Origin of the sequence: Streptomyces sp. NPDC101151, assembly GCF_044768335.1 — a bacterium.
Lineage (GTDB): Bacteria > Actinomycetota > Actinomycetes > Streptomycetales > Streptomycetaceae > Streptomyces.
This window is the reverse complement of sequence record NZ_JBIWPP010000006.1, coordinates 152,370-375,759: the sequence shown is the minus strand read 5'-3', so window position 1 is coordinate 375,759 and position 223,390 is coordinate 152,370. Positions and strand designations below refer to the sequence as shown.

At 71.5% G+C, this 223,390-nt stretch carries 207 protein-coding genes, 5 pseudogenes and 1 riboswitch (1 of these 213 running past the window's edge); of the genes and pseudogenes, 90 read left to right on the top strand and 122 right to left on the bottom strand.

Annotated features, from left to right (window positions below):
- The 5 genes from ACIRU3_RS14965 to ACIRU3_RS14945 form a co-directional block, all read right to left on the bottom strand.
- Positions 1-662 carry the 5' portion of a VIT family protein gene (locus ACIRU3_RS14965; RefSeq protein WP_404056140.1) on the bottom strand. The gene continues 49 nt to the left of window position 1, outside the view, so the window shows 662 of its 711 coding nt (coding positions 1-662); the start codon lies at positions 660-662; its stop codon lies beyond the left edge, outside the window.
- Between the two features lie 55 nt (positions 663-717).
- On the bottom strand, positions 718-1,944 hold the full coding sequence (locus ACIRU3_RS14960; protein ID WP_404056138.1) for an amidohydrolase family protein: 1,227 nt from the start codon (positions 1,942-1,944) through the stop codon (positions 718-720).
- Positions 1,941-3,224, bottom strand: coding sequence for an amidohydrolase family protein (locus ACIRU3_RS14955; protein ID WP_404056136.1), 1,284 nt, complete (start codon positions 3,222-3,224; stop codon positions 1,941-1,943). The genes ACIRU3_RS14960 and ACIRU3_RS14955 overlap by 4 nt, the downstream gene beginning before the upstream one ends.
- Before the next feature lie 13 nt (positions 3,225-3,237).
- Entirely contained in the window at positions 3,238-4,122 is an 885-nt protein-coding gene (locus tag ACIRU3_RS14950) for an SDR family NAD(P)-dependent oxidoreductase (protein WP_404056134.1), read from the bottom strand.
- Between the two features lie 91 nt (positions 4,123-4,213).
- Positions 4,214-5,011 carry an acetoacetate decarboxylase family protein gene (locus ACIRU3_RS14945; RefSeq protein WP_404056133.1) on the bottom strand — a complete coding sequence of 266 codons (798 nt, stop codon included), beginning with the start codon at positions 5,009-5,011 and terminating at the stop codon, positions 4,214-4,216.
- Between the two features lie 103 nt (positions 5,012-5,114).
- Between ACIRU3_RS14945 and ACIRU3_RS14940 the strand changes: the two genes are divergently transcribed.
- The 6 genes from ACIRU3_RS14940 to ACIRU3_RS14915 all read left to right on the top strand — a co-directional run bounded on the left by ACIRU3_RS14940 (position 5,115) and on the right by ACIRU3_RS14915 (position 10,702).
- Positions 5,115-5,750 carry a TetR/AcrR family transcriptional regulator gene (locus ACIRU3_RS14940; protein WP_404056131.1) on the top strand — a complete coding sequence of 212 codons (636 nt, stop codon included), beginning with the start codon at positions 5,115-5,117 and terminating at the stop codon, positions 5,748-5,750.
- A gap of 166 nt (positions 5,751-5,916) precedes the next feature.
- Entirely contained in the window at positions 5,917-6,903 is a 987-nt protein-coding gene (locus ACIRU3_RS14935) for a DEDDh family exonuclease (protein WP_404056129.1), read from the top strand.
- A gap of 79 nt (positions 6,904-6,982) precedes the next feature.
- Entirely contained in the window at positions 6,983-7,216 is a 234-nt protein-coding gene (locus tag ACIRU3_RS14930; RefSeq protein ID WP_404056127.1) for a hypothetical protein, read from the top strand.
- A 16-nt stretch (positions 7,217-7,232) separates the two neighbouring features.
- On the top strand, positions 7,233-8,063 hold the full coding sequence (locus ACIRU3_RS14925; RefSeq protein ID WP_404056125.1) for an SURF1 family protein: 831 nt from the start codon (positions 7,233-7,235) through the stop codon (positions 8,061-8,063).
- Positions 8,064-8,135: 72 nt separating this feature from the next.
- Entirely contained in the window at positions 8,136-9,941 is a 1,806-nt protein-coding gene (locus ACIRU3_RS14920; RefSeq protein WP_404056123.1) for a glycoside hydrolase family 15 protein, read from the top strand.
- A gap of 5 nt (positions 9,942-9,946) precedes the next feature.
- The gene (locus tag ACIRU3_RS14915; RefSeq protein ID WP_404056122.1) at positions 9,947-10,702 is read left to right on the top strand and encodes an SDR family oxidoreductase; all 756 of its coding nucleotides are present in this window, start codon (positions 9,947-9,949) and stop codon (positions 10,700-10,702) included.
- Between the two features lie 10 nt (positions 10,703-10,712).
- Here ACIRU3_RS14915 and amaP read toward each other — a convergent pair whose 3' ends face one another.
- The 5 genes from amaP to ACIRU3_RS14890 are packed head-to-tail and all read right to left on the bottom strand — an operon-like array spanning position 10,713 to position 13,037.
- The gene (gene amaP, locus ACIRU3_RS14910; protein ID WP_404056120.1) at positions 10,713-11,294 is read right to left on the bottom strand and encodes an alkaline shock response membrane anchor protein AmaP; all 582 of its coding nucleotides are present in this window, start codon (positions 11,292-11,294) and stop codon (positions 10,713-10,715) included.
- 5 nt (positions 11,295-11,299) lie between these two features.
- Positions 11,300-11,938 carry a DUF6286 domain-containing protein gene (locus ACIRU3_RS14905; RefSeq protein WP_404056118.1) on the bottom strand — a complete coding sequence of 213 codons (639 nt, stop codon included), beginning with the start codon at positions 11,936-11,938 and terminating at the stop codon, positions 11,300-11,302.
- Positions 11,935-12,309: a hypothetical protein gene (locus tag ACIRU3_RS14900; protein WP_404056117.1), complete on the bottom strand. Its 375-nt coding sequence runs from the start codon at positions 12,307-12,309 to the stop codon at positions 11,935-11,937. The genes ACIRU3_RS14905 and ACIRU3_RS14900 overlap by 4 nt, the downstream gene beginning before the upstream one ends.
- Positions 12,310-12,314: 5 nt before the next feature.
- Positions 12,315-12,509 (bottom strand): hypothetical protein, encoded by a 195-nt coding sequence (locus ACIRU3_RS14895; protein WP_404056115.1) that lies wholly within the window; start codon positions 12,507-12,509, stop codon positions 12,315-12,317.
- A 48-nt stretch (positions 12,510-12,557) separates the two neighbouring features.
- Positions 12,558-13,037 carry an Asp23/Gls24 family envelope stress response protein gene (locus ACIRU3_RS14890; RefSeq protein WP_404056113.1) on the bottom strand — a complete coding sequence of 160 codons (480 nt, stop codon included), beginning with the start codon at positions 13,035-13,037 and terminating at the stop codon, positions 12,558-12,560.
- Between the two features lie 87 nt (positions 13,038-13,124).
- Between ACIRU3_RS14890 and ACIRU3_RS14885 the strand changes: the two genes are divergently transcribed.
- Positions 13,125-13,850: a nucleopolyhedrovirus P10 family protein gene (locus tag ACIRU3_RS14885; protein WP_404056111.1), complete on the top strand. Its 726-nt coding sequence runs from the start codon at positions 13,125-13,127 to the stop codon at positions 13,848-13,850.
- 28 nt (positions 13,851-13,878) lie between these two features.
- On the opposite strand, the gene ACIRU3_RS14880 is transcribed toward ACIRU3_RS14885, so the two are convergent.
- From ACIRU3_RS14880 to ACIRU3_RS14870, 3 genes are all read right to left on the bottom strand, one after another.
- On the bottom strand, positions 13,879-14,682 hold the full coding sequence (locus ACIRU3_RS14880) for an enoyl-CoA hydratase/isomerase family protein (protein ID WP_404056110.1): 804 nt from the start codon (positions 14,680-14,682) through the stop codon (positions 13,879-13,881).
- Positions 14,683-14,847: 165 nt separating this feature from the next.
- The gene (locus ACIRU3_RS14875) at positions 14,848-15,069 is read right to left on the bottom strand and encodes a helix-turn-helix domain-containing protein (RefSeq protein ID WP_004002281.1); all 222 of its coding nucleotides are present in this window, start codon (positions 15,067-15,069) and stop codon (positions 14,848-14,850) included.
- A gap of 335 nt (positions 15,070-15,404) precedes the next feature.
- Positions 15,405-17,003, bottom strand: coding sequence for an ABC-F family ATP-binding cassette domain-containing protein (locus ACIRU3_RS14870; RefSeq protein ID WP_404056108.1), 1,599 nt, complete (start codon positions 17,001-17,003; stop codon positions 15,405-15,407).
- Between the two features lie 572 nt (positions 17,004-17,575).
- On the opposite strand from ACIRU3_RS14870, the gene ACIRU3_RS14865 reads away from it, so the two are divergent.
- Together ACIRU3_RS14865 and ACIRU3_RS14860 are read left to right on the top strand one after the other, a co-directional pair.
- A complete protein-coding gene (locus ACIRU3_RS14865; RefSeq protein ID WP_404056106.1) occupies positions 17,576-18,466 on the top strand; it encodes a neutral zinc metallopeptidase in 891 nt (296 codons plus the stop codon).
- Between the two features lie 67 nt (positions 18,467-18,533).
- Positions 18,534-18,944 carry a VOC family protein gene (locus ACIRU3_RS14860; protein WP_404056104.1) on the top strand — a complete coding sequence of 137 codons (411 nt, stop codon included), beginning with the start codon at positions 18,534-18,536 and terminating at the stop codon, positions 18,942-18,944.
- 21 nt (positions 18,945-18,965) lie between these two features.
- Here ACIRU3_RS14860 and ACIRU3_RS14855 read toward each other — a convergent pair whose 3' ends face one another.
- The 3 genes from ACIRU3_RS14855 to ACIRU3_RS14845 all read right to left on the bottom strand — a co-directional run bounded on the left by ACIRU3_RS14855 (position 18,966) and on the right by ACIRU3_RS14845 (position 22,460).
- Positions 18,966-20,234, bottom strand: a complete 1,269-nt coding sequence (locus ACIRU3_RS14855; protein ID WP_404056102.1) for a hypothetical protein — start codon at positions 20,232-20,234, stop codon at positions 18,966-18,968.
- Positions 20,235-20,566: 332 nt separating this feature from the next.
- The gene (locus ACIRU3_RS14850) at positions 20,567-21,694 is read right to left on the bottom strand and encodes an alpha/beta hydrolase (protein WP_404056100.1); all 1,128 of its coding nucleotides are present in this window, start codon (positions 21,692-21,694) and stop codon (positions 20,567-20,569) included.
- An 88-nt stretch (positions 21,695-21,782) separates the two neighbouring features.
- Positions 21,783-22,460, bottom strand: a complete 678-nt coding sequence (locus ACIRU3_RS14845) for a class II aldolase/adducin family protein (protein WP_404056098.1) — start codon at positions 22,458-22,460, stop codon at positions 21,783-21,785.
- A gap of 580 nt (positions 22,461-23,040) precedes the next feature.
- Between ACIRU3_RS14845 and ACIRU3_RS14840 the strand changes: the two genes are divergently transcribed.
- The 9 genes from ACIRU3_RS14840 to cobI all read left to right on the top strand — a co-directional run bounded on the left by ACIRU3_RS14840 (position 23,041) and on the right by cobI (position 35,877).
- The gene (locus ACIRU3_RS14840; protein ID WP_404056097.1) at positions 23,041-24,294 is read left to right on the top strand and encodes an anion permease; all 1,254 of its coding nucleotides are present in this window, start codon (positions 23,041-23,043) and stop codon (positions 24,292-24,294) included.
- Between the two features lie 34 nt (positions 24,295-24,328).
- Positions 24,329-24,556 carry a hypothetical protein gene (locus ACIRU3_RS14835; RefSeq protein ID WP_404056095.1) on the top strand — a complete coding sequence of 76 codons (228 nt, stop codon included), beginning with the start codon at positions 24,329-24,331 and terminating at the stop codon, positions 24,554-24,556.
- Positions 24,557-24,806: 250 nt separating this feature from the next.
- Positions 24,807-24,948: riboswitch (cobalamin riboswitch) on the top strand.
- Positions 24,949-25,047: 99 nt separating this feature from the next.
- Positions 25,048-25,992 carry a cobalamin biosynthesis protein gene (locus ACIRU3_RS14830; protein WP_404056093.1) on the top strand — a complete coding sequence of 315 codons (945 nt, stop codon included), beginning with the start codon at positions 25,048-25,050 and terminating at the stop codon, positions 25,990-25,992.
- Positions 25,989-27,521 carry a cobyric acid synthase gene (locus tag ACIRU3_RS14825; protein ID WP_404056092.1) on the top strand — a complete coding sequence of 511 codons (1,533 nt, stop codon included), beginning with the start codon at positions 25,989-25,991 and terminating at the stop codon, positions 27,519-27,521. The genes ACIRU3_RS14830 and ACIRU3_RS14825 overlap by 4 nt, the downstream gene beginning before the upstream one ends.
- A complete protein-coding gene (gene cobN / locus ACIRU3_RS14820; RefSeq protein ID WP_404056090.1) occupies positions 27,518-31,171 on the top strand; it encodes a cobaltochelatase subunit CobN in 3,654 nt (1,217 codons plus the stop codon). Before ACIRU3_RS14825 ends, cobN begins: the two co-directional genes overlap by 4 nt.
- The gene (locus ACIRU3_RS14815; RefSeq protein WP_404056088.1) at positions 31,168-33,171 is read left to right on the top strand and encodes a putative cobaltochelatase; all 2,004 of its coding nucleotides are present in this window, start codon (positions 31,168-31,170) and stop codon (positions 33,169-33,171) included. Before cobN ends, ACIRU3_RS14815 begins: the two co-directional genes overlap by 4 nt.
- Positions 33,171-33,770, top strand: coding sequence for a cob(I)yrinic acid a,c-diamide adenosyltransferase (cobO, locus tag ACIRU3_RS14810; protein ID WP_404056086.1), 600 nt, complete (start codon positions 33,171-33,173; stop codon positions 33,768-33,770). The genes ACIRU3_RS14815 and cobO overlap by 1 nt, the downstream gene beginning before the upstream one ends.
- Positions 33,770-35,149, top strand: coding sequence for a cobyrinate a,c-diamide synthase (locus ACIRU3_RS14805; RefSeq protein WP_404056084.1), 1,380 nt, complete (start codon positions 33,770-33,772; stop codon positions 35,147-35,149). The genes cobO and ACIRU3_RS14805 overlap by 1 nt, the downstream gene beginning before the upstream one ends.
- Positions 35,146-35,877 (top strand): precorrin-2 C(20)-methyltransferase, encoded by a 732-nt coding sequence (gene cobI, locus ACIRU3_RS14800; protein ID WP_404056082.1) that lies wholly within the window; start codon positions 35,146-35,148, stop codon positions 35,875-35,877. The genes ACIRU3_RS14805 and cobI overlap by 4 nt, the downstream gene beginning before the upstream one ends.
- Positions 35,878-35,891: 14 nt before the next feature.
- Here cobI and ACIRU3_RS14795 read toward each other — a convergent pair whose 3' ends face one another.
- Entirely contained in the window at positions 35,892-36,623 is a 732-nt protein-coding gene (locus tag ACIRU3_RS14795) for a ZIP family metal transporter (RefSeq protein WP_404056080.1), read from the bottom strand.
- Between the two features lie 117 nt (positions 36,624-36,740).
- Between ACIRU3_RS14795 and cobM the strand changes: the two genes are divergently transcribed.
- Genes cobM through cobC form a run of 6 tightly spaced genes read left to right on the top strand, consistent with a single transcriptional unit; the run spans position 36,741 to position 43,076 of the window.
- Positions 36,741-37,559 (top strand): precorrin-4 C(11)-methyltransferase, encoded by an 819-nt coding sequence (gene cobM, locus ACIRU3_RS14790; RefSeq protein ID WP_404056078.1) that lies wholly within the window; start codon positions 36,741-36,743, stop codon positions 37,557-37,559.
- Entirely contained in the window at positions 37,556-38,791 is a 1,236-nt protein-coding gene (cbiE, locus tag ACIRU3_RS14785) for a precorrin-6y C5,15-methyltransferase (decarboxylating) subunit CbiE (protein WP_404056076.1), read from the top strand. The genes cobM and cbiE overlap by 4 nt, the downstream gene beginning before the upstream one ends.
- Positions 38,788-40,506 carry a precorrin-3B C(17)-methyltransferase gene (cobJ, locus tag ACIRU3_RS14780; protein WP_404056074.1) on the top strand — a complete coding sequence of 573 codons (1,719 nt, stop codon included), beginning with the start codon at positions 38,788-38,790 and terminating at the stop codon, positions 40,504-40,506. The genes cbiE and cobJ overlap by 4 nt, the downstream gene beginning before the upstream one ends.
- Entirely contained in the window at positions 40,503-41,090 is a 588-nt protein-coding gene (locus ACIRU3_RS14775; RefSeq protein WP_404056072.1) for a precorrin-8X methylmutase, read from the top strand. Before cobJ ends, ACIRU3_RS14775 begins: the two co-directional genes overlap by 4 nt.
- The gene (locus ACIRU3_RS14770; protein ID WP_404056070.1) at positions 41,087-42,022 is read left to right on the top strand and encodes a sirohydrochlorin chelatase; all 936 of its coding nucleotides are present in this window, start codon (positions 41,087-41,089) and stop codon (positions 42,020-42,022) included. The genes ACIRU3_RS14775 and ACIRU3_RS14770 overlap by 4 nt, the downstream gene beginning before the upstream one ends.
- Positions 42,012-43,076, top strand: a complete 1,065-nt coding sequence (cobC, locus tag ACIRU3_RS14765; protein ID WP_404056068.1) for an Rv2231c family pyridoxal phosphate-dependent protein CobC — start codon at positions 42,012-42,014, stop codon at positions 43,074-43,076. Before ACIRU3_RS14770 ends, cobC begins: the two co-directional genes overlap by 11 nt.
- Positions 43,077-43,346: 270 nt before the next feature.
- On the opposite strand, the gene ACIRU3_RS14760 is transcribed toward cobC, so the two are convergent.
- The 5 genes from ACIRU3_RS14760 to ACIRU3_RS14740 form a co-directional block, all read right to left on the bottom strand.
- Positions 43,347-44,249 (bottom strand): SCO1860 family LAETG-anchored protein, encoded by a 903-nt coding sequence (locus ACIRU3_RS14760; RefSeq protein WP_404056067.1) that lies wholly within the window; start codon positions 44,247-44,249, stop codon positions 43,347-43,349.
- Positions 44,250-44,401: 152 nt separating this feature from the next.
- Positions 44,402-45,493 carry an amidohydrolase family protein gene (locus ACIRU3_RS14755; protein ID WP_404056065.1) on the bottom strand — a complete coding sequence of 364 codons (1,092 nt, stop codon included), beginning with the start codon at positions 45,491-45,493 and terminating at the stop codon, positions 44,402-44,404.
- 42 nt (positions 45,494-45,535) lie between these two features.
- Positions 45,536-46,330 carry an amino acid ABC transporter ATP-binding protein gene (locus tag ACIRU3_RS14750; RefSeq protein WP_404056063.1) on the bottom strand — a complete coding sequence of 265 codons (795 nt, stop codon included), beginning with the start codon at positions 46,328-46,330 and terminating at the stop codon, positions 45,536-45,538.
- On the bottom strand, positions 46,327-47,160 hold the full coding sequence (locus ACIRU3_RS14745; protein ID WP_404056061.1) for an amino acid ABC transporter permease: 834 nt from the start codon (positions 47,158-47,160) through the stop codon (positions 46,327-46,329). Before ACIRU3_RS14745 ends, ACIRU3_RS14750 begins: the two co-directional genes overlap by 4 nt.
- Positions 47,161-47,164: 4 nt before the next feature.
- Positions 47,165-48,022 (bottom strand): transporter substrate-binding domain-containing protein, encoded by an 858-nt coding sequence (locus tag ACIRU3_RS14740; protein WP_404056059.1) that lies wholly within the window; start codon positions 48,020-48,022, stop codon positions 47,165-47,167.
- Positions 48,023-48,161: 139 nt separating this feature from the next.
- On the opposite strand from ACIRU3_RS14740, the gene ACIRU3_RS14735 reads away from it, so the two are divergent.
- The 5 genes from ACIRU3_RS14735 to thpD all read left to right on the top strand — a co-directional run bounded on the left by ACIRU3_RS14735 (position 48,162) and on the right by thpD (position 52,705).
- A complete protein-coding gene (locus ACIRU3_RS14735) occupies positions 48,162-49,262 on the top strand; it encodes a pyridoxal-phosphate-dependent aminotransferase family protein (RefSeq protein WP_404056057.1) in 1,101 nt (366 codons plus the stop codon).
- A 311-nt stretch (positions 49,263-49,573) separates the two neighbouring features.
- Positions 49,574-50,092: a diaminobutyrate acetyltransferase gene (gene ectA, locus ACIRU3_RS14730; RefSeq protein WP_404056055.1), complete on the top strand. Its 519-nt coding sequence runs from the start codon at positions 49,574-49,576 to the stop codon at positions 50,090-50,092.
- Positions 50,093-50,105: 13 nt separating this feature from the next.
- Positions 50,106-51,377 (top strand): diaminobutyrate--2-oxoglutarate transaminase, encoded by a 1,272-nt coding sequence (gene ectB / locus ACIRU3_RS14725; RefSeq protein ID WP_404056053.1) that lies wholly within the window; start codon positions 50,106-50,108, stop codon positions 51,375-51,377.
- Between the two features lie 30 nt (positions 51,378-51,407).
- Positions 51,408-51,812: an ectoine synthase gene (locus ACIRU3_RS14720; RefSeq protein WP_404056052.1), complete on the top strand. Its 405-nt coding sequence runs from the start codon at positions 51,408-51,410 to the stop codon at positions 51,810-51,812.
- Positions 51,813-51,817: 5 nt separating this feature from the next.
- Positions 51,818-52,705, top strand: coding sequence for an ectoine hydroxylase (thpD, locus tag ACIRU3_RS14715; RefSeq protein ID WP_404056050.1), 888 nt, complete (start codon positions 51,818-51,820; stop codon positions 52,703-52,705).
- A 64-nt stretch (positions 52,706-52,769) separates the two neighbouring features.
- Here the strand turns inward: thpD and ACIRU3_RS14710 are convergent, their stop codons facing one another.
- The 5 genes from ACIRU3_RS14710 to ACIRU3_RS14690 all read right to left on the bottom strand — a co-directional run bounded on the left by ACIRU3_RS14710 (position 52,770) and on the right by ACIRU3_RS14690 (position 57,491).
- On the bottom strand, positions 52,770-53,831 hold the full coding sequence (locus tag ACIRU3_RS14710; protein WP_404056048.1) for an aminotransferase class V-fold PLP-dependent enzyme: 1,062 nt from the start codon (positions 53,829-53,831) through the stop codon (positions 52,770-52,772).
- A 97-nt stretch (positions 53,832-53,928) separates the two neighbouring features.
- Entirely contained in the window at positions 53,929-54,654 is a 726-nt protein-coding gene (locus tag ACIRU3_RS14705) for a DsbA family oxidoreductase (RefSeq protein WP_404056047.1), read from the bottom strand.
- 75 nt (positions 54,655-54,729) lie between these two features.
- A complete protein-coding gene (locus ACIRU3_RS14700; RefSeq protein ID WP_404056045.1) occupies positions 54,730-55,233 on the bottom strand; it encodes a GNAT family N-acetyltransferase in 504 nt (167 codons plus the stop codon).
- A gap of 74 nt (positions 55,234-55,307) precedes the next feature.
- On the bottom strand, positions 55,308-55,916 hold the full coding sequence (locus ACIRU3_RS14695) for a DUF1349 domain-containing protein (RefSeq protein ID WP_404056043.1): 609 nt from the start codon (positions 55,914-55,916) through the stop codon (positions 55,308-55,310).
- 45 nt (positions 55,917-55,961) lie between these two features.
- Positions 55,962-57,491 (bottom strand): aldehyde dehydrogenase (NADP(+)), encoded by a 1,530-nt coding sequence (locus tag ACIRU3_RS14690; protein WP_404056041.1) that lies wholly within the window; start codon positions 57,489-57,491, stop codon positions 55,962-55,964.
- A 140-nt stretch (positions 57,492-57,631) separates the two neighbouring features.
- On the opposite strand from ACIRU3_RS14690, the gene ACIRU3_RS14685 reads away from it, so the two are divergent.
- From ACIRU3_RS14685 to ACIRU3_RS14665, 5 genes are all read left to right on the top strand, one after another.
- The gene (locus ACIRU3_RS14685; protein ID WP_404056040.1) at positions 57,632-58,405 is read left to right on the top strand and encodes an IclR family transcriptional regulator; all 774 of its coding nucleotides are present in this window, start codon (positions 57,632-57,634) and stop codon (positions 58,403-58,405) included.
- Positions 58,406-58,491: 86 nt separating this feature from the next.
- A complete protein-coding gene (locus tag ACIRU3_RS14680; protein ID WP_404056038.1) occupies positions 58,492-59,451 on the top strand; it encodes a hypothetical protein in 960 nt (319 codons plus the stop codon).
- Positions 59,448-60,692 carry a sensor histidine kinase gene (locus ACIRU3_RS14675; RefSeq protein WP_404056036.1) on the top strand — a complete coding sequence of 415 codons (1,245 nt, stop codon included), beginning with the start codon at positions 59,448-59,450 and terminating at the stop codon, positions 60,690-60,692. Before ACIRU3_RS14680 ends, ACIRU3_RS14675 begins: the two co-directional genes overlap by 4 nt.
- A gap of 17 nt (positions 60,693-60,709) precedes the next feature.
- Positions 60,710-61,369: a response regulator gene (locus ACIRU3_RS14670; protein ID WP_404056248.1), complete on the top strand. Its 660-nt coding sequence runs from the start codon at positions 60,710-60,712 to the stop codon at positions 61,367-61,369.
- A 55-nt stretch (positions 61,370-61,424) separates the two neighbouring features.
- Positions 61,425-62,879, top strand: coding sequence for a peptidoglycan D,D-transpeptidase FtsI family protein (locus tag ACIRU3_RS14665; protein ID WP_404056246.1), 1,455 nt, complete (start codon positions 61,425-61,427; stop codon positions 62,877-62,879).
- Between the two features lie 42 nt (positions 62,880-62,921).
- On the opposite strand, the gene ACIRU3_RS14660 is transcribed toward ACIRU3_RS14665, so the two are convergent.
- The 9 genes and pseudogenes from ACIRU3_RS14660 to ACIRU3_RS14620 form a co-directional block, all read right to left on the bottom strand.
- Positions 62,922-64,373, bottom strand: coding sequence for an NCS2 family permease (locus ACIRU3_RS14660; protein WP_404056034.1), 1,452 nt, complete (start codon positions 64,371-64,373; stop codon positions 62,922-62,924).
- Positions 64,374-64,606: 233 nt separating this feature from the next.
- Positions 64,607-65,404 carry an HAD family acid phosphatase gene (locus tag ACIRU3_RS14655; protein WP_404056032.1) on the bottom strand — a complete coding sequence of 266 codons (798 nt, stop codon included), beginning with the start codon at positions 65,402-65,404 and terminating at the stop codon, positions 64,607-64,609.
- 202 nt (positions 65,405-65,606) lie between these two features.
- The gene (gene araD, locus ACIRU3_RS14650) at positions 65,607-67,340 is read right to left on the bottom strand and encodes an L-arabinonate dehydratase (protein WP_404056031.1); all 1,734 of its coding nucleotides are present in this window, start codon (positions 67,338-67,340) and stop codon (positions 65,607-65,609) included.
- Positions 67,337-68,248, bottom strand: coding sequence for a dihydrodipicolinate synthase family protein (locus ACIRU3_RS14645; protein ID WP_404056029.1), 912 nt, complete (start codon positions 68,246-68,248; stop codon positions 67,337-67,339). The genes araD and ACIRU3_RS14645 overlap by 4 nt, the downstream gene beginning before the upstream one ends.
- A complete protein-coding gene (locus ACIRU3_RS14640; RefSeq protein WP_404056027.1) occupies positions 68,245-68,901 on the bottom strand; it encodes a GntR family transcriptional regulator in 657 nt (218 codons plus the stop codon). The genes ACIRU3_RS14645 and ACIRU3_RS14640 overlap by 4 nt, the downstream gene beginning before the upstream one ends.
- Positions 68,902-69,032: 131 nt before the next feature.
- Positions 69,033-69,794, bottom strand: coding sequence for an MBL fold metallo-hydrolase (locus tag ACIRU3_RS14635; RefSeq protein ID WP_404056025.1), 762 nt, complete (start codon positions 69,792-69,794; stop codon positions 69,033-69,035).
- A 38-nt stretch (positions 69,795-69,832) separates the two neighbouring features.
- Positions 69,833-70,305, bottom strand: a pseudogene (locus ACIRU3_RS14630) (DUF6368 family protein).
- Between the two features lie 92 nt (positions 70,306-70,397).
- Positions 70,398-70,985, bottom strand: coding sequence for a TIGR03086 family metal-binding protein (locus tag ACIRU3_RS14625; RefSeq protein ID WP_404056023.1), 588 nt, complete (start codon positions 70,983-70,985; stop codon positions 70,398-70,400).
- The gene (locus ACIRU3_RS14620; RefSeq protein WP_404056022.1) at positions 70,982-71,443 is read right to left on the bottom strand and encodes a DUF6010 family protein; all 462 of its coding nucleotides are present in this window, start codon (positions 71,441-71,443) and stop codon (positions 70,982-70,984) included. Before ACIRU3_RS14620 ends, ACIRU3_RS14625 begins: the two co-directional genes overlap by 4 nt.
- A gap of 143 nt (positions 71,444-71,586) precedes the next feature.
- On the opposite strand from ACIRU3_RS14620, the gene ACIRU3_RS14615 reads away from it, so the two are divergent.
- Entirely contained in the window at positions 71,587-72,822 is a 1,236-nt protein-coding gene (locus tag ACIRU3_RS14615; protein ID WP_404056020.1) for an MFS transporter, read from the top strand.
- Here ACIRU3_RS14615 and ACIRU3_RS14610 read toward each other — a convergent pair.
- Both ACIRU3_RS14610 and ACIRU3_RS14605 read right to left on the bottom strand, forming a co-directional pair.
- Entirely contained in the window at positions 72,759-73,922 is a 1,164-nt protein-coding gene (locus ACIRU3_RS14610; RefSeq protein WP_404056019.1) for a hypothetical protein, read from the bottom strand. The two genes, ACIRU3_RS14615 and ACIRU3_RS14610, sit on opposite strands and share 64 nt — an antisense overlap.
- Positions 73,919-74,860, bottom strand: coding sequence for a 5-dehydro-4-deoxyglucarate dehydratase (locus tag ACIRU3_RS14605; RefSeq protein ID WP_404056017.1), 942 nt, complete (start codon positions 74,858-74,860; stop codon positions 73,919-73,921). Before ACIRU3_RS14605 ends, ACIRU3_RS14610 begins: the two co-directional genes overlap by 4 nt.
- A 256-nt stretch (positions 74,861-75,116) precedes the next feature.
- Here ACIRU3_RS14605 and ACIRU3_RS14600 point away from each other — a divergent pair, with 256 nt between their 5' ends.
- The 7 genes from ACIRU3_RS14600 to ACIRU3_RS14570 all read left to right on the top strand — a co-directional run bounded on the left by ACIRU3_RS14600 (position 75,117) and on the right by ACIRU3_RS14570 (position 82,461).
- Complete coding sequence (locus ACIRU3_RS14600) at positions 75,117-75,926, top strand: NAD-dependent epimerase/dehydratase family protein (RefSeq protein ID WP_404056016.1); 810 nt, start codon at positions 75,117-75,119, stop codon at positions 75,924-75,926.
- A 280-nt stretch (positions 75,927-76,206) separates the two neighbouring features.
- The gene (locus tag ACIRU3_RS14595) at positions 76,207-76,977 is read left to right on the top strand and encodes a DeoR/GlpR family DNA-binding transcription regulator (RefSeq protein ID WP_404056014.1); all 771 of its coding nucleotides are present in this window, start codon (positions 76,207-76,209) and stop codon (positions 76,975-76,977) included.
- 91 nt (positions 76,978-77,068) lie between these two features.
- The gene (locus ACIRU3_RS14590; protein ID WP_404056012.1) at positions 77,069-78,439 is read left to right on the top strand and encodes an ABC transporter substrate-binding protein; all 1,371 of its coding nucleotides are present in this window, start codon (positions 77,069-77,071) and stop codon (positions 78,437-78,439) included.
- Entirely contained in the window at positions 78,436-79,374 is a 939-nt protein-coding gene (locus ACIRU3_RS14585) for a carbohydrate ABC transporter permease (RefSeq protein ID WP_404056010.1), read from the top strand. Before ACIRU3_RS14590 ends, ACIRU3_RS14585 begins: the two co-directional genes overlap by 4 nt.
- Entirely contained in the window at positions 79,371-80,216 is an 846-nt protein-coding gene (locus ACIRU3_RS14580) for a carbohydrate ABC transporter permease (RefSeq protein WP_404056008.1), read from the top strand. Before ACIRU3_RS14585 ends, ACIRU3_RS14580 begins: the two co-directional genes overlap by 4 nt.
- Positions 80,213-81,202, top strand: a complete 990-nt coding sequence (locus ACIRU3_RS14575; RefSeq protein WP_404056006.1) for a zinc-dependent alcohol dehydrogenase family protein — start codon at positions 80,213-80,215, stop codon at positions 81,200-81,202. The genes ACIRU3_RS14580 and ACIRU3_RS14575 overlap by 4 nt, the downstream gene beginning before the upstream one ends.
- Positions 81,203-81,273: 71 nt before the next feature.
- Positions 81,274-82,461: a TerD family protein gene (locus tag ACIRU3_RS14570; protein ID WP_404056004.1), complete on the top strand. Its 1,188-nt coding sequence runs from the start codon at positions 81,274-81,276 to the stop codon at positions 82,459-82,461.
- Positions 82,462-82,526: 65 nt separating this feature from the next.
- On the opposite strand, the gene ACIRU3_RS14565 is transcribed toward ACIRU3_RS14570, so the two are convergent.
- The 6 genes and pseudogenes from ACIRU3_RS14565 to ACIRU3_RS14540 form a co-directional block, all read right to left on the bottom strand.
- The gene (locus ACIRU3_RS14565) at positions 82,527-83,093 is read right to left on the bottom strand and encodes a TetR/AcrR family transcriptional regulator (protein ID WP_404056244.1); all 567 of its coding nucleotides are present in this window, start codon (positions 83,091-83,093) and stop codon (positions 82,527-82,529) included.
- A gap of 114 nt (positions 83,094-83,207) precedes the next feature.
- A pseudogene (locus tag ACIRU3_RS14560) lies at positions 83,208-84,212 on the bottom strand (1-aminocyclopropane-1-carboxylate deaminase); the annotation flags it as partial.
- A gap of 23 nt (positions 84,213-84,235) precedes the next feature.
- Positions 84,236-84,883 carry a GntR family transcriptional regulator gene (locus tag ACIRU3_RS14555; RefSeq protein ID WP_404056002.1) on the bottom strand — a complete coding sequence of 216 codons (648 nt, stop codon included), beginning with the start codon at positions 84,881-84,883 and terminating at the stop codon, positions 84,236-84,238.
- 102 nt (positions 84,884-84,985) lie between these two features.
- The gene (locus ACIRU3_RS14550) at positions 84,986-86,569 is read right to left on the bottom strand and encodes a TROVE domain-containing protein (protein ID WP_404056000.1); all 1,584 of its coding nucleotides are present in this window, start codon (positions 86,567-86,569) and stop codon (positions 84,986-84,988) included.
- 498 nt (positions 86,570-87,067) lie between these two features.
- Positions 87,068-88,528: an alkaline phosphatase PhoX gene (locus ACIRU3_RS14545; protein ID WP_404055998.1), complete on the bottom strand. Its 1,461-nt coding sequence runs from the start codon at positions 88,526-88,528 to the stop codon at positions 87,068-87,070.
- Between the two features lie 242 nt (positions 88,529-88,770).
- Positions 88,771-90,198 carry a hypothetical protein gene (locus ACIRU3_RS14540; RefSeq protein WP_404055997.1) on the bottom strand — a complete coding sequence of 476 codons (1,428 nt, stop codon included), beginning with the start codon at positions 90,196-90,198 and terminating at the stop codon, positions 88,771-88,773.
- A 267-nt stretch (positions 90,199-90,465) separates the two neighbouring features.
- Here ACIRU3_RS14540 and ACIRU3_RS14535 point away from each other — a divergent pair, with 267 nt between their 5' ends.
- Complete coding sequence (locus ACIRU3_RS14535; protein WP_404055995.1) at positions 90,466-92,292, top strand: endonuclease/exonuclease/phosphatase family protein; 1,827 nt, start codon at positions 90,466-90,468, stop codon at positions 92,290-92,292.
- A gap of 7 nt (positions 92,293-92,299) precedes the next feature.
- On the opposite strand, the gene ACIRU3_RS14530 is transcribed toward ACIRU3_RS14535, so the two are convergent.
- From ACIRU3_RS14530 to ACIRU3_RS14505, 6 genes and pseudogenes are all read right to left on the bottom strand, one after another.
- Positions 92,300-93,037, bottom strand: a complete 738-nt coding sequence (locus tag ACIRU3_RS14530; RefSeq protein ID WP_404055993.1) for an SRPBCC domain-containing protein — start codon at positions 93,035-93,037, stop codon at positions 92,300-92,302.
- A 17-nt stretch (positions 93,038-93,054) separates the two neighbouring features.
- Entirely contained in the window at positions 93,055-93,663 is a 609-nt protein-coding gene (locus ACIRU3_RS14525) for an ArsR/SmtB family transcription factor (protein ID WP_404055992.1), read from the bottom strand.
- Between the two features lie 93 nt (positions 93,664-93,756).
- On the bottom strand, positions 93,757-94,314 hold the full coding sequence (locus tag ACIRU3_RS14520; RefSeq protein WP_404055990.1) for a circumsporozoite protein: 558 nt from the start codon (positions 94,312-94,314) through the stop codon (positions 93,757-93,759).
- A pseudogene (locus ACIRU3_RS14515) lies at positions 94,311-94,409 on the bottom strand (phage holin family protein); the annotation flags it as partial. The gene ACIRU3_RS14520 and the pseudogene ACIRU3_RS14515, both read right to left, overlap by 4 nt.
- Before the next feature lie 66 nt (positions 94,410-94,475).
- A complete protein-coding gene (locus tag ACIRU3_RS14510) occupies positions 94,476-95,192 on the bottom strand; it encodes a hypothetical protein (RefSeq protein WP_404055988.1) in 717 nt (238 codons plus the stop codon).
- Positions 95,189-95,329 carry a hypothetical protein gene (locus tag ACIRU3_RS14505; protein WP_404055986.1) on the bottom strand — a complete coding sequence of 47 codons (141 nt, stop codon included), beginning with the start codon at positions 95,327-95,329 and terminating at the stop codon, positions 95,189-95,191. Before ACIRU3_RS14505 ends, ACIRU3_RS14510 begins: the two co-directional genes overlap by 4 nt.
- A 169-nt stretch (positions 95,330-95,498) precedes the next feature.
- Between ACIRU3_RS14505 and dapA the strand changes: the two genes are divergently transcribed.
- The gene (dapA, locus tag ACIRU3_RS14500; RefSeq protein WP_404055984.1) at positions 95,499-96,395 is read left to right on the top strand and encodes a 4-hydroxy-tetrahydrodipicolinate synthase; all 897 of its coding nucleotides are present in this window, start codon (positions 95,499-95,501) and stop codon (positions 96,393-96,395) included.
- On the opposite strand, the gene ACIRU3_RS14495 is transcribed toward dapA, so the two are convergent.
- Together ACIRU3_RS14495 and ACIRU3_RS14490 are read right to left on the bottom strand one after the other, a co-directional pair.
- Complete coding sequence (locus ACIRU3_RS14495) at positions 96,382-97,593, bottom strand: hypothetical protein (RefSeq protein ID WP_404055982.1); 1,212 nt, start codon at positions 97,591-97,593, stop codon at positions 96,382-96,384. The two genes, dapA and ACIRU3_RS14495, sit on opposite strands and share 14 nt — an antisense overlap.
- On the bottom strand, positions 97,590-98,147 hold the full coding sequence (locus ACIRU3_RS14490) for a SigE family RNA polymerase sigma factor (protein WP_404055980.1): 558 nt from the start codon (positions 98,145-98,147) through the stop codon (positions 97,590-97,592). Before ACIRU3_RS14490 ends, ACIRU3_RS14495 begins: the two co-directional genes overlap by 4 nt.
- A gap of 140 nt (positions 98,148-98,287) precedes the next feature.
- Between ACIRU3_RS14490 and ACIRU3_RS14485 the strand changes: the two are divergent.
- A pseudogene (locus tag ACIRU3_RS14485) lies at positions 98,288-98,798 on the top strand (hypothetical protein).
- Positions 98,799-98,933: 135 nt separating this feature from the next.
- Positions 98,934-99,164 carry a response regulator transcription factor gene (locus ACIRU3_RS14480; RefSeq protein WP_404055978.1) on the top strand — a complete coding sequence of 77 codons (231 nt, stop codon included), beginning with the start codon at positions 98,934-98,936 and terminating at the stop codon, positions 99,162-99,164.
- 207 nt (positions 99,165-99,371) lie between these two features.
- Here ACIRU3_RS14480 and ACIRU3_RS14475 read toward each other — a convergent pair whose 3' ends face one another.
- On the bottom strand, positions 99,372-99,572 hold the full coding sequence (locus tag ACIRU3_RS14475; RefSeq protein WP_404055976.1) for a hypothetical protein: 201 nt from the start codon (positions 99,570-99,572) through the stop codon (positions 99,372-99,374).
- Between the two features lie 317 nt (positions 99,573-99,889).
- On the opposite strand from ACIRU3_RS14475, the gene ACIRU3_RS14470 reads away from it, so the two are divergent.
- Positions 99,890-102,688 (top strand): SpoIIE family protein phosphatase, encoded by a 2,799-nt coding sequence (locus ACIRU3_RS14470; protein WP_404055974.1) that lies wholly within the window; start codon positions 99,890-99,892, stop codon positions 102,686-102,688.
- A 719-nt stretch (positions 102,689-103,407) separates the two neighbouring features.
- Here ACIRU3_RS14470 and dapD read toward each other — a convergent pair.
- From dapD to ACIRU3_RS14455, 3 genes are all read right to left on the bottom strand, one after another.
- Positions 103,408-104,394, bottom strand: coding sequence for a 2,3,4,5-tetrahydropyridine-2,6-dicarboxylate N-succinyltransferase (gene dapD / locus ACIRU3_RS14465; protein ID WP_404055972.1), 987 nt, complete (start codon positions 104,392-104,394; stop codon positions 103,408-103,410).
- 73 nt (positions 104,395-104,467) lie between these two features.
- Positions 104,468-105,004 carry a TetR/AcrR family transcriptional regulator gene (locus ACIRU3_RS14460; RefSeq protein ID WP_404055970.1) on the bottom strand — a complete coding sequence of 179 codons (537 nt, stop codon included), beginning with the start codon at positions 105,002-105,004 and terminating at the stop codon, positions 104,468-104,470.
- The gene (locus tag ACIRU3_RS14455) at positions 105,004-105,324 is read right to left on the bottom strand and encodes a DMT family transporter (RefSeq protein ID WP_404055968.1); all 321 of its coding nucleotides are present in this window, start codon (positions 105,322-105,324) and stop codon (positions 105,004-105,006) included. The genes ACIRU3_RS14460 and ACIRU3_RS14455 overlap by 1 nt, the downstream gene beginning before the upstream one ends.
- A 200-nt stretch (positions 105,325-105,524) precedes the next feature.
- On the opposite strand from ACIRU3_RS14455, the gene ACIRU3_RS14450 reads away from it, so the two are divergent.
- Positions 105,525-106,334 (top strand): AbfB domain-containing protein, encoded by an 810-nt coding sequence (locus tag ACIRU3_RS14450; RefSeq protein ID WP_404055966.1) that lies wholly within the window; start codon positions 105,525-105,527, stop codon positions 106,332-106,334.
- A 69-nt stretch (positions 106,335-106,403) separates the two neighbouring features.
- Here the strand turns inward: ACIRU3_RS14450 and ACIRU3_RS14445 are convergent, their stop codons facing one another.
- From ACIRU3_RS14445 to ACIRU3_RS14410, 8 genes are read right to left on the bottom strand one after another with little or no spacing between them, the layout of a single operon-like run.
- Positions 106,404-106,736, bottom strand: a complete 333-nt coding sequence (locus tag ACIRU3_RS14445; RefSeq protein WP_061928429.1) for a metal-sulfur cluster assembly factor — start codon at positions 106,734-106,736, stop codon at positions 106,404-106,406.
- The gene (gene sufU / locus ACIRU3_RS14440; protein WP_404055964.1) at positions 106,733-107,200 is read right to left on the bottom strand and encodes a Fe-S cluster assembly sulfur transfer protein SufU; all 468 of its coding nucleotides are present in this window, start codon (positions 107,198-107,200) and stop codon (positions 106,733-106,735) included. The genes ACIRU3_RS14445 and sufU overlap by 4 nt, the downstream gene beginning before the upstream one ends.
- 16 nt (positions 107,201-107,216) lie before the next feature.
- Positions 107,217-108,473: a cysteine desulfurase gene (locus tag ACIRU3_RS14435; protein ID WP_404055962.1), complete on the bottom strand. Its 1,257-nt coding sequence runs from the start codon at positions 108,471-108,473 to the stop codon at positions 107,217-107,219.
- Complete coding sequence (gene sufC, locus ACIRU3_RS14430) at positions 108,470-109,234, bottom strand: Fe-S cluster assembly ATPase SufC (RefSeq protein ID WP_404055960.1); 765 nt, start codon at positions 109,232-109,234, stop codon at positions 108,470-108,472. Before sufC ends, ACIRU3_RS14435 begins: the two co-directional genes overlap by 4 nt.
- 7 nt (positions 109,235-109,241) lie before the next feature.
- The gene (locus tag ACIRU3_RS14425; RefSeq protein WP_404055958.1) at positions 109,242-109,562 is read right to left on the bottom strand and encodes a bifunctional 3-phenylpropionate/cinnamic acid dioxygenase ferredoxin subunit; all 321 of its coding nucleotides are present in this window, start codon (positions 109,560-109,562) and stop codon (positions 109,242-109,244) included.
- Positions 109,559-110,779, bottom strand: coding sequence for a Fe-S cluster assembly protein SufD (gene sufD / locus ACIRU3_RS14420; protein WP_404055956.1), 1,221 nt, complete (start codon positions 110,777-110,779; stop codon positions 109,559-109,561). The genes ACIRU3_RS14425 and sufD overlap by 4 nt, the downstream gene beginning before the upstream one ends.
- 56 nt (positions 110,780-110,835) lie before the next feature.
- Positions 110,836-112,257 carry a Fe-S cluster assembly protein SufB gene (gene sufB, locus ACIRU3_RS14415; protein WP_404055954.1) on the bottom strand — a complete coding sequence of 474 codons (1,422 nt, stop codon included), beginning with the start codon at positions 112,255-112,257 and terminating at the stop codon, positions 110,836-110,838.
- A complete protein-coding gene (locus ACIRU3_RS14410) occupies positions 112,254-112,997 on the bottom strand; it encodes a helix-turn-helix transcriptional regulator (protein ID WP_404055952.1) in 744 nt (247 codons plus the stop codon). Before ACIRU3_RS14410 ends, sufB begins: the two co-directional genes overlap by 4 nt.
- Before the next feature lie 184 nt (positions 112,998-113,181).
- Between ACIRU3_RS14410 and ACIRU3_RS14405 the strand changes: the two genes are divergently transcribed.
- The 4 genes from ACIRU3_RS14405 to ACIRU3_RS14390 all read left to right on the top strand — a co-directional run bounded on the left by ACIRU3_RS14405 (position 113,182) and on the right by ACIRU3_RS14390 (position 117,141).
- Positions 113,182-113,997: an aminoglycoside N(3)-acetyltransferase gene (locus ACIRU3_RS14405; protein ID WP_404055950.1), complete on the top strand. Its 816-nt coding sequence runs from the start codon at positions 113,182-113,184 to the stop codon at positions 113,995-113,997.
- 31 nt (positions 113,998-114,028) lie between these two features.
- Positions 114,029-115,006, top strand: a complete 978-nt coding sequence (locus ACIRU3_RS14400) for an ABC transporter ATP-binding protein (RefSeq protein ID WP_404055948.1) — start codon at positions 114,029-114,031, stop codon at positions 115,004-115,006.
- A 329-nt stretch (positions 115,007-115,335) separates the two neighbouring features.
- On the top strand, positions 115,336-116,052 hold the full coding sequence (locus ACIRU3_RS14395) for an ABC transporter permease (protein WP_404056242.1): 717 nt from the start codon (positions 115,336-115,338) through the stop codon (positions 116,050-116,052).
- Between the two features lie 69 nt (positions 116,053-116,121).
- Entirely contained in the window at positions 116,122-117,141 is a 1,020-nt protein-coding gene (locus ACIRU3_RS14390) for a heme A synthase (RefSeq protein WP_404055946.1), read from the top strand.
- Here the strand turns inward: ACIRU3_RS14390 and ACIRU3_RS14385 are convergent.
- The 4 genes from ACIRU3_RS14385 to ACIRU3_RS14370 form a co-directional block, all read right to left on the bottom strand.
- A complete protein-coding gene (locus ACIRU3_RS14385) occupies positions 117,096-117,833 on the bottom strand; it encodes a nucleotidyltransferase domain-containing protein (protein WP_404055944.1) in 738 nt (245 codons plus the stop codon). The two genes, ACIRU3_RS14390 and ACIRU3_RS14385, sit on opposite strands and share 46 nt — an antisense overlap.
- Positions 117,834-117,851: 18 nt before the next feature.
- Positions 117,852-118,958 (bottom strand): amidohydrolase family protein, encoded by a 1,107-nt coding sequence (locus tag ACIRU3_RS14380; RefSeq protein ID WP_404055942.1) that lies wholly within the window; start codon positions 118,956-118,958, stop codon positions 117,852-117,854.
- Positions 118,959-119,140: 182 nt separating this feature from the next.
- Positions 119,141-119,461 carry a hypothetical protein gene (locus ACIRU3_RS14375; RefSeq protein ID WP_404055940.1) on the bottom strand — a complete coding sequence of 107 codons (321 nt, stop codon included), beginning with the start codon at positions 119,459-119,461 and terminating at the stop codon, positions 119,141-119,143.
- Between the two features lie 58 nt (positions 119,462-119,519).
- Positions 119,520-120,524 (bottom strand): heme o synthase, encoded by a 1,005-nt coding sequence (locus ACIRU3_RS14370; RefSeq protein ID WP_404055938.1) that lies wholly within the window; start codon positions 120,522-120,524, stop codon positions 119,520-119,522.
- Positions 120,525-120,887: 363 nt separating this feature from the next.
- Between ACIRU3_RS14370 and tkt the strand changes: the two genes are divergently transcribed.
- From tkt to pgl, 5 genes are read left to right on the top strand one after another with little or no spacing between them, the layout of a single operon-like run.
- Positions 120,888-122,990 carry a transketolase gene (gene tkt / locus ACIRU3_RS14365; RefSeq protein WP_404055937.1) on the top strand — a complete coding sequence of 701 codons (2,103 nt, stop codon included), beginning with the start codon at positions 120,888-120,890 and terminating at the stop codon, positions 122,988-122,990.
- Positions 122,991-123,023: 33 nt separating this feature from the next.
- A complete protein-coding gene (gene tal / locus ACIRU3_RS14360; RefSeq protein WP_404055935.1) occupies positions 123,024-124,142 on the top strand; it encodes a transaldolase in 1,119 nt (372 codons plus the stop codon).
- Between the two features lie 10 nt (positions 124,143-124,152).
- Complete coding sequence (gene zwf / locus ACIRU3_RS14355) at positions 124,153-125,682, top strand: glucose-6-phosphate dehydrogenase (RefSeq protein WP_404056240.1); 1,530 nt, start codon at positions 124,153-124,155, stop codon at positions 125,680-125,682.
- Complete coding sequence (gene opcA / locus ACIRU3_RS14350) at positions 125,679-126,743, top strand: glucose-6-phosphate dehydrogenase assembly protein OpcA (RefSeq protein ID WP_404055933.1); 1,065 nt, start codon at positions 125,679-125,681, stop codon at positions 126,741-126,743. The genes zwf and opcA overlap by 4 nt, the downstream gene beginning before the upstream one ends.
- On the top strand, positions 126,740-127,522 hold the full coding sequence (gene pgl, locus ACIRU3_RS14345; RefSeq protein ID WP_404055931.1) for a 6-phosphogluconolactonase: 783 nt from the start codon (positions 126,740-126,742) through the stop codon (positions 127,520-127,522). The genes opcA and pgl overlap by 4 nt, the downstream gene beginning before the upstream one ends.
- A 139-nt stretch (positions 127,523-127,661) precedes the next feature.
- Here pgl and ACIRU3_RS14340 read toward each other — a convergent pair whose 3' ends face one another.
- The 5 genes from ACIRU3_RS14340 to ACIRU3_RS14320 all read right to left on the bottom strand — a co-directional run bounded on the left by ACIRU3_RS14340 (position 127,662) and on the right by ACIRU3_RS14320 (position 134,301).
- Entirely contained in the window at positions 127,662-128,501 is an 840-nt protein-coding gene (locus ACIRU3_RS14340) for a carbohydrate ABC transporter permease (RefSeq protein WP_404055929.1), read from the bottom strand.
- Complete coding sequence (locus ACIRU3_RS14335) at positions 128,498-129,859, bottom strand: ABC transporter permease subunit (RefSeq protein WP_404055927.1); 1,362 nt, start codon at positions 129,857-129,859, stop codon at positions 128,498-128,500. Before ACIRU3_RS14335 ends, ACIRU3_RS14340 begins: the two co-directional genes overlap by 4 nt.
- Before the next feature lie 6 nt (positions 129,860-129,865).
- Positions 129,866-131,191: an ABC transporter substrate-binding protein gene (locus tag ACIRU3_RS14330; RefSeq protein ID WP_404055925.1), complete on the bottom strand. Its 1,326-nt coding sequence runs from the start codon at positions 131,189-131,191 to the stop codon at positions 129,866-129,868.
- A 39-nt stretch (positions 131,192-131,230) separates the two neighbouring features.
- Positions 131,231-132,892 (bottom strand): glycoside hydrolase family 13 protein, encoded by a 1,662-nt coding sequence (locus ACIRU3_RS14325; RefSeq protein ID WP_404055924.1) that lies wholly within the window; start codon positions 132,890-132,892, stop codon positions 131,231-131,233.
- 143 nt (positions 132,893-133,035) lie between these two features.
- On the bottom strand, positions 133,036-134,301 hold the full coding sequence (locus ACIRU3_RS14320; protein ID WP_404055922.1) for an ABC transporter substrate-binding protein: 1,266 nt from the start codon (positions 134,299-134,301) through the stop codon (positions 133,036-133,038).
- Between the two features lie 128 nt (positions 134,302-134,429).
- Here ACIRU3_RS14320 and ACIRU3_RS14315 point away from each other — a divergent pair, with 128 nt between their 5' ends.
- From ACIRU3_RS14315 to ACIRU3_RS14305, 3 genes are read left to right on the top strand one after another with little or no spacing between them, the layout of a single operon-like run.
- A complete protein-coding gene (locus ACIRU3_RS14315; RefSeq protein WP_404055920.1) occupies positions 134,430-134,945 on the top strand; it encodes a PadR family transcriptional regulator in 516 nt (171 codons plus the stop codon).
- 38 nt (positions 134,946-134,983) lie between these two features.
- Positions 134,984-135,691: an ABC transporter ATP-binding protein gene (locus ACIRU3_RS14310; protein ID WP_404056238.1), complete on the top strand. Its 708-nt coding sequence runs from the start codon at positions 134,984-134,986 to the stop codon at positions 135,689-135,691.
- A 35-nt stretch (positions 135,692-135,726) separates the two neighbouring features.
- On the top strand, positions 135,727-138,009 hold the full coding sequence (locus ACIRU3_RS14305) for an FtsX-like permease family protein (RefSeq protein ID WP_404055918.1): 2,283 nt from the start codon (positions 135,727-135,729) through the stop codon (positions 138,007-138,009).
- Position 138,010: 1 nt separating this feature from the next.
- Here the strand turns inward: ACIRU3_RS14305 and ACIRU3_RS14300 are convergent, their stop codons facing one another.
- The 12 genes from ACIRU3_RS14300 to uvrC form a co-directional block, all read right to left on the bottom strand.
- The gene (locus ACIRU3_RS14300; RefSeq protein WP_404055916.1) at positions 138,011-138,766 is read right to left on the bottom strand and encodes a DsbA family protein; all 756 of its coding nucleotides are present in this window, start codon (positions 138,764-138,766) and stop codon (positions 138,011-138,013) included.
- 84 nt (positions 138,767-138,850) lie between these two features.
- Positions 138,851-140,503 carry a glucose-6-phosphate isomerase gene (pgi, locus tag ACIRU3_RS14295; RefSeq protein ID WP_404055914.1) on the bottom strand — a complete coding sequence of 551 codons (1,653 nt, stop codon included), beginning with the start codon at positions 140,501-140,503 and terminating at the stop codon, positions 138,851-138,853.
- Between the two features lie 310 nt (positions 140,504-140,813).
- Positions 140,814-141,101 carry an RNA polymerase-binding protein RbpA gene (locus ACIRU3_RS14290; protein ID WP_019885342.1) on the bottom strand — a complete coding sequence of 96 codons (288 nt, stop codon included), beginning with the start codon at positions 141,099-141,101 and terminating at the stop codon, positions 140,814-140,816.
- A gap of 257 nt (positions 141,102-141,358) precedes the next feature.
- Positions 141,359-141,595, bottom strand: coding sequence for a preprotein translocase subunit SecG (gene secG, locus ACIRU3_RS14285; RefSeq protein WP_404055912.1), 237 nt, complete (start codon positions 141,593-141,595; stop codon positions 141,359-141,361).
- A 104-nt stretch (positions 141,596-141,699) separates the two neighbouring features.
- Positions 141,700-142,476, bottom strand: coding sequence for a triose-phosphate isomerase (gene tpiA / locus ACIRU3_RS14280; protein WP_404055910.1), 777 nt, complete (start codon positions 142,474-142,476; stop codon positions 141,700-141,702).
- A 5-nt stretch (positions 142,477-142,481) separates the two neighbouring features.
- The gene (locus ACIRU3_RS14275; protein WP_404055908.1) at positions 142,482-143,693 is read right to left on the bottom strand and encodes a phosphoglycerate kinase; all 1,212 of its coding nucleotides are present in this window, start codon (positions 143,691-143,693) and stop codon (positions 142,482-142,484) included.
- Between the two features lie 144 nt (positions 143,694-143,837).
- Complete coding sequence (gene gap, locus ACIRU3_RS14270) at positions 143,838-144,848, bottom strand: type I glyceraldehyde-3-phosphate dehydrogenase (RefSeq protein ID WP_404055907.1); 1,011 nt, start codon at positions 144,846-144,848, stop codon at positions 143,838-143,840.
- Positions 144,849-145,169: 321 nt separating this feature from the next.
- A complete protein-coding gene (locus tag ACIRU3_RS14265) occupies positions 145,170-148,124 on the bottom strand; it encodes a M14 family zinc carboxypeptidase (protein WP_404055905.1) in 2,955 nt (984 codons plus the stop codon).
- A gap of 152 nt (positions 148,125-148,276) precedes the next feature.
- Entirely contained in the window at positions 148,277-149,266 is a 990-nt protein-coding gene (whiA, locus tag ACIRU3_RS14260) for a DNA-binding protein WhiA (protein WP_404055903.1), read from the bottom strand.
- On the bottom strand, positions 149,257-150,351 hold the full coding sequence (yvcK, locus tag ACIRU3_RS14255; protein WP_404055901.1) for a uridine diphosphate-N-acetylglucosamine-binding protein YvcK: 1,095 nt from the start codon (positions 150,349-150,351) through the stop codon (positions 149,257-149,259). Before yvcK ends, whiA begins: the two co-directional genes overlap by 10 nt.
- Positions 150,348-151,337: an RNase adapter RapZ gene (rapZ, locus tag ACIRU3_RS14250; RefSeq protein WP_404055899.1), complete on the bottom strand. Its 990-nt coding sequence runs from the start codon at positions 151,335-151,337 to the stop codon at positions 150,348-150,350. Before rapZ ends, yvcK begins: the two co-directional genes overlap by 4 nt.
- Positions 151,334-153,421 (bottom strand): excinuclease ABC subunit UvrC, encoded by a 2,088-nt coding sequence (uvrC, locus tag ACIRU3_RS14245; protein ID WP_404055897.1) that lies wholly within the window; start codon positions 153,419-153,421, stop codon positions 151,334-151,336. The genes rapZ and uvrC overlap by 4 nt, the downstream gene beginning before the upstream one ends.
- Before the next feature lie 417 nt (positions 153,422-153,838).
- On the opposite strand from uvrC, the gene ACIRU3_RS14240 reads away from it, so the two are divergent.
- A complete protein-coding gene (locus tag ACIRU3_RS14240) occupies positions 153,839-154,786 on the top strand; it encodes a hypothetical protein (protein WP_404055896.1) in 948 nt (315 codons plus the stop codon).
- 116 nt (positions 154,787-154,902) lie between these two features.
- Here the strand turns inward: ACIRU3_RS14240 and ACIRU3_RS14235 are convergent, their stop codons facing one another.
- On the bottom strand, positions 154,903-155,346 hold the full coding sequence (locus ACIRU3_RS14235) for a Rieske 2Fe-2S domain-containing protein (RefSeq protein ID WP_404055894.1): 444 nt from the start codon (positions 155,344-155,346) through the stop codon (positions 154,903-154,905).
- 277 nt (positions 155,347-155,623) lie between these two features.
- Between ACIRU3_RS14235 and ACIRU3_RS14230 the strand changes: the two genes are divergently transcribed.
- Both ACIRU3_RS14230 and ACIRU3_RS14225 read left to right on the top strand, forming a co-directional pair.
- Entirely contained in the window at positions 155,624-156,859 is a 1,236-nt protein-coding gene (locus ACIRU3_RS14230) for a LacI family DNA-binding transcriptional regulator (protein WP_404055892.1), read from the top strand.
- A complete protein-coding gene (locus ACIRU3_RS14225) occupies positions 156,856-157,767 on the top strand; it encodes a carbohydrate kinase (protein ID WP_404055890.1) in 912 nt (303 codons plus the stop codon). Before ACIRU3_RS14230 ends, ACIRU3_RS14225 begins: the two co-directional genes overlap by 4 nt.
- A gap of 235 nt (positions 157,768-158,002) precedes the next feature.
- Here the strand turns inward: ACIRU3_RS14225 and uvrA are convergent, their stop codons facing one another.
- Positions 158,003-161,029 (bottom strand): excinuclease ABC subunit UvrA, encoded by a 3,027-nt coding sequence (gene uvrA / locus ACIRU3_RS14220; RefSeq protein WP_404055888.1) that lies wholly within the window; start codon positions 161,027-161,029, stop codon positions 158,003-158,005.
- Positions 161,030-161,254: 225 nt separating this feature from the next.
- Between uvrA and ACIRU3_RS14215 the strand changes: the two genes are divergently transcribed.
- The 5 genes from ACIRU3_RS14215 (at position 161,255) to ACIRU3_RS14195 (ending at position 165,593) form a co-directional block, all read left to right on the top strand.
- Positions 161,255-161,941 (top strand): maleylpyruvate isomerase family mycothiol-dependent enzyme, encoded by a 687-nt coding sequence (locus ACIRU3_RS14215; protein WP_404055886.1) that lies wholly within the window; start codon positions 161,255-161,257, stop codon positions 161,939-161,941.
- Between the two features lie 46 nt (positions 161,942-161,987).
- Positions 161,988-162,644, top strand: coding sequence for an MBL fold metallo-hydrolase (locus ACIRU3_RS14210; RefSeq protein WP_404055884.1), 657 nt, complete (start codon positions 161,988-161,990; stop codon positions 162,642-162,644).
- Between the two features lie 362 nt (positions 162,645-163,006).
- Entirely contained in the window at positions 163,007-163,891 is an 885-nt protein-coding gene (locus ACIRU3_RS14205) for an ABC transporter substrate-binding protein (RefSeq protein WP_404055882.1), read from the top strand.
- Positions 163,888-164,829 carry an amino acid ABC transporter permease gene (locus ACIRU3_RS14200; RefSeq protein ID WP_404055880.1) on the top strand — a complete coding sequence of 314 codons (942 nt, stop codon included), beginning with the start codon at positions 163,888-163,890 and terminating at the stop codon, positions 164,827-164,829. Before ACIRU3_RS14205 ends, ACIRU3_RS14200 begins: the two co-directional genes overlap by 4 nt.
- Positions 164,826-165,593 (top strand): amino acid ABC transporter ATP-binding protein, encoded by a 768-nt coding sequence (locus ACIRU3_RS14195; protein ID WP_404055878.1) that lies wholly within the window; start codon positions 164,826-164,828, stop codon positions 165,591-165,593. Before ACIRU3_RS14200 ends, ACIRU3_RS14195 begins: the two co-directional genes overlap by 4 nt.
- 11 nt (positions 165,594-165,604) lie before the next feature.
- On the opposite strand, the gene aroQ is transcribed toward ACIRU3_RS14195, so the two are convergent.
- Positions 165,605-166,078: a type II 3-dehydroquinate dehydratase gene (aroQ, locus tag ACIRU3_RS14190; protein ID WP_404055876.1), complete on the bottom strand. Its 474-nt coding sequence runs from the start codon at positions 166,076-166,078 to the stop codon at positions 165,605-165,607.
- Positions 166,079-166,286: 208 nt separating this feature from the next.
- Here aroQ and ACIRU3_RS14185 point away from each other — a divergent pair, with 208 nt between their 5' ends.
- Positions 166,287-167,582: an MFS transporter gene (locus ACIRU3_RS14185; RefSeq protein ID WP_404055874.1), complete on the top strand. Its 1,296-nt coding sequence runs from the start codon at positions 166,287-166,289 to the stop codon at positions 167,580-167,582.
- Here the strand turns inward: ACIRU3_RS14185 and ACIRU3_RS14180 are convergent.
- The 6 genes from ACIRU3_RS14180 to ACIRU3_RS14155 all read right to left on the bottom strand — a co-directional run bounded on the left by ACIRU3_RS14180 (position 167,572) and on the right by ACIRU3_RS14155 (position 175,761).
- Positions 167,572-168,672 (bottom strand): calcium:proton antiporter, encoded by a 1,101-nt coding sequence (locus ACIRU3_RS14180; protein ID WP_404055872.1) that lies wholly within the window; start codon positions 168,670-168,672, stop codon positions 167,572-167,574. The genes ACIRU3_RS14185 and ACIRU3_RS14180 overlap by 11 nt on opposite strands.
- A gap of 137 nt (positions 168,673-168,809) precedes the next feature.
- Positions 168,810-169,811, bottom strand: a complete 1,002-nt coding sequence (locus ACIRU3_RS14175; protein ID WP_404055870.1) for a TerC family protein — start codon at positions 169,809-169,811, stop codon at positions 168,810-168,812.
- Positions 169,812-170,034: 223 nt separating this feature from the next.
- On the bottom strand, positions 170,035-171,906 hold the full coding sequence (locus ACIRU3_RS14170; RefSeq protein ID WP_404055868.1) for a TerD family protein: 1,872 nt from the start codon (positions 171,904-171,906) through the stop codon (positions 170,035-170,037).
- A 52-nt stretch (positions 171,907-171,958) separates the two neighbouring features.
- Complete coding sequence (locus ACIRU3_RS14165; protein ID WP_404055866.1) at positions 171,959-172,537, bottom strand: TerD family protein; 579 nt, start codon at positions 172,535-172,537, stop codon at positions 171,959-171,961.
- Positions 172,538-172,694: 157 nt separating this feature from the next.
- Positions 172,695-174,842 carry an excinuclease ABC subunit UvrB gene (gene uvrB / locus ACIRU3_RS14160; RefSeq protein ID WP_404055865.1) on the bottom strand — a complete coding sequence of 716 codons (2,148 nt, stop codon included), beginning with the start codon at positions 174,840-174,842 and terminating at the stop codon, positions 172,695-172,697.
- A gap of 40 nt (positions 174,843-174,882) precedes the next feature.
- On the bottom strand, positions 174,883-175,761 hold the full coding sequence (locus ACIRU3_RS14155) for an MHYT domain-containing protein (protein ID WP_404055863.1): 879 nt from the start codon (positions 175,759-175,761) through the stop codon (positions 174,883-174,885).
- 277 nt (positions 175,762-176,038) lie between these two features.
- Here ACIRU3_RS14155 and ACIRU3_RS14150 point away from each other — a divergent pair, with 277 nt between their 5' ends.
- Entirely contained in the window at positions 176,039-176,908 is an 870-nt protein-coding gene (locus tag ACIRU3_RS14150) for a glycerophosphodiester phosphodiesterase (RefSeq protein ID WP_404055861.1), read from the top strand.
- A 71-nt stretch (positions 176,909-176,979) separates the two neighbouring features.
- On the top strand, positions 176,980-177,534 hold the full coding sequence (locus ACIRU3_RS14145) for a methylated-DNA--[protein]-cysteine S-methyltransferase (protein WP_404055859.1): 555 nt from the start codon (positions 176,980-176,982) through the stop codon (positions 177,532-177,534).
- 38 nt (positions 177,535-177,572) lie between these two features.
- Here ACIRU3_RS14145 and ACIRU3_RS14140 read toward each other — a convergent pair whose 3' ends face one another.
- The gene (locus ACIRU3_RS14140) at positions 177,573-178,001 is read right to left on the bottom strand and encodes a VOC family protein (protein ID WP_404055857.1); all 429 of its coding nucleotides are present in this window, start codon (positions 177,999-178,001) and stop codon (positions 177,573-177,575) included.
- Between the two features lie 99 nt (positions 178,002-178,100).
- Here ACIRU3_RS14140 and ACIRU3_RS14135 point away from each other — a divergent pair, with 99 nt between their 5' ends.
- Both ACIRU3_RS14135 and ACIRU3_RS14130 read left to right on the top strand, forming a co-directional pair.
- Positions 178,101-179,009: a pseudouridine-5'-phosphate glycosidase gene (locus tag ACIRU3_RS14135; protein ID WP_404055855.1), complete on the top strand. Its 909-nt coding sequence runs from the start codon at positions 178,101-178,103 to the stop codon at positions 179,007-179,009.
- Positions 179,006-179,929 carry a carbohydrate kinase family protein gene (locus ACIRU3_RS14130; RefSeq protein WP_404056236.1) on the top strand — a complete coding sequence of 308 codons (924 nt, stop codon included), beginning with the start codon at positions 179,006-179,008 and terminating at the stop codon, positions 179,927-179,929. The genes ACIRU3_RS14135 and ACIRU3_RS14130 overlap by 4 nt, the downstream gene beginning before the upstream one ends.
- A gap of 9 nt (positions 179,930-179,938) precedes the next feature.
- Here the strand turns inward: ACIRU3_RS14130 and ACIRU3_RS14125 are convergent, their stop codons facing one another.
- Positions 179,939-180,733 carry a methyltransferase domain-containing protein gene (locus tag ACIRU3_RS14125; RefSeq protein ID WP_404055853.1) on the bottom strand — a complete coding sequence of 265 codons (795 nt, stop codon included), beginning with the start codon at positions 180,731-180,733 and terminating at the stop codon, positions 179,939-179,941.
- 176 nt (positions 180,734-180,909) lie between these two features.
- On the opposite strand from ACIRU3_RS14125, the gene corA reads away from it, so the two are divergent.
- Positions 180,910-182,037 (top strand): magnesium/cobalt transporter CorA, encoded by a 1,128-nt coding sequence (gene corA, locus ACIRU3_RS14120; protein ID WP_404055851.1) that lies wholly within the window; start codon positions 180,910-180,912, stop codon positions 182,035-182,037.
- Between the two features lie 3 nt (positions 182,038-182,040).
- On the opposite strand, the gene ACIRU3_RS14115 is transcribed toward corA, so the two are convergent.
- Together ACIRU3_RS14115 and ACIRU3_RS14110 are read right to left on the bottom strand one after the other, a co-directional pair.
- On the bottom strand, positions 182,041-182,454 hold the full coding sequence (locus ACIRU3_RS14115; RefSeq protein WP_404055849.1) for a PPOX class F420-dependent oxidoreductase: 414 nt from the start codon (positions 182,452-182,454) through the stop codon (positions 182,041-182,043).
- A gap of 57 nt (positions 182,455-182,511) precedes the next feature.
- The gene (locus ACIRU3_RS14110) at positions 182,512-183,144 is read right to left on the bottom strand and encodes a uridine kinase (RefSeq protein ID WP_404055847.1); all 633 of its coding nucleotides are present in this window, start codon (positions 183,142-183,144) and stop codon (positions 182,512-182,514) included.
- A 259-nt stretch (positions 183,145-183,403) separates the two neighbouring features.
- Between ACIRU3_RS14110 and ACIRU3_RS14105 the strand changes: the two genes are divergently transcribed.
- The 3 genes from ACIRU3_RS14105 (at position 183,404) to ACIRU3_RS14095 (ending at position 186,506) form a co-directional block, all read left to right on the top strand.
- Positions 183,404-184,099 (top strand): DUF2293 domain-containing protein, encoded by a 696-nt coding sequence (locus ACIRU3_RS14105; protein ID WP_404055845.1) that lies wholly within the window; start codon positions 183,404-183,406, stop codon positions 184,097-184,099.
- A gap of 238 nt (positions 184,100-184,337) precedes the next feature.
- Positions 184,338-184,817: a DUF1772 domain-containing protein gene (locus ACIRU3_RS14100; protein ID WP_404055843.1), complete on the top strand. Its 480-nt coding sequence runs from the start codon at positions 184,338-184,340 to the stop codon at positions 184,815-184,817.
- 201 nt (positions 184,818-185,018) lie between these two features.
- Positions 185,019-186,506, top strand: a complete 1,488-nt coding sequence (locus ACIRU3_RS14095; RefSeq protein ID WP_404056234.1) for a glutamate synthase subunit beta — start codon at positions 185,019-185,021, stop codon at positions 186,504-186,506.
- Between the two features lie 62 nt (positions 186,507-186,568).
- Here ACIRU3_RS14095 and ACIRU3_RS14090 read toward each other — a convergent pair whose 3' ends face one another.
- Entirely contained in the window at positions 186,569-187,105 is a 537-nt protein-coding gene (locus ACIRU3_RS14090) for a carboxymuconolactone decarboxylase family protein (protein WP_404055841.1), read from the bottom strand.
- A gap of 47 nt (positions 187,106-187,152) precedes the next feature.
- Here ACIRU3_RS14090 and ACIRU3_RS14085 point away from each other — a divergent pair, with 47 nt between their 5' ends.
- Positions 187,153-188,574, top strand: a complete 1,422-nt coding sequence (locus ACIRU3_RS14085) for a PLP-dependent aminotransferase family protein (RefSeq protein WP_404055839.1) — start codon at positions 187,153-187,155, stop codon at positions 188,572-188,574.
- A 266-nt stretch (positions 188,575-188,840) separates the two neighbouring features.
- Here the strand turns inward: ACIRU3_RS14085 and ACIRU3_RS14080 are convergent, their stop codons facing one another.
- Together ACIRU3_RS14080 and ACIRU3_RS14075 are read right to left on the bottom strand one after the other, a co-directional pair.
- Positions 188,841-189,095, bottom strand: coding sequence for a DUF397 domain-containing protein (locus tag ACIRU3_RS14080; RefSeq protein ID WP_073892674.1), 255 nt, complete (start codon positions 189,093-189,095; stop codon positions 188,841-188,843).
- The gene (locus ACIRU3_RS14075; protein WP_404055837.1) at positions 189,096-189,956 is read right to left on the bottom strand and encodes a helix-turn-helix domain-containing protein; all 861 of its coding nucleotides are present in this window, start codon (positions 189,954-189,956) and stop codon (positions 189,096-189,098) included. It lies immediately after the preceding gene.
- Positions 189,957-190,178: 222 nt separating this feature from the next.
- Between ACIRU3_RS14075 and ACIRU3_RS14070 the strand changes: the two genes are divergently transcribed.
- Complete coding sequence (locus tag ACIRU3_RS14070; protein ID WP_404055835.1) at positions 190,179-190,841, top strand: ATP-binding protein; 663 nt, start codon at positions 190,179-190,181, stop codon at positions 190,839-190,841.
- The gene (locus tag ACIRU3_RS14065; protein WP_404055833.1) at positions 190,838-191,266 is read left to right on the top strand and encodes a hypothetical protein; all 429 of its coding nucleotides are present in this window, start codon (positions 190,838-190,840) and stop codon (positions 191,264-191,266) included. Before ACIRU3_RS14070 ends, ACIRU3_RS14065 begins: the two co-directional genes overlap by 4 nt.
- Positions 191,267-191,440: 174 nt before the next feature.
- Here the strand turns inward: ACIRU3_RS14065 and ACIRU3_RS14060 are convergent, their stop codons facing one another.
- The 9 genes from ACIRU3_RS14060 to ACIRU3_RS14020 form a co-directional block, all read right to left on the bottom strand.
- Positions 191,441-191,617 (bottom strand): hypothetical protein, encoded by a 177-nt coding sequence (locus ACIRU3_RS14060; protein ID WP_404055831.1) that lies wholly within the window; start codon positions 191,615-191,617, stop codon positions 191,441-191,443.
- A gap of 174 nt (positions 191,618-191,791) precedes the next feature.
- The gene (locus ACIRU3_RS14055; protein WP_404055829.1) at positions 191,792-192,436 is read right to left on the bottom strand and encodes a DUF899 domain-containing protein; all 645 of its coding nucleotides are present in this window, start codon (positions 192,434-192,436) and stop codon (positions 191,792-191,794) included.
- Positions 192,437-192,681: 245 nt separating this feature from the next.
- Complete coding sequence (locus ACIRU3_RS14050; RefSeq protein ID WP_404055827.1) at positions 192,682-193,854, bottom strand: cytochrome P450; 1,173 nt, start codon at positions 193,852-193,854, stop codon at positions 192,682-192,684.
- A 20-nt stretch (positions 193,855-193,874) separates the two neighbouring features.
- Positions 193,875-195,227, bottom strand: coding sequence for an amidohydrolase (locus tag ACIRU3_RS14045; RefSeq protein WP_404055825.1), 1,353 nt, complete (start codon positions 195,225-195,227; stop codon positions 193,875-193,877).
- A 58-nt stretch (positions 195,228-195,285) separates the two neighbouring features.
- Complete coding sequence (locus ACIRU3_RS14040) at positions 195,286-197,160, bottom strand: FUSC family protein (protein WP_404055823.1); 1,875 nt, start codon at positions 197,158-197,160, stop codon at positions 195,286-195,288.
- A gap of 175 nt (positions 197,161-197,335) precedes the next feature.
- Positions 197,336-197,791 carry a DUF4913 domain-containing protein gene (locus tag ACIRU3_RS14035; protein ID WP_404055821.1) on the bottom strand — a complete coding sequence of 152 codons (456 nt, stop codon included), beginning with the start codon at positions 197,789-197,791 and terminating at the stop codon, positions 197,336-197,338.
- A gap of 4 nt (positions 197,792-197,795) precedes the next feature.
- Positions 197,796-201,749: a trypsin-like peptidase domain-containing protein gene (locus ACIRU3_RS14030; protein ID WP_404055819.1), complete on the bottom strand. Its 3,954-nt coding sequence runs from the start codon at positions 201,747-201,749 to the stop codon at positions 197,796-197,798.
- An 18-nt stretch (positions 201,750-201,767) separates the two neighbouring features.
- Positions 201,768-202,076 carry a trypco2 family protein gene (locus ACIRU3_RS14025; protein WP_404055817.1) on the bottom strand — a complete coding sequence of 103 codons (309 nt, stop codon included), beginning with the start codon at positions 202,074-202,076 and terminating at the stop codon, positions 201,768-201,770.
- 139 nt (positions 202,077-202,215) lie between these two features.
- Complete coding sequence (locus ACIRU3_RS14020; protein WP_404055815.1) at positions 202,216-202,995, bottom strand: nucleotidyltransferase domain-containing protein; 780 nt, start codon at positions 202,993-202,995, stop codon at positions 202,216-202,218.
- A gap of 132 nt (positions 202,996-203,127) precedes the next feature.
- On the opposite strand from ACIRU3_RS14020, the gene ACIRU3_RS14015 reads away from it, so the two are divergent.
- From ACIRU3_RS14015 to ACIRU3_RS14000, 4 genes and pseudogenes are all read left to right on the top strand, one after another.
- The gene (locus tag ACIRU3_RS14015) at positions 203,128-203,757 is read left to right on the top strand and encodes a hypothetical protein (protein WP_404055813.1); all 630 of its coding nucleotides are present in this window, start codon (positions 203,128-203,130) and stop codon (positions 203,755-203,757) included.
- Positions 203,754-204,170, top strand: a complete 417-nt coding sequence (locus ACIRU3_RS14010; RefSeq protein ID WP_404055811.1) for a RidA family protein — start codon at positions 203,754-203,756, stop codon at positions 204,168-204,170. Before ACIRU3_RS14015 ends, ACIRU3_RS14010 begins: the two co-directional genes overlap by 4 nt.
- Entirely contained in the window at positions 204,167-204,628 is a 462-nt protein-coding gene (locus ACIRU3_RS14005) for a GNAT family N-acetyltransferase (RefSeq protein ID WP_404055809.1), read from the top strand. Before ACIRU3_RS14010 ends, ACIRU3_RS14005 begins: the two co-directional genes overlap by 4 nt.
- A 279-nt stretch (positions 204,629-204,907) precedes the next feature.
- Positions 204,908-205,181, top strand: a pseudogene (locus ACIRU3_RS14000) (FCD domain-containing protein); the annotation flags it as partial.
- A 7-nt stretch (positions 205,182-205,188) separates the two neighbouring features.
- On the opposite strand, the gene ACIRU3_RS13995 reads toward ACIRU3_RS14000, so the two are convergent.
- On the bottom strand, positions 205,189-205,884 hold the full coding sequence (locus ACIRU3_RS13995) for a uracil-DNA glycosylase (RefSeq protein ID WP_404055807.1): 696 nt from the start codon (positions 205,882-205,884) through the stop codon (positions 205,189-205,191).
- Between the two features lie 186 nt (positions 205,885-206,070).
- On the opposite strand from ACIRU3_RS13995, the gene ACIRU3_RS13990 reads away from it, so the two are divergent.
- Positions 206,071-206,700 carry an RNA-binding S4 domain-containing protein gene (locus ACIRU3_RS13990; RefSeq protein WP_404055805.1) on the top strand — a complete coding sequence of 210 codons (630 nt, stop codon included), beginning with the start codon at positions 206,071-206,073 and terminating at the stop codon, positions 206,698-206,700.
- Positions 206,701-206,839: 139 nt separating this feature from the next.
- On the opposite strand, the gene ACIRU3_RS13985 is transcribed toward ACIRU3_RS13990, so the two are convergent.
- The 3 genes from ACIRU3_RS13985 to ACIRU3_RS13975 all read right to left on the bottom strand — a co-directional run bounded on the left by ACIRU3_RS13985 (position 206,840) and on the right by ACIRU3_RS13975 (position 209,061).
- Complete coding sequence (locus ACIRU3_RS13985; protein WP_404055803.1) at positions 206,840-207,301, bottom strand: DoxX family protein; 462 nt, start codon at positions 207,299-207,301, stop codon at positions 206,840-206,842.
- Positions 207,302-207,394: 93 nt separating this feature from the next.
- Positions 207,395-208,075 (bottom strand): class I SAM-dependent methyltransferase, encoded by a 681-nt coding sequence (locus ACIRU3_RS13980; protein WP_404056233.1) that lies wholly within the window; start codon positions 208,073-208,075, stop codon positions 207,395-207,397.
- A 74-nt stretch (positions 208,076-208,149) separates the two neighbouring features.
- On the bottom strand, positions 208,150-209,061 hold the full coding sequence (locus tag ACIRU3_RS13975; RefSeq protein WP_404055801.1) for an acyltransferase domain-containing protein: 912 nt from the start codon (positions 209,059-209,061) through the stop codon (positions 208,150-208,152).
- Between the two features lie 77 nt (positions 209,062-209,138).
- Between ACIRU3_RS13975 and ACIRU3_RS13970 the strand changes: the two genes are divergently transcribed.
- A complete protein-coding gene (locus ACIRU3_RS13970; protein WP_404055799.1) occupies positions 209,139-209,435 on the top strand; it encodes a DUF6343 family protein in 297 nt (98 codons plus the stop codon).
- Between the two features lie 25 nt (positions 209,436-209,460).
- Here the strand turns inward: ACIRU3_RS13970 and ACIRU3_RS13965 are convergent, their stop codons facing one another.
- The 3 genes from ACIRU3_RS13965 to ACIRU3_RS13955 form a co-directional block, all read right to left on the bottom strand.
- Positions 209,461-209,841: a tetratricopeptide repeat protein gene (locus tag ACIRU3_RS13965; protein ID WP_404055797.1), complete on the bottom strand. Its 381-nt coding sequence runs from the start codon at positions 209,839-209,841 to the stop codon at positions 209,461-209,463.
- Positions 209,842-209,890: 49 nt separating this feature from the next.
- A complete protein-coding gene (coaE, locus tag ACIRU3_RS13960; protein WP_404055795.1) occupies positions 209,891-210,553 on the bottom strand; it encodes a dephospho-CoA kinase in 663 nt (220 codons plus the stop codon).
- A 140-nt stretch (positions 210,554-210,693) separates the two neighbouring features.
- Positions 210,694-211,632 (bottom strand): PAC2 family protein, encoded by a 939-nt coding sequence (locus ACIRU3_RS13955; protein ID WP_404055793.1) that lies wholly within the window; start codon positions 211,630-211,632, stop codon positions 210,694-210,696.
- 194 nt (positions 211,633-211,826) lie between these two features.
- Here ACIRU3_RS13955 and ACIRU3_RS13950 point away from each other — a divergent pair, with 194 nt between their 5' ends.
- Positions 211,827-212,786 (top strand): right-handed parallel beta-helix repeat-containing protein, encoded by a 960-nt coding sequence (locus ACIRU3_RS13950; RefSeq protein ID WP_404055791.1) that lies wholly within the window; start codon positions 211,827-211,829, stop codon positions 212,784-212,786.
- Between the two features lie 290 nt (positions 212,787-213,076).
- Here ACIRU3_RS13950 and rpsA read toward each other — a convergent pair whose 3' ends face one another.
- Positions 213,077-214,570 (bottom strand): 30S ribosomal protein S1, encoded by a 1,494-nt coding sequence (rpsA, locus tag ACIRU3_RS13945; protein ID WP_404055789.1) that lies wholly within the window; start codon positions 214,568-214,570, stop codon positions 213,077-213,079.
- 372 nt (positions 214,571-214,942) lie between these two features.
- On the opposite strand from rpsA, the gene ACIRU3_RS13940 reads away from it, so the two are divergent.
- Complete coding sequence (locus ACIRU3_RS13940) at positions 214,943-215,767, top strand: class I SAM-dependent methyltransferase (RefSeq protein WP_404056231.1); 825 nt, start codon at positions 214,943-214,945, stop codon at positions 215,765-215,767.
- Between the two features lie 92 nt (positions 215,768-215,859).
- Positions 215,860-218,385: an ATP-dependent helicase HrpB gene (hrpB, locus tag ACIRU3_RS13935; protein ID WP_404055787.1), complete on the top strand. Its 2,526-nt coding sequence runs from the start codon at positions 215,860-215,862 to the stop codon at positions 218,383-218,385.
- Here hrpB and ACIRU3_RS13930 read toward each other — a convergent pair.
- The 3 genes from ACIRU3_RS13930 to ACIRU3_RS13920 all read right to left on the bottom strand — a co-directional run bounded on the left by ACIRU3_RS13930 (position 218,375) and on the right by ACIRU3_RS13920 (position 221,379).
- Positions 218,375-219,367 (bottom strand): DUF3068 domain-containing protein, encoded by a 993-nt coding sequence (locus tag ACIRU3_RS13930; protein WP_404055785.1) that lies wholly within the window; start codon positions 219,365-219,367, stop codon positions 218,375-218,377. The genes hrpB and ACIRU3_RS13930 overlap by 11 nt on opposite strands.
- Positions 219,368-219,394: 27 nt before the next feature.
- Positions 219,395-219,529, bottom strand: a complete 135-nt coding sequence (locus tag ACIRU3_RS13925; protein WP_404055783.1) for an SPW_0924 family protein — start codon at positions 219,527-219,529, stop codon at positions 219,395-219,397.
- Positions 219,530-219,684: 155 nt separating this feature from the next.
- Positions 219,685-221,379: a lytic transglycosylase domain-containing protein gene (locus ACIRU3_RS13920; RefSeq protein WP_404055781.1), complete on the bottom strand. Its 1,695-nt coding sequence runs from the start codon at positions 221,377-221,379 to the stop codon at positions 219,685-219,687.
- Between the two features lie 317 nt (positions 221,380-221,696).
- Between ACIRU3_RS13920 and ACIRU3_RS13915 the strand changes: the two genes are divergently transcribed.
- On the top strand, positions 221,697-222,554 hold the full coding sequence (locus ACIRU3_RS13915; protein WP_404055779.1) for a DUF4184 family protein: 858 nt from the start codon (positions 221,697-221,699) through the stop codon (positions 222,552-222,554).
- Here ACIRU3_RS13915 and ACIRU3_RS13910 read toward each other — a convergent pair.
- Positions 222,472-222,888, bottom strand: a complete 417-nt coding sequence (locus tag ACIRU3_RS13910; RefSeq protein WP_404055777.1) for a hypothetical protein — start codon at positions 222,886-222,888, stop codon at positions 222,472-222,474. The genes ACIRU3_RS13915 and ACIRU3_RS13910 overlap by 83 nt on opposite strands.
- Positions 222,889-223,390: the final 502 nt, after the last annotated feature.

Below are 223,390 nucleotides of genomic sequence, written 5' to 3'. Positions count from 1 at the left end.
ATGGCGAGCGCCCCGCCGACCACGTTCCGCAGCATCGCGCGCTTCGGGCCGGCCGCGCCCAGCCGGGCGCTGCTCCACCCGGTGAGGACGAGCGCGGCGAGCACGGACCCCACGGTCACCGGCAGCCGCAGGCCGGCCGGGGGCAGCACCATGGCCAGCAGGGGCAGCAGCGCGCCCGCGGTGAAGGCCACGAAGCTCGCCCAGGCCGCGTGCCAGGGGTTGGTCAGCTCGTCCGGGTCGATGCCCAGTTCCACGCGCGCGTGTGCCTTCAGTGCGTCCCGCGCGGTGAGCTGTTCGGCGGCCTCCCGGGCCACGTCCCGGGACAGGCCGCGGTCCTGGAGCAATTCGGTCAGCTCCTCCAGTTCGGCCGCCGGCTGCTCCTTGAGCTCCCGTTTCTCCATGGCCAACGCGGCCACCTCGGAGTCGCGCTGGGTGGAGACGGAGACGTACTCCCCGGCCGCCATGGACATCGATCCGGCGAGCAGCCCGGCGAGGCCGGCGGTGAGCAGGGCGGCCCGGTCCTGGGTCGCGCCGGCCACGCCGACGACGAGGCCCGCGGTGGAGACGATGCCGTCGTTCGCGCCCAGCACGGCCGCACGCAGCCAGTTCAGCCGGGAGCCGAGCGCTCCTCCATGGGCCTCGTCATGGGTTGGTTCCGTCACAGGACGGAGGATCGCACCCCGGGCGTCGCCCGACTCCCGCCGACACCCCCGCCCCTCACCACACCCGCACCGACGCTCCCCGCGCGAACACCGGGCTCGTCGCGTCCGCCGGCGGCTCCTCCAGTGGTTCGGCGATCTCCGCCACCGTCGGGCCCACCTTCGCCGCGATGGGGTCCAGGAGGTCCAGGTCGAAGCCGTAGACGCGGGCCGCGTTGCCGCCGAGCATGGCCGCGAGCTCCGCGCGCGGGACGCCGGCGTAGGCGAACCGCAGGCCCTCGCGGGTGTACGGGTAGGTGCCCTCGTCGTGCGGGTAGTCGCTGCCCCACATGATCTTGTCGATGCCGATGCGGTCGCGCAGCGGAACCTCGTGCGGCCGCATGAAGCTGGCGCCGACGAAGCAGTGCTCGCGCCAGACCCGGGACGGCGAGTCACCCATGCTCTCGGCCAGGCCCACGCCGAACCTGGCCTCGGCGGTGCCGGTCTTCGTAGCGGCCGCGACCAGACGGCCGTGGTAGTAGTCCAGCATGTCGAGGACTCCGGGGATCCAGCCGGAGCCCTGCTCGGTGAGGACCAGCCGCAGTCCGGGGTGGCGGCGGAAGATCCCGCCGAAGACCAGGTGCCACAGGGCGCGGTGGGAGAACCAGGTCGTCTCGACCATGAAGACCGCGCGGGCGGCGGGTTCGTCGCCGAGCGGTGGGGAGGCGGAGCCCGCGTGGTGGTTGACGGGGACGCCGAGTTCCGCGCAGACGGCCCAGATCGGGTCGTACGCGCGCGAGTACAGCTCGGGCAGGCCGGAGCCGGGCGGGGTGCCGGGCAGCATCAGGCCTCCCCTGAGGCCCGCCGACGCGGCCCGCCTGATCTCCTTGACCGCCTCGTCGACGTCGCCCAGGAGGATCTGGAAGACGCCGGCCCGGCGGCCGGGCGCGGCCGCGCAGAAGTCCGCCAGCCAGCGGTTGTGGGCGCGCAGGCCGGCCCAGCGGAGCTCGAGGTCCCCGGCGGTCGGGGCCGGCGCCATCAGGGAGCTGGACGGGAAGAACGGCGGGATGGTGTTCGGGAAGATCACCTCCGCGACGATCCCGTCCGCCTCCAGGTCGGCGAGGCGCCGTTCGGAGTTCCAGTTCCGGTCGGCCGAGTCGGCGAGCAGATCCTCGTGGGGGTTGACGTAGGTGGCCGCCCAGACGTCGAAGTCGTCGTGGTGGCGCTTCTCCAGGTACGGCTTGTAGTCGAGGAGATCGGCCCCCGCATGGCAGTCGGCGGAGATCACCGTGTACCGGTCGCTCACTGCGTCACCCCCAGCATCGGGAAGTCGTGGTCGGTCAGCCAGTGCCTGCCCACCTCGCGCGAGCGCGCCCAGGACGCCTCGACGGCCCTCTGGTCGGCCGGCTGGCCGAGGTCGGCGGGGGTGGGACCGATGCGCTCGGCCAGCGGCGTCAGCGTGCGCACGTCGAAACCGAAGGCCTCGGCCGCCGCCAGCCCGAGCATGCGGCGCGTCTCGCTCACCGGGATGTCGTGGAAGGTGCGCCGCAGCCACGCGCGCGTGTCGGGCCAGGTGCCCTCGGGATGCGGGAAGTCGCTGCCCCAGAGGATGTTGTCGACGCCGATCTCGTACCGCTGCGCCAGCTCGCGCCGCTTGGTGTTGGTGGCGCAGATGAAGACCTGCCGGTCGAGGTACTCGTGCGGCGGGCGCTTCAGCTCCTGGAACGGGGAGAGCTTCTTGCCGCCGTGCGCGCCGAGGTAGAGGCGGTCCATGAACCACAGCAGGTTCGGCAGCCACCAGCAGCCCGACTCGGCGACCCCGAACCGCAGTCCGGGATGGCGTTCGAAGACACCGGACCAGAGCAGGAACCACAGCGGCCGGGCCGGCCACCAGGTCACTTCGCTCACGTAGATGCCGAGGTGGTCGCCGTACTCCTCGCGCGGGGCCGCGCCGGAGTGGGTGAGCACCGGCATCCCGCACTCGGCGGCGGCCGCCCACACCGGGTCGTAACGGCGGTCGTGGTACGGCTCGCGGTCCGCCCACATGGCGGGGATCATCAGGGCGCCGAGGCCGGACTCCCGGGCCCGGTGGATCTCGGCGACGACCCGCTGGACGGGGGCCGTGACGGGCAGCAGGGCGACCCCGCAGTGCCGTTCGGGGTGCTCCGAGACGAAGTCCGCGAGCCAGCGGTTGTGTGCCTGGGCGCCCGCCATGCCCAGCTCCGGATCGTGGTCGCCGGAGAGGCCGAGGCCCACGCCGAAGGGGGCGGCGGTCCGGCTGTCCACGGCGTCGGCGTCCGGGAACACGACTTCGGCGGCCACACCGTCCCCGTCCAGCTCCTTCAGGCGCTGGGCCGCGTCCCAGCCGCCGCGCAGGCCTTCCTCGTTGTCGTGGAACCACTTGGTCGCGAACGCCTCGTTGCGGATGCCGAGCCGGGTCATCTCCTCGCGGCGCCGGTCGCGGCCCGCGAGGAACTCGTCGAAGTCCCGGTGGAAGCGGGACTCCAGGTAGGGCCGGTACTGCTCGGTGGGCAGCCCGGCGTGGCAGTCGGAGGAGATGATCAGATACGGGTCCTGGCCGGTCACAGCAGCCTCCCGGTCAATCGAGTATGAAGCTTTCGAGGTACGACGGGTTCGCGCGCTCCAGCATCGAGTGCGCCCGCGCGCGGATCTGGGCGTCGCTGTGCTCGCTCGCCGGCAGCAGCCAGAAGCGGTCGGCGCGGACGCCGTCCGCGACCAGTTCGGCGACCTCCTCGACGGGCGTGAAGCGGATCTCATGGCCGGCCGCGCGCATCGCCGCCTCCCACTGGCCGAGGCTGCGGTAGGGCGTCTTCCGGGGGCGCTGTTTGGCGTAGCGGGTCGGCCGGTTGCGGTGCGACTCCCACAGGCCGGTGCGCAGCATGTGCGGTCCGGGGAAGAGCACCGAGGCGCCCACGCGCGCGTGCTCCGCCTTCAGATGGGCGTACAGGGACTCGGTCATGGTGACGACGGCCGCCTTGGTGACCGCGTACACGGAGGCGGTCGGCAGGGGCGCGATGCCGCCGTCGCCGGAGGATGTGTTGACGACATGACCGCAGTGACCGGACTCGATCATCCGTGGCACGAACGCCTGGATGCCGTGGAAGACGCCCCACACATTGACGGCGAAGGCCCACTGCCAGTCGTTCGGCTCGTGCTCCCACATGCGCCCCTCGGCGCCCGAGCCGACGCCCGCGTTGTTGCACAGGACGTGTACGGCGCCGTAGGTCCCGTACGCCGACTCGGCCAGCTCCTGGACCTGTTCGCGTACGCCGACGTCGACCACGCGCGCGTGCACGTCGGCACCGTCCGCGCGCAGGTCCGCGGCGGCCTTGTCCAGCGCCGCCTCCTCGACGTCGGCGAGTACGACCTTCAGGCCCTCGGCCGCGAACCGCTGTGCCATCGCCAGCCCGATGCCGCTCGCCGCCCCGGTGACGACGGCGACCTGTCCCGCTCTCAGCTCCATGGTCGCTCATCTCCCCACGTCGCCCTGGCCGATCCGGCTCCCGGCCGGGGGTCTTGAAGGTCCGGGGACTGTCCCCCTGTCACACACGGCATCATGCGCTCCCCTCGGGGGGCCCGTCGTGGGCCTGGAGCGGGTCGTCGTAGCGCTGGTGGATGTACGGCAACAGGGCCTGTGCGTCGACTCGTTCGACCACACGGCCGCTCTGGTCACTGGTCTTCTCCCCGATGGTGACCTCACGCAGCCGCAGCACCGGGAGGTCGGCAACCGGGTCGTACAGGGACTCGCGGAGCACGACGTCCCCGGTGACGCGCTCCAGTCGGCGCACCTTCTCGTGGCGCACGCAGTGCACCAGCAGAGGGTCACCGTCGAACCCCGAACCGTCCACCGCGGGAAGGAACTTGAAGTAGAAGTCGGTCTTGCGCGCCGGCTCCGGAAGGGGCAGTTCGCCGCTCACCGCGCCGCGCACCTCCACGAAGGCGATGCCGTGCCGGGCCAGGGACGCCCGGACGACGAGGCCCTCCCGCTCGACGGTCACCTCGCCGAGTTTCTTGGGCTCGCCGAAGACCTCGCGGCCGCCGGTGAGCGCGCGTTCGTGGGTCATCGGCATCACCAGCGGGTACCAGCCCTCGACCTCGCCGTGCGCGGCGGCGACCGCGAAGGAGCCAGCGCCGAGCGGGTATCCGGGCAGGTCGACCTTGCTGATGTTCACCCGGACGAGCGGGCTGCCCGTGGGCTTCAGCGGTGGTGGCAGCACCGCCGCGACCGCGTCCGGGTCGGTCTCCCAGACGGCCACCACCCCGGTGGACCAGATGTCGGGGAGCCGCGCGCTCGCGGTGCGTGTGGCGGCGATCTCCCGCTCGGTCCGTGCGCCGTACCGTACGCGTGTCATACGTCGTACCGCCCTTCTTCTGACGGGCCGTCATCTGTAACACAGTTACAGCAGACCGCCCGAAGGGTAAATACGCGTGCACGAACGGAAGTTGGGGGGGACCATGCCGCATGGGCCGAGAGGCACCCTGAGCAGGGACGAGGTGCTGGACACCGCCGCCGCCCTGGTGCGGCGGCACGGCCCGGACGCGCTGACCATGCGGGGGCTCGCCGCCGAGCTGGGCACCGCCGTCACCTCGATCTACTGGCACGTCGGGGGCCGCGAGGCCCTGCTGGACGCCCTGGTGGAGCGGACCGTGGCCGGTCTCGGCGAGATCCGTCCGGCCGGGCGCACGCCCGAAGCGCGGGTCGTCTCCGTCGCGCGCGCCCTGCACCGGCAGCTGCGCGACCACCCGCACCTGGTGGCCCTGGTGCACGAGCGCGGGCTGACCGAGCGGATGTTCCTGCCCGCCCAGCAGGTCCTGGTGCGCGAGGCACACGCGGCGGGGCTGCGGGGTTCCCGGGCCGCCGAGTTCGTGCGGGCGGTGCAGTTCCAGGTCGTCGGGCATGTGCTGGTCGAGCGCAACCGCGAGCGCGCCCCTGTGCAGCGGCCCGGCGAGGAAGAGCTGTGGAGCACCGGGGTCGCCGGCACCGATCCCGCTCTGGCCCGCGCGCTGGCCCGCCCCGTCGACGCGGAGCGACTGTTCGTCACCTCCGTACGGGCGCTGGTGGGCGCACTGCTCGCACCGCGCGGAAAGTAGCCGCCCCGGGCCGACGCCCGGTCGGCCGCCCCGAACCGTCCTGCGGGTCCGCCGGATTGCGGGTACGCACGCGCGTGCGGTGACCGAGCACGAGCACGGGCCCGGGCGGACCGGCTCGGCCCCTGAGGGACAGCGCTGTCAGTCGCGGCCCGTATCCTCAGTGACCATGCTCGAAGACCGTGCGACCGCAGTGTCCTCCCCCACCCAGTGGCCGACCGCGTATCCGAAGGGATACGCGGTCGTTGACGTGGAGACCACCGGCCTGGCCCGGGACGACCGGATCATCTCCGCGGCCGTCTACCGGCTCGACGCACGCGGCGAGGTCGAGGACCACTGGTACACCCTGGTCAACCCGGAGCGCGATCCGGGCCCCGTATGGATACACGGTCTGACGAGCGACGTGCTCGAAGGGGCGCCGCTGTTCGCGGACGTCGCCGAGGAGTTCGCCACCCGGCTGGACGGCCGGGTGCTGGTCGCGCACAACGCGGTCTTCGACTGGCAGATGATCGCGCGCGAGTACGCGCGCGCGCAGCGCGAGGCGCCGGTGCGGCAGCGACTGTGCACCATCGCGCTGTCCAAGGAGCTGGGACTGCCCCTGCCCAACTTCAAGCTGGAGTCGCTGGCGGCGCACTTCGGGGTGGTGCAGCAGCGGGCGCACCACGCGCTGGACGACGCCCGCGTGCTCGCCGAGGCGTTCCGGCCCAGCCTGCGGGCCGCGGCGGCGGGCGACGTACGGCTGCCGCTGCTGGAGTGCCGGCCGCTGACGGAGTGGTCGGACACTCCCCGGATCGGCCGGCAGGCGAGCGGTGGCTACGGCGGGTACCGGCAGAGCAGTTGGCGCCCGTCCCGCAAGCGCCCCGCCTGCCCCCACCCCAACCCGGGTCGCTACCAGGACGGCAAACGTCTCAAACAGGGCATGCGGGTCGCCTTCTCGGGTGACACCTCCACCGAGCGGGAGCTGCTGGAGGACCGGGCGGCCGAGGCCGGACTGCACGTGGCGACGAGCCTGTCCCGGCTGACCAGCCTGCTGGTCACCAACGATCCCGAATCGGGCACCTCGAAAGTGGTCAAGGCGCGGCAGTTCGGCACCCCGGTCGTCGACGAGGCCGCCTTCGGGCAGCTGCTGAGGGATGTCGAGCCCGCCGGCGAGTGACCGTACGGATGGGTGATTCCCCACGACTCGCCCCGGCGCCCGCTCGCCCGGGCGCCGGTGACGGCTCACCCTGTGGCGCATGGCGACATGCGAAGTTTGCGGCAATGACTACGGAATGACCTTCGAGGTGCACGCCCAGGGCGCAGTGCATGTGTTCGACTGCTTCTCCTGCGCGATCCACCGCATGGCTCCCATCTGCGAGCACTGCCGGGTGCAGATCATCGGGCAGGGCGTCGAGGCGGAGGGCAACTGGTACTGCGGCGCCCACTGCGCCCGCCAGGACGGGAAGACGGGGGTGGTGGACCGGGTGTGACACGGAACCCGCCTGAATGCACCCCACGGCCCGGAGGTACCGTCGTGGGGTGCACCGCTACCGCTTCCTGCTGACCCGCCAGTGGGTGATCCTCACCCTCTTCGCGATCGCGCTGATCCCGACGATGATCAGGCTCGGCTTCTGGCAGCAGCACCGGTACGAGGAGCGCACGGCCCGCAACGACCTGGTCTCCGCAGCGCTGCACGCCAAGCCGGTCCCCGTGGAGCGGCTCACCTCGCCCGGTCACGCCGTGACCCGCACCGAGAAGTACCGCACGGTCACCGCGACCGGCACCTTCGATCCCTCCCGGGAGGTCGTGGTCCGGCGCCGGACCAGCTCCGACGACGAGGTCGGCTTCCACGTCCTGACCCCGCTCGTCCTCACCGACGGCAAGGTGCTGCTGGTCAACCGCGGCTGGATCCCCGCGAACGGCGTACAGACCGCCTTTCCCGAGATCCCCGCACCGCCCGCCGGGCGGACCACCGTCACCGGGCGGCTGAAGGCCGACGAGACCACCGCGGCGAGCGGCATCAAGAACGTCAAGGGCCTGCCCGACCGGCAGATCATGCTGATCAACAGCGCGGAGGAGGCGCGGCGGCTGGGCGCGAAGGTGCTCGGCGGCTACGTCGAACAGACCGCGCCCGAGCCCCGGGGCGGCTCACCGGAGCAGATCTCCGACCCCGGCAGCGAGGACGCCCCGCTGAACTACGCGTACATGATCCAGTGGTGGCTCTTCGCCGCGGCCGTCCCGGTGGGCTGGTGGTCCCTGGTCCGGCGCGAGATCCGCGACCGGGAGGAGACCGCGGCGGCGGAGACGCCGGAGAAGACGGCGCCGACGGCCGTCTGACGTCCCGGCAAGCCTCACTCCCCCGGCGCACCCCCCTGATTGGCGCCCAGGTCCACCGGGAAACCGCATCCCGTGAACGCGCGCATCGAGGACTACGCCCTCATCGGCGACGAGCAGACCGCGGCGCTCGTCGGCAGGGACGGCTCGATCGACTGGCTGTGCCTGCCCCGCTTCGACTCCGGTGCCTGTTTCGCCCGGATCCTGGGCGACGAGGACAACGGCAACTGGCGGATCGCGCCGAAGGGGGCGGACACCTGCACACGGCGCGCCTACCGGCCCGACACCCTCGTCCTCGACACCGAGTGGGAGACCGCCGAGGGCACGGTGCGCGTCACCGACCTGATGCCCCAGCGCGACCGCGCCCCCGACGTCGTACGCATCGTGGAGGGCGTCAGCGGACGTGTCACCGTCCACAGCACGCTCCGCCTGCGCTTCGACTACGGATCCATCGTCCCCTGGATGCGCCGCTCCGAGGGCCATCGGGTGGCCGTCGCCGGACCGGACTCGGTGTGGCTGCGCGCCGAGCCCCACGTGCACATCTGGGGCGAGGACTTCGGCACCCACGCGGAGTTCACCGTCGCCGAGGGCGAGCGGGTGGCGTTCGTGCTGACCTGGCATCCCTCGCACGAGCCGCGGCCCCGGCTCATCGACCCGTACCAGACCCTGAGCAACAGCGTCCGGGACTGGCGGCGCTGGGCCGGCCGCTGCCGGTACGACGGGCCGTACCGGGACACCGTCGTACGGTCCCTGATCACCCTCAAGGCCCTCACCTACCGGCCGACGGGCGGGATCGTCGCCGCGGCCACCACCTCGCTGCCCGAGGAGCTGGGCGGTGTGCGCAACTGGGACTACCGCTACTGCTGGCTGCGCGACTCCACCCTCACCCTCGGCGCCCTGCTGGCCGCCGGCTACCACAAGGAGGCGGAGGCCTGGCGCGACTGGCTGCTGCGCGCGGTCGCGGGCGACCCTGCGGAGCTGCAGATCATGTACGGCCTGGCGGGCGAGCGACGGCTGCCGGAGTGGGAGCTGCCCTGGCTGCCGGGCTTCGCCGGATCCGCGCCCGTACGCGTCGGCAACGGTGCCGTCGACCAGCTCCAGCTGGACGTGTACGGCGAGGTCATGGACTCGCTGTATCTGGCCCGCGAAACCGGCCTGAGCAGCAGGCCGCACATGTGGTCGCTGCAGTGCGCGCTGATGACGTTCCTGCAGTCGGCGTGGCGGCAGCCCGACGAGGGCCTGTGGGAGGTGCGCGGGGGCCGGCGCCAGTTCGTGCACTCGAAGGTGATGGCGTGGGTGGCCGCCGACCGTGCCGTACGGACGATGGAGCGGCGCCCCGAGCTGAAGGGTGATCTGGCTGGCTGGCGGGCGATGCGCGACGAGGTGCACCGCGAGGTGTGCGAGCAGGGCTACGACTCCCGGCGCAGGACCTTCACTCAGTACTACGGCTCGCGCGAGCTGGACGCCGCCCTGCTGCTGATCCCCCGCGTCGGCTTCCTGCCGCCCGACGATCCGCGGGTGATCGGCACGGTCGACGCGATCCGGGCGGACCTGGACCACGGCGGCTTCGTGCGCCGCTACGACACCGACGCCGTCGGCGTCGACGGCATGCCGGGCGGCGAGGGCTCCTTCCTCGCCTGCTCGTTCTGGCTGGCGGACGCCCTGCACATGACGGGCCGCACGGCCGAGGCCCGGGAGCTGTTCGAACGGCTGGTGGCGCTGACCAACGACGTGGGGCTGCTGGCCGAGGAGTACGACGCCGGGCTCGGCCGCCAGGTGGGCAACTACCCGCAGGCGTTCAGCCACATCGCGCTGGTGAACACCGCCCTCACGCTGTTCGGGGGCGGAGGGTCCACGGGGCCCGGGCACGGGGCAGGATAGGGGCCATGGATCTTGGACTGAAGGACCGGGTGTACATCGTCACCGGCGCCACGCGCGGGCTGGGCAACGCGGCCGCGCGGGAGCTGGTCGCCGACGGGGCGAAGGTGGTCATCACCGGCCGTGACCAGAAGCGGGTGGCCGAAGCGGCCGCCGGACTGGGCCCGAACGCGGTCGGCGTGGCCGTTCACAACGCCGACGCGGGGGCGCCCGAGCGGCTGATCGCGGCCGCCCGGGAGCACTTCGGCGGTTTCCACGGCGTCCTCGTGAGCGTCGGCGGGCCGCCGCCCGGCTTCGTCGCGGACAACACGGACGAGCAGTGGCGGGAGGCCTTCGAGTCGGTGTTCCTCGGCGCCGTACGGTTCGCTCGCGCCGCGGCGGCCGAGCTGGAGCCGGGCGGGGTCATCGGGTTCGTGCTGTCCGGCTCGGTGCACGAGCCGATCCCGGCGCTGACGATCTCCAACGGGCTGCGGCCGGGGCTCGCGGGGTTCGCCAAGTCCCTCGCGGACGAGCTGGGGCCGCGAGGCATCCGGGTGGTGGGACTGCTGCCGGCACGCATCGACACGGATCGCGTGCGGGAGCTGGACGCGTTGTCCGCGGATCCTGAGGCCACTCGGGCCGCCAATGAGTCGCGGATCCCGTTGCGCAGGTACGGGAGGCCCGAGGAGTTCGGGCGGGTTTCGGCCTTCCTGCTGTCTCCGGCGGCTTCCTACCTGACGGGGATCATGGTGCCCGTGGACGGCGGGATGAGGCACGGGTTCTGAGGGACAGCCCTCAACTCACCCTTTCTGCACGGTGCTTGACCGCCCTCAGCCGCACCTCCGCCGGAAGGGACGCCAATCCCGCCGACTCGCGCGCGTGCGTGAGGGCCTGGGCCGTGAAGTCCGTCAGAGCCGTCCCGGGGTCCGCCTCCGGCTCCAGCCGCAGCCGGGCCCGTACCGCGGGTGCCGTACGACGGCCCGTCAGCAGGGTCTCGATGTGGGCAACGCCCGGCCGGCGGGCCGCGTCCGCGGTCAGGGCGGACTCCAGGGACCTGCCGCGCAGCAGGGCGCCCTCGCCGTCGCCCGTGTCGACCAGGACCTCGGTCAGGCGGCGCCTGCGCAGGATCGCGGTGAGCCACCACAGGGCGAGCAGCACCAGGAGGGCGAGGGCGGCGATGACCGCCGGCCACCACCAGCCGGCGTCCCGCCAGTGGGTGCGCTCGGCCCTGCTGAGCAGGACGTCGTGCGGGCCGGAGTGGATCCACCGGTGGGGCGGCGGCGCGCCGAGGCCCACGGCCAGCACCGCGCCGCCCACGGCGAGCAGCAGCAGGCCCACGAGTCCCAGCAGGACGCGGTTGACCCGACCCCTGCGCATCCGCCTCACCCCTTCCGTCCGGGCCGGCGGACGTGCACCGACAGCCTGGGCGTGCGGGTCAGTCCGAGCCCGCGGGCCGCGGCGGTGAGCACGGCGTCCAGATCCGCGTGTACGTCGTCCAGGTCGCGAAAGTGCGAGACCACGCGGACGTCGGCCTTCTTCCGGTGCATCCGCACCCGTACCGCCCGCACGCCGGAGACCTCCATGGCCCGGTCACGCAGTACCTGGGCGGCCGCCTCGCGTTCGAGTCCGGCGCGGACGTCGGGTTGCGGGCGCCGCATGGGCAGCAGGTGCCGCAGCCCGGGCGTGAGGGCGAGCACGAGCAGCCACAGGCCGAGGGCTGCGGCGATGCCCGCTCCGGCCAGCACCCAGGCGTCGTCCAGGGGCCGCTGGGCGAGCTGGTGGGCCAGTGCGCGGCGCCAGTGCATCGCCGGACGGTGGGCGCGCACTGCGGCGATGTCGTAGAGGAAGAGGCCCGCGCCGGCCAGCAGGAGCGCGGCGACGATGCCCGCCGGGACGCGCCGCGGCGACCAGAAGCGGCCGCTGCCCTCGGGCAGCGGGGACGGTGGGGCGTCGGGGGGCTTGTCCAGATCGAGGACGGGCAGTCGCTGTGTGGTGCTCTCGGGTGGCCGGGGCTCGCTCATGGCGTCCTCCCGTGTGGCTCTCCGGGTGCCGGTGCCAGGTGCAGCCGCTCGACCTGGACGGCGACCCCCGGTACCTCCATGCTCACCAACTCGCCTACCCGCTCCGCGACTCGGCGACGCACGGCGGCACAGCGGGCGCCGATGTCGCACGGGTAGCCGAGTTCGAGGAGGACACGGACGCGGGCCGTGTCATGGTGGACGGCGACCGTGGCGTGCGGGGGTGCCGCGCCCGCGGGCAGCGGGGCGACCGCCTCGCGTGCGGCCTGGGCGGCGATCTTCGCGACGACCCGGTCGGCGATGCGTGTGGCGCCGCGCTCGCCCGGCGGTGCGAGGGCCAGGGGCGGGCGTACCGTGCCGGTCTCCGCGCTCATGGCGGTCACCGACGCCGGTCACGCCGGTCGTCGCGGGTGCGGAAGAAGTCGCCCGGTTCCAGGTCACCCTCCAGGAGTCGGCCGACGATGAAGCCGACGGCGCCCAGCGCCGCCACCAGCAGGAAGGCTCCGAACCCGCCGAAGTATCCGGCGAAGGCCAGCGCCATTCCGGCGATCATGCCGACCACGGCCATGCTCATGCAGCGCTCCTCAGCTCGTCGGGTCCGCGGACGCGGGTGTCCGGCGCCTCACTGGATCCGGGGCAGCTCGGGCTCCTCTTCCTCTTCTTCGGGAAGCTTGACGTCGCTCACCGCGATGTTGACCTCGACGACCTCCAGTCCGGTCATGCGTTCCACGGAGGCGATCACGTTCTCCCGTACCGCGCGCGCGACATCGCCGATGGACACGCCGTAGTCCACGACGATCTCCAGGTCGAGCGCCGTCTGGACCTCGCCGACCTCGGCCTTCACCCCCCGGGTCACCGACTTCGAGCCGGAGCCGCCCGGCACCCGGTCGCGCACGGCCCCGAAGGTGCGGGCCAGCCCGCTGCCCATGGCATGCACGCCGACCACGTCACGGGCGGCCAGTCCGGCGATCTTCTCCACGACGCCGTCGGCGATGGTCGTCCGCCCGCGCATGGCCGGGTCCCCGCCACCGCGTCTGGTGGCCTTGCGGGTCGACACCTGTGGTTCGTTGTCACCGTCTGGGGTCGTCGTCATCTCGGTCATCGCCGTACGTCCCTTTCGGTCGTCGTCCTGCGACCACCGTAAGCAAGGATGCTCGGTTGCGCGCCGGGGATGCGGCAGGCTGGAGGAATGACGGCGGACCGGTGGGCACAAGGGGTCAGGCATCAGCTGGGGCTGGGCAGGCTGTTGCCGCTCGGCGGCCCGCGCGACGGGACATGGATCGCGGAGGCCGCGGCCGTGGCGGTCCTCAGGAGCGCGGTGGCGGCCGGGGTGCCGGACGTGCGCCTCGGCACGGTGCGGATCTCGCTCGCCGATCCGGGGGACGTCCGTGAATCCGTCGTACCGCCTCCGCCGAGCGCCCTGTCCCCGGGCCCGCTCCGGGTGACGGCGGACTTCGCGGCCGCCGCGGCTGAGCCCCTGCCGGCGACGGCGTCCCGGCTCCGCCTGGCCCTGGCCACGGCAGCGGCGGAACGACTGGGCCTCACGGTCCCGGAGGTCGATCTCCGGGTGACGGACCTCCTGGAGGCGGCGGACACGCAGGCGGATTCCGTCCGCGCACCGCAGCCGCCGTCGGCACGGGAGACCACGGATCCGGACGAGTCCCGTGTGGTCGCCGCCGTGCTCTCCGTCCCCGGGGTGACCCGTCTGACGGGCTCGCTGGGGGGACTGGCCCGGGCCGTGCACATCGAGCAGCGCGCGGGCGACGCGTCGCTGCCCCACCGTCACGTCCGGGTGGAGGTGGCGGTGGGGTCGGACTACCGGGCCGTGGAGGTGGCCCGGAAGGTGCGTGCGGCGGTACGGCAGGCGTGCGAGGACCACCCGACGGTGGCGGTACTGGTCACGAGCGTGGAGTGAACGCCTCGCCGCGGGCGGGGCCGGCGGCTCATTCGCCGACGCCGGCCAGGTCCCGCAGTCGGCGGCCCTGAGCAGCCCGCTCGGCGGCACGCTGCTCGTCGTAGGTGCGGTCGACCGCACCCCGCAGCAACGCCTTGGTCTCCACCACCGCGTCCCGCGGCGCAGCCAGCAAGGCCGCGGCCAAGTCCCGTGCGGCACCGTCCAGTTCCCCGGCGGGCACCGCGAGGTTGGCCAGCCCGGCCGTCACCGCCTCCTCGGCCCCGACGAACCGCCCGGTCACGCAGATCTCGAGCGCGCGGGCGTACCCGACCAGGCCGACCAGCGGATGCGTGCCGGTCAGGTCGGGGACGATCCCGAGGGCGGTCTCACGCATGGCGAACTGCACGTCGTCAGCGACAACCCGCAGGTCGCAGGCGAGCGCGAGCTGGAACCCGGCACCGATGGCGTGCCCCTGGACGGCAGCGATGGACACGATGTCGTTCCGCCGCCACCAGGTGAACGCCTCCTGGAATTCGGCGATGGTCGCGTCGAGCCCGGCGTCGTCACGGCGCGCGAGATCGGTGAAGGTCGGCTCGCCCGGGATCCCCTCCGGGGTGAACATCTGTCGGTCCAGCCCGGCGGAGAAGGACTTGCCCTCGCCACGCAGCACCACAACACGGACGGAGCCCGGCAGCAGCCGGCCGGCCTCGGCGAGCGCCCGCCACAGGGCGGGGCTCTGCACGTTGCGCTTGGCCGCGTTGGTCAGCGTCACCGTGGCGAGCGCGTCGTCGACGGTGAGCCGTACGCCGTCCTTGTCGAGTACAGGAGCGAGGTCCTGGTCGGGCGAAGCCATGGGGCGCCTCCGATGAGTGCGGTCATCACACATTGCCGTTACGGCATGCTAAGTGACTGCACAGTAACCACCCGGCCGATCCGCGGATCCCCCGGGCCCCTCAAAGGGCCCAAGGGGAAACCACCGACCGGGTGGCCACCATCGAAGGCGATGGGCCGCCCGGAGTCAGGACGATGCGGCCTTCTTGCCCCGGGTCGCTCCGCCACGCCCACGAAGCGTGACGCCCGACTCACTGAGCATCCGGTGTACGAAGCCATACGAGCGGCCGGTCTCCTCGGCCAGCGCCCGGATGCTCGCACCGGAGTCGTACTTCTTCTTCAGGTCTGCCGCGAGCTTGTCGCGCGCGGCGCCGGTCACCCGGCTGCCCTTCTTCAGAGTCTCGGCCACCCGTGCCTCCTCATGGGAAGTGCGCTCTGGTCTCCTCATGATCACCCCTCCGGGGCGTGATGGCCACCCATTCGGCAAGGTCGGTGAGACATCGTTGTGACGACAGGAGCGCATCCCCACATACGGAATCTGTGATTCCACAGCGGAGTGTCCGTGGGGCCGAACGGGTGGATTCGCGAAGTGCCAGGTCAGAGACGCGAAGCGGCCGACCCCTTGGGGGCCAAGGGATCGGCCGCGAAATCGATGTACGACACACCTCGATACGAGGAGATCTCACACAGATGATGGATCACGGATCGGCCGAATGATCCATACGCAGTGGATCAGGCTTTCGATCAAGCCAGGGCGACGAGATCCGCGTAGCCGGAGCCCCACAGGTCCTCGACACCGTCCGGCAGCAGGATGATCCGCTCCGGCTGCAGCGCCTCCACAGCGCCCTCGTCGTGGGTGACGAGGACGACCGCGCCCTTGTAGGTGCGCAGGGCGCCGAGGATCTCCTCGCGGCTGGCGGGATCGAGGTTGTTGGTCGGCTCGTCCAGCAGCAGGACGTTCGCGGAGGAGACGACCAGGGTGGCGAGGGCGAGACGGGTCTTCTCGCCGCCGGAGAGGACGCCGGCGGGCTTGTCGACGTCGTCGCCGGAGAACAGGAACGAGCCCAGCACCTTGCGGACCTCGACGAGGTCCATGTCGGGGGCGGACGAGCGCATGTTCTCCAGGACCGTGCGGTCGGGGTCCAGGGTCTCGTGCTCCTGGGCGTAGTAGCCGAGCTTGAGGCCGTGGCCGGGAACGACCTCGCCGGTGTCGGGCTGCTCCGCCCCGCCGAGCAGACGCAGCAGGGTGGTCTTGCCGGCGCCGTTGAGGCCGAGGATGACGACCCGCGAACCCTTGTCGATGGCCAGGTCGACGTCGGTGAAGATCTCCAGCGAGCCGTACGACTTCGACAGGCCCTCGGCCATCAGCGGGGTCTTGCCGCAGGGCGCGGGCTCCGGGAAGCGGAGCTTGGCGACCTTGTCGGACTGGCGGACCGCCTCCAGGCCCGAGAGCAGCTTGTCCGCGCGGCGGGCCATGTTCTGCGCGGCGACCGTCTTGGTGGCCTTGGCCCGCATCTTGTCGGCCTGCGCGTTGAGGGCGGCGGCCTTCTTCTCGGCGTTGGCGCGCTCGCGCTTGCGGCGCTTCTCGTCGGCCTCGCGCTGCTGCTGGTAGAGCCTCCAACCCATGTTGTAGACGTCGATCTGGGCACGGTTGGCGTCCAGGTAGAAGACCTTGTTCACGACCGTCTCGACCAGGTCGACGTCGTGGGAGATCACGATGAAGCCGCCGCGGTAGGTCTTCAGGTAGTCGCGCAGCCAGATGATCGAGTCCGCGTCGAGGTGGTTGGTCGGCTCGTCCAGGAGCAGGGTGTCGGCGTCCGAGAAGAGGATGCGGGCCAGCTCGATACGGCGGCGCTGACCGCCCGAGAGCGTGTGCAGAGGCTGACCGAGCACCCGGTCGGGCAGGTTGAGCGCGGCGGCGATGGTGGCGGCCTCGGCCTCGGCGGAGTACCCGCCCTTGGTGAGGAACTCCGTCTCCTGGCGCTCGTACTGCTTGAGGGCCTTCTCCCGGGTGCCGCCCTTGCCGGTCGCGATGCGCTCCTCGTTCTCGCGCATCTTGCGGATCAGTATGTCGAGGCCGCGGGCGGAGAGGATGCGGTCGCGGGCGAGGATGTCGAGGTCGCCGGTGCGGGGATCCTGCGGGAGGTAGCCGACCTCGCCGGAGCGGGCGACGGCGCCGGAGGCCGGGATGCCTTCGCCGGCGAGGACCTTGGTGAGGGTGGTCTTGCCTGCGCCGTTGCGGCCGACCAGGCCGATGCGGTCGCCCTTGGCGACACGGAAGGTGGCGTTCTCGATGAGGACGCGCGCACCGGCGCGCAGCTCGATACCGGAGGCGGAGATCACGGACAGACTCCAGGGCTGGGGGTCCCCCTCGGACGAGGCCGAGAGTGGGGGAAGGACTGACGGTGGGCGGCTGAGGGCGTTCCCGCCGTCTAATGCGCGAGGAGAATGGCCATGGGCCAAGTCTAACGGGGGCATGCAAGCGGTTTTTCTATGTGCGTGCGTTCGGACCGCCGCCCGAAGGGGCGCTGAGCATGGGAAGGACGGTCCGCTGTGATACGCCCCACGCCACCCGCCGCCACGAGCGCCACGAGCGGCACTCCCGGTCCGGACGACGCAGCCTCGCGGGCGGGCAGGGTCCGGCGAGGGTCGCCGGCGCCCTCGTGGGCGGGAGTCGGCCGGTGGCGCCGGGCGGGGCGCGCTGCGGGTGCGCGGAGCGGCCGCCGGTGGCGGTGCGGGTGACGGTGACGGCCGTCACGCGCGCGAGGGGCGTCGGCCGCTGGAGGTGCGTCCCGCGCGGGGAGCGCGGCGTAATCCGTTCGAGTGTTCGTCCGGCGGTCGGGGCGGGTTGCCGGGTAGGGATGGCGCCGGGGTTCGGACGACCGGCGCGGCGGCGCGGGCAAAGGCGGTGACGCGTGCAGTTCGACGACGACGCGAACCTGGACACCTCCGAGGTGCAGGATGTGCGCGGAAGCCGGATTCCGGGCGGAAAGGCGACCATCGGGGGCGGCCTCGTGGGGCTGATCGCCCTGCTGCTTGCGCTCTTCCTGGGCATCGGCCCGGACCAGCTGGGGCTGTCCTCCGGCGGCGACTCGGCCGCGCCCACCTCCTCCTCGCTGGACCAGGTCCAGCAGACCTGCCGTACCGGGCGGGACGCGAACACCCGGGACGAGTGCCGGGTGGTGGCGGTCGTCAACAGCGTGCAGGACTACTGGGCGCAGGAGTTCCGCAGCCACCGGGAGACCTACACCAGGTCGCCGACGGTCTTCTTCAGCGGCCGGGTCGGCACGGCGTGCGGCACGGCGACCTCCGCGGTCGGGCCCTTCTACTGCCCCGGGGACCGCAAGGTCTATCTGGACCTGGGCTTCTTCGACGAGCTGCGGACGAAGTTCGGGGCGAGCGGCGGGGCGTTCTCACAGGCGTACGTCGTGGCGCACGAGTACGGGCACCACGTGCAGGACCTGCAGGGCACGCTGGGCCGCTCCCAGGACGGGCTGACGGGCGCGAACAGCAACTCGGTGCGCACGGAGCTGCAGGCGGACTGCTACGCCGGGGTCTGGGCGCACCACGCGACGACGACGCCGGACGAGTCGACCGGGCGGCCGCTGATCACCAGCCTGACGGCGGCGGACATCCGGGACGGGCTGGACGCGGCGGCGACGGTGGGCGACGACCGGATCCAGGAGCGGTTCCAGGGACGGGTGACGCCGGAGACGTGGACGCACGGGTCGGCGCAGCAGCGGCAGCAGTGGTTCCAGCAGGGGTACCGGACCGGTGACCCGTCCCGGTGCGACACATTCCGCTGAGGCGTTGTCAGTGGTGGCTGCAACACTCACAAGCACGACGGGACCGACGTACGAAGGAGTGATCGGCATGGCGGGCACGGGCGGACGGCCGAGCATCTGTCCGACGCTGCTGTACGCGGACGCGAAGGCGGCGATCAGGCAGCTCACGGAGGCCTTCGGCTTCACCGAGCTGTCGGTGTACGAGACGGAGGACGGCTCGGTGATGCACGCCGAGCTGGTGCAGGGCAACGGCGCGGTGATGGTCGGCTCCAAGGGCCGCGGCGGCCTGTTCGACACGGCGATGAAGGACGCGGGGCCCGCGGGGGTGTACGTGGTCGTGGACGATGTCGACGCCCACCACCAGCGGGCCGTGGAGCACGGCGTGGAGATCCTCATGCCCCCGACGGACCAGGACTACGGCTCGCGGGACTACATGGCCCGCGACGCCGAGGGCAACATCTGGAGCTTCGGCACGTACGCCCCCGAGATCGGCGCCTGAGCTGCCCGTCCCGCCCCTCGGTCAGCCCCCGGTGTGCACCTGGAAGGCGGCCCGGCGCACGGCCTTGGCCAGGGCCGGGTCCGGGTGGGCGGCGGCGAGTGCGACCAGGACCTGCACGGTGCGCGGGTGACCGACGGCGCGGACCTCGTCCAGCAGCACGGGGACGGTGGGCTGCACCGCGGCCTCCAGGTGCCGTACCAGCATGTCCGTCTCCCCGTGGTCGGCGACGGCGGCGGCGGTGTCGACCCACAGCCAGGTGGCCTCCTCGCGGGTGAGGACCTCGTGGGCGTCCTCCGGGTCGATACCGTCGTGCTCGGCGAGCCACAGCAGGGCGTACGGCCTCAGGGCCGGCTCGTCCACCACGGCGCGCACGTCGGGCTCGGCGGGGGCGCCGACGACGCGCAGCGCCTCGAAGGCGAGTCCGCGCAGCAGGGCGTCCTCGCCGCGGGCGCCGCCGAGCAGTTCGGTGACGGCGCTGCCGACGGGGCGGGCGGCGAGCCAGGCGCGGTACTCGGCGCGGGCCGCGTTGGGGCGGAGCTGGGCGCAGCCGCGGAGCATGTCCTCGGCCGACTGCTCGATGTTGCCGGCGGGGCTCTGCGCGGCCACGCAGATCTGCTCCAGCTTGACCCAGACCGCCCAGCTGCCCAGCGGGGTGAGCGTGGCGTGGCCGTCGCCGTAGGTCAGGGCGCCGACGGAGCCGAGGGCCTGGAGGGCCCAGTCGAGAAGGGGCGCGAGCGGTGTGTCGCCGACGGGTGCGGGTTCCGCCGGTCTCAGGATCCCCGCGGGGCCTGCGGAGTCGGGCCCGTAAGGGATCTCGCAGCGCTCGGTCCGCAGTTCGGTGACGCGCTGCTGGAGCAGGTCGAGCAGCTGCTCGACCGGGACGGGCCCGGCGGAGAGCTGAAGGAAGGAGAGCACCTGGGGCAGGGCCGAGACGACCTCGGCGACGGCGGCCGGCTCGTGGTCCTCGGGTTCCGGGCAGGCCAGCGACCAGGCGTCGAAGAGGGCGACCCAGCCGCGCAGCACGGCACTGTCGTCGCGGTCCCAGGCGCGCAGGCGCCAGCCGGGGCGCGCGCTGTCCCCGTGCACCTCGACGAGTCCGGCGAGGCGTGCGGTGTCCCAGTCGGCGCGGATCTGAGCGGCACTCAGGCCGAGGTCGGCGGCGGCGCGTTCGGCGGTCGCCTCGGAGAGGGTGGCCTTGCCGTCGGCGGTGGCGCCGTCACGGCCGGGGCCCAGGGAGGTGTCGGCCCAGCGGGCGACACGGACCGCGCCGGCCAGGCCGGTGCGCGCCATTCTGGCCAGTTCGGCGGGGGCCGGGGTCCCCTCCGGCGGCCGGGGTGCGGGGCGCCGTGGGCGCCGCTGGTTCACAGCTCTGGGGGCGGCGGCCAGGGGTCGCGGTCGGACGAGTCGAAGCCTGGAGTCGCGCGGGATACGGGACGTCACGGGTGCAGTCTTCCGGTTGACGGTCCGAAAACCCAAACGGAATGTCACGCGGGGCGACGGGGCTGGCCAACGCACCGGGTCCGAGGCCGGGCGAGGAGTCATGATCAAGCCACTCGTACGGCCTTAAACGGAACGGCTGGAACCGGGGTGTCCGCCCTGTGCCGGAGGGAGCGGCCGCGTCCTCACATCAGCGGGGTCAGGAATCGGCGCAGGCGCTCCTCGTACTCCACCGGGTCGGCGTTCCACATCGCCGCGTGCGGGGCGTGCGCCACGGTGTGCAGGGCCACGCGGTCGGGGCGGCGGGCGGCGAGGCGGCGGGAGTACTCCCAGGGGGCCACCGTGTCGTCCGGGCCGTGGATGATCAGAGTGGGTACGGCGAGCAGCTCGGGGTCGGCGGTCTCGGCCGCCCGGTCGGCGTCGAGACCGGCCCTGCCCTGCGCGGCCCGCACCGCGAGCGGCAGCAGGGGTTCGGGGGTGTGGCGGGCCTGGGCGAGGGCCCGCAGGGTGGCCTGCCAGCTGAGCACCGGCGAGTCGAGGACCAGCCCGGCGACCCGGTCGCGCACGACGGAGTGCTCGGCGGCGCGCAGGGCCATGGTGGCGCCGGTGGACCAGCCGAGGAGGATGACTCGGCGGGCGCCGTAGCGCACGGCGTAGCGGATCGCCGCGTCCACATCGCGCCACTCGGTCTCGCCGAGGTGGTTGAGGCCGTCGGGCGGGCGCGGGGCGCCGAGGTCGCCGCGGTAGGCGAGCGCGAGGACCGGCAGCCGCCGGCCGTGCAGGAATTCCATGACGTTCATGGCGTGCTCGCGGGTGGTGCCGAGGCCGTGCACCGCGATCACCCAGGTGTCCCGGTAGCCGGGCACGAACCAGGCGGGCAGGGCACCGAGCTCGCCGGGCACGTCGATGTCCGCGTGGTCCAGGCCGAGGGCGGCGCCGGGGTTGCCGACGTACACGTTCGGGGTGAGCCACACGCCGTCGCCGGGGGCGAGCGTGCCGTGTGTGACGCGTACGAGGCGGCGCACGACGGTGTCGGCGGTGTGCGCGGCCGCCTCCAGGACGGGGCCGACGACCGCGTGGGAGCCGTCGCCGGCCAGGCCGTAGCTGCCGGGGCGCAGCGAGGCCAGGTCGCGGGTGAGGGTGATCTGCCCCGCTGCCGTGCCGTGCACGGTGAGCCGGGGTTCGGTTGGCAGCGGACGTCCCGGGGGCGCCTTCAGCGCGGCGTCACTGGCGAGGCGCCCGGCGGCCACGGATGCCGCGCCGGCGGCCAGGACCGCGGTGAGTGCGGCGGCGGTCGCTTTGACTGTGCGCACGGGTCCAGTGTCGTGGCGGTCCGGGCCGACGGCCAGTGGAGGGGCGGGACGTGGGAGGGAGCGACGGGCGGGCCTGCGCGGCACGCGGTCACCGTCGTTGGCCGTATCCCTGCAGACGTGTGCCGGCCTCGGCCATCTGCGCCTCCGTCAGCAGGGAGGGCCTCAGGCCGGGTACCGAGGACGCCGTCAGCCACAGGCGGCACATCCACTCCAGCTGGGCGGTGCGGTCGTAGGCCTGGTCGAGGGTGGTGCCGTAGGTGATCGTGCCGTGGTTCTGGAGGAGGCAGCCGGCGCGGCCGGCGAGGGCGTCGAGCATGTTCTCGGCCAGCTCGTCGGTGCCGTAGGTCGCGTAGGGGGCCACCCGGACGCGACCGTCGCGGCCGCCGAGGGCGACGGCCATGTAGTGGATCGGGGGCAGCTCGGTCACGAGGGTGGAGACGGCCGTGGCGTGCACGGCGTGGGTGTGGACGACGGCGCGTGCGTCGGTGGTGCGGTAGACCGCGAGGTGCATGGGCAGTTCGCTGGTCGGCACGAGGGTGCCGACCACCTGCCGCCCGCCGAGGTCCACGCCGGTGATGTCGTCCGGGGTGAGCCGGTCGTAAGGCAGGCCCGACGGCGTGACCAGCACAAGGTCCCCGACGCGCGCCGAGACGTTGCCCGAGGTGCCGACGACCAGCCCGTCGGCGACGCTCCGGCGGGCCGTGGCGACCAGTGCCTCCCAGACACGCGCCGCTTCCCGTCCCGCATCCCGCCGCTGTTCACCCATGCCGCGATCCTGCCAGCCGGCCCGGCACGGAGCGGTCCTCCCGTGCGGATCGGGCCGGAAGTCGTACCGCCGAACGGGTGAACATTCCGGCGAAGCGCCGTAAATCTGGCCGCTTCCGTGATCATCGGGCGCCAAGTGATCCTTCCTACTCACTGGAAGACGTTCCGCCGCCGCTCCGGGGGACGCACGGCTCGTGACCGCCCACCGTCCGGCTCCTGTCACCGCGCGGGCGTTCTCGCGGCCGCCACCGTGACACCGGCCCTCGCGGGCACCCAGGCGGCATCCGCCCGGCCACCGGCATCCGCGGCGGGCCCGCTCGGAGGGCAGGACGTGTCGCCCCGTCACCGGCACCACGGCACCGACGGCGGTTGCAGGGTGACCAGAATCTCTTCAACGGGCGGCCGAGCGGGCTGCGGGCCCTCGCGCGAGGTGGCCGGCCAAGGGGCGCCCGGGGTGCCGGATCCGGACGAAATCTCCGACCCCCATCCATGACACCCCTACGCCCGCCCCAGTTCACCTTCCGTTCATCCAGGTTGCCTACGGTCCAACAGCCAATGACCTCGAACGATTGCCTGGGTAAATGGAAAACTTCTCGCTGATCCTCGCGATTGTGGTGGTAACCGCACTCGCGTTTGATTTCACGAACGGTTTCCACGACACCGCCAACGCGATGGCCACCACCATCTCGACCGGTGCGCTCAAGCCCAAGGTCGCGGTGGCCATGTCGGCCGCCCTCAACCTTGTAGGCGCCTTCCTCTCCGTGGAGGTCGCCAACACGATCTCCAAGGGTCTCGTCGACGAGACCGGCATACGTCCCGAGGTCATATTCGCCGCCCTGGTCGGCGCGATCCTCTGGAACCTGCTGACCTGGCTGGTGGGACTGCCCTCCAGTTCCTCGCACGCCCTGATGGGCGGCCTGATCGGCGCCACCGTCGCCTCGGCGGGCCTCGGCGCCGTCCACGGTGACGCGCTCGTCACCAAGGTGCTGCTCCCGGCGGTCGCCGCCCCGATCGTGGCCGGCCTCGCGGCGATGCTCGCCACCCGGTTCTCCTACGGCATCGGCAAGAACGCCGACGGCGAGGCCACCCGCAAGGGCTACCGCGCCGGCCAGATCGCCTCCGCCGGACTGGTCTCCCTCGCCCACGGCACCAACGACGCGCAGAAGACGATGGGCATCATCACCCTCGCTCTCGTCGCGGGCGGCGCCGTCGCCCCCGGCTCCAACCCTCCCACCTGGGTGATCCTCTCCGCGGGTCTGGCCATCGCGCTCGGCACCTACATCGGCGGCTGGCGCATCATCCGCACCATGGGCAAGGGCCTGACCGACCTCGAGCCGCGACAGGGCTTCGCCGCCCAGACCAGCGCGGCCACGGCCATCCTGGCCTCGTCCCACCTGGGCTTCTCCCTCTCCACCACGCACGTCGTCTCCGGCTCGGTGATGGGTGCGGGTCTGGGCCGCAAGGGCGGTGTGGTCCGCTGGTCCACCGCGACCCGCATGTTCGTCGCCTGGGCGCTCACCCTTCCGGCCGCCGCGCTGGTCGGCGCACTCGCCGAGTCCGTCACGGACCTGGGTGACTGGGGCACCGCGGTCGTCGCCGTCTTCCTCGTCGCCGCCAGCGCGGGGATCTGGAAGATCTCCCGCCGTGAGGTCGTCGACCACACCAACGTCAACACCGTCGACGACAGCGTGGAGCCGGCCGGCGTGGTGACCACCGCCATCGCCGCGGTGACCCCGCCGCCCACGGGCACCGTCACCGAGGACCTGTCGGCCGTGATCCCGGCTCCCGCCGCCACCGACCCGGCTCCGGCGACCCCGCCGGCCGCCGCGGTCTGACCCCGAGCATCCGGAAACTGAAGGAAGCATCCCCATGAAGATCGACTGGGCGGCCCTCGGCTCCGTCTTCGGCGTCAGCCTCGTGGTGACCGTGGGCCTGGTGGCCCTGTTCACCCTCGGCGTCACCGGCCTCTCCCGCCGCGAGAAGGCCGCGGCACAGGGCAACTCCGCGGCGCTTGCCGTGACGGGTGCGTACGTGGCGTTCGCGGCCTGCGCGGCCGCGGTGGCGTACGGGATCTATCTGATCGTGGCCAAGGCCTGAGGACCTCGAGTCTCACCGCCCGCCCTGTCCGTGGCCGCCCTGTCGGCGGTGCGGGCAGGGCGGACTCATGTTCCACGGTCAGCGGACCGCCCCCTTGCGGATGCTCACCGTCCGTGAGCACAGGGGGAAGCGCCGAATGCCCCCCGCCACGAGGGGAATTCGGCGCGATCCGGTCATTCCGCGGCCGCCGATGTACTCGCGATGTGGGCCTCAGCACAGTCCGGCGTCCCAGGTCAAAGGCAAGTTGACGGCCCTTCCGGGTGCGTGGTGGACTGCCCGGGCCATGTACGGCGGCAAGAGAGGAAGCCGGTGCGAATCCGGCGCGGTCCCGCCACTGTCACCGGGGAAGGAATCCCGGGAGCCAGGAACTCTCACCGCCGGTCTCGTCGAACCAGGGCGTGGACACCCTGAGTGAGGACATATCGCCATGCGCGGCTGCCTGTTGAGGTTCAGTAACCGGACCATGCCGGCCCCCACGGCCGGCTGAGCCGATGGGTGCCGATCGCTCCTACGCGTACGGTGCCGCCGTCGGCCTTCTCGGCGACCTTCTCCTCGGCGATCCGCACCGCGGGCATCCGGTGGCCGCGTTCGGGCGGGCGGCCGCGGCCGTGGAACGCGCGCTGTGGCACGACCACCGCGGCTGGGGGGCACTGCACACCGCCGTGTGCGCCGGGGGTGCCGCCGGCCTCGGCGTCGTCGCCGAACGCGCCGTACGCCGCTCCCCCGCCGCCGCCGTCGCGCTGACCGCCGCCGCCACCTGGGCCGTGGTCGGGGGCACCTCGCTGGCCCGGGAGGCCCGCACGATCGGGCGCGCCCTGGCGGCCGGTGACGTGGCGTCGGCCCGTGAGCGGCTGCCGCATCTGTGCGGCCGGGATCCGCAGGCCCTCGACGCGGACGGGATCGCCCGGGCCGTCGTCGAGTCGGTCGCCGAGAACACCTCCGACGCCGTCGTGGGCGCGCTGGTGTGGGGTGCCGTGGGCGGAGTGCCGGGGCTGCTCGGGTTCCGGGCCGTCAACACGCTGGACGCGATGGTGGGGCACAAGTCGCCCCGGTTCCGGCGCTACGGCTGGGCCTCCGCCCGTCTCGACGACCTCGCCGGGTGGCCCGGGGCACGGCTGACCGCCGTGCTCGCCACCGCGGCCGGACCCGACCCGCGCGGCGCCGTGCGCGCCTGGAAGGCCGACGCCCGCAGACATCCGAGCCCCAACGCCGGGCCCGTCGAGGCCTCGTTCGCGGGCGCCCTCGGTGTGCGGCTGGGCGGGACGCTCTCCTACGGCGGGCGCGTCGAGCACCGGCCCGTCCTCAACGGGGACGCCGGGCGGGCCGTCCGGGTCACCGACATCGACCGGGCCGTACGGCTCTCCCGCCGCGTGGGCCTGCTCGCGCTCGGCGTCACGGTCGGCGCGCGCCACCTCATGAAGGGACGTGGAAAGTGAACGGTGGTCTCCTCGTCGCCGGCACCACCTCCGACGCAGGCAAGAGCGTCGTGACGGCCGGGATCTGCCGGTGGCTGGTGCGCCGGGGCGTCAAGGTGGCGCCCTTCAAGGCGCAGAACATGTCCCTCAACTCGTTCGTCACGCGGGAGGGCGCGGAGATCGGGCGGGCGCAGGCCATGCAGGCCCAGGCCTGCCGGGTCGAGCCGACCGCGCTGATGAATCCCGTGCTGCTCAAGCCGGGTGGCGAGCAGAGCAGCCAAGTGGTGCTGCTGGGCAAGCCGGTGGGCGAGCTGAGCGCACGCGGGTACCACGGCGGGCGCCAGCAGCAGTTGCTCGGCACGGTCCTGGACTGTCTGGCCGAGTTGCGGGGCACATATGACGCGGTGATCTGTGAGGGGGCCGGTTCACCCGCGGAGATCAATCTGCGGCGGACCGACATCGTGAACATGGGGATCGCGCGGAACGCGCGGCTGCCCGTGCTCGTCGTCGGCGACATCGACCGCGGCGGCGTCTTCGCCTCCTTCTTCGGAACGGTCGCCCTGCTCTCGCCCGAGGACCAGGAGCTGGTCGCGGGGTTCCTGGTGAACAAGTTCCGCGGCGACGTCAGCCTGCTGGAGCCGGGGCTGGACATGCTGCACGGGCTCACCGGGCGGCACACCTACGGCGTGCTGCCCTTCCGGCACGGGCTCGGCATCGACGAGGAGGACGGGCTGCGCGTCTCGCTGCGCGGCACCGTACGGGAGTCCACGGTGGCTGCTCCGGTCGGCGAGGACGTCCTACGGGTCGCCGTCTGCGCGATCCCGCTCATGTCCAACTTCACTGACGTGGACGCGCTGGCCGCCGAACCGGGTGTCGTGGTGCGGTTCGTGGACCGTCCGGAGGAGCTGGCGGACGCCGACCTCGTGGTGGTCCCGGGCACGCGCGGGACCGTGCGAGCGCTGGAGTGGCTGCGGGAGCGGGGGCTGGCCGACGCGCTCGGGCGACGGGCCGCCGAGGGCCGGCCGATCCTCGGCATCTGCGGCGGCTTCCAGGTGCTCGGCGAGCACATCGAGGACGAGGTCGAGTCGCGCGCCGGGCGGGTCCAGGGCCTCGGAGTGCTCCCCGTGCGCGTGCGGTTCGCCCGCGAGAAGACACTCACCCGGCCCGTCGGCGAGGCCCTCGGCGAGCGCGTCGAGGGGTACGAGATCCATCACGGGGTCGCCGAAGTGACCGGTGGCGACACGTTCATCTCCGACGGCGAAGGACACAGCTCGGACGGCTGCCGGGTCGGCCAGACCTGGGGGACGCACTGGCACGGCTCCCTGGAGTCGGACGGTTTCCGGCGGGCCTTCCTGCGCGAGGTGGCGGCCGCTGCGGGGCGCCGCTTCGTACCGGCCCCAGGCACCTCGTTCGCCGCGCTGCGCGAGGAGCAGCTCGACCGGCTCGGCGACCTGATCGAACAGCACGCGGACACGGACGCGCTCTGGCGGCTCATCGAGTCGGGCGCGCCACAAGGACTGCCTTTCATTCCACCGGGAGCGCCCGCATGAGCACAGTGTTGTTGTTGTCGACCGCCGACACCGATCTGCTGGCGGCCCGTGCCTCCGGCGCCGAGTACCGGATCGGCAATCCGACCCGGGTCGACGTGGCCGCGGAGCTGCCCGGGCTGATCGAGGGCGCGGGCATCGCCGTCGTACGGCTGCTGGGCGGCAAGCGGGCGTGGGAGGACGGGCTGGCCGCGCTCAGGGCGTCCGGGGTGCCGACCGTGCTGCTGGGCGGCGAGGCGGTGCCGGACGCCGAGCTGATGGCCGAGTCGTCCGTCCCGGCGGGTGTCGTGGCGGAGGCGTTGAAGTACCTGGTCGAGGGCGGGCCCGCGAACCTGACCGAACTGGCCCGGTTCCTCTCCGACACCGTGCTGCTGACCGGTGAGGGCTTCGAAGAGCCTCGGAAGATGCCGGAGTTCGGGGTGCACGGCTCGTACGAGATCCGGGACGGCCGCCCCACCGTGGGCGTGCTCTTCTACCGGGCGCACGAGCTGAGCGGCAACACCGCCTTCGTCGACACGCTGTGCGACGCGATCGAGGCGCACGGCGCCAACGCCCTTCCCGTGTACTGCGGTTCGCTGCGCGGAGCGGATGCCGGGCTGTACGAGATCCTCGGCCGGACCGACGCCCTGGTCGCCACCGTCCTCGCCGCCGGCGGCACGCACGCCTCGCAGGCCTCGGCGGGCGGCGACGAGGAAGCCTGGGACATCGGGGCCCTCGCCGACCTCGACGTGCCCGTTCTGCAAGGCCTCTGCCTGACCTCCTCGCAGAGCGCCTGGGACGAGTCCGACGCCGCGCTGTCCCCCATGGACGCGGCGATGCAGGTCGCGATCCCGGAGTTCGACGGGCGGCTGATCACCGTGCCGTTCTCCTTCAAGGAGCAGGGCCCGGACAACGTGCCGGTGTACGTCGCCGACCCCGAGCGGGCCGGGCGCGTGGCCGGAATCGCCGTGCGGCACGCGCGGCTCAAGCACAAGCCGAACGCGGACAAGAAGCTCGCACTCGTCTTCACCGCGTATCCGACCAAGCACTCGCGGGTCGGCAACGCGGTGGGCCTGGACACGCCCGCGTCGGCGGTACGCGTCCTGGACGCCCTCGGGGAAGCCGGTTACAGCCTCACCGACTACCCGGACAACGGCGACGAGTTGATCCACCGGCTCATCGAGGCCGGCGGGCACGACGTCGAGTGGCTCACCGAGGACCAGCTGGCGGCGGCGCCCGCGCGGGTGCCGCTCGCCGACTACCGCGCGTGGTTCGACAAGCTCGACCCCGAGCTGCGGGACGCCATGCTTCAGGCGTGGGGCGAGCCTCCGGGCAGCCTGTACGTGGACGGCGACGAGATCGTCCTCGCCTCCCTCAGGTTCGGGAACGTCGTCGTGATGATCCAGCCGCCGCGCGGCTTCGGCGAGAACCCGATCGCGATCTACCACGACCCCGACATGCCGCCCTCGCACCACTACATGGCTGCCTACCGCTGGCTGGAGAACAGCTTCGGCGCCGACGCGATCGTCCACATGGGCAAACACGGCACGATGGAGTGGCTGCCCGGCAAGGGGCTCGGGCTGAGCGGGGGCTGCGCGCCGGACGCCGTCCTCGGCGACCTCCCGCTCATCTACCCGTTCATCGTCAACGACCCCGGCGAGGGCACCCAGGCCAAGCGGCGCGGGCACGCCACGGTGGTCGACCACCTGGTGCCGCCGATGGCCCGTGCCGACACCTACGGCGACCTGGCCAAGCTGGAGCAGCTGCTCGACGAGTACGCGCTCGTCTCCGACCTGGACCCGACCAAGGCCCCGGCCGTACGGGCGCAGATCTGGACCCTGGTCAAGGCGGCCGAGCTGCACCACGACCTGCATGTGGCCGAGCAGCCGCAGGACGACGACTTCGACGCGTTCGTCATGCACATCGACGGCTATCTGTGCGAGATCAAGGACGTGCAGATCCGGGACGGGCTCCACATCCTCGGCGGCGGTCCGGTCGCCGAGCCCCGGGTGAACCTGGTCCTCGCCGTGCTGCGCGCCTCGCAGGTGTGGGGCGGGCAGGCGAACGCGCTGCCGGGGCTGCGCGCCACGCTCGCCGAGCACTTCGGGCTCGTGGAGAAGGAGCTGCTGGCGGAGCCGGGTGCGCCGGTGAAGGCGGCGGCCGAACTGACGGATCTGGTCGAGGGGCCGTCGCGCACGGCCGCCGACGCGATCGACCTGCTGGAGCAGCTGTGCCGGCGGATCGCGGAGGGCATGGAGGCGCGCGACTGGGCGGTCGCCGAGAGCGCGCCGCTCGTCCGCGAGGTGCTGGGCACCGAACTCCCTGACGCGGTCCGGGTGCTGGAGTTCGCCTGCACCGAGGTGGTCCCCCGGCTCGCCCGCACGACCGACGAGATCGGCCACATCCTCAAGGCGCTCAGCGGCGGTTACGTCCCGGCGGGCCCCTCCGGTTCGCCGACCCGCGGTCTGGTCAACGTGCTGCCGACGGGCCGGAACTTCTACTCGGTCGACCCCAAGGCCATTCCCTCCCGGCTGAGCTGGGAGGTCGGCCAGTCGCTCGCCGACTCGCTCGTGCAGCGGTATCTGCAGGACACCGGGGAGTACCCGAAGTCGGTCGGCCTGACGGTGTGGGGCACGTCCGCGATGCGCACCCAGGGCGACGACATCGCAGAGATCCTGGCGCTGCTGGGCTGCCGCCCGGTGTGGGACGACGCCTCTCGCCGGGTGACGGGGTTCGAGGTGGTCCCCCTGGCGGAGCTGGGCCGGCCGCGCATCGACGTCACGGTCCGTATCTCCGGATTCTTCCGGGACGCGTTCCCGCATGTCGTCGGGCTGATCGACGACGCGGTGCGGACGGTGGCCGAACTGGACGAGCCGGCCGAGCGGAACTTCGTGAAGGCGCACGCCGACGAGGACACCGCCGAGCACGGCGACCGGCGCCGCGCCACGGCCCGTGTCTTCGGCTCGAAGCCGGGGGCGTACGGCGCCGGTCTGCTGCCGCTGATCGACGCCCGCAACTGGCGCTCCGACGCCGACCTCGCCGAGGTGTACGCGGTGTGGGGCGGGTACGCGTACGGCCGCGGGCTCGACGGGCGGGCGGCACGCGGGGACATGGAGACGGCGTTCCGGCGGATCGCGGTCGCCGCGAAGAACGTCGACACCCGTGAGCACGACCTGGTCGACGCCGACGACTACTTCCAGTACCACGGCGGCATGGTGGCCATGGTCCGCCATCTGACCGGCGCGAGCCCCGAGGCGTACGTGGGCGACAGCGCCGTGCCGGACCAGGTGAAGACCCGCACGCTCGGCGAGGAGACGCACCGTGTCTTCCGGGCCCGTGTGGTCAACCCGCGCTGGATGGCGGCCATGCGCCGGCACGGCTACAAGGGCGCCTTCGAGATGGCGGCGACCGTGGACTACCTGTTCGGCTACGACGCCACGGCGGGTGTGGTCGACGACTGGATGTACGAGAAGCTCAGCGCGGAGTACGTCTTCGACCCGGAGAACCGGGACTTCATGAAGAAGTCCAACCCGTGGGCGCTGCGCGGGATCACCGAGCGGCTGCTGGAGGCGGCGGACCGCGGGTTGTGGGCCGAGCCGGACGCGGACACGCTGGAGCGGCTGCGTGCCACCTATCTGGAGCTGGAAGGCGACCTGGAGGGCGACGAGAAGTGAGTACCCCGTTTCCGTTCACGGCCGTCGTCGGCCAGGACGATCTGCGGCTCGCGCTGCTGCTGAACGCCGTGTCGCCGGCGGTCGGCGGTGTGCTGGTGCGCGGCGAGAAGGGCACTGCCAAGTCGACGGCCGTACGGGCCCTCTCGGCGCTGCTGCCGGAGGTGTCCGTCGTCCCCGGGTGCCGTTTCTCCTGCGACCCGGCGGCACCTGACCCGTCCTGCCCGGACGGCCCGCACGAGCCGGCATCGGGTACGACGCGTCCGGCGCGGATGGTCGAGCTCCCCGTCGGGGCCTCCGAGGACCGGCTGGTCGGCGCCCTGGACATCGAGCGGGCGCTCGCCGAGGGCGTGAAGGCGTTCGAGCCGGGCCTGCTGGCCGACGCGCACCGCGGGATCCTGTACGTCGACGAGGTCAACCTGCTCCACGACCACCTGGTCGACCTGCTGCTGGACGCGGCGGCGATGGGCGCCTCGTACGTCGAGCGCGAGGGCGTGTCGGTACGGCACGCGGCCCGGTTCCTGCTGGTCGGCACCATGAATCCGGAAGAGGGCGAGCTGCGGCCTCAGTTGCTCGACCGGTTCGGGCTGACCGTGGAGGTCGCGGCCTCGCGGGAGCCGGACCAGCGGGTGGAGGTCGTGCGGCGCAGGCTGGCGTACGACGACGACCCGGCCGGTTTCGCCGCACGGTGGGCCGAGGAGGAGGCCGCCGTACGGGCCCGGATCGTGGCCGCGCGCCGGCTGCTGCCGCAGGTCCGGCTGGGCGACGGGGCGCTGCGGCAGATCGCGGCGACCTGTGCCGCCTTCGAGGTGGACGGTATGCGCGCCGACATCGTGATGGCGCGGACGGCGACGGCGCTGGCCGCGTGGGCCGGGCGGACCGATGTGCTCGCCGAGGACGTGCGGCAGGCAGCGCTGCTCGCGCTGCCGCACCGGCGGCGGAGGAATCCGTTCGACGCGCCCGGTCTTGACGAGGACAGGCTCGACGAGACGCTGGAGGAGTACTCCGGCGAGAGCGACGACGACCCCGACCCCGGCCCCGACGGGCCCGGTGGCGGCGGTGGTGGGCAGCCGGCGCCCGACAGCGGTCCTCAGGACGACGGCGGCAGCGCCGCACAGCCCGAGGCCGGTGAGGGCGGGCAGCCGCAGGCCTCCGGCGCGCAGGAGCAGTCGGCCGTGCGGGCCGCCGAGCCGTTCCGTACGAAGGCGCTGAGCGTGCCCGGGATCGGCGAGGGTGCCGCCGGGCGGCGTTCGCGGGCGCGGACCGAGCACGGGCGGACGACCGGGTCCCGGCGGCCGCGCGGGACGCTGACCAAGCTGCATCTGGCGGCCACCGTCCAGGCCGCCGCCCCGCACCAGCGGGCACGCGGGCGGTCCGGCCCCGGGCTGGTGCTGCGCCGGGACGATCTGCGGCAGGCGGCGCGGGAGGGGCGCGAAGGGAACCTCGTGCTCTTCGTGGTCGACGCCTCCGGGTCGATGGCGGCGCGGCAGCGGATGGGCGCCGTGAAGGGTGCCGTGCTGTCCCTGCTGCTGGACGCCTATCAGCGGCGGGACAAGGTGGGTCTTGTGACCTTCCGGGGCGCCTCGGCCGATGTCGCCCTGCCCCCGACCTCGTCCGTCGACGCCGCGGCCGCCCGGCTGGAGTCGCTGCCGACGGGCGGCCGCACGCCGCTGGCGGCCGGGCTGCTCAAGGCGCACGAGGTGCTGCGGGTGGAGCGGCTGCGGGATCCGGCGCGGCGGGCGCTGGTCGTGGTGGTGACGGACGGGCGGGCCACGGGCGGCCCGGAGCCGGTCGCGCTGGCGGGGCGGGCGGCCCGGCTGTTCGCGGCCGACGGGGTCGCCTCCGTGGTCGTGGACTGCGAGTCGGGGCCGGTGCGGCTCGGGCTCGCCGGACAGCTCGCGGGTGAGCTGGGCGGCACGGCCGTCACGCTGGACGAGCTGCGGGCCGATTCGATCGCCGGTCTGGTCAGGGATGTGCAGGGGACTTCGAGGAGGGCCGCGTAGTGCCTCAGGGACAGCCGAGTGTCGTACCGGACGACGGTCTGACGACTCGCCAGCGGCGTAACCGGCCGCTGGTAGTCGTGCACACCGGGATCGGCAAGGGCAAGTCGACGGCCGCGTTCGGGCTGGCGCTGCGTGCCTGGAACCAGGGCTGGCCGATCGGGGTGTTCCAGTTCGTCAAGTCCGCGAAGTGGAAGGTCGGCGAGGAGAACGCGCTGCGGGTGCTCGGCGCCTCCGGGCAGGGCGGGACCGTCGACTGGCACAAGATGGGCGAGGGCTGGTCCTGGGTCCAGCGGGATGCCCAGATGGACAACGAGGAGAAGGCCCGGGAGGGCTGGGAGCAGGTCAAGCGGGACCTGGCGGCCGAGACGTACCGGCTGTACGTGCTGGACGAGTTCGCGTACCCCATGCACTGGGGGTGGGTCGACACCGAGGAGGTGGTCGACGTGCTGCGGAACCGGCCCGGTACCCAGCATGTCGTGATCACCGGGCGGAACGCGCCCGAGAAGCTGGTGGAGTTCGCCGACCTGGTCACCGACATGTCCAAGGTCAAGCACCCCATGGACATGGGGCAGAAGGGCCAGAAGGGCATCGAGTGGTGATGTCCGTGCCTCGGCTGGTCATTGCCGCGCCGGCGTCCGGCAGCGGCAAGACCACCGTCGCCACGGGGTTGATGGCCGCGTTCGCCGCGCGGGGGCTCGCCGTGTCTCCGCACAAGGTGGGGCCGGACTACATCGACCCCGGGTATCACGCGCTCGCCACCGGGCGGACGGGGCGGAACCTGGACGCGTACCTGTGCGGGCCCGAGCTGGTCGCTCCGCTGTTCCTGCACGGGGCACGGGGGTGTGATCTCGCCGTCGTCGAGGGTGTGATGGGGCTGTACGACGGGGCCGGGGGCGCGGGGGAACTCGCGTCCACGGCCCATGTGGCCAAGCTGCTGCGGGCCCCGGTGGTGCTGGTCGTGGACGCGTCCTCGCAGTCCCGGTCGGTGGCGGCACTGGTGCACGGGTTCGCGTCCTGGGATCCGGAGGTGCGGATCGGGGGCGTGATCCTGAACAAGGTCGGGTCGGACCGGCACGAGTCGCTGCTGCGGGAGGCGCTGGATTCCTCCGGGGTACCGGTGCTGGGTGTGTTGCGGCGGGTGACGCAGGTGGACACGCCGTCCCGGCATCTGGGGTTGGTGCCGGTCGCCGAGCGGGGCGCTGCCGCGGTCGAGGCCGTCGGGGCGATGGCTGCGCAGGTGTCCCAGGGGTGCGACCTGGACGCGCTGATGGCGCTGGCGCGGAGTGCCGGTTCTCTGCCGGGTGCGGCCTGGGATGCCGCTGAGGCCGTCGCCGCGCCCGCCCACGGCCGCCCGGCCGGGCCGGCTGAGAAGTCGGCTCCCGTCGTCGCGGTTGCCGGTGGGGAAGCGTTCACCTTCTCCTATGCCGAGCACGCCGAACTCCTCGGCGCCGCCGGTGCCGACGTGGTCACCTTTGATCCACTCCGCGACGGACAGCTGCCCGAGAACACGGCCGGACTGGTCGTCGGTGGTGGCTTCCCCGAGGTGTATGCGGCGGAGTTGTCCGCCAACGACCCGCTCCGCAAGGCCATCGCCGAACTCGCTCTCGGCGGCGCTCCCGTCGCCGCCGAATGTGCCGGCCTGCTGTACCTGTGCCGGGAGCTGGACGGCCGGCCCATGTGCGGGGTGCTGGACGCCACCGCGCGGATGACCGAACGGCTCACCCTCGGCTACCGGGACGCGGTGGCCGTCGGGGACAGTGCGCTGGCCGTCGCGGGAACGCGGATGCGCGGGCACGAGTTCCATCGCACGGTCGTCGAGCCCGACGCCGGTGCCGCTCCCGCCTGGGGGCTGACGGCCCCGGTCCGGCGGGTCGAAGGTTTTGTCCAGCAGGGCGTGCACGCGAGTTATCTGCACACGCACTGGGCGTCCGAGCCCGGTGTGGCCCGTCGGTTCGTGGAGAGGTGCCGGACGTCATGAGCAGCAGGCTGATCGGAGTCGGGGTCGGTCCCGGTGACCCGGAGCTGGTGACCGTCAAGGGGGTCAACGCGCTGCGCGTGGCCGACGTCGTCGTCGTCCCGGTCATGGACACCGGCGAGCGGGGGCGGGCCGAGGCGACCGTGCTGCACTACGTGCCCGAGGAGAAGGTCGTCCGGGTGGTGTTCGCGCTGAACGAGCGGACCGACCGGGCACGCCGGGAGGCCGCCTGGGACGCGGCGGGTGCCCGGGTCGCCGAGCTGCTCGGCACGCACGGGTCCGTCGCCTTCGCCACCATCGGCGATCCGAACGTGTACTCGACGTTCACGTATCTCGCGCAGACGATCGTGGAACTGGTGCCGGGTGTCGCGGTGGAGACCGTGCCCGGGATCACCGCCATGCAGGACCTGGCCGCGCGGTCGGGTGCCGTGCTCACGGAGGGCACCGAGCCGCTGACGCTGGTGCCGGTGACGGCGGGGGCCACCGTGCTCAAGGAGGCACTGGCCGGGCCGGGGACCGTCGTGGCGTACAAGTTCGGGCGGCAGGCCGCCGAGGTCGCCGAGGCGCTGCGGGAGACCGGGCGGATCGGGGAGGCCGTGTGGGGGTCGGCGCTCGGGCTGCCGGAGGAGTCGGTACGGCCGGCCGCCGAACTGGACGGGGCACCGCTGCCGTACCTCTCCACGCTGATCGCGCCGCCGCGTCGCGACGGCGGGCGGGGCGGAAAGCTGTGAGGCGGCCGGTGCGGTCAGCCGCCGGAGATGCCGACCACCAGCCAGATGAAGGCCGCTCCCGCCACCGTGCACAGCACGGTGGAGCGGGCGGGGTGTTCGTGGTGGGCCTCGGGGAGGATCTCGGCGGCGGCGAGATAGAGCAGAACGCCGCCGAAGAGGCCGAGATAGCCACCGAGCACCGGTTCCGGGATGTGGAAGAAGGCGGTCGACAGCGCGCCCACGAGGGGTGCGCAGGCATCGGCCACGAGCATGCCTATCGCGCGGCGGCGCGCGTTGCCGTACAGGCTCGTGAGGGTGAAGGTGTTGAAGCCGTCGGCGAAGTCGTGTGCGATCACGGCGAGCGCGACGGAGGTGCCCATGCCGCCGCCCACCTGGAAGGCGGCGCCGATCGCCACCCCGTCCATCGCGCTGTGGCCGACCATTGCGGCGGCCGCCGTCAGACCCACCTCGGGCGCCCGGTGATGGTGCTCGTCGGCGCCGTGCGCGGCCTGGCGTGCGGCGAGGAGACGTTCCACCAGATGGGCCAGCAGAAAGCCGGCCACGAACAGCAGCAGGGCCGCGGGTACGCCGAAGATCTCGCGGTCGGCCGCGTGCAGCGCCTCCGGCAGCAGGTCCAGGCCGACCACACCCAGCATCAGACCGCCGGCCAGCCCCAGGACGAGATGGCGACGGTCGGTCACGCGCTGTGCCGTCCAGCCGCCGGCCAGCGTCATCAGGAACGCGCCGAGCGCGACGAAGACCGCCATAGGCCCTTGCTATCCGATGGAGGCGCCTTCGTGCACATCCGGCGCCGCACGCACTCCTCCAGACCCTGACATTCCACCCGATTCAGACTTGCGTTTCCGTACGAGAGGACCCATCCCATGGCCGATGCCCCCACCGGCAAGGTGACGTTCGTCGGTGCCGGCCCCGGCGCCGCCGACCTGCTGACGTTCCGCGCCGCGCGTGCCATCGCGGAGGCCGATGTGGTGATCTGGGCGGCGAGCCTGGTCCAGGCGGAGGTCCTCGAACACGCGCGCGAGGGCGCGGAGATCCTGGACTCGGCGACCATGTCCCTGGAGGACGTCGTGGCCGTCTACCGGCGCGCCCTGGACGAGGGGCTGAAGGTCGCACGGATCCACTCCGGCGACCCGGCGCTGTGGGGCGGTACGCAGGAGCAGCTGGACCGGTGCGCCGAGCTCGGGATCGGGACCGAGGTCGTACCGGGCGTCTCGTCCTTCTCCGCCGTCGCCGCGCTCGCGCAGCGCGAGCTGACCATCCCGGAGGTCGCCCAGTCCGTGATCCTCACCCGGCTGGGCGGCGGCAAGACGCCGATGCCGCCCGGCGAGGAGGTGCGCGAGTTCGCCCGGCACGGCACCACCATGGCGATCTTCCTGTCGGCGGCGCGCAGCGGCCAGCTGGTGCGGGAGCTGCTGGAGGGCGGCTATCCGACGGACACCCCCGTGGTCATCGCCTACCAGGCGACCTGGCCGGAGGAGCTGGTCGTCCGGTGCACGATCGGCACGCTGGAGGAGACGGTCAAGGAGCACAAGCTCTGGAAGCACACGCTGTTCCTGGTCGGCCCGGCGCTGGACGCCCACGGCACCCGCTCGCACCTGTACCACCCGGGTCACTTCCACGGCTACCGCAAGGCCGACCCCCAGGCGCGGCGGGCCCTGCGCGAGCGGGGGGCGAACAGTTGATCACGGTCGTCGGTACGGGGACGGGGGCGCCGGTTCCCGAGGACGTGCTCGCCGGGGCCGCCCTGGTCGTCGGCGGGCGGCGCCATCTGGACGCCGTACGGCTGCCCGAGGGCGCGGAGCGGATCGTGCTCGGGCCGCTGGCGCCCGCCCTGGACACGATCGGGGAGTACGTCGGCAAGGAGCTGCCGGTGGTCGTGCTGGCCTCCGGGGATCCCGGGTTCTTCGGGATCGTGCGGGCACTGGCCGAGCGGTTCGGGGCCGGGCGGCTGGACGTGCGGCCCGGGGTGTCGTCGGTGGCGACCGCCTTCGCGCGGATCGGGCTGCCGTGGGACGACGCGGTCGTGGTGAGTGCGCACGGGCGTGATCTGCGGACGGCCGTCAACGTGTGCCGGGCGCACCCGAAGGTGGCCGTGCTGACCGGGCCGGGTGCCGGGCCGGCCGAGCTGGCAGCCGCGGTCGGGGAGGGCCGGGTCCTCGTCGTGGCGAGCGCGCTCGGCGATCCGGAGCGCGAACGCGTGGAGCGGGTGACGCCCGCCGAGGCCGCGGCGAAGGACTGGGGTACGGCGGTGAGCGTGGTGCTGTGCCTGGACGAGGCGCGGGCGCTCGGTGCCGTGCGCACGGTCGCCGGGGTGCGCGCGCAGCCGGCCGGATGGGCCCTGGACGAGGGCGAGTTCACGCACCGGGACTCGATGATCACCAAGTTCGAGGTACGGGCACTGGCGCTGGCCCGGCTCGGGCCGCGCCTGGGCGACCTGGTGTGGGACGTCGGCGCGGGTTCGGGGTCGGTGGCCGTGGAGTGCGCGCGGCTCGGCGCGGCCGTCGTCGCCGTCGAGAAGGCTCCGGACGGGGTCGAGCGGATCCGTGCCAACGCGGACGCCCATGGTGTCGGCGTACGTGTGGTGCACGGCACGGCTCCGGAGGCGCTGTCCGCTCTGGACGACGATCCGGACGCCGTGTTCATCGGCGGCGGGGGGCGCGAGCTGCCCGCCGTCGTCGGCGCGTGCGCGCGCCGGGCGCGGCGGACCGTCGTCGTCGCGATGGCGGCGCTGGACCGGGTGCCGGGGGCGCGCGAGGCGCTGACCGGTGCCGGGTTCACCTGTGACGGGGTGCTGGTGCAGTCGTCGCGGCTGGCGCCGCTGCCGGGGGACGTGACCCGGCTGGCGGCCACCAATCCCGTTTTCCTGCTGTGGGGCGTCAGGACCCCGGCGTCTAGTGAAGGAGTTGCCCAGTGATCGGCCTCATTTCCGCCACCGCGGCGGGGGCGGCGGCACGCGACCGGCTGGCCGCGGTCTGGCCGGACCGTACGCGGGTGTACGACGGTCCCGTTGGGGAGGCCGTCCGGGCCGCGTTCGCCGAGTGTGAGCAGTTGGTGTGCTTCCTGGCGACGGGCGCGACCGTACGGCTGCTCGCCCCGCTGCTCGGCGACAAGGCGGCGGACCCGGGTGTGGTGTGCGTGGACGAGGGCGGCCGGTTCGCCGTGTCGCTGGTCGGCGGGCACGGCGGCGGAGCCAACGAACTCGCCCGCGAGGTGGCCGCGTTGCTCGGCGCCGAGCCGGTGGTGACGACCGCGACGGACGCCGTGGGGCTGCCGGGTCTGGACACCCTCGGGTTCCCGTACGAGGGGTCGGTGGCGACGGTGTCGCGGGCCCTGCTGGACGGCGAGGCGGTCGCCCTGGAGGCCGAGGTGCCGTGGCCGCTGCCGCCGCTGCCGACGGCGCCGCAGGGGCCGTACACCGTCCGGCTCACCGACCGGGCCGTCGCAGCGGGCGAGCGGGAGGTGCTGCTCAGGCCGCCGTCCCTGGTGGTCGGTGTCGGCGCCTCGAAGGGTGCACCGGTCGAGGAGGTCCTCGGGCTGGTCGAGGAGACGCTGCGGGAGGCGGGCCTGTCGCCGAAGTCGGTGGCCGAACTCGCCACGGTGGACGCCAAGTCCACGGAGCCCGGCATCGTGGCCGCCGCCGAGCGGCTGGGGGTGCCGCTGGTGACGTACCCGGCCGAGGAACTGGCGGCCGTCGAGGTGCCCAACCCGTCGGACGCGCCGCTCGCGGCCGTCGGCACTCCGTCCGTGGCGGAGGCGGCCGCGCTGCTGCGCGGCGGTGAACTCCTCGTGCCCAAGCGGAAGTCCGCGGCGCAGCCGGCCATGGCGACCTGTGCCGTCGTACGGCGGCCGGGGCGCGGGCGCCTCGCGGTGGTCGGGCTCGGCCCCGGTGCCCGGGACCTGCTCACCCCGCGCGCGACGGCGGAGCTGCGGCGGGCCTCCGTGCTGGTGGGGCTCGACCAGTACGTCGACCAGATCCGCGACCTGCTGCGTCCGGGCACCCGGGTGCTGGAGTCGGGGCTCGGCGCGGAGGAGGAACGGGCCCGCACGGCGGTCGCAGAGGCCCGCAAGGGGCATGCGGTGGCGCTGATCGGCAGCGGGGACGCGGGCGTGTACGCCATGGCCTCGCCCGCGCTCGCCGAGGCGTCCGACGACATCGACGTGGTCGGTGTGCCGGGCGTGACGGCCGCGCTGGCCGCCGGGGCGATCCTGGGCGCGCCGCTGGGCCACGACCATGTGTCCATCAGTCTGTCCGACCTGCACACGCCGTGGGAGGTCATCGAGCGGCGGGTGCGGGCGGCGGCCGAGGCCGACATCGTGGTCACCTTCTACAACCCGCGTTCCCGGGGCCGCGACTGGCAGCTGCCCAAGGCGCTCGCCGTGCTGGCCGAGCACCGGGAGCCGACGACGCCCGTCGGTGTCGTACGCAATGCCTCGCGGCCGGACGGGTCGAGCAGGCTGACCACGCTCGCCGCACTGGACCCGGCGACGGTCGACATGATGACGGTCGTCACCGTGGGCAACACCGCGACCCGGAACATCGCCGGGCGCATGGTGACCCCGCGCGGCTACCGCTGGCAGGAAGCCACATCGACGAGCGGCTCCGCCGCGGGGCAGGAGGGCGCCCAGTGAACCGTGTGGTCCACCCCATCGAGGAGGAGTCCTTCCGGCGGCTGCGCGCCCGCCTGGACACCTCGCACTTCCCGGCGCTGACCCGTGCGGTGGTGGAGCGGGTCATCCACTCCGCCGCCGACCCGGAGTACGCGACCGACCTGGTCATGGACGAGGACGACCTGGTCGAGGCGCATGCCGCGCTGCATGCCGGGGCGCCGGTCGTCGTGGACGTGGAGATGGTCGCGGCCGGCATCACCCGGCGGGAGACCGTCTGCCGGCTCCGGGACGCCGGGTCCGGCCCCGGGCTGACCCGTTCGGCCCACGCGATCCGGCTCGCGTACGAGCAGGTCGGGCCCGGCGCCCTCTGGGTGATCGGCTGTGCGCCGACCGCCCTGGAGGAGCTGCTGACCCTGGACGCCTCCCCCGCGCTCGTCATCGGCCTGCCGGTCGGCTTCGTGGGCGCGGCCGAGTCCAAGGAGGCGCTTCGCGCGAGCGGGCTGCCCGCCGTGAGCAACGTGTCCGAGAAGGGCGGCTCGGCGGTCGCCGCCGCCGCGCTCAACGCCCTGCTGTACCACCCGATTTCCACCGAGGAGAAACCGTGACCACCCCGCCGCCCGCCCTGCTCATCGCCGGCCACGGCACCCGGGACGAGGCCGGAGCCGAAGCGTTCCGCGACTTCGTACGGGAGCTGGGCCGCCGCCACCCCGACCTGCCCGTCGCGGGCGGTTTCATCGAGCTGTCCCCGCCGCCGCTGGGCGAGGCCGTCGCCGAACTGGTCGAACAGGGCGTACGGCGGTTCGCGGCGGTGCCGCTGATGCTGGTGTCCGCCGGGCACGCCAAGGGTGACATCCCGGCCGCGCTGACCCGCGAGAAGGAACGGCACCCGGGCATCTCGTACACCTACGGCCGCCCGCTCGGCCCGCACCCGGCCCTGCTGAACGTGCTGGAGCGGCGGCTGGACGAGGCCCTCGGGGGCGCGGGCCGTACACCGGAGGACCGGGCCGACGTGACCGTCCTGCTGGTGGGGCGGGGTTCCACCGACCCGGACGCCAACGCCGAGGTGTACAAGGCGGCCCGGCTGCTGTGGGAGGGGCGCGGGTACGCGGGTGTGGAGACGGCGTTCGTGTCGCTTGCGGCGCCGGACGTGCCGAGCGGGCTCGACCGCTGTGTGCGGCTCGGGGCCCGGCGGATCGTCGTCCTGCCCTACTTCCTGTTCACGGGCATCCTGCCGGACCGGGTGCGCCGGCAGACCGAGGGCTGGGCGGCCGCGCACCCGGAGGTCGAGGTGCGCTCGGCGGACGTCATCGGGCCCGAGCCGGAGCTGCTGGACCTGGTGATGGAGCGGTACGAGGAGGCCGTCAAGGGCGACCTCCGGATGAACTGCGACTCCTGTGTGTACCGGATCGCGCTGCCCGGCTTCGAGGACAAGGTGGGGCTGCCTCAGCAGCCGCACTTCCACCCGGACGACGACGGCCACCACCACGGGCACGGGCACCATCATCACGGGGGGCACACGCACAGCCATGCGCACTGAGGACACCGGGGGCACCGGACACGATCTGCGTCATCACGGGGACGCCGAGGTCCGTGACGACGGGTCCGCACTGGTCGACCTCGCCGTCAACGTCCGTGCGGACACCCCTCCGGCCTGGCTGCGGGAGGAGATCGCCGGGTCCCTGTCGTCGCTCGCGGCCTACCCGGACGGGCGGGCCGCGCGAGCGGCGGTGGCGGCACGGCACGGGCTGCCGGTGGAGCGGGTGCTGCTGACGGCCGGGGCGGCGGAGGCGTTCGTGCTGCTGGCGCGGGCGCTGAAGGTGCGCCGGCCGGTCGTCGTGCACCCGCAGTTCACGGAGCCGGAGGCGGCGCTGCGGGATGCGGGCCACTCCGTGGACCGGGTGCTGCTGCGGGAGGCGGACGGCTTCCGGCTGGATCCGGCGGCCGTCCCGGAGGACGCCGACCTGGTGGTGATCGGGAACCCGACCAATCCGACGTCGGTACTGCACCCGGCCGCCGCGATCGCCGGACTCGCCCGTCCGGGGCGCACCCTGGTGGTCGACGAGGCGTTCATGGACGCGGTGCCCGGGGAGCGGGAGGCGCTTGCCGGGCGGACCGATGTGCCCGGGCTGATCATCCTGCGCAGCCTGACCAAGACATGGGGGCTGGCCGGGCTGCGGATCGGGTACGTGCTGGCCGCGCCGGAGACCGTCGCGGAGCTGGAGCGGGCGCAGCCGCTGTGGCCGGTGTCCACACCCGCTCTGGCCGCGGCCGAGGCGTGCGTGGCGCCGCGGGCGCTGGCGGAGGCGGCGCACGCGGCGCATCGGATCGCGGCGGACCGGGCCCATCTGGTGGCGGGGCTGGCGGCGTTCGCGAAGCGTGGCGTACGGGTGGCCGGGCCGGCGGAGGGGCCGTTCCTGCTGGTCGGAATGCCCGGGGCCGCAGTGGTACGACGGCGCCTGCGTGAACTGGGATACGCGGTACGGCGTGGGGACACGTTTCCCGGGCTCGGTGAGGAATGGGTACGCGTGGCGGTGCGGGACCGGACCACGGTGAGCGGGTTCTTGCGGGCTCTGTCGGCTGTACTGCCGTAGTCCCGCATCCCACCCCGCTCACCGGTCTCGCCCGGCGCCAAGGCGCTCGGTGGTCCTACGGTCCGGGTCCGCTCCTGGTCGATGCCGTCGGGCTGCCCGTCCCGCGCGAAGCGGTGGAGGCGATGCGCGACGAGATCGCGGCAGACCCGGACCATACCGGGACCCTGCGGCAGGCTGCGCCCGCACCGGTGACCCGAACCGGCTACCGACGGCGCCGCTGCCACTGGGCGAGCAGCGGCGCGCGGGCGTCCGTCGGCCCCCGGCCGGCCGTCACCCGCGCCTGCGTCGTGCCACCGTCACCGCTCCGCCGCCGACCAGCAGCAACGCCAGCGCACCGCCCGCGATGTACGGCGTCGCCGAGTTGCCCCCCGTCTCCGCGAGGTCGGCGCGGCCGCCCTGGGGCTTCACCCCGGACGCCGGGTCGTGGCTCGGTACCGGGTGCTCGGTGGGCGCGACCATCGGTGACTCGCAGGTCGCCTTGGCGAGAGTAATCGTTCCTTCCACCTCGGCCACGTTGAGCTTCAACGGGTTGACGGAGACCTTGAGTTCGAGGGCCGTCGCGGCCGCCGTGCGGGACTCGGCCCGGCGCTGGGAGAGGTCGAGGCTCACCTCTCCGACGCCGGGCACCTTCACCTCGGTCGGGCCGCCGGCGGTCAGGGTGACGCGCTTGCCGAGGACCGTGACGGCGCCGAGGACGTTCGCGGAGGCGACGGGCCGCTCACCGGCCTCGCAGGTCGCCTTCGCGGTGACCGTGCCGACCTCCACGAGGGAGAGCAGGGGCAGGCCCGGGACGTGCAGCCTGGCGTGGGCGAGACGGACCGAGCCCTCGGCGAGTTTCCCGTTCACCGTGGCTCTGGCCGTCGCGACCTCGGCACCGACCATCGTGAACGGCTTGCCGCCGTTCACGCCGTCGAGCCGTGCCGTCAGCGCTGTCCTGTCGGCGCTCCGTGGCGCCTGCACCTCATTGAGGGTGACCGCGAGCGGGACGTTCACGGTCTTGTTGAGCAGGGACACATCGAGCCCGGTGCGGAGCACGACGGCGGAGGCGCGACCGTGGTCGGTGGTCGCGTGCGCGGCGCCCGCGCCCAGGAGCGCGGGACCTGCGGCCAGGGCGGTGACCGTCGCTGCCGCGGCGAGACGGCGTGCGGGCATAGGGAAGTTGTTGCTGTTCAAGGCGGGGGACCCCCAGACGGAACATGCTTGGGACCCGTCAACCTTTGCGCACGGTGGGTGAACGGTCAGCAATCCTGCGTTACTTCACTCCATCGTGGAGATTCCGCACTGGCTTTCGGATCGCTGGGCACACGCGTTCCTCTACGCCACCACTACTCCACCACCTGCCCGTTCAGCACCACCCGGCGCGGTGCCGCCAGCACCCGGACATCCGCCCGCGGGTCGGACTCGTACACCACCAGATCGGCCGGTGCGCCCTCCTCCAGGCCGGGGCGGCCCAGCCAGGCCCGGGCGCCCCAGCTCGTCGCCGCCAGCGCCTCGACCGGCGGGATGCCCGCGGTGACCAGTTCGGCGACCTCGGCCGCCACCAGGCCGTGGGCCAGTGAGCCGCCCGCGTCCGTGCCGACGTACACCGGGATACCGGCGTCGTAGGCCCCGCGCACGGTGTCGTAGCGGCGCTCGTGCAGCCGGCGCATGTGGGCCGACCAGCGCGGGTACCTGTGCTCCCCGCCGGCCGCGAGCTGCGGGAACGTGGCGATGTTGACGAGGGTCGGGACGATCGCGACGCCGCGCTCGGCGAACAGCGGGATCAGGTCCTCCGTCAGGCCCGTCGCATGCTCGACGCAGTCGATGCCCGCCTCCACCAGATCGCGCAGCGAACTCTCGGCGAAGCAGTGCGCGGTGACACGGGCGCCCAGGCGGTGGGCCTCGGCGATGGCCGCCTCGACCGCCTCGCGGGGCCAGCAGGCGGACAGATCGCCGAGGTCGCGGTCGATCCAGTCGCCGACCAGCTTGACCCAGCCGTCACCGCGCCTGGCCTCCTGGGCGACGTAGGCGACGAGTTCGTCCGGCTCGACCTCGTGGGCGTAGTTGCGGATGTAGCGGCGGGTGCGGGCGATGTGCCGGCCCGCCCGGATGATCTTCGGGAGGTCCTCGCGGTCGTCGATCCAGCGGGTGTCGGAGGGCGAGCCCGCGTCCCGGATCAGCAGGGTGCCGGTCTCCCGGTCGGTCAGCGCCTGCTTCTCGGCGGTGTCCGCGTCCACCGGACCGTCCGTGCCCAGGCCCACGTGGCAGTGCGCGTCGACCAGGCCGGGCAGCGCCCAGCCCTCGACGGTCCGGACGTCCCGGACGCCGGCGGGGCGGTCGTGGCAGACACGTCCCCCGACCACCCACAGCTCGTCGCGGACGTCCTCCGGCCCGACCAGGACCCGGCCCTTCACGTGCAGCACCGCGTGATCGCTCATACTCGGCACCTTAGTGAGCCGGGACCGGGTTCCGGCAGTGAGCTAGGACTCGGTCTTCTCCGCCTGGACGGAGGTCCCCTCCTCCACCTCGGCCATCGCCGGGTCGAGCACCCGGGACAGGAAGTGCCGGGTGCGGTCGTGGCGGGGGCTGCCGATGACCTGGTCCGGGCTGCCGTCCTCGACGATCACGCCGCCGTCCATGAAGACGACCCGGTCGGCGACCTCGCGGGCGAAGGTCATCTCGTGGGTGACGACCATCATGGTCATGCCCTCCTCGGCGAGCCTGCGCATCACGGCGAGGACGTCCCCGACGAGTTCCGGGTCGAGCGCGGAGGTCGGCTCGTCGAACAGCATCACCTCGGGGCCCATGGCGAGCGCGCGGGCGATGGCCACGCGCTGCTGCTGGCCGCCGGAGAGGGAGGAAGGGTAGGCGTCCGCCTTCTCGGAGAGGCCGACCCGGGCGAGGTTCTCGGCGGCGGTCCTCGCCGCCGCGGCCTTGCCCCGCTTGAGGACCCGTCGCTGCGGGAGCGTGAGGTTCTCGGTGACGTTCAGGTGCGGGAAGAGGTTGAACTGCTGGAAGACCATGCCGATCCGGCGACGTACGGCGTCGATGTCGACGTCCGGGTCGGTGATCTCGGTGTCGCCGACGAAGACCTGTCCCCCGGTGGGCTCCTCCAGCAGGTTGACACAGCGCAGCAGGGTCGACTTGCCGGAGCCGGACGGGCCGATGACACAGACGACCTCACCCTGGCCGATCTCCAGGTCGATGCCGCGCAGGACATGGTTGTCGCCGAAGGACTTGTGCAGGCCCTGGACGCGGATCTCCGGGCGGCTCAACGGATCGCCTCCTGGGACTTGGACTCCATACGACGGACGACGAAGCCGAGCGGAACGGTGATGAGCAGGTAGCACAGGCCGGCGACCAGGATCGGGGTGGAGTTGGCGGTCGTGCTGGCCAGGTCGTTGCCGTACTTGGACAGCTCGCGCTCCTCCAGTGTGACGCCGAGGAACAGCACCAGCGAGGAGTCCTTGAAGAGCAGGACGAGTTCGTTGGTCAGCGGCGGCAGGATGATGCGGAAGGCCTGCGGGACGATGATGGAGATCATGGCCCGGGCGGGCGAGAAGCCCAGCGATCGGGCCGCCTCCATCTGCCCTTTGGGCACCGCCTGGATGCCGGCGCGGATCGTCTCCGCCATGTAGGCGGCGGAGACCAGGCCGAGCGCGACGGCGACCTTGCCGTAGGTGCCGCCGGGGTACTGGATGTCCGGGAAGGCCAGCGGTACGCCGACGCCGACGAAGATGAAGATCAGGAGGGCCGGCAGGCCCCGGAAGATCTCGATGTAGATGCCGGCGACCCAGCGGTAGGGCCCGACGGAGGACAGCCGCATCAGGGCGATGAGCATGCCGAGGGCCAGGCCGACGACGAAGCCGGACAGGGTGTACAGCACGGTGTTCTTCAACGCCACCGTGATGACGTCCGGGAACATCTGCTCGGCGATGTGGAGCTGCGCGAACTGGTTCTTCAGCCGTCCCCAGTCCGCCGCGGCCGCGAACGCGGCCACGGCGGCGACGAAGACGGCGTACTGCGCCCCGCGCGACAGCCGGCGCTTCTGGCGGCGCGTGAGACCTGGCTTCCTCGGCTGGATCTGTGTCTTCGTGTCGGTCATGGGGTCAGGAGGCGGACGGCGAGGCGGCGGAGTCACCCTGTGCCGCAGAAGCGGCGTACGGGCCGATCCACTGCTCGTAGATCTTCTTGTAGGTGCCGTCGGCCTTGGCGTTCTTCAGGGCCTTGTCGACGGCGGCGAGCAGCGCCGTGTTGCCCTTCTTCACCGTGAAGCCGTACTGCTCACCGGTGTTGAGGTTGTCGACGACCTTGAAGGCGTCGGCGTTCGCCTTGTCCTTCAGCCAGCCCTGGACGACCGGGTAGTCGATGATGACGGCCTGGACCTGGCCGGTGCGCAGGCCGTTGAGGACCGCGTCGGAGGAGTGGAAGGAGACCGGGTCGTAGCCCTTGGTCTTGGCGTAGTCCTCGCCGGTGGTCTGCGCCTGGGCGCCGAGCTTCCTGCCCTTGGCCTTGACGTCGGCGAGCGAGCCGACGCCGCTCTTCCGGTCGACCAGGACGGCCTGGGTGGCCTCGAAGTACGGGTCGGAGAAGTCGACGTTCTTCTTGCGCTCGGCGGTGATGGTCATGCCGGCGGCGGCCAGGTCGCACTGGCCGGAGTTGAGGAAGGCACCCGTCTTGAAGTTCTCGAACGGGGTGTCGAGGATCTGCTGCTTGACGCCCAGGTCCTTGGCCACGAGGTCGATGAGGGAGACGTCGAAGCCCTGCACCTTGCCGTCGATCTCCGACTGGAACGGCGGATAGGGCAGGTGGGTGCAGGTGGTCAGCTGACCGGCCTTGACGAGGTGGACCCCCTTGACGGTGGTCTTGCCGCCCGAGTCGCCGGCGGAGCAGCCGGCCACGAGCACGAGCCCGGCCGTCGCGGTGGTGGCTGCCAGAAGGCGGGTCCGGCGTCCGAGCGTTTTCATGGGGGGATCTCCTAGGGGGGAACTGTGGGTTCCGATTATAAGGAAGAGTTTGAGTCTCTCAAATCAAACCCATGGTTACGAAGCCGTTCGACTTAAGATCGACGGAGTCGACCCCCATGAACGAAGAGAGAGAAGCGCCGTGACCCACCCTTTCCTCGATCTGCCCCCGCTGAACGCCGAGCGGTTCGCCACCATCGAGGACCGGGTGGCCCGGCTGCTGGACACCCGGCAGGACGTCGTGATCACACAGGGTGAGGCGCTGCTGCCGCTGGAGGGTGCGATCCGTGCGGCGGCGGGCCCCGGCACGACGGCGCTGAACGTGATCACGGGCCCCTACGGCCAGACCTTCGGGGACTGGCTACGGGACTGCGGGGCGACCGTGATCGACCTCTCGGTGCCGTTCCACACCGCGGTGACGGCCGCCCAGGTCCGGCAGGCGTTCGCCGCCCACCCGGAGATCGACTTCGTGTCCCTCGTCCATGCGGAGGCGGCGACCGGCAACACCAATCCGGTCGCGGAGATCGGCGAGGCGGTACGGGAGCACGGCGCGCTGTTCTACCTGGACGCGGTCGCCTCCGTCGGGGCGGAGCCGGTGCTGCCGGACGCGTGGGGTGTGGACCTGTGCGTGATCGGGGCCCAGAAGGCGATGGGCGGACCTGCGGGCGTGTCGGCGATCTCGGTGAGCGAGCGGGCATGGGCCCGTATGGCGGCCAACCCGAATGCCCCGCGCCGCTCCTACCTCTCCCTCCTCGACTGGAAGGAACGCTGGATCGACGGCGGCCGCAAGGCGCTGCTGCACGCTCCCGCGCAGCTGGAGATGCTGGCGCTGGAGGCGTGCCTGGAGCGGATCGAGTCCGCCGGCCCGGAGACGGTGATGGCCAGGCACGCCTCTGCCGCCGCGGCGACCCGGGCGGGCGCCGCGGCCCTGGGCGGCGGCCTGGAGCCGTACGTCCACGAAGCGCGGGAAGCGGCGCCGGTCGCGACGACGCTGCGCGTTGCGGCCGGGCTCGTGGCCTCGGAGCTGGTGGCCCGGGCGCTGGAGAGCGATCCCGCGCTGCCGCTGGCCGCCGGGGGCGGCGCCCTGGCCGAGGAGATGATCCGGGTCAACCACTACGGCCCCGACGCGTCGCCGGGCGCCGTGCACAGCTCTCTGGCGGCCCTGGGCACGGCCCTGGCCGAGCGCGGACTGACGGTGGACCTGGAGGGAGCCCGCCGCGCGGCGAACGCGGCCTGGCGGTGACCAGGATCACCCGACCGACAGCGGCCCGCGCCTTTCGCGCGGGCCGTTTCCTTTTCCCGGACCCAGTATTCAAATTAGGTTCACAATTCCTGCGAATTCATTCGGCGATAGCTTCCCGTCTTCTTCTGCCCGCTTTTTGCGAGGCTAAACAACAAGGTTTCGTATGGATTTCTGAGCTGTGACACACTCCACATCAGGGGGATTTTGTCCCAGTTTGATATGGGAGAATCTGGACATTTCACAGGCTCTGGCATCAGTCCGCGCCAACCCGCTCGTGCATTTCTGAATTTGCCTCGCTAAATTCGTGCCGCATGACTGCCCGACCAGCAGACCTTCTCATCGACCGACCGGCGGTGACCGACGGAGCCACGCTCTGGCGTCTCGCCAAGGACTCGAAAACCCTCGACCTGAACTCCTCGTACAGCTATCTGCTGTGGTGCCGGGACTTCGCCGGCACCTCGGCGGTGGCGCGCGGCGCGGACGGCGGGGCCGTCGGTTTCGTCACCGGGTACGTGCGGCCCGACCGCCCCGGCACCCTGCTCGTCTGGCAGGTCGCCGTCGACACCGCCCACCGGGGTCTCGGCATCGCCGCCGCACTGCTGGACGGGCTGACCACCCGGCTCGCCGCCGAACGCGGCATCACCGCCGTCGAGACCACCATCACCCCCGGGAACACCGCTTCCGAGCGCCTGTTCACCTCGTTCGCCGCCCGGCACGGCGCGGACCTCTCCCGCGAGGTCCTGTTCCCCGCCGAGCTGTTCCCCGACGGCCCGCACGACTCCGAAGTCCTGTACCGCATCGGCCCGTTGGCCCCCTCCACCTCGCACTGAGGAGCGATTCACCGTGACCATCACCCAGCCCGACCTCAGCGTCTTCGAGACCCTCGAGTCCGAGGTGCGCAGCTACTGCCGCGGCTGGCCCACCGTGTTCGACCGTGCGCAGGGCAGCCGTATGTACGACGAGGACGGCCATGCGTACCTCGACTTCTTCGCCGGGGCCGGCTCACTCAACTACGGACACAACAACCCGGTACTGAAACGGGCATTGATCGACTATCTGTCCCGGGACGGTGTCACCCACGGCCTGGACATGTCGACCACGGCCAAACGGTCGTTCCTGCAGACCTTCCAGGACCTGGTGCTGCGCCCGCGCGACCTGCCGTACAAGGTCATGTTCCCGGGGCCGACCGGCACCAACGCGGTGGAGTCGGCGCTGAAGCTCGCCCGGAAGGTGAAGGGCCGGGAGGCGATCGTCTCCTTCACCAACGCCTTCCACGGCATGTCGCTCGGCTCCCTCGCCGTCACCGGCAACGCCTTCAAGCGGGCCGGCGCCGGCATCCCGCTGGTGCACGGCACACCGATGCCGTTCGACAACTACTTCGACGGCCAGGTCCCGGACTTCCTGTGGTTCGAGCGGCTGCTGGAGGACCAGGGTTCCGGCCTCAACAAGCCCGCCGCCGTGATCGTGGAGACCGTGCAGGGCGAGGGCGGCATCAACGTGGCGCGCCCGGAGTGGCTGCGGGCGCTCGCCGGCCTGTGCGAGCGGCAGGACATGCTGCTCATCGTCGACGACATCCAGATGGGCTGCGGTCGTACGGGCGCCTTCTTCTCCTTCGAGGAGGCGGGCATCACGCCCGACATCGTCACGGTCTCCAAGTCGATCAGCGGCTACGGGTTGCCGATGTCGCTGTGCCTGTTCAAGCCCGAGCTCGACGTCTGGGAGCCGGGCGAGCACAACGGCACCTTCCGCGGCAACAACCCCGCGTTCGTCACGGCCACCGCGGCCCTGGAGACGTACTGGGCCGACGGCTCCGCGATGGAGAAGCAGACCCGGGCCCGCGGTGAGCAGATCGAGCAGGCGCTGATCTCGATCACCGAGGAGAACCTCGCCGACGTGAAGGAGTACCGCGGGCGCGGCCTGGTGTGGGGCCTGGAGTTCCACGCGAAGGAGCGGGCCGAGCGGATCGCCCGGCGGGCCTTCGAACTCGGGCTGCTCATCGAGACCTCCGGACCGGAGAGCGAGGTCGTCAAGCTGCTGCCCGCGCTCACCGTCACCCCCGACGAGCTGGACGAGGGCCTGAGCGTCCTCGCCCGTGCCGTCCGCGAAACCGCCTAGCACCATCCACCGAGGAGGAAGCACAGCACCGTGATCGTCCGATCGTTCAAGGACATCGAAGGCACCGACCGGCATGTGAAGGCCAAGTCCGGCACCTGGGAGAGCAAGCGGATCGTCCTCGCCAAGGAGCGGGTCGGTTTCTCCCTGCACGAGACCATCCTGTACGCCGGGACCGAGACGTCGATGTGGTACGCCAACCACATCGAGGCCGTCGTCTGCGTCGAGGGCGAGGCCGAACTCACCGACCACGAGGCCGGGAAGACGTACACGATCACCCCCGGCACCATGTACCTCCTCGACGGGCACGAGCGGCACACCCTGCGCGTCAAGGAGGACTTCCGCTGCATCTGTGTGTTCAACCCGCCCGTCACCGGACGGGAGGACCACGACGAGAACGGCGTCTATCCGCTGCTCACCGAGCCCGAGGAGGTGTGACACCCATGACCACCGTCACCGACCTGTATCCCAGCCGCGGCGCCGCCGAGGTGACCGTCCCCCGCCAGGACCCGGTCCTCTGGGGCTCCCCGGACACGCCGGGGCCGATCCCGGCCGCGGACCTGCAGGGGTACGAGCGCGACGGCTTCCTCGCCGTCGACCAGCTGATCACCCCCGACGAGGTCGAGGTCTACCGGAGTGAGCTGGAGCGGCTGCTGACCGACCCGGCGGTCCGCGCCGACGAGCGCTCGGTCATCGAGCCGCAGTCGCAGGAGATCCGCTCGGTCTTCGAAGTGCACCGGATCAGCGAGCTGTTCGCGAACCTGGTGCGGGACGAGCGGGTGGTCGGCCGCGCCCGGCAGATCCTCGGCTCCGACGTGTACGTCCACCAGTCCCGGATCAACGTCAAGCCGGGTTTCGGCGCGAGCGGCTTCTACTGGCACTCGGACTTCGAGACCTGGCACGCCGAGGACGGCCTGCCGAACATGCGCACGGTGTCCGTCTCGATCGCGCTGACCGAGAACCACGACACCAACGGCGGCCTGATGATCATGCCGGGCTCGCACCGGACGTTCCTGGGCTGCGCCGGGGCCACGCCCAAGGACAACTACAAGAAGTCGTTGCAGATGCAGGACGCGGGCACCCCGTCCGACGAGGCGCTGACCAAGCTGGCGAGCGAGCACGGCATCCGGCTCTTCACGGGCCGGGCGGGTTCGGCGACCTGGTTCGACTGCAACTGCATGCACGGCTCCGGCGACAACATCACGCCGTTCCCGCGCAGCAACGTCTTCATCGTCTTCAACAGCGTGGAGAACGAGGCGGTGGAGCCGTTCGCGGCGCCGGTGCGCCGTCCCGAGTTCATCGGCGCGCGCGACTTCACCCCGGTGAAGTAACCCCCTGAGCACCGGGCCGGGGCCTCCTCGTGTGGGACGGGAGGCTCCGGCCCGGTCGTGTCTGTCAGCCGGACAGGGCGTCCAGCAGGCGGTCCACGTCCGCGGTCGTGTTGTACAGGTGGAAGGCCGCACGCAGGTTGCCCGCGCGGTCGGAGACCTCGATGCCGGCGCGGCTCAGGTCGGGCTGGCGGCCGCCGAGCCCGGGGACCGAGACGATCGCGGAGCCGGGTGCGGGCACGGGCTCGTGCCCGAGGGTCGCGAGCCCGGCGCGGAACCGGTCGGCGAGGGCCAGGTCGTGGGCGTGGACGGCGGCCACGCCGAGTTCCTCGATCAGGTCGAGCGAGCGGCGCAGTCCGGCGAAGGTGAACAGGGCATGGGTCAGGTCGAAGCGCCGTGCGGAGTGGGCGAGTTCGGCGACCGGGCCGTAACAGCTGTCCCACGGCTGCTCGGCCGCGACCCAGCCCGAGAGCACCGGGGTCAGACCGCCGAAGTCCTCCGGGACCACGAGGAAGGCCGCGCCGTGCGGGCCGAGCAGCCATTTGAAGGCGACCGCCGCGCTGAAGTCGTCGGCGTCCGCGTCCATCGGCAGCCAGCCCGCGGACTGCGAGAAGTCGACGTAGGTGCGCGCGCCGTGCTCGCGGGCGGCCGTGCGCACGGCCGCCAGGTCGGCGAGCCGCCCGTCGGCGGACTGTGCGGCGCTGAGGGCGACCAGTGCGGTACCCGGGCGGACGGACTCGGCGATCCGCTCCAGCGGCACCGTGCGGACCTTGAGATCGCCGCGGACGTGAAAGGGGTTCAGCACGGAGGTGAAGTCGTCCTCGGCGGTGAGGACTTCGGCGCCGGCCGGCAGCGAGGCGGCGATCACGCCGGTGTGCGCGGCGACCGAGGCGCCCAACGCGACCCGGGTGGCCGGGACGCCGGCGAGCCGGGCGTACGCGGCCCGGCAGGCCTCCACGTCCTCGTACAGCGAGGTCAGCGGCCTGCCCTCGGCCCGCAGCAGGGCCGCCTCATGCAGGGCGGTGACGGTGCGGCCCGGCAGCAGGCCGTTGCTGGCGGTGTTGAGAAAGATGCTCTTCGGGGTGAACTCGGCGCGGACGAGGCTCTCGAACGTCTCCGTGGTCTCCATGGGTCCACTCTGCGGCCCGAGGAAGTAGTAGTCCATTGCGGATTTTTGCTTGGATCCGCTTAGAAACGCTTATACGTCCGCGCCGACCTGCGGTTTCTCAGTGCTGGGGCACCGCGCACCCGTCCGGGCCACAGGCCGCCCCGTCTCCTTGGTCCCCCTGGTCGACCAGCTTCAGCGGGGACCGCTCGCCCCAGGCCTGGCTCAGCGCCTGGGTGAAGACCTCGGCGGGCTGGGCGCCGGAGACGCCGTACGTGCGGTCCAGGACGAAGAACGGCACGCCGTTCGCACCGAGCTGGGCGGCCTCGCGCTCGTCGGCGCGGACCTCGTCGGCGTACGCGGCCGGGTCGGCGAGCACCGTACGGACGGCCTCCGCCTCCAGTCCGGCCTCGACGGCCAGCTCCACAAGGCGCGCGTCGCCCTCGGTGAACACGGACCGCTCCTCGGCGAAGTTGGCCCGGTACAGGATCTGGATCAGCTCGTCCTGCCGGCCCTGTTCCTTGGCGAAGTGCAGCAGTCGGTGCATGTCGAAGGTGTTGCCGTGGTCGCGGTCCCGGGTGCGGTAGTCCAGGCCCTCGGCGGCGGCCTGGGCGCCCAGGTTGTCCTCGCCGGCCTGGGCCTGCGCCTCGCTCATGCCGTACTTCCGGGTGAGCATGGTGATCACCGGCTGCACATCGCCCTTGGCGCGGCCCGGGTCGAGCTCGAAGGAGCGGTGCACCACCTCGACCTCGTCGCGGTGCGGGAAGGCGGCCAGCGCCTTCTCGAAGCGGGCCTTGCCCACGTAGCACCACGGGCAGGCGATGTCGCTCCAGATCTCGACGCGCATGTCTTCGGCTCTCTCCAGGTCGTACGGGCGCGGAGGCTCTCTCCGTCCGGTACGTGAACGTTCAAACAGCCACGTTCATTCCCCGGGCACGCGGAAGCGCAGGAACAGATGGTGGTCGCCCTCGGCGGGCGGGTTCTCCGGGTCGGGGATCCAGCCCTGACGGGTGTAGAAGGCCTGGGCGCGCCGGTTGTCCACGTGCACGTCGAGCACGGCCGTGCGCTTGGCGTCGGCGTGCCATTCCTCGACACAGGCCGCGTGCAGGGCCCTGCCGATCCCGGAGCGCCAGTGGCCGGGGTCGACGTGGAACTGGAACAGCTTGACCGTGTCCGCCGGTGCGCCGTCCTGGGTGCGGAAAGAGGCGACCCCCACGATCCGGCCCTGCTCGACAGCGCACAGCACATGCCCGTCGGGGCGCTCGATGGACCCGCGCCAGGCCCCGCACCAGTCGACGTCGGCCTGCGGGACGCCGTCCGGGTAGTACGTGGAGCGGGCCCGGAAGTGCAGATCGGCGATGACCTCGGCTTCGGCGGGCACGGCGGTACGGATCACCAGGGTGCCCTTCACACGTTCACTGATCATGCAACGGAGGACGTGACCGCATCCGCCGCGGTTCCGTGACGCCGGACCAGGTGCCCCCGTCCGCGGCCGCGTCCTCAGCTGCCGTCTCGCAGGTCGTCCGGCCAGCCGGGCCTGAACGCGATGCGGTCGTAGGTGACCACACAGCCCTCCCCCATCGGCGACTGGGTCATGAAGCCGACCAGCGCCGCGCCGGTCTCCTTCTCCTCACCGAGGGTGAAGAGCCGGACGAAGGTCCAGCGCTCGCCGTCCCGGGAGGCGTGGAAGGCGAAGGCCCGTCCGGTCCGGCTGACCCGCAGCCACACGGAACTCCCCTCCACGGTGAAGGAGTTCGCGTCGTCGGAGTGTCCCCGGGTGACCACCGTGCAGACGGTGGGCACGTCCGGGGAGTACTCCAGGCAGAGCTTGGCCCAGGCGCGGTCGCCGACGTGGACGTAGAGGACTCCGGCGTCGAAGGACCCGTTGAACCCGACGGTGACCCGCGCGAGCAGCTGGAAGTCGCCTTCGGGCGCCCCGAGCAGCCGGGGCGCGTCCGTGGCGGGCTCCAGCGCCTCCCCGGTGGGCGTGACGAACCGATCCTGCCGGGGCCCGGCCCACCCGGTGAGCACGCCCCCCTCGTAGGACCAGTCGCCGTCGGGCCCGTAGGTGCGGAGGGGGAAGGGGAGTTCGGGAAGTCGTACGTCCATTGCGAGAGTGTCCCAGGTTCCCTTTCCACCGTCCTGCCGATCGGTTCAGCGTTCGAGGCTGCCGTCGAACCGGCGGGGAAGCCCCAGCGGGTTGTCGTCCCGGAGCTCCCGCGGCAACAGGGCCTCCGGCGCGTTCTGGTAGGTGACGGGCCGCAGCCACCGCTCGATCGCGGTACCGCCCACGGACGTGGAGGTGGAGGTCGTCGCCGGGTACGGCCCGCCGTGATGCTGGGCCGGCGCCACGGCCACGCCCGTCGGCCATCCGTTCACCAGCACGCGTCCGGCCAGCGGAGTCAGCTCGGCGAGGATCTCCGCGCCCCTGCCCTGACCTGCGGCCTCCTCCGTGGACAGGTGGACCGTCGCCGTGAGGTTGCCCGGCAGCCGCGACAGCACCGCCGTCGCCTCGCCCTCGTCCTCGTACCGGACCACCACGGTGACCGGCCCGAAGCACTCCTCCAGCAGCAGGTCGTACGCCCCCTGCTCGGCCAGCCGGCCCGCCGCCACCGTGAGGAACCCCGCACTGACCGTGTGCTCGCCGCCCGCACCCGGTGTGACCGGCGAGTCCACCTCGGGCAGCCGCGCCCGCTCGGCGACGCCCGCGATGAAGTTGTCCCGCATGCGGTGGTCGAGGAGGACACCCGCGTCGGTGTCGCTGACCGCGTCCGTGAGCGCCTTCACTAGGCCGTCGCCCGCGGCGCCGGACGGCACCAGCACCAGACCCGGCTTGACGCAGAACTGGCCGACGCCCAGCGTCATGGACCCGGCAAGCCCGGTCCCGATCGCCTCCGCCCGCTCGGCCGCGGCGGCCTCGGTCACCACGACCGGGTTCAGTGAACCCAGCTCGCCGTGGAAGGGGATCGGCACCGCACGTGCGGCGGCCGCGTCGAACAGGGCACGCCCGCCGCGCACCGAGCCGGTGAAGCCCGCGGCGGCGACGAGCGGGTGCTCGATCAGCTCGACGCCCGCGTCGAAGCCGTGCACGAGGCCGACGATGCCCTCGGGGATGCCGTGCCCGGCCGCGGCCCGGCGCAGCACCTTGGCGACCAGCTCGGACAGGGCCGGGTGGTCGGGGTGGGCCTTGGCGACCACCGGGCAGCCCGCGGCCAGCGCGCTCGCGGTGTCGCCGCCGGCGACGGAGAAGGCGAAGGGGAAGTTGGAGGCGGAGTAGACGGCCACGACACCCAGCGGGACCTTGTAGCGGCGCAGGTCCGGTATGGGCGGGGTGGCGGTGTCGTCCGGGTGGTCGATGACGACGTCCAGGAAGGCGCCCTCGTCGACGATGTCGGCGAAGGCCCGCAACTGGTAGGCGGTACGGGCGAGTTCGCCGGTCAGCCGGACGGGGCCGAGGGCGGACTCGGCGTCGGCGGTCTCGATCAGGCCGTCCTTGGCCGCTTCCAGGCCGGCGGCGGCCGAGCGGAGGAAGGCGGAGCGGACGCTGCGGTCGGCGAGGGCGCCGCGCGCGGCGTGCGCCGCCCTGACGGCCGCGTCCACCTCCTGGGCTGTGGCCTCCACCGCAACCTGTTCACGCTGCTTCCCGGTGCGCGGGTCGACACTCCAGACTGGTGCTGCTGCCACCGCGGGTCCCTCCAAGTAAGGCCGCACTTCCTGGGTCAACCATCAGGTGCGTTCGATATACTGAACACTGTCTCTGATGATGAATTCGCTGCTCGGAGACTATATATCTAGGTCCTCGTCGAACGAAGGGGTCAAGGGTGATGTCGGAAGGCGAGACAGGCGGCGGGGCGCAGGTCAAGTCCGCGGTACGGACCGTTGAATTGCTCGAGTACTTCGCCGGCAAGCCCGGCATGCACTCCCTCGCGGCCGTCCAGGAGGCCGTGGGCTACCCCAAGTCCAGCCTCTACATGCTGCTGCGCACGCTCGTGGAGCTGGGCTGGGTGGAGACGGACGCGACAGGGACGCGGTACGGCATCGGCGTGCGGGCGCTGCTGGTCGGCACGTCCTACATCGACGGCGACGAGGTGGTGGCGGCGGCGCGGCCGACCCTCGACCGCCTCTCCGACGACACCACGGAGACCATCCACCTGGCCCGTCTCGACGGCACGAACGTCGTCTACCTGGCCACCCGCCAGTCGCAGCACTACCTGCGTCCCTTCACCCGCGTCGGCCGGCGTCTGCCCGCCCACTCCACGTCCCTCGGCAAGGCACTGCTCGCCACCCACACCGACGAGCAGGTCCGCAAGCTCCTGCCGGAGACGCTGCCCGCCCTGACCGAGCACACCCTCACCGACCGCGAGAAGCTGATCGAGGAGCTGCACCAGGTCCGCGAACAGGGCTTCGCCGTCGACCGCGAGGAGAACACGCTGGGCCTGCGCTGCTTCGGCGTGGCGATCCCGTACCGCACCCCCGCCCGCGACGCCATCAGCTGCTCGGTGCCGGTGGCCCGGCTGACCCCGGCCCACGAGCAGATGATCAAGGACGCCCTGTTCGACGCGAGAGACCGGCTGACGCTGGCGACCCGGAGGCTGTGAGGAGGACGGCGGCTCCCCCGTGCGGCGGAGACGGATCGTCGGTGCGCAGGAAGTGCACCGTCCCGTGGGCGCGGGAGCGTTGAGGCATGACTTCCTCGACCGCCACCGCCGCGGCCACCACCGTCACCGCCTCACGCCGACGCCCGCTGCTGCGGCTCGTGGCCATCGCCGCCTGTCTGCCGTACCTCTGTCTCAAACTCGCCTGGATCGCCGGGAGTCAGCTCGGTGTCCCGGACGGAAGTCCGTTGCTGGAGCACCGGGTGACCATGGCTCTCGCCAACGGTCTGACCGTGCTGATGGACGCGGCCGTCATCGTGCTGGCGCTGTTGCTGACCCGCCCGTGGGGGCTGCGGGTGCCGGCCTTGCTGCTCGCGGTGCCCATGTGGGTCGCCACGGGCCTGCTCGCGCCGATCATGGTGGGGTTTCCGCTGCAGATGATCGTCCACCGGGGTGACTCGGGCGGTGCCGACCGGCCGTTCCTCGACGGATGGGTGTTCGCCGTCGTGTACGGCGGGTTCATCCTGCAGGGGCTCGCTCTGGGGGCGCTGTTCGTCGGATACGCCCGCGAGCGGTGGGGGCACCTGTGGCGGGGGCGGATGTGGGAACTGCCCACGCAGACCACGGCGGCCGCGCAGCGGCTGACCGCCGCGTCGGCGGCCGTGCTCGCGCTGATCCCGGCCGCGCTCCGGCTGCTGTGGGCCTGTGGGTTCACGGCCGGGCGGAACACGGGCGGCGGCCGGCTCATGGAGGTGGTCTACGTCGGCTTCCTGGCCGCCGCCGTCACCGGCGCCTGGCAGCTCGCCTTCCGCCGCGGCCGTCCACTGCCGGTCACCGTGCCGCTCGCCCTGATCTGGGTCGGCTCGGGTGCCGTGGCCTGCTGGGGCGGCTGGATGTCGCTCGCCGCCCTGGTGACGTCCCACGACCTCGCCGACCGCCCGACACCGGCGATGAGTCTCACCTACGCTGTCCAGATGATCGTCGGCCTGCTCGTGGCGACCGTCGCCGCCCACCACTTCGCGGACCGCTCGGCCAGGAACCCCCGGTGACCGCAGGGTGGGGGCTCCTGTTCGGAGGGCGGGCCCGCCGCCGCTGGATCCATCTGATCCTGGGCGGCGCGCTCGCCATGCCCTACGTCCTCGTCGGCTCGGTGATCGTGGGGCCGCTCACCGGTGTGGACAACGTGTTCGGGTCCCTGCCCCTGCAACTCGGCTCGTTCGCGGTCGGGTTGCCGATCGCCACCGTCACCTCGCTCTTCCCGCTGACCCGCCCCCTGGAGTCCGGCGCCGCCCGCGCCCTGTGCGGCCTCGACGCGGACGCACTCGCCCACGGCCCGGCCCGGACGCGGGCCGAACGGGGGCGTGCGGCCGCCTGGTTCACACTGCATCTGGGGCTCGGCGGGATCGTGTCCGGGATGTCGCTCGCCGTACCGCCGTTCGCGGTGATGCTGATCGCGATACCCCTGCTCGCCGGGCTGCGCGACCCGCGGCTCGGACTCCCCGAAGTCCTCGACCACGGCTGGGCGCAGGCGCTCTGCCCGGTCGTGGGCCTGGCCATGCTGGTCGCCCTCGCCGCCTGCGCCGCCGCCTGCGGGGCCCTGCTCGCCCGGTGGGCGCCCGCTCTGCTCGGGCCCACCCCCGCGGACCGGCTCGCCGCGGCCGAGGCGCGCGCCGCCGACCTCGCCGTCCGCAACCGGCTCGCCCGCGAGCTGCACGACTCCGTCGGACATGCGCTGAGCGCCGTCACGCTCCAGGCGAGCGCGGCCCGCCGCGTCCTCGACACCGACCCGGAGTTCGTCCGCGAGGCGCTGGCCGCCATCGAGGAGACCACCCGGCGCACGGTCGGCGAACTGGACGCCGCCCTGGGTGTGTTGCGCGACGGCGACGCCCCCGGCACCGCCCCCGCACCGACCCTGGCATCCGACCTGGACGGGCTGCTGCGCCGGACCAGGGCGGGCGGGCAGCGCGTGACGGCCACCGTCGACACCGCTACCGACGACCTGCCGCCGCTGGTCTCCCGGGAGGCGTACCGGATCGTGCAGGAGGGCCTGAGCAACGCCCTCAAGCACGCAGCCGAACCGGTCGGCCTCCGCATCGCCGCGGCCGGCGGCCATCTGGAGATCACCGTCGAGAACCCCCTCGGTCCCTGCCCCGCTCCCCGCCCCGGCGGCGGCCACGGCCTGCGCGGCATCGCCGACCGGGTACGGCTGCTGGGCGGCAGCTCGCACGCGGGCGCGGCCGGGGACATCTGGCGCCTGCACGTCCGGCTTCCGCTGAAGGGATCCATGTGACCGACGAAAAGACGGGCCTGCCCCGACCCGCGATCCGGGTCGTCCTCGCCGACGACGAGCGCATGGTCCGCACCGCCCTGCGGGCCATCCTCTCCGCCGAGCCCGGCCTGGAGGTGGTCGGCGAGGCGTCGACCGGCGCCGAGGCGGTGTCGGTGGTCCGGGAGCTGCGCCCCGATGTCGTCCTCATGGACGTCCGCATGCCGGAGGTCGACGGCATCCGGGCCACCGAGCAGATCCTCGCCACCCTCGACGAGCCGCCCCGGGTCGTCGTCGTGACCACCTTCGAGAACGACTCCTATGTGTACGACGCGCTGCGCGCCGGAGCCGCCGGGTTCCTGCTGAAGCGGGCGGAGGCCGATGCGCTCGTCCAGGCGGTACGGCTGGTCGCGCGCACCGACAGCCTGCTGTTCCCGTCGGCCGTACGGGCCCTCGCGGCCGAGCACGCCCGCCGGGCGCCCGCACCCCCGGCGTGGGTGAGCAGGCTCACCGGGCGGGAGAGCGAGGTGCTGCGGCACATGGCCGCCGGGCTGACCAACGCGGAGATCGCCCGGCGCATGGACGTCGGCCCCGCCACCGTGAAGTCGCACGTCGCGGCGGTGCTGGCCAAGACCGGCACCCGGGACCGGACACAGGCGGTGATCGCCGCGTACGAGGCCGGTTTCCTGAACGTGCGATGAGAAAACCGGCCGTACGGGAACGAATGTGCCCGTCTCGATCGTCATCACCAGCGGGATGAACAAGACGATCAGGCGAGCGTCCGTCTTCACGCTGCTGCTCGTGCTCGCCCTGCTGGTCAGGGCGACCTGGGTGCAGTACTACGACGGCACGGCCCTCGCGGACGACAACGACAACCGGCGCAACGTGATCGAGACGTACTCACGGCCGCTCGGGAACATCATCGTGGCCGGAAACTCGATCACCGGCTCGGCACGGACGAAGGGCAGCGACCTCGCCTACAAACGGACGTACAAGAACGGCAAGCTGTACGCGTCGGTGACGGGCTACGCCTCACAGGCCTACGCCCCGACCCAGCTGGAGGGCATCTACGCGGATCTCCTCAACGGCACGGACACCCAGCTGAAGAGCGTGCTGGACACGGTCACCGGTGAGCGCTCCGAACCGGGCAACGTACTCACGACGATCGACCCGGCCGTGCAGAAGGCGGCGTACGACGCGCTCGGCGGCAACAAGGGCGCGGCCGTCGCCATCGACCCGAAGACCGGCAGGATCCTCGCGGTGGTGTCGACCCCGTCGTACGACCCCTCGCAGCTCACCGACGCCAACACGGCCGGGACGGCCTGGAAGAGGCTGAACGCGGACAAGGACAAGCCGCTCACCAACCGGGCGCTGCGCCAGCCGCTGCCGCCGGGCTCGACGTTCAAGCTGGTCGTGGCGGCGGCCGCGCTGGAGGACGGGCTGTACGAGAACGTGAACCAGCACACCCGCAGCCCCGACCCGTACACCCTGCCCGGCACCCGTCAGGTACTGGAGAACGAGAACCGGTCGGCTCCCTGCGAGAACGCCTCGATCCGCGTCGCCCTGCAGTACTCCTGCAACAACGTCTTCGCCAAGATGGCCGTCGACCTCGGGCAGGACAAGGTGAAGGCCATGGCCGAGAAGTTCGGCTTCAACGACGACGAGCAGGACGTGCCGGTGCGGGCCTACGCCAGCGTGTACCCGTCGGACATGGACAGGTCCTCCACCGCCCTGACCGGTATCGGCCAGTTCGACGTCACCGCGACCCCGCTCCAGATGGCCATGGTGTCCGCGGTCATGGCCAACGGGGGCAAGCTGGTCTCGCCGCACATGGTGTCGCAGATCACCGACGGTGGCGGCGATGTGGTGAAGGACTACGACGACAGCGCGGACACGCGGCAGATCGTCAGCTCCGGCACGGCCGAGCAGTTGCGGTCGGCGATGGAGACGGTCGTGAAGGACGGCACCGGTACGAACGCGCTGATCGACGGGGTGACCGTGGGCGGCAAGACCGGTACCGCCCAGCACGGCGAGAACAACAGCAAGACGCCGTACGCGTGGTTCACCTCGTACGGCAAGTCCGACAGCAGCGGCAAGGAGGTCGCCGTGGCGGTCATGGTGGAGCAGTCGGACGCGGCGCGTTCCGAGGTGAGCGGCAACGGGCTTGCCGCGCCGGTGGCCAGGGCGATGATGCAGGCGGCGCTGAAGTAGACACGGGGAAGGGGGCGGTTCGGCGGAACCGCCCCCTCGGCCTCACTTCACTCCGAGGATCTGCTCCAGCGGATCGATGGCGAAGTAGACGAGGAACAGCGCCGAGACGCCCCACAGCAGCCAGTTGACCTCCTTGGCCTTGCCGAGGACCGTCTTGATGAGCACGTACGACAGGAAGCCCGCGCCGATCCCATCGGTTATCGAGTACGTGAAGGGCATCGCGGCGATGGTGAGGAAGGCCGGGATGGCGATCTCGTACCTGTCCCAGTCGATGTGCTTGACATGGGTCATCATCAGGAAGCCCACCGCGATCAGCGCGGGCGCGGCCGCCTGCAGCGGGACGATGGTCAGCAGCGGGGTGAGGAAGAGCGCGAGGCCGAACAGGCCGCCGGTGACCAGGTTGGCGAAGCCGGTGCGGGCGCCCTCGCCGACGCCTGCCGCGGACTCGATGTAGGCGGTGTTGGAGGAGGCGGAGCCGACACCGCCTGCGACGGCTGCGGCGCCGTCGATGAACAGGACGCGGCCGATGCCGGGCACCTGCCCCTTGTCGTCGAGCAGTCCGGCCTCGGCGCTGATGCCGACGATGGTGCCCATGGCGTCGAAGAAGTCCGAGAGGATCAGGGTGAAGACCAGCAGGACGGCGGTGAGCACCCCCGCCTCGGCGAAGCCGCCGAACGGGCTGAAGTGACCGACGAGCCCGAAGTCCGGGGCGGCGACGAGCTTGTCGGGGACCTTCGGGGTGGTCAGGCCCCAGCTCTTGATGTCGGCGACGGCGTCGATGACGATCGCGACGACGGTCATCGTCACGATGCTGATGAGGATCGCGCCCTTCACCTTGCGGGCGAGCAGCGCGATGGTCAGCAGTACGCCGAGGCAGAAGACGAGGACGGGCCAGCCGGTGAGACGGCCGACCGCGCCGAGCTGCACGGGGACGGTGGTGCCGGCGGCGTCCGGGATGCGGCTGACGAACCCGGCGTCCACGAAGCCGATGAAGGCGATGAACAGGCCGATGCCCACGCCGATGGCCTGCTTCAGCTGCTGCGGGATCGCGTTCATGATCGCTTCCCGGAGTCCGGTGAGGACCAGCAGGCAGATCACGAGGCCTTCGAGGACGACCAGGCCCATCGCGTCGGACCAGCTCATCAGCGGGGCGAGCTGGAAGGCGACGACGGCGTTGAGGCCGAGGCCGGCGGCGATGGCGAGCGGGAGGTTGCCGCCGACGCCCATGACGACCGTCATCACACAGGCCACCAGCGCGGTGGCGGTGACGAGTTGGCCGGTGTCCAGGGAGTGACCGAACTTGTCCTTGGCACTGCCCAGGATGATCGGATTCAGGACAAGGATGTAGGCCATGGTGAAGAACGTGGCGAAGCCGCCCCGTATCTCCCGACCGAAGGTGGATCCCCGCTCGGAGATCCTGAAGTACCGGTCGACGCTGTTCCCGGCAGGTGGCGCGGCGTCCGGCCGCCGGTCCACCTTCTGCGTCTCGGACATGGTCCCACTCCTCGTCGCCTGATGAGCGTGTGCGGATGCTGGCTGGATTGTTCCCGCGTCGCACCCGTTTCAGGTTGTCGGCGTGTTACGGAATGGGGTTCGGTCCGCCATGCGATGTCCGGCCACCCGGTCCGGACCGTCGAGGAGAAGGACGGCCCCCGCCGCGGCACGGTGATGCCGGTGACGGGGGCCGAGTACGAGCGGCTGCTCAGGACGTACGACCGACCGGAGGGTCAGGACACGAAGTACGTCGGGTTGGGCAGCTTGTAGGTGCGGTCGGCGTATCCGCCGTCCAGGTCCGAGTACTGGTCGCCGAAGTTGGCGATGATCTCGTACCCGAGGTCGTTCTCGATGTGCTTGCGCGTGCCGCCCTTGTACTGCACGGTCGTGCAGGTCCAGGTGCCCGGGGTGGCGCAGCCGCCCAGGTAGGCCGGCGGGTTGGCCTTGTTCTTGAGGAACATGTGGTCGGCGTCGAGGTTCACATCGGCGCCGATCTTCTTCAGGTTCGCGACGGCGGCGGTGCGCTGCTCCTCGCTGAGACCGGAGTTGTAGAAGACCTCGACGCCATTGGACTCGGCGTACCGGACCAGCTCGGGGCTGCCGAACACGGCCGGACGGTCCGCCTTGTTCACGTAGTCGGCCCACGTGGTGCCGTTGTACGTGTAGTTGTAGCGCTTCTCGTAGTCGAGGCTGAGCAGCAGCGTGTCGTCGATGTCGAAGACGACGGCCGGCTTCTCGCCGTGGCGGTGGGCCTTGCGGGCCGCCTTGTCGATATAGCGCTTGGCCGAGGCGTCGATGCGCGCCAGGTCCTTGGCGTACGGGCTGTCCGGGGACGCCTGGTAGACGCCGTTGCTGTCGGCGGTGGTGCCGTAGTAGGTGTCGATGTCCTTCACCAGGAGCCCGATGTTGTAGGGCTCGTGGGTCGAGTTCGCCGTCGACTGACCGGCGGTGGCCGCGCCGGCCGCGTACAGGGCGCCGGCCGCGACGGTGCAGGCCGCGACGACGGCAGCCGCCCTGAGGGACTTCCGCATGGATTCTCCGGATCTGATGGATGAGTGATGTACCAGGTCACGGATTATCTACGCGCATAACACCCGCCACTGCGAGGCCTGTTATCCGATCGATATCGGCAACTGCGCCGCCGGTCGGCTCGTCGTCGCCCCGGTCGTCGTGCTCCCCGTCGTCAGGAACGCCGTCGCGGGCCGGGAGCAGCGCTTCACCAAACGGGTGGGTTCAGCCGGCGTACGGGTCCGGGACCTTGCCCGGGCGGGCCAGGAACTCGAAGTCGCAGCCGGTGTCGGCCTGGGTGATCTGTTCGTTGTAGAGGGCGCCGAAGCCGCGCTCGTAGCGGGCCGGCGGCGGTGTCCACTCGGCCCGCCTGCGCTCCAGTTCCGTGTCGTCCACGTGGAGATGGAGGGTGCGCGCCTCGACGTCCAGGGTGATGAGGTCGCCGCTGCGCACCAGCGCCAGCGGGCCGCCGATGCAGGACTCCGGTGCCACGTGCAGCACGCAGGCGCCGTAGCTCGTGCCGCTCATGCGGGCGTCGGAGATCCGGACCATGTCCCGCACGCCCTGCCTGAGCAGGCGGTCCGGGATCGGGAGCATGCCGTACTCGGGCATGCCCGGGCCGCCCTTGGGTCCGGCGCCCCGCAGCACCAGCACGCTGTCCGCGGTGATGCCGAGCGACGGGTCGTCGATGGTGCGCTGCATGGCCCGGTAGTCGTCGAAGACGACGGCGGGGCCGGTGTGCTCGAGCAGGTGGGGTTCGGCGGCGATGTGCTTGATGACGGCGCCGTCCGGGCAGAGGTTGCCGCGCAGCACCGCGACCCCGCCCTCGCGCGCGACCGGGTTGCCGCGGGGACGGATGACGTCGTCGTTGTGCACCTGCGCGCCTGCCAGCTGCTCGCGCAGGGTGTCGTAGGACACCGTGGGCCGGTCCAGGTGGAGCAGGTCCGGGATCCGGGAGAGGAAGCCGGGCAGGCCGCCCGCGAAGTGGAAGTCCTCCATGAGGTACCGCTGTCCGCCGGGGCGGACGTCGGCGAGGACCGGGACCGTGCGGGCGATGCGGTCGAAGTCGTCCAGGGTCAGTTTCACCCCGGCCCGGCCCGCCATGGCGATCAGATGGATCACGGCGTTGGTGGAGCCGCCGAGGCCGAGAACGGTGGTGACCGCGTCCTCGAAGGCCTCGCGGGTGAGGATCTCGCTCGGCCTGCGGTCCCGGTGGACCAGGTCGACGACGGTCAGGCCCGCCCTGGCGGCCATCCGGTCGTGTCCCGAGTCCACCGCCGGGATGCTGGACGCGCCCGGCACGGTGACGCCGAGCGCCTCGGCGGCCGCGGTCAGCGTGGACGCCGTGCCCATGGTCATGCAGTGGCCGGGCGAACGGGCCAGGCCGCCCTCCAGCTCGGCCATCTCGCAGTCGCCGATGAGTCCGGCCCGCTTGTCGTCCCAGTACTTCCACATGTCGGTGCCGGAGCCGAGGACCTCGCCCCGCCAGTGGCCCGGGAGCATGGGCCCGGCCGGTACGAACACGGCCGGCAGGTCCACCGAGGCCGCGCCCATCAGCAGGGCGGGCGTGGACTTGTCGCAGCCGCCCATCAGGACGGCACCGTCGACCGGGTAGGAGCGCAGCAGCTCCTCGGTCTCCATCGCGAGCAGATTGCGGTAGAGCATCGGGGTCGGCTTCTGGAAGGTCTCGCTGAGGGTGGAGACCGGGAACTCCAGGGGGAAGCCGCCGGCCTGCCACACCCCACGCTTCACGGCCTGCGCACGATCACGCAGGTGGACGTGGCAGGGGTTGATGTCGGACCAGGTGTTGAGGATCGCGACGACCGGCTTGCCCAGGTGTTCCTCGGGCAGGTAGCCGAGCTGGCGGGTGCGGGCGCGGTGGCTGAAGGAGCGCAGCCCCTCGGTGCCGTACCACTGGTGGCTTCTCAGCTCCTCCGGGCGCTTGCGGGGCGCGTTCATACGGACCATCCGGCGGCGATGGCGGCGACCTCGGCGCGCTCGCCCTCGGGCAGCGGTCTGCTGGGCGGTCGGACGTCGCGGCGGCACAGGCCCAGCGCGGAGAGGGCCTCCTTGACGACGGTGACGTTGTTGGCGGAGCCGTGGGCGGCGCGCAGTTCCTCGAAGCGGCGGATCTGCTCCCAGACCTTCATGGCGGCCGGGTAGTCGCCGGATCGAAGCGCTTCCCTCATGTTCAGCGATACGGCCGGGGCGACGTTCACGAGTCCCGAGGTGAAGCCGGTGGCGCCCGCGGAGAAGTAGGAGGGGGCGTACGGCTCGGCGAGGCCCGCCACCCACACGAAGCGCTCCAGGCCGGCGTCGCGTGCGAAGGCCGCGAACCGTGCGGCGTCCGGGACGGCGTACTTCACGCCGATGACGTTCGGGCAGTGGTCGGCGAGTTCGGCGAGGCGGGCGCCGGGCAGCCGGTCGTTGCGGATGTAGGGGATCACGCCCAGCTCGGGCACGGACTCGGCGATGGCGCGGTGGTAGTCGACCCAGCCGGCGGCCGCGACGTACGGATGGACGGGCTGGTGGACCATCACCATCCGGGCACCGAGGTCGCGGGCGTGCCGGGCGGAGGCGATCGCGGTGGGCAGATCGTGGCCCACGCCGACCAGGATCACGGCGCGGTCGCCGGCCTCGTCCACGGTCGACTCGGTGACCAGCCGGCGCTCTTCGGGGGTCAGGGCGTAGAACTCGCCGGTGTTGCCGTTCGGGGTGAGGGTGGTGATCCCGCCGTCGAGCAGGCGACGCAGCAGGGCCCGGTGGGTGTCCTGCTCGACGGAGCCGTCCTCGGCGAAGGGGGTCACCGGGATGGCCACCACGTCGGCCAGGGCCGCCCGTTGGGTCTCGAACACCACGCTGCTCATTCCTGGCCTTCCTCTGGGTGAGGCTCGGGGAAAGCCGCCCGTACGAACGACGCGATGTGGGAGTGCAGGGCGCTCGCGGCGCCGTCCGCGTCGCCGTCCAGCGCGAGCCGCAGGATCTCCCGGTGCTCGGTGGCCTCCCGCTCCCAGGAGGGGTCGGCCGCCCAGGCCACGGCCGAGACGAGGGCGGCCTGGTCGCGGACCTCGTCCAGCATCCGGACGAGCAGCGGGTTGCCGCACGGCAGGTAGAGGGCGCGGTGGAACTCCCGGTTGGCCAGGGAGCGTTCGGCGGTGTCGGTGGCCGCGTCGGCGCGGGTGAGCGCGTCGCGGGCGGTGTCGAGGGACGCCCCGAGCCTGACCGCACGGCGCAGGGCCTCGGGCTCCAGCAGCAGCCGCACGTCGTAGACCTCGCGCGCCATGTCCGCGTCCACCATGCGCACCGTGACGCCCTTGTACTGGCTCATCACGACGAGTCCGGTCCCGGCAAGGGTCTTCAGCGCCTCCCGCACCGGGGTCTTGGACACCCCGAACTGCGTCGCCAGCTCCGTCTCGACCAGAGACTGACCGGGCGTCAACTCCCCGGTCAGGATGCGGTGTTTGATCGCGTCCAGCACATATTGCGTGCGGGACGGGATCGGGGTGGGCACAGAGGTCATGCGGCCCTCTCGGATCTCACATATCGCGTCTCATATATGACGTACGACGTACGACGCGTTGAAGGTAAGAGGGGGCCCGTAGTTCGTCAATGCTTCTGACAAAAGAAGTCGGGGGTGCCGGAACGAGTTGCTCAGACGGTGCGGGTGTCGCCCTCGACGGCGGTGTACGTGGGCCGGCCGGCGGCTTCGGCCGCACGGGCGGTGGCCGCCTCGCGGGTGAGCGTGGGGCCGACATGGGTGACCAGCAGCTCGCGTACGCGCGCGTCCCGGGCGATACGGCCGGCGTCCTCGGGCGTCAGATGGACCTGTCGCAGATGTTCGCCACCACGATGCTCGTCGATGTCCGCCTCGCACAGGAACAGGTCGGCGCGGGAGGCGAGTTCGGTGAGCGCTGGGCAGGGCCCGCTGTCTCCCGAGTACGCCAGCACGCTGCCCTGGCACTCGGCGCGGAGCCCGTACGCCTCGGTGTCGTGGGCGACGGCGCGGGCGGTCAGGCGGAGGTTCCAGTGCCGGACGTCATGGCCGTCGTACAGGTCCCGGAAGTCGAAGACGCCTTTCAGGAAGTCGGTGTCCGGGCGGCCGAAGAAGCCGGCCAGGCGGCGCGCGCAGTCCTGGGGCGCGTACACCGGGACCGGCGCGGACGGGGTCATCCCGCCGAAGGCGAAGGCGTAGGCGGCGGCGAGCAGGTCGGCGCTGTGGTCGGCGTGCAGATGCGAGATCCAGATGGCGGTGAGCCGGGCGGGATCCGTGTGCCGCTGCAGTGCGGCGAACGTACCGGGGCCCGCGTCCACCCATACCTCGGCGCCGCCGCCGGACACCAGATAGCCGGAGCAGGGCCGGTCCGGGCCCGGATGCGGCGAGGCGGCGCCGAGGACGGTGAGGGTGAGCGGCATAGGAGGGAGAGTACCGACGCCCCGCGACCGGCTCCGGCTCATTTCGCCAAGCAGAACCCGGGATGCCCCGGCCAGGCGGCAAGAAACCCGGCGTCGCCCACATGACGGGCGCAGCGCTCGCCGTCCCCCGTGTCGTACGACACCTCGGTCAGCAGGCCCGGGAAGGACGAGGGCCCCTCGAAGAGCATGCCCTCGAAGCCGGCCGGCGCGCCGGGGCGCCGGGCGAGGGTGAGGGTGAGGGCGAGGTGCCCCGGGACGCGGTGGTTCGCCGCGCCGAGAAGCCGGCGAGGACGACGAGCCCGGGCACCGGTGGATGCGGGAAGGCCGAGTGGTCCTCGTCGTCGGCGGGGATCCGGGCGTCCACTTCCAGGGTGAAACTTCCGGTCCCGTCGGCGCCCGCCCGGACCGGTCCGAGCGGGCGTGCGTCCGTGATCCAGAAGTCGGCGCTTGCGTCGTGCCCGGTCCGGACGGGGTCGCAGAGGGTCTCCAGCCAGGGGAGGAGGCCGGTCACGACATCCTGCGCGCCGCGCCCCGCGTCGAACAGCCGCAGTCCCACGACCGGCCCGCCATGCCGTCCCCCGCTCCCCGTCCGGATCGGTGGTCCTACGGCCGCCACCCGGGATCCCGCCCGCTCAGTCCCACCGCCCGGTCCAGCAGCGGCTCGGCGTCGGGGACCGGCACGACCGGACCGAAGAGGCCGTTGCCCCGGTTCGGTGCGTCGACCGCGGCCAGAAGGAAGACGTGGGCCGAGTCGAGGGCGGCGGGGTCGGGGTCGTAGGAGAGGCCGGTGGCGCGGGCCAGGTCCCAGCCGTGGATCACCAGTTCGTCGGCGACGATCGTGCCCGCGATCGCGCCGGGCAGGTCGACCCCGCCCGCACGGGTCATGCCCGTCCAGGCGGCCGGGTCGCGCCAGGCGTCGGCGAGTTCGTCCAGCGCCTTGGGCAGTTCCTCGCGCCAGCCGGGACCGATGTCCGGGACGACGACGTTCGGCTGGGTGTCGGTCGTCCTGCCGAGGTCCTTGCGGGCGGCGTCGCGGAAGGCGACGGACAGTCCCAGCAGGTGGCCCAGCAGATGGCGTACCGCCAGGTCCGGACACGGCGTGGGGCCCGACAGCTGGTCGTCGGTCACGGTCTCGGCCAGCCGCGCCACGATCCGGGTCTGGGGACCCAGGTCGAGGATGGTGTCGGTCATTGCTTGCTCCTCGGAGTTCGCGCTGCCTGTACGGAGGGGTGACCGGCCGACTCGCGGAAACTCATCGGTGCCGTGCGGCCGCGCAACCACTTCCAGGGTTCCCGGCCGCCCCGGAAGCACCACAGCGCGATCACCGGATCGCACAGCGCGCAGCCGAAGGACGAGTCGTGGGCGAACGGGACGATCGGGTGGCCCTTGAGGTGGTGCACGATGTCCCAGGCGGTGTGCAGCAGCCAGCCGATACCGATGAAGGTCCAGGAGTCCAGGCCCCGGTAGGCGACGTAGGTGGCCACCACGGTGAACGCGAACTCCCAGCCGCCGAGGCCCCCGCCGCTGAGGTAGGCGGCGCCCGCGCCGGCGACCATGACCGCGTTGAGACGGCGCCGGTGGGCTTCGGGAACGAGCGACATGAGCAGGACGTACAGCAGACCGATGATGATCGGGGAGATGTAGCGCATGCGCTCGAAGGTAGGCGCGGGGCCGCGGCCGCCCCAGGGGCGTCGGTGACAGGTTCCGACGGATTCTCGCCGCCGCGGGCCCGGTACGGATAGGGCGGGTGACCGATCCGCGCGCACCCCCCTTAGGGCCACGATGACCGGGCATGACGACTTCCTGGACCGTGCTCCGCGTGCTGCGGGACCGCAATGCGCGGCTGTTTCTGACAAGTGTGGTGGTGTCCGGCTTCGGCACGTCCTCGCTGTGGCTGGCGTCGGGCGTGTGGGTCAAGGACCTCACCGGTTCCAACGGCCTGGCCGCCCTGTGCATGCTCGCCCTGTGGGCACCCGTTCTGGCCGGCCCGGCGCTCGGCACCCTCGCCGACGGCTTCCGCCGCACGTCACTGCTCATCACCGTCGACCTCGGCCTGGCCGCCTTGCTGCTGACCCTGTTCGCGGTGGACTCCGCGGGCCGCCTGTGGCTGCTGTTCGCCGTGCTCTTCGGGTACGGCGCCGCCGGCGTCGTACACGACGCCGCCGAGTCGGCCCTGGTCACCGCCACCGTCGACCCGGCTCTCCGCGGCGATTTCAATGGGCTGCGCATGACGGCCAACGAGGGGATGAAGCTCGTCGCTCCGCTGACCGGAGCGGGCCTCTACGCGGCCTTCGGCGGCGCGGCCGTGGCCTGTCTCGACGCGCTCACCTTCGTGCTCGCCGGCGGGCTGTGCGCCCTTCTGCGCGTGCGGGAGGAGCGGCCGGCCCGGTCCGGCGGCGGCCGGTGGCGGCAGACCACGGAGGGCGTCCGCCACCTGTGGGGTCACCCCGGGCTGCGTCCGCTGGTCCGCGCGGGGGGTACGACGATGCTGCTCGCCGCTCTGAGCAGTACGACGGTGTATGCCGTCGTGGAGCGCCTCGGGCACTCCCCCGCCTACGCGGGCGTGCTGTACGCCGTCCAGGGCGCCGGCTCGGTGGCGGTCGGCCTGGTCTCGGGACCGGCGCTGCGGCGGCTCGGCGGGCGCCGGTTCGCGGCGGCCGGGATCGCGCTGACGGCGGCCGCGGTGGCCGCTCGGGCCGCTCCGTCGGACCCGGTGGCCCTGGTGTCGGCGGCGGCGGTCGGCCTGGGCCTGCCCTGCGTGTTGATCGCCGCGCTCACCGCCGTCCAGCGTGAGACCCCCGGGCCACTGCTGGGCCGGGTGACCGCCACCGCCCAGACCGTGATGTTCGCGCCGAACGTGATCGGGCTGGCCGTCGGGGCCGGACTGGTCGAACTCTCCGGCCCCGGGCTGCTGTTGCCCCTGTACGGCCTGGCCCTGCTCCTGACGGCCGCCGCGCTCGCCGCTCAGCGCACGGACAGCGCCTCGCGCACCGCCGCCAGGTCCCCGTCCGACGCCAACCCGGCGTGATACAGCCGCAGTTCCGTCGCCCCCTGGGCACGCGCGCGTGCCGCGTCGGCCGCGAGCGTGCCGGGGCTGCCGCCCATCCCGGAGACCACCGTGAAGTTGGCGGCCAGGACCGTCCGCTCGCGCGCCTGCTCGGCGAAGGGCGCCAGCAGGGCCGTACCGCTCGTGCACGGCACCACCACACCGTCCGCGACGGAGAGGATGTGGCCGGGGTCGACGCCGACGTTGGCGCCGCAGTGGTACGGCACCGGGTCCGCGTGCAGCAGGACCTGGAAGCCGTCGGGTGCGGCGGCGCGTACGGCGCTGACGGCCTGTTCCTGGAGGGTGCGGGCGGTGCCGTCGCGCCACGCGCGCGTGGCGGCCGCGGTGTCCTGGCCGAGGAGCTTCTCGACCGTCGGCCAGCCACCGTCGTCCGCCGCGCCGCGCCACAGCGGCTCCAGGGCGTTTCGTACGACGGCCGCCAACTCGTCGGCATCGAGGCCGTGTTCGCCGTACCCGGCGCGGCAGGCCGGGCAGAAGCAGAGTGACATCAGGTACTGTCCGGCGTCCCCGAGGCCGACCCCGGAGGTCTTGTCGTGGGCGTGCAGGTGCTGGAGTCCGTACCAGCCGAGGGACTCCAGTTCGGTGCCGTGGGCGCCGGGGCGGACGGCGGCCTCGGCGGCCAGGTCGACCAGGTACGCGCGCGTGGCGGGCTGGGCGATGCAGGGGGCCCACGGGTAGCGGTCGCCGTAGGCGTTGACGACCGAGGTGTCCGGATGTTCGGCGCCCAGGCGGGAGTTGTGCGCGAGGACGACCCAGGTGTGCACCTCCAGGCCGGCCGCCGCGAGCGCCTCGGCGGCCTCTCCGTAGGCGTTTCCGGGGGCCCAGCGTCCGGCGGGGTACGGGCGCAGTCCGCGACCCGACCAGCGGTTGCCGACGGGATGAAGGACGGCCGCGTACTCGGCGGTGACGATGCGGTGGCGGGGGTGGCGGGGGGTCAGCGCGCGGGTGGAGTGATAGGCCGACGCGAGGGTCACCTGCCGTACACCGAGTGCGGCGATCCGGGCCGGGGCCTCCGGGTCCCCGTTGACGTCCCAGGGGTAGACGAACGCCGACGCCTTCACGCGTCCTCCTCCAGCAGCGCGTAGCCACGCTCGATCAGCTGAGCGAGCTGCTTGACATGGCCCTCGCCCGGCTCGTGCAGCGGGGGCCGGACCTCGCCCACGTCCAGGCCGCGCAGCCGTACGCCCGCCTTGACGAGCGAGACGGCGTAGCCGCGTCCCTGGGCGCGCAGCTCCACGAAGGGGCGGTAGAAGCCGTCCAGGAGGCGGCGCACGGTGTCCTGGTCGCCCGTCTCCAGGGCCCTGTGGAAGGCGAGGGCGATCTCGGGGGCGAAGCAGAAGACCGCGGAGGAGTAGAGGGTGATGCCGAGGGCTCGGTAGGCGAGCTGGGTCTGCTCGGCGGTGGGCAGGCCGTTGAAGTACAGGAGGCCGCCGGGAACCTCGGTGCGGACGGCGCTGACGATCCGCTGCATGAGGTCCAGGTCGCCGAGGCCGTCCTTGAGACCGATGATGCCGTCGGTGCGGGCGAGTTCGACCACGGTCGGCGGGGTGAAGACGGCGTTGTCGCGCTGATAGACGATCACCGGCAGGGGGGTGGCCGCGGCGACCTCGCGGTAGTGCCGCAGCAGGCCCTCCTGGCCCGCGAGCACGAGGTACGGCGGCATGGCCAGGAGCCCGTCGGCGCCCGAGCCCGCGGCGAGACGCGCGTAGCGGACGGCGAGCGCGGTGCCGTAGCCGGCGCCCGCGATCACCGGGACGCGCCCCCCGGCCGCCTCGACGGCCGCCCGGACGCAGGCCTCGAACTCCTCCGGCAGCAGCGCGTGGAACTCCCCGGTGCCGCAGCAGGCGAACACGGCGGCAGCACCGGCCTCGACGCCCCGGCGCACATGGGTGCGGTAGACGTCGAGGTCCACGGAGCCGTCGGGGCCGTAGGCGGTGACGGGGAAGAACAGCGGCCCGCTCGGGTCGCGGAGCCGGGCGGCGAGAGGGGCTGGCGTCACGGGCGCTCCCTGTCAGTGCATGTCATCGGTGCATGTGTCTGATCGGCGTCCATATTTCTGAACGCCCTCACACTACGGAGCCGTCGCAAGGACGGTCAAGCGGGCAAACCATCAACACGGCAGCGGATTTCCGCACTCCACGGCACACTTGACCAGGAACCCCGGCCTCTCTAGCGTGTCCACGAATGTGAATCCCGTCCACACATACGATCGCCTGGCATTCATGACACCGCCAAGGACATCAAGGAGATCGAGGATGCCCGCTCCCCGCACCCTTCTGCTCACCGGCGCCGCCGGCGGACTCGGCACCCTGATGCGATCCCTGCTGCCGGAGCACGGCTACACGCTGCGCCTGCTCGACGTGCGCCCCGTCGAGGACGCGCCGGACGCCATCACCGCGGACCTCGCCGACAAGGAGGCGCTGCGCGAGGCGGTGCGGGGCGTGGACGCGATCCTGCATCTGGCGGGCATCTCCCTGGAGGCGCCCTTCGAGAAGATCCTGAGGTCGAACATCGAGGGCACCTACAACCTGTACGAGGCCGCCCGCCTCGAAGGCGTGCCGCGGATCGTCTTCGCCTCCTCCAACCACGCCGTCGGCTTCACCCCCGCCCCGCGCGAGGGCGACCCGCTGATCCCGGTCGACACCCCGCGCCGCCCCGACACCTTCTACGGCCTGTCCAAGTCCTTCGGCGAGGACCTCGCCCAGTTCTACTGGGACAAGTACGGCCTGGAGACCGTCTCCGTGCGCATCGGCTCCTGCTTCCCGGAGCCGACCGGGGTGCGCATGCTCTCGGTGTGGATGAGCCCGGCCGACGGCGCCCGCCTCTTCGACGCGGCCCTGACCGCCGAGGGGGTCGGCCACACCGTGGTCTACGGGTCCTCGGCCAACACCCGGCTGTGGTGGGACCTGACGACCGCACGGGCGCTCGGCTACGAGCCGCGGGACGACTCCGAGCCGTACGCCGAGAAGCTGATCGCCGAGCAGGGCGAGCTGGACCCGGAGAACCCGGCCCACAGCCACCTGGGCGGGCACTTCGTGAGCGACCCGCCCATCTGGCCGTACTGACCGTCTCCACTGACCGTCTCCACAACGGCGGAAAACGATCGCTCACGGCGGCGGGCGGGCACCGAACGGACCCGCCCGCCGCCGCGTTCGGGCATCGGGACCGCCCGCTCCCACCCCTCGCCCGGGCAGTCGCACAGGTCCGAGGCGGGCTCAGCACTCCGCAAACGGGCACACACGGGCAGTATCGGGCCCGCAACAGGCCTGGTCAGTGCCGCACACCCGCTGTAGAACTTCCCCCATGGGCCCGAACGGGCAGAGCCGCGGGGAAGTGGGTGACGACATGAGCATCAGGACGGCGGAAGAGCGCCAGCGCGAGATCGTGCGGGCCGCGCGCGCCACGGGCTCGGTCGACGTCACCGCGCTCGCCACCCAGCTGGGCGTGGCCAAGGAGACCATCCGGCGCGATCTGCGTGCCCTGGAGGACCACGGACTGATCCGCCGTACGCACGGCGGCGCCTATCCGGTCGAGAGCGCCGGCTTCGAGACGACGCTCGCCTTCCGCGCCACCAGTCACGTCCCCGAGAAGCGCCGGATCGCGGCCGCCGCGGCCGAACTGCTGGGGGACGCGGAGACGGTCTTCGTCGACGAGGGCTTCACCCCGCAGCTCATCGCCGAGGCCCTGCCGACGGACCGGCCGCTGACCGTGGTCACCGCGTCCCTGCCGGTCGCGGGCGCGCTCGCCGAGGCCGAGAACATGTCGGTCCTGCTCCTCGGCGGCCGGGTCCGTGCCGGCACGCTGGCCACCGTCGACCACTGGACGACGAAGATGCTGGCCGGCTTCGTGGTCGACCTGGCCTACATCGGCGCCAACGGCATCTCCCGAGAACACGGTCTGACCACCCCGGACCCCGCGGTCAGCGAGGTCAAGACCCAGGCCATCCGGGCCGCGCGGCGCACCGTCTTCGCGGGTGTGCACACCAAGTTCGGGGCGGTCAGCTTCTGCCGGTTCGCCGAGGTCGGCGCGCTGGAGGCGATCGTGACGAGCACACAGCTCCCGGCGGCCGAGGCCCACCGCTACTCCCTGATGGGCCCGCAGGTCATCCGGGTCTGACAAACAAATCCGAAAAGCAAACTCGCCCGCCCACAGGGCTCCTTCATACCGATAGCCATCCTATATATACCGATACATCCAGGAGCGATCCATGCGAACCCAGAGCCGACGGAGGCCGAGAGCCGCGCTCGCCATGGCCGCCGCAGGGACGCTGCTCGCCCCGCTGCTCTCCGGCTGCTGGGTCGGTGCGGGCGGGTCCGGTTCAGGCGGCGACTCCATCAACGTCCTGATGGTCAACAACCCTCAGATGACGGAGTTGCAGAAGCTCACCGCCGCGCACTTCACCAAGGAGACCGGCATCCGGGTGAACTTCACCGTCCTGCCCGAGAACGACGTCCGCGACAAGATCAGCCAGGACTTCGCCAACCAGGCCGGCCAGTACGACGTGGCCACCCTGTCCAACTACGAGATTCCGATCTACGCCCGCAACGGCTGGCTGCACGAGATGGACTCGTACACCGCCGAGGACCCGGCCTACGACGAGAAGGACGTCCTCAAGCCCATGCGCCAGTCCCTCACCGGCGGCGACGGCAAGCTCTACGGTCAGCCCTTCTACGGCGAGTCGTCCTTCCTGATGTACCGCAAGGACGTGTTCGCGGCGAAGGGCCTGACGATGCCGGCGCACCCCACCTGGCAGCAGGTCGCCGTCCTTGCGGCGAAGGCGGACGGCGCGCGGTCCGGCATGAAGGGCATCTGTCTGCGCGGGCTGCCCGGCTGGGGCGAGCTGATGGCACCCCTCACCACCGTCGTGAACACCTTCGGCGGCACCTGGTTCGACAAGGACTGGAAGGCCCGCCTGGACTCCCCCGAGTTCGAGAAGGCGACAAAGTTCTATGTCGATCTCGTCCGCGCTCACGGTGAATCGGGCGCGGCCCAGTCCGGCTTCGCCGAGTGCCTCAACAACATGACCCAGGGCAAGGTCGCCATGTGGTACGACGCCACGTCCGCGGCCGGCCTGCTGGAGGCGAAGGACTCCCCGGTCAAGGGCAAGCTCGGCTACGCCCCCGCCCCTGTGGAGAGGACGGACTCCTCCGGCTGGCTCTACACCTGGGCCTGGGGCATCCAGAAGGCCTCCCGCAACCCCGACAAGGCCTGGAAGTTCGTCTCCTGGGCGTCGAGCAAGGGCTACGAGCAACTGGTCGGCGAGACCAGCGGCTGGTCCGACGTCCCGGCGGGCAAGCGGGCATCGACATACACGAACGCCGACTACCGCAAGTCGGCCGCCGCCTTCCAGGAGATGACCAAGGAGGCCATCGAGAGCGCCCGCCCGGGCGACCCCGGCGTCCAGCCGCGCCCCGCGCCCGGCATCCAGTTCGTCGGCATCCCCGAGTTCACGGACCTCGGCACCAAGGTCTCCCAGGAGATCAGCGCGGCCATCGCCGGACGCCAGTCCACGGACGCGGCCCTGAAGAAGTCCCAGCAGCTCGCCGAGAAGATCTCCAAGGAGTACGAGGGACGATGACAGCGACGACAACGGCCCCCCTCGCGACCACCCAGGCAAGAACCGTGAAACAGCCCTCGGCCCGACTGCGCGCCTGGGCCACCCGCGCCCCGCTCCTCCCGGCCCTGGTCTTCATGATCGTGGTGACCCAGCTGCCGTTCGTGGCCACGGTGGTCATCTCCTTCTTCGACTGGAACGCCCTCTACCCCAAGGCCCGCCGCTTCACCGGAGTCGACAACTACCGCCAGGTGCTGACCGACACGGACCTGCGCCACTCGGTGTGGACGACCGTGCTGCTCACGGTGGCGGTGGTGCTGGCCAGCCTGGTCCTCGGACTGGCACTGGCCCTGCTGCTGGACCGCAGGTTCCGCGGCCGGGGCGTCGTACGCACCCTGCTCATCGCCCCGTTCCTGGTCGTCCCCGTGGCCGCGGCCCTGCTCTGGAAACATGTGCTCTACAACCCCGAATACGGCCTGCTCAATGGGTTGTTGCACTATGTGGGCGGCCCACAGCCGGACTGGATCTCGCGCACCCCGCTGCTCGCGGTCGAGGCCTCCCTGGTGTGGCAGTGGACGCCGTTCATGATGCTGATCCTGCTGGCCGGGCTGCAGAGCCGGGACCAGCAGCAGATCGAGGCCGCCCGGGTCGACGGCGCGAGCGACTGGCAGATCTTCCGCCATCTCACCCTGCCCCACCTGCGCCGCTATCTCGAACTCGGCGCCCTGCTGGGCTCGATCTACATCGTGCAGAACTTCGACGCGGTGTTCACGATCACCTCCGGCGGCCTCGGCACCGCCAACCTGCCCTACACCGTCTACCAGAGCTTCTACCAGGCCCACGAGAACGGCCTCGCCTCGGCCGCGGGCGTGCTGGTGGTCATCGGCTCGATCGTCATCGCGACCTTCGCCCTGCGCGTGGTGTCGTCCCTGTTCCGCGAGGAGGTGTCCCGCGCATGAGCGCAACCGTCGTGAAGCGCACGGCACGCAGGGGACTCGGCCTGGGCCTGATGGCCTGGCTGGCCGGCATCGTCTTCTTCCTGCCCATCGCGTGGATGGCCCTGACGTCCTTCCACTCCGAGGCGGACGCGGCGACCAACCCGCCCTCCCTCACCGCCTCCCTCACCCTGGACGGCTACCGCGAGTTCTTCGGCACGGGCGGCGGGGCGAGCCCGTGGCCGGCGCTCATCAACTCCACGGTGGCCTCGCTGGTCTCGACGCTCTGCGTGCTGCTGCTCGCCCTGCCGGCGGCGTACGCACTGTCGATCCGGCCGGTGAAGAAGTGGACGGACGTCCTGTTCTTCTTCCTGTCCACGAAGATGCTGCCGGTCGTGGCGGGCCTGCTGCCCGTCTACCTGTTCGCCAAGAACGCCGGAATGCTCGACAACATCTGGCTGCTGGTCATCCTCTACACCTCCATGAACCTGCCGATCGCGGTGTGGATGATGCAGTCCTTCCTCGCCGAGGTGCCGGTCGCGGTGATCGAGGCGGCGCGGGTGGACGGGGCCCGCCTGCCGGTGATCCTCGCCCGCGTGGTGGCCCCGATCGCCCTGCCCGGCATCGCGGCGACCGCCCTGATCTGCTTCATCTTCAGCTGGAACGAGCTGCTCTTCGCCCGGGTCCTGACGGGCGTGGCCGCCGAGACCGCCCCCGTCTTCCTGACCGGCTTCATCACCAGCCAGGGCCTGTTCCTGGCCAAGGTGTGCGCCGCGTCGCTCGTCATCTCCCTGCCGGTGCTCGCCGCGGGGTTCGCCGCCCAGGACAAGCTGGTCCAGGGCCTGTCCTTGGGAGCCGTGAAATGAAGGCCGCCGTCATCGAGTCCGTGGGCCGAGCCGTCGTCACCGAGGTCCCGGACCCGACGCCAGGGCCCCGCGAGGTCGTCGTCGAGGTCGCCGCCTGCGGCCTGTGCGGCACGGACCTGCACATCCTCCAGGGCGAGTTCGCGCCCAAGCTGCCGATCGTCCCCGGACACGAGTTCGCGGGCGAGGTGGTCGGGGTCGGCACCCAGGTCACGGAGGTCGCGGTCGGCGACCGGGTGGCCGTGGACCCCTCCCTGTACTGCTACGAGTGCCGCTACTGCCGTACCGGCCACAACAACCTGTGCGAGCGCTGGGCCGCCATCGGCGTGACCACGGCCGGCGGCGCGGCCCGCTACGCGGTGGCCCCCGTGGCGAACTGCGTGAAACTGCCCGAGCACGTACGCACCCAGGACGCGGCCCTGGTGGAGCCCCTGTCCTGCGCGGTACGCGGCTACGACGTCCTCCGGTCCCGCCTCGGCGCACACGTCCTGATCTACGGCTCCGGGACCATGGGCCTGATGATGCTGGAGCTGGCCAAGCGGACGGGCGCGGCGAGCGTGGACATGGTGGACCTCAACCCGTCCCGTCTGGAGACGGCTCGCCGGCTCGGCGTCTCGGCCGCCGCGGGCGGCGCGGACGAACTGGACCGCCCGCAGGGCTGGGACGTAGTCGTCGACGCGACCGGCAACGCGGCGGCGATCCAGGACGGCCTGGACCGGGTGGCCAAGGCGGGCACGTTCCTGCAGTTCGGGGTGGCCGACTACGCGACCCGGGTGACGATCGACCCGTACCGCATCTACAACCAGGAGATCACGATCACCGGGTCCATGGCGGTGCTGCACAGCTTCGAGCGGGCGGCCGAGCTGTTCGCCAACGGGGTGCTGGACCCGGAGGTGTTCATCAGCGACCGGATCCCGCTGCAGCGGTACCCCGAGGCGCTGGAGCAGTTCGCGGCGGGGGTGGGGCGGAAGATCGTGGTGGTGCCCTGAGCCGATCGGGGGGCCGCTCGTCGGTAAGGGAACGGTAAAGCGGTGTCGTTCGTTCACCCGGCATGACAGCTATGACCCCTGGCTCGAACATCCCTCTGTCGGCCGCCCGCGTGACGGTGGACGTCTCCGCGCCGGTGCGGCTCGACGTGTCGGGCCTGCTGCTCACCGCCGACGGCAAGGTGCGCTCCGACAACGACTTCATCTTCTACAACCAGCCTGCCGGAGCGGGCGTGACCTACACGTCCGGCGGTGGCGCGGCGCCCGACGCGATCACGGTCGACACCGGCGCCGTGCCGCCGGACATCGAGAAGATCGTGGTCACGGCCAGCCCGGACGCGGCGGGCCAGACCTTCCAGGGCATCGAGCCGACGGCCACGATCCGGGACGCGGACGGCGGCTCGGTCCTGGCCACGTTCACGCCGCCGCAGCTCGGCACGGAGACGGCCCTGGTGATCGTGGAGATCTACCGGCGCAACGGCCAGTGGAAGGCCCGCGCCGTCGGCCAGGGGTACGCCGACGGACTGGCCGGCATCGCGACGGACTTCGGCGTGACGGTGGAGGAGCCCGCCGCGGCACCGGCGGCCGCACCGCCGGCGCCCGCCGCGCAGGCACCGGTCGCACCGCCCGTTCCTGCGGCACCGCCGGCACCGCCCGCTCCGCCCGCACCGGTGCCCGGCGCCGGGAAGATCAACCTGGACAAGGGCCGGGTCAGCCTCCAGAAGAACCAGACCGTGTCCCTGGTCAAGGGCGGGCGCCCGCTGCTCTCCCTCGTGCAGATGGGCCTGGGCTGGGAGCCCGCGTTCCGCGGCAAGGACATCGACCTGGACGCGTCGGTCATCGCCTACGGCCCGCAGCGCAACCCCGTCGACAGCTGCTACTTCGGCAAGCTGACCATCCTGAACGGCGCGGTCAAGCACTCCGGCGACAACCTCACCGGTGAGGGCGGGGGCGACGACGAGGTGATCACGGTCGACCTCGGCCGCATCCCCCAGGAGGTCACCGGCCTGGTCTTCACGGTCAACTCCTTCTCCGGCCAGAAGTTCACCGAGGTCGCCAAGGCCTACTGCCGTCTGGTGGACGCGGCCAGCGGCGAGGAACTGGTCCGCTTCGACCTCACCTCCGCCGAGCCCCAGACCGGAGTGATGATGGCCAAGCTCATCCGGCAGTTCTCCGGCGAGTGGGAGATGACGGCGATGGGCGAGTTCGTGAAGGCCCGCACGGTACGGAACATGGTCGACCCCGGAGCACGGGCCCTGTAGACCGTCGCAGGACAGCCGTCGGCGCGCCCCCGCAGGGTCAGGGGGCGCCCGAGAATCCGCTTCGGCTACGGTCGCAGTCCCTCGGTCAGCAGTGACAGATAGCGGCGGATCTGCTTCCCCTGCCCGTTCGCCAGCTCCGACGCCGATGCCACGCCGTGCGCCAGCCGCAGGATGTCGATCGGCTCGATGTCCTTGCGCAGGCTGCCCTCCCGCTGCGCCGCCTCCACGAGCCGCCGCGCCGCGTCCTTCATACAGGTGCCGCAGGCCGTGACCGCGACGGCACTGCCGTCGGTGACGGCCGAGCCGAGCAGCGCCTTCATGCCGCGCACCTCGATCGTCCCGGCGCACAGCTCGTTGAGCCACTCCACCAGCGCCTCGCCCGGCGGCAGTTCCGCGGCGAACTCGTCGGCGCGGGCCGCCATGGCCTCCATCCGGTCGACGTATGCGGCCTCCAGCAGATCCTGCCGGGTCGGGAAGTGCCGGTAGAGCGTGCCGGAGCCGACGCCGGCGCGCTTGGCGATGTCGTCCAGCGACGCGTTCTCTCCGTGCTCGGCGAAGGCTTCCGCCGCCACCTTCAGCAACCGCTCGTAGTTGCGCCGAGCGTCCGCACGCATGGGCCTGACCTGCGTCATCCAGATACTCCTCGCAATCCGGGGGCCCTCTCCGAATCTTATCGAGCGCTGAACGGAGACGGTCGCGCCGACGGTGGCCGCAGTCGTCATCACCGGTCGGCGCGGGCCCGCCTGGAAGAGGGCACTGTAGGCGTTGAGCGCGGGCTGTCCGCCGAGGTGGGCATAGAGCACGGTCGAGCCGGCGCCGATCTCGCCGCGCCGGACGAGGTCGATGAGCCCGGCCATGGACTTCCCCTCGTAGACGGGGTCGGTGATCATGCCCTCGGTCCGCGCGGCGAGCCGCATGGCCTCCAGCGTGGACTCGTCCGGGATGCCGTACGTTCCCGCGTGGTACCGCTCGTCCAGCTCGACGGTCGTCTCACCCTGCACCCCGATGAGCCGACCGGTGGCGCGGGCGATCCGGGCGATCTGCTCGCGGGTGCGGGCCGGTTCGGCCGAAGCGTCGATCCCGAGCACCCGGCGCGGCCGGCCGCCCGCCTCCTGCAGCGCGCGGAATCCGGCGACCATGCCCGCCTGGGTCGACCCGGTCACCGAGCACACGATCACCGTGTCGAAGAAGACCCCCGACGCGCGCTCCTGCTCGGCGACTTCGCAGGCCCACCGGGCGAAGCCGAGGCCGCCGAGCGGGTGGTCGGAGGCACCGGCCGGGATGGCGTACGGTTTCCCGCCCGCCGCCTCGACATCCCTGAGCGCCTGCTCCCAGCTCTCCTTGAAGCCGATCCCGAAACCGGCCCGCACCAGCCGCACCTCGGCCCCGGCGAGCCGGCTGATCAGAACATTGCCGACCTTGTCGTAAACGGAGTCCGGCCACTCCACCCAGCTCTCCTGCACCAGCACGCACTTCAGCCCGACGCGGGCGGCGACGGCGGCGACCTGGCGGGTGTGGTTGGACTGCACCCCGCCGATGGACACGAGGGTGTCGAAGCCCTGCGCGAGCGCGTCGGCGACCAGGTACTCCAGCTTGCGGGTCTTGTTCCCGCCGTAGGCGATCCCGGAGTTGCAGTCCTCCCGCTTGGCCCACAGGGCGGCACCGCCGAGGTGGGCGGTCAGGCGTTCCAGGGGGTGCACCGGCGAGGGTCCGAAGAGGAGGGGGTATCGCTCGAAGGAAGACAGGGACACGGGACCTCCTGGGTCGGGCGAAATCAGTCGGGGTCGGCGAGGTCTGCGAGCGTGCGCCAGATGCCGGCCGTGACCCGGACCGCGCCGACCACGTCACCGTCGGCGCAGGCCTCGATCAGCCGCTCGTGCAGCCCGGCCGAGCGGCACGAGCCCCCCTCGCCGAAGCGCCGCCGTTCCAGGCGGCGGATGAGCGGGGTGTATCGGGCCACGGTCGCTGCGGCCGCCCGGTTGCCGCTCACCCGGACCAGGACGTCGTGCAGTTCGTCGTCGGCACGCAGGGCCTCATCCACGTCACCCGCCCGTACGGCACCGGCGAACCGGTCGTTGGCCGCGCGCATCGCGTCGAGGTCCGCCGCCCGCAGCCGGGGTACGGCAGCCCGGGTGGCCAGCTCGTGCATGGCACCGACCACGGCCGCCGCGTCCCGTACATCGGCGGCGACCAGCGGGGTGACCCGGGTGTGACTCTGCGGCTTGCTCTCCAGCAGTCCCTCGTCCACGAGCCGCGCAAAGGCCTCCCGCACCGGCGCCCGGGAGAGCCCCAGACTCTCGGCGAGGTCGGCGTCCCGCACCACCGCGCCGGGCTCGATCTCCCCGGCCACGATGGCGTCCCGGATCGCCGCGCAGGCGCGGTCCCGGAGCAGGGTGCGGGGCACGGCTCGCAGGCTTTTCACAAACTAAAATGTTAGATATCAGTTGCCCGGCAGACAAGGGTGTGGCCCGCACCCCCCGTAGAAGTGCGGGCCACGATCAGGGCCGGCCGCGCCTGCCGCGGTTCAGGCCTCCCACGGCCAGTCGGCGTTCCTTGCCTGCTCCAGCAGCGGCACCATCCGGAAAGCCGAGTCCGAGAGACCGCCGAAGGTGTGCCTGTTCCCGGATCCCGACGGGCCGTGGCCCGCCCGGTAGCCCTCCAGGTTCCAGGTGTAGACCGGGATGCGGTCCGGGATCTGCTCGGTCGGGTCGCCGTGCCGATGCGGGGCGTACTGCTCGTCGGTGACGATCAGCACCCGGTCGTGCTTCCGGTAGTGCCGGCGCACCGCCTCGGTGGTGTCGGTGCCGCCCAGGTTGCCGAAGCGCTCCAGGATCTTCAGCACCGACTCGCCCTTGCGGAACTTCACCTCGGCGCTGGTCGAGCCGAACTCGACCAGGTCGGCGTCGGCCGCCCGCAGCGCGAGCGCCGTGCCGAAGACCGCCGCCGCGTCGGCCCGGGTGAGCTGGGCGCGGTCGGACACCTGCGACCAGAACATCGAGCCCGAACGGTCGACCAGCACCAGGGTCCGGCCCGGCAGCGCGGGCACGTTGGCCAGCGAGTGGCCGAGCGCCTGCTCCAGCGGGTAGGACCAGCGCAGCGACGGCGCATGCCGGTACGCCGACAGGTAGCGGAAGGGGAACTGCCGCGAGCGCGCCACCTGCTCCGGGTCGCTGATCTTCGCCGCGACCTCGGCGGCGACCTGGTCCGAGACCCCCGCCTCGTCGAAGTTCCGCAGGTTGCGGACCAGCGCCATCGCGCCCATGGACGGGATCACGGCCTCCCAGGCCGCCTTGTCCATCGGGCCCTGCAGCCAGCCGGCCAGCGCCTCCCAGGTGATGCCGGCCGCCGCCATCCGCCCGGCACCACCGGGTGCGGTGACGACGGCCCGCCGCTGCTCGACGGGCAGCGCCATCAGCTCGCGGCGCGCGGTGAGCACGGGGAGCGCGGCGGGCGGCACGGCGGTGTCCGGGTTGTGCCGCCGGTCGAGGGCGTACCGGAACAGCTCGCCCTGCCACGGCTTGTCCGGGTCCGGCGCCGCGTGCACGAGGTTGAGGATGTCGCCGAAGCGGTAGCCCTTGGACGCGGTGTCGTACTTGAGCAGCGACCTGGCGTGATAGAGGCGTCGTACGGCGTCGGCGACACCGCGCTTGACGGGCTTGGGGAGGGCCCGGCCGTAGGTCGCCGTCCAGTAGGCGAGCAGCTCGCCGGGCTCGTCCGGGCGCTGCAGTACGGAGTCCACGACCTGCCGGTTCGAGGGGCCGTCGGTCGCACCGGCGGTCAGCCGGGCGTGCACGTACTCGGCGGCGCCCACGAGGGAGGCCGTCCGCATGTTGCCCTCGCCGCGCAGCCAGCCGAGCAGGCCGGCCGTCCAGTCCGGGTCGCTGACGGCGAGGTCGCGGACGAGGCGGGTGAACCGCTCGTCGCGGTCGGCGCCGCTCTCGTAGAAGGTCTTCTGCGAGACGAAGTTGGAGACGGCCAGCAGGAACAGCTCCGAGCGCGGGTCGCGCTCCTGGCCCCGGCCGCCCTCGTAGGTCCGCAGGATGCGGCCCGTCGAGGTGACCGCCGAGGCCGGCCGCGCGCGGGCGGCACGCAGGTTGAATCGCGCCATGGTGAATTCCCCCGAATTCGTTTGCATTTCGGAGGGAGGCGCAGCAACTGGCACGTGTCCGAGATCAGGAGTCGGCGGCGGAGACAAACAGCCGCTCTACCACTGAGCTACAGCACCCCTCGGGTGCTGACGGGCGTCGAATCCCGCGACCTGCTGTCCCAAGAAGTATCCGCTGCCTGCGCACCGGACACCCACCATCTGCTGCGCCTCCCGAGATCAGGTCGGCGGCGGTTCTGGATTCTCTTTGCAAAAGAAGTAACCGCAGCCTGCGCACCGGGAGGTGCATGAAGTTTTCGGTGTCCAGAGATCGAGGTCGGCGGAACCGACGTGTGGTGCTCTAACCCCTGAGCTACACCGGCCCGTTGAGCCGGTGGCGGGACTCGAACCCGCGGCCTCCCCATTAAGAGTGGAAGTAGGTCCTGCCTGTCGCACCTGGACGAGGATCACTCTAGGAGAGGCACCGCGGGACGAGCGAGCGAATTAATTACCGCGCGACGGTCAGTTGCACTTCTGCCGCTTCCAGGGCCCCGTGATGGCGAGCATGATGCCGGGGGTCTGGATGTTGGCGAACAGGGTCTTTCCGTCGGGCGAGAAGGTGACGCCGGTGAATTCGCTGTACTCGGGCTCCTCTTCGGTGCCGATGTTCAGCTCGTTGCGGGCGATCGGGTAGGTGCGGCCGCTCTCGGTGGCGCCGAACAGGTGCTGGACACCCTCGCCGTCCTCGGCGATGACCAGGCCACCGTAAGGGGAGACGGTGATGTTGTCGGGGCCGTCGAAGGCGCCGTCCTTGGTCGGGTCGGGGTTGACACCGAGGAGGACCTTGAGGGTCAGCGTGCGGCGCTTCGGGTCGTAGAACCAGACCTGGCCGTCGTGCTGGACCGGGCTCTCCTCGCGGGCGAAGGAGGAGACGATGTAGACGCCGCCGTCGCCCCACCACATGCCCTCGAGCTTGCGGGCGCGGGTGACCTGGCCGGTGGTGAACTGCTTGCGCACGGATACGGTCTTGGCGTCACGGTCGGGAACGTCGACCCAGTCGACGCCGTACACGGTGCCGATCTTGGTGGCCCGGGACAGGTCGTCCACGAACTTGCCGCCGGAGTCGAAGCACTTGGCGGCCTGGAGGACGCCCGCGTCGTCGGCGAGGGTGCGCAGCTTGCGGCGGCCGTGGTGGAAGCCGGCCGGCGGGGTCCAGCGGTAGAGCAGGCCGTTGGGGCCCGCCGCGTCCTCGGTGAGGAAGAGGTGGCCGCGCTTGGGGTCGACGACGACGGCCTCGTGGGCGTAGCGGCCCAGCGCCTTGACGGGCTTCGGGTCGCGGTTGGCCCGGCGGTCCTCCGGGTCGACCTCGAACACATAGCCGTGGTCCTTGGTGAAGCCATTCTTGCCGGCCTTGTCCTCGGTCTCCTCGCAGGTCAGCCAGGTGCCCCACGGGGTGCTGCCGCCCGCGCAGTTGGTGGCGGTGCCGGCGATGCCCACCCACTCGGCGACCTCGCCGCCGCGGCGGACCTCGACCACGGTGCAGCCGCCGGCCGCCGCCGGGTCGTAGACGAGGCCCTCGGTGAGCGGCACCGGGTGCGGCCAGGTGGCCCGGGCGCCGGCCAGCTCGTGGTTGTTGACGAGGAGCGTGGTGCCCCGCGGGCCGTCGAAGGTGGCGGTGCCGTCGTGGTTGGACGGGGTGAACTCGCCCGACTCCAGCTTGGTCTTCCCGCTGTAGGTGATGACCCGGTAGTTGAAGCCCTCGGGCAGCGCGAGGATGCCGTTCGGGTCGGAGAGCAGCGGGCCGTAGCCGACTCCGTGGTGCCCGTGGTGCCCGTGGGCCGACTCGCCGTCCGCGCTCGCGATGTCGTCCGTGGCGGCGAGGGCGTTGGGTGCGCTGGCGAGGGCGCCGACGCTGCCCGCCAGCGCGACCCCCGCGCCGGTGATCGCGGATTTTCTGGCGAAGTCCCTGCGGGTGAGCGACATGGTGTCTCCTGTGACGGTCGGCGTGCCGTGGAGGGTGGGGGCCTCGGTTCGGCGCACACGCTCCCGCCCACTTTTGAACGGGAGTTGAACACGGGGCTACTTCAGAGTCCCCTGTTCCATGAATCCGTATGCATCGGCCCATGGCCACCAAAAGCACCAGCCGTGCCTACGCTCACTCCCGGCTCGCTCTCCCGGCGCGACGGCGCCCGGCGCGACGGACCGGGAGCGCCCCCCGGTGCCGCTCAACCCCCGTGCTGCGACCGGGCCTTGAAGGCGGCCTTCCTCGCCTCTTTCGCCACCTTCTTGTCCGGGTGCAGCCGCCCCATCGCCTCCAGCACATCCGCGGTGGCGGGATGCTCGACCCGCCACGCCGCCGCGAAGAACCCGCTGTGCTGCTCGGCCAGCCCCTCCACCAGCGCCTGCAGTTCCTCGGAGTTCCCCTCGGCCTGGAGCTGCGCGGCCACCGTGTCGATGGTCAGCCAGAACACCAGCTCCTGCGAGGGCGCGGGCACGCCGGAGGCGCCCCGCTCGCTCAGCCACACCCGGGCGAGCCCGCCCAGTTCGGGATCGCCGAGGACGTCCCGCAGCGCCGGCTCGGCCTGCGGGCCGACCAGGGACAGGGCCTGCTGACAGCGCAGCCTGCGCAGCGGCGCGCCCGTGTCCGCGCCCCGCGCGGCCGCCAGCAGCTCGTGTGCCGCGTCGAGGGGGTCACGCCGGGCGAGCCACTGCTCGGTCTCGGCCTGCGCGGCGGACTGGCCGAAGCGCGCGGTGCCGTCGAGCAGCACGTCCGCGCCCTTGTCGGCGAGTTCGCCGACCGAGGGGGCCTCGAAGCCGGCCTCCAGCAGCCGCGCCCGCAGCCCGTACACGCCGAGCGGGGTCAGCCGGACCATGCCGTAGCGGGAGACGTCGGTGTCGTCCACCGGTGCCGACGGTTCTTCGTCCGCATCGGCCATCAGGGCCTCGTCCACCGGCTGGTACTCGACCAGACCGATCGGTTCCAGCATCCGGAACTGGTCGTCGAGGCGCATCATCGCGTCGGACACCTGTTCGAGGACGTCGTTGGTGGGCTCGCCCATGTCGCCGGGGACGATCATCGAGGCGGCGAGGGCGGGCAGCGGCACCGTGCCTTCGCCCGCGCCGTCCTCACTGACGGTCAGCAGATAGAGGTTGCCGAGCACTCCGTCGAGGAACTCCGCCTCGGCCTCCGGGTCCCAGTCGAGTGACGAGAAATCGACCTCGCCGCCCTCGTCCATCGCGTCGACCAGACCGTCCAGGTCGGGCACGCCCGCGTCCGCGACGACGGTCTCCAGGGCGGCCAGCCACACCGACAGCACGTCGTGCGGTGAGCCGCCGGTGAGCACCGCCAGTTCCTCCCCGGCGGCGACGGTCCCGGCCTCCTCGTCCACGATCTCGACCAGTCCGGCGTCCACCGCCACCCGCCAGGCCTCGCTGGCGTAGGCGGCGGCGTCGTCGCCGTCGAGGCCGAGCAGCTCGGCGGCGGCCGGAAGCTGTTCCTCGGCCAGGCCGCCACCGGCGTCGACGCGGGTGTCGGGTCCGGCCCACCGGGCGAGGCGGGCGGCGCGGGAGAGCAACGGCGTGGACAGCGCGGCGCGCGCCAGCTCCGCTTCGGAGTGCAGCCGTACGGGCGGCAAGGGGGAGCTGTCTGACATCGGCTGGTTCTCCTCGGGCCGTGAAAGGACTCAGCCGCTCAGCCTAGACGGATTTCCACCCATGCCACCCGGTTCATCTCCCCGCCGGGGGTCGTACATGGCCGAAACCTTGACAACTCCGGTGCGCAGGCACGAGATTGACGCGCGTAGAAGTTGGGGGGACAACTGTTCACTCTGCTCTACGCGTGTCACACAGGGCTACGTGCCCTGCACGCTCCCGTTACAGCCTCGTCCCGGCGCTCACATACGCCCCACGGAGGGATCCCCTTGCCGAGCAGGTCTTCCGCGCGCCTCGCCGCGCTCACCGTCGCCGCCGTCTGTTCCGCGGCGTCGACCGTCGCCCTCACCTCGCCCGCGCACGCCGACGCGGTGCGCATTCACGACATCCAGGGCACGACCCGAATATCGCCGCTGGCGGGCCAGAAGGTCACGGACGTGCCCGGCGTCGTCACGGCCACGCGTACCTACGGCTCCTCCAAGGGCTTCTGGCTCCAGGACGCGACGCCGGACGACAACCCGGCGACCAGCGAGGGCGTTTTCGTCTTCACCAGCTCCACGCCGAAGGCCGCCGTCGGCGACTCGGTCACGGTGACCGGCACGGTCTCCGAGTACGTCCCGGGCGGCGCCTCCTCCGGCAACCAGTCGCTGACGGAGATCACGAAGCCGACGATCACGACCGTCTCCACGGGCAACGCGGTCCCCGCCCCGACGGTGATCGACGCCCGGTCGGTGCCGAGCCGGTACACCCCGGCGGGCGACACGGCCGCGAGCGGCTCCGTCAACGGCCTTGCGCTGGACCCGTCGAAGTACGCCCTGGACTACTACGAGTCCCTGGAGGGCATGAACGTCCAGGTCGCCGACACCCGCGTGGTCACCGCCACCGACCCGTACAGCGAGCTGTGGGTGACGGTGAAGCCGCGCGAGCACCGCACCCACCGGGGCGGCACGATCTACGGCTCCTACGAGTCCCAGAACACCGGCCGGCTGCAGATCCAGTCCCTGGGCTCGACCGCCGACTTCCCGAAGGCGAACGTCGGCGACACCCTGGAGGGCACCACCGCCGGCCCGCTGGACTTCAACCAGTTCGGCGGCTACACCCTGGTCGCGAGCAAGCTCGGCACGCTGAAGAGCGGCGGGCTGCAGCGGGAGACCACGCGCAAGCAGTCGCGCGGCGAGCTGGCGGTGGCGACCTACAACGTCGAGAACCTCGACCCGACGGACGCCACCTTCGACCAGCACGCCGCCGCGATCGTGAACAACCTGCAGTCGCCCGACATCGTGTCCCTGGAAGAGATCCAGGACAACAACGGCGCCAAGGACGACGGCACGGTCGACGCGAACGAGACCGTGAACAAGCTGATCGACGCGATCGTCGCGGCGGGCGGCCCGAAGTACGACTGGCGCTCGATCAACCCGGTCAACGACCAGGACGGCGGCGAGCCCGGCGGCAACATCCGCCAGGTGTTCCTGTTCAACCCGCAGCGGGTGTCCTTCGTGGACCGCGCGGGCGGCGACTCCACCACCGCCGTCGGCGTCACCAAGGTGCACGGCAAGGCGCAGCTGACGGCCTCTCCGGGCCGGATCGCCCCGGCCGACGCGGCCTGGGCGAACAGCCGCAAGCCGCTGGCCGGAGAGTTCGTCTTCCGCGGCAAGACCGTGTTCGTGGTCGCCAACCACCTCAACTCCAAGGGCGGCGACCAGGGGCTGACCGCGCAGTACCAGCCCCCGGTGCGCAGCTCGGAGGTCCAGCGCCACGCGCAGGCGACCCTGGTGAACGCGTTCGTCAAGGACATCCTGTCCGTGCAGAAGAACGCGAACGTCATCGCGCTCGGCGACATGAACGACTTCGAGTTCTCCGGCACGGTGAAGATCCTCGAGGGTGACGGCGAGCTGTGGTCGGCGATCAAGTCGCTGCCGAAGAGCGAGCGTTACACCTACGACTACCAGGGCAACCAGCAGGTCCTGGACCAGATCCTGGTCAGCCCGGCGATCCGCCGCGGCTGCGACTTCCAGTACGACAGCGTGCACGTCAACTCGGAGTTCAACGACCAGATCAGCGACCACGACCCGCAGGTGCTGCGGTTCCGCCCGTAACTCCCGCTCAGGACTGGCTGAACACGCCGTTCAGCCAGTCCTGCCAGGCGCTCTCGTTCGCCCGGGCGTCGGCGTCCGGCGCGAAGTCGTGCACGCTGATGCCGACCGGGGCGCCCCAGTGGCCCCGCCCGAAGACGCGGATGAGGGCATCGTCGGTGCGCAGTCCGATGAAGTACGGGTTGCGGTAGTCGACCACCGCGTCCAGGGTCCGCCCGCCGGGCCCCTGGGCGCTCACCTTCGCGCCCTCGGCCACGCCGTCCGGCAGGCCGAGGGCGCGACCCACGGCGGCGAGCGCCTCCGGCGACTGCGAGGCCCCGGGGCCCTGCAGCTGTGCGAAGGTGACCGGGCGGGGCGCGAAGTGCGTGAGGTACTCGCGCAGGGTGTGCAGGTAGAAGTCGGTGTGCTTGGCCGCGCCGTCGTACTGGTTGTCCCAGTCGTCGGTGAAGATGCCGCTGTGCACATAGCGCACCCACGCGCGGCGGCCCTCGTCGCGGGGCTCGATCGTGTAGTCGAGCTGGTTGACCGACTGGATCGGGAAGCCGACGTCCTCGCTGCGATTGGTGTAGTGGTGGGGCGGATCCCAGGCGGTGACGGTGGACCCGAAGGGTCCCGCGCCGCCCACCCGGGGCTCGGGCGGGTCCATCGGCCACAGGTATCCACCGCTTCCGGTGGTGATCGCCTCCCACACCTTCTCGGGCGGGACGTCGACCTCGAACTCGCGGGCGATCTCGAATTCCTTGGACATGGCGTGGCTCCTGCTGACTACTGATCCGGTTCGGGGGCGGGCTGGTCCTTGACCGTGGGATGGAGGGCGACGACGATCCGGTGGTCACGGCCGCCCTCGGCGTCGGGGGCGTCGTACTTGCGGATCAGGGCGCTCACGCCCGCCGTCAGCTCCTGCACGAAGGCCGCGCGGTCGGCGGCGGAGGCGAAGCGGACCTCGCCGTCCAGGGCGTAGGTCGCCAGCCGCTTGCGGGCCTTGGTGGCACCGGTGATCAGCGCACCGACGTCCCGCACCAGGCGAGCGCCGAGCGCGAGCAGCCAGCGCGCGGACAGCTGGTCCCGGAACCGGTCCGGGTCCGGCTGCACGGGGGCGAGGGCGGCCGGCGAGATGACGTACGACGCTGCGGTCGCACGCATCAGCCGCTCGGTGACATTGCCCTTGCGGCGCTCACCGGCCAGCTCGACCAGGCCGTGCCGCTCCAGTGTCTTGAGGTGGTAGTTCACCTTCTGACGGGGCAGTCCGACCTTGCCGGCCAGCATCGCCGCCGACGCGGGTCCGGCGGCCAGCTCGGCGAGCAGCCTGGCGCGTATCGGGTCGAGCGATACGGCCGCCGCCTCGGGGTCCTCGATCACGGTCACGTCCAGCATGCGTCCACCCTCGCACCGAAAACTTTTTTTGTCCAGACGGGCCGAGTTTTCGGTGAGAGGGTGGCGCGGACCCCGGACAGGTGGCGCCTGCGGTCAGTGGCGGCGCTGCCTGCGCCAGGCGATGCCCGCCGCGACCGCGGCCGCCCCCAGCACACCCACGGCCAGGATCGGCCCCGGATGGCGCATGCCCGCGCGCAGCGCGCCGCGCAGGGGCTGCGGGACGGTGCCCTCCCCGGCGTGTCCGGCGCGCCCCGCCCGGTCCTGTACGGCGTGGCCCGCCCGGCTCGCCCGGCCCTGTACGGCATGTCCGGCCTGGGCCGCCCGGTCCTGTACGACATGTCCGGCCTGCGCCGCCCGGCCCTGCATCGCGTGCCCGGCCCTGGCCGCCCTTTCGTGCACGGCGTGCCCGGTACCGGCCGCCTTGTCGTGCACGGCATGCCCGGCCTGGGCGGCGCTCGAGCGCAGCTGGACGGTCATCGCGCCCGCCTTGTCCCGAAGGTCGGCGGCCCGGGCCAGGGCCCGGCCCGTCACATCGGTCTTGTCCATCAAGTGGGCGACAGCATCGCCCAGTTGGCCCTTGGTGTGCTCCATCTGGTGCCGCAGCTCGTCGGGGCCCTTGGCGCCCGAGCCGTGCGGGATCCTGTGCGTCATCGGTGTGTCCCTTCCCTGATCACGTCGACGTCCGCCCGGACGCTGCCGAGCGTCTGCTCAGGGGCGGGCGGGACGGTGCGGCGCGGCCGGGCACGCCGGGTCACGTTCACGGTGTTCCGCCTCCTCTCGTACGGAACTCCGGGTACCCCGGCCGAAGGCTCTCAGCCCTTCTCCGCTCCCCCGGCCCCGCGTTCCCCGAGCCGCGCGAGCTGGGTCTGGAACCAGTCGAGCCGGGCCTGCAACAGGGCCGCCTCCGCCACGAGTTCGGGTACGCCAGGCTCCCCGCCGGCCGTCGCCCCTGCCGCCTCGCCGGCCGTCGCCCCGACGGACGAGACCGCCAGGCCGCCGCCCGCGACCACCCGCAGCCCCTCCCCGGCCAGCCGGGCGAAACCGGCGAGCGAGACGGACGTACGTCCCCGCGCACAGCCCGCGCAGGCAGGGGCGAGGGCCCGCCAGCCGGGTCTGCCCCGGTCGGCGTCGGCGAGCGCGACCGCGGCGGCGCCGCAGGCGCACGGACCGGCGGTCGCCGTGCGCACCCGCTGCCGGGCGTAGCGGAATCCCCGCTCGAAGCGGATGTAGGCGCCGAGCACCGAGACTTCGAGCAGCACCGCGGCGCGGTGCTCCGGCGCGCACAGCAGGGCCTCGGCGGCCGTACGGTCGTGCACGCAGTGGAAGCCGCAGTCGCACAGGCGCGCGGGCGGGCGATGCCTGCGCCCGTAGACGCAGGCCGCGTCGTCGAGCACGCCGTACGGCAGCGCGCCACCCAGTGACACACCGGTGAACCCGGCCCGGGTGCCGTCGTGGGACAGCACCGGGCGGGCGATCTTGTATCCGGTCGGCGGCTCCGTCGGGCGTTCCGCCGGGAGCCGCAGCCTCATCGGGCCGCCGGTACCTCTTCGCGGGCCGGCTCGGCCGGTGCGCTGAGAGTGATCTCCTCGGGGAGCCGCGGCTCCTCCTCGTGGACGAGCGGCCGCTCCTCGGCGACCCCCGTGGCCAGTGCCTTGCCGAGCTTCATGGTGCCTCCCATGACCGACGTCGATGACCGTCCGGGCCCATAGTGACCCACGAAGGGCCGAGTTGGACATAGGGTCTTCGGCCGTCCATCCAATTCATCAGAAGTACTTAGCAATACCTCGTAGGAGATTTAAGTAGAGCTTCATCTTTGCCTTGCCGAGACTACTCCCATGACGAACCGACGCCAGCCCTTCGGCCGCACGCTCTGCGCCATGATCACCCCCTTCACCGAGGCGGGCGCCCTCGACCTGGAGGGAGCCCGGCGACTGGCCGGCCGACTGGTGGCCGAGGGCTGCGACGGCCTGGTACTGAACGGCACCACGGGCGAGTCCCCGACCACCACCGACGCGGAGAAGGCGGACCTGATCACGGCCGTCCGGGAGGCGGTCGGCGAGGGCGTCTCGCTGGTGGCCGGGGTCGGCACCGCCGACACCCGGCACACGACCGAGCTGGCCCTCGCGGCCGAGAAGGCGGGCGCCGACGGGGTGCTGGTGGTGACGCCGTACTACAGCAGGCCGCCGCAGGCGTCGGTGGAGGCGCACTTCCGCCAGGTCGCCGACGCGAGCGGCCTGCCGGTGATGCTCTACGACATCCCCGGCCGCACCGGTACCCGGATCGAGCCGGAGACGATGATCCGCCTCGCCGGCCACCCGCGGATCGTGGCGGTCAAGGACTGCTCGTACGACTTCCTCGGCACCCAGAAGGTGCTGGCGCACACGGAGCTGGCCTACTACGCGGGCTGCGACGAGCATGTCCTCGCGCTGTACGCGGTGGGCGCGGCGGGCTGCGTGAGCACGGTCGCGAACGCCGTCCCGGACCGGATCGCCGCCGTTCTCGACGCCTTCGACGCGGGTGACACCGCCCGGGCGGCCGAACTCCAGCTGCGGGCCACGCCGTTGATCGAGGCGATGATGGGCGCGGGCCTGCCCGGCACAGTCACCGCCAAGGCGCTCCTCGGGGAACTCGGCCTGCCCGCGGGCCCGGTGCGGGCACCGCTGCTGCCCGCCGGCCGGGAGACGGCCGACGGGCTGCTGGCCCGGTACGAGGAGCTGGTCAGCGGGTCGTGAACAGGGGCTCCCAGCGTCCGCCGGTGTCGTCCTTCGGCGAGCGGAAGCCACTGAGCGGCTGCACCTTGGCGCTGCCGACGGCGACGAGGACCAGCCGCTGGTGGAACTCGTTGCCGTCACCGCCGATGCCCCAGGCGATCAGCCGCTTGCCGTCCGCCCAGGCGAGCAGCTGCTGACCGGGCACCTTGGTGATGAGCTTGCCGGTGACCGGGTCGCCGATGGCGGAGGCGATCTTCTTGTTCGTCCCGGCGAAGCCGCCCGCCACGAGCCTCCCGTCGGGCGAGAGACCGGCCTCGACCCATGGATCCACGTGCTTCTCCGCGGCCGGCGTCTTCACATCGGTGCCGTCGAAGGCGTGGTACTGGCTGCCCGGGTTCATGGACAGGGGCTCCCAGAGGTACTTCCCGTCGTGACTGAACTCCAGATCCGTGCGTGCGTTGAACGCCATCCCATACTTGCCCTTCCAGAAGGGCAGCTTGTGCCACTGCCCCTCACCCGAGGAGACGTCGATCAGGGTGAACCCGGTCCGGCTGGGCACGGTCTGCGGCTGCACCGTGTCGTTCTCCGGAATCCTGGCGCTCCAGTAGCGGCGGTCGGGATTCTTGGCGTAGGTGGTGACGACCAGCTTGGTCCCGTCCGGCGAGAAGGAGGCCCCGCCGGCGCCCTGCGGCACCGGGATCCACCGCTTGACCTCGCCGCTGGCCAGGTCCAGCAGGCCCACCCGGGCGGCGGGCAGCGGACGCTCCAGCACGGCGGCCGTGCGCGCGCCCGGCGCGACGGCCACGAAGGACCAGCGGTCGTCCTTCTTGTAGGTGCCGGTGTCGGGGTCCAGCAGCCGGTAGGTCCGGGTGGTGATCTGGTCCTTGTTCGGCTGCTTCACCCGCTCCTGTGTGCTGTAGCCGGCCATGACGGCGTCCCCCGCACCGATCAGCTCGCGCGGCGGCGACTGATCGGCGTGGGCCACGACCCGGCCGTCGGTGACGGTGGCGGGCCGTACGTCGTGCCCGCCGCCGTCCAGCAGCGGCACACCCACGGCGACGGCGACCACGGCCGCGGCGGACGCGGCGACCACGGCGATCCCGCGGGCACGACGCCTGCGGCGCAGCACCAGCACCCGGTCGGCGAGGTTCGCGGCCGCGGGCTGCGCCTCCTGGGCCAGCTCCTTCAGGGAGTCGCGTACCAGTTCCTCGACGTTCATGGACGCACCTCCACGGGCGAGTAGTCACGGGACGGCCGGTGGCCGGAGTCGTTCGGGCCGAGCGAGGCCAGCTCGGGCGCGAGCGTGCGCAGCCGGGCCAGTGAGCGGTGGGTGGTGGACCGCACGGTGCCGACGGAGCAGCCCAGCATCCGGGCCACATCGGCCTCGGGCAGGTCCTCGAAATAGCGCAGCACCAGCACGGTGCGCTGGCGCGCGGTGAGCCGGGACAGGGCGGTCCGCAGCACGAGCCGCAGCTCGGCGGTGCCGGAGGCGTCCGAGGCCGCGGCGGCCTCCGGCAGCTCGGCGACGGTGATCTCCTTCCGCCGCCACTTCAGCCGCCAGCGGCTGATCTGCTGCCGGTACAGGACCCGCCGGACATACGCCTCGGGCTCGTCGATCCGCTGCCATCGCCCGGCCGCCTTGACCAGCGCGTTCTGCAACAGATCCTCGGCCGCGTGGCGGTCCCCGCCGGTCAGCAGGACGGCCGTCCTCAGCAGCGCCGACGACCGGCCGGCCACGAACTCCCGGAAACTCTCCTGCGCTTGGGCATCCATCGTCACCTTCTCTTCCCCCGGGCCGACCTGCTGTCCGGGCCCTGTATCCCTTGTGACGTGCGGGACGGCCCGCCGCTATGCCTGCCCGACGCAAGAAAATTCCGGAGACCGCACGGCCTCGCCGCCCTACGGTGCCCCCCGTGCCCCGTCCCGTGCTCTTTCTGGACGTCGACGGCCCGCTCAACCCGTACGCGGCAACGCAGGAACGCCGCCCCCGGGGCCACAGGACGCTCAGGGCGTCCGTACGCCCCGGCCGTCCTCTCCGTGTCCGGGGCTGAACCCTTCCCACGGCCCCGCGCTGCTCACGCTCGGCTACGACCTGTGCCGGGCGACGACGTGGATGGCCGGAGCCAACCGGTGGATCGCACCGGTCGTCGGGCTGCCCGAGCTGCCCTACGTCGACTTCGGGGACCGCCTGTTCGCCGAGCGGCCGGACGGCGTCCACCGAAGACGGAGGTGCTCGTGACGTACGCCGCGGGCCGCCCCTTCGCCCGGGTGGACGACGAGCAGGGCCCGGCCGGCACCGCCTACGTGGCGGCGCACCACCCCGGATCCGCGCTGCTGCACCACATCGACCCGCGGACCGGACTGTGCGAGGAGGACTTCGCGGCCCTGGCAAACGCGCCGGGCGGGCTCGTGACACGCCTGTGACAGTCGGCGGACAGCGCCATGACGTCTCCGGCCCAAACTCGAAGAAAGAGGGCGAAAGGCCGATACCGGACATTTGCCCACTGCTTCCGAGGACGCGAGCAGCGACAGCCCAGTCGACCCGCCGAAGGAAAGCCCATGAGCCTCACCCTCACCGCGACGCATGCCGAAACCTCCGCCCCCGAGCTGGCTCCGCGCGAGCGCGAGACGCTCCGGCACATCGCCGCCGGCTGCACCTACCTGCAGGCGGCCCGCCTCATGGGACTCTCCAAGCACACGGTCGATGCCTACCTGCGCCGCATCCGGGCCAAGCTCAACATCAACACCACCGCCGAGCTGACCCGGCTGGCCATCTCCCTGGGCCTGTGACGCAGAGGCGTTCGAACGCGACGGCGGCCGCGATCGCGGCCGCCGTCGGTCGTCCGTGCCGGTCGTGCCAGTTGTGGCTGTTCCGAGAGAAGTGCAGGTCACGGCCTCATGTTGCCTCATGGGCCGTATCGGGGCCGTCATCGGTGTCATCCGGGTTCCGAAAGACCCGATCCACGGCGGCCCGGGTGCCGGCCTCAGTGTCCGGCATCAGTGCGCGTACGTGCGGAGGGTGAAGCTCGGGTCGTGGTGGCCGAGGCACTCGCTCGGGGCCTTGATGCTGCCCCCTGCGTCCAGGAGCACGGAAGCGTGGCAGCGGCGGAGGGCGTGCATGCCGGTCTCGCGGCCGAGAAGTGTGCCGACGGAAGCAGGAGCCGGATGCCGGATGCCGGATCGACCGGTCGAAGCCATTCCGGGGAGCGGTTGGCTTCGAGCGTCGACCAACAGCAACGAGGCGGTCACCGGCGGTCCTTCCGGGCTCTTCCAGGGCAACGTGACCTCTACCCAAGAGGCAGCACACGGAGGATGAAGGCAGAACACGTCGTCGGGGCGGTGGGCCCACGACTTCAGCCGGCCACTTCGGTGCGAGCCTCGAATGCCGACGCCCTTGCTCCTGCCGGGTCGGGGCCCCCTGTCCCTCGCCGAACACCCTGTGGTGGGCCATGAACGCGGCGGCGCGACGCACGTGATCAGCGTCGGCTTCCCCGCAGCGGTGTTATCAAGGGTGTATGGAGGTATTTTCCGGGCGCCCTCGGAGCCTGGAACGCCATCCGCTCATCGGGCGCTCGCGGCAACGCGCTTCTCTGCTGGACCCGCACAGTGTGGCCGGTCAAGTGTTCTTTCTCCAGGTCGTCATCGTGGTCCTGCTGGTCGCGGCTGCGGTGGCGGCCGTGGTGCTCCAGACGGCGCGTGACGCGGTGGAGCGGGGGCGTCGTGAGTCGGTGGTCGCGGCCCAGGCGTTCGCGAGTGCCCCTGGTACGGCCGAGGCGCTGCAGAGCCCGGATCCGACGGCGGTGCTCCAGCCGCGGACCGAGGAGGCACGCAAACGCGCGGGCGTGGACTTCGTCGTCGCCCTGAACACGCAGGGGATTCGTTACACATATCCCTATCCGCGGGAGATCGGGAAGAAGTTCGTCGGCACCATCGGACCGGCGCTGAAGGGCCGTACCGTCGTCGAGCAGGCCGGCGGGCCGCCTCTGCCCACGGGCAGAGGGACGGCCGTGCAGGCGGTGGTCCCGGTGACCGACTCGCACGGCAAGGTGGTCGGCCTGGTCTCCGCCGGAATCACGGTCAAGAACGTGGCGGCACTGTGGATGCCGGAGCTGCCGATCATCCTGGGCAGCGGCGCGGCTGCGCTGGCGCTGGCCACGACGGGAACGACGCTGGTGGCCCGGCGGCTCCATCGGCAGACCCACGGCCTGGCCCCGGCGGAGCTGGCGCAGCAGTACGAGCACCACGACGCGGTCCTGCACGCGGTGCGGGAAGGAGTGCTGATCACCGACGCCGACGGACGACTGCTGCTGGCCAATGACGAGACGAGGCGGCTGCTCGGACTGCCGGCGGACGTGCAGGGGCGCCCGGTGCGGGAGCTGGGACTGTCGGAACCGATCACTCGCCTGCTGTCGTCGCCGGAAGCGGTCACCGATGAGGTGCATCTCGCGGGAGACCGGCTGCTGGCGGTGAACAAACGGCCGGCGTACCCGGAGGCCGGCCGTGGAGGCAGCGTGGTGACCCTGCGGGACACCACGGAGCTGGCGGCGGTCTCGGGGCGGGCCGAGGTCGCGCGGGAGCGGCTGAAGCTCCTGTACGAGGCCGGGGTGCGGATCGGCACCACGCTGGAGGTCGGGCGTACGGCCCAGGAGCTGGCCGACGTTGCGGCGCCACAGTTCGCCGACCTGGTGACGGTGGACCTGCTCGACGCGGTACTGCGGGGATGGGAGCCGACGGCGGAGGGCTGGCGGCATCTGCGCCGGGCGGCGATCGGCGGTGAACAGTGGATGATCCCGGTGTATCCGCTGGGCGAAGTGATCACGTTCTCGCGCCTGACGCCGCAAATGCGGACGCTGCAGGAGCGACGGGTCATGCTGGAGGCGGACCTGCGGCAGGCACACGGCTGGCGGGAACAGGATCCGGCACGTGCCCGGAAGGCCCTGGAGTGCGGGTTGCGTTCGCTGGTGGTCGTACCGCTGCGGGCGCGGAGCGTGCCGCTGGGCGTGGTGAACTTCTACCGGATGGTGGATTCCCCGGCCTTCCAGCCGGAGGATCTCTTCTTCGCGGAGGAACTGGCCGCGCGGGCGGCCCTGGCCATCGACAATGCCCGGAGATTCACCCGGGAGCACGCGATGGCGGTGACGCTGCAGCGCAGTCTGCTGCCGCGGGCACAGCCGGATCAGGACGCACTGGAGGTGGCCTGGCGGTATCTGCCCGCGGAGGCGGGGGTGGGCGGGGACTGGTTCGACGTCATCCCGCTTCCGGGCGCTCGGGTGGCCCTGGTCATGGGTGACGTCGTCGGTCACGGGCTCCATGCGGCGGCGACGATGGGCCGGCTGCGCACCGCGGTGCACAACTTCTCCACCCTGGACCTCCCCGTTGACGAGGTGCTCGGGAACCTGGACGACCTCGTCGTCCGCATGGACAACGACGAGCGCGCGGGCGACGCCGCGGAGGGCCACGAGGGGGAGGGGGTGACCGGAGCGACCTGCCTCTACGCGGTCTACGACCCGGTGGCGGGGGCCTGCTCGATGGCGCGTGCGGGACACCCGGAACCGGTGGTGGTACGTCCGGACGGGACGGTCACCTGTCCCGGCGTCCCTGCTTCGGCGCCGCTCGGTCTGGGCGGCTACCCCTTCGAGACCGCCGAGCTGTCCTTGCCGGAAGGGTCACAACTGGTGCTGTACACCGACGGCCTGGTGGAGGACCGCACCCACGACATCGACATCGGCATGGAGCGGCTGCGCCAGGCATTGGGCGGTTCCGGGCGCCGCACTCCGGAGGAGACGTGTCAGGCGGTGATCGACGCGCTGAAGCCGTCGCACTCCTTTGACGACATCGCCCTGCTGGCAGCACGTACCCGGGTGTTCCCGCCCTCGCGCGTGACCGAGTGGGACGTGCCGTCGGACCCGGCGGTGGTTCCCTCGGTGCGGGCGCGGTGCAGAGAGACGTTGCGGGAGTGGGGACTGGAGGAGGCCGGATTCGCCACGGAACTGATCCTCAGCGAGCTGGTCACGAACGCGATCCGGTACGGCTCGCCGCCGGTCGGTGTGCGGCTGCTGAACGGACGCTGTCTGATCTGCGAGGTGTCGGACGGCAGCGGCACCTCACCGCGCCTACGGCGGGCGGCGACCACGGACGAAGGCGGGCGGGGACTGTTTCTGGTGGCGCAGTTCGCCCAGCGGTGGGGAACGCGGTACACGACCCGCGGCAAGGTCATCTGGACGGAACAGCTTCTCCACGAGGGGACATCCGCCGCCACGAGCCGCACACCGGTCGACTTTCTTCTCGACCAGTTCGATGATCCCGACGCGTGAGCCCGCATGGCCCACGAACGCCGCCCCCGCAAGGTCCTCGCCTTCATCGGCCTCACCGACTCAACCGGCCAACCCCTCGCCTTCGCCCCGCCCGACTTCGCCGCATGGTCATCACGGACGCCATCCGATCCGGCCCGCCGCCTCATATCGCCCGGGCCATCGCCGGTCACGCCGACATCGACGCCACCACGGGCCACCACGCCATCCACCCCGCCGAGACCATCGAGGCCCACCGCGCGTTCATCTCGCACCGCCGAGCACCGCGCCCGGCCGAGGAGTACCGCACCCCCACCGGCGCCGAACGGGAGGACCTCCCCGGCCACTTCGAACGCCGCAAACCGTCCGCAGGCACGTGCGCCCGCGCCTACGGCACCGCCCGCATCCACGTACACGCCTGCGCCCGCTGCTCCCTCCTCCGCCCCGACCCCGCCCGGCGGAGCCGCCTCGCGGCGATCCGGGACAACCTCCTCGGCCGCATCGCCGAGGCAGAGGAGGAAGGCCGGCTCGGCGAGATCGAGGGCCTCCATCAGGCAGCTACGGCACCACGGGCAGGCATGGACCGAACTCCTGATGCGGTGCTCACGCACGAGCGCCCTCCCGGGCCGTCCTGGGGCCGTGGAAGGGCGCTCAACGATGACCAACGCCGACAGGTGCCGCCGGCTCGGCAGCAGGTCGGGACGTTGACCGACAGGGCGGCCGCAGGTCACGGCCGCCGATGGTCAGTTGTGGCTGTGCAGGATGTCGTTCAGACCGCCCCACACCGCGTTGTTCGGACGGGCCTCGACGACGCCGGTGACCGAGTTGCGGCGGAAGAGGATGTTGGAGGCACCGTTGAGCTCGCGTGCCTTGACGATCTGGCCGTCGGGCATGGTCACCCGGGTGCCCGCGGTGACGTACAGACCGGCCTCGATCACGCACTCGTCGCCGAGCGCGATGCCGACACCCGCCTCGGCGCCGATCAGGCAGCGCTCACCGATGGAGATGATCACGTTGCCGCCACCGGACAGCGTGCCCATGGTGGACGCGCCGCCGCCGATGTCCGAGCCGTTGCCGACCACGACACCCGCGGAGATACGGCCCTCGACCATGGACGTGCCGAGCGTGCCCGCGTTGAAGTTGACGAAGCCCTCGTGCATGACCGTGGTGCCCTCGGCCAGGTGCGCACCCAGCCGGACCCGGTCGGCGTCGGCGATGCGGACGCCCTTGGGGGCGACGTAGTCCGTCATGCGCGGGAACTTGTCGATCGAGGTGACCTGGAGGTGCAGGCCCTCGGCGCGCGCGTTCAGCCGTACCTTCTCGATGTCGTCCACGGCGACCGGGCCGAGCGAGGTCCAGGCGACGTTGGCGAGGTGCCCGAAGATGCCGTCCAGGTTCTGGCCGTGCGGCTTGACCAGGCGGTGCGAGAGCAGGTGCAGACGCAGGTAGACGTCGTGCGCGTCGAGCGGCTTGTCGTCGAGCGAGGCGATGACCGTACGGACCGCGACCACCTCGACGCCCCGGCGGACGTCCGGACCGACGGCCGCGGTGGCGCCGGCACCGAGCTGCTGAGCGGCCTGCTCGGCGGAGAGCCGCCCGGTGCCGGCGGGGCCGGGCTCGGCGACGAGTTCGGGGGCCGGGAACCAGGTGTCGAGAACGGTGCCGTCGGAGGCGATGGTGGCAAGGCCGGCGGCGACGGCGCCGGTGGTACGAGAAGCAGTGTCGGTCATGTAGGAAACCTAACGTGGGGGAGGTCGTGGGGGCGAACCCGTGCGGGCGGCGTCTCATGTGCCGGGCGCGGGTTCAGCGGATCACCCGAGCCAGCACGGCGCGGGCGTACTCCTCGTCGTACGAACCGCCCGTCAGCAGCACCTGAAGACAGATGCCGTCCATCAGCGCGAGCAGGGCCCGCGCCGTCACCGGATCGGTGCGCTCGGCCAGCCGCGCGGCCGTCTCCTCCGTCCACTGGGCGGCGACGGGGCGCAGGGCGGGGCGCCTGAGGGCCGCGAGATACAGCTCGTACTCCAGCTCGACGCCCGGCCGGTCGCCGCCGAGCCACTCGCCGAGGACACGGGCGAGGCCGGCCGCCAGGTCGCCGTCGGCGTCGTCCAGGACCCCGCTGGCGCCGAGCACCCGGGCGAAACCCTCGTTGGCCTGGTACAGGGCGGCCACCAGGAGATCGTCCAGGGTGGCGAAGTGGTAGGTCGTGGAGCCGAGCGGCACATCCGCCTCGGCCGCGACCGTGCGATGGCTCAGGCCGGCGATGCCCTTCTCCCCCACGACCCGAATCGCCGCGTCGATGATCCGCTGCCGCCGCTCGGGGTCGTACCGGCGGGGCATCAGTGCGCCCCGCCCAGGTTCAGGACCACCACTCCCGCGACGATCAGCAGGATCCCGGCGACCTTGGTCGCGCTCAGCCCCTCCCCGAACAGCAGCAGGCCTATGACGGCGATGGTCGCGGTGCCCACCCCCGCCCAGATCGCGTACGCCGTGCCGATCGACACGGTCTTGAGGGTCTGGGCGAGCAGCCCGAAGGAGACGAGGTAGCCCAGAGCCGTCATGAGCGAGGGCCAGAGCCTGCTGAACCCCTCGCTGTACTTCATCGCCGTCGTGGCGGCGACCTCGGCGGCGATGGCGCCGGCGAGCAACAGGTATCCCATGTGTACAAGCGTACACAGCGTTATGTACGAGCGTACACAAAAGAAGGTTTCATTTTCATAGAAACCGCTCACTGAAACGCCCCGCGGCGAGCCCCCGGCTCCACTAATGTGCAGCCCCTCGGCACCACTTCTGCTTCACGCTTCACTCACGTCACCCTCACAACCCCGGCCGCCGCCCCGGCGGCGGTGGAGAACTCCGCATGCCTGACAACACCCCCCGCCCGCCGCAGCATCAGCCCTGGGAGCACGGCTGGGCGCCGGACACCTCCCGGGCCCCCGGCACCCGAAGACTCTGGCTGGCCGGTGCGCTGGCCGTGGCCACGGTCGCGGCCTGTGTGGCGGCGACAGCCGTGAACGACCGGGGCTCCGAGCCGAAGGCCACCTCGTCCGTGACCGGCACGCCCACGGACGACGGACCCGGCCTGCTCTCCTTCGGTTCCCCCAGGGCGAGTACGGCCGCTCCCCCGAAGGGAAGGACGGCCATGCCCTCGGTGACACCGTCCGCCACCGCGTCGCCCGCGCCCACGGCCCACTCGGAGCCCGGACCCGCCAAGTCCCCGGCGCACCACGGAAGTTCCGCCAAGCCCTCCGCCGACCGGCGGTCAGTCCGCTCCCTCAACTACCCCGACCGCTACTGGCACGTCACCGGCGACGACGTGAAGCTAGACCCGGTCGCCTCACCCTCCGACCGCCGCTCCGCCACCTTCAAGCTGGTCAAGGGCCTGTCCGACGCCCGCTGCCGCTCCTTCGTCACGGCCGACGGCGACTACCTCCGCCACCGCGACTTCCTCCTGCGCGCCGAACCCGACGACGGCTCCCCGCCGTTCCGCCAGGACGCCACCTTCTGCCCCCGCACCTCCGCCTTCACCGGCGCGACCATGCTGGAATCCGTCAACTACCCCGGCCGCTTCCTGCGCCACCAGAACTTCCGGCTGAGACTGGACCCTTACCGGAACACCGACCTGTACCGGGCGGACTCGGCGTTCCTGCTGGTGGACGGGCTCGGCTGACCCAACGGGGCCGGACACACGGAAGCGGCGGCACCCGTCAGGTACCGCCGCTTCCCGCACGCCGATGTCTCAGACGTTGAACCCGAGCGCCCGAAGCTGCTCCCGGCCATCGTCCGTGATCTTGTCGGGGCCCCACGGGGGCATCCAGACCCAGTTGATGCGCAGTTCGCTGACCAGGCCGTCCGTGGCGGACTTGGCCTGGTCCTCGATGACGTCCGTCAGCGGGCAGGCCGCCGAGGTCAGGGTCATGTCGACGGTCGCGATGTTGGCGTCGTCGACGTGGATGCCGTAGATCAGGCCGAGGTTGACGACGTCGATGCCCAGCTCGGGGTCGACGACGTCCATCAGGGCCTCGCGGAGCTCCTCCTCCGAGGCCGGCTTCATCTCCACGGTGTCAGTCATGCCGTCTTCCTTTCGGCGTCGGCGCCGCCCAGCGCCTGGGCCGTCGCGTCCTTCCACGCCATCCAGCTCAAGAGGGCGCACTTGACCCGGGCGGGGTACTTGGAGACCCCGGCGAACGCGACCGCGTCCTCCAGGACCTCCTCCATCGTGTCGTCGGGCTCGATCCGGCCCTTGGACTGCATCAGCTCCAGGAAGGTCTCCTGGATCTTCTGCGCTTCGGCCAGCTCCTTGCCGACCAGCAGCTCGTTCAGCACGGACGCCGAGGCCTGGCTGATGGAACAGCCCTGGCCCTCGTACGAGACGTCCTGGATCGTCTTGCCGTCGTACTTCACTCGGAGGGTGATCTCGTCGCCGCACGTCGGGTTCACGTGGTGCACCTCGGCGTCGCCATCCCTCAGACCACGCCCGTGCGGGTTCTTGTAGTGGTCCAGGATGACTTCCTGGTACATCGAGTCCAGCTTCACGGTGTCGACACGCCTCTCAGCCGAAGAAGTTCCGTACGTGCTCCAGACCGTCGACCAGAGCGTCGATCTCGGCCGGCGTGGAGTACAGATAGAACGACGCTCGCGTGGTCGCAGGAATTCCGTAGCGCAGGCAGACGGGTCGCGCGCAGTGGTGGCCGACACGGACCGCGATGCCCTGCTCGTCGAGGACCTGGCCCACGTCGTGCGGGTGGATGTCGCCCAGCGTGAAGGAGATCGCCGCGCCGCGCTCCTCGGCCGTTGCCGGGCCGATGATCCGCAGCTCCGGGACCTCGGCGAGCTTCTGCACCGCGTACTCGGTGAGCGCGTGCTCGTGGGCGAGGATCTTGTCCATGCCGATCGACTGCAGATAGTCGATCGCGGCGCCCAGTCCGACCGCCTGAGCGATCGGCGGGGTGCCCGCCTCGAACTTGTGCGGCGCCGGGGCGTACGTCGAGGAGTGCATCGACACCGTCTCGATCATCTCGCCGCCGCCGAGGAACGGAGGCAGGTCCTCCAGCAGCTCCTGGCGGCCCCAGAGGACACCGATGCCCGTCGGGGCGCACATCTTGTGGCCGGTGAAGGCCACGAAGTCGGCCTGCAGGGCCTGGACGTCCAGCGGCATGTGGGGCGCCGCCTGGGAGGCATCGATGCAGACCAGTGCGCCGACCTCCTGGGCACGGCGGACTATCGCCTCGACCGGGTTGACCGTGCCCAGGATGTTCGACACCAGCACGAAGGAGACGATCTTCGTCTTCTCCGTGATGATCTCGTCGATGTTGGACAGGTCGAGCCGGCCGTCGTCCGTGAGGCCGAACCACTTCAGCTTCGCGCCCGTGCGCTGCGCCAGCAGCTGCCACGGCACGATGTTGGAGTGGTGCTCCATCTCCGTGATGACGATCTCGGTCTCGTGGTCCACCCGGTAGGGCTCGTCGGCCCAGCCCAGCATGTTCGCCACGAGGTTGAGCGACTCGGAGGCGTTCTTGGTGAAGATCACCTCGTCGCGGCTCGGCGCGTTGATGAACGACGCGACCTTGTCACGCGCGCCCTCGTACAGCGCCGTGGCCTCCTCGGCGAGCACATGCACACCGCGATGGACGTTGGCGTTGTAGCGCTCGTAGTACTCGTTCAGGGCGTCCAGCACCTGGCGCGGCTTCTGCGAGGTCGCCGCGTTGTCCAGGTACACGAGCTTCTGACCGTCGTGGACCTGACGGTCCAGGATCGGGAAGTCCTTGCGGATCGCCTCTGTGTCGAGGAGGCCCGGCAGCTGTGTCACTCGGATGCGCCACCCTTCGTGTAAGCCTCGTAGCCCTCGTTCTCCAGCTTGTCGGCGAGCTCGGCGCCGCCGGACTCGACGATGCGGCCGCCGGAGAAGACGTGGACGTAGTCGGGCTTGATGTAGCGCAGGATGCGCGTGTAGTGCGTGATCAGCAGGGTGCCGACCTCGCCGGTCTCGCGGACGCGGTTGACGCCCTCGGAGACGATGCGGAGGGCGTCGACGTCCAGGCCGGAGTCGGTCTCGTCGAGGATCGCGACCTTCGGCTTGAGCAGTTCGAGCTGGAGGATCTCGTGGCGCTTCTTCTCACCGCCGGAGAAGCCCTCGTTGACGTTGCGCTCGGCGAAGGACGGGTCCATGCTGAGGCGCTCCATGGTCTCCTTGACCTCCTTCACCCAGGTACGCAGCTTGGGGGCCTCGCCGCGGATGGCGGTGGCGGAGGTGCGCAGGAAGTTGGAGACCGAGACGCCGGGGACCTCGACCGGGTACTGCATCGCCAGGAACAGGCCCGCGCGTGCGCGCTCGTCGACGGACATCTCCAGGACGTCCTCGCCGTCGAGGGTGACGGTGCCGCCGGTGATCGTGTACTTCGGGTGACCCGCGAGCGAGTAGGCGAGGGTCGACTTGCCCGAGCCGTTGGGGCCCATGATGGCGTGCGTCTCGCCCTGCTTCACGGTGAGGTCGACGCCCTTGAGGATCTCCTTCGTGGCGTTGTCGGCCTCGACGGTGACGTGCAGGTCTCGGATTTCAAGCGTTGCCATGGGTGCCTCAGGACTCCTGGGTGAGGGAGACGAGAACGTCGTCCCCTTCGATCTTTACGGGGTATACGGGGACGGGGCGCGTCGCGGGGAGGCCGGACGGCTTGCCGGTGCGAAGGTCGAAGGCGGAGCCGTGCAGCCAGCACTCGATCTGGCAGTCCTCCACCTCTCCCTCGGAGAGGGAGACGTTCGCGTGCGAGCAGATGTCGTTGATCGCGAACACCTCGCCCTCGGTCTTCACGACCGAGACCGGCGTGCCGTCGAGTTCCACCCGCTTCGGGGTGTCCTCCGCCAGCTCGCTCAGCCCACAGGCGCGTACGAAGGTCGTCATGCGACCGAAGCCTCCAGCTCCTCCTCGATCTTGGCGAGCAGGCGCTCCTCGATGTCCGCGACACCGATCTGCTGGACCAGCTCGGCGAAGAAGCCGCGGACCACGAGGCGGCGGGCCTCGTGCTCCGGGATGCCGCGGGCCATCAGGTAGAAGAGCTGCTCGTCGTCGAAGCGGCCGGTGGCGGAGGCGTGGCCGGCACCGACGATCTCGCCGGTCTCGATCTCCAGGTTCGGCACCGAGTCGACGCGCGCGCCGTCCGTGAGGACCAGGTTGCGGTTCATCTCGTAGGTGTCCGTGCCCTCGGCCTTGGCCTCGATGAGCACGTCGCCGATCCAGACCGCGTGCGCGGCCTCGCCCTGGAGCGCGCCCTTGTAGGCGACGTTCGACTTGCAGTGCGGGGTGTTGTGGTCGACGAGGAGGCGGTGCTCCTGGTGCTGGCCCGCGTCGGTGAAGTACAGACCGAACAGCTCGGCCTCGCCACCGGTGGCGGCGTAGGCGACGCGCGGGTGCAGACGTACGAGATCGCCGCCGAAGGTGACCACGAACGACTTGAAGGTGGCGTCCCGGCCGATCAGCGCGTTGTGCTGGCCCACGTGCACGGCCTTGTCGTCCCAGTCCTGGACGGAGACGACGGTCAGCTTGGCGCCGTCGCCCAAGACGTAGTCGACGTTGGCGGCGAGCACCGCGTCACCGGTGTGGTCGATGACGACGACGGCCTCGGCGAAGGCACCCAGCTCGATCACCTGGTGACCGTAGGCGACCCCGCCCTCGCCGTGCACGGCGATGCGGATCGGCTCGGTGAGCACCGTCTCCTTGGGCACGGTGACCACGCCGGCCTGCTCGAAGGCGGAGTACGCCTGAGCCGCGACGCGGTCCACCGGGGTGCCCGCCCTGCCGAGCCGCGCGTCGTCGCGGCCGACGGTCTCGACGACGACGCCCTCGGGGGCATCGACGGCGACCTTCACGCCCTCGCCGGTCGCGACGGCGGTGCCGTCGTGCAGACCACGCAGCCGCTCCAGCGGGGTGAACCGCCACTCCTCCTCGCGGCCGTGCGGGACCGGGAAGTCCGCCACGTCGAAGGACGGCGGCGCGCTCATGCGGGTGGCGACGGTCGACTCGGCGGCGACCGCGATCTGGCCGGCGGTGGTGGAGCCCACCGGCGGGGGTCCCCCCGCTCGAGCGGAGCCGAGAGTGGGGGAGTTCTGAGCCTCAGCCATGGCTGTCGTAGTGCTCGCTTTCTGAGTAAGACGTGTGCTGACCGATGGGGCGGGCCTCAGCCGACCGCGCCTTCCATCTGCAGCTCGATCAGCCGGTTGAGCTCGAGGGCGTACTCCATGGGCAGTTCCTTGGCGATCGGCTCGACGAAGCCGCGCACGATCATCGCCATCGCCTCGAACTCGGTCAGACCGCGGCTCATCAGGTAGAAGAGCTGGTCCTCGGAGACCTTGGAGACGGTCGCCTCGTGGCCCATGGACACGTCGTCCTCACGGACGTCGACGTACGGGTACGTGTCGGAGCGGGAGATGGTGTCGACCAGCAGCGCGTCGCACAGCACGTTCGACTTCGAGCCGTGGGCGCCCTCACCGATCTCGACCAGACCGCGGTACGAGGTGCGGCCGCCACCGCGCGCCACCGACTTGGAGACGATGTTGGACGAGGTGTTCGGCGCCATGTGGACCATCTTGGAGCCGGCGTCCTGGTGCTGGCCCTCGCCCGCGAAGGCGATGGAGAGGGTCTCGCCCTTGGCGTGCTCGCCCATCAGGTAGACGGCCGGGTACTTCATCGTCACCTTGGAGCCGATGTTGCCGTCGATCCACTCCATGGTCGCGCCCTCGTAGGCCACGGCGCGCTTGGTGACCAGGTTGTAGACGTTGTTCGACCAGTTCTGGATGGTCGTGTAGCGGCAGCGGGCGTTCTTCTTGACGATGATCTCGACGACCGCGGAGTGCAGCGAGTCCGACTTGTAGATCGGGGCCGTGCAGCCCTCGACGTAGTGCACGTAGGCACCCTCGTCGACGATGATCAGGGTCCGCTCGAACTGGCCCATGTTCTCCGTGTTGATACGGAAGTAGGCCTGGAGCGGGATCTCGACGTGGACGCCCTTCGGCACGTAGATGAAGGAGCCGCCGGACCACACCGCGGTGTTCAGGGACGCGAACTTGTTGTCACCGACCGGGATGACCGTGCCGAAGTACTCCTTGAAGAGCTCCGGGTGCTCCTTCAGCGCGGTGTCGGTGTCCAGGAAGATGACGCCCTGCTCCTCCAGGTCCTCACGGATCTGGTGGTAGACGACCTCGGACTCGTACTGGGCCGCGACGCCCGCGACGAGGCGCTGCTTCTCCGCCTCCGGGATGCCGAGCTTGTCGTACGTGTTCTTGATGTCCTCGGGCAGGTCCTCCCAGGACTCCGCCTGCTTCTCCGTGGAGCGCACGAAGTACTTGATGTTGTCGAAGTCGATGCCCGACAGGTCCGAGCCCCAGTTCGGCATGGGCTTCTTCTCGAAGAGGCGCAGGCCCTTGAGACGGAGCTTGGTCATCCACTCCGGCTCGGACTTCTTCCCCGAGATGTCCCGGACCACGTCCTCGTTCAGACCACGCTTCGCAGAGGCGCCGGCCTCGTCGGAGTCGGCCCAACCGTATTCGTACGTGCCCAGACCCTCGAGTTCGGGGTGAGCAGTCTCCGTGGGGAGAGTCATGCGGGGTTCCTCCCGGCCGTGCTTGCAGATGCGTTGTCGCTGGTCTTGGAATTCTTGGGGATGAACGTCGTGCAGACGCCGTCGCCGTGCGCGATGGTCGCCAGTCGCTGGACGTGGGTCCCCAGCAGCTCGGCGAAGATCTCCGTCTCCGCCTCGCACAGCTGCGGGAACTGTTCCGCCACGTGGGCGACAGGGCAGTGGTGCTGGCACAGTTGTTCGCCGACCGGTGCGCTACGCGCCGTAGCAGCGTACCCGTCCACGCTCAGGGCCTTGGCCAGCGCTTCGGTGCGCTCGTCGGGGCTGACGCTCTCGATCGCCTTGCGGTACGCGCCGGCCTGGGCGGCGATCCGGGCGCGGGCGAAGGCGGCGACCGCATCGGCCCCGCCCTCCTGCTCGGCGATCCAGCGCAGGGCGTCCGCGGCGAGCTTGTCGTACGACTGGTCGAAGGCGTCCCGGCCGCAGTCCGTGAGCGCGAAGACCTTGGCGGGGCGGCCCCGCGTGCGCGCGCCGTACACCCGCTGCTCCCGCGCCTCGACGACGTCGTCGGCGACCAGGGCGTCCAGATGCCGTCGCACGGCGGCCTGGGTGAGTCCCAGTCGGCCGGCCAGCTCGGCGACGGTCGACGGGCCGTGATCCAGGATGGACCGCGCGACCCGGTTGCGCGTGGAGCGCTCCCCGGTCGCGAACTCCTCCTGCGGGGGACCCACCGGGGTCTCCCGAGCCTCGCCGACGTTTTTCACAACGCCATTGTTGCGTAATTCTTCAGAGCCTGACAAGCGCCGTCCGGATCACCCGACGGTGCCCTGCGTCACTTAGGCATACCTAATGTGACCTGCGGAAATGATCTTCTGATCGATCATCCGGAGCCGGTCCGGAAAGCAAACCCCTGGCGCCCGACAGGCCCGTCGGGAAGACTCCCTGACCATGTCCACACCCCCTCCGACCGGCCCTCTTGTCACCCGCGACACGGTCTCCGCACAGCTGCGTCTGCTGGGTGTCGAAACGGGCGAGATTCTCCTCGTCCATTCGTCGCTGAGTTCCCTCGGCTGGGTCAACGGAGGCGCCGTCGCCGTCGTCCAGGGACTCCTCGACGCCCTCGGTCCGTCCGGCACGCTCGTCGTGCCGACCCAGTCTGGCGGCCTGTCGGACCCGGCCGTGTGGGGCAGTCCTCCGGTGCCCGAGGAGTGGTGGGACAGGATCCGGGCCACGATGCCCGGCTACGACCCCCTGGTCACCCCGTCGCGCGGGGTCGGCGTGATCCCGGAGACCGTCCGTACCTGGCCGGGTGCCCTGCGCAGCGCGCACCCGCAGACCTCCTTCGCGGCGCTCGGGCCCCGTGCCGCGGAGATCGTCGACGCTCATGCCCCCGACTGCCGGCTGGGCGAGCGCAGCCCGCTGGCCCGGCTGGAGCGGCTGGGCGCCCGGGTCCTGCTCCTCGGCGCGGGCTACGACGCCTGCACCAGCTTCCATCTGGCCGAGTACCGCATACCGTCCCCGCTGGTGCGGGTGGGCCGGCCCGCACCCGGCGGCGGCTGGGAGACGGTGATCGAGGTGTCGATCACCTCGGACCGCTTCGACGAGCTCGGCCACGACTTCGAGCGGGACCGTCCCGTCGTACGCGGCAGGGTCGGCGCGGCCGGCGCACGGCTGTTCCCGGTGGCCGACGCGGTGGCCTACGCCGAGCGGTGGCTGACCGTGCACCGACCCCGTGAGGAGGACTTCCCGCACCCGCCCGCCTGAGCGGCACGACCTCTCCCTAGACTCTGGAGCCATGCGCAGTGAGCCCGCCCACCCGTCTCCCGACCACCGCCCCTCGACGAGACGCGTCGCGCCGCACCCGCTGATCGAGATCCAGGCCCTGGTGCAGCGGTACGGCACGAAGACCGCGGTGGACGGCCTCGACCTGGTGGCCCAGGCGGGCGTGACCGCCGTACTCGGCCCCAACGGGGCGGGGAAGACGACCACGGTCGAGACCTGCGAGGGGTACCGGAAGCCGGACTCCGGCACGGTGCGCGTCCTGGGCCTCGACCCGGTACGGCAGTCCGCCGAGCTGCGTCCGCGCATCGGCGTGATGCTCCAGTCCGGAGGTGTGTACTCCGGCGCCAGGGCGGACGAGATGCTGCGCCATGTCGCCAAGCTGCACGCGGATCCGCTGGACGTGGACGCGCTCGTCGAACGCCTCGGGCTCGGCTCCTGCGGCCGGACCGGCTACCGCCGTCTGTCCGGCGGCCAGCAGCAGCGGCTCGCGCTCGCCATGGCCGTCGTCGGCCGCCCCGAGCTGGTGTTCCTGGACGAACCGACCGCCGGCCTCGACCCGCAGGCCCGCCGCGCCACCTGGGACCTGGTCCGGGACCTGCGCGCCGACGGCGTCTCGGTGATCCTCACCACCCACTACATGGAAGAGGCCGAGCAGCTCGCCGACGACGTCGCGATCATCGACGCCGGCCGTGTCATCGCCCAGGGCTCCCCGGAGGAGCTGTGCAAGGGCGGTGCCGAGAACACCCTGCGCTTCACCGGCCGCCCCGGCCTCGACGTGGGCTCCCTGCTCAAGGCGCTCCCGGCCGACTGCACGGCCGCCGAGCTGACCCCGGGCAGCTACCGGGTCGTCGGCAAGGTGGACCCGCAGCTGCTGGCCACAGTGACCTCGTGGTGCGCCCAGCACGGGGTGATGCCCGACCGGATCTCGGTGGAACGGCACACCCTGGAAGACGTCTTTCTCGAGCTCACCGGCAAGGAGCTGCGCTCATGATTCCGGCTCGCACAAGGACCGGCCGGGGGTCCGGGGGTTGCCCCCCGGAAAGACACAGCCTCGCGCTCACAGGCAAGGAGTTGCGCTCATGATTCCGGCTCGCGCAAAGACCGGCCGGGGGTCCGGGGGTTGCCCCCCGGAAAGACACAGCCTCGCGCTCACAGGCAAGGAGTTGCGCTCATGATTCCGGCTCGCGCAAAGACCGGCCGGGGGTCCGGGGGTTGCCCCCCGGAAAGACACAGCCTCGCGCTCACAGGCAAGGAGTTGCGCTCGTGACGACCGCGACCGGTACGTACACCCCCAAGCCGGGAGCCGCGCCCCTCCCCCGCATGATCGCGGCCCAGGCGGCGCTGGAGACGAAGATGCTGCTGCGCAACGGCGAGCAGCTGCTGCTCACGGTCGTGATCCCGACCCTGCTGCTGGCGCTCTTCAGCTCCGTGGACATCGTCGACACCGGCGCCGGCAAGGCGGTCGACTTCCTCGCCCCGGGCATCCTGGCCCTCGCCGTGATGTCGACGGCGTTCACCGGGCAGGCCATCGCGACCGGCTTCGAGCGCCGCTACGGCGTGCTGAAGCGGCTCGCCTCCTCCCCGCTGCCCCGCTGGGGGCTGATGACGGCGAAGACGGCATCCGTCCTGGTCACGGAGATCCTCCAGGTGATTCTGCTGACGGTGATCGCCTTCGCGCTGGGCTGGTCCCCGCACGGCAACCCGCTCGCGGTCCTGCTCCTGCTGATCGTCGGTACGGCTGCCTTCTCGGGGCTCGGCCTGCTGATGGCGGGCACCCTGAAGGCGGAGGCCACACTGGCCGCCGCCAATCTGGTCTTCCTGCTGCTGCTCGTCGGCGGCGGGGTGATCGTGCCGCTCGACAAGTTCGGTTCGGCCGGGCAGCACGTCCTCGGTCTGCTGCCCGTCTCCGCGCTCTCGGACGGTCTGCGGGACGTGCTCCAGCACGGCGCCGGGATGCCGTGGGGCGACCTGGGCATCCTCGCCGTGTGGGCGGTCGTGGGTCTGGCCGCGGCCGGGAAGTTCTTCCGCTGGGAGTAGGCCCGGGGGCGGGTGGGACCACGCCGGGGACGGGACCCTCGTGAAAGCATGCACAAGCGGCGGCCTACGATGGTGCACGTGCCAAATCTGACCCGCGCCGACGCCGTAGCGGCCCTGCGCAACCCGCTCGCCTTCATCGCCGAACGCTGGACCCCGGATCCCCGGACGGTACAGCGGGCGGCGCTCGCCGCGCTCGCCATGTCGGTGCTGATCGTGGTCACCGGCGGTGCCGTCCGCCTGACCGGCTCGGGCCTCGGCTGCCCGACGTGGCCGACCTGCACCGACGACTCGCTGACCACGACCCGGGCCATGGGATTCCACGGGGTCGTCGAGTTCACCAACCGCATGCTGACGTACGTGCTGTGCGCGGCCGTCGGCTGGGCGATCATCGCCGCGCGGTCCCAGAAGCCCTGGCGGCGCGGCCTGACCCGGCTGGGCTGGGCGCAGTTCTGGGTGGTCATGGGCAACGCGGTGCTCGGCGGCATCGTGGTCCTGGTGGGCCTGAATCCGTACACGGTCGCCGCGCACTTCCTGCTCTCGTCGGCGCTCATCGCCGTCGCCACGCTGACGTGGCAGCGCACCCGCGAAGGCGACGGGGCGCCGCGGCCGCTGGTGGGCAAGGCCGTGCAGCAGCTGGTGTGGTTCCTGGTCGCCTCGTCCGTCCTGCTGATCGCGGTCGGCACGGTGGTGACCGGGGCCGGGCCGCACGCGGGTGACTCCGAGGAGGTCGAACGGATCCCGATCGACTGGGAGACGATCGGCAAGCTGCACGCGGTGCTCGCCTGGATCGTGGTGACCCTCACCTTCGCACTGTGGTTCGTCCTCAAGGCCGTCGACGCCCCCAAGGGCCCCCTCGACCGCACCCGTGAGCTGTTCCTGATCCTGCTCGCACAGGGGGTCATCGGCTACGTCCAGTACTTCACGCACCTGCCGGAGGTCCTCGTCGGGCTGCACATGTTCGGCTCGTGCCTGGTGTGGATCGGTGTCCTGCGGGTCCTGCTGTCGCTGCGCGAACGCCCCGACGAGACGGCCGGCTTCCCCGCTCAGGCGTACGACTCGGTGAGCGCGTCGATCGCCGCTCCCAGGTAGTCCCGGGTCAGCCGGGCCCGACGCGCCGTCCACTCGTCGGTGGGCGGCGCGGAGTCGCCGTAGCGGCGTCGGCGGATGTCCTCGACGACCTCGACGGGTGCGCCCAGGCCGGGCAGCAGGTCCAGGGCCTCGCGCTTGGAGATCAGCCGTCCGTCGCGCGCGGTGACGGTGGCGCGGGCAAGAGTGACCATCCCCAGATCGACCCACACGTCCTGCGACCACAGCGGTGCGTTGTCGACGGCAGGCCGCCAGAAGTCCCGCTGGTCGCGTACGACGAAGTCGCCGAGTTCCCGGTCCGGCACGGGCGGCAGCAGCCCGGCGGGCACGCACCCGTGCAGCACCGTCCCGAAGGTGTGCAGCTCACGCCGGGTCACCGGGGTGACCGGCCGCTTGAACAACTGCTCGTGCGCCCACGTCAGATGCCGGCGGGCGGGGTCGTCCACGGTGTCCGGGGTCAGATAGGTGCAGTGCAGCTGGGCGGCGAGGGGCTGGGCGCGCAGGCGGGCATGCACCGCGGCGACCTTCCAGACGACGCTCGGGGTCACGGAGTGAGGCAGCACCGCGATCAGGTCCAGGTCGCTGCGGCCCTCCTGGTAGTCGCCGCCGGCCAGCGAGCCGTGCGCCCACACCGCGCGGGGCCGCAGCGGCATCAGGTCCTGCAGGAATCGTTCGAGCAAGGATTCGGTCGGCATCCCCTCAGTCTGGGCAGCTCACTCCAGTCCGTACACCCTGCGCGCGTTGCCCGCCGCGATCAGCCGGGCCACCCGCTGGGCGTCCCCCAGGGACCACGCGCCCTCCGCCACCCAGTTCCCCAGCACCCGGCCCAGGGCCTCGCGGAACAGGCGGGCGCCGACCACGTGCAGCTCGGGCAGGCCGTGCGCACCACTGGAGAAGAGAATCTTGCCGAAGGGGGCCAGCTCCAGGATCTCGGCGAGCACCGTGGCCGCGCGGGCACCGGTGCGCACGAGGGCCGCGCCCGAGTCCGCGTACACATGTGGGAACACGCCGGCCAGGTGGGCGGCGTGGCGGTGGTACGGGTAGCCGTGCAGCAGGATCAGGTCGGTGCCGAGCCCGGCCGTGGCCCGGACGAAGTCGGTGAGCAGCACCGGGTCCGTCCGGTCGATGCGCGAGCCCGGTTCGCCGAGCCCGGCGTGCAGTTGGAGAGGCAGTCCCGAGGCGACCGCGATCCACAGCAGGTGCCGCAGCAGCACCGGGTCGGTCAGCTCGCCGCCGACCCGGCGTCCGGCCAGCCAGCGGCCCGCCGCGCCCCGCACCTCGCCCGGTCCCGGCGGTTCGGGGGCCAGGGCCAGGCCGTGCCGGATCCCCGCCACGGAGGTGAAGGCGACCGCCTCAGCGGCCGCGCCGTGCACCGATTCGGCGAGGTTGGCGAGGAAGGACTCGACGGTGCCCGAGGTGTCGGCGACCTGCTCGGCGAGCAGTTCGAGGCGGACGATCTCGCGGGCCCGGGCGTCGCCCGCGGAGGCCATCTCGGCGGGGCCGGTGAGGTCGCCGGGCAGGCCCGTGTCGACCAGGTAGGTGGTGATGCCGCTGCCCCGCAGCAGTCTGCGGCCGGCCGCCAGGACGCCGAGTTCACGGCGCCGGGCCAGATACCGGGCGGGCGGGCAGTGCGGCTCCAGGCCGAGCAGCGGCGGGCACCAGCGCCGCACGGCGAAGCCCGTCTGCGTGTCGAAGAGCGTGGTGCCCGGCGCGGGTGGGCCCTCGGTCCGCGCCAGCTGGGCCTCGAAGGTGCCGAGGCCCAGTTCGGTCCGCAGCACGCCGTGGCAGTACTGGTCCACGAGGGACGGCGTTTCGATCATCCGGACTCCCCGCGGGACGCTGTGGCTGTGCCTTACAGGTCCTAACGGGTGAACGGGGTCCGAGGTCGCGGTTCAACTCGGGAGGTGCGGGTTGTCCGGCGACCGCCGGCCGTCCGGGCTCCTTGCGCCCACGCGGCGGAGCCGTATGCCGACACGACCCCGCGCCCCTGCAAGGAGGCTGCTCAGCCGCCCACTTGAATGCCGGCCATGCGCTTCCACTCGTACGGGCCCGTCTTCACCTTCGCCGCGAACTCGCCGTCGAAGGACTCGTGGACGGTGATGCCGGCCTTCGCGACGGCCTGCTCGGCGATCTCGGTGCTGGGTGCCACCAGGTCGCCCCAGCCGCCGTCCTCGCCGACGAGCACGATCCGGGCGCCGCGCTCGCCGATGTGGGCCACCTGGCCCTCGGCACCGCCGTGCGCCTTGGAGAAGGAGCTGATCTGCTTCGCGAGCCGCGCCACCTTGCGCTCGGCCTTCGGGTCAACCTGCTGCGTGTCTGCCATGGCCAGGATGCTACTCACGAGTAGATCAGCTGGCGAGAGCAGGGTCCTGTGACGTACGTCAGCGCAGGAACGGGTCCACCGCGACCGCGACGAACAGGATCGACACATAGGTGATCGACCAGTGGAAGAGGCGCATCTCCTTCAGCTTCGCGCCCGTCACCTCGGCCTTCGCCCGGTTCTGCAGCCCGTGCGCCTCCCACAGCCAGAAGCCGCCGGCCGCGAGGGCGACCGCCGTGTAGAACCAGCCGGTGTAGCCGAGGGGGGTCAGCAGCAGGGAGACGGCGACCATCACCCAGCTGTAGATGACGATCTGCCGGGCGACCACCTTGTTGGAGGCGACCACCGGGAGCATCGGCACGCCCACGCGCGCGTAGTCGTCCCTGACCTTCATGGACAGCGGCCAGTAGTGCGGCGGCGTCCAGAAGAACATGACGAGGAAGAGGACGATCGGCGCCCAGGACATCGAGTCGGTGACCGCGGACCAGCCGATCAGCACCGGCAGGCAGCCCGCGATGCCGCCCCACACGATGTTCTGCGACGTACGCCGCTTGAGGATCATCGTGTAGACGACGACGTAGAAGAGAAGCGCTCCGAGTGACAGCCAGGCACTCAGCCAGTTGACGGTCAGCCCGAACAGCAGCGTCGAGACGACGGCCAGCGTGACACCGAAGGTCAGGCACTCGCGCGGGCTGACCATGCCGGTGACCAGCGGGCGCTGCGACGTGCGGTCCATCAGGGCGTCGATGTCCCGGTCGATGTACATGTTCAGCGCGTTGGCGCCGCCCGCGGACAGGTAGCCGCCGATGCAGGTGAGCAGGACGAGCTGGAGGTCGGGCACCCCCTGCTGCGCCAGGAACATCACCGGAACGGTGGTGATGAGGAGCAGCTCGATGATCCGCGGCTTGGTCAGCGCCACGAACGCCTTGACACGGGCCCCGAACGGCCGGTGAACCGGGCCCTGGTTCGCACCACGAACCACACCCTCCCCCACAGCCTTAAGGGCCTGGGAGGTGCCCCCAGGACGGGATTCGACGGCCGTCACGCACACCCCTGACAGAGACATCCCAGCAAGCCTCCCCGTGTGAAGTACCGGTAAAGGCTCGCGCGTACCACGCCACTTTAGACGTTGCCCATACCTCGGCCTTCGCGGGGGTGGGGTCGTGTTGGCGGGCAGCGCATCAGAGAGGTCTGAGGGCTCGATTGAGCAGTCAGATGAGCGGCTCCGTATTCATGTGCCGAATGCGCTGTCGGCCAGTCGGGAGGCGGATCTCCCGGAGTCCCGGCAGTCTGGAATGACTCGAAAAAACGCACGTCCTTACGGGGGTAGGCTCGGCAACGGCCGGTGGGCATGCAGTGCACCGGCGGCCGGGTGGGGGCATGCCCCGAAGACCGGCGACCGACATGTGGAGAGGAGCCCTGACCCAGGGTGAGCACCAAGCCGACCACCACAGACCTTGAGTGGACCGAGCTGGACCAGCGGGCCGTGGACACTGCTCGGGTCCTGGCCGCCGACGCCGTACAGAAGGTCGGCAACGGCCATCCCGGTACGGCGATGAGCCTGGCTCCGGCCGCCTACACCCTCTTCCAGAAGGTGATGCGGCACGACCCGGCCGACCCGGAGTGGGTCGCCCGCGACCGCTTCGTGCTGTCCGCCGGCCACTCGTCCCTGACCCTCTACACACAGCTCTACCTGGCCGGATTCGGCCTGGAGCTGGATGATCTGAAGGCCTTCCGGACCTGGGGTTCGAAGACCCCCGGCCACCCGGAGTACGGCCACACCAAGGGCGTCGAGACGACGACCGGCCCGCTCGGCCAGGGTGTCGCCAACGCGGTGGGCATGGCCATGGCCGCCCGCTACGAGCGCGGTCTGTTCGACCCGGACACCCCGCAGGGCGAGTCCCCCTTCGACCACTTCGTCTACTGCATCGCCGGTGACGGCTGCCTGCAGGAGGGCATCTCCTCCGAGGCCTCCTCGCTCGCCGGCCACCAGGAGCTGGGCAACCTGATCCTGCTGTGGGACGACAACCACATCTCGATCGAGGGCGACACCGAGACCGCCGTCTCCGAGGACACCGTCAAGCGGTACGAGGCCTACGGCTGGCACGTGCAGCGGATCGCCCCGAAGCCGGACGGCGACCTCGACCCGCACGCCATCTACAACGCCATCGAGGCCGCGAAGAAGGTCACGGACAAGCCGTCCTTCATCGCGATGCGCTCGATCATCGCCTGGCCGGCCCCGAACGCGCAGAACACCGAGGCCGCACACGGCTCGGCGCTGGGCGACGAGGAGGTCGCGGCCACCAAGCGCGTCCTCGGCTTCGACCCGGAGAAGAGCTTCGAGGTCCTGGACGAGGTGCTGAGCCACACCCGCCAGGCACTCGACCGGGGCCGCCAGGCCAAGGCCGAGTGGGAGAAGTCCTTCCAGGAGTGGCGCAACGGCAACGCCGAGCGGGCCGCCGAGTTCGACCGCATCAGCAAGGGCGAGCTGCCCACCGGCTGGGAGGAGAAGCTCCCGGTCTTCGAGACGGGCAAGGGTATCGCGACGCGTGCCGCGTCCGGCAAGGTGCTGCAGGCGCTCGGCGCGGTCGTCCCCGAGCTGTGGGGCGGCTCCGCCGACCTCGCCGGCTCGAACAACACGACCATCGACAAGGACAGCTCCTTCCTTCCGGCGGACAACCCGCTGCCGGAGGCGGACCCCTACGGCCGGACGATCCACTTCGGCATCCGTGAGCACTCCATGGCCGCGGAGATGAACGGCATCGCCCTGCACGGCAACACCCGCATCTACGGCGGTACGTTCCTCGTCTTCTCCGACTACATGCGCAACGCGGTGCGTCTGTCGGCCCTGATGCACCTGCCGGTGACGTACGTGTGGACGCACGACTCCATCGGTCTCGGCGAGGACGGCCCGACGCACCAGCCGGTCGAGCACCTGGCCTCGCTGCGCGCGATCCCCGGTCTGAACGTCGTCCGCCCGGCGGACGCCAACGAGACCGCGATCGTCTGGCGCGAGATCCTCGGGCGCTACACCAAGGAGTTCGGCAAGGGTGCCCCGCACGGCCTCGCGCTGACCCGTCAGGGCGTGCCGGCGTACGAGCCCAACGACGACGCCGCGCGCGGCGGTTACGTCCTGTTCGAGGCCGAAGGGTCCGCGGGGCAGACCGCCGAGCCGGAGGTCATCCTGATCGCCACCGGTTCCGAGGTGCACGTGGCCGTCGAGGCGCGCGAGCGGCTGCAGGCCGACGGGGTGCCGACGCGGGTCGTGTCGATGCCGTCCGTCGAGTGGTTCGAGGAGCAGGACCAGGGGTACCGGGACTCGGTGCTGCCGCCGTCCGTGAAGGCTCGTGTCTCCGTCGAGGCGGGCATCGGCCTGACCTGGCACAAGTACGTCGGGGACGCCGGGCGCATCGTTTCCCTGGAGCACTTCGGTGCTTCCGCGGACGGCAAGGTCCTCTTCCGTGAGTTCGGCTTCACTGCCGAGAACGTGGCCGCGAAGGCCCGGGAATCCCTCGCCGCCGCCCAGCGCTGACGCTCATATACGACACGTAGGAGATGTAATTCCATGACAGACGCACTCAAGCGCCTCTCCGAGGAAGGCGTCGCGATCTGGCTGGACGACCTGTCGCGCAAGCGGATCACGTCCGGCAACCTTGCCGAACTGATCGACCAGCAGCACGTCGTGGGCGTCACCACCAACCCGACGATCTTCCAGAAGGCGATCAGCAGCGGCGACGGCTACGAGCAGCAGCTGTCCGACCTCGCCGCCCGCAAGGTCACGGTCGAAGAGGCCATCCGCATGATCACCACGGCGGACGTCCGCGACGCCGCCGACATCCTGCGTCCCGTCTTCGACGCCACCGACGGCCAGGACGGCCGGGTCTCCATCGAGGTCGACCCGCGCCTGGCCCACAACACCCGGGCGACCGTCGCCGAGGCCAAGCAGCTGGCCTGGCTGGTCGACCGTCCGAACACCCTGATCAAGATCCCGGCCACCAAGGCGGGTCTGCCGGCGATCGCGGAGACGATCGGCCACGGCATCAGCGTCAACGTCACGCTGATCTTCTCCCTCGAGCGCTACCGCGCGGTCATGGACGCCTACCTCACGGGCCTGGAGAAGGCCAAGGAGCGCGGTCTGGACATCTCGCTGATCCACTCCGTGGCCTCCTTCTTCGTGTCCCGCGTGGACAGCGAGATCGACAAGCGTCTCGACGCCCTCGGCACCGACGAGGCCAAGGCGCTGCGGGGCAAGGCCGCCGTCGCCAACGCGCGGCTCGCCTACCAGGCGTACGAGGAGGTCTTCTCCTCCGACCGCTGGAGCGCGCTGGAGAACGCGGGCGCCAACAAGCAGCGTCCGCTGTGGGCGTCGACCGGCGTCAAGGACCCGGCCTACCGGGACACGATGTACGTCACCGACCTGGTCGCGCCGAACACGGTCAACACCATGCCGGAGGCCACCCTTGAGGCCACCGAGGACCACGGCGAGATCACCGGCGACACCGTCACCGGCACCTACGAGCAGGCACGCGCCGACCTCGACGCGATCGAGAAGCTCGGCATCGCGTACGACGACGTCGTACAGGTGCTGGAGGACGAGGGCGTGGACAAGTTCGAGGCGTCCTGGAACGACCTGCTGAAGTCGACCGAGGCGGAGCTGCAGCGCCTCGCCCCCTCGGAGGGCTGAGTTGTCACCCCTGTCCGGTTCCGGAGCGAACCCGCTTCGTGACCCCGCGGACCGACGGCTCCCGCGCATCGCGGGGCCGTCGGGCCTGGTGATCTTCGGCGTGACGGGTGACCTGTCGCGCAAGAAGCTGATGCCCGCGGTGTACGACCTCGCCAACCGGGGCCTGCTGCCCCCGGGCTTCTCCCTGGTGGGCTTCGCCCGCCGTGAGTGGGAGAACGAGGACTTCGCCGCCGAGGTCCACGACGCCGTCAAGGCGCACGCCCGTACGCCGTTCCGTGAGGAGGTCTGGCAGCAGCTCATCCAGGGGATGCGCTTCGTCCAGGGCACCTTCGACGACGACGATGCCTTCGAGCGGCTGCGCGCCACCATCGAGGAGCTGGACAAGGCACAGGGCACGGGCGGCAACTTCGCCTTCTACCTCTCCGTGCCGCCGCGCTCGTTCCCGGTGGTCATCCAGCAGCTGAAGAAGCACGGCCTGACCGACCAGAGCGGCGGCTCCTGGCGCCGCGCGGTCATCGAGAAGCCGTTCGGCCACGACCTGAAGTCGGCCGAGGACCTGAACAAGGTCGTGCACGAGGTGTTCGAGCCGGACCAGGTGTTCCGGATCGACCACTACCTCGGCAAGGAGACCGTCCAGAACATACTGGCGCTGCGCTTCGCCAACACGATGTTCGAGCCGATCTGGAACCGGTCCTTCGTGGACCATGTGCAGATCACCATGGCCGAGGACATCGGCGTCGGCGGCCGTGCCGGGTACTACGACGGCATCGGCGCCGCCCGTGACGTCATCCAGAACCATCTGCTCCAGCTGCTCGCGCTGACCGCCATGGAGGAGCCCGCCTCCTTCGGCGCGGACGCGCTGGCCGCCGAGAAGACCAAGGTGCTCGGTGCCGTCCGGCTGCCGAAGGACCTGGGCCGCAGCACCGTACGCGGCCAGTACGCGGGCGGCTGGCAGGGCGGCGAGAAGGTCATCGGCTACCTCGAAGAGGACGGCATCGACCCCAAGTCGAAGACCGACACCTACGCGGCCGTGAAGCTGGAGATCGACAACCGCCGCTGGGCGGGCGTCCCCTTCTATCTGCGCACGGGCAAGCGCCTGGGCCGCCGTGTCACCGAGATCGCGGTGGTCTTCCAGCGGGCACCGCACTCCCCCTTCGACCACACGGCGACGGAGGAGCTGGGCCAGAACGCGGTCGTCATCCGCGTCCAGCCCGACGAGGGCATCACGGTCCGCTTCGGCTCCAAGGTGCCGGGCACCTCGATGGAGATCCGGGACGTGTCCATGGACTTCGCCTACGGCGAGTCGTTCACGGAGTCCAGCCCGGAGGCCTACGAGCGTCTGATCCTGGACGTGCTGCTCGGCGACGCAAACCTCTTCCCGCGCACGGAGGAGGTCGAGCTGTCCTGGGAGATCCTCGACCCGATCGAGCAGTACTGGGACAAGCACGGCAGGCCCGCGCAGTACCCGTCGGGCACCTGGGGTCCCGCCGAGGCGGACGAGATGCTGGCACGAGACGGACGGAGCTGGCGCCGGCCATGAAGATCGACCTGACCGACACCACGGCAAGCAAGATCAACAAGGCGTTGGTGCAGGGCCGCCGCGCCATCGGCACCCCGGCCGTCGGCATGGTCCTCACCCTCGTCCTCGTCACCGACGAGGAGAACGCCTACGACGCCCTGAAGGCCGCCAACGACGCCTCGCGCGAGCACCCCTCGCGCACGCTGGTGGTCATCAAGCGAGTCTCCCGCTCCCCGCGCGACCGTACGTCCTCGCGGCTGGACGCCGAGGTGCGGGTGGGCGCGGACGCGGGCACCGGCGAGACGGTCGTCCTGCGGCTGTACGGCGAGGTCTCCGAGCACGCCGACTCGGTGGTCCTGCCGCTGCTCCTGCCGGACGCCCCGGTCGTCGTCTGGTGGCCGGTGAACGCCCCGCTGGACCCGGCCAAGGACCCGCTGGGCGCGCTCGCCCAGCGCCGGGTCACCGACACCTACGCCGCCGAGCAGCCGGTACGGGAGCTGTCCGCCCGTGCCGAGGCCTACACGCCCGGCGACACCGATCTGTCCTGGACCCGGATCACGCCGTGGCGCTCGATGCTGGCGGCGGCCCTGGACCAGGTGATCTGCGAGGTGAAGGCCGTCGAGGTGGAGGGCGAGGAGTTCAACCCGAGCTGTGAGCTGCTGGCGATGTGGCTCGCGGACCGGCTGGACGTCCCCGTCAAGCGCTCCCTGTCCTCGGGTCCCGGTCTGACGGCCGTCCGCATGGACACGAGCTGCGGCCCGATCGTGCTGGACCGGGCGGACGGTTCGCTGGCCACCCTGGCGATCGAGGGCCAGCCGGCCCGCGCGGTGGCGCTCAAGCGGCGGGACACCGCCGAGCTGATCGCGGAGGAGCTGCGCCGGCTCGACCCGGACGACACCTACGCGTCGGCGCTGCGCTACGGCGTGGAGCGGCTGAACACGAGTGCCGAGGCTGCCGCGCCGGAACCGGTGGCGGAGGCCGAGGCCACGGCCGAGATCGAGGCCGAGGCTGCGGCCGCCAAGGCTCCTGCCAAGAAGGCGGCCGCCAAGAAGGCCCCGGCGAAGAAGGCGGCGGTGAAGTGAGCACTCCGCAGCTGGTCGTGCACCACGACAAGGAACTGATGGCGCAGGCCGCCGCGGCCCGCCTGATCACGAAGATCGTGGACGCGCAGGCCTCCTGGGGCCATGCGTCCGTGGTCCTCACGGGCGGCCGCAACGGCAACGGCCTGCTCGCCGCGCTGGCGGCGGCGCCGGCCCGGGACGCCGTCGACTGGACCCGCCTCGATCTGTGGTGGGGCGACGAGCGCTACCTGCCCGAGGGCGACCCGGAACGCAATGTCACGCAGGCCCGCGAGGCCCTGCTGGACGCCGTGCCGGTGAACCCGGAGCGCGTGCACGCCATGCCCGCCTCCGACGGCCCCTACGGTGCGGACGTGGAGGCGGCGGCGGAGGCCTACGCGGCGGAACTGGCCAAGGCGGCCGGGCCGGAGAACCATGGCTCGGTTCCCTCCTTCGACGTCCTGATGCTGGGCGTCGGCCCCGACACCCATGTGGCCTCGCTCTTCCCTGAGCTGCCCGCGGTCCGCGAGACGGAGCGCGCGGTGGTCGGCGTCCACGGCGCCCCCAAGCCCCCGCCGACCCGGATCTCGCTGACCCTCCCGGCGATCCGCTCGGCCCGCGAGGTCTGGCTCCTCGCGGCCGGCGAGGACAAGGCCCAGGCCGTGGCCATCGCCTTGTCGGGCGCGGGCGAGGTCCAGGCCCCGGCAGCGGGCGCGTACGGCCGGCAGCGCACTCTGTGGCTGCTGGACGCCGCGGCGGCTTCGCAGCTGCCTCGGTCTCTGTATCCGCCGGCCTCGCCGTAAGTTCCGGTGACCGTCCCAGGGGGCTGTGCCCCCTGGACCGCCGACCTGTGCCCACCCGCCACCCGACTCGGCAGGTCGGGAGGTGGGCCTCAGGCATTCCAGCCCGTCCGGCGTTCGGGCCACATGGCGGGGTCGGGAACTACTTCACCGACCCCGCCATCACCCCCTGCACGAAGTGCCGCTGGAAGGCGAAGAACACCACCACCGGCACGATCAGGGACAGGAACGCGCCCGGGGCCAGGACGTCGATGTTGCTGCCGAACTGGCGGATCTGGGACTGGAGCTGCACGGTCAGGGGCTGGGAGGAGCTGTCGGCGAAGAGCAGCGCCACCAGCATGTCGTTCCAGACCCACAGGAACTGGAAGATGGCCAGGCTGGCGATGGCCGGGCGGCCCACCGGCAGGACCAGGCGGGTGAAGATGCGCCACTCGCTGCCGCCGTCCATCCGCGCCGCCTCCAGCATCTCCTTCGGTATCTCGGCGAAGTAGTTCCGCAGCAGGAACACCGCGAAGGGGAGGCCGTAGGCCACGTGGAAGAGGACCACACCGGGGATCGTGCCGAACAGGCCGAGCTGTCCGAAGAGCTTGGCCACCGGCAGCAGACCGATCTGCACCGGCACCACCAGCAGGGCCACCACCAGCAGGAAGAGCGGCTCGCGGCCGGGGAAGTCCAGCCAGGCGAAGGCGTATCCGGCGAGCGCCGCGATGACGACGACCAGGGTGGTCGCCGGCACCGAGATCAGCACGGTGTTCCAGAACGCCTGCGTCATGCCGGCGTTCTTCAGCAGCGCCGAGTAGTTGTCGAAGGACAGCTGGCCGGGGCCTGCCAGCGCCGTCCACCAGCCGCCCTTGGCCGTGTCCTGGGCGGACCGCAGCGAGGAGACGAACAGCCCCGCCAGCGGAGTCAGCCAGACCAGGCCGATCACCACGAGGAACGCCTGGACCAGACCGTTGCCCAGACCGCGCCTGACCGCGTTCATCGCTGACTCCTTCGGAAACGGCGGACGTTGAAGACCATCGCGGGGACCACGAGGAGCAGGAGCAGCACCCCGAGGGCGCTGCCCAGGCCCTGGTTGTTGCCGCCGCCGAAGGACACGAGCCACATCTGGGTCGCGAGCACGGTGGCGTCCTCCTGCACCGGTCCCGGCGCGATGATGTAGACGAGGTCGAAGACCTTCATCACGTTGATCACGAGGGTCACGAACACCACGGTCAGCACGGGGGCGAGCAGCGGCACCGTGATCTTGCGGAAGATCTGCCACTCGTTCGCGCCGTCCATCCGCGCCGCCTCCAGCGCGTCCCGTGGCAGGCTCGCGAGACCCGCGCCGATCAGGACCATCGCGAAGCCCGTCCAGATCCACAGGTACGCGCCGATGATCGCCGGGGTGACGAGCATCGGGCCGAGCCAGGAGACTCCCTGGTAGGGCGGCGCGAAGTTCGACGCGGGCAGCTTCACCGTGTACGAGCCCTCGTGGAGCCCGGGAAAGCGGAAGGAGCCGTCGGACGCGGACGTCGTGCTCGCGACCGTCTTTCCGTCGAGCACCGCCTCGACCTTCATCCCGGGCAGGCCGCTCTCCTTCGGGTCGACCCTGCCCTGCTTCCCTCCCCCGCCGGGCGTGAAGTCCAGGTAGACGACTCCGCGCAGTTCGTCGGCGGCGGGCTTGTGTCCCGCGGCCGGGTAGGCGGGCGCGGCGCCGTTCGGCAGGTCCTTGGGCAGCACGCCCACCAGGCCGAGGGCCACCGAGCGCCCCGGGGACACATCCGCGCCGGTCAGATACGAGCCGTCCCGGCCGGGGGTGAGCCCCTGCCCGTCCCGCGCCCGCGCCGTCGGATACGACGAGGTTCCCTCGAAGGCGTCGTGGACGGAGACCACGGCCGCGTTGAGGACGCCCTTGTCCGGGTCCTCGTCGTAGGCGAGGCGGAAGATGATGCCGGCGGCGAGGAAGGACACCGCCATCGGCATGAACAGCAGGAGCTTGAAGGCGGTGGCCCAGCGGACCTTCTCCACCAGGACGGCCAGGATCAGGCCGAGGCCGGTGAGCAGGGCCGGGGCCACGACGACCCAGATCGTGGTGTTGCGGATGGCCTTAAGAGTCGCCGGGTCGCGGAACATCTCGGCGTAGTTGTCGCCGCCCACGAACCGGGTGCCCGAGGCGTCGAAGAAGCTGCGGCCGACGGAGAAGAGCACCGGGTAGACGACGAGTGCGCCGAGCAGGAGCAGGGCGGGGAAGACGAAGAGCAGGGCGACGGCGCGGGCGCGCCGCCGGCTGCGGCGCCCCCGGGCCGCGCCGGCGGCTCGCGGGCCCGCCTCCTTGGTCACGAGTGTGGTGGCGGTCATGGCGGATCAGTCCTGGTAGGCCTTGGCCGCGGCGGCCTCCAGCTTCGCCGCGGTCCCCTTCGGGTCGGACGGGTCGCGCAGGAAGTCCTGGAGCAGCTTCCACTCGCCGGTGCCCTTGGTGCCGCCGAAGGCGGCCGGTGCCTGGTCGGACATGTCGAAGCGGACCGAGTCCCCGGCCGAGACGAGGGACTTGGCGGTGGCCCGGGAGACGTCGTCGCCGTAGGAGGAGAGGTCGAGCTTCTTGTTCGGGGACAGGAAGCCGCCCGCCTTGGCCCACACGGCGGCCGCCTCCGGCGTCGCCAGGTACTCCAGGAGCTTCATGCCTGCCTTGGCGTTCTTGCCGTCCTTGAGGACGACGGCCGCGTCGCCGCCGCTGACCACCGGTGCGCTGCCGCCGCCGACCGCCGGGAACGGGAAGAAGTTCGCGTCCGTGCCGATGGACTTCTGGAACTGGTCGTGGGCGACGCCTGCGACGAAGTCGCCCTCGTAGACCATGCCGGCCTCGGGCTTGGGGCCGAAGACCTTCTCGACGGAGCCGGGGAAGTCGGTGTTGAGCGCCCCCTTCTGGCCGCCCGCGATCAGCTGCTTGTCCTTGAAGAGCTTGCCGAGTGTGCCGAGGGCCTGGACCACGCTCGGGTCGGTCCACTTCAGCTTGTGGGAGGCAAGGGCGTCGTACTTCTCGGGTCCGGCCTGGGAGAGGTAGATGTTCTCGAACCAGTCGGTGAGCGTCCAGCCGTCCTGACCTGCGACGGCGAAGGCCGCGAGCCCGGAGTCGGAGACGGTGTGCCCGGCCTTGAGCATCTCGTCGTAGGTCTTCGGCGGCTTGACGCCGGCCTGGGCGAGGGCGTCGGGGCTGTACCAGACGGTCGACTTGTGGGCGGCCTTGAAGTAGAGGCCGTAGAGGGTGCCGTCGACGCTGCCGTACTTCTTCCACACGGGCGCGTAGCCGGCGTCGACGGTCTGCTCCGTGGTCGGCGACAGCGGCTTGAGCCAGCCCTTCTTCGCGAACTGCTGGAGCACGCCGACCTGCGGGACCATCACCACGTCGGGGGCGTTGCCGCCCTCGATCTTGCTGCCGACGACGGTGGAGACGTTGTCGCCGGTGGAGACGAACTGTGTCTTGGCGCCGGTCTTCGCGCTGAACGCGTCGAGCACCTTCTGGAAGTTCTTCTGTTCGCTGCCGGACCAGACACCGGCCACGGTGACCGTCTGGCCGCTGAGCGCCTTGTCGTCACCGCCGGCGGTCACCGGGCCGCCGCCGCAGGCGGTCGCGCCGAGGGCCAGGGCGAGGGCGGTGCAGCCCGTGAGCAGGGTCGTACGTCGTCGCATCATCGTTGATGTCCCTTCAGGGGAGTGTGAGTTGACGGAAAATCAGAGGTCGTTCAGCCACCAGGCCGCCGTCGAGCCGGGCAGCACCCCGGCCGGGCACGGACCGCTGGACAGCAAGGGTGTGCCGGAGGCCGGCGCGGGCGTGGGGGACGTACCGAAGTTGACGGCGCAGACCAGGCCGTCGCCGCGGGCGAAGGCGAGGACGCCGGGCGGGCTGTCCAGCCAGCGCAGCGTGCCCTCACCCAGCTGGGGCAGGGTGGACCGGAGCTGGAGGCCGTCGCGGTACAGATGCCAGAAGGAGCGGGTGTCCGCGAGGGCCCGGTCGGTGGCGTACTCGGCGAAGTACGAGGGCTGCGGCAGCCATGGCTTGGCGCTCTCCGCGCCGGAGGTGAAGCCGAACGGGGAGGCCTGACCCGACCAGGGCAGCGGCACCCGGCAGCCGTCGCGGATGCGGGCGCGGCTTCCGGTGCGGTGGAAGATCGGGTCGGTGAGCACGTCGTCGGGCAGGTCGACGACCTCGGGCAGGCCCAGTTCCTCCCCCTGGTAGATGTACGCGGCTCCGGGCAGCGCCAGCATCAGCAGCGCGGCGGCACGGGCGCGGGCGGCGCCGAGTCCGCTGCCCTCGGTGGCGGGTTCGCCGTAGCGGGTGACGGTGCGCACCTGGTCGTGGTTGTTGAGCACCCAGGTGACCGTCGAGCCCGTGCCGGCTATGTCCTGCATGGCCTCGGAGATGACCTTGCGGAAGGCGTCGGCGTCCCAGGTGGCGCCGAGCAGGTCGAAGAAGAAGGCCTGGTGGAGTTCGTCCGGGCGGACGTAGTGGGCGTGTTCGCGGGCCGTGGGGACGGAGACCTCGCCGACGAGGAGCCGCTCTCGGCCGTCCTGGTCCGCGTATTCCTCGCACAGGGAGCGCCAGCGCCGCCACACCTCGTGCACCTCGGGCTGGTTCCAGGCGAGCGGGTTGACCGAGTCGCGGGTGCGGGCGTCGGCCTCCGGGTCGTCCGAGTCGGGCAGTTCGGGGTGCTTGTAGAGGCCGGCGGCGACGTCGATGCGGAAGCCGTCCACGCCCCGGTCCAGCCAGAAGCGCAGGACACGCTCGAACTCGGCGGGGATCTCCGGGTTGCGCCAGTTCCAGTCGGGCTGCTCCGGCGTGAACATGTGCAGGTACCACTGGCCGGGGCGGCCGTCGGCCTCCGTGACCCGGCTCCAGGCCGGGCCGCCGAACATGGCGTGCCAGTTGTTGGGCGGCTCGGCGCGGTCGGGGCCGCGGCCGTCGGCGAAGTGGAAGCGGGCGCGGGCCGGGCTGCCCGGCTCGGCTGCGAGGGCCTCGCGGAACCACGGGTGCTCGCTGGAGCAGTGGTTCGGGACGATGTCCAGGAGCACCCTGATCCCGAGCCGTCGTGCGGCCGCCATCAGCAGGTCGAACTCGGCGAGGTCGCCGAAGAGCGGGTCGACGCCGCAGTAGTCGGCGACGTCGTAGCCGTGGTCGTGCTGGGGCGAGGGGTAGAAGGGGCTCAGCCAGATGCCGTCGACGCCGAGCTTCTTCAGGTACGGCAGTCCGGCGCGGACGCCGGCCAGATCGCCGATGCCGTCACCGGTGCTGTCCAGGAAGCTGCGGACGTACACCTGGTAGATCACCGCATCGCGCCACCAGTGGTGCCTGTTCAACCCATTGACCTGTCTCTGTGAAGGGCAGCAGTTATGCATGCATGTTAGGTAGACGTGTCGCGAGGGTGTCAATGAAGAGAACGAAAGCTACTGGGGAGTCGGGTGCCCAAATACGGACTTACCGGTGCAGCGTGAACCGAGATGAGACGTCCGCGTTACTTAACAAGTAACTAGAAAGAGGGTTATCGACGGGCGACGGCGTCGAGTTCCCGCGCCAGTCGCCGTACCGCTGCCTGAGGCGTCTCGTGCCCGGTCAGCGCGTCGTGCACGACCGCCTGCACCGCCAGACTGACCTGGTCGTAGTGCGGGCTCTTGGGGCGCGGGGCGGCCGTGAGGACGGCGGAGCGCAGGGTCGGCAGATAGGGGAACTGCCGTACGAGCGCGGGATCTTCGTAGAGCGCGGCGCGTACGGGAGGCAGCGCGCCCCGCGTGAGCACCTGGCGCTGTACGCGCTCGCTGGTGAGGTAGGCGATCAGGCGCGCGGCCGAGTCGGGGTGCCGGGCGTGGGTGTTGACCGCCAGGTTGGAGCCGCCCAGGACACTCGTCCCCGGCCCGTGGGGCCCCGGCAGCGGTACGGCGCCGATCCGGCCGGCGACCTTGGAGCCCCTGGCCGAGGCCACGGCGTAGGCGTAGGGCCAGTTGCGCAGGAAGAGCAGCCGGCCGTCCTGGAAGGCCTGCTTGGACTCCTCCTCCTTGTACGTCAGCGCCGCCTTCGGGATCCAGCCCTCGCGCAGGCCGCGGACGAGGAAGTCGATGCCCTCGCGGGCGGCGTCCGAGTCCACGGTGACGCGGGTGCCCTCGTCGCCGAGGATCGTGCCGCCCGCCGAGTACACGGCCTCGGCCGCGTTGACGGTCAGGCCCTCGTACGGCAGGAGCTGGCCCGCGTAGCCGTCCAGGCCGTACCTGGGCGCGATGGTCTTCGCGTCGTGCTCCAGCTCGGCCCAGGTGCGCGGCGGCGGCACGCCCGCCTTGGCGAGGACGTCCTTGCGGTAGAGCAGCAGTCCGGCGTTGGTGACGTACGGCACGGCGTACAGCCGCCCGTCGTAGGTGGCCGTGTCCACGACCGGCGGCAGGAAGGTCTTCAGCGGGAAGCGGTCCGGGGGCAGCGGGCGGATCCAGCCGGCCGCCGCGAACTCCGAGGTCCAGTTGACGTCGATGTTGAGGACGTCGAACCGGCCCCGGTCGCCGCCGCGCAGATCGGTGGTCATCTGCGCATGGGTCTCGTCGGCGGAGTCCGGCAGCTCGACGAGGGTGACCTTCTCGGCGGGATGGGTGCGGTTCCAGCCCTGCAGGAGCGGACCGAGGTAACCGGTGAGGTCACCGGCGGTGGCCAAGGTGAGCGGCCCCCTCCGGCTGCCCTCGTCGGCGTGCGCGCCGGAGGCCGTGTACCCGCTCAGGACCACGGCAAGAACGAGGAGCCCCCTACCGGCGGCGCGCATCCACCGCATAGGTTCCTCCTTGAACACGTACACCGGCCACGGGCACCCTCGCCCGTCGGTCAGAGGCCATGTATACCTGTTAGGTATGGGCGATACTAGGGCCTGGAGCACATTGCGCAGACGGGAGGACAGCACGAGTGCGCCTGCCCCTCCTGGCACTCCTGGCACGCGGACCGGCCCACGGCTACGAGCTGAAGCAGGACCTTGAGGTCCTGCTGGGCTCCGCGTACCCTCAGCCGAACGTCGGCCAGATCTACGTGACCCTCGGCCGCCTCGAGAAGTCGGGACTGATCGAGGGCGAGGACGTCGAGCAGTCCAGCCGGCCCAACAAGAAGGTCTACCACCTCACCGACGCCGGGCGGGAGGCGCTGCACGCCTGGTTCGAGGAGACCGAGGACGAGCCGCGGGTACGGGACGAGTTCTTCATGAAGCTGGCGCTCGCCCCGCAGACCGGTCTCGCCGACCAGGTCGCTCTCATCAACAGACAGCGGCGCCAGTACCTCAACACCATGCGCAACCTGTCGAAGCTGGCCGCGGCCGAGAACCGGGACAACCGAATCGCCCATCTGCTCATAGAGGGCGCGATGCTGCACCTGCAGGCCGACCTCGACTGGCTGGAACGGTGCCAGGAGGAGCTGGAGGAGCTGGAGTGAGTGACGCCCACCCTCCTGTGCTGCGCGCCGAGGGACTGATGAAGACCCACCACGGCGAGGGTGCGCCCGCACGGGCCGTCCGCGGGGTCGACCTGAACGTGGCGCGGGGCGAGTTCGTGGCGATCACCGGACCGTCCGGAGCCGGCAAGTCCACCCTGCTGCACCTGCTCGGCGGCCTGCAGCGGCCCGACGAGGGCAGCATCTGGCTCGACGGCCGGTGCACGGACTCCTTCGGCGAGGCGCGCTGGGCCGTGGAGCGCAGGAAGGCCATCGGGATCGTCTTCCAGTTCTTCAACCTGGTGTCGAACCTGTCCGTCGCCGACAACGTGGAGCTGCCCGCCCTGCTCGCCGGGGTACCGCCCAAGCGGGCCCGGGCCGAGCGCGAGACGCTCCTTTCCGAACTGGGTCTTCAGGGCAAGGAGCGCAGCATGCCGGGCGAGCTGTCCGGCGGCGAACAGCAGCGGGTCGCCCTCGCCCGGGCCCTGGTCAACCATCCGCCGCTGCTGCTCGCCGACGAGCCCGCCGGCAGCCTCGACAGCAAGGGCACCCGCGAGGTGATGCGGCTGCTGTCCCGCTTCCACGGACGCGGCCAGACCATCGTGCTGGTCACCCACGACGCCCGGCTGGCCAGCGCCGCCGACCGGGTGATCAGCTTCTTCGACGGCCGCATAGCCGACGACGCCGCACTGGACGGCACGCCGTCCCGCAAGCCCGGGACATCGGGTGTGCTGGAGCTGAGGGACTGATGGCAGGCCGACTGCCAGGGACCGGGGACTGAGCCGTGCGAGCCACCCTTCGCTGGGCCCACTCCGATCTGCGCACGCACCGCGGCGAGGCGCTGTTCATCACGCTCGCCACCGCCGGCATCGTCGCCTCGCTGCTGCTGGCCGCCGCCCTCTTCGGCTATGCCACCAACCCCTGGCAGCGGACATTCACCCAGGCCCGCGGGGCCCATGTGTGGATCCACACGGCCGCCTCCGCCGACGCCCGCAAGCTCGTCCGGCTGGACGGTGTCGAATCCGTCGCCGGCCCTTATCGGACCGAGTCCACCACCGTCGCCTCCCGCGGCACCCGAGCCTCCGTGGAGCTGCGCGGCACCCCGCACCTGCCCTCCGTCGGCCGCCCGCTGCTCGCCACCGGCCACTGGCTGGACCCGGCCGAGCCGGACGGCGTGGTCCTGGAGAGCCGCCTGGCGCGGGCCCTGCTGGCCGAGCCCGGCGACACCCTCACCCTGCCCGGCACCGCCCGCACCCTGAAGGTCGAAGGCATCGCCGACAGCGCCGAGCCCGGCTACAGCCCAGGCGCGCAGCCGGGGCTGGTGTGGGCGCTGCCGTCCGCGGTGCGCGCCCCCGGCGGCGAGGTGACCGGGCTGCGTCTGAAGGACCCGGCCGACACGGACTACGCGGTCCAGCGTGCCGTCACCGTGCTGGGCGCGGGCGCGGTCGGCGAGGTGTCCACCTGGCAGCAGGCACGGGCCGAGGCGCAGGGCGAGAACCGGCTCCTCGGGCAGGTGCTCGGCCTGTTCGGGCTGGGCGCCCTGGTCGCCGCCGGACTCGCCGTGCACGGGGCGATCAGCACCCGTATCCGAGGCCATCTGCGAGACATCTCGGTGCTCAAGGCGATCGGCTTCACACCGGGCCAGGTGGTGCGGATCTTCCTGCTCCAGCACCTGGCGTACGCCGTGCTGGGCGGGGTGGCCACGGCCGCGCTCGCCGAGGGCCTCGGCAACCGGATCCCGGGACGGCTCGGCGACGCGGTGGGCGTGTGGCAGGGGCTGCCGGGGCACACCGTGGCGCTGTCCGCCGTGCCTGTGGCGGCGGTGCTGTTCATCGGCCTGACGACGGGACTCGCGGCCTGGCGGGCGGGCCGGGTGCCTCCGGTGCCCGTCCCGCGCCCGTCGGCTCCGGCGGGCGGCCGGTTGACCGGTCTGGCCCGGCGCGCCCTGGGTCTGCGGCTGCCGGCCGCGCTGGTCCTGGGCTGCCACAAGGCGTTCGCGGGCCGCGGCCGGTCGCTGGCCGGCGTGGCCCGGCTGACGCTGCCCCTGCTGCTGATCGTGGTGGCGCTCAGCGCGTGGACCACCATCGACCGCTTCCACAGCAGCCCGGAGCGGGTGGGCCTGCCCACGGCGCTCACGGTCCGCTCGGACGGCGGCATGAACGACACCGGCGTACGGGCCCTGCTGGCGGCGGACCACCGGGTCGCCGCCGCCTATCCGGGCGTCGAGGTGGCCGCGCTGGTCCCCGGCCAGACCGGGACGATCGCCCTGCGCGGGCTCGGCACGCGCGCACAGCCGTACCCCTACACCGTCGCCGAGGGCCGGGCCGCGCACGGACCGGACGAGGCGGTGGCCGGTCAGGGCCTGCTGGACCTGCTGCATGTGCGGGTCGGGGACTGGGTGCGGATGACGGTGGGCGAGCAGCCGCAGATCCTGCACATCGTGGGCCGCAGCATCGAACCGCAGAACGCCGGCCGGGTCGTGACGACCTCCCTCGACACCCTGCGCGAGAACGACCCGGGGCTGTCCCCGGCGTTCTACCAGCTCCGCCTGCGCCCGGGCGCCGACCCGCAGCGGGTCGCGTCCGCCCTGGCCACGGCCGGCCGCGGACACCTGGACGTGCACCCCGTGACCAACCCGGCCGACGGGCTGTCCCCGCTGCGCGCCGTGGTGGCCGGGCTGATCGCCGTGCTCGCCCTGATCGGACTGGTCGAACTGCTCACCGCGATCGGCGGGAGCGTCCGGGAGGGCGAGCGGGACATGCTGGCGCTCAGAGCGATCGGCATGTCCCCCCGGCAGATCACCGCGATCACCGTGACGGCGACGACCTGCACGGCCCTGGCCGCGGTCCTCGCCGGTACGGCACTGGGACTGCCGCTGGCGCACCGGCTGATCGACGCCCAGGGCAGCTCCAGCGGTATCGGCGCCGGTATCGCCCGATCGCCCTCGCCCGGTCTGCTGCTCCTGCTGGGCGCGGGCGCCGTGCTGGGGGCCGCCGCCCTCGCCGCCCTGCCCGCCGCCCGGGCGGCGCGCCGCCGGCTTGCGGACACGCTGAGCGCGGTGGCCTGAGCTACTCCACCGGCCCCGCGCCGAACTTCGACAGCAGGAGAGCGAACACATCCGGGTCGAAGAGCACGCCGTTGTTCTCCGCCGGGATGCGTACGTCGTTGATCTCGGCGGTGGGGGTGCCCGGTCCCTGCGGGTCCTCGGTCCCGCCCGCGCGTTCGTACGCCTTCTGGGAGGCGGTCACGAACGAGCGGTACTTCATGGTCCTGACGGCCGAGTCGAAGGCCGGACCGCGCAGCCCGTGGATCCGCCCTGCCAGCCTGAGCAGGTAGGCGTCGGTGAATCCGTCGACGCTCTCCTCGGGCTGGTTGGCGAAAAGCATGTCGTGGTACTCGGCGAACCTGCCCGCCTCCAGCGCGGCTCGCAGGGCGTTGACCGCCTTCTCGGAGCCCTTGCCGCCGAGCCGGTCGTCCAGGAACGAGGCGAGGGTGTACTCCGTCTTCGCCGTCCGCCGGACGGTGGCCGCGCGCAGCTGCGGGGCGCCCCCGGCGCTTTCGAACTCCTCGCACACCGGGCACCGCGGATCCTCGTACAGGTGCACAGTCACCGTGGCGCCCGGGTCGCCCACGGTGATGGTCGTCCCGTCGGCCTCCAGCCGCTCCGGCACATCCGCCGGACCGGAGTAGGCCGGCCCGGCCTCCGCCATGACCGCGGGCTCGCCGTTCTTCGCTTCCGGCGGCTCGTATCTGTTTCCGCAGCCCACCGCCGACATCCCCACCACGGCCACCGCGACCGCCGCGGCGAACCCCCTGCGTCTCATGCATGTCCTCCCCTGAATTCAGCGGAACCCTAGAGGACGCGCAGAGAAAACGCACAGGGAAATCGTCGCCGCGGCGACGGGCGGTCAGCTCCGGCCGCGCAGCTCCCGGTACTTGGCGACGAGCGCCTTCGTCGAGGCGTCAAGGCCCGGGACCTCCGCGCCCTCGGTCAGGGCCGGTTCGACGCGCTTGGCGAGGACCTTGCCCAGCTCCACGCCCCACTGGTCGAAGGAGTCGATGTTCCACACCGCGCCCTGGACGAACACCTTGTGCTCGTAGAGGGCGACCAGCTGGCCGAGCACGGACGGGGTGAGCTCACGCGCGAGGATCGTGGTCGTCGGCCGGTTGCCCGGGAAGGTCTTGTGCGGGACCAGCTCGTCGGGCACGCCCTCCGCACGGACCTCTTCGGCCGTCTTGCCGAAGGCGAGGGCCTGGGTCTGGGCGAAGAAGTTGGCCATCAGCAGGTCGTGCTGGCCCTTGAGTTCACCGCTCAGCTCGGCGACCGGCTCGGCGAAGCCGATGAAGTCCGCGGGGATGAGCTTGGTGCCCTGGTGGATGAGCTGGTAGTAGGCGTGCTGCCCGTTGGTGCCGGGCGTGCCCCACACGACCGGGCCGGTCTGCCACTCGACCCGCTTGCCGTCCCGCGCCACGTACTTGCCGTTGGACTCCATGTCCAGCTGCTGGAGATAGGCGGTGAACCTGGACAGGTAGTGGCTGTAGGGCAGCACCGCGTGCGACTGCGCGTCGTGGAAGTTGTCGTACCAAATGCCCAACAGGCCGAGGAGCAACGGCACGTTGGACTCGGCGGGCGCGGTGCGGAAGTGCTCGTCGACCAGGTGGAATCCGCCGAGCATCTCCCGGAAGCGGTCGGGGCCGATCGCGATCATCAGGGACAGGCCGATCGCGGAGTCGTACGAGTACCGCCCGCCGACCCAGTCCCAGAACTCGAACATGTTGGCCGTGTCGATGCCGAACTCGGCGACCTTCTCGGCGTTCGTCGACAGCGCCACGAAGTGCTTGGCCACCGCGGACTCGTCTCCCAGCGCGTCCAGCAGCCACTTCCGGGCCGAGGTGGCGTTGGTGATCGTCTCGATGGTGGTGAAAGTCTTGGAGGCGATGATGAACAGCGTCTCGGCCGGGTCCAGGTCGCGGGTGGCCTCGTGCAGGTCGGCGCCGTCCACATTGGAGACGAAGCGGACGGTGAGGTCGCGGTCGGTGAAGCTGCGCAGCACCTCGTAGGCCATCGCCGGGCCCAGGTCGGAGCCGCCGATACCGATGTTGATCACGTTCTTGATGCGCCGGCCGGTGTGCCCCGTCCATTCACCCGAACGGACGCGCCGGGCGAAGGCGCTCATCCTGTCCAGGACGGCGTGCACGGCCGGAACGACGTTCTCGCCGTCGACCTCGATCACGGCGTCGCGCGGGGCGCGCAGCGCGGTGTGCAGCACCGCCCGGTTCTCGGTCACGTTGATCTTCTCGCCGCGGAACATGGCGTCCCTCAGGCCGAAGACGTCCGTCGCGGCGGCCAGCTCTCGCAGCAGCCGCAGCGTCTCGTCGGTGACCAGGTGCTTCGAGTAGTCGATGTACAGGTCACCGACCTGCAGGGTGTACCCCGTGCCGCGCTGCGGATCAGCGGCGAACAGGTCCCGCAGAGGGGTGTCGGCCAGCTCCTCGCGGTGCTTGGCGAGCGCGGTCCACTCGGGCGTCTGGTTGAGCCTGGTACGGCCGTCTGCGTTCATGTCCGACTTCAGCCTTCTTTCCTGCAACCTGTCCTGCTGCGTACCTTGCCCCGCTGCCGGATCCAACCTAGTTGATCAGCACGTCGGACGAGCGGTCGTGACATCGTCCAAGCGTGCAACAACAGGTACGTCCGGCTTGCGCGCCGGTATCAGCGAGGTGACGGGCAGGCCGAAGAAGGCAGCGGCCGACGGGGCAGGGTCAGCGCCCCGGCAGGTGGCCACGGCTGCGCCGAGCAGCGCGCCCAGGAGTGCCCGGGCGAGCGGAAACGGCGCCGGCCAGGCACCCTCGGGCACCCGGCCGTGACAAGTTCTAGATCTCGCCGCGCAGTTTGGCGAGCGCCTCGGCGAGGATCGCCTCGCCGTCCGCGTCGCTGCGCCGTTCCCGTACGTACGCGAGGTGCGTCTTGTACGGCTCGGTGCGCGGCGGGGCCGGCGGATTGTCCCGGTCCTGACCGGCCGGGAAGCCGCAGCGCGGGCAGTCCCAGGTATCGGGAACCTGCGCGTCGCTGGCGAAGCTGGGCTGGGTCTCGTGCCCGTTGGAGCACCAGAAGGAGATGCGCAGCCGCGGCGCGGACTCGCCGCGCTCGGCCTCACCCATCGGCCCCGCCCCGACCCGGCTTCCCCGGATCGCGTTGCCACTTGCCACGGTGTAACTCCCTGCGTGATGGTGCCGCGAAGCGAGTCGGCGTTTCGCTTCGTTGCGAGCGCCTCAGTCTACGTAAGGCCCAACGCGCGTCCAGTGATTGGAGTTACAGCCCCCACATCTAGACGCAAGCCCCATGATAGGCCGCGCTCAGGAGCGCGTACCGTACATGGGGCCTTACGTACGAACTGTATGTGTTGGTGAGACGCGGATCAGTGACTCGTCTTCATCAGGATGCCGAGGACGACGATGCACGCGAACCACAGCAGACCGATCACGACGGTGATGCGGTCGAGGTTGCGCTCGGCGACGGAGGAGCCACCCACGGACGACTGCATGCCGCCACCGAACATGTCGGAGAGACCGCCGCCCTTCCCCTTGTGCATCAGCACCAGCAGCATCATCAGCAGGCTGAAGACGATCAGGGCGATCGAGAACCCCAAAACCACGGCTGGACCAACTTCCTCGGATTCGGATGGACGGGGCACAGCACCACGGCTGTGCCCCCGCAAGGGTACGACGTATCGCCGCTACCGCCTACTCAAAGCCCTGATCACTGATCGCGGAAGCGCACGATCTTGACGAATTCGTCGGCGTCCAGCGAGGCGCCGCCGACCAGGGCGCCGTCGATGTCGGCCTGCGCCATGATCTCGGCGACGTTGCCGGACTTCACGGAGCCGCCGTACTGGATGCGGACCTTGTCGGCCACGTCCTGCGAGTACAGCTCGGCGATCTTGCCGCGGATGGCGGCGCAGACCTCCTGGGCGTCCTCGGCGCCGCAGACCTTGCCGGTGCCGATGGCCCACACGGGCTCGTAGGCGATCACAATGGTCTCGGCCTGCTCGGCCGGGAGGTCCTTGAGACCGCCCTCGACCTGGCTGAGGGTGTGGGCGACGTGGTTGCCCGCCTCGCGGACGTCCAGCTCCTCGCCGACGCACAGGATCGGGGTCAGGCCGTGCTTGTAGGCGGCCTTGACCTTGGCGTTGACCAGCTCGTCGGTCTCGTTGTGGTACTGGCGGCACTCGGAGTGGCCGATCACGGCGTACGTGCACTTCAGCTTGGCCAGCATCGGGCCCGAGATCTCGCCGGTGTAGGCGCCGGAGTCGTGCTGCGAGATGTCCTGGGCACCGTACTTGATCTTGAGCTTGTCGCCGTCGACCAGGGTCTGCACGGAGCGCAGGTCGGTGAAGGGCGGCAGGACGGCGACCTCGACGGCGTCGTAGTCCTTGTCGGCCAGGGCGAAGGCGAGCTTCTGGACGTGCGCGATGGCCTCGAGGTGGTTGAGGTTCATCTTCCAGTTGCCCGCCATCAGCGGCGTGCGCGTGCTCATTGAGGTCAGTCCTCCAGTGCGGCGAGGCCGGGGAGCGTCTTGCCCTCGAGGTATTCGAGGGAGGCGCCGCCACCGGTCGAGATGTGGCCGAATGCATTCTCGTCGAAGCCGAGCGTACGCACGGCCGCGGCGGAGTCACCGCCGCCGACGACGGTGAAGCCGTCCGATTCGACGAGGGCCTGGGCGACCGCCTTGGTGCCCTCGGCATAGTCGGGGTGTTCGAAGACGCCCATGGGACCGTTCCAGAAGACGGTCTCGGCGTCGGCGAGCTTCGAGGCGTACAGCTCTCGGGTCCTGGGGCCGATGTCAAGCCCCTCCTGGTCGGCGGGGATCTTGTCCGCGTCGACCACGGTGTTCTCGGTCGGCGCCTTGGTCTTCAGGTCCGGGAACTCCCGGGAGACCACGACGTCCACGGGGAGCAGCAGCTCGACGCCCAGCTTCTCCGCGCGCTCCATGTACTCGGTGACGGTCGGGACCTGGTCCTCCTGCAGGAGGGAGATGCCGACCTCGTAGCCCTTGGCCTTGAGGAAGGTGTAGGCCATGCCGCCGCCGATGAGCAGGCGGTCGGCCTTGCCGAGCAGCTCGTCGATGACGGCGAGCTTGTCGGAGACCTTGGCGCCGCCGAGGGCGACGACGTAGGGGCGCTTGACGTCCTCGGTGAGCTTCTTCAGGACGCCGACCTCGGTGGCGATCAGGTAGCCGGCGTAGTGCGGCAGGCGGGCCGGGAGGTCGTAGACCGAGGCGTGCTTGCGGTGCACCGCACCGAAGCCGTCACCGACGTAGACATCGGCGAGCTCCGCGAGCTGGTCGGCGAAGGCGCCGCGCTCGGCGTCGTCCTTGGCGGTCTCGCCGGGGTTGAAGCGCAGGTTCTCCAGGACGGCTACCTGGCCGTCGGTGAGGCCCGCGACAGTGTCCCGGGCGGACCGGCCGACGGTGTCGGCCGCGAAGGCCACGGCGGAACCGAGGAGTTCACCCAGGCGGGAGGCGGCCGGAGCGAGGGAGAAGGCGGGGTCCGGGGCACCCTTGGGGCGTCCCAGGTGCGAGGCGACGACCACCTTGGCGCCCGCGTCCGCAAGGGCCTTGACGGTGGGCAGGACGGCGCGGATACGGCCGTCGTCGGTGATGGTCCCGCTGGCCAGCGGCACGTTGAGGTCGGCGCGGACGAAAACCCGCTTGCCGCTCACGCCGTCGGCGAGAAGTTCGTCGATCGTCTTCATTGAGTGGACTCCTGGGGAGGGCTCTTGATGCCCCTGATCGTAAGAGGGCGTGGTCCGTGCGCGAGACAGGGCCCGGACAGCGCGACGGTGCGCTGCCCGAGCCCTGCTCTCACTTCAAGGTCCTGCTGCTGCGATCTTCGGCGATCAGAGCTGGTCGCCCACGAAGACCGTCAGGTCCACGAGGCGGTTGGAGTAGCCCCACTCGTTGTCGTACCAACCGAGGATCTTCACCGAGTTGCCCTCCTGGACCATGGTCAGGGAGGAGTCGAAGGTGCAGGAGGCCGGGTCGCCGACGATGTCCGAGGAGACGATCTCGTCCTCGGTGTAGGCCAGGTAGCCCTTGAGGTCGCCGTCCTCGGAGGCCTTCTTGAACGCGGCGTTGACCTCGTCCTTGGTGACCTCGCGCTGGAGGGTCACCACCAGGTCGGTGGCCGAGCCGGTCGGGACCGGGACGCGCATGGCGATACCGTCCAGCTTGCCCTTGAGCTGCGGCAGGACCAGGGCGGTGGCCTTCGCGGCACCCGTCGTGGTCGGGATGATGTTCTCGGCGGCGGCACGGGCGCGGCGCAGGTCCTTGTGCGGGAAGTCCAGGATGCGCTGGTCGTTCGTGTACGCGTGCACCGTGGTCATCAGACCCTTGACGATGCCGAAGTTCTCGTCCAGGACCTTCGCCATCGGGGCCACACAGTTGGTGGTGCACGAGGCGTTGGAGACGACGTGGTGGTTCGCCGCGTCGTACTTGTCCTGGTTGACACCCATCACGATGGTGATGTCCTCGTCCTTGGCCGGAGCCGAGATGAGGACCTTCTTGGCGCCGCCGGCGAGGTGCTTGGCCGCGTCCTCGCGCTTGGTGAAGATGCCGGTCGACTCGATGACGATGTCGACGCCCAGCTCACCCCAGGGGATGTCGGCCGGGTTGCGCTCGGAGAGCACCTTGATGGTGTGACCGTCGACGGTGATGGTGTCGGCGGTGTGGGACACCTCCTGCTGCAGACGGCCCAGGATGGTGTCGTACTTCAGCAGGTGAGCGGTGGTCGCGGTGTCACCCAGGTCGTTGACAGCCACAATCTCGATGTCGGCACCCTGCTCCAGCAGTGCACGGAAGTAGTTACGCCCGATACGGCCGAAGCCGTTGATGCCTACGCGGATCGTCACGAACCGATCTCCTCGTTGGTACGCCGGCCATGCGGTGCCGGCGAGCTGTATTTGGGATGTCCCCGACCACCCCCGACCCTACCTCTCTGAGGCCCCCGCAGCGGCATCGAGATGCCGCATACACGGGCAGGCGGTCCGTACCGGCCAGTAGGGTACGGACCGCCTCGGATCGGCGGTCGTTTCGCCGCTCTTTGTTACGTAATGCCGGTGCCCGTTGACGCTCTTTTCACTCGTTCGTGAGCGGGTCGGCTCACCTGATGAGTGACGCTTTCGCGCACCGTTGAGTGAGGGTCCCGCTCACCTGTCGAGTGGAGGCCGCGGTCATCCGTCAAGAGAGGCGAACGCCTTCTTCAGCAGGGCCGTCCGGCCGGCCGCCGACGGCACCTGTTCCAGGCCGAAGCCGAGCAGCACGGTGTCCTCGGTGGTGACCGCTCCGTACGTCTGGAAGAGCGTTCCGGCGCGCGCCCAGTCCTTCAGGACCGCCGGGCTGCCCGCGGGCGGGCCGGCCGCGCGCCAGGCGCCCAGGGACGTCTCGAAGCCCTCGGTCTCCTTCGCCGTGCCGCCGGCCACGAGCGAGGCGTCGTCGGCGAGAACGCCGTGCCCGCCGCTGCCCGGGTCGGTGATGTAGCCGATCGAGACCTCGACGGACTTCCCGGCGTACGCGCTCAGGTCGAAGTTCACCTGCTGCCAGCCGCCGGAGCTGCCGGTGAGGCTGTTCCACGAGCCGGTGGTGCCGGTCGCGGTGCAGGCGTTGTCCGCGAGCGTGAGGTAGTGCTTGAGCCAGGGGTGCTCGCCGATCAGGAACCCGGCCCCGCACTCGGACGGTACGGCGGTCCTCGTGGCCCCGCCGGCCTCCGGGAGGGTCGTCCAGTCGTCGGCGCCCACGGTGTGGATCTCGACGACCGCGTGGTCATATCCGGGCTCGGTGTCCCACAGCAGCCGGGTGCTCAGCGTCGGCCTGTCCGCGGCAGCGACACCGGTGAGGTCGACGGTTCGGATGAGGCGCTTGTAGGCGTCGTCGGTGTGCAGGGCAGCGGCCATGTACGAGCCGGAGTACGGGCCGTACGGGCTGACGACGCCGGCGAACCGGCCCGCGCCCGTGCTCTTGAACTGCGGGTAGGTGTCGGCGGACAGCTCGTCCGAGGTGACGCCGTAGGTGCCGGCCCTGTCCAGCGGATTGCCGGGCGCGTCGCCCAGGGCGGTGGTGTAGCCGCCGAGGTTTCCGGAGCCGCTGAAACCGGTGACTCCCTTGGTCGAGGTACGGCTGTAGGCGCCCAGGTAGTACTGGCTGAAGTCGTCCGAGAGGGTGCCGTCGCCGAGGTCGACGCTGCCGCCGGCCAGTTCGCCGGCCTCGATCAGCCGGCCGCCCTCGTTGAGGTAGGCGCGCAACTGGAGCTGCGTGGCGTTGCCCGGGCCGCTCGCGCCCGAGTAGTGCACGACCGTCCTGAAGTGCCCCAGCACGCCGAGCGCGTCGGGTGCGCCCTGCGTGGCGACGTCCCAGACGATCGCCCGGTGGCCGCTCGCCTTCAGCGCGTCCACGTACGTCTGCGCCTGCGCGGCGGCCGCGCCCTCCTCGGCGACGACGAGGGTGTCGGCGCCGGGCCGCTTTGCGACGGTGTAGGTGAAGTGGGAGCCGGACACCTTCTTGCCGCTCTTCGTCTCACCGGTGAACCAGACCTCGACCCTGTCACCCGGTTCGCCGTCCTGGACCTTGGCCCGGTACTCGTCGAAGTAGAGGTTGTCCTCGCCGCCGTAGGTCTCGCCGCCCTTCCAGCGCCGGAGCGCCTGGTCCCGGGTACGGCCGCCGTTGACGCGGTACTTGAGCTCCTTGTCGCGCACGGACTTGCGTGCGACGACCGAGACCTCCTGGTCCGCACCGCGCGAGTACGACGCGGAGAACGCGGCGGGGGTGAAGTCGGCGGCGCTCAGACCGACCGAGGAGGCCGGCCGGTCGGGGTGGGCGGCGGTCTCTGCCACCGAGAGCGCGAACGGGACGTTCTTCTCGAACTCCTGCCGGATCAGCTTCTCGTCGTCGGGGAAGGTGAAGTCCGACTGGCAGTCCTCGGGCTTCCAGGCGTCGTTCGGGTCGACGTTCGACGCGGTCTGACAGGTCGACATCTCGGGGGTGAACATCGCCATGCCGTTGACATTCGAGGCATGGCCGTCCGCTTCGCCGTTGGTGGTGTACAGCTCCGACGAGAGCTGCGAACGGTAGCCCGGGATCGCCGGGTTGTCGGGGGTGCCCGCGAGCGCCTTGTAGAGCACGTCGTCCGGGGTCGGGGTGGCGACCTGCCAGCCGACGCCGTAGAGGAGGAGTTCGGCGGCGGAGTGGTAGTTGATGGCGTATGTGAAACCGATGCGCTTCTCGAAGCCGTCGAGGGCCCTGGTCTCCGGCTCGGACTCGGGGCTCGCGCCGCGGTAGGTCTGGCTGGTGGGGTTGGGGGACGAGCCCTCGTCGTCGTAGCCCCACTTGTAGGGGAAGTTGCGGTTGAGGTCGACGCCGTCGCCCGTGCTGATGACGCCGTCGCCGTTGACGTCACGCAGGTTCTTGCGCCACAGACGGTTGGCGGGGCTCTGGAAGGTGTAGTCGTAACCGTCCGGGTTGGCCGAGAGGACGAACCACAGCTCGGTCGAGTCGACGATCTTCTTGATGCGCCGGTCCGTCTTGTAGTGGTCCAGGTAGTAGTGCATCAGACGCCGGGTCATCTCCGGCGTGATCCACTCGCGCGCGTGCTGGTTGGACATGTACAGGACGGCGGGCTTGGAGCCGTCCTTCGACTTGCTCGCGTTCTTGGTCAGTTTGAGCGCGAGGATGTCCTGACCGTTGACCGTCTTGCCGATGGACTCGACCTTGGTGAGATCGGGGTGGGCCTGCCCGGTCCGGACGATCTCCTGTTCCAGACCTCCGCTTGCGCCGTACGGGCGGAACACGCCCTGGGAGGCACCCCGGACGCGCGCCTCGGCCTTGGGCGACAGGGCGTGCTCGCTGAGGTGGACGCCCTGCTTCTCCAGCTTCTCGGCCTGCTGGTCGGTGAGGTAGACCTCGACCTTGGTCCTGCCGCTTCCGGCGACCTGCTCGCCGAGCTCGTGGCCGTCCTGTCCGGCCTCGAGGAGCAGGGGAATCTGCTGCTGGGTGACATCCGCGCGGAAGACCTTGACCTCGTCGGGGTCGGACGGGGAAGGACTACCGCTCTGGGCCTGGGCGATGGGTGCAAGGCTCGCTCCCCCGATCAGGAGCGTGCCGACAGCGAGGATCGATCTCGCTCTGTGTCTCATGAACCCCCCTACCGGTGGTCCGCCACAGCGGCGAACAGGTTGCCAGGCTCATGTCACATCATGATCGAGTCAAGAGCGCCTCACGGACACGCAAACGCCGGTGCCGACCACCCGAATGGACGCCGGCACCGGCGAGTTGGTACGGCTCCCGGTCAGCCCGCCAGGTTGTCCGCCAGTTCCTCCGAGAGGTTGGCCTCCGTGCCCGGGATGCCCAGGTCGGCGGCGCGCTTGTCGGCCATCGCCAGCAGCCGGCGGATACGGCCCGCGACCGCGTCCTTGGTGAGCGGCGGGTCGGCGAGCGCGCCCAGCTCCTCCAGGGAGGCCTGCTTGTGCTCCATGCGCAGCCGGCCGGCGGCGGCCAGATGCTCCGGTACCTCTTCGGCGAGGATCTCCAGGGCCCGCTGGACCCGGGCACCGGCGGCCACGGCGGCGCGGGCCGAGCGGCGCAGGTTGGCGTCGTCGAAGTTGGCGAGCCGGTTGGCCGTGGCCCGCACCTCGCGCCGCATCCGGCGCTCCTCCCAGGCCAGCACGGACTCGTGCGCGCCGAGCCGGGTCAGCAGGGCGCCGATCGCGTCACCGTCGCGCACGACCACCCGGTCCACCCCGCGCACCTCACGGGCCTTCGCGGCGATGGACAGCCGACGGGCGGCGCCGACCAGCGCGAGCGCGGCCTCCGGGCCCGGGCAGGTCACCTCCAGGGAGGAGGAGCGGCCGGGCTCGGTCAGCGAGCCGTGCGCCAGGAAGGCCCCGCGCCAGGCCGCCTCGGCGTCACAGGTGGCACCGGAGACCACCTGCGGGGGCAGGCCGCGGATCGGGCGGCCCCGGCCGTCGACGAGGCCGGTCTGACGGGCCAGCTGATCGCCGCCCGCGACCACACGCACGACGTAGCGCGAGCCGCGGCGCAGTCCGCCGGGCGCCATCACGATCAGTTCAGAACTGTGGCCGAAGATCTCCAGGATGTCCCGCTTGAGCCGGCGGGCCGCCATCGCGGTGTCCAGCTCCGCCTCGATCACGATGCGCCCGCTCACCAGGTGGAGGCCGCCGGCGAACCGCAGAATGGCGGAGACCTCCGCCTTCCTGCAGCAGGTCCGGGTGACGGGGAGCCGAGAGATCTCGTCCTTCACCGCTGCCGTCATCGCCATGGGCCGATCCTTCCATGCATCCGAAAAATACGGTCGTACGCGGCGGCCAGCAGCTCCGGGTCGTGCCGGGGGCTTCCGTCGGTCCGGGCCACCGGCGCCAGCTCGACCGCGGCTCCCAGCCGCTTGGCGGCCTCGGTGAGCGAGTCGCGGTCGGGCACCGCGGCCTCGTCGGCCAGCACCACGTCCAGGGCGAGTTTAGGGGCGTGTCGCCCCAAAACCTCCAAATGACGCTGCGGGGAGAAGCCCTCGGTTTCTCCGGGCTGCGGAGCGAGGTTCAGGGACAGCACCCGGCGCGCCTTGGTCTGCGTGAGAGCGTCCAGCAGCTCCGGGACGAGCAGGTGCGGGATGACCGAGGAGAACCAGGAGCCGGGGCCCAGCACCACCCAGTCCGCGTCCAGGACCGCCGCGACGGCCTCGGGGACGGCCGGCGGGTCGTGCGGCACGAGGTGCACCGACTGCACCTCGCCGGGCGTGAGGGCGACGGTCGCCTGCCCGCGCACCGTGTCGACCCGCTCGGGCCGTACCGGATCGTGCCCCTTGACCAGGGCCTGCAGCTCCAGCGGTACGGCGGACATGGGCAGCACCCGGCCGTGCGCGCCGAGCAGCTTGCCGACCAGGTCCAGGGCCTGGACATGGTCCCCGAGCTGCTCCCACAGAGCGACGATCAGGAGGTTGCCGACCGCGTGGTCGTGCAGGTCGCCCTTGGAGTGGAAGCGGTGCTGGATGACCCGGGCCCAGGTCTGGCCCCAGTCGTCGTCTCCGCACAGCGCGGCCAGCGCCTTGCGCAGGTCGCCGGGCGGCAGCACGCCCAGCTCGTCGCGCAGGCGCCCGCTGGAGCCGCCGTCGTCGGCCACCGTGACGACGGCGGTGAGGTCGCCGGTGATCCGGCGCAGCGCGGCGAGCGAGGCGGACAGACCCATGCCGCCGCCGAGGGCGACGACCTTGGGCTGGGTGCCGCGCCGGCGGGCCCGGCCGCCGCGGACCTCCGCGGGGCGAACCGCCCGCGCGTCGGCCACGGAGCGGCTCGAACGGCCCTCCGGCACCACCCGGCGCAGCCTGCTCAGGCGCCGTGTACGTTCTGTCATTCCCGTCCCATGTCCCGGTGTACGACCACCGTCTCCACGCCCTCGGCCGCGAGTCGCGCGGCGAGCTTCTCGGACACCGCGACCGAGCGGTGCTTGCCGCCGGTGCAGCCGATGGCGATCGTCACATAGCGCTTGCCCTCGCGCCGGTACCCGGTCGCGATCAGTCTCAGCAGCTCGGCGTACCGGTCGAGGAACTCCTTGGCGCCGGGCTGGTTGAAGACATACGCGGACACCTCCTCGTTGAGGCCGGTGAACGGGCGCAGCTCCGGCACCCAGTGCGGGTTGGGCAGGAACCGCATGTCCGCGACCAGATCGGCGTCGACCGGCAGGCCGTACTTGAAGCCGAAGGACATCACGGTGGCCCGCAGCTCGGGCTCCTCCTCGCCCGCGAACTGGGCGTCCATCTTGGCGCGCAGCTCGTGCACGTTGAGGCTGGAGGTGTCGATCACCAGGTCGGCGTCGCCGCGCAGCTCGCGCAGCAGCTCGCGCTCGGCCGCGATGCCGTCGACGATGCGCCCGTCGCCCTGCAGGGGGTGCGGGCGGCGCACCGACTCGAAGCGGCGCACCAGGGCGTCGTCGGAGGACTCCAGGAAGACGATCCGGCGCGTGACGGCCCGGCTCTCGAGGTCGGCGAGGGACTCGCGCAGATTGTCGAAGAAGCGCCGCCCTCGTACGTCGACGACGACCGCGATCCGCGCCACGTTGCCCTGGGAACGGGCACCCAGCTCCACCATGGTGGGGATCAGGGCGGGCGGGAGGTTGTCCACGACGAACCAGCCGAGGTCCTCCAGACACTTCGCGGCCGTCGACCGGCCCGCTCCGGACATGCCGGAGATGATCACCAGCTCGGGGATGGCCGGTTCGGGGGCCCCGGCCGGCGTGACGTCCGTACTCACCTGTTCTCCGTTTTCCTGAACCGCCTGCTGCGGCTCCCCCGCGGTCGCCTGTTCTCGGTCCGCTGTGGGCTGTGCGTCGTGCTCGGTCATGTCTCCTGCCCCCGTCGTTCGTCCGGGAGACCCGCGGTCACGGGCTCCCCCGAGGAACCCGCCGTCGTATCGGGTTCCTCGTCCTCAATGATCTCTCCGGTCGCCGTGTTCACGGCGGGTGCGGCCGGAACCGCCCGGGCGAGGGCCGCGGCAATGGTCTCGGCCGTCTTCCGGCCTATGCCCGGCACCTCCTGGATCTGCTCGATTGTGGCGGACCGCAGCTTCTTCACCGAGCCGAAATGCTTGATGAGCGCCTGTTTGCGGGTCTCGCCGAGGCCGGGCACCTCGTCCAGGGGGCCGGCACGGAAGCGCTTGGCACGTTTGGTGCGCTGGTAGGTGATCGCGAAGCGGTGCGCCTCGTCGCGGACTCGCTGGAGCAGATAGAGGCCCTCGCTGGTGCGGGGCAGGACCACCGGGTCGTCCTCGCCGGGCACCCAGACCTCCTCCAGACGCTTGGCGAGGCCGCACACGGCGATGTCGTCGATGCCCAGCTCGTCCAGGGCCCGGCGGGCCGCCGCGACCTGCGGCTGCCCGCCGTCGACCACGACGAGCTGGGGCGGGTAGGCGAACTTCTTGGGGCGGCCCTCGTCGTCCTTGAGGGAGACGGCGAAGGGGTCGCCGTCGGTGAGGGTGTTCTCGCCGTCGGTGAGCGTCTCCTCGCCGTCGGCCCACTCCCCCGTCTTCTCCTTCTCGGCGAGGTAGCGCCGGAAGCGGCGGGTGATCACCTCGTGCATGGAGCGGACGTCGTCCTGGCCCGCGAAGCCCTTGATCTGGAAGCGGCGGTACTCGCTCTTGCGCTGCAGGCCGTCCTCGAAGACGACCATGGAGGCGACAACGTCGTCACCCTGCAGGTGCGAGATGTCGTAGCACTCGATCCGCAGCGGGGCGCTGTCCAGGTCGAGGGCCTCGGCGATCTCCTCCAGCGCCCGGGAGCGGGTGGTCAGGTCGGAGGCGCGCTTCGTCTTGTGCAGGGCCAGGGCCTGCTGGGCGTTGCGCTCCACGGTCTCCATGAGCGCCTTCTTGTCGCCGCGCTGCGGGATGCGCAGCGAGACGTTCGACCCGCGGCGGCCGGTCAGCCATTCCTGGACCGGCTCGACCGGCTCGGGCAGGGCCGGGACCAGGACCTCCTTGGGGACGGCGTCCCCCGTCTCCTCGCCGTACAGCTGCTGCAGGGCGTGCTCGACGAGGGCGCCGGTGGTGACCTCCTCGACCTTGTCGGTCACCCAGCCGCGCTGGCCGCGCACCCGGCCGCCGCGCACGTGGAAGATCTGGACGGCCGCCTCCAGCTCGTCCTCGGCGACCGCGATGAGATCGGCGTCGGTCGCGTCGGCGAGCACGACCGCGTTCTTCTCCATGGCCTTCTTCAGGGCCTCGATGTCGTCGCGCAGGCGGGCGGCCCGCTCGTACTCCATCTCCTCGGCCGCCTCCATCATCTGCTTCTCCAGACGGCGGAGGTAGGTGCCGGTGCGGCCCGCCATGAAGTCGCAGAAGTCCTCCGCCAGGTCCCCGTGGTCCTCGGGAGTGATGCGGCCGACGCAGGGGGCGGAGCACTTGCCGATGTAGCCGAGCAGGCAGGGACGGCCGGTGCGGGCCGCGTTCTTGAAGACCCCGGCCGAGCAGGTGCGCACCGGGAAGACCCGCAGCAGCAGGTCGACGGTGTCCCGGATGGCCCACGCATGGCCGTACGGGCCGAAGTACCTGACGCCCTTCTTCTTGTGACCGCGCATCACCTGCACGCGCGGGAACTCCTCGTTCATCGTCACCGCGAGGTACGGGTAGCTCTTGTCGTCGCGGTACTTGACGTTGAACCGGGGGTCGTACTCCTTGATCCAGGAGTACTCCAGCTGCAGCGCCTCGACCTCCGTGGACACCACGGTCCACTCCACGGAGGCGGCGGTGGTCACCATCGTCCGGGTGCGCGGGTGCAGGTTCGCCAGGTCCTGGAAGTAGTTCGCCAGGCGCTGGCGCAGGCTCTTCGCCTTTCCGACGTAGATCACCCGGCGGTGCTCGTCACGGAACCTGTACACCCCGGGAGAGTCCGGGATCTCACCCGGCCTGGGGCGGTAGCTGGAGGGGTCGGCCATGTCTCACACCCTACTGGCGAGCACCGACACCGCGTCGGGCCTGTGGACAACGCCCACCGGCGCGGCTCCGCGCCGGCAACCGTCGCCGCGTTGCCCCTGAGGGCCGCATTCCGGCCATGCTGCCCCCTCCGGACCCGCCCGGCCGCGCACCCACGCGGGCGCTCCCGCAGACCGTGCGGGCCCGGGCTCGCGCGCGTGGGGGCGCGGCTCGGCCAGGAGTACACGGTGACCGGGTCCGAGGTGTTGTCGGGGCCTGGTCAACACGCTTCAATGCGGGGGAACTCGGGGCCTCGCACGCCGGCGGAAGGACGCGGCGTGCGCAGATTCGGGCGCTCCGGCGCCCACGGGGGCGGCCCCGCACGCCTGCGTCAACGGTCTGACCAGCCGTCGTGACACCTCACAGAAAGGCCCCTGTGCATGCGGCACGCCACAGAGCACGCGGACGTCCCCACCGCGGAACTGGACACGGCCCTGCGGGGCGGCCCCTTCCACGTGGCGCTGCGCGCCGCGATCGCCGCCCGCGGACTGCCGCTCCAGCGTGTGCAGCACCATCTGTCGCGCCACGGGGTCAAGGTCGGGGTCACCAGCCTGAGTTACTGGCAGCAGGGCGCCCGCCGCCCGCAGCGCCCCGAGTCACTGCGCGCCGTACGAGCCCTGGAGGAGATCCTCCAGCTGCCGGACGAGTCCCTGATCCGGCTGCTCACCGAGTCCGGCGAGCCCACCTCCCCCGGCCGCCCCTCGGCCCGCTCCTACCGCTCCCTGATCGAGGCCTCCGACGTCCTGCACCGGCTCCAGGCCGACCTGGGCTGGTCCCTCGACGGCGGACTGCACACCCTCGGCCACCACGAACGCGTCCGGATCGGCGCCCGCCGCGAACTGGTGGGCCGCGAGTCCCACCACATCGTGCGGGCCCACCGCGACGGCGTCGACCGTTTCGTCGCCGTCCACCACGGCGACCCCGGCTGCAGCCCGCACGCCATGACGGTGCACGCCCTGGAGAACTGCCGCACCGGGCGCATCCGTTGGGACCAGAACACCGGCGTACTGGTGACCGAGCTCCTCTTCGGCACCCGGCTGCGCTCCGGCGACACGTTCCTCTTCCGGTACGGCGTCGAGGACGGCACGGCGGGAGTCTCGCGCGAGTACGTCCACGGGTTCGGCTTCGCGGGCGGCCAGTACGCGCTCCAGGTGAGCTTCGACGGGTCCGCGCTGCCGGCGCGCTGCCATCGCTTCACCCAGCACTCCCCCGCGGCGCCGCGCAGTGGCCGGCACGAACTGCCGGTCACCTGGCCGCACCACAGCGTCCATGTGGTCGAGCCCCGGATACGGCCGGGGCTCGTCGGCATCGCGTGGGACTGGGAGTGACGAGGGACCCGGGTCACGGGTCACGGGTCACGGGTCACGGAAGTGGCGTGACAGGCGGGCGGTGGTGACAGGCGGCCGGCAGTGAGCGCCTGACGTAGCTCGGACGTGCGGGCGGGTCAGGCACCCGGGCCGGCGATGATCCTGCCGTTCGACGTCTTCACCGGCAGCTCGTTCAACGGCTCGGTGGCCGGTGCCTGGACCACCTTGCCCGTCACGGCATCGAACTGGCTGCCGTGGCAGGGGCAGATCAGGGTAGTCCCCTGGAGCTTGTTGATGGGGCACCCCGCGTGCGTGCAGACGGTGCTGTACGCCTTGAGGGCACCGCTCCCGTCCCGGCTGACCACCACGTTGTGGTCCCGGTAGAGCTTGGCGCCGCCCTTCGCCACCTCGGCCTCGGCGCCGAGGTCGACCGGCGCGGTCGGGGTCGCGTCGGCCGAGGCGCCGCCCGGGGCCGAGCAGGCGGCCAGTCCGAGCCCGGCGACCGGGGCCACGGCGGCTCCTCGAAGGACGGTACGACGACTCGTGGACGGGCGAACCGGGCGGGCCGGGCGGGCGGTCATCAGATCTCCACTGCTCAGGGGGCGTGCAGGCCGACGATACCCGGGCAGAACGGCCGGGTCCGGGTCGGGGGCGGGGCAGGGTCGGGGCAGAGGCGGTGAGCGTGAGTGAAGGTGGACCCGGGGCACGTAAACGTTTGCGCAAGCGTTTACGCGATGGGGAGGGATGAGGTACGTTCCCGGCGTCCGGCAGTCCGACCGGCGGCGGGTGACGGAAAAGCGCATCAGGGGCTCGACAGCTCAGCATCTGAGCGGCTGAGCAGGTCAGAGAGGGGACGCGATGGCCACCATGGCGGACGTCGCCCGGAGCGCCGGTGTCTCCGTCGCGACGGTCTCCCACGTGCTCAACGGCACGCGCCCGGTGCTGTCCCACACCCGCCAGGCCGTACTGAACGCCGTCGACGCGCTCGGCTACACGCCCAACACCCTCGCCCGCTCCCTGGTGACCTCCCGCACCCGCTCCATCGGTCTCGCGGTGTCGGCGATCAGCAACCCGTACTTCACGGAGATCCTCCAAGGCGTCGAGGCCGCCGCCCTGGAGGCGGGCTACAGCCTGCTCATCGCCGACCCGCACGACGACCCCGTGCACGAACGGAAGGTCGTCCAGCTCCTCCATGAGCGCCGGGTGGACGGCATGATCGTCGCGCCCTCCGCGGACCCGCACGACCTCGTGGCCTACCTCAGTCGCCACTCCGTGCCGACGGTGTTCCTCGACCGGGTGCTCCCCTCCGGCGACCCTGCCGCAGGCACCCCGCACCTCGATCAGCCCGGACCCGAGCAGAACCGATCCGAGCAGGCCGGCCCCGACCAGGAGACGGGTCCCGGCCCGGCCCGTCTCGGTCAGGAAGCCGGCTTGGATCAGACCGGTTTCGATCAAGCCGTTTTCGATCAGGTCTGCGCCGAGAACTCCGGTCCGACCGCCCGCCTCGTCACACACCTCGCCGGGCTCGGACATCGCCGGATCGGCCTGGTCGCGGGCCTGTCCGGGCTCAGCACGACCACTGAGCGGATCGTCGGCTATCGGCAGGCCCTCGCCGCCGCCGGCCTCGTCCGCGACGAGGACCTCGTGGTGTCCGGCAACTCCGAGGCGGCCGGCGCCGAGCGAGCCACGGCCGCCCTGCTGTCGCTCCCCGTTCCCCCCACGGCGCTCGTCACCGCCAACAACGCCATGACCATCGGAGCCCTGCGCGCCCTGCGCCGGCAGGGTCTGGCCGTGCCGGACGACATCGCCCTGTGCTGCTTCGACGACTTCGCCTGGGCCGACCTGTTCTCGCCCCGGCTCACGGCCATCGCCCAGCCCAGCAGGGAGATCGGCGCCCAGGCCGTCCAGGTGCTCCTGGACCGGCTGGCCACGCCGGACCGGCCCGCCCGGACGGTCCGGCTGCCGTGCACCTTCGTCCACCGCACCTCCTGCGGGTGCCCGGAGGACCGGGACGGGGCCGCGGGCCCCCCACCGGCCGGGCCCGGCCGGAAGACCGAACCAACCGCGCTCTCCGAGAAGGGAACCGCCTCGTGATCGTCGTCGCCGGTGAGGCTCTGATCGACCTGGTACCGCACGGCCCGGGTGCCCTGGCGGACCTGAAGCCGGCGCTCGGCGGCGGCCCGTACAACACCGCCGTGGCCCTCGGCCGCCTCGGCTCCCCGACGGCCTTCTGCTCCCGCACCTCGTACGACGCCTTCGGCGAGGCCCTGCTCGACGGGCTGCGGCGGGCCGGAGTGGACGTGTCCGGCGTACAGCGCGGCCACGAACCGACCACCCTCGCGGTCGCCACCATCGACGCCGGCGGCTCGGCCGCCTACTCCTTCTACGTCGACGGCACCGCCGACCGCCTCTTCGGCGCCCCCACCGGACTCCCCGCCGGCACCCGCGCGGTGTCCTTCGGCACCTGCTCTCTCGTCCTGGAACCCGGGGCGAGCGCCTACGAGGAGCTGATGCGGACCGCGGCGGCACAAGGCCTGTTCACCGCCCTCGATCCCAACATCCGGGCGGGTCTCATCCCGGACGCGGACGCCTACCGTGCGCGCTTCAAGAACTGGCTGCCCTCGGTGACGCTGCTGAAGCTGTCCGCGGAGGACGCCCAGTGGCTGGGCGGCAGCCCGCGCGAGTGGCTGGCCGCGGGACCGTCGGCCGTCGTGGTCACCCGGGGTGGCGACGGCCTGACCGTCCACACCCGGGACGGCGCGGAATACTCCGTGCCGGGCGAGAAGGTCGAGGTCGTGGACACCATCGGCGCCGGTGACACGGTGAACGCGGCCCTGCTGCACGGCCTGTCCGCCCAGGACGCCCTCTCGCCGTCGGCACTCGCCGCCCTGGGCGCGGACGGCTGGCAGCGCCTGCTGCGGTTCGCGGCGCGCGCGGCGGCGGTCACCTGCTCACGCGCGGGAGCGGAGCCTCCCTACGCGGCCGAGCTGGGCGAGCTGTGAGTCGGCTGCGGAGCGTGTCCTAGTTCGAGCCCGAATCCACGGTGATGTTGTCAAGGTGCAACTGGACCTGCAGTTGGCGGCGGCCGGTCGTGCCTGTCGCACCGCAGGGCCAGGGTGGCTGATGGTGGAACGAACGGCGCCCCGCGGGGAGTTCCCGCGGGGCGCCGGTTCTTGATGTGGTGTCAGGGCACGGGGCCCGAACGGATGTTGTGTCAGGGCATGGCCCGAACGGGGCTCAGTCCTTGCGGGCCCGCGCCGTCTTCTTCGCCGGCGCCGCCTTCTTCGTGGCTGCGGCGGCCTTCTTGGTGGCCGTGTTGTTGGCCTTGGCGGTCACCGTCTTGCGCACCGTCGACTTGGCCGCGGCCGTCTTTCTCGCCGCCGGGCCGCGCGGCGCCTTCACCGGTTCCGCGTCGCTGATGCGGTCGGCGCCGAGGACCTCGCGCAGGAACTTGCCGGTGTGGCTGGCCGGGACGCCCGCGACCTCCTCGGGTGTGCCCTCGGCGACCACGAGGCCACCGCCTGCGCCGCCCTCCGGACCCATGTCGACGACCCAGTCCGCGGTCTTGATCACGTCGAGGTTGTGCTCGATGACGATGACCGTGTTGCCCTTGTCGACCAGGCCGGCGAGGACCTTCAGCAGCTTGCTGATGTCCTCGAAGTGCAGACCGGTGGTCGGCTCGTCCAGGACGTAGACCGTGCGTCCGGTGGAGCGCTTCTGCAGCTCGCTGGCGAGCTTCACGCGCTGCGCCTCACCACCGGACAGGGTGGTCGCCGACTGGCCGAGCCGGACGTAGCCGAGGCCGACGTCCTTCAGGGTCCGCAGGTGCCGGGAGATGGCCGGCACCGCCTCGAAGAAGTCGGTCGCCTCCTCGATCGGCATGTTCAGCACGTCGGCGATGGACTTGCCCTTGTAGTGGACCTCCAGGGTCTCCCGGTTGTACCGGGCGCCGTGGCAGACCTCGCACGGGACGTAGACGTCCGGGAGGAAGTTCATCTCGATCTTGATGGTGCCGTCGCCCGCGCAGTTCTCGCAGCGGCCGCCCTTGACGTTGAAGGAGAAACGCCCGGGCAGGTAGCCGCGGACCTTCGCCTCGGTGGTCTCGGCGAACAGCTTGCGGACGTGGTCGAAGACGCCGGTGTAGGTCGCCGGGTTGGACCGCGGGGTGCGGCCGATGGGCGACTGGTCGACGTGCACGACCTTGTCGACGAGGTCGTCGCCGTCCACGCGCGTGTGCCGGCCGGGGACGCTGCGCGCACCGTTCAGCTCGCGGGCCAGGTGCGTGTAGAGGATGTCGTTGACCAGCGTCGACTTGCCGGATCCGGACACGCCCGTGACGGCCGTGAACACACCCAGCGGGAAGGACACGTCGATGTCCTGCAGGTTGTTCTCACGGGCGCCGTGCACGGTCAGCTGCCGGGACGGGTCGCGCGGCCGCCGCACGTCCGGGAGCGGGATGGACTTGCGACCCGAGAGGTACTGGCCGGTCTGCGACTCGGTGTTGGCGAGCAGCTCCTTCAGGTGGCCGCTGTGCACGACCTTGCCGCCGTGCTCGCCGGCGCCGGGACCGATGTCCACGATCCAGTCGGCGATCTTGATCGTGTCCTCGTCGTGCTCCACGACGATGAGCGTGTTGCCCATGTCGCGCAGCCGGACCAGGGTCTCGATCAGCCGGTGGTTGTCACGCTGGTGCAGACCGATGGACGGCTCGTCCAGGACGTACAGGACGCCGACGAGGCCGGAGCCGATCTGGGTGGCCAGGCGGATGCGCTGGGCCTCGCCGCCGGAGAGGGTGCCGGCCGCGCGGTTGAGGGAGAGATAGTCCAGGCCGACGTCGACCAGGAAGCGCAGCCGCTCGTTGACCTCCTTCAGGACGCGCTCGGCGATCTTCTTGTCGCGGGCGTTCAGCTTCAGCTCGCCCAGGAAGTCCGCGCAGTCGCTGATCGACATCCCGGAGACCTCGGCGATCGACTTCTCCATGACCGTGACGGCGAGGACGATCGGCTTCAGACGCGTGCCCTCACAGCCGGGGCAGGGCACCTCGCGCATATAGCCCTCGAAGCGCTCACGGCTGGCGTCGCTCTCGGCCTCGCTGTGCCGGCGCTTCACGAAGGGCACCGCACCCTCGAAGGGCGTGGTGTACACACGCTCCCGGCCGTACCGGTTGCGGTACCGCACCTCGATCTGGGTCTTGTGGCCGTGGAGCAGGGCCTTCTTCGCGCGCTGCGGCAGACCCGCGAAGGGGATGTCGGTACGGAAGCCGAGCGCGTCCGCGAGCGCGCCGATCAGGCGGCCGAAGTAGTCCTTGGTGTGCCCGTGGGACCAGGGGTGGATGGCGCCCTCGTCCAGGGACTTGTCCTCGTCCGGGACGATCAGCTCCGGGTCGACCTCCATCCGCGTCCCGATGCCGGTGCACTCGGGGCAGGCGCCGAAGGGCGAGTTGAAGGAGAAGGAGCGGGGCTCCAGCTCCTCGAAGGACAGGTCGTCGTACGCGCAGTACAGGTGCTCCGAGTACATGCGCTCGCGCTCGGGGTCGCCCTCGGGAAGGTCGACGAAGTCGAGCACGACCATGCCGCCGGACAGGCCGAGGGCGGTCTCCACCGAGTCGGTGAGGCGCCGCTTGGCGGAGTCCTTGACCGTGAGGCGGTCGACGACCACCTCGATGGTGTGCTTCTCCTGCTTCTTCAGGGCCGGCGGCTCGGACAGCTGGATGGTCTCGCCGTCCACGCGCGCACGTGAGTAGCCCTTGGTCTGCAGGTCGGCGAAGAGGTCGACGAATTCGCCCTTGCGCTCGCGCACCAGCGGCGACAGCACCTGGAAGCGGCTCCCCTCCGGCAGCTCCAGGACCTTGTCGACGATGGCCTGCGGCGACTGGCGCGAGATCGGGCGGCCGCACTCGGGGCAGTGCGGCTTGCCGATGCGCGCGAAGAGCAGACGCAGGTAGTCGTAGACCTCGGTGATGGTGCCGACCGTCGAGCGCGGGTTGCGCGAGGTCGACTTCTGGTCGATGGAGACCGCCGGGGACAGACCCTCGATGAAGTCGACGTCCGGCTTGTCCATCTGGCCGAGGAACTGGCGGGCGTACGAGGAGAGCGACTCCACGTACCGGCGCTGGCCCTCGGCGAAGATCGTGTCGAAGGCCAGGGAGGACTTGCCCGACCCCGACAGGCCCGTGAAGACGATGAGCGAGTCACGCGGCAGGTCGAGCGAGACATTCTTCAGGTTGTGCTCGCGCGCGCCACGGACGATGAGACGGTCGGCCACGCCGGTCCGCACCTTTCTTGAGAGAAGTGACAGGGGCGGGGCCCCCGTGCTTCTTCGAGACTAGGGGGAGCCACTGACAACGCCGGTCGGATTTCCCGGTTGCATAACAACTCCCGGTCATCCAGCATGCCCGACGCCGCCCCCGACGATATAGCACGTGCATTCGATTTGCGGGCGAGGTTCCACACCTTCACCCGAAGGTGTGGCGGGACTAGGGTCAGGCCCATGATTGATCACGCTCATGACCTGGCCTTTGTACGTGACGCGACCGAGCGGCTCCTCACCGCTGTCTCCAAACTGGACAACGCGTCGCTCGCCGAGCCGTCACGGCTGCCCGGCTGGACCCGCGGACACATCCTCGCCCACCTCGCCCGCAACGCGGACGCGCTCGTGAACGTCCTCGAGGGCCGGCCCATGTACCCGAGCGCCGAGACCCGGGACGCCGACATCGAGCGGGACGCCCCGCGCCCCCTGGACATCCAGGTCGCCGACGTCCGCGAGAGCGCGGCCGGCTTCCAGGGGACAGGGGCGGCGCCGGCGGACTGGACGCGCACGGTGGAGCTGCGCAACGGGGTCACCGACTCCGCGTCCCGGGTGCCGTTCCGGCGGTGGGTCGAGGTCGAGCTGCACCATGTGGACCTCGGAATCGGGTACGAGCTGGAGGATCTTCCGGTGGAGTTCACGGAGCGCGAGATCGACTTCCTGACGCAGCGCTTCTCCGGGCACCCCGACGTCCCGGCGACCCGCGTCACGGACGGCACGCGCGCGTGGAGCACGGGACGGGAGGCGGTCGAGCCCGCGGTCACGGTCAGCGGCGCTCCGGCGGAACTGCTGGGCTGGCTCGCCGGACGCCGCGAGGGAGCCGCGCTGGAGGCGACGGACGGGGCACTCCCGCAGCTGCCTCCGCTGTAGCGCCGCGCCGGGCCGCCGCGGCCTTCCCCGCTATAGGCTGATCGCCATGACGTACAGCGGAGAGGTCAAGGTCGGCGGCCCGGCGGACGTGCACGAGCTGAAAGACCTGATGATCACCAAGATCGCGGTCGGCCCGATGGACAACAACGCCTATCTGCTGCGCTGCCGGGCCACCGACGAGCAACTCCTGATCGACGCCGCCAACGAGGGGCAGACCCTGCTCGCCATGATCGGTGACGACGGCATCGCCTCCGTCGTCACCACCCATCAGCACGGCGACCACTGGCAGGCGCTCGCCGAGGTCGTCTCCGCCACGGGTGCCCGTACGTACGCGGGCCGGGAGGACGCCTCCGGCATCCCGGTGCCGACCGACGTCCTGGTCGACGACGGTGACGTCATCAGGGTGGGGCGCGTGGAACTCACCGCGCGCCATCTCGTCGGACACACGCCCGGCTCCATCGCGCTGGTCTACGACGACCCGCACGGCCATCCGCACGTCTTCACGGGAGACTGCCTCTTTCCGGGCGGTGTCGGCAACACGCGCAAGGACCCGAAGGCGTTCGCCAGCCTGATCCACGACGTCGAGGCGAAGATCTTCGAGGTACTGCCGGACGAGACCTGGGTCTACCCCGGGCACGGCAACGACACCACGCTGGGCACGGAGCGGCCGCATCTGCCGGAGTGGCACGCGCGCGGGTGGTGAGCGGTAAGCAGTAGGCGGTAAGTGGCAAGCGGGCGATTTTGCGCGCCCGGCGCACGCCCTTCATGTGCGCCCGGCGCGCACTTCACTTCGCGCGCCTCGTGTGAACTGTTCGCACGCGCCGGGGGTGCATGCGCGCTCCCCCGGCGCCGTTTCCGGCAGTCAACTGGTGGCAGCCCCGCACAGGATGACGGCTCCTGCGCGGTATGGGCCGCCGGTCTTCCAACCCCGCCCTCGACCGGCGGCCCCAGGCGAAGGCGACCTCGCGGGGGCAGCGTTCACACGACTGCAACACCGGTTCCCACCATGCGGACAGTGAACAGTGTGACCTGGACAAACGGGGGGTTCGCTGCCAATCTCCCGCCATGTACCCTGCCCCTCGCGCACCGCGCCGCGCGGTAGCCGCCGCCACCGTAGCCCTGCTCGCCACCGCTGTCGGCTGTGCTCCGCAGCCCGAGGAGAACGCGTCGGCCGCCCCGTCCGGGTCCGCCGTGAAGAGCTGCGCCAAGGGCAAGTTGGCCACCAAGACGTCCGGGAAGCTGACGATCGCGACGGACGAACCCGCGTACGAGCCGTGGTTCAAGGACGACAAGCCCGCGAACGGCAAGGGCTTCGAGTCCGCGGTCGCCTACGCCGTGGCGAAGCAACTGGGCTACGACAAGAGCGCGGTGGTCTGGCAGAGCGTGCCCTTCAACAAGGCGTTCGCGCCCGGCGTGAAGACCTTCGACTTCGACATCAACCAGGTGTCGATCAGCACCGAGCGCAAGAAGGCCGTGGACTTCTCCTCCGGTTACTACGACGTGCGCCAGGCCGTCATCGCGCTGAAGAACAGCAAGGCCGCGAAGGCGACGAGCATCGCGGACCTGAAGGACCTCAAGCTGGGCGCCCAGGTGGGCACCACGAGCCTCGACTACATCACCGACGTGGTGAAGCCGACGCAGGAGGCCGCCGTGTACGCGAAGAACGACCAGGCCAAGTCCGCGCTGAAGAACGGCCAGGTCGACGCCGTCGTCACCGACCTGCCGACCGCCTTCTACATCACCGCGGCCGAGGTGACCGACGCGAAGATCGTCGGCCAGTTCGAGAACCAGGGCGGCACGCCCGAGCAGTTCGGGCTCGTGCTCGACAAGGGCAGTGCGCTGACCTCGTGCGTGACAGGTGCCGTCGACGCCCTGCGCACGGACGGCGCGCTGGCGGCGATCGAGAAGCAGTGGCTCTCCGAAGCCGTCGACGCACCGGTGCTCAAGTGACCGTCACCAAGGGCGAGTCCGCCCCGGAAGGGGCGGACGGCACGGGTGGCACGCCCGGCGACGCCGGGAACGGGCCGCCGGGCGCCGGTGACGGCTATGTGCCCTCCGAGCGGCGACTGGAGCGCGAGCGCTACAAGAGGGTGCGCGCCCGCCGCGCGACGGCCGTCGCGGCGCTGTCGACCCTGGTCACGGCCGTCGTGCTCTACCTGGTCGTCGTCAACGCGCCAGGGTGGCCACGTACCAAGGACACGTTCTTCAGCGCGCAGTACGCGCGCGAGGCGTTCCCGAAGGTCCTCGAAGGGCTGTGGCTGAACCTCCGCCTCCTGCTCATCTGCGGTGCCGCCGTACTGGTCCTCGGCATGCTGATCGCCATCGCCCGCACGCTGCGCGGCCCGGTGTTCTTCCCGCTGCGCGTACTGGCGGCGGCGTACACCGACTTCTTCCGCGGTCTCCCTCTCATCATCAACTTGATGATCGTGGTGCTGGGCGTTCCCGCGCTGCGGCTGCAGGGTGTGACGGTCGATCCGGTGCTGCTGGGCGGTACGGCGCTGACACTGACGTACTCGGCGTACGTGGCCGAGGTGTTCCGGGCCGGCATCGAGTCCATCCACCCCTCGCAGCGCGCCGCGGCCCGCTCCCTCGGCCTCACCAACCGGCAGGCGCTGCGCTACGTCGTGCTGCCCCAGGCGGTGCGCCGCCAGGTGCCGCCGCTGCTCAACGACCTGGTGTCGCTGCAGAAGGACACCGGCCTGGTGTCGATCGGCGGCGCGGTGGACGCCGTACGGGCCGCCGACATCATCGTGGGCCGCAGCCTCAACTACACGCCGTACATAGTCGCGGGCCTGGTCTTCGTGGCGCTGACCATCCCGATGACCCGCTTCACCGACTGGGTGACGGCCAGGATGGACCGGCAGCGGGCGCAGGGAGGATCGATATGAGCACGGCACCCGAGGACGGCTCCCCGGTGCTGCGGATGGAATCCGTACGCAAGACGTTCGGGGGCTCGGTCGTGCTGCGCGACATCGGCCTGGAGGTCGCCCCGCACACCGTGACCGCGCTGATCGGCGCCTCCGGCTCGGGGAAGTCCACGCTGCTGCGCTGCGCCAACCTCCTGGAGGACATCGACGACGGCGCGATCTGGCTGGACGGCGAGGAGATCACCGACCCGCGCGTCGACCAGGACGCGGTACGGCGTCGTATCGGCGTGGTTTTCCAGGCGTACAACCTGTTCCCGCACATGACCGTGCTGGACAACATCACGCTCGCGCCGCGCCGCGTGCACGGTGCCTCCCGCGCCGAGGCCGAGGAACGGGCCAGGGAGCTGCTGGAGCGGCTCGGACTGGGTGGCAGGGCGGACACCTACCCGGACCGGCTGAGCGGCGGACAGCAGCAGCGTGTGGCGATCGTGCGGGCCCTCGCCGTACGGCCGCGGCTGCTGCTGCTCGACGAGATCACCGCCGCGCTGGACCCCGAACTCGTGGGCGAGGTGCTGTCGGTGGTCCGTGACCTGAAGGGCGAGGGCATGACCATGGTGCTGGCGACGCACGAGATGGGTTTCGCGCGGGACGTCGCCGACCAGGTCTGTTTTCTGGACGGAGGGGTGGTGCTGGAACGCGGCACCGCCGAGCAGGTCTTCGGCGATCCGCAGCAGGAGCGCACACGGCGCTTCCTGCGGCGGATCGTGGAGGCGGGCCGTCTGTAGCTCCGCAGGGTCTACGCGTCGGCCTGAGCCGCCCCCACAAGGGCGGCGACCCGCTCCACGCCGAACACATAGCCCTGCACCCCGCAGCCCGCGATCACGCCGTCGGCACGCAGCGATACGTACGAGTGGTGCCGGAACGACTCGCGCTGGTGGATGTTGGAGATGTGCACCTCCAGCACGGGCATGCCGTCGCAGGTGTTGAGCGCGTCCAGAAGGGCGACCGAGGTGTGCGAGTAGGCGGCGGGGTTGATGACGACCCCGCAGTGGCCGAGCCGCGCCTCGTGGATCCAGTCGACCAGTTCGCCCTCGTGGTTGGACTGCCGGAAGTCCACCGTGCCGCCGTGCGCTGCCGCCGCCTTTGCGCACAGCGCCTCGACGTCGGCGAGCGTGTCCTTGCCGTAGATCTCGGGCTGACGCTGGCCGAGGAGGTTCAGGTTGGGCCCGTTGAGGATCATGATCGGGGCGTTGGCCAAGGTGCGGGGCACGGTTCCTCCGTCCGTTCGGGGCGGCTCGTCCACGACCGCTCTTCGGACCCGGTCTATCACGGCGGGCGGCGCGGCCGAGGGTCGCGTGCACCGGCCGCCGCGGCGCGCGCGGCGGCGACGTGATCACCTCCGCGCGCCCCCGTAACCCTTGATCACAGTGGGTAGTTGACGCGGTGTGCACGATGTACGGGCCGTAAGGGCCCCCTCCATGCCGCGGCTCGCGGCCGCCTCGCTCGCCGGAACCGCGATCGAGTTCTACGACTTCTTCGTCTACGGGACCGCGGCGGCCCTGGTCCTGGGCCCGCTGTTCTTCCCGACGTTCTCGCCGGTGGCGGGGACGCTGGCGGCGTTCGCGACGTTCGGGGTGGGGTTCGTGGCCCGGCCGCTGGGCTCGGTGCTGTTCGGGCACCTCGGCGACCGGCGCGGACGACGGCCGGTGCTGGTCCTCTCCCTGCTGCTGACCGGCGCCTCGACGGTCGCGGTCGGGTGCGTACCGGCATACGGATCCATCGGCATGGCCGCCCCTGTACTGCTGCTCGTGCTGCGCTTCCTTCAGGGGCTGGGGCTCGGCGGCGAGTGGGGCGGTGCGGTGCTGCTGACAGCGGAGCACGCGCCCGCGGGGCGGCGCGCCCTGTGGTCGAGCTTCCCCCAGGTGGGGCCCGCCCTCGGCTTCGTGCTCGCCAACGGGGTGATGCTCGCGCTGTCGGAGTCGCTGTCCGACGTGCAGTTCGCACAGTGGGGGTGGCGGGTGCCGTTCTGGGCGGCCGGTGTGCTGGCCCTGGCCGGGCTGTGGCTGCGCTCGTCGCTCGCCGAGAGCCCCCGGTTCCTGGAAATCGACGACCACGCGCGCGTGCCGTTCATCGAGGTCGTACGGCACCACGGGCGGCTGGTGCTGCTGACGGCCGGGGCGCTGGCCGTCGGGTACGCGGTGTTCTACGCGGTGACGACCTGGTCGCTGGCGTATGCGACCGAACGGCTCGGGGTGAGCCGCACCGTCATGCTGACCTGTGTCATGGCCGCGGTGGTGGTGAAGGGAGCGCTCACTCCTGTCGTGGCGCTGCTCGGCGACCGCTACGGGCGCCGTCCGCTGTGCCTGGTGGGGTGCACGGCGTGCGCCCTGTGGATGCTGCCGATGGTCGCTCTGCTGGGGACGGGCGAGCCACTGCTGATGTTCGTGGGCATCCTGGTCGCGCTGATCGCGTTCATCATCATGTTCGGGGTGATCGCCGCGTACCTGCCGGAGCTGTACGAGGCGCGGGTGCGCTGCACGGGGGCCGCGGTCGGCTACAACCTCGGCGGTGTCCTGGGCGGCGCGCTCACCCCCATCGTGGCGACGGCGCTGGCGGAGCACGGCGGGCGGGTTCCATGGAGCGTGGGCGTGTATCTGACGGGGATCGCCCTCTTGAGCCTGGTCTGCTTCGCACTCTTGCCGGAGACGCGGCCCGTGCTCGCACCGGCGGCGGAGCAGACACAGGCCGACCGGGCGGGCCGCGCTAAGGGTTGATCGCCAGCTCCAGGTAGGCCGCGAACAGCACGAGGTGCACACCGCCCTGCAGGGGTGTGGCCCGGCCTGGCACCACCGTCAGGGAGCTGACCACCACGGTCAGCAGGAGCAGCAGCATGTGCGTCGGCCCGAGACCGAGGACGAGCGGTCCCGACAGCCAGACGGAAGCGAGGGCGACAGCGGGGATGGTCAGGCCGATGCTGGCCATCGCCGAGCCGAGCGCGAGGTTGAGGCTGGTCTGCACCCGGTCACGACGGGCGGAGCGCAGCGCGGCGATCGTCTCCGGCAGCAGGACGAGCAGGGCGATGATCACACCGACGACCGCCTGGTCCAGGCCGGCCGCCGCCACACCGGACTCGATGGTGGGCGACACGCTCTTGGCGAGGCCGACCACACCGACCAGGGCGAGACCGAGCAGGCCGAGGCTGATCCAGGCCATGCGCGCGGACGGCGGCGTGGCATGGTCGTCAGCCGTGATGACCTCGCCCTGCCGGGTGATCGGCAGGAAGTAGTCGCGGTGCCGCACCGTCTGGGTGGCCACGAACAGGCCGTAGAGGATCAGCGAGGACAGCGCGGCGAAGGCCAGCTGCACGGTGGAGAACTCGGGACCCGGCTTGCTGGTCGTGAAGGTCGGCAGCACCAGGCTGAGCGTGGCCAGGGTCGCCACGGTCGCGAGGGCCGCGCCGGTGCCCTCAGGGTTGAAGACCGCGGTCCCGTGGCGCAGGGAGGCGACGAGGAGGCAGATTCCGACGATGCCGTTGCAGGTGATCATCACGGCGGCGAAGACGGTGTCGCGGGCCAGGGTGGAGCTCTTGTCGCCGCCGTCGGCCATGAGGGTGACGATCAGGGCCACCTCGATGATCGTGACAGCGACCGCGAGCACCAGGGAACCGAAGGGTTCGCCGACCCGGTGGGCGACCACCTCGGCGTGGTGCACCGCAGCGAGGACCGCCCCCGCGAGGACGACAGTCACCAGGGCGACGACCGCGCCGGGGAGATCACGGCCCCAGGTGAGGATCAGCAGCACGACCGCGAGCACCGGCACCAGGAGCGTCCACTGAGCGGTGAGCGACCTGAGCCGAGTGATCATGCAGCGATCGTGGCAGACACGTACAGGATTTGCATTCCGTTCCTTTCGGATCCGTTCTCATCCTTTCCGGTGCGGGGCACCAGCGCTGTTACGGTTGGTGCCCCGCAGGTGGGGTGACGGCTCTCGCGCCCCGCAGGTCAGGCGTCGACGCTGTCCTGCGCCGCGCCGCCGCTCCCGGTGCGCGCCGCCTCGGCGGCCGCCTGCTTCCTGGACGCCATCAGGCTGGTGACGGTGGTGACGACCAGGACCGCACAGATCACGCCGAGAGAGACCGGGATGCTGATCTCGGGGACATGGACCCCGGACTCGTGCAGTGCGTGCAGGACCAGCTTGACGCCGATGAAGCCGAGGATGATCGACAGGCCGTACGAAAGGTGGACCAGCTTCCTCAGCAGGCCGCCGATGAGGAAGTACAGCTGGCGCAGCCCCATCAGGGCGAAGGCGTTGGCGGTGAAGACGATGTACGGGTCCTGGGTCAGGCCGAAGATCGCGGGGATGGAGTCCAGCGCGAACAGCACGTCGGTGGTGCCGATGGCGAGCATCACGACCAGCATCGGGGTCATGACCCGCTTGCCGTTCTGCTGGATCCAGAGCTTGGTGCCGTGGTACCGGTCGGCCACGCCGAACCTGCGCTCCGCGGCCTTCAGCAGCTTGTTCTCCTCGTACTCCTCGTCCTCCTGGTCGGCGCGGGCCTCCTGGACGAGTTTCCAGGCGGTCCAGATCAGGAAGGCCCCGAAGAGGAAGAAGACCCAGGAGAAGCTGGCGATGATCGCGGCTCCGGCCGCGATGAAGACGGCCCGCAGGACCAGGGCTATGAGGACACCGACGAGCAGGACCCGCTGCTGGTACTGCGAGGGCACCGCGAACTTCGCCATGATCAGGACGAAGACGAAGAGGTTGTCGACGCTCAGCGACTTCTCGGTGATGAAGCCCGCGAAGAACTCGCCGGCCGGCTGACCACCGCCGAAGAAGAGGAGACCGAGGCCGAAGAGTCCGGCCAAGGCGATCCAGACGGCGGTCCAGATACCCGCTTCCTTGATCGACACGTCGTGAGGCTTGCGCCCGATGAAGAAGTCGACCGCGATCAGGACGGCGAGACCCGCGACGGTCAGGACCCACAGGGCCACAGAGACGTTCACTGCACCTCCGGCATTACGTAACGGCAAACACTTTCAGCGTTGTCGCTGCCGGAGGTCTCTTCCACCCGGGACGGGCCGGCGCCCCGGGATCGAGATCGATCCGTACTGACGGGTGCGCCGCAGTCAGGGAGTACTCCCCTCCGCACGGAAGACACTACCCAATCACCAAGGAAAGGTAAAGTGTTCAGTAAAAACAGTCCCAAAATCCCTGGTCAAATGCCCTTTACCTACGCTTGGTACTGGCTGTTGTCACCTCGGTGAGCACCTGCTGAAGGATCTCGCTGCCGGGCGGCACGAGTGCGGGCTCGTATGTCCAGGCGTGACCGACCCAGGGGTCTGCGAGGTGGTCGTCGGGTACGGGGGTGAGTCGCATGAGCGAACGCCACAGCGGGTCGAGCAACGGGCCGTACGCCTCGGCGTCCTCGCGGTCCGCGACCATCATCAGGTGGACGCCGACGGCCGGGCCCTCGTCGGCGAGATAGCGCAGCTGGGTCACGGCCCGGTCGTCGAAGCCGTGCGGAAAGTCGTTGACGATCAGCAGCTGCTGGGCGGTGTCGACGTCGGGTGGCAGCGACTCGGCAGCGCCGCCTCGGACCGCCATCAGCGTCAGGTCGACCCGCCGGGTGAGCCGTCCCAGGACGTCCGCCACGCCCGCCGCGCCGCTTGCGGGCGGCGCCGCGACAGCTCCCGGCCGCGTCAGCGGCAGGAGCGCCTGGGCCCCGGCGCCGGCCGGGTCGACGATCTGCACGGCGAACTCCCCGGCCGGGTGGACGGCGAGCAGCCGGACGGCGAGCGCCACCGCGGCCTCCAAGGCGAGCCGACGCGTCTCGGTGGAGTCCAGGACGGCGTCATCGGGTTCTGCGACCGGACCGCTGTCGATCCACAGACCGCGCTCCAGCGGCAGCCTGACCAGCATGGGAATGCGCAGCGGGACGCTCTCGGGGAGGTGGAGATCGCCGAGCCGCACGGCCATGGGCGGCTCGGCCGGCACGTCGTAGGCGTGCCAGACGGGGTTGTCCCAGCCGGCGTAGGCCGGCGGGAGCGCGGGCTCGACGACCTCGGACTCGGCGGTGAGCTGGGCGAGATCGCGGTCGAGGGCGGCCCGTGCCTGGTCGACCAGCTGGGTGTGCCGGGCGTGGGCGGCTTCACGCACGACCTCGCCGGCCGTGCCGAGCCGGCTGCGCGGGTCGGCGAGAACCCGGTCGAGTTCCTTCTCCAGCCGGGAGTCGGCGAAGTCGACGGCGCTGCGGTACGCCGCCGTGGTGCGGGCCAGATCCTCGAACATGCCCCAGACCTGGTTGTACAGCCGCTCCTCCATCGACCAGCCGACCGCGTCGCCCGCCACGGGCAGGGCCGGCTGCCCGTCCGGGACCGGGGACGCCGGGGGCGGGGCGGTGCGGGGACGCCGTTCGGGGTGGGTGTAGTCGACGGGGCCGCCCGGTGTCCGCGCGTCGTGCGGGTCCTGGTGGCCCGACGACCGGGCCGGCCGCGACTCCGGAGAGCCGGAGGCGTCCTCGGGCTGCGGTACCGGTATCGCGCGGGCGAGGCTTCGGGCCACCGCCTCCTGGATGCCCGCTGCCAGTCCCTCGGCCTGGGGCAGGCCCTGGTCGGCGAGGAGTGCGGGGAGACCGCCTGCGTAGCCCTGGCCGACCGCGCGGACCTTCCAGACGCCCTGCCTGCGGTACAGCTCCAGGGCGACGACGGCCGACTCGGCGTCCAGGCCGGTGAGGGTGTAGCGCACGATCTCGGTGCCATCGAGGGCGGTGACCGCCGTCCGCGGGGCGGTGACGGTGCCGAACCGGGCTGCCCCTCCCGGCTGCGTGGGCAGGGCCAGCAGCACGGTGACGCGGTGGACCGCCTCGGGCAGGGCTGCCAGGTCGACGGCCAGACGGTGGTCGGCGGCGGCCTGCCCGGAGACCTCGATTCCGGGCAGTGTGGGGGCGCCGGGGTGGGCGACCCACTGGACGCCGTGCACGATGCCCTGCTCGTCGCCGAGCGTGGCACCGGCCAGGACCGGTAGTCCGGCGGAGATCCTGATCTCCAGCCGGACCTGGGACAGCGGGTGGTTCTGTCCCCGCACCAGCTCGGCCGTCATCGCCGTCGCCCCCTGTGTCGTGTTGTCGTGCGCGCCGGACGGGCGTGCGGTTCTACAGGTGCGGCAGGATCGCCGGCATCAGGTCCTGGAAGGTGCGACCCCTGGCCGGCTCACCGACGGCGGTCATCGTCCAGCCAGAGCCCACGCGGTGCACCTTGGCCATGATCTGGGCGGTGTACTCGCCGCCGCCCGCCAGCGTGTAGCGGGCGAGTTCCTGGCCGTTGGTCTCGTCCACGAGGCGGCAGAACGCGTTCTCCACCTCCTGGAAGGTCTGTCCCGTGAAGGAGTTCACGGTGAAGACGATCTGGTCGATGTGGACCGGGACGCGCTGCAGGTCCACCAGGATGGCCTCGTCGTCACCACCCTGGCCGGCTCCGCCGACGAGGTTGTCGCCGGTGTGGCGAACCGAGCCGTCGTCGCTCACCAGGTGACGGAAGAAGACGACGTCGACCGGCTGCTTCTCGGCGAAGAGAACCGCCGACGCGTCCAGGTCGATCTCGCGGGTGCGCGAGCCGAACAGGCCGCGCCGTTTCGCCGACTGCCAGCCGAGACCCATGCGGACCGCGGTCAGGGTGGCCCCGTCCTTCTTCTCCAGGCTGATGGCCTGACCCTTGGTCAAGTTGACGGTCACGGCTGATTCCCCTCTCGGTGTTCCCCTGTTGCCGCACAGAGGGCGGCTGTCCAGAACCCTACGCAGGGGCACCGACAGTGCCGAACCCCGGCTCGCGGTTTGTGTCGGTGTTGCAACACTGCACGCATAGGCCGAGGTCCGGCAGGGTCCCATGGGGTCAGGCCAGACCCGCCTCCCGCATCTGGCGCAGTTCCTTCTTCATCTCGGAGACCTCGTCGCGCAGCCGGGCCGCGATCTCGAACTGCAGCTCGGCGGCGGCGGCGCGCATGCGCTCCGTCATCTGCTCGATCTGCTCGGCGAGTTCGGCCGCCGGGCGGTCCGTGGGCACCGCGGCCGCCGCCTTGCCCTTGGCGGCCTTTCCGGCCTTCGCACCCTTGGCCGCCTTGTCGCCGAGCGACGGGACGGGTGCCTTGGCGCCCTTGCCGTCCTTCAGCTTGCGGTAGCCGGAGCCGAGCAGCTGTTCGGTGTCTACCTCCTCGCGGGCGATCTGCGCGACAATGTCGTTGATCTTCTTGCGAAGCGGCTGCGGGTCGATGCCGTTGGCCTTGTTGTACGCGACCTGCTTCTCCCGGCGGCGGTTGGTCTCCTCGATGGCCTTCTCCATCGCCGGGGTGATCTTGTCGGCGTACATGTGGACCTGGCCGGAGACGTTGCGCGCCGCGCGACCGATGGTCTGGATGAGCGAGGTACCGGAGCGCAGGAAGCCCTCCTTGTCGGCGTCGAGGATCGCGACCAGGGACACCTCGGGCAGGTCGAGGCCCTCACGGAGCAGGTTGATGCCGACCAGGACGTCGAACTCGCCGGAGCGCAGCTCGCGCAGCAGCTCGACCCGGCGCAGGGTGTCGACGTCGCTGTGCAGATAGCGCACCTGGATGCCGAGCTCCAGGAAGTAGTCGGTGAGGTCCTCGGCCATCTTCTTGGTCAGCGTCGTGACCAGGACGCGCTCGTCCTTCTCGGTGCGCTTGCGGATCTCGTGCACCAGGTCGTCGATCTGGCCCTCGGTGGGCTTGACCACGACCTCCGGGTCGATCAGGCCCGTGGGGCGGATGATCTGCTCCACGACGCCGTCCCCGCGCGACAGCTCGTAGGCACCCGGGGTCGCCGACAGGTAGACGGTCTGCCCGATGCGCTCCTGGAACTCCTCCCATTTCAGGGGGCGGTTGTCCAGCGCGGAGGGCAGCCGGAAGCCGTGCTCGACCAGGGTGCGTTTGCGGGAGGCGTCGCCCTCGTACATGGCGCCGATCTGCGGGACCGTGACGTGCGACTCGTCGATGACGAGCATGAAGTCGTCCGGGAAGTAGTCGAGCAGCGTGTTCGGCGGGGAGCCGGGCGAGCGGCCGTCGAAGTGCATCGAGTAGTTCTCGACTCCCGAGCAGGAGCCGATCTGGCGGAGCATCTCGAGGTCGTACGTGGTGCGCATCCGAAGGCGCTGGGCCTCCAGGAGCTTGCCCTGCTTCTCCAGCTCTGCGAGGCGCTCCCCCAGTTCCTTCTCGATGTCGTTGGCGGCCCGCTCCAGGCGCTCGGGTCCGGCGACGTAGTGGGAGGCCGGGAAGACGTACAGCTGCTGGTCGTCGCTGATGATCTCGCCGGTGAGCGGGTGGAGCGTGGACAGCGCCTCGATCTCATCGCCGAACATCTCGATGCGGACGGCCAGCTCCTCGTAGACCGGGAAGATCTCGATGGTGTCGCCGCGCACCCGGAAGGTGCCCCGGGCGAAAGCCAGGTCGTTGCGCGTGTACTGGATGTCGACGAAGCGGCGCAGCAACTGGTCGCGGTCGATCTCGTCGCCGACCCGGAGCGGGACCATCCGGTCCACGTACTCCTGCGGAGTACCGAGGCCGTAGATGCAGGACACCGAGGCGACCACGATGACGTCACGGCGAGTGAGCAGCGAGTTCGTCGCCGAGTGGCGCAGACGCTCGACCTCCTCGTTGATCGAGGAGTCCTTCTCGATGTAGGTGTCCGACTGCGGGACGTACGCCTCGGGCTGGTAGTAGTCGTAGTACGAGACGAAGTACTCGACCGCGTTGTTCGGGAGGAGCTCGCGGAACTCGTTGGCCAGCTGGGCGGCCAGCGTCTTGTTCGGCGCCATCACGAGGGTGGGGCGCTGGAGCTTCTCGATCATCCACGCGGTGGTGGCGGACTTGCCGGTGCCGGTCGCGCCGAGCAGGACGACGTCCTTCTCACCGGCCTCGATGCGTTTGGCCAGCTCGGCGATGGCCGCCGGCTGGTCACCGCTGGGCTGGTAGGGGCTGACGACCTCGAAGGGCGCCACCGTGCGTTCGATCTGGGAAACGGGCCGCATGGAATCCACCGTACGGCCCCGCACTGACAACGGGTCCCGGTCAGCGTTTCTGCGGGGTGCGGGAGCTGTGGTGCCCGGGGTGCTGGACCGGCCGGCGGCGGGGGTGCAGCGGCACGTGGTGGTCCTGATGGGAGGCGACGGCGGCGGCCGGGACACCCGGCTTCAACTCGACGGGCGGCCGGGTCGGCCTGCCCATGACCATCAGCGGATCGAACAGCACGACGACGCCGGCGAGGAGCAGGAAGGCGAGCGGGCCGATCAGCATCGGCGCGAGCACCGAGGCGGGTGAGCCGCTCACGGCGGCGTCGGAGGTGCCGTGGAGGTGGACGTCGAGGGCGGCCATGCCGGTGTAGTGCATGCCGGTGACGGCTAGGCCCATCACCAGACTCGCCCCGACGCTCCACAGGAAGCCCCGGACCTGTCCGGCTGCCCACAGGGCGGCTGTGGCGGCCACGACCGCTATGACGACGGAGGCGGCGACGGTGAGCGTGTTGTAGGTGAAACGCCCGTTGAAGTGCATGCCCGCCATGCCGAGGTAGTGCATCGAGGCGACGCCCAGCCCGGTGACCGTGCCGCCGGTGAACAGCGCCGTGCCGGTGGCGCCCCGGTAGCCGACGATGCCGATGCCGACGCCCACCATGAGGATGGCGATGCCGAGGCTCGCGTAGGTGATCGGCTTGTCGTAGTGGATCGGTGCTTCCTCGATGCTGAAGCCCATCATGGCGACGAAGTGCATGGTCCATATGCCGGAGCCGATCGCGGCCGAGCCGAGGGCCAGCCAGGCGGGCCGCCGGGAGTGCGTGACCAGGAGGGACCGCGTGGTGCAGCGCAGGCCGAGCGCGCCACCGAGGCAGGCCATCAGAAAGGCCACCAGCGGGGTGACGGCCCCGTAGCTGAATTCGTCGACCGTGCCCTGCATGCGCGGCTGCCCTTCCGCCCTCTTGCGTCCCGGAATATCTGAATGCGCCCCCGTCCCAGGACCGCAGCGGCGGTCAGGGTTGACGCAGAGAGTATGACCCCCACCGGAATGGTCGAACGATTTTCCGGCAAAGAAACACGTCCTTGCCCCACATGTGCGGCACCCGTGAGCGGACTTGGACGGCACGTTCATGGTGTGGCCGTCCTGCGCCCGGGTAGCGATGACCCTCTGCTGCCAAGCTGGTGCTGTCGGTATTCGCTCGACGCGAGGAGTCCGCATGTACGCGCGCGCAGTCGCCGCCACGACCACCGCGATCCTGGGGACGGCAGTCCTGCTGACCCCCACCTGCGACGCCCGGGCGGGCGAGGCCGGCGAGCCCACGGTGATCGCCCACCGCGGTGCCTCCGCCTATGCTCCCGAGAACACGCTGGCCTCCATCGACAAGGCCTCGAAGCTGGGCTTCTCCTGGGTCGAGAACGACGTCCAGCGCACCAAGGACGGCGAACTGGTCGTCATCCACGACGACAGCCTGCAGCGCACCACGAACGTCGAGGACGTCTTCCCGGGCCGGGCGCCCTGGAAGGTGAAGGACTTCACCGCCGCCGAGATCGCCCGGCTGGACGCGGGCAGCTGGTTCTCCCCGGCGTACGCGGGCACGTGCGTACCGACACTGAAGCAGTACATGCGCCGGGTCGAGCACAACCACGAGAAGCTGCTCCTGGAGATCAAGAACCCGGAGCTGTACCCGGGAATCGAGCAGCAGACCCTGAAGCTTCTCGGCAACGAGGGCTGGCTGGACGGACGGCACCTCGGACGGCTGATCGTGCAGAGCTTCAGCGCGGACACCGTGCGCACCGTCCATGAGCTGAAGCCGGCTCTCACCACCGCCTACCTGGGCAGGCCGTCGGTGGCGGAGTTGCACCAGTACGCGGGCTTCACCGATCTGATCAATCCCTCGTACGGCTCGATCTCCAACGGCTACGTCTCGACCGTGCACGCCCTCACCGGACCGCACGGCAGACCGCTCGAGGTGTTCGCCTGGACGGTGGACGACGCGGCCACGGCGTGGAAGGTCGCGGGCTACGGCGTGGACGGGGTCATCAGCAACAAGCCCGACGTGGTCCGGGCGGCGCTGGACTCGGACTGAGCGCCGGGCACGGACCGAGCCGGGAGCGCTGCGCCACGGGCGTTGTCAGTGGCGGGTCGTACGGTGGGCGCATGGACAGCCATGGACAGGACGAGCAGCGGGTCGTGTGGGCCGTCGTGGGCAGCGGCATCGGCCCGCTGATGCTGGCGGCGACCCGTGAGGGACTGGTGAACGTCGTCTTCCACGCCACGGACACGGTGCGCGAGCGGGCCCTGGAGCGGTTGGCGTCCCGGCTGGGCACCGAGCCCGTCGAGGACCTGGACTCGCCGCTGCTGGCCGAGGCGATACAGCAGGTCCAGGCGTACTTCGAGGGAGAGCGCCACGACTTCGACCTGCCCCTGGACTGGTCGCTGATCTCGGGCTTCAACCGGCAGGTGCTGCGCGAGCTGGCCACCGGCGTCCCCTACGGCACGGTGGTCGGTTACGGCGATCTGGCCGGGCGCGTCGGGCAGCCGGGCGGGGCGCAGGCGGTGGGCGCGGCGATGGGCGCCAATCCGCTGCCGGTCGTCGTTCCGTGCCACCGGGTGGTGGAGAGCGACGGCGGTCTCGGTGGCTTCGGAGGCGGTCTGGAGACCAAGCGGAAGCTGCTCGCCCTGGAGGGCGTGCTGCCCGAGCCCCTGTTCTGACGGGTGACGGGTGACGGGTCCGAGCGCCACGGGTGCGGCTACGCGTAGTGCCTGGCCTCGAAGATGTTGCCGTCGGGATCCCGGAAGTAGAAGTTCCGTGTGGCCTTTCCGCGGGCGCCGAAGGAGTCGTACCCGATGTCGGTCATCGGGACCCCGTGTTCGGCCAGGCGGACGCGCAGGGCGTCGAAACCGGCGGACGGCAGCGAAAGGCAGACGTGGTTGACGGGGTGTCCCGCGCTGTCGGCGGAGCCGGGGAGCATGTTCATGCGCTCCACGAGGCTGCGTGGCGCAAGGTCCAGGATGGTCTCCTCGTTGACGCGCACGGAGGGGAACGACACCTTCCCCTCGGCGAACTCGGTGACTCTGAGCGGCTCGAGGCCGACGGCATTCTCGTAGAAGCCGGCCGCTGCGACCGGGTCGGCCACCCACAGGACGACGTGGTCGAGACGCGGGGTGTGGTCAGTCATGCCGTCCAGGCTGGTGGCGTCTCCCACAGACGGCAAGTGTTTAGCCGGCCGTGCCGCCCGCCAGAGATGAGGAAGGACCGACGGACAGGAGGCGGGCGCGTGGTGCTGGTGGTGTCGGAAGAAGTCCGGGAAGCGATCGACGCGCGGCGGCCGGTGGTGGCTCTGGAGTCCACGATCATCGCGCACGGGTTGCCGCGTCCGCGCAATCTCCAGGTGGCGCTGGAGCTGGAGCAGGTGGTGCGGCAGGAGGGCGCCGTCCCCGCGACCGTCGCCGTCCTGGACGGGCGCCCGCACGTCGGCCTGGACAAGGAGCAGCTGGAGCGCGTCGCGAACGAGGACGGCATCCGCAAGCTGGGCCACCGTGACCTGCCGCTGGCCGTGGCGGCGGGAGCCAGCGGGGCGACCACGGTGTCGGCGACGGCACAGCTGGCGGCACTGGCGGGCGTCCGGGTGTTCGCCACAGGCGGGCTGGGCGGTGTGCACCGGGAGTGGACGGTGACCCAGGACGAGTCGGCCGACCTGGGCCTGCTGGCGCGGACCCGGATCACGGTGGTGTGCGCGGGCGTGAAGTCGATCCTGGACGTGCCGGCGACCCTGCAGCGGCTGGAGACACTGGGTGTGGCCGTCGCCGGGTACCGCACCGACCGGTTCCCCGGCTTCTATCTGTCCGACTCCGGGTATCCGGTCGACTGGACGCTGCAGGGCCCGGAGCAGGTCGCGGGGGTCATGCGGGCGCAGGACGCGCTCGACGCGCCGGGGTCGGCGCTGATCGTCGCCAACCCCGTCCCGGAGGAGGAGCAGCTCGATCCGGGGCTGCACGCGCGCGTGCTCGCCGACGCGCTGCGCGCCTGTGAGGAGGAGGGGGTGACCGGTCAGGGGGTCACGCCGTTCCTGCTCGACTTCCTGGTCCGGCACACGGACGGGGCCTCGCTTAACGCCAACCTGGCGGCGGTGCGTGGCAATGTGCGGCTCGCGGCGCGGATCGCCGCGGCGTGGACCACCGGGTGACCACGGGCCGGGACGGGGCGCTGCTGGTCGTCGGTGACGTCGTCACCGACGTCGTGGCCCGGCACAGCGGACCGCTGGCGGCCGGCACCGACACGGCCGCCGCGATCCGGACCCTGCCGGGCGGCGCGGGCGCCAACGTTGCCTGCTGGGCGGCCCACGCGGGCTGCTCGGACGTACGGCTGCTGGGGCGGGTGGGCGCGGACGCGGCGGAGTGGCACGAGCGCGAGCTGACGGCCGCCGGGGTCCGGCCCCGGCTGGTGGTCGACGGGGAGGCGACGACCGGGACGGTGATCTGTCTGGTCGACGCGGGCGCGTCGGCCGAGCGCACGTTCCTCACGGACAGCGCGGCGTCGCTGCGGCTCGAACCCGCCGACTGGTCCGACGCGTTGCTCGACGGGGTCGCCCGACTGCATCTGTCGGGCTATCTGCTGTTCTCCGAGCCGAGCCGGGCGCTCGCCGCTCTGGCCCTCGCCGCGGCACGCGCGCGCGGTGTGCCGGTCAGTCTGGATCCGGCGTCGGCGGGCTTCCTGGTGGAGTTCGGGGTGGACCGCTTCCTGGCGTTCGCGGAGGGACTGGACGTACTGCTGCCCAGCCGGGACGAGGCGTGCCTGCTGACCGGTCTGCCCGAACCGGGGGACGCGGCGGCCAAGTTGAGCCGGCTCGTGCCGCTGGTGGTGGCCAAGTCGGGTGTGGCCGGGGCGCTGGTGGCCAGGTCCGGGGCGGTGGTCGCCCGGGTTCCGGCCGTGCCGGCGACCCCGCTGGACACCACCGGCGCCGGTGACGCCTTCACCGGCGCGTTCCTGGCCGCCCTCCTCGCGGGCGCGGATCCTGAACAGGCGGCGGCACAGGGGTGCGGGGCGGGAGCGCGAGCGGTGGAACGGGTGGGCGGCAGACCCCCGCACCAGGGCATCGACAGCTAGGGCCGATGCCTAGCCCTTGATCCCCCACGCCGAGATCATCGGCGCGGTGGCCAGGTCCATGCCGCCCGCCTCCACGTCGGCCAGGTGGCGGTCGATGTCCTCGTCGGTGGCGAGGCCCGCCGTGACGAGCTGGTCGCGGATCTGTCGGACCGTGGCGGACTCCAGGGCAGTGCAGGCGGGCGAGGTCATGGGGAAGTACGCGTCGGCCGCCACCTCGCGCAGTCCGGCCTCGCGGAGCAGACGCGGGAGCTTGCGGCCGTACGACAGGTCGGCGCCGCGGTCGGCGAGCAGCTTGCGGAAGCCCTGCCGCAGGCGGTTGGCGAGCCGCTGCTCGGGGCCGGACTCGTCGGGGCAGGCCAGGGGCTGGAGGGCAGGGTCGGCGTCCTCGATCAGGAGCCGACCGCCGGGCCGCAGTGCCCGGATCATGCAGTGCAACGCCCTTTCCCGGTCCGGAACATGGACGAGGACCAGCCGGGCGTGCACCAGGTCGAATCCGTCCCCCGGCGGCTCCTCCACGCCCACGTCATGGACGCGCACCTCGACCGGGGGGCGGTTCACGGCGGCGAGCCGTGAGGTGTCGATGTCGGTCGCCACGACCTGCCCCTCGGGTCCGACCCGCTGGGCGAGCCAGGACACCACGGACGTGCCGCCGGCCCCGACCTCCCAGCAGCGCAGGCCCGGCTCCAGCCCCAGTCCGTCGAGATGCCGGAACGTCACGGGGTCGAACAGGGAGGCGAAGGCGTCGAAGCGCTCTCCCGCCTCGCTCCGGCGGTTGTCCAGCAGGTACCTGTCGGATGACGTCATGCCGCGATCATCGCAGTCGCCCGGCCCGCCCGGAGCGGCCGACGCTTCGTCCACAGGCGGGAACAAATCGGAACAGACCGTTCCCACAGGCTTGCCCGCGTCTTGCGCCGGGCTGGCACACTTGCCGGGCAGGGCACGATAGCGCTGTGCGAGGAGATCCACTCGAGGAGACCCAGATGTCCATGGCAGGGAATCTGCGCAAGGTCACGGGGCTGGACAAGGTCGGCAGCCTGCGCAAGGTCGCGCGGCTGGCCCGGCGGCGGCCGCGCGTGGACCTGAGTCACCCCGCCCGGTCACCCCTCGGCTCCTCGGTGGTGAAGTGCGTGACGTACCAGGACGGCGCCCGGGTGCCGGGGTGCGCCGACCTGGTGGACGCTGTGGAGATGGTGCGCAAGAGCGGCGAAGGATTCGTCTGGCTGGGCCTGCACGAGCCGACGGACAGCGAGTTCGCGGGCATCGCCGAGCTGTTCGACCTGCACCCCCTGGCGGTGGAGGACGCGGTGGAGGCCCACCAGCGCCCGAAACTGGAGCGGTACGGGGAGACGCTCTTCGCCGTGTTCAAGACCGTCTGCTACGTGGAGCACGAGAAGCTGACGGCGACGAGCGAAGTGGTCGACACCGGCGAGATCATGGTGTTCGTCGGCGAGGATTTCGTCATCACGGTGCGGCACGGGCGGCATGGTTCGCTGGGCCCGCTGCGCGAGGAACTGGAGTCGGACCCGCGGCAGCTCGCCAAGGGGCCGGCGGCGGTCCTGCACGCGATCGCCGACCACGTCGTGGACGACTACCTGACCGTCACGGACGCCGTGCAGGCCGACATCGACCAGGTCGAGACGGACGTGTTCTCGGAGAGCGGCGCGCGGGCCGACCCGGGTCGCATCTACCAGATGAAGCGTGAACTCCTGGAACTCAAGCGGGCGGTGGTGCCGCTCGGCCGCCCGATCGAGGATCTGGCGACCCGGCCGATCCGGGTGGTCGACCCGGAGATACAGGCGTACTTCAGAGACGTGCTCGACCATCTGATGCGGGCCAAGGAACAGATAGCCGCCTTCGACGAACTGCTCAACTCCATCCTGCAGGCGCATCTCGCGCAGGTGACGGTCGCGCAGAACGAGGACATGCGGAAGATCACGGCCTGGGCGGCGGTGATCGCCGTGCCGACGATGGTGTGCGGGGTCTACGGCATGAACTTCGACCACATGCCGGAGCTGCACTGGCGGTTCGGCTATCCGCTCGTCATGGGCGTGATGGCGACGGCATGTCTCACGCTGTACCGGGGCTTCCGGCGCAACGGCTGGCTCTGACGCTCACGCCGAGAAGGCCACGACCTTCCGCGGGACGACCCTGATGATCACGCGGATCTCGTCGTCCTTCTCCGCGGGCGGGTCGATGCCGAGGTACTTGTGCGACAACTCGCGCGGCAGCCGTTTGCCCTCGTCCGGCAGGATCTCGGCGATGCCCCGGATCTCGGCGGAGCTGTAGGGGTTGGCCAGGTCGAAGACCGTCAGGCTGATGCGCGGGTCGCGGCGCAGGTTGCGCACCTTCTGACGGCCGTCGGTGGAGGAGAAGAGCACGGTGTCGCCCTCCCGTTTGATCCAGACGACCGAGTTGTGCGGGGCGCCGTCGGGTCCGAGGGTGGCGACGCTCGCGAAGTTCTTGCCGTCGAGGAGGGCGCGGACGGAGTCGTGGAGGGCGATGGGAGCACCGGAGGAGGACCTCATGGCAGCACCCTAGTCAGATGCACACGCATATAAAAGGGGTATGCCGGAGCCGCCTGATCAGCCGGCCCAGGCGGGGTGCCGCGGATCGTCGGCGCGCACGAGGACATCGGCCGTCGCGGCCGGGTCGGTCTCGGCCTCGTAGCGCTCGAAGGCGGGGAACGTCCAGTGGTCGGCCTCCGGGGTACGGCGGCGCAGGGCGCCCGGGGAGAGAAGGACATGGACGGTCAGGTCGAAGGGGAACCAGTGCCGCAGCAGGAGGGGACCGTGCAGCAACAGGATTCCACCGGGCGGGAGTTGGACGTACGGGCTGCGCGTGGCACGGTCGGTGACCGGGTCCCACAGGTCAGGCAGGACGCGGCCGCTTCCACCGGGGTCGAGCGGGCCGAAGACCTCGCGCCACAGGGCACCCGTGTCGAACCAGCCGCCGTAGTACGACTCCGCGTCCCGTCGCCCGTGCTCCAGGCGGAGAGAGGCGGGGCGCAGGAAGCCCTCGGCGTCGACCACAAGCGCGGGCCGGCCGCGCACGCGCAGCGCGTCGGCAACGCGCTCGGCGAGGTCCACCGGGCGAGCGGCCGGTGCCCCGTCGAAGCCGACGCGCGGCCAGGCGCCCCCGTCGGCCGGCTCCAGCTCCAGCAGCCGGTCGGCGAGCAGCTCGGCGAGCCGGTCCCAGGTGATCGCTTCGAGTCGCACAGCCCCATCATGCCGGGCGGGGTCGGTGGGCCCCAGAGTGAGGGGGCGGTGGCCACCGGGCCCGGCGGCCGGCCCGCCTCCGCGACCTCGCGGCGGCGGTGGCAGCGGCAGCGGCAGCGGCAGCGGCAGCGGCAGCGTGCGAGATCACCGCGCCGGTACGGCTCGGTACGCGGGTGTCGGCGCCCAGCTGCCGCCACGAGGAGGGGGTGAGGTGGGCCGGGCGTGGGAGGGGTGAGCGGAGACGGGGAAAGAACCGCGTATGGCACCCTCTGCAACTCCCCTCGTTCCCGGCGGACTTGTCGTGGTCCAGCCCCTCCGTCGCAAGCGCTGTGCCAGGTGTCTGCGTGGGCCGCTGTCGCTGCTCGTGCTGGAGGACGGGGCACCGCGCTGCCTCGACTGCGCGGACCTCGGGCACCTGGTGTTCCTGCGCCGCGGCGACATGGCGCTGTCCCGCAGAGCGCGGGAAGAGAGCACGCTGTCGGCGGTGGTCGTGCGGTTCAACCGGCGCAAGAGCCGCTACGAGCGGCAGGGCCTGCTCGTGGAGGAGGCCGCGCTGGCCCGGGCCGAGGAACGGTGCCTGGCGGACGCGGAGGCACGGCGCCGGCGGCGGACCCGGGACGCGCTGCGCAGGGCGGCGGAGGACGAACTGTTCGTGGCGGCGTTCGCGGCGGAGATCCGGCGGCTGTTTCCCAAGTGCCCGGCCGAGCGGGCCCGGGCGATCGCGGCGCATGCGTCGGTGCGGGGCAGCGGTCGGGTCGGGCGCAGTGCGGCCGGACGGGCGCTGTCGGAGACGGCGGTGATCTCGGCGGTCGTGGCAGCCGTACGGCACGTGGACACACCGTACGACCAGCTGCTGATGAGCGGGGTGCCGAGGCATGAGGCGCGGCGGCGGATCGCGGTGGCCGTGGAGAGCGTGCTGCGGGGGTGGGGCGAGGAGGCAGCGGACGTGGGCTGAGAACGTAGGCCGGCAGAAGGCCTGGCGAGTGTGGGCAGTAGGCCTGGCGAGTACGGCGCCGCAGTGGGTCGGGCACCGGCGCGGCGGGTTCTCGGTTTCGGCTCCGACTGCGGGATCTGGACGCTCGCGCATGCTCCCGCGTTCCTCGGTCATGGTGGGGCGGGCCCCTTGCGCATTCACTGGAAGAAGAGGTGACGCCGGGTCGCGGCCCGGGACGACGTGGGAGTGAGGTGGGACCGTGATCGACGGGCCGTTCTTCGTGCTGGCCGTGCTCGGGGTGCTGGGGACCGGGCTGGTGGCCGGGGTGTTCTGCGGCTTCTCGACCTTCGTGATGCGGGGGCTGGCCGCTCTGCCACCGGCGCAGGGCGTCGCCGCGATGCACGCGATCAACACGGCCGCCGTGCGAGCCGCCTTCATGCTGGTGTTCATGGGCTCGGCGGTGTTGTGCGCGATGATCGCGGTGGTGACGTTCGTGGTGCGGCCGGACGAGGGCAGGGCGGAGCTGCTGCTGGGCAGCGCGCTGTATCTGTTCGGTTGCTTCGGGCTGACCGTGGTCGCGAACGTGCCCCGCAACGACAGACTGGGCGGGCTGACCCCGGGCAGCCCCGAGGCCACGGAGTACTGGCCGGTGTACGTGCGCGAGTGGACCTTCTGGAACCACGTCCGCACGGTCGCCTCCACCGCGGCGGCCCTCGCGTACGTGCTGGCCCTCACCTGAACCTCCCCTGCGAGGCTCCTCCCCTGCAAGGCGTCCGGGAGCCGACCGGCTCCCCGCGGGGAGAGCCCTTCGAGAAAGCGCTGTCCGTGACTCTGCGGGCGTGCCGGTGGGGACGTATCGTGGCCGAAAGAGTGCCGCCCGATGACGCACGGCCCGTCGTACATCGAGTCCCTCAGGTACGCGTACGCGAGGAAGACGACCATGGCCGATCCCAAGGGGTTCATGACCACGCCACGCCAGGAGTGGGCGCGGCGGCCGGTCGAGGAACGGGTCCGGGACTGGGACGAGGTCTACGTCCCGGGAGCACTGCTGCCGATCATCAGCAAGCAGGCGGACCGCTGCATGGACTGCGGCATCCCGTTCTGCCACGACGCCTGCCCGCTGGGCAATCTCATCCCCGAGTGGAACGACCTGGTCTCCCGCGAGGACTGGCGGGCCGCGAGCGACCGGCTGCACGCGACGAACAACTTCCCCGAGTTCACCGGGAGACTGTGTCCGGCGCCCTGTGAGGCCGGATGTGTGCTCGCGATCAACCAGCCGGCCGTCACCATCAAGAACGTCGAGTGCGCGATCGCCGACCGGGCGTGGGAGGAGGGTTTCACCCCGCCGAGGCCTCCGGAGCGGCTGTCGGGGAAGACCGTCGCGGTGATCGGCTCCGGGCCGACCGGGCTCGCGGCGGCGCAGCAGCTGACCCGGGTCGGGCACACGGTCGCCGTGTACGAGCGGGACGACCGGATCGGGGGGCTGATGCGGTACGGCATCCCCGGGTTCAAGATGGAGAAGCGGCATCTGGAGCGGCGGCTCGAACAGATGCGGGCCGAGGGGACCAGGTTCCGTACATCGACCGCGGTCGGACGGGATGTCCCGGCGGCCGAACTGCGGGCGCGCTACGACGCGGTGGTGCTGGCCACGGGTGCGACCGCGTGGCGGGAACTTCCGGTACCGGGCCGGGAGTTGGACGGAATACACCAGGCGATGGTGTACCTGCCGCTGGCCAACCGGGTGTGCGAGGGGGATCTGGAGGTCTCACCGCTGTCCGCGGCCGGCAAGCATGTGGTGATCGTGGGCGGCGGGGACACCGGGGCGGACTGTCTGGGGACGGCGGTGCGCGAGGGGGCGGCGTCGGTGACCCAGTTGGACATCTACGCGCAGCCGGACGCCGAGCGCGACGAGGACACCGAGCCATGGCCGACGTACCCGAAGCTCTACCGGCTGTCCGCCGCGCACGAGGAGGCGCGGGACCTGCGGACGGCTCCGGCCGCGGACGCGGACGCGCGGCTGTTCGCGGCGTCCACGCTCCGCTTCGCCGGCGACGACGGCGGTCACGTGCGGTCGCTGCACCTGGTCGAGGTGGACGAGCGGCGGCAGCCGGTGCAGGACACCGGGCGGACGCTGCCCGCCGACCTGGTGCTGCTCGCACTCGGCTTCTCCGGGCCCGACCGGGAGGACGGGCTGGTCGATCAACTGGGACTGGCGATGGAGCCTCGAGGCACGATCGCCCGCGACAGCGGCTTCGCGACCAATGTCTCCGGCGTGTTCGCCGCCGGGGACGCGGCGCGAGGGCAGTCGCTCATCGTCTGGGCGATCGCGGAGGGGCGGGCGGTGGCGGCAGCCGTGGACCACTACCTGACGGGGAGTTCACGACTGCCGTCGCCGATATCGCCGCACGACCGTCCGATGGCCGTGTAGCGGAGGGGAGTTGAGGCGGGGGGACATGGATTGCGTCCAGAGGCAGCGCCGAGGGCGCGTCGTCAGCGGCGGCGTTCGTCCGTGCCCGCCACCTTCCCCGTGGCCAGTGCCACGCGGTTCCACGTGTTGATCGCGAGGATCAGGGCGAGTACGTGGGCCAGTTCCGTCTCTTCGAAGTGGGCGGCGGCCTCCTCGTAGGCCTCGTCGGGGACGCCCGCGTCGGCGACCCGGGTGACCGCCTCGGTCAGGGCGAGGGCCGCCTGTTCCTTCGGAGTGAAGAAGTGCCGGGCCTCACGCCAGACGGCGACCATGTGCAGCCGGTCCTCGCTCTCACCGGCCTTGCGGGCGTCGTTGGTGTGCATGTGGAGGCAGTAGGCGCAGTGGTTGAGGTGCGAGGCGCGGATCTGGATCAGCTCGACGAGGGCCGGGGCGAGGCCCTCGCGCGCGGCGGCGTCGAAGCCGATGAGCGAGCGGAAGACCTTCGGGGCGGACTTCGCGAAGTCCAGGCGGGTGCCGGCCGTCCCGGCCGGGTCGACCGCGGCGCCGGTGCCGGCGGCGGGGGTGGTGGTCGCGGTCTCGATCGTGTTCGTCGTCGTCATGTGTTTCAACCTATGGCTTCGAAAGACCGGCAGTAGAGTTCATCCTCGTGGTGGAATCATGGGTCAATTCCGCGGAGCGGATCGGCGCCGACCTGCATCTGGAGCTGTCCGGGCCGGGCGGGCGGCGGGCGGCGTTGATCCGGGCGTTGCGCGAGGCCGTGGGCAGCGGTCGGCTGGCGCCCGGCACCAGGCTGCCGCCGTACCGTTCTCTCGCCGCCGACCTGGGGGTGGCCCGCAACACGGTCGCCGACGCATACGCGGAGCTGGTCGCGGAGGGCTGGCTGACCGCCCGGCAGGGCTCGGGCACCCGGGTCGCGGACCGCGCCGAGCCACTGCGCCGCGCCGAGCGGACGCTCGTAAAGGCACCTCCACGCGCCCGCGGGCCCCGACACGACCTGCGGCAGGGCACGCCGGACGCGTCGGCCTTCCCGCGGGCGGCCTGGTCGGCCGCGTACCGCAGGGCGTTGCAGGCGGCGCCCAGCGAGGCGTTCGGGCCGGGGGATCCCGCGGGGCGCCGGGAGCTGCGGGAGGCGCTCACGGAATATCTGGCACGCGCGCGCGGGGTGCGCACCGAGCCGGACCGGATCGTGATCTGCTCCGGCTTCGCACACGCGCTGCGGCTGCTGTTCGGCCAGGGCGGCGGGGGTGTGCTGCGCGGTCCGCTGGCCGTGGAGGCGTACGGTCTGGCCTTCCACCGTGAGCTGATCGCTGCGGCGGGCGTGCGGACGGCACCGCTCCCGCTGGACGAGCACGGGGCACGGGTGACGGGTCTGGGGCGGGAGAGGGCCGTACTGCTCACGCCCGCGCATCAGTTTCCGACCGGAGGTCCGTTGCATCCGGAGCGCCGGGCGGCGGTGATCGACTGGGCACGCGCGCGTGGGGCGGTGGTGCTGGAGGACGACTACGACGGCGAGTTCCGGTACGACCGCAAGCCCGTCGGCGCGCTCCAGGGACTGGACCCGGAGCGGGTGATCCACATCGGTTCGGTCAGCAAGAGCCTGTCACCGGCGCTGCGGCTCGGCTGGATGGTGCTGCCCGAGCGCTTCGTCGGGCCGGTGCTCGCGGCCAAGGGCGAGCGGGAGGCGTGGGCGAGCGTGCCGGATCAGCTGGCGCTCGCGGACTTCGTGGTCTCCGGGTCGTACGACCGTCACGTACGGCGCATGCGGCAGCGCTACAGGCACCGACGGGACCGGCTGGTCGCGGCGCTCGCCGCGCACGCGCCGCACATCGAGGTGACCGGCATCGCGGCCGGCCTGCACGCCGTGCTCAGGCTGCCGCCGGGCACCGAGCGGTCCGCGGTGAAGGCGGCCGGGTGGCAGGGGGTCGCCCTGGACGGACTGGCCGCGTTCCGGCACCCGGAGACGCAGATGCCGGCGGCCGACGGTCTGGTGGTCGGGTACGCCACACCGTCGGAGCACGCCTACGGCGCGGCGCTGGAGGCGCTGTGCGGGGTGCTCCCGCCTGCGTGAGGGTGCAGAGATCAGGTCGGCGCCGGTGACGTGCCACCCGTTCCGGTGGCCGCCGCGGGCGACGACCGGCTCCGGACCGGCCACCGGGTGGAACCGGCGGCCGGGGCCCTGCGTTCCCGCGATCCTTCCGTCGTCGGTACGCGCTGCCGCACTGCGGCCGTCGGGTCCTGCCCCGTCCACGGCACTCCGTGAGCGCCTGACGTGATGAGTGCTCAAGTCGATACCAGGACAATGAAGTTGAGCAAAAAACAATTATCACCGGTGGTTCAGGAGAGCAGGAAGTCGGCCTCCCCCGCCTTGGCACCCTCGATGAAGGCGGTCATCTCGTCCGAGGTGTAGATCAGCGCCGGTCCGTCCGGGTCGGTCGACTGCCGTACGGCGATCCGGCCGTCGGCGAGCTTCATCGCCTCCAGGCAGTTTCCGCCGTTGCCGCCGCTCCAGGGCTTGTGCCACCCCTCGCTGCCCAACTCCCGTGCGGGCATGCCGTTGTAGACGTGACCGCGCGGCTTGATGCGATCCATTCACAGCTCCTTGCGGAGATCACGGAGGATCTCCTTCGTGCGTTGCGCCGTGGCGGCCTGCGCCGCCATGCGGTCCATGACCTCCAGATGGGTCGCCACCTCGGCACGCGCGTCCAGATAGACCGCGCCGGTCAGGTACTCGCTGTAGACCATGTCCGGGAGTTCCGGCATCGCGAACCGGAACAGGACGAAGGGTCCGTACGTCCCCGGGTGCGGCCCGTTGGTGAACGGGGCGACCTGGAGCGTCACATTCGGCAGTGTCGTGGCCTCGAGCAACTTGTCGATCTGCGTGCGCATCACCTCCGGGCCGCCGACCGGGCGGCGCAGGGCCGTCTCGTCCATCACCGCCCAGAAACGGGGGGCATCGGGACGAGTGAGCAGTTCCTGGCGTTGCATGCGCAGGGCGACATGGCGCTCGATGTCGTCCGGTTCGGTCTGGCCGATCGCGCCCGACTTCAGCACGCCCCGCGCATAGTCCTCGGTCTGCAGCAGTCCGGGGACGAAGTGCGGCTCGTAGGAGCGGATCAGGGCGGCCGCGCCCTCCAGGCTGACGTACATCGAGAACCAGCCCGGCAGGATGTCGTGGAACCGCTGCCACCAGCCGGGGAGATTGGCCTCCTCGGCCAGCTGGACGAAGAGGTCGGCCTCCTCGTCGGGAACCCCGTAGGCCTTCAGCAGCAGTTGCAGATACGGGATCTTGAGGGCGACCTCGGCCATCTCCATACGGCGGATGGTGGCGGGGGCGACGCGAAGCACACGGGCGGCCTCCTCACGCTTCAACCCGGCGCGCTCCCGCAGGTCCAGCAGGCGCCGGCCGAGGACCACCTGGCCCACGGTCGGCGCGGACCGCGGTTCGCTCACGCTCCCACCTCCGACAGAAGAGTCCGCTCCGGCAAAAAGAATCCCGACAGCCCTGCGGCGCCGTTCGAAGACTCTTTCGAAGATCCGGCCGGATCGACGACGGTCCCAATTGGCGCCGCTCGAGGTGCTGTTGCGAGCAGTGTGCCACGGCCCTTGACCGAGTCACACCGCACTTTGCATTTTTCAGAGTGACACTTGCCAAGTGTTCACGCCGGGGAGATAGTGGCAAGCGTGATTCCGTCCGCGCCCTTAGGAACAGACGCCGCCGCAGACCGTCCCGGTCTTGGCGCCGCAACGGGAGCAGCCCCTGGTGGGGGCGCTGCCGAGCGCCGGTTCCGCTTCGAGCTGGCCGCACATCCGGGTTCCCCTGCCCAGGCCAGACGCCTGACGCACGCCCGGCTGACCGGCTGGTCGGTGTGCGAGGACACCTGCGACAGCGCGGCCCTGGTCATTTCCGAGCTGGTCACCAATGCGATCGTGCACACCGCGAGCAGTCGCGTGGTGTGTGAGCTGCACGACCACGACGACACGGTGCGCATAGCCGTGCGCGACGAGGGGTGTGCGCCCGGCGAACCCCACCCGTCCCCGCAGCGACCCGACGAGGAGCACGGGAGGGGGTTGCTTCTCGTCGACGCGCTGTGCCGGGCCTGGGGTGCCCAGGAGCACGGACCGGGGCTGCTGGTCTGGGCAGAGCTGGTCCGCCAGACCGACGCCGCGCACGATGTCGCCGCGCCGTGCAACGACCTGGGCTGGGGCGCCCGCCCCAAGCCGGACATCCCGCAGCCGGTTCCGGGCGATGACGAGGAAGCCCAGGCCCGGCACGGGGCCCAGCAGGCCCGGCTCAGGGCCCCGGCCCAGCAGCGGCGCGCGTGGGAGCGGCCGTGAGCGGCGCCGACGACCCCGGGCGGCCGCTCGGCCTGGACACGCTGGTGCGCCTCGGACGCCGGCAGCACCCGCCGGCCCCGGTCCTGCGGCTGCCGGTACCGGAGGGCATGACGTCCCCGCTCGGCTGTGACGCCGTGGCCGTACCCGACCACCTCGGTCCGCTGATCGTCCCGCGGCTGCCCCGGGTGGGCTGCGTGTACGCCGACGGCGCCCACTGGTGGTGGATCGTCCCGTCGGACTCCGATTACGCGCTTCCCTGGCCGGCCCCGGCTCACTACGCCGCAGGCGCCGTGGTCCCCGCCACCGCCCGTCTGATCCACCGCCCCGAGGGCACGGTCCCCTATACCCCGCCGATCCCCCTGTACCTGGCGCTGTGCCGGGTGACGGGGACGACTCCGGACTGGTCCCGAGCCGTCTCGGCGTGAGGTCCCGAGCCGTCTCGGCGTGAGGTCCCGAGCCGTCTCGGCGCGAGGCCGCGCCGGGCTCGGGTTCGGGCGTCGGCCGGCCACCGACCGACGAGCCGCGATGGATCCGGTCCGAGAGCGCCACGTTCGGCTGTCCGGGTGATGCGGCCGGCTCCGAAGCCGGCCTGAGCCGCCTCATTCCGTGAGGTCGCCACCGCGCACGATGACCAGGAACGTGTCCGTGGCGAGGTCCATGACGACCTCGGCGGGCAGGCCTTCGAGACGCCGCGCGTGGGCGAACTCCTCCGCGGGCCATGATCCCCGCGGACCACCTGCGGGAAAGCGCTCGAGCACGGTTCGCCCGTTCACCATCTCGCACCTCCAGAGAGCGTCGTACTTCTTGGAGTTAACGCCCCGGAGGAGTGAATCGCCTCGCCCAGTGACGGGACTGAGACATTGCTGACACGGGTTCAGCGCGGACCGTGAGGATCCGTTCACCTTGTGACACGAACGATACGTTCAGCGACAGTTCCCCTACATGATGTGTCAGTCGTCGTACTCGTCGTGGCACTTGAGCCGGTCGCTGCCCTGTGGGCGGCGGCCGAGCGCGGTGAGGTCGAGCAGGCCGGCGGTGGTGCCGAGACCGTCGAGGCCGTCGCCGTGCACCGCGTAGGTGTGGAAGACCTGGTCGCGCTCCCGCAGAAAGCAGCTGAGGCCCGGCCGCTCGACCAGGTCACCGTCCTGGTCCACGGTCGCCGCGAAGTCGCGGTTGAAGTCGCTGTGGCAGGACGAGTACCACGGCACCGCCCAGCCCATCCGCGCCTTGAACGGCAGGATCCGGGTGAACGGCGCCCGGGAGACGGCCGCGAACGAGGTGTTCCGGGCGCGCAGATGGGCAAGGGTGCCGACCTGGTCGAGGAAGGCCGCGCAGCAGGGGCAGCCGGACTCCCACTCCGGCGCGAACATGAAGTGGTGGACGACGAGTTGGGCCCGGCCCTCGAAGAGATCGAGGAGGGTGGCCTTGCCGTCGCCGCCCTCGAAGACGTACTCCGGGTCGACCTCGACCATGGGCAGCCGCTGCCGCTCGGCGGTCAGTGCGTGCCGCGCCCTGCTGACCGCCTCCTCCTTGCGCTGCAACTCCTCGCGCGCCGCGCGCCACTGCTCGCGCGAGACGATCTCCGGAAGCGACATGGGCCCTCCTGTCCGACGGTCTGTTGGCAGTGGTGACCGTCGACGGAGACAGAACTCATCGGAGCCCGGCGCCGCGAACCAAGAATCTTTTCGCGGACCGCTCCTCACGGGCCGGTTCGGTCCAACCCCGCTGCCCACTGCAGACGCTGACGATTGGTCACGCCCAATGCCCGGTCGTCCGCCGGCGCGCCCACCAGCCCCGCGTCGGACGACTCCATGACCGGTACCTCCCGCCCGCCCCGGTCCTATCGCGTGTACCGCACCGGCAGCGTCAGCAGGCCCCGGGCGCGCAGCGACGGCCGCCACTGCGGGTCCGCTTCCGCGAGGGCCAGTTCGGGGAACCGCTCCAGCAGGGCCGCGAGGGCGATCTCCGTCTCCGCGCGGGCCAGGGGTGCGCCGACGCAGTAGTGGATGCCGTGCCCGAGGGCGAGATGGCCGGAGGCGTCGCGGGTCAGGTCGAGGCGGTCGGGGTCCGTGAAGCGGGCGGGGTCGCGGTTGGCGGCGGACAACGAGACCCAGACCGTCTCCCCCGCCGGCACGGTGACCCCGGCGATCGTCACGTCCTCGACCGGGAAGCGACGGATGGCCAGCAGGGCAGGGCCCTCGTACCGGGCGAACTCCTCGACCGCGCCCGTGAGCTGTGCGGGGTCCTTGCGCAGGGCGGCGAGCTGGTCGGGGTGGCGCAGCAGGGCCAGGACGGAGTTGCCGATGAGCTGCACCGTGTTCTCGTACCCGGCGAACAGGATGAGGAAGGCGAGGGACATCAACTCGTCCTCGCCGAGCCGGTCGCCCTCGTCGCGGACGGCGATGAGGGCGGAGAGCAGGTCGTCGGCGGGGGCCTTCCGCTTGTCGGCGAGCAGCTGGGTGAAGAAGCCCAGCATGGCCACCACCGCCCCCTTGCCGGCCTCGGGCCGCGCGGGATCGGGGGCGACCAGGCAGTCGGTCCACACCCGGAAGTCCATCCGGTGCTCCTCCGGGATACCGAGCAGGTCGCAGATGACGGTGATCGGCAGCGGGGCCGCGTAGGAGGCGACGAGGTCGGCGGTGCCGTGCGGGCCGAGGGCGTCGAGGAGCTGGTCGGCGGTGCGCCGGATCGGCTCACGGAGCTGCTGGACGCGGCGCGGGGTGAAGGCATGGCCGACCAGGCGGCGGATGCGGGTGTGGTCGGGCGGGTCCATGTTGAGGAGGTTGGCGTCGAGGGCGGGCGGCAGGGCGAAGCCCTTGTGGGTGCCGGCCGTGGCGTGCCGCTTGTCGAGCGAGAGCCGTGGGTCGGCGAGGGCCTCGCGGACGTCGTCGTAGCGTGTGACCAGCCAGGCCGGTGCGCCGTCGGGTCCGGAGATGCGGTGCACGGGCGCGGTGTCGCGCAGGCGCCGGTAGACGTCGTAGGGGTGGTCGAGCAGGCCGTCCGCGTGATCCATGGCAGTCAGCCTACGGGGGTTCAGGTGTCGTACTCCTGGATGCGCTGCCCGTGGCTCCGGTCCACGAGGGAGGGCAGTCGATCCGACAACTCCTGCACGACAGCGGGCACATCGAGGGTGAGCAGCTCGCGGTCCCGCATCAGGACGCGGCCGTCCACGATGGTGGTGCGGACGTCGGCGGAGCGGGCACTGTGCACGAGGGTGGCGGCGAGGTCGTGGACCGGCTGGGTGTGCGGGCCGGTGAGGTCGACCAGGATGATGTCGGCGCGCCGGCCGGGGGCGAGGCTCCCGACGCTGCCGCCGAGTCCGACGGCGCGGGCGCTCTGCAGGGTGGCGTGGTGCAGGGCCTGACGGGAGGTCAGCCAGCGCGGGTCGCCCTCGGTGGACTTCTGGATCAGGGAGGTCAGCGCCATCGACTCCCACACGTCGAGGGAGTTGTTGGAGGCGGCGCCGTCCGTGGCGAGTCCGACGGGGACGCCGATGGCGCGCAGGGACCGTACCGGGGTGGTGTCGGGCCAGCCGAACCTGAGGTAGCCGCGGGGTGCGGTCGCCACCGCCGTGCGGCCGCGCGTGCGGGCCAGCAGCGGCAGGTCGCGCTCGACGATGCCGGTGCCGTGGGCGATGAGCAGGTCGGTGTCCAGCAGTCCGGTGCGGTCGAGGATCTCGACGGGGGTGACACCGTGCCGGGCGAGGCTGGTCTCGGTCTGGTCGCGGTTCTCGGCGGCGTGGAGATGGACGGGCAGACCGTGGGTGCGGGCGAGTTCGGCGGTGGCGGTGAGGTCGGCGTCGGCGACCGTGTAGGGGGCGTGCGGAGCCAGGGCGGTGGTGATGCGGCCGCCGGCGGTGCCCCGCCGCCGCAACGCGAACGCCGCCGACTTCTCCCGGCCCTGAGGACCCTGCGAGGAGAAGTAGGCCTCGCCGAGGTGGGCCCGGATCCCGCACTCCGCGACGACGTCGGCGACCACGTCCATGTGGAAGTAGTGGTCGGCGAAGCAGGTGACCCCGCCGCGGATCATCTCGGCGCAGGCCAGCCGGGCACCCAGCGCCACGTCCCGCTCGGTGAGGTTGGCCTCGACGGGCCAGACGACGTCGTTGAACCACTCCTCGGTCGGCAGGTCCTCGGCGAGCCCGCGCAGGGCGACCATCGGTGCATGGGTGTGGCAGTTGACGAGTCCGGGCATCGCGACCTGCCCGTACGCCTCGATCCGCTCCACGGCCACCAGGTCCGCGGCGGCGGCCGCGGTGGTCACCGATTCGATCACCCCTGCGCGGACGACGAGCGCGGCGTCCTCGCGGAAGACGATCCGCTCCTCCTCGTCGTGCACGAGGACGGTGCAGCCGGTGACGACCAGGTCGGCGGGAGAGGCGGTCATGGGCCCCAACGTACGACTGTGTCGCACCGCGAGGTGGGCCGAACCGCGCATCCGGGCGCTAGGCCACGGCGGGCAGTCCGCCCCGCTCCCGGTGCCGCTCCAACTCGTCGAGCAGCTCCTGCAGGTGACAGGTGTGCCGCGGGGTGAGGCGGCCGGTGTGGTCGAGGTGCACGGCGCAGGCCGTGGTGGTGTCGACCAGACGTTCCAGGACGGCGGCGACGGCGTCCGTGCCCTCGGTGTGCCGGGCCAGGGCGGGCAGTTCGGCGGCGGCGAGCGCGATCGCGGTACGGGCCTCGGCGAGGGTGCGGTAGGCCTCGCGGCGCAGCGCCCACCGTTCTGCGCGGTCGCCGGACTCGCTCAGGACGTGCACGAGATAGGCGTGGGCGGCGCTCCCGGCGACGGCGAGCCGGGCCCGTACCCCGCCGCCCCGCTCCCCCGGCATCGGCAGATGTCCGACGATCAGTACGATCGCGCAGGCCAGGAGCGTCTCGCCGATCCGGCTGACGGAGGCCTGCGGCTCGCCGCCGGCCATGACCAGGGCGAGCACGAGGACGGTGACGACGGCGGTGAGGGCGGCGAAGTTCCGGGTGGAGACGGGGACGAGCGCCCCGCACACCGCCACCAGCACGATCAGCCCCTCCGGCCGCGGCAGCAGCACGGCGAACCCGGCGAACACCAGGGCACCGAGCACGGTGCCGGCGGCCCGGCTCAGCACGCGGGAGGCGAGCGGCCCGAGGTCGGGCTTGACGAGGAAGACGGCGGTGGCGGGCAGCCAGTACCAGTGCTCGTGCTGCCCGTACCAGCGGGCGTGGTGCAGGGCCTGGGCCGCGGCGGCGCTGGCCCCGAAGCAGAGGGCGACGCGCAGCCCGTACTCCCGCCCGCCGGTGCCCAGAGCGGCCCGGACCGCGGCCTTGGCGCCGCGCCGCCGGGTCGGCGGCCGGTGCTCGTCGCTCCCGGCCCGGTCGGAGACCTCCGCGGCGCGCAACAGAGCGTCGTCGAGGGCGCGCAGGGCGGGTGCCGACCGGCTGGGGGCGGGCAGCGGGCCGGTGCCGGTGTTGCCGCGGACCGCGGCGGCGAGCCGCCGGGGCCCCACCGCCGCGCGCGCTGAGACGGCCTCGCCCGCCCAGGCGAGGGCGGTGGCGGCCTCGGCCAGGGGCAGCGCGGCAACGTACTGGGCGTGCAACCGGCGCTCGGCCGCGGAACTGGCGTACCGGCGCAGCCGGGGTCCGGCAAGGGCGTCCTGGGCGTGGTCGAGTGCGGCGGTGAGCGCGGCCCGGCGGGCGACGGCGGTGTCCCGGCCCACGGCATCGAGCAGCGCGGCGACGGCGTCGTACACGTCGGCGACCGCCTCCCGTTCGCCGTCGAACCGGAAGTCCCCGGCGAGCGAACCGGGTGTGGGCAGCACCAGCCGCAGCAGGAGCAGCCAGCCGGCGCCGGCGAGGAAGGCGAGGGCCCGCTGCCAGCCGCTCTCGGCCGCCGGCATCCCGGCACCGACGGCCGCGGTGACGAGCAGCTGGGTACCGGCGGCGGAGGCGACGGGCCCGACGGCGCTGATGCCTCCGGCGGCCAGTCCGAGCACGGTCAGGAGCAGGGTCAGGGGCAGGGCGGACAGCTGCTGCCCTGCGTACGTCCCCACGAGCAGCCCGAGAGCCCCGGCCGCCGCGGGCATGCCGAGCCGCCTGACGGAGGCCCGTCTGCTGCCGGGCCGGTCGTTGATGCCGGCGAGCATGGCGGCGATGGCGGCGAGGACGCCGTCGGCGACCCGACCGCCCAGCACACCGGCGAGCAGCAGCGGCCCGGCGGCGAGCCCGCCCCGGATCACCGCACTCCACGGGACGGGGCCGCGCTGGGTGCGCAGGGCGTGGGCGAGCCAGGGCGGCGGGACGATGGCGGACCGGCGGCCGGGACGGCTACGGGCTGCGGGGCGCGGCACGGGGCTCCTGTTCGTACGAGGGCGGTCTGGGCCTTCGGACGACGGCGGCCGGGCGGCTGATGTGCCTCCCACGGTAGATCGCGTTCCCTGAGCAAACCGGGCGATCACGTTTCGCGGAGGTGAAAGGTGCCGGGGCGGGCGGTTTCTTTATGAACGCAATGTCCGGCGAGCGCGCTCAGTCGAGGGCGAACGGGTCCCTGACGGTCGGCGGCCTCTGGTCGGAGAAGAGATCCTCCGGCGGTGACTCGATCGGCAGCGGCACAGGGTTCTGGTGGCCGTCGGCGCAGCGGGCGAACGGCCCGGTGAGGGGGTCCGTCAGGGCGCGCATGTGCGGGTCGACGTGGTGGGTCCACCAGCTCGACATGCCCATGCCCGCGTCCCAGCGCAGGTTCTCCCAGGCGCGCCACAAGGAGTCGAGCCGGGAGAGGGCCTCGGCATGGCGATACCACTCCGGGCACCACACGCGCCCGGATTCGGGAGTGGGACACGAGACGAGATAGATGAAGCGGTCGCTGACGAAATCGGCAACGTTGGCGTACCACAGTTCCCCCGAGCGGGCGGCGCTCCCCTCGTCCCGCCGGATGTCCTCGGCCGACTCGCTCCGCTCCTCGTCGTTCAGCGGTGATGCCATGGCGTCATGCTCCTCTTCGCAGACGTACTTCGGTGGCCTCGGCGTGGTGGCCGATCCGGTCCAGAACCTTCGCGAGCCCGGCGACGGCATATCTCAGGTCGAACTGTCTGCGCGGGTCCTGGTCCACCAGGTCCCGGTAGAGGCGGACGGCGCGCCGTGCCGGTACCACCCCGCGGGCGGCCAGGCGCACGTCGTGCCGGCCGCACAGGCTCAGCGTCCCGCCCAGCCGGAACAGGAGCCACGCGGTCCAGTTCGGCCGTTCGCCGGGGCGAGCGGCCAGTGTCACGCAGGCCTCCTCGGCCTCGAGCGCGGTGCGCCAGGCCGCCGCCCTCTGTCCGGCCATCGCCCGCGCGTCGGCCAGCCGCAGCAGAGCGTGGCACAGGGGCCGCTCCTGACCGTCCCGGTCCGTGACGAGCAGTCGGCGCCGCAGGCTCACCTCGTGCTCCGCGATGCGCACGGCATCCGAGAAGCGGCTCGTGCTCAGCAGCGCATGGCCCAGCTCCGCACAGGTGTCGGCCAGGCCCGCCTCATGTCTCGCGTGGCCGGCCGACAGCCGCACGCGCACCTCGTACGCCTCCCGCAGCACGGGAACCGCCCGCTCGGCCGTCGCCCAGGACGTCGCGTAGCTGGAGCCCAGGTCGTGCAGGCAGAAGGCCAGCCCCTCACGCTTTTCCGCGTTGACGCGGGACAGCCGGCGATACCGTGGCAGCGCCTGGCGCAGCAGGATGCGCCTCGCGACCTCCCGGTCGTACCTGCGGTACAGGTCGGAGCCGTCGTGCAGGCCGGTGGCATGGCTCTCCGCGTAGAGGCCGGGGGCGTACGCGCTCAACCGGTCCCGGACGACGAGGGCCTGGTTCAGGGCGGCGAGCGCGTCCGCCGAACGGCCCAGGGCGTCATAGGAGTAGGCGAGGTCGAGAGCGATTTCGGACTGGGACTTCAATTGGCTCGCGCTGAGCGGCAGTTCGGCACCCGCGTAGATCCGGAGGGCCTCCTCGAGTCCGCCCACCGCCGCCTCGTGGTCGCCGAGACGCGCGCGGAACGTGGCCAGCACCCCCATCGACTGGGCCAGACCCGGCGCGGCGATCCCGTACCCCTCGCGTGCCAGAGCCCTGCGATGCCCGATGGCCTCCCCGATGGATTCCAGCGCCGCCCCGTGATCTCCGTCCTCGAACTGGTCCCAGGCGAGGTTGAGCAGCATCTGGGCCAGGGTGGAGCGATATCCCTCGGGAAGCTCCTCGGCCCGCGGGCGCACCAGTGCGATCGCCTCCCGTACCAGCGCCATCGACTCGCGGCGTGGCCGGGAGGCGTTGCCGTAGTCGACCGCGAGGCCCATCAGGGCCTGGGCGAGGTCGGCGTCGTAGGCGTCCGCGTTCTCCGTCGCGAGCCGGCGGGACGTCTCGACCGCCTCCTCGCTCAGCGACAACGCCTCCGAGTGCCGCTGGAAGCGCCAGAGGTTCGCGCCTCGCTCCTTCAGCGCCTCCGTGAGCAGGAGCGGGTCCAGATCGGGGTGGTCGGCCACCAGGTCGCGGGCACGCCGGACGGCCTCGTCCGTGTACTGGTCGGACTGGGCGATCTGGTCGAAGCGGATCGCGCTCGGGTCGAGCCACCAGAGCACCCGGGACAGGTTGACGAGCGCCCGCACCAGACCGCGCTCGCGTTTCTCCCACTCCTCACCGTCCTCGGCAGCCAGCGCGCGGAAGAGATTCAGCGCCTGGTCGCCGGCCATGTGCGCATCCGCCAGGTGTCCTGTCATGCGCGAGGCGTGCGACAGCACCAGCAGCGAGTCGGCCCACTCCGTGCGGTGCGTCATCGCCCCGTCCGCCGCCGGCCGCTCCCGGATCGCCGCCGCGTCCGCGGCCGACGCCCGCGCCTCCTCCCACTCGCCCACCGCCAGGTGCCGCTCGGCCAGGTTGTGCAACGCCCACGCGCGGTCGCGGAGCGCCTGCGGGTCGTCGCCCGTGGCGCTGCACAGCCGGTTCAGGTCGCGGGCGACATCGAGTACGTACTCGCGCAGCACATGGGTCTGTTCCGGCAGTGCGTCGGAGTGCGCGCGCAGCATGGCTGCGCTCAGCGGTGCGTCGGCGGGCACCGCGCGCAGCGCCTCGCGCAACCGGCCGACAACCTGATGCGCCTCCCGCGCGCGGCCCTCGTTGGCGTGGGCCACGGCGGACCGGGCGAGCACGGTGAGGGTCTGCACCCGCTGGTGGTCCGGGGCCCGGGCGAACAGCCTCCCGAGCAGCCCGGGCTCCTCGATGAGCTGCTCGGAGGCCTGGAACTCCGCCAGCCGGTCCGGCTCCAGCCGGCCCCAGTAGCGGCCCTCGGGCGGCGGATACAGGTCGCGCAGCCAGGCGGTGACGTCCGCGATCAACCGCGGCGGCTCATCGGGCAGCAGCCGGGCGATGGTTTCCCGTGCCTCCCGTTCCTCCTGCGCGGGGCACAGTACGGCCGCCGCCACCGCCTGTGCGAGCAGTTCCTTGTCCCGGGCCGTCATGCCCCGCCCGTCGGCGGTGTCCAGCCAGTACTTCTTCTCGTGCTCAAGGAGTTCGGCCTCCAGCGCGCCCCCGTCCCGCTCGGGGGTCCGCACATGGCGCAGCAGTGCGGCCAGCGCCGCCATCTGCACGGTCAGTGCCGTCTCGGCCCCTGAGCCCGCTCCGGGGCGGGCGGCCGGGAGTACGTCCACGAGCCCGGGCCAGTCGACGTCCGTCCCGCCGGTCACCTCCGCCAGACGGCGGGAGAGGTCCCGGGCGGCCGTCCGGAACGCCCGCTCCCGGTCGGCGGTGCCGGGGCTGAGCGCGTGCAACCGGGTCTCGGGGAGGGCGCCGGTGGCCCTGGTCCGCCAGGACCCGAGCGAGCGTGCGAGCAGAAGCAGCCGCACCGGATGCCCGGCGTCCTCGGTCTGCTCCCGCAGCTCCCTGACCAGTTCGGGTCGGGTCTCGGCATAGTCGACAACCAGCAGCAGCGGGTGCTGGACGCTGCGCAGCGCCGGCAGGGCGTCCGGCTTGCGGCGTACCTGACCGGCCACCCAGCCGCGGTCCCGCATCCGCGCCATCAGCTGCCGGGCCAGCCGCGTCTTGCCCTGCCCGCCCGGGGCGGTGAGCACGCGGACGGCGGGGGCGCCGTCCGGGTCCGTCAGACACCACCGCTCCAGGGCGGCGAGCGTGTCCTCCCTGCCGTGGAACGACACCACCTCCGCGTCGGCCCGCAGCAGCATGGTCGGCGACGTCACCTCCCGCTTGGGCGGCGCAGGCTCAAACAGCCGTGCGAGCTCGGCCGGTTCGGGCTGCGGGTCGACGGAGGTCGCCTCGCGGACCACCGCGCGGAAGTCGTCACAGGCGAGCAGGTCCTCGCTGCGGGTGTACCTCAGCCGCGTGCCCCGGTCCGGCCGCCGGTCGGCCCGCACCACGCCGAGCAGCAGATTCTCGCCGGACAGGAGGACGGCCGCACCCGACATCCCGGACCAGTGGGTGGTCCGGGACGCGGTTTCGTGATCCATTCCTGCGGTGTCGAACGCCAACAGGCCGGCGCCGTCGAGGATCTCGAAGGCCGCACCGCTGTGCGGCCTGACCCGGCCTACCAGCGTCTCCCGGCCCCGGTCGCCGGCCTGCGTCCGCTGCTGCCGCGGGAATCCCGTGGCAGCGACCTGTACTTCGGCCCCGCCCGTCACACACCGGCCCCAGCGCTGCGGGCGGCGGCCTCGGGCACCGCGCAGCGTGACGGGCGTCGGCCAGTTCGGATGGTCGGCCGGGATCTCCAACAGGGCCGCATCCACGGTCTCGTCGTGCCGTCGCCACCGCACCACGACAGGGAACCGGGTGTCCGAATCCGGGAAGGACACGGTGATCTTCCCCGGTGCATGTGGTGGCGGCAGCACGTGCGCGGCGGTCAGGACGAGCCGCGGCGCGATCAGATAGCCGCTGCCGAAGCCCGGGCCGCGGACCTGGACGACCTGTTCCTCCATGATCGGATCGCCGCCCGACTACTCGACGTCGCCCACGGCCACGTCCCCGCCCCCGCGCTGCTCCGGGTTCAGGCGCAGGGTCACGCGCTGGGTGGACCGTGCCGTGCGCTCCGCGCGGGCGTTGGCCTCCACGACGCCGAACCGCAGCGTCCCGCCGCCGTTCTTCGTCCGCATCAGCTCGATCTCGAACTCCGCGGTGATCTCGCCGAGCACGAAGCGCAGTTGGGAGCCCTGGCCGCGGCGTTGCGCCTCGGACAGCTGGGCTCGCAGCACCTCGATGGCATCGGCCAGATCCAACCAGTCCTCGTCGTGCTCGCCGCGCGCCATGTACCAGCCTCCGTCGCCATGTCATCGGGCTCGCACATCCTACGTGCCGCGGCACCAGTGACCCGAGTCGAGGACCCGACACAGGTCCCGTCGAGGAACCGGTGTACGTGGCCGGGCCGTTGCCCGGCCCGGGTCCGGCTCAGTGAGCCTGTTCCGGCAGAGCTGATCCGAAGAGGTCTTCGGCCTTCATGAGCGCGGTCGTCACAGACCCCGCCTCAGGGGCGGTGACCTCCCTCATGAGGTCGTCGACCGCACGCAGTCCGGCCCGGTCCAGCAGCCGCTTCTCGTTCGTCACCCACTCCCCGCGCGCCGCCAGCACCGCGTGGCCGGCCTGTACGGCGGCGGTGGCCAGCGCGCCCGCGACCTCGGTGAGCCGGGCGTGCGGGGCATGGTTGGCCTTGGCGTAGGCCAGGGTGGCGCGTGCGGTGCCGGACCAGCGCTCGGCCGCGGTCCGGCGCAGCTCGGCCGGGTAGGCCTCCGGACGGGGCAGGTGGCCCCTCAGCACCTGGTTGACAGCCAACTCGGCCACGATCAAGTAGCTGGGAATCCCGGCGAGATGGAACAGCAGCGGCTCCACCCGGAAACGCCCGCGCTCCGCCTCCGCCAGCTCGTGCTCGACCGCGTCGAGATCCCGGTAGTGCACGTCTACCCGGCGTCCGTCGATGGTCAGCCAGGCTCCGCCGTTGAACACACCGCCGCCCCAGCCGCCGATCTCGGACACCTCGCCCTCCCAGCCGAGGGCGCGCAGGTCGGCGGGGGCGAAGGGGCCTCGGTAGTAGACGGCCAGGTCCCAGTCGCTGTCCGGGGTGTGGGTGCCTTGGGCCCGGGAACCGCCGAGGGCGACCGCCCGGACCGTGGGGAGGGCTGCGAGGCGGTCTGCGGTGGTGGCGAGGAAGTCGTGGTCGGAGAGCGCGGGCATGGGTCGGGCTCCAGATGAAGGGCGGGTGCGGGTGCGGGGAGCGTAGGGCGGGGGCCGGGCAGGCGGCGACCCGATTGTCAGTGGTGCGCGCTATCAAGGAAGTCGTCACTCATTGTCACGACGGGGGAGGTCATGGTGACGGTTCGGAAGGGCGGCGCGAAGGGGCGCCGCGGTCATGTGTCGATGGCCGGGCTGCGGGCGCGGGGATGGACCGCGGAGCTGGTGCGCCGGCTGCTGGGCGAGCCCGATCTGCTGCGCGGCAATCCGTACTCCGCCTCGGCTCCACGGACCCGGCTCTACCGCGTGGAGCGGGTCGAAGCGGCTGAGCGGAGCGCCGAGTTCAGAGCCCTGGCGGCGGCCGCCGTACGACGGTCCATCGCGGCGAGGGCCGCCGTACGGCGCAGGCGGCAGGAGGTGTCGGCGCGGGTCGCGGTGGCGCGGAGGGGAGCTGTCGGCGCCGGCCACGGTGACTCGACGAGAGGTGCCGCTGACCTGCACGGAAGCGTTGACCTGCACGGAGACGCCGATCTGCACGGTGCCGCCGAGGCTCGGCGGGAGGCGGGGAGCGGCATGCCCGGCTTGCCCGCCGGGGCTCCTGCCACACCGGAAAGCGGAGGCGCGGAGACCGGAAGGGAAGCAGGTGGAGGCCTGCCCGGCAGGCCGGCCGCGGCTCCTGCCGAGCCGGAAATTCGGGTGCGGAGGCCCGGGCGGGCCGCGGATGATCAGGAGGTCGACCTCCCACCACCCCAGGAGCCGCCATGATCCGGCGAGTGACCGCACCCGGGCTGTTCCCGCCGCCCACCTACTCCCACGCTTCCGTCGTCGAGACGGGGACGAAGCTCGCCTTCCTCGCCGGGGCCGTGCCACTCGATGCCGAGGGAGAGGTGGTCGGTGCGGGAGATCCGGTGCGCCAGGCCGAGCAGGTGGTGGCCAACCTCCGGGAGCAACTGCTCACCATAGGCAGCGACCTGGAGCATGTGCTGACGACGGACGTGTACGTCGTCAGCAGCGAGCCGTCGGTGTTGTCCACGGTGTGGGAGGTCGTCGAGGCCTCGGGGCTGAGCCGGGGGCCGCACTCGTCCACACTGCTCGGTGTCGCCTGCCTCGGGTACACCGGGCAGCTGGTGGAGATCACGGCGACGGCCGTGGTGCCGGAGCAGGAGGAGGGCCGGTGACGGCCGAGGTCGTCCTGCGCCGGGCGGGGCCGGCGGACGCCCGTGCCGCCGCCGACGTCTGGCTGCGGTCCTTCGCGGCCGCGCTGCCCACGGTCGTCCGGCCCCGCACCGACGACGACGTGCGGGGGTATTTCCGGAACGTGGTGGTGCCGTCGAGGGAGACCTGGGTCGCCGACGCGGCCGGGGAAGCGGGCGGGATCGTCGGCGTGATGGTCCTGGACGGCGAGCTGCTCTCCCAGCTCTACCTGGACCCCGAGTGGCGCGGCCGCGGTATCGGTGACCGGTTCGTCTCCCTGGCCAAGGAGCGCAGCCCCGAGGGCCTCACCCTGTGGACCTTCCAGGTCAACAGGCCCGCCCACCGCTTCTACGAGCGGCACGGATTCATCGCCGTAGAGCGCACGGACGGCAGCGGCAACGAGGAGCGGGAGCCGGACGTACGGTACCGGTGGCGGCCCTGAGGCGCTGAGGCGCTGAGGCGCTGAGGCGCTGAGGCGCTGAGGCGCTGAGGCGCTGAGGCGCTGAGGCGCTGAGAGGCATGGGACACCCCGACGGCCGCCCCCACAAACGTCCTTTGGGCAAGGGCTTCCCGAAGCCGCCGACCCGGCTCGTCATGAGGCCCAGGGACACCAGCGACTCCGCAGGCTTCACCGCCCCCGACCCGTCGACCACTGGGATCCCGAGCGAAGACCGAGCCTCTCGGCGCCGTGCGCGAACGGGTCCTCGCGACCCTGCGTCAGGACATCGACACACGCTTCCACGACCGCATCCTGGCCATGGCCGGCAACAGCCTGCTGATCTCCGTCATGGAACCGGCCGACGGCCGACTGCGCCGGGCTCACCCGGCAGAGCGAGGAGTGGCTCCGACTACTCGGTGAACACAGCGAGTTGTACGAGGCCATCGCCTCCGGCGACCCGGACCGCGCCCGCGCCCGCACGCTCGGTCACGTCCGCGCCGACTACCGCTCGACGGTACGGCACCTGTGCGCAACCGACCCCGAGGACGCCGGCTGAGGGCCCGCTACGGCAGCCCGGCCGCGTCCGCCGCCGTGCGCAGCACCTCGCGCAGCATCTCGGGGGTCAGCCGGCCGGTGAAGGTGTTGCGCTGGCTGACATGGAAGCAGCCGAAGACGTCCAGGCCGCCGAGGGCGACCCGGGTGCCGTGGGCGAAGGCGGGGCGAGGCAGGGGCACGGGCCAGCCCGCCTCGGCGAACGCGGGCAGCGCCGCCTGCCAGCCGAAGGCGCCGAGGACCACGGCGGCCCTGAGCGTGGGGCGCAACAGCCGCAGCTCCTGGACCAGCCAGGGGCGGCAGGTGTCCCGTTCGCCGGGGGTGGGCTTGTTGGCGGGCGGGGCGCAGTGCACGGGCGCGGTGACACGGACGCCGTACAGCTCCAGGCCGTCGTCGGCGCGCACCGAGGTGGGCTGCGAGGCCAACCCCACGTCGTACATCGCCTGATGGAGCACGTCTCCGGAGCGGTCACCGGTGAACATGCGGCCCGTGCGGTTGCCGCCGTGCGCGGCGGGGGCCAGCCCGATGATCACGAGGCGGGCGTCGGCAGGGCCGAAGCCGGGCACCGGCCGCCCCCAGTACGTCCAGTCTGCGAACGCGGCCCGCTTGGTCCGGGCCACCTCCTCGCGCCACTCGACCAGCCGTGGGCAGGCCCGGCACTCCGCGATGCGCAGGTCGAGCCGGGCGAGGGCCCTGCTGTCGTCCATACCGCCACCGTATGCCCGGCCCGGCCGGGTACCCGGGGCCGGACACCGTCCAGGACGGGCCGGCGGCAGCAAGGCTTCCCGCCCGGCAGAGCGCAGACAGCCCGGGCTCGGCGCACTGCGGCTCTCGGCGCAGGGCCCCCGGAAAACGCCTCCGGCTCACCTGGCCCGGCGGGTTAAGGTCGGGGCATGGCTTCCGAGGATGCGGACGAGAACGTGCACCGTGGCACCGGTGGACCGGACGGTCTCGACGGACCGGCCCCCGCCCAGGACGCCGAGGGTTCCGGAGCCGCCGGCGCCCAGCCCCTCGACCCCAAGATCGCCGCCGCGGTGGCCGCCGGGCCGGGCAACGGCGAGACGGTACGGATCGACAGCTGGATCTGGGCCGTCCGCCTGGTCAAGACCCGCTCCATGGGAGCCACCGCCTGCCGTGGTGGGCACGTCCACGTCAACGGCGAGCGGGTGAAGCCCGCCTACTCCGTCCGCGTCGGCGACGAGGTGCGCCTGCGGCACGAGGGCCGGGAGCGTGTCGTGATCGTCAAGCGGCTGATCCGCAAGCGTGTCGGCGCCCCGGTGGCCGTCCAGTGCTACCTCGACAACTCTCCTCCTCCCCCGCCCCGCGAGGCCGTGGCCCCCGTCGGTCTCCGCGACCGAGGCACCGGCCGCCCCACCAAGCGTGACCGCCGCGAACTGGAACGGCTGCGCAGCCTGGGCGGACTCGGCGGACCTGGCGGGCTCGGCGGGCCGCAAGGGTCTGGCGGGCCCGGTGGCGGGCCACAAGGAATCGGTGGGCCCGGCGGACGTCCGCGAGGGCGGTGAACCCCCTCGCGCACGGATGCTCAATCCCGGCCCACGGATACGCGCCCCCTCGCCCCGGACGCCCCCTGTCGACGCACACCGGTGACGCCGGCCGGGCCCCCGCGCCCCGGCCGGCGTCACCGGCGGTGTCCCGCACGGCTCACGCCCGCCGGCCCGTCCGCTGCAGCAGCCCCAGCAGCTCCGCGTTGTGCGCACGCCGGGCCCAGGCGATCAGGACGAGCGGCACGATCAGGATCAGCGGGGTCACCGCGTACTGACCGTCGAAGACGGTGAGCTGGACGATGAACGCGCCCACCATGAGCGCGCTCAGCGCCATCGCCGCCACCGACTGCAGGACCGGCACCAACAGCGCGACCCCGCCGGCCAGTTCGAGCACACCGATGATGTACATGCCCGCGCTGCCCCAGCCGAGCTTGTCGAAGGACTCGACGGCCGACGGATGCGCGATCAGCTTGGGCAGCGCGCTCGCGATCCCGTAGAAGAGCGCGAGCAGCACCTGCACCGCGCGCAGAGCGACCCGGGCACGGCGACCGCGGGCGGTCCCGGAGGCGACGGAAGGGGCGGAAGGAACGGACGTGGCGGGCGCGGTGGTCTCGGACATGAGGGTCTCCTGGGTGAAGCGGTCCCGGTTGCTGTCACCGGGATAGACCCCCCGCGGTCCGAGAACTCATCGCTCTGCGCCTCGCCGGTATCGCTACCTCACCGGTACCGCCCTCACCCACATCCCGTCCGGCGTCAGACAGGCGTCCACCTCCAGTCCCGCCTCCGCCAGCGCCTCCTCGAACTGCTCTGTCGTCAGGGGCCGGGCCCGGAACGTCTGCGTCCAGACCGCGTCCGGGAAGACATACTCGGCGCGCACCGAGTTCACCCCGTCGCCGACCGGCTCCGACGACGCGATCCGCAGGGTGAAGCCGCTCGGGTCGACCCGCTCTCTCGGCACCTTCGTGTGGTAGTCCGCGCCCTCCCGCTGAATGAGCACGCAGCCGCCCGCCGTCACATGCCGGGCGCAGGCTCGCAGCATGCGCCGGCGCACCTCGACGTCACCGTTGTGCACGAGGAACGACGCGAGCATCACCACGTCGAACCTCTCGCCCAGGTCCAGGTCCTCGATCGAGCCGCATATCGTGCGCGCCCCGCGGACGCGGGCGAGCATCTCGGCGGACTCGTCCACCGCCGTGACCGTGAAGCCGCGCTCCAGCAGGGCATGGGTAACCCGGCCCACTCCGCTGCCCAGTTCGAGGATGTGCGCCTCGGCGGGCACGGCCCCGGCAATGACGTCCGGCTCGTCGCCCACCGGAAGCCGCGTGTACAGCTCGACCGCGCAGCCGTCCGGGGTGATCGCACCGGGTCCGGTTCCCTCGTATCCCTCACGCATTTCGACCGTCATGCCCGAACAACGGGCCGTGTCCGCACGCTCGTTCCCGTCCGGCCCCAGTTCACTCGTTCGAGTCATTCATCCCGCAGCGGGAACCATCCGTGCCCGACGTACCAGTGGCCCCCCGCCCGCAGATGGTCGCCGACCGCCCGCTCCACGGAGGTCCGCCGGGGCAACTCGGCGACCGGCAGGTCCGGGTTCCCGAAGACGAACTGCACGGGCTCGGTGTCGGCCGGTTCCGTGTCCTCGCGGGCGGCACGGAACCGCTCCTGGAAGCGCACGATGTTGGACTGCGCGGACAGGTACCGCTTCAGCTGGGGGTCGAGCAGCCAGGAATGACACAGCACCGCCTCGGCATGCTCCTCGGGGAAGTGCAGGGCGAAGAACTCCCGGGCCAGGGCCAGGGAACGGTCGCAGGCGGACGGCGTCAGCGGGCCGTGGAAGTCGGGTATGTGGAGGTTCAGACAGGGTGTGCCGGGCAGCGCATGCAGGCCGGCCGCGGCGATCACCGTCGAGGTGCGCTGCCCCAGCTGCGCCCGTTCGAACTGCAGCCGCCCCAGCTGGTACAGCTCTCCGCGGAAGTGATGGGCGAGCCAGCGCGGTGAGTGCAGCCCGGCCCTGCCGTGCCGTCTGCGGTGCACGGCCATGTGCCGGCCCAGGTCGGCCAGGGTGCGCCGGGAGATCTCGGCCGGGATGCCGCGCTCGCGGTGGTGAGCGAGGGTGTGCGGGAGCGCGGCGACGAAGACGTACACGGCGAGGATGCCGTCCAGCGCGGGCGGAGCGGATGCGAGCAGCTCGCCGAGGTCGGGCGTGCGATCCGTGGCTCCCAGGTCCCGGAGCAGCTCATCGACGCACCGTTCGAGGAGCCGCCGTGTGCCGGGGTCACCCGTCACCGTGTGCCGCAGTGCGATCAGTTCGTTGATGTCCTCGTGCGGCACGGCCAGGTCGAGGAGCAGTTCGGGCAGGTCGTCGGCGTCCGGCAGCACTGCGCGTCCCCCTTCGGAGAACGTCGTTGATGAACGTCCCCGACGAAGAGTACGTTGCAAGCAGGAGTGATGATCCGATGCGTACGGGCAGTGAGCCGGCGACCGCGCGCAGTGCGCTGCGGGCGCGGTTCTGGCTGAGCATGTGGGGACTGGTCTGGGCGATCTTCGGCACGGCGGCGTTCGCGCTGGTCGGGCGCCCCGGCTGGGCGGCCGCCTGCGGGGTGCTGTGGCTGGTGGCCACCATCGACATGACCATGATCCTGCGGCACATCCACCAGGGCCCGCACTACCAGCCCGGCCGGAACATACCGCCGTACCAGCCGCCGGAGAGTGGTCCGCCCTACCCACGGCCGCCACGGCACCGTCACCCCTGACAGCGACCCCCGGACCTGCCGGCGGTCAGGAGTCGAAGCGGGCCGCCTTCAGGTACTGCGGGTTGGGGTCGAGCGCGGCGGCGAGCCGGAAGTGACGTACGGCTTGATCGACGCGGCCCTGGCGTTCATAGGTGCGGGCGAGCGCGAAGTGCGCGAACGCGTTGTCCGGCTCGCGCTCCAGCACGATGGTGAACTCCAGCTCGGCGGGCCGAAGTTGCGCGGCCGCGAAGAAGGCACGCGCACGCAGCAGCCGGGCCGCGGTGTTCTCGGGGTGTGCGTCGATGACTCCGTCGAGCAGCTTCACCGCGCCCCGGGGATCCCGCGCGTTGAGCAGTCGCTCGGCCGCGCGGAAGTCGATGACATGCGTCTCCGGAGTACGTCCGGGCGAACCGCTGGTCTTGGGCACGGCAAGCTCCTTCCCTCGCTGGGGCGTTTCAACGCCCTGGCACGGTCGGCTATTCCGCGCCGGCGTCGCCCGGCCGCCCGACGCCCGGCCGGCCGTCCCCCGATGCCGCCCGGGGATCGCGCGCCCGGCGCAGGAGGTCGTCCCACACCTCCGCCACGCGCTCGCGCAGCGCCTCCAGGGGTACGTCGTTGTCGATCACGATGTCCGCGATCTTTCGGCGCTGCTCGCGGGTCGCCTGCGCGGCCATACGGGCGCGTGCGTCCTCCTCGGTCGTCCCGCGCAGCCCGACCAGCCGGTCGAGCTGGGTCTCGGGGCTCGCGTCGACGACGATCACCAGGTCGTAGAGCGGTGCCAAACCGTTCTCGGTGAGGAGCGGCACGTCGTGGATCACGACGGCGTCCTCGGCCGCGGCGCTCTCCAGCTCGCGCGAGCGGGTGCCCACCAGGGGATGCACGATCGAGTTGAGGAGGGCCAGCTTCTCGGGATCGGCGAAGACGATGGAGCCGAGTCCGGGCCGGTCCAGACTGCCGTCCGCGGCGAGGACGCCGTCGCCGAAGGCCTCCACCACGGCCGCGAGCCCGGGCGTGCCGGGTGCCACGACCTCGCGCGCGATGCGGTCGGCGTCGATCAGCACAGCCCCGCGCTCCACGAGCAGCCGCGACACCTCGCTCTTGCCGGCGCCGATGCCGCCGGTCAGGCCCACTTTCAGCATGAGCGGAAGCTTAGGCCCTGCCACTGACAGAGCCACCCCCCGGCATCAGCCTGGCCGCACCCTCGCTGTCCCACGCCCTCAGGGCGGTGGCGGTGGGCCGGCCGGGCGCCGCGATTCCGGCATGACCCGCCGGACAGGCCCTAGTTGTCGCCCTCCCGCTCCGCCAGGAACCGCTCGAACTCCCGCCCGATCTCGTCGGCGGACGGAATCTCGACCGGCTCGGCGAGCATGTTGCCCCGCGTCTCGGCGCCCGAGGCCGCGTCGTACTGGTGCTCAAGGCCCTGGACGAGCGCGGTCAGCTCCTCGTCACCCTCCTGGATCTGCCGGTCGATCTCGGTCTGCGTACGGTGCGCCTCCGCGCGCAGGGAATGCGCGATGCCGGGCAGCACCAGACCGGTGGCGGCCGTGACGGCCTCCAGGACGGTCAGCGCCGCATCCGGGTAGGCGGAGCGGGCGATGTAGTGCGGGACGTGGGCGGCGACGCCCAGGACGTCGTGCCCGGCCTCCATGAGGCGGTACTCCAGCAGCGACTCGGCGCTGCCGGGCACCTGGGCCTCGTCGAAGGGGCTGCGGTGGCCCGGGACCAGGTCGGTGCGGTTGCCGTGCGGAGTGAGACCCACGGGCCGGGTGTGCGGGACCCCCATGGGGATGCCGTGGAAGTTCACGGACATGCGGACGCCCAGCCGCTCCACGATCTGCTGTACGGCCGCCGCGAACCGCTCCCATTCCACGTCCGGTTCGGGCCCGGACAGCAGCAGGAAGGGGGCGCCGGTGGCGTCCTGGACGAGGCGGACCTCGATGGCCGGCACCTCGTAGTCGGACCAGCGGTCCCGCGTGAAGGTCAGCAGCGGGCGGCGGGCCCGGTAGTCCACGAGCCGGTCGTGGTCGAAGCGGGCCACGACCTGGTGGGGCAGTGAGTCGAGGAGCCGGTCGACGATCTGGTCGCCGGTCTCACCCGCGTCGATGTATCCGTCGAAGTGGTAGAGCATGACAAGTCCGGCCGACTCCTGGGCGAGCGCCAAGTCGACGACGGCCAGGCCCTTCGGCTCCCATGCGTACAAACCCTGCGGATCAAGCACTGTGACCGCTCCTCCTCGTGTTCCTCCTCGACAACGTGCCCTGAGGCGTGGGCATTCCCGCGCCGGGCCGCTGATCAGGTGCCTCGCGCCGCACACCTTGACGCCCCGTCAACTGGTCCGTACTTTCACGAAGACGGAGGTTCACATCCCCGCACGACGTTCATGTATGAGACCAGCGACAGGAAGGCACCCCCATGCGCATGCGCACGCTGCTCACCTCCCTGCTCGCGGCGACCGCCGTCGGCGGCGGCCTGCTCCTCCCCGCGGGCCCGGCATCGGCCGCCCCGGTCATCGAGGTCGGCACCGCGGCCCAGCTCAAGTCGGCGCTCAGCAGTGCCGAGCCCGGCGACACGATCCACCTCGCGGACGGCACGTACACCGGCAACTTCAAGGCGACCACACCGGCCACCGCATCGGCCCGCATCACGCTCACCGGCTCCCCGAAGGCCGTACTCACCGCGAGCGGCGGCTACGGCCTGCACCTGAACGGCGCCTCCTACTGGACGGTCAGCGGGCTGACCGTGACCGGCGGCCAGAAGGGCATCATGATCGACAGGGCGAAGGGTGTCGTGGTGGACGGCGTCACGGTGCACGGCCTCGACATGGAAGGCGTCCACTTCCGCAACTCCAGCACGGACGGCGTGATCAGGAACTCCCGGATTCACGACACCGGGAACGACGGCGGGGGCATGGGCGAGGGCGTGTACGTGGGCACCGCTAACACGCTGTCCGACAAGAGCGACCGCATCCAGATCCTGAACAACACGATCGGCCCGGACGTCGGCGGCGAGAACGTCGACATCAAGGAGGGCACGACAGGCGCACAGATCGTCGGCAACACCTTCGACGGCGGCGGTCTGACGGGCGCCAATTACGACGACTCCTGGGTCGACGTGAAGGGCAACAACGCGCTCGTCCAGGACAACACCGGCAGGAACACCAGCAACGACGGCTATCAGACCCACACCCAGCAGTCCGGCTGGGGCTGCGGCACGGTGTTCAAGAACAACAAGTCGACCTTGACCGGCGCGACGGGTGCGACCCGGCTCGCCATCGATGTCACCAACTACAGCTCAAGCTGCAGGACAACGGTCTACAGCACCAACACGGTGACAGACGGCAAGGCCCTGACCAACATAACGGTCACCCCCTAAAAGGCGCGGCAAACCGCCCGAAATCCCCCACGGCCCGCGTCTTCCAGGGGCGCGGAGAACTACGCAAACCCCCACGGCCCGCACTCCCCTAGGGGCGCGGGGAACCGCGCAAACCCCCCACCGGCCCGCACCAGCCAACCGGCCGGCACCCCTGTAGGGGCGCGGGGAACTGCGCCAAAAAACCCACCGGCCCGCACCCAAACACCGGCCGGCACCACAAAAAAGTCCGAGGGGCCGCACCCAAAAGGTACGGCCCCTCAAAACTATCGGCTAAGCCCAGCGGCTAGCGATCAGCTCTGACCACCCGCAAGCTTCTCACGCAGCGCGGCCAGCGCCTCGTCCGAGGCAAGGGCACCGGAGGTGTCCGCACCCTCGGAGGAGTACGAACCGCCACCGGACGCGGCCGGAGCAGCGGCCTCGCCACCCTCGGCAGCAGCGGCAGCGTCAGCCTCGCGGGACTTGATGACCTGCTGCTGGTGCTGCTCGAAGCGGGTCTGCGCCTCGGCGTACTGGCGCTCCCACTCCTCACGCTGCTTCTCGTAGCCCGGCAGCCAGTCGTTGGTCTCCGGGTCGAAGCCCTCGGGGTAGATGTAGTTGCCCTGGTCGTCGTAGGACGCGGCCATGCCGTACAGGGTCGGGTCGAACTCGACCGAGGCCGGGTCGGCACCGAAGGACTCGTTGGCCTGCTTCAGCGAGAGGCTGATGCGACGACGCTCGAGGTCGATGTCGATGACCTTGACGAAGATCTCGTCGTTGACCTGGACGACCTGCTCCGGGATCTCCACGTGGCGCTCGGCCAGCTCGGAGATGTGGACCAGACCCTCGATGCCCTCGTCGACGCGGACGAACGCACCGAACGGAACCAGCTTCGTGACCTTACCGGGCACGACCTGGCCGATCTGGTGGGTGCGGGCGAACTGCTGCCACGGGTCTTCCTGGGTCGCCTTCAGCGACAGGGAGACGCGCTCGCGGTCCATGTCGACGTCGAGGACCTCGACGGTGACCTCCTGGCCGACCTCGACAACCTCGGAGGGGTGGTCGATGTGCTTCCAGGACAGCTCGGAGACGTGGACCAGACCGTCGACGCCACCCAGGTCCACGAAGGCACCGAAGTTGACGATCGAGGAGACCACACCGGAGCGGACCTGACCCTTCTGGAGGGTCGTGAGGAACGTCTGGCGGACCTCGGACTGGGTCTGCTCCAGCCAGGCACGGCGGGACAGGACCACGTTGTTGCGGTTCTTGTCCAGCTCGATGATCTTCGCCTCGAGCTCCTTGCCCACGTAGGGCTGGAGGTCGCGGACGCGGCGCATCTCGACCAGGGAGGCCGGGAGGAAGCCGCGGAGGCCGATGTCGAGGATGAGACCACCCTTGACGACCTCGATGACGGTACCGGTGACGATCCCGTCCTCTTCCTTGATCTTCTCGATGGTGCCCCAGGCACGCTCGTACTGGGCGCGCTTCTTCGAGAGGATCAGGCGGCCTTCCTTGTCCTCCTTCTGGAGAACAAGGGCTTCGATCTCGTCACCGACGGCGACGACCTCGTTGGGGTCGACGTCGTGCTTGATCGAGAGTTCGCGGCTCGGGATGACACCTTCGGTCTTGTAACCGATGTCGAGCAGGACCTCGTCCCGGTCGACCTTCACGATGACGCCGTCGACGATGTCGCCGTCGTTGAAGTACTTGATCGTCTCGTCGATCGCGGCGAGGAAGGCTTCCTCGTTACCGATGTCGTTGACCGCAACCTGCGGGGTGGTGGCGGTGGTCTCGGTGCTGCTCGTCATGTGGGAAAGGGCTCCGGTTACGGACAGAAAGTCGTAGGTACTGCTACGCCGGGAGCCCGTATCGCTCTGATGAAGCCGGACAGCCAAGGAAGCGCCCCACCAGAAACTGGTGATGGCGCCTCGACAACCGAGGGGACATACAACAGATGCGAGCGCAGCCTGCTACGTCTGAGGTGCGCAGGCCCGCAGCGCAACTTGTAGCATACGGGGGCAGCCGGACATGGTCAATGCGCGAAGGCGCACACCCGGGGCGGATCGCCGCATACCCGGCACAAGATTCGTCCCGGGAGGCCACGCAGGGCTGCGGGACCCCCTCCGCGACACGCGCGCGTCCGGCGGGTTGGACGGAAGAGTACGACGAGGGAGCCGATCATCCAAGAGCCCGAAGCGCTCGACCCTGAGGGGTTCGAGCCGGAAGCCACCCGCCGTGACAGCTCGGTCGCGGAAAGCTCCCGCGCCAACCGTGGCTGGTGGGACCGGAACGCGGACGAGTACCAGATCGACCACGGCACGTTCCTCGGCGACGACCGCTTCGTGTGGGGCCCGGAGGGCCTGGACGAGGTGGAGGCCGAGCTGCTCGGCCCGCCCGAGGACCTGAAGGGCAAGGAGGTGCTGGAGATCGGCGCGGGCGCGGCGCAGTGCTCGCGCTGGCTGGCCGCCCAGGGCGCCCACCCGGTGGCGCTGGACCTCTCGCACCGCCAGCTCCAGCACGCCCTGCGCATCGGCGGATCGTTCCCCCTGGTCTGCGCCGACGCCGGCGCGCTGCCCTTCACGGACGGCTCCTTCGATCTGGCGTGCTCCGCGTACGGGGCGCTGCCGTTCGTGGCCGATCCGAGGCTGGTGCTGCGCGAGGTGCGCCGGGTGCTGCGGCCGGGTGGCCGCTTCGTCTTCTCGGTGACCCACCCCCTCCGCTGGGCCTTCCCGGACGAGCCCGGCCCCGAGGGCCTGTCGGTGTCCTCGTCCTACTTCGACCGCACGCCTTACGTGGAGCAGGACGAGGAGGGCGGCGCGGTGTACGTCGAGCACCACAGGACGCTCGGCGACCGCGTCCGGGACATCGCGGCCTCGGGCTTTCGGCTGGTGGACCTGGTGGAGCCGGAGTGGCCGGCCTGGAACACCTCGGAGTGGGGCGGCTGGTCGCCCCTGCGCGGGAACCTGATCCCCGGGACGGCGATCTTCGTGTGCGAGCGGGACTGACCACCGCTTCCTCTTCCCTTCCCTTCGCGTACGCGCGCACGGCGCGTACGCGCGCGTGAGGGGCGTTTCCACGGCCGTACGACACTGGGAGCGTGATCCGTTACGACGCCCTGGACGCGCTGCCCGTCCGTGCCGCCCTGCCCGCCCTGAGCGACGCCCTGGAAGGGGACGGCACCGCCGTGCTCGTGGCGCCGCCCGGCACCGGGAAGACGACGCTGGTGCCGCTGGTGCTGGCGGGGCTGGTGGGTGGAGGTCCCGCGCGGCGGGTCGTGGTGGCCGAGCCGCGGCGGATCGCTGCGCGGGCGGCGGCCCGGCGGATGGCGTGGCTGCTGGGTGAGAAGCCGGGCGAGAGCGTGGGTCACACCGTGCGCGGCGAGCGTGTCGTGGGGCGGCACACACGCGTGGAGGTCGTGACCACCGGTGTGCTGTTGCAGCGGCTGCAACGCGATCAGGAGCTGGCGGGCGTCGACGTCGTCGTGCTCGACGAGTGCCACGAGCGGCATCTGGACGCCGACACGGTGGCCGCCTTCCTGTGGGACGTGCGGCAGACGCTGCGGCCGGAGCTGCGGCTGGTGGCCGCGTCGGCGACCACGGACGCGCAGGGCTGGGCGCGGCTGCTCGGCGGTGCTCCGGTGGTCGCGGCCGAGGGCGTCTCGCATCCCGTGGACGTGGTCTGGGCACCGCCGGCGCGTCCGGTTCGGCCGCCGCACGGCATGTGGGTCGATCCCGCCCTGCTGGGGCATGTGGCGTCGGTGGTACGGCGGGCGCTCGCCGAGCGGGAGGGCGACGTGCTGTGCTTCCTGCCCGGCGTGGGCGAGATCGCGCGCGTGGCCGGACAGCTGGGCGATCCGGGTGATGTCGAGGTACTGCAGGTGCACGGCCGGGCGCCGGCCGCCGTGCAGGATGCGGTGCTGGCGCCCGGGGAACGGCGCCGGGTGGTGCTGGCCACGTCCGTGGCGGAGTCGTCGCTGACGGTGCCCGGGGTGCGGGTGGTGGTCGACTCGGGACTGGCGCGGGAGCCGCGTGTGGACCACGCGCGCGGGCTGAGCGGGCTGGCGACGGTACGGGCGTCGCGGGCGGCGGGGCGGCAGCGGGCGGGCCGGGCCGGGCGTGAGGCTCCGGGTGTGGTGTACCGGTGCTGGACGGAGGCCGAGGACGTCCGTCTGACGGCTTTTCCGGCGCCGGAGATCAAGGTGGCCGACCTGACCGCGTTCGCCCTGCAGGCGGCCTGCTGGGGCGATCCGGACGCCTCCGGGCTGGCGTTGCTGGATCCGCCGCCGGGCGGTGCGATGGCGGCCGCGCGCTCCGCACTGACGGCGGTGGGGGCGGTGGACTCCGTCGGCCGGGCCACCGAGGTCGGTGTGCGGCTGGGGCGGCTGGGGGTGCACCCCCGGCTGGGGCGCGCGTTGTTGGACACGACGGGTGAGGGGGCCTCGGTCGTCGCGCTGCTGTCCGAAGAGGTGCCGCGGGACTACGGGGATGATCTGGCCGGTGCGCTGAGGCGTGCCCGGCATGGGGGTGACGCCTACGGTCAGCGGTGGCGCAGCGAGGTTCGGCGGCTGCGGGCCGTCTCCGGGGAGCCTTCCCGCCCGGCTGCCCGCGACCGTCGGTCACAAGGCGACGTCCAGGCCGGGCCAGGCACCGGTGACGACAGGCTCACCGGCCTCGTCGCCGCTCTCGCCTTCCCCGAGCGTGTCGCCAGGCTCGACGGCGGGTCGTACCTCATGGTCTCCGGGACCCGGGCCGAGCTGTCCGAGGGGTCGGGACTGCGCGGGGCGCCGTGGATCGTGGTCGCCGTCGCCGACCGGCCGGACGGAAAGGGGCACGCGCGCGTGCGGCTCGGAGCGGCCGTGCACGAGGACGTGGCGCGGGCCGCCGCCGGGGCGCTCCTCGGGGAGCGGGACGAGGTGCACTGGGCCGACGGGGATGTCGTCGCCCGGCGTGTCGAACGGCTCGGCGCCGTCGAGCTGGCCGTGCGGCCCCTGAAGGACGTCGATCCCGGCCTGGTACGCGGCGCCCTCCTGGAAGGGCTCCGGCTGGAGGGGTTCGGGCTGTTGCGCTGGTCCCCGGACGCGCGGGTGCTGCGGCAGCGGCTGGCGTTCCTGCGCGCGCACCTCGGGGAGCCGTGGCCGGACATGTCGGACGAGTCGCTGCACGCGCGCGTGGACGAGTGGTTGGAGCCGGAGCTGGGCCGGGCCCGGCGACGGTCCGATCTCGCGCGCATCGACGCCGGGCAGGCGCTCGCGCGGCTGCTGCCCTGGGCGGGCGGGGAGGCCGCCCGGCTGGACGAACTGGCGCCCGAACGGATCGCCGTACCCAGTGGATCCAGGATCCGGATCGACTACGGGGAGCCGGAGCGGCCCGTCCTCGCGGTGAAACTGCAGGAGATGTTCGGGTTGCAGGAGACACCGACTGCGGCCGGGGTCCCGCTGCTCGTCCATCTCCTCTCCCCCGCGGGACGGCCGGCCGCCGTCACGGCCGACCTGGCCTCCTTCTGGAAGGACGGTTACAGGGGCGTACGCGCGGAGCTGCGCGGGCGCTATCCGAAGCATCCGTGGCCCGAGGACCCGGCGACCGCCGAGCCCACCCGGCACACCAAGGCGCGGCTCAGGCCCTGACCGGTTCCGGTTCCGTCGTCTCCGTGGGTGCCGGGTCCTCCGGGCGGCGGCCGCGTGCCTCCAGGTAGAGGGAGAGTCCGAGGAGCAGGAGGCCGAGGATCAGGGAGCCCCAGGGCAGGTACGAGGTGAGCATCAGGACCAGGGTGCGGTTGTGCTTGACCAGGGCGACCGTGTGCTCGATGTAGTCCTCGCGCATCTTCACGTCCCCGGCGAACGCCGTCACCCCGGCCCGGCCGCCGAGCAGGGTGCCGCCGCGCAGCTCCTCCTTGTGGATCTCCTGGCCGTAGACGGGCGCTCCGGTGACCGGTTCGACCCAGAACCTCCGGACGGTGGTGTACCAGCGGGTGGTGCCGGTCTTCGCCACCGACTCGGGGGTGATGCCCTTGACCGGCATGGTCTTGGGCATGGGCACCTTGGTCCAGGGGATGGTCTGTTCGAAGAAGTAGACCGGCAGGCCGCGGAAGTTCCGGGTGCCCTTGTAGTGGATGGGGTTGGTGGTGCGGGTCTGCGCGTCGAAGTACTCGTAGTCGCGCTTCTGGGTCAGGAAGGGCCACTTGAACTCGATGCCGTCCCGCTTGACCGGGTCGCCGTCGACCGCCTCGCCGGTGGCGTGGACGGGATCCTGGCTGTGGGCGTCGAAGATGTAGCGCTCGGGGATGCTCGAGACCATCTTGCCGTCGGGGCCCTGGACGTAGGAGAGGCCGTCCCAGACGACGACGGGGCGCCCCGCGGTCTTCTCGATCTTCTCGGCGGCCTCCACATTGCCTTTGAGGGTCTGCACGATGGTCACCTTGGGGACCTTCTTCGCGCGCATGGTGCCGTAGTCGAGGAGGGTCGCGTCCTTCGCCTCCAGCACCATGTCCTGGTACTGGTTCGCGGGGATCCTGGCCAGGCGCGGGAAGGCGTACCAGCGCAGCAGCGGGGACAGCGCCGTGCAGAACACGGCGCAGGCGAGCAGGACCAGGCTTGCCTTGCGGCGCATTACGGCCTCCCTCCCGGACGGGCGCCGCTACGGGTGCGCGGGCACCGTCGTCAGCAGCGGTTTGGGGGACGTCCGGCCCGTCGGCGCGCCCATGGCGGTCATCGCGAAGACCAGGGCGAGCGCGAGGGCGAGACCGGTCGCGGCGGCGATGAGGGCGCGCATGCGGGGCCTCCTTGCGGACGGTTCCTGATGGGTCGTCAGGTGCGGCACCGTAGCAACGCGCGGCCGAGATGAGAACACGTTGCGCACACGGACAAGGGCGCCCCCTCCGCCGTGGCGGAGGGGGCGCCCTGCTGTCCTGCGGGTCGTCCGTGCCGTCAGGAGGTCGCGGACGGGCTGGGCGAGGGGCTTGCCGGGGCGTCGGCGGCGGCGACCTTCAGCTCGACGGTGAGGGTCGCGCCGCCGGGGGTGGTGATGCGGAGCAGGAAGGTCCCGGTGGTGTCGTCCGCGTACAGCTTCGGCAGCGTGAGCAGGCCCTTGTCGTCGGTCTGCAGACCGGTGAGGGTGCGCAGGGGCTTGCCGTCCGCGTCCTTGAAGGAGGGGCCCTTGTCGTTCGCGGTGGGGTCGTCGGCCGACTTGATCAGCGTGGCGGTGGCCGCGACCTTGTCGGCGACCGCGCCCTTGTACGTCGCCTTCACCTGGACCTGGTCGGCGAACTCGCCGCCCGGGGTGCAGGTCAGCGGGGTGTCGCTGGTGCGGGTGAGGGTGTCGGCGGCGCGTGCGGTGACGGTGGCCGGGTAGTCGACTCCCTTGGCCTTGTGGCCGACGACAGTGGTGGTGATCTTGAAGTCGCCGGTCTTCTCGCCCGCCTGGAGCGCCGGCGCGAGAGCCACGCCCTTGGCGTCGGTGGCGATGGTGGCCACGGTCTCGCCGTCGGCGAAGGTGGCGTCGGTGTCGCCGGTGATGGTGAACCGGATCCTGACCTTGGCGACGGCCGCCCCTGCCTTGGTCTCGGCGCGGGTGCCGATCCGCTGCCCGAACGCGTCGCCGGCCATCGCGGTGAGCTTCGCGGTGCCCGTGTCCTCCAGGTGGTCCACGGTCTCGGACGGGGTGGGCGGGACCGGGGGCTTCGGCGGCTTCGGGTCGGGAGTCTCGTGGCCGCCGCCGGGCTTGCCGGGCTCCGGCTCGGTCTTCGGCGGGTGGGAGGGCTTCGAGTGGTGCCGAGGGGTGTCGTCGCTGCGGTGGGAGGGCACGCCGCCGGTGCCGTCGGGCACGGAGTGGGTGCCCTTGCGGTAGTACTCCAGCCAGCTCAGGACCAGGTTCAGGTAGTCCTGCGAGTTGTTGTAGCTGAGGATCGCCCTGTGCAGGTCGGCTTCACCGGACAGGTCCCAGCCGTAGCGGCACAGGTAGTGACCGGCGGCGAGCGCGGCGTCGTAGACGTTGTTGGGATCCGCCTTGCCGTCGCCGTTGCCGTCGCGGCCGGCCCAGGCCCAGGTGGACGGGATGAACTGCATCGGGCCGACGGCGGCGTCGTAGGTGCTGTTGCCGTCGTACGCGCCGTGGTCGGTGTCCTTGATGAGGGCGAAGCCGTTGCCGTCGAGCTGCGGGCCGAGGATCCGGCCCAGCGTGGTGCCGTTGGCGTCGACGCGGCCGCCGCGGGCCTGGCCCGACTCGACCTTGCCGATGGCGGCCAGGAGTTGCCAGGGCAGGTTGCAGCCCGGCTTGGAACTGCGCAGCTCGGTCTCGGCCTTCTTGTAGGCGTCGAGGACCGTGGCGGGGATACCGGCCTCGGCCTCGCCGCGGGAGACGGGCGTGCCGGCGGTGGGCGACGGGCTGGGATTGGGGCTGTTGAGCGGCGGCAGGTCCGTGTAGTACGGCGAGTTGCCGGTGGCGTTGCCGTCGTCGGCGGCGTCGGGTACGGGGGTGGTGGCGCCGGCCGTGGCCTGTCTGCCGCCGTGGTCCTCGCCGGTCACTCCCGGAGCCTGGGACGCGGACAGAGCCGCGACCGCTGCCGCGGCCACCGCGGTGGTCGCCGCTCCCTTGCGCAGCCGCCTGCCGATGTGCGCCGCCATAGAGTGAACCCTCCCATGAACGCTCGTGCGTCCGTCTCCGGCTGTGTGCCTCGCTCTGGTGTGACGGTTGACCCGGTGCTCTGGTTGCCCCTGTTCCGTCTTTCCATCCATGCGACGTGCGTTCGACTGCGCGCCCGGGACGGCGACCCAGGTGACCCTACGGCAACTTGCTTTGAGCGGGCACCCGTTCGCGCCGGATTGTCACCCGTTGGCCAACTGCCGTTGGCGTCCGCGGCCCCGGGTGACGCTCACGCATACTGGACGGACATGATCACCGGTTACGGTGCCACGGCCGACGACCGCTCCAGGGGGCTCTGTTGCCGTTCACACTCAGCCATGCGGCGGCCGTGCTGCCCGCCATCCGCCGGGACGGCGGCGGTCGGGGCCCACTGACGCCCTCGGTGCTCGTCGCGGGCTCCTTCGCGCCCGACATGACCTACTACGCCGCGAGCGTCCTGCCGGGCGGGATGGAGTTCGGGACGGTCACGCACTCCTTCGCCGGGGTGGCCGGCGTGGATGTGCTCATCTCCTGGGCGCTGGTGGGGCTGTGGCTGCTCATCCGGGTGCCGCTGGTCGCGCTGCTGCCCCGGGGCCGGCAGGGCCGGCCGGCCGCCCTGCTGCGCTGCGGTGCGCCACACGCGCGCGTGCGGGCCGGTTCCGTGCTGTGGTGGTACGTCTCGGCGGTGCTCGGCGCGTCGACGCACGTCGTGTGGGACGCGTTCACGCATCACGACCGGTGGGGGTCACGGCTGATTCCAGCCCTCGGACGGGGCCTTGCGGGCATGCCGCTCTACTCCTGGCTGCAGTACGGCACGTCCGCGGTGGCCGCCGTGGTGATCGTCGTGTTCCTGGTACGCGCGCTGCGGGGAGCGCCGGCCGGCGAGCCGGTGGGGGTGCCCGCGCTGTCCGTACGGGACCGTTGGTGGGCCGGTGCGGTGATCGGCGGCTGCGCCCTGGTGGGGGCGGTGCAGCGGGCGACGCGCTGGTGGGACTACTGGGGTACGAGCGCCCGGCCCTGGGACCTGGTGCCCACCGTGTGCTTCGGTGCGGGCGCCGGACTGGTGCTCGGGGTGCTGGTGTACGCGGCCGGGGTCAGGGTCTGGCGTCCGGTGCGGGTTCCGGGCGGTCCCGGTGAGGTGGTCGGTGCGGGCCGCGACCGGTCGGCGGCTCGATGACGGCGGCCACGAAGACGGTGAGGGTGCGCCGCGGCCGTGCCCTCGGGATCAGGGTGAGCAGGAGCGCGAGGTAGCCGCGGACGAGGTCGGGCCAGGCCCGCCGGGCGCTCCGGTCGGGACCGCGGCGCGTACGGGCGGCCGGCCGGCGCCGGAGGTCCGCCGCGGCCCTGCGTACGGTCGTGGCCAGGTCGGCGGGGATGCGGGCGGTGCTTGCGTCGGCCGCGAGGGCCGGGACCGGCGAGGCGGGCGTGGCCCGGTCCGAGGCGGTGTCCGCCCGGGCCGGGGTGCCGTTGCGCGCCTCGGGCGTCCGGCGGTGGAGCATGCGTATACCCATGCTCGCAGTGTTGCGGCTGCGGGGCTCGGGGGGCGTTCTGGCGAGGGCCACGTGAGTGAAACGCCCTCCGGGGGTTCGGCCGGTTCGGGGGCGGTGGGTGCGGTGGCCCTGCGGGGTACGGCGGGTTCGGCATCGCCGGGATGCACTGTGGGGGCTGAGGTCCGTTGCCGGTTCGGCACCGCCGGGATACACCGGGGGCCGAGCACAGACACGTCGGGGTCGGCACCGCCGGAACGTACCGGGGGCCGAGCACTGGCACGGCGGATTCGGGCACGGCCGGAATGCACAGTGAGGGCTGAGCACCGTCGCGATGGGTTCGGCGGCGCCGGAACGCGGGGGGCTGAGCACCGTCACGGCGGGATCAGGCACGGCCGGAATGCACAGTGAGGGCTGAGCACCGTCGCGACGGGTTCGGCGGCGCCGGAACGCGGGGGGCTGAGCACCGTCACGGCGGGATCAGGCACGGCCGCAATGCACAGTGAGGGCTGAGCACCGTCGCGAC

Bases quoted from the DNA above. Each gene is read 5' to 3' on its own strand.
- ACIRU3_RS14950 (WP_404056134.1), bottom strand. From the start codon at position 4,122: ATGGAGCTGAGAGCGGGACAGGTCGCCGTCGTCACCGGGGCGGCGAGC.
- ACIRU3_RS14945 (WP_404056133.1), bottom strand. From the start codon at position 5,011: ATGACACGCGTACGGTACGGCGCACGGACCGAGCGGGAGATCGCCGCC.
- ACIRU3_RS14940 (WP_404056131.1), top strand. From the start codon at position 5,115: ATGCCGCATGGGCCGAGAGGCACCCTGAGCAGGGACGAGGTGCTGGAC.
- ACIRU3_RS14935 (WP_404056129.1), top strand. From the start codon at position 5,917: ATGCTCGAAGACCGTGCGACCGCAGTGTCCTCCCCCACCCAGTGGCCG.
- ACIRU3_RS14930 (WP_404056127.1), top strand. From the start codon at position 6,983: ATGGCGACATGCGAAGTTTGCGGCAATGACTACGGAATGACCTTCGAG.
- ACIRU3_RS14925 (WP_404056125.1), top strand. From the start codon at position 7,233: ATGCACCCCACGGCCCGGAGGTACCGTCGTGGGGTGCACCGCTACCGC.
- ACIRU3_RS14915 (WP_404056122.1), top strand. From the start codon at position 9,947: ATGGATCTTGGACTGAAGGACCGGGTGTACATCGTCACCGGCGCCACG.
- amaP (WP_404056120.1), bottom strand. From the start codon at position 11,294: ATGCGCAGGGGTCGGGTCAACCGCGTCCTGCTGGGACTCGTGGGCCTG.
- ACIRU3_RS14905 (WP_404056118.1), bottom strand. From the start codon at position 11,938: ATGAGCGAGCCCCGGCCACCCGAGAGCACCACACAGCGACTGCCCGTC.
- ACIRU3_RS14900 (WP_404056117.1), bottom strand. From the start codon at position 12,309: ATGAGCGCGGAGACCGGCACGGTACGCCCGCCCCTGGCCCTCGCACCG.
- ACIRU3_RS14895 (WP_404056115.1), bottom strand. From the start codon at position 12,509: ATGAGCATGGCCGTGGTCGGCATGATCGCCGGAATGGCGCTGGCCTTC.
- ACIRU3_RS14890 (WP_404056113.1), bottom strand. From the start codon at position 13,037: ATGACCGAGATGACGACGACCCCAGACGGTGACAACGAACCACAGGTG.
- ACIRU3_RS14885 (WP_404056111.1), top strand. From the start codon at position 13,125: ATGACGGCGGACCGGTGGGCACAAGGGGTCAGGCATCAGCTGGGGCTG.
- ACIRU3_RS14880 (WP_404056110.1), bottom strand. From the start codon at position 14,682: ATGGCTTCGCCCGACCAGGACCTCGCTCCTGTACTCGACAAGGACGGC.
- ACIRU3_RS14860 (WP_404056104.1), top strand. From the start codon at position 18,534: ATGGCGGGCACGGGCGGACGGCCGAGCATCTGTCCGACGCTGCTGTAC.
- ACIRU3_RS14855 (WP_404056102.1), bottom strand. From the start codon at position 20,234: ATGGCGCGCACCGGCCTGGCCGGCGCGGTCCGTGTCGCCCGCTGGGCC.
- ACIRU3_RS14845 (WP_404056098.1), bottom strand. From the start codon at position 22,460: ATGGGTGAACAGCGGCGGGATGCGGGACGGGAAGCGGCGCGTGTCTGG.
- ACIRU3_RS14840 (WP_404056097.1), top strand. From the start codon at position 23,041: ATGGAAAACTTCTCGCTGATCCTCGCGATTGTGGTGGTAACCGCACTC.
- ACIRU3_RS14835 (WP_404056095.1), top strand. From the start codon at position 24,329: ATGAAGATCGACTGGGCGGCCCTCGGCTCCGTCTTCGGCGTCAGCCTC.
- ACIRU3_RS14830 (WP_404056093.1), top strand. From the start codon at position 25,048: ATGGGTGCCGATCGCTCCTACGCGTACGGTGCCGCCGTCGGCCTTCTC.
- cobN (WP_404056090.1), top strand. From the start codon at position 27,518: ATGAGCACAGTGTTGTTGTTGTCGACCGCCGACACCGATCTGCTGGCG.
- ACIRU3_RS14805 (WP_404056084.1), top strand. From the start codon at position 33,770: ATGTCCGTGCCTCGGCTGGTCATTGCCGCGCCGGCGTCCGGCAGCGGC.
- cobI (WP_404056082.1), top strand. From the start codon at position 35,146: ATGAGCAGCAGGCTGATCGGAGTCGGGGTCGGTCCCGGTGACCCGGAG.
- ACIRU3_RS14795 (WP_404056080.1), bottom strand. From the start codon at position 36,623: ATGGCGGTCTTCGTCGCGCTCGGCGCGTTCCTGATGACGCTGGCCGGC.
- cobM (WP_404056078.1), top strand. From the start codon at position 36,741: ATGGCCGATGCCCCCACCGGCAAGGTGACGTTCGTCGGTGCCGGCCCC.
- cobC (WP_404056068.1), top strand. From the start codon at position 42,012: ATGCGCACTGAGGACACCGGGGGCACCGGACACGATCTGCGTCATCAC.
- ACIRU3_RS14755 (WP_404056065.1), bottom strand. From the start codon at position 45,493: ATGAGCGATCACGCGGTGCTGCACGTGAAGGGCCGGGTCCTGGTCGGG.
- ACIRU3_RS14745 (WP_404056061.1), bottom strand. From the start codon at position 47,160: ATGACCGACACGAAGACACAGATCCAGCCGAGGAAGCCAGGTCTCACG.
- ACIRU3_RS14740 (WP_404056059.1), bottom strand. From the start codon at position 48,022: ATGAAAACGCTCGGACGCCGGACCCGCCTTCTGGCAGCCACCACCGCG.
- ectA (WP_404056055.1), top strand. From the start codon at position 49,574: ATGACTGCCCGACCAGCAGACCTTCTCATCGACCGACCGGCGGTGACC.
- thpD (WP_404056050.1), top strand. From the start codon at position 51,818: ATGACCACCGTCACCGACCTGTATCCCAGCCGCGGCGCCGCCGAGGTG.
- ACIRU3_RS14710 (WP_404056048.1), bottom strand. From the start codon at position 53,831: ATGGAGACCACGGAGACGTTCGAGAGCCTCGTCCGCGCCGAGTTCACC.
- ACIRU3_RS14705 (WP_404056047.1), bottom strand. From the start codon at position 54,654: ATGCGCGTCGAGATCTGGAGCGACATCGCCTGCCCGTGGTGCTACGTG.
- ACIRU3_RS14700 (WP_404056045.1), bottom strand. From the start codon at position 55,233: ATGATCAGTGAACGTGTGAAGGGCACCCTGGTGATCCGTACCGCCGTG.
- ACIRU3_RS14695 (WP_404056043.1), bottom strand. From the start codon at position 55,916: ATGGACGTACGACTTCCCGAACTCCCCTTCCCCCTCCGCACCTACGGG.
- ACIRU3_RS14685 (WP_404056040.1), top strand. From the start codon at position 57,632: ATGTCGGAAGGCGAGACAGGCGGCGGGGCGCAGGTCAAGTCCGCGGTA.
- ACIRU3_RS14680 (WP_404056038.1), top strand. From the start codon at position 58,492: ATGACTTCCTCGACCGCCACCGCCGCGGCCACCACCGTCACCGCCTCA.
- ACIRU3_RS14665 (WP_404056246.1), top strand. From the start codon at position 61,425: ATGAACAAGACGATCAGGCGAGCGTCCGTCTTCACGCTGCTGCTCGTG.
- ACIRU3_RS14660 (WP_404056034.1), bottom strand. From the start codon at position 64,373: ATGTCCGAGACGCAGAAGGTGGACCGGCGGCCGGACGCCGCGCCACCT.
- ACIRU3_RS14655 (WP_404056032.1), bottom strand. From the start codon at position 65,404: ATGCGGAAGTCCCTCAGGGCGGCTGCCGTCGTCGCGGCCTGCACCGTC.
- araD (WP_404056031.1), bottom strand. From the start codon at position 67,340: ATGAACGCGCCCCGCAAGCGCCCGGAGGAGCTGAGAAGCCACCAGTGG.
- ACIRU3_RS14645 (WP_404056029.1), bottom strand. From the start codon at position 68,248: ATGAGCAGCGTGGTGTTCGAGACCCAACGGGCGGCCCTGGCCGACGTG.
- ACIRU3_RS14640 (WP_404056027.1), bottom strand. From the start codon at position 68,901: ATGACCTCTGTGCCCACCCCGATCCCGTCCCGCACGCAATATGTGCTG.
- ACIRU3_RS14635 (WP_404056025.1), bottom strand. From the start codon at position 69,794: ATGCCGCTCACCCTCACCGTCCTCGGCGCCGCCTCGCCGCATCCGGGC.
- ACIRU3_RS14625 (WP_404056023.1), bottom strand. From the start codon at position 70,985: ATGACCGACACCATCCTCGACCTGGGTCCCCAGACCCGGATCGTGGCG.
- ACIRU3_RS14620 (WP_404056022.1), bottom strand. From the start codon at position 71,443: ATGCGCTACATCTCCCCGATCATCATCGGTCTGCTGTACGTCCTGCTC.
- ACIRU3_RS14615 (WP_404056020.1), top strand. From the start codon at position 71,587: ATGACGACTTCCTGGACCGTGCTCCGCGTGCTGCGGGACCGCAATGCG.
- ACIRU3_RS14600 (WP_404056016.1), top strand. From the start codon at position 75,117: ATGCCCGCTCCCCGCACCCTTCTGCTCACCGGCGCCGCCGGCGGACTC.
- ACIRU3_RS14595 (WP_404056014.1), top strand. From the start codon at position 76,207: ATGAGCATCAGGACGGCGGAAGAGCGCCAGCGCGAGATCGTGCGGGCC.
- ACIRU3_RS14590 (WP_404056012.1), top strand. From the start codon at position 77,069: ATGCGAACCCAGAGCCGACGGAGGCCGAGAGCCGCGCTCGCCATGGCC.
- ACIRU3_RS14585 (WP_404056010.1), top strand. From the start codon at position 78,436: ATGACAGCGACGACAACGGCCCCCCTCGCGACCACCCAGGCAAGAACC.
- ACIRU3_RS14580 (WP_404056008.1), top strand. From the start codon at position 79,371: ATGAGCGCAACCGTCGTGAAGCGCACGGCACGCAGGGGACTCGGCCTG.
- ACIRU3_RS14575 (WP_404056006.1), top strand. From the start codon at position 80,213: ATGAAGGCCGCCGTCATCGAGTCCGTGGGCCGAGCCGTCGTCACCGAG.
- ACIRU3_RS14570 (WP_404056004.1), top strand. From the start codon at position 81,274: ATGACCCCTGGCTCGAACATCCCTCTGTCGGCCGCCCGCGTGACGGTG.
- ACIRU3_RS14565 (WP_404056244.1), bottom strand. From the start codon at position 83,093: ATGACGCAGGTCAGGCCCATGCGTGCGGACGCTCGGCGCAACTACGAG.
- ACIRU3_RS14550 (WP_404056000.1), bottom strand. From the start codon at position 86,569: ATGGCGCGATTCAACCTGCGTGCCGCCCGCGCGCGGCCGGCCTCGGCG.
- ACIRU3_RS14545 (WP_404055998.1), bottom strand. From the start codon at position 88,528: ATGTCGCTCACCCGCAGGGACTTCGCCAGAAAATCCGCGATCACCGGC.
- ACIRU3_RS14540 (WP_404055997.1), bottom strand. From the start codon at position 90,198: ATGTCAGACAGCTCCCCCTTGCCGCCCGTACGGCTGCACTCCGAAGCG.
- ACIRU3_RS14530 (WP_404055993.1), bottom strand. From the start codon at position 93,037: ATGTCCAAGGAATTCGAGATCGCCCGCGAGTTCGAGGTCGACGTCCCG.
- ACIRU3_RS14525 (WP_404055992.1), bottom strand. From the start codon at position 93,663: ATGCTGGACGTGACCGTGATCGAGGACCCCGAGGCGGCGGCCGTATCG.
- ACIRU3_RS14520 (WP_404055990.1), bottom strand. From the start codon at position 94,314: ATGACGCACAGGATCCCGCACGGCTCGGGCGCCAAGGGCCCCGACGAG.
- ACIRU3_RS14510 (WP_404055988.1), bottom strand. From the start codon at position 95,192: ATGAGGCTGCGGCTCCCGGCGGAACGCCCGACGGAGCCGCCGACCGGA.
- ACIRU3_RS14505 (WP_404055986.1), bottom strand. From the start codon at position 95,329: ATGAAGCTCGGCAAGGCACTGGCCACGGGGGTCGCCGAGGAGCGGCCG.
- dapA (WP_404055984.1), top strand. From the start codon at position 95,499: ATGACGAACCGACGCCAGCCCTTCGGCCGCACGCTCTGCGCCATGATC.
- ACIRU3_RS14495 (WP_404055982.1), bottom strand. From the start codon at position 97,593: ATGAACGTCGAGGAACTGGTACGCGACTCCCTGAAGGAGCTGGCCCAG.
- ACIRU3_RS14490 (WP_404055980.1), bottom strand. From the start codon at position 98,147: ATGGATGCCCAAGCGCAGGAGAGTTTCCGGGAGTTCGTGGCCGGCCGG.
- ACIRU3_RS14480 (WP_404055978.1), top strand. From the start codon at position 98,934: ATGAGCCTCACCCTCACCGCGACGCATGCCGAAACCTCCGCCCCCGAG.
- ACIRU3_RS14475 (WP_404055976.1), bottom strand. From the start codon at position 99,572: ATGGCTTCGACCGGTCGATCCGGCATCCGGCATCCGGCTCCTGCTTCC.
- ACIRU3_RS14470 (WP_404055974.1), top strand. From the start codon at position 99,890: ATGGAGGTATTTTCCGGGCGCCCTCGGAGCCTGGAACGCCATCCGCTC.
- dapD (WP_404055972.1), bottom strand. From the start codon at position 104,394: ATGACCGACACTGCTTCTCGTACCACCGGCGCCGTCGCCGCCGGCCTT.
- ACIRU3_RS14460 (WP_404055970.1), bottom strand. From the start codon at position 105,004: ATGCCCCGCCGGTACGACCCCGAGCGGCGGCAGCGGATCATCGACGCG.
- ACIRU3_RS14455 (WP_404055968.1), bottom strand. From the start codon at position 105,324: ATGGGATACCTGTTGCTCGCCGGCGCCATCGCCGCCGAGGTCGCCGCC.
- ACIRU3_RS14450 (WP_404055966.1), top strand. From the start codon at position 105,525: ATGCCTGACAACACCCCCCGCCCGCCGCAGCATCAGCCCTGGGAGCAC.
- ACIRU3_RS14445 (WP_061928429.1), bottom strand. From the start codon at position 106,736: ATGACTGACACCGTGGAGATGAAGCCGGCCTCGGAGGAGGAGCTCCGC.
- sufC (WP_404055960.1), bottom strand. From the start codon at position 109,234: ATGGCAACGCTTGAAATCCGAGACCTGCACGTCACCGTCGAGGCCGAC.
- ACIRU3_RS14425 (WP_404055958.1), bottom strand. From the start codon at position 109,562: ATGACGACCTTCGTACGCGCCTGTGGGCTGAGCGAGCTGGCGGAGGAC.
- sufD (WP_404055956.1), bottom strand. From the start codon at position 110,779: ATGGCTGAGGCTCAGAACTCCCCCACTCTCGGCTCCGCTCGAGCGGGG.
- sufB (WP_404055954.1), bottom strand. From the start codon at position 112,257: ATGACTCTCCCCACGGAGACTGCTCACCCCGAACTCGAGGGTCTGGGC.
- ACIRU3_RS14405 (WP_404055950.1), top strand. From the start codon at position 113,182: ATGTCCACACCCCCTCCGACCGGCCCTCTTGTCACCCGCGACACGGTC.
- ACIRU3_RS14400 (WP_404055948.1), top strand. From the start codon at position 114,029: ATGCGCAGTGAGCCCGCCCACCCGTCTCCCGACCACCGCCCCTCGACG.
- ACIRU3_RS14395 (WP_404056242.1), top strand. From the start codon at position 115,336: ATGATCGCGGCCCAGGCGGCGCTGGAGACGAAGATGCTGCTGCGCAAC.
- ACIRU3_RS14390 (WP_404055946.1), top strand. From the start codon at position 116,122: ATGGTGCACGTGCCAAATCTGACCCGCGCCGACGCCGTAGCGGCCCTG.
- ACIRU3_RS14385 (WP_404055944.1), bottom strand. From the start codon at position 117,833: ATGCCGACCGAATCCTTGCTCGAACGATTCCTGCAGGACCTGATGCCG.
- ACIRU3_RS14380 (WP_404055942.1), bottom strand. From the start codon at position 118,958: ATGATCGAAACGCCGTCCCTCGTGGACCAGTACTGCCACGGCGTGCTG.
- ACIRU3_RS14375 (WP_404055940.1), bottom strand. From the start codon at position 119,461: ATGGCAGACACGCAGCAGGTTGACCCGAAGGCCGAGCGCAAGGTGGCG.
- ACIRU3_RS14370 (WP_404055938.1), bottom strand. From the start codon at position 120,524: ATGTCTCTGTCAGGGGTGTGCGTGACGGCCGTCGAATCCCGTCCTGGG.
- tal (WP_404055935.1), top strand. From the start codon at position 123,024: ATGACAGACGCACTCAAGCGCCTCTCCGAGGAAGGCGTCGCGATCTGG.
- opcA (WP_404055933.1), top strand. From the start codon at position 125,679: ATGAAGATCGACCTGACCGACACCACGGCAAGCAAGATCAACAAGGCG.
- ACIRU3_RS14340 (WP_404055929.1), bottom strand. From the start codon at position 128,501: ATGAACGCGGTCAGGCGCGGTCTGGGCAACGGTCTGGTCCAGGCGTTC.
- ACIRU3_RS14335 (WP_404055927.1), bottom strand. From the start codon at position 129,859: ATGACCGCCACCACACTCGTGACCAAGGAGGCGGGCCCGCGAGCCGCC.
- ACIRU3_RS14330 (WP_404055925.1), bottom strand. From the start codon at position 131,191: ATGATGCGACGACGTACGACCCTGCTCACGGGCTGCACCGCCCTCGCC.
- ACIRU3_RS14325 (WP_404055924.1), bottom strand. From the start codon at position 132,892: ATGCATAACTGCTGCCCTTCACAGAGACAGGTCAATGGGTTGAACAGG.
- ACIRU3_RS14320 (WP_404055922.1), bottom strand. From the start codon at position 134,301: ATGCGGTGGATGCGCGCCGCCGGTAGGGGGCTCCTCGTTCTTGCCGTG.
- ACIRU3_RS14310 (WP_404056238.1), top strand. From the start codon at position 134,984: ATGAAGACCCACCACGGCGAGGGTGCGCCCGCACGGGCCGTCCGCGGG.
- ACIRU3_RS14300 (WP_404055916.1), bottom strand. From the start codon at position 138,766: ATGAGACGCAGGGGGTTCGCCGCGGCGGTCGCGGTGGCCGTGGTGGGG.
- pgi (WP_404055914.1), bottom strand. From the start codon at position 140,503: ATGAACGCAGACGGCCGTACCAGGCTCAACCAGACGCCCGAGTGGACC.
- ACIRU3_RS14290 (WP_019885342.1), bottom strand. From the start codon at position 141,101: ATGGGTGAGGCCGAGCGCGGCGAGTCCGCGCCGCGGCTGCGCATCTCC.
- tpiA (WP_404055910.1), bottom strand. From the start codon at position 142,476: ATGAGCACGCGCACGCCGCTGATGGCGGGCAACTGGAAGATGAACCTC.
- ACIRU3_RS14275 (WP_404055908.1), bottom strand. From the start codon at position 143,693: ATGAAGACGATCGACGAACTTCTCGCCGACGGCGTGAGCGGCAAGCGG.
- ACIRU3_RS14265 (WP_404055905.1), bottom strand. From the start codon at position 148,124: ATGAGACACAGAGCGAGATCGATCCTCGCTGTCGGCACGCTCCTGATC.
- whiA (WP_404055903.1), bottom strand. From the start codon at position 149,266: ATGGCGATGACGGCAGCGGTGAAGGACGAGATCTCTCGGCTCCCCGTC.
- yvcK (WP_404055901.1), bottom strand. From the start codon at position 150,351: ATGACAGAACGTACACGGCGCCTGAGCAGGCTGCGCCGGGTGGTGCCG.
- rapZ (WP_404055899.1), bottom strand. From the start codon at position 151,337: ATGACCGAGCACGACGCACAGCCCACAGCGGACCGAGAACAGGCGACC.
- uvrC (WP_404055897.1), bottom strand. From the start codon at position 153,421: ATGGCCGACCCCTCCAGCTACCGCCCCAGGCCGGGTGAGATCCCGGAC.
- ACIRU3_RS14240 (WP_404055896.1), top strand. From the start codon at position 153,839: ATGCGGCACGCCACAGAGCACGCGGACGTCCCCACCGCGGAACTGGAC.
- ACIRU3_RS14235 (WP_404055894.1), bottom strand. From the start codon at position 155,346: ATGACCGCCCGCCCGGCCCGCCCGGTTCGCCCGTCCACGAGTCGTCGT.
- ACIRU3_RS14230 (WP_404055892.1), top strand. From the start codon at position 155,624: ATGGCCACCATGGCGGACGTCGCCCGGAGCGCCGGTGTCTCCGTCGCG.
- ACIRU3_RS14215 (WP_404055886.1), top strand. From the start codon at position 161,255: ATGATTGATCACGCTCATGACCTGGCCTTTGTACGTGACGCGACCGAG.
- ACIRU3_RS14210 (WP_404055884.1), top strand. From the start codon at position 161,988: ATGACGTACAGCGGAGAGGTCAAGGTCGGCGGCCCGGCGGACGTGCAC.
- ACIRU3_RS14205 (WP_404055882.1), top strand. From the start codon at position 163,007: ATGTACCCTGCCCCTCGCGCACCGCGCCGCGCGGTAGCCGCCGCCACC.
- ACIRU3_RS14195 (WP_404055878.1), top strand. From the start codon at position 164,826: ATGAGCACGGCACCCGAGGACGGCTCCCCGGTGCTGCGGATGGAATCC.
- ACIRU3_RS14185 (WP_404055874.1), top strand. From the start codon at position 166,287: ATGCCGCGGCTCGCGGCCGCCTCGCTCGCCGGAACCGCGATCGAGTTC.
- ACIRU3_RS14180 (WP_404055872.1), bottom strand. From the start codon at position 168,672: ATGATCACTCGGCTCAGGTCGCTCACCGCTCAGTGGACGCTCCTGGTG.
- ACIRU3_RS14170 (WP_404055868.1), bottom strand. From the start codon at position 171,906: ATGACGGCCGAGCTGGTGCGGGGACAGAACCACCCGCTGTCCCAGGTC.
- uvrB (WP_404055865.1), bottom strand. From the start codon at position 174,842: ATGCGGCCCGTTTCCCAGATCGAACGCACGGTGGCGCCCTTCGAGGTC.
- ACIRU3_RS14155 (WP_404055863.1), bottom strand. From the start codon at position 175,761: ATGCAGGGCACGGTCGACGAATTCAGCTACGGGGCCGTCACCCCGCTG.
- ACIRU3_RS14150 (WP_404055861.1), top strand. From the start codon at position 176,039: ATGTACGCGCGCGCAGTCGCCGCCACGACCACCGCGATCCTGGGGACG.
- ACIRU3_RS14145 (WP_404055859.1), top strand. From the start codon at position 176,980: ATGGACAGCCATGGACAGGACGAGCAGCGGGTCGTGTGGGCCGTCGTG.
- ACIRU3_RS14140 (WP_404055857.1), bottom strand. From the start codon at position 178,001: ATGACTGACCACACCCCGCGTCTCGACCACGTCGTCCTGTGGGTGGCC.
- ACIRU3_RS14125 (WP_404055853.1), bottom strand. From the start codon at position 180,733: ATGACGTCATCCGACAGGTACCTGCTGGACAACCGCCGGAGCGAGGCG.
- corA (WP_404055851.1), top strand. From the start codon at position 180,910: ATGTCCATGGCAGGGAATCTGCGCAAGGTCACGGGGCTGGACAAGGTC.
- ACIRU3_RS14115 (WP_404055849.1), bottom strand. From the start codon at position 182,454: ATGAGGTCCTCCTCCGGTGCTCCCATCGCCCTCCACGACTCCGTCCGC.
- ACIRU3_RS14105 (WP_404055845.1), top strand. From the start codon at position 183,404: ATGGCACCCTCTGCAACTCCCCTCGTTCCCGGCGGACTTGTCGTGGTC.
- ACIRU3_RS14095 (WP_404056234.1), top strand. From the start codon at position 185,019: ATGGCCGATCCCAAGGGGTTCATGACCACGCCACGCCAGGAGTGGGCG.
- ACIRU3_RS14090 (WP_404055841.1), bottom strand. From the start codon at position 187,105: ATGACGACGACGAACACGATCGAGACCGCGACCACCACCCCCGCCGCC.
- ACIRU3_RS14080 (WP_073892674.1), bottom strand. From the start codon at position 189,095: ATGGATCGCATCAAGCCGCGCGGTCACGTCTACAACGGCATGCCCGCA.
- ACIRU3_RS14060 (WP_404055831.1), bottom strand. From the start codon at position 191,617: ATGGTGAACGGGCGAACCGTGCTCGAGCGCTTTCCCGCAGGTGGTCCG.
- ACIRU3_RS14055 (WP_404055829.1), bottom strand. From the start codon at position 192,436: ATGTCGCTTCCGGAGATCGTCTCGCGCGAGCAGTGGCGCGCGGCGCGC.
- ACIRU3_RS14050 (WP_404055827.1), bottom strand. From the start codon at position 193,854: ATGGATCACGCGGACGGCCTGCTCGACCACCCCTACGACGTCTACCGG.
- ACIRU3_RS14045 (WP_404055825.1), bottom strand. From the start codon at position 195,227: ATGACCGCCTCTCCCGCCGACCTGGTCGTCACCGGCTGCACCGTCCTC.
- ACIRU3_RS14035 (WP_404055821.1), bottom strand. From the start codon at position 197,791: ATGGCATCACCGCTGAACGACGAGGAGCGGAGCGAGTCGGCCGAGGAC.
- ACIRU3_RS14030 (WP_404055819.1), bottom strand. From the start codon at position 201,749: ATGGAGGAACAGGTCGTCCAGGTCCGCGGCCCGGGCTTCGGCAGCGGC.
- ACIRU3_RS14025 (WP_404055817.1), bottom strand. From the start codon at position 202,076: ATGGCGCGCGGCGAGCACGACGAGGACTGGTTGGATCTGGCCGATGCC.
- ACIRU3_RS14020 (WP_404055815.1), bottom strand. From the start codon at position 202,995: ATGCCCGCGCTCTCCGACCACGACTTCCTCGCCACCACCGCAGACCGC.
- ACIRU3_RS14015 (WP_404055813.1), top strand. From the start codon at position 203,128: ATGGTGACGGTTCGGAAGGGCGGCGCGAAGGGGCGCCGCGGTCATGTG.
- ACIRU3_RS14010 (WP_404055811.1), top strand. From the start codon at position 203,754: ATGATCCGGCGAGTGACCGCACCCGGGCTGTTCCCGCCGCCCACCTAC.
- ACIRU3_RS13995 (WP_404055807.1), bottom strand. From the start codon at position 205,884: ATGGACGACAGCAGGGCCCTCGCCCGGCTCGACCTGCGCATCGCGGAG.
- ACIRU3_RS13990 (WP_404055805.1), top strand. From the start codon at position 206,071: ATGGCTTCCGAGGATGCGGACGAGAACGTGCACCGTGGCACCGGTGGA.
- ACIRU3_RS13985 (WP_404055803.1), bottom strand. From the start codon at position 207,301: ATGTCCGAGACCACCGCGCCCGCCACGTCCGTTCCTTCCGCCCCTTCC.
- ACIRU3_RS13980 (WP_404056233.1), bottom strand. From the start codon at position 208,075: ATGCGTGAGGGATACGAGGGAACCGGACCCGGTGCGATCACCCCGGAC.
- ACIRU3_RS13970 (WP_404055799.1), top strand. From the start codon at position 209,139: ATGCGTACGGGCAGTGAGCCGGCGACCGCGCGCAGTGCGCTGCGGGCG.
- coaE (WP_404055795.1), bottom strand. From the start codon at position 210,553: ATGCTGAAAGTGGGCCTGACCGGCGGCATCGGCGCCGGCAAGAGCGAG.
- ACIRU3_RS13950 (WP_404055791.1), top strand. From the start codon at position 211,827: ATGCGCATGCGCACGCTGCTCACCTCCCTGCTCGCGGCGACCGCCGTC.
- rpsA (WP_404055789.1), bottom strand. From the start codon at position 214,570: ATGACGAGCAGCACCGAGACCACCGCCACCACCCCGCAGGTTGCGGTC.
- ACIRU3_RS13930 (WP_404055785.1), bottom strand. From the start codon at position 219,367: ATGCGCCGCAAGGCAAGCCTGGTCCTGCTCGCCTGCGCCGTGTTCTGC.
- ACIRU3_RS13925 (WP_404055783.1), bottom strand. From the start codon at position 219,529: ATGCGCGCCCTCATCGCCGCCGCGACCGGTCTCGCCCTCGCGCTCGCC.
- ACIRU3_RS13920 (WP_404055781.1), bottom strand. From the start codon at position 221,379: ATGGCGGCGCACATCGGCAGGCGGCTGCGCAAGGGAGCGGCGACCACC.
- ACIRU3_RS13910 (WP_404055777.1), bottom strand. From the start codon at position 222,888: ATGGGTATACGCATGCTCCACCGCCGGACGCCCGAGGCGCGCAACGGC.